At 64.8% G+C, this 230686-nt stretch carries 207 protein-coding genes, 4 tRNA genes, 1 other RNA gene and 1 pseudogene (2 of these 213 cut by a window edge); 131 read left to right on the top strand and 82 right to left on the bottom strand.

Annotated elements, in window-relative coordinates; genetic code table 11:
* Nucleotides 1–6, bottom strand: the 5' end (the start) of a protein-coding gene (locus tag D9V34_RS13620; RefSeq protein WP_245991806.1) for a DUF5684 domain-containing protein. It extends 399 nt beyond the left edge of the window; 6 of the gene's 405 nt are visible here — the first part of the coding sequence; its start codon is at nt 4–6; its stop codon lies beyond the left edge, outside the window.
* Between the two features lie 217 nt (nt 7–223).
* Between D9V34_RS13620 and D9V34_RS13615 the strand changes: the two genes are divergently transcribed.
* Nucleotides 224–1063: an alpha/beta fold hydrolase gene (locus D9V34_RS13615; RefSeq protein ID WP_183091792.1), complete on the top strand. Its 840-nt coding sequence runs from the start codon at nt 224–226 to the stop codon at nt 1061–1063.
* Between the two features lie 171 nt (nt 1064–1234).
* Here the strand turns inward: D9V34_RS13615 and D9V34_RS13610 are convergent, their stop codons facing one another.
* Both D9V34_RS13610 and D9V34_RS13605 read right to left on the bottom strand, forming a co-directional pair.
* Nucleotides 1235–2926 (bottom strand): bifunctional 3'-5' exonuclease/DNA polymerase, encoded by a 1692-nt coding sequence (locus D9V34_RS13610; RefSeq protein ID WP_121687146.1) that lies wholly within the window; start codon nt 2924–2926, stop codon nt 1235–1237.
* A 45-nt stretch (nt 2927–2971) separates the two neighbouring features.
* Nucleotides 2972–5119, bottom strand: a complete 2148-nt coding sequence (locus D9V34_RS13605; protein WP_147441585.1) for a hypothetical protein — start codon at nt 5117–5119, stop codon at nt 2972–2974.
* 170 nt (nt 5120–5289) lie between these two features.
* On the opposite strand from D9V34_RS13605, the gene D9V34_RS13600 reads away from it, so the two are divergent.
* The 24 genes from D9V34_RS13600 to ilvA all read left to right on the top strand — a co-directional run bounded on the left by D9V34_RS13600 (nt 5290) and on the right by ilvA (nt 25315).
* Nucleotides 5290–5859, top strand: a complete 570-nt coding sequence (locus D9V34_RS13600; protein WP_121687144.1) for a LemA family protein — start codon at nt 5290–5292, stop codon at nt 5857–5859.
* 15 nt (nt 5860–5874) lie between these two features.
* Nucleotides 5875–6777 carry a M48 family metallopeptidase gene (locus D9V34_RS13595; protein ID WP_121687143.1) on the top strand — a complete coding sequence of 301 codons (903 nt, stop codon included), beginning with the start codon at nt 5875–5877 and terminating at the stop codon, nt 6775–6777.
* A 99-nt stretch (nt 6778–6876) separates the two neighbouring features.
* Nucleotides 6877–7311, top strand: coding sequence for a hypothetical protein (locus D9V34_RS13590; RefSeq protein ID WP_121687142.1), 435 nt, complete (start codon nt 6877–6879; stop codon nt 7309–7311).
* Between the two features lie 495 nt (nt 7312–7806).
* Entirely contained in the window at nt 7807–8232 is a 426-nt protein-coding gene (locus D9V34_RS17630) for a hypothetical protein (RefSeq protein WP_147441584.1), read from the top strand.
* Nucleotides 8233–8311: 79 nt separating this feature from the next.
* Entirely contained in the window at nt 8312–8926 is a 615-nt protein-coding gene (locus tag D9V34_RS13585) for an RHS repeat-associated core domain-containing protein (RefSeq protein WP_220700522.1), read from the top strand.
* An 858-nt stretch (nt 8927–9784) separates the two neighbouring features.
* Complete coding sequence (locus D9V34_RS13580; RefSeq protein ID WP_121687140.1) at nt 9785–10279, top strand: hypothetical protein; 495 nt, start codon at nt 9785–9787, stop codon at nt 10277–10279.
* 174 nt (nt 10280–10453) lie between these two features.
* Nucleotides 10454–11737, top strand: a complete 1284-nt coding sequence (locus D9V34_RS13575; RefSeq protein WP_147441583.1) for a hypothetical protein — start codon at nt 10454–10456, stop codon at nt 11735–11737.
* Nucleotides 11738–11817: 80 nt separating this feature from the next.
* Entirely contained in the window at nt 11818–13209 is a 1392-nt protein-coding gene (locus D9V34_RS13570) for a hypothetical protein (protein WP_147441582.1), read from the top strand.
* Nucleotide 13210: 1 nt separating this feature from the next.
* Nucleotides 13211–13723 carry a hypothetical protein gene (locus D9V34_RS13565; protein WP_121687137.1) on the top strand — a complete coding sequence of 171 codons (513 nt, stop codon included), beginning with the start codon at nt 13211–13213 and terminating at the stop codon, nt 13721–13723.
* Between the two features lie 218 nt (nt 13724–13941).
* Nucleotides 13942–14292 (top strand): hypothetical protein, encoded by a 351-nt coding sequence (locus D9V34_RS13560; RefSeq protein ID WP_147441581.1) that lies wholly within the window; start codon nt 13942–13944, stop codon nt 14290–14292.
* 73 nt (nt 14293–14365) lie between these two features.
* On the top strand, nt 14366–15139 hold the full coding sequence (locus tag D9V34_RS13555) for a hypothetical protein (RefSeq protein WP_121687135.1): 774 nt from the start codon (nt 14366–14368) through the stop codon (nt 15137–15139).
* A gap of 1 nt (nt 15140) precedes the next feature.
* Nucleotides 15141–15653: a hypothetical protein gene (locus D9V34_RS13550; protein ID WP_121687134.1), complete on the top strand. Its 513-nt coding sequence runs from the start codon at nt 15141–15143 to the stop codon at nt 15651–15653.
* The gene (locus D9V34_RS13545) at nt 15632–16195 is read left to right on the top strand and encodes a hypothetical protein (protein ID WP_121687133.1); all 564 of its coding nucleotides are present in this window, start codon (nt 15632–15634) and stop codon (nt 16193–16195) included. The genes D9V34_RS13550 and D9V34_RS13545 overlap by 22 nt, the downstream gene beginning before the upstream one ends.
* Before the next feature lie 314 nt (nt 16196–16509).
* Nucleotides 16510–16752 carry a type II toxin-antitoxin system RelB family antitoxin gene (gene relB / locus D9V34_RS13540; protein WP_121687132.1) on the top strand — a complete coding sequence of 81 codons (243 nt, stop codon included), beginning with the start codon at nt 16510–16512 and terminating at the stop codon, nt 16750–16752.
* 66 nt (nt 16753–16818) lie between these two features.
* Nucleotides 16819–17814, top strand: coding sequence for a hypothetical protein (locus D9V34_RS13535; RefSeq protein WP_121687131.1), 996 nt, complete (start codon nt 16819–16821; stop codon nt 17812–17814).
* A gap of 44 nt (nt 17815–17858) precedes the next feature.
* Nucleotides 17859–18362: a hypothetical protein gene (locus tag D9V34_RS13530; RefSeq protein WP_183091791.1), complete on the top strand. Its 504-nt coding sequence runs from the start codon at nt 17859–17861 to the stop codon at nt 18360–18362.
* An 82-nt stretch (nt 18363–18444) separates the two neighbouring features.
* Nucleotides 18445–18879, top strand: a complete 435-nt coding sequence (locus D9V34_RS13525) for a hypothetical protein (RefSeq protein ID WP_121687129.1) — start codon at nt 18445–18447, stop codon at nt 18877–18879.
* Between the two features lie 432 nt (nt 18880–19311).
* A complete protein-coding gene (locus D9V34_RS17625) occupies nt 19312–19833 on the top strand; it encodes a hypothetical protein (RefSeq protein WP_147441580.1) in 522 nt (173 codons plus the stop codon).
* 59 nt (nt 19834–19892) lie between these two features.
* Nucleotides 19893–20414 (top strand): hypothetical protein, encoded by a 522-nt coding sequence (locus tag D9V34_RS13515; protein ID WP_121687127.1) that lies wholly within the window; start codon nt 19893–19895, stop codon nt 20412–20414.
* Nucleotides 20407–21228, top strand: a complete 822-nt coding sequence (locus D9V34_RS13510; protein ID WP_121687126.1) for a hypothetical protein — start codon at nt 20407–20409, stop codon at nt 21226–21228. The genes D9V34_RS13515 and D9V34_RS13510 overlap by 8 nt, the downstream gene beginning before the upstream one ends.
* Nucleotides 21229–21484: 256 nt before the next feature.
* A complete protein-coding gene (locus D9V34_RS13505; protein ID WP_121687125.1) occupies nt 21485–21985 on the top strand; it encodes an ester cyclase in 501 nt (166 codons plus the stop codon).
* A gap of 61 nt (nt 21986–22046) precedes the next feature.
* Entirely contained in the window at nt 22047–22556 is a 510-nt protein-coding gene (locus tag D9V34_RS13500; RefSeq protein ID WP_147441579.1) for a hypothetical protein, read from the top strand.
* Between the two features lie 137 nt (nt 22557–22693).
* On the top strand, nt 22694–24016 hold the full coding sequence (locus tag D9V34_RS13495) for an AI-2E family transporter (protein ID WP_121687123.1): 1323 nt from the start codon (nt 22694–22696) through the stop codon (nt 24014–24016).
* Between the two features lie 51 nt (nt 24017–24067).
* Complete coding sequence (ilvA, locus tag D9V34_RS13490; protein ID WP_121687122.1) at nt 24068–25315, top strand: threonine ammonia-lyase; 1248 nt, start codon at nt 24068–24070, stop codon at nt 25313–25315.
* Between the two features lie 93 nt (nt 25316–25408).
* Here ilvA and greA read toward each other — a convergent pair whose 3' ends face one another.
* The gene (greA, locus tag D9V34_RS13485) at nt 25409–25900 is read right to left on the bottom strand and encodes a transcription elongation factor GreA (protein WP_121687121.1); all 492 of its coding nucleotides are present in this window, start codon (nt 25898–25900) and stop codon (nt 25409–25411) included.
* Between the two features lie 136 nt (nt 25901–26036).
* Entirely contained in the window at nt 26037–26474 is a 438-nt protein-coding gene (locus D9V34_RS13480; protein WP_051701606.1) for a DUF4307 domain-containing protein, read from the bottom strand.
* Between the two features lie 115 nt (nt 26475–26589).
* On the opposite strand from D9V34_RS13480, the gene mca reads away from it, so the two are divergent.
* Both mca and D9V34_RS13470 read left to right on the top strand, forming a co-directional pair.
* Nucleotides 26590–27456 carry a mycothiol conjugate amidase Mca gene (gene mca, locus D9V34_RS13475; RefSeq protein ID WP_183091790.1) on the top strand — a complete coding sequence of 289 codons (867 nt, stop codon included), beginning with the start codon at nt 26590–26592 and terminating at the stop codon, nt 27454–27456.
* Nucleotides 27453–27755, top strand: a complete 303-nt coding sequence (locus tag D9V34_RS13470) for a hypothetical protein (protein WP_183091789.1) — start codon at nt 27453–27455, stop codon at nt 27753–27755. The genes mca and D9V34_RS13470 overlap by 4 nt, the downstream gene beginning before the upstream one ends.
* 56 nt (nt 27756–27811) lie before the next feature.
* On the opposite strand, the gene D9V34_RS13465 is transcribed toward D9V34_RS13470, so the two are convergent.
* Nucleotides 27812–28471, bottom strand: coding sequence for a fasciclin domain-containing protein (locus D9V34_RS13465; RefSeq protein ID WP_121687308.1), 660 nt, complete (start codon nt 28469–28471; stop codon nt 27812–27814).
* Nucleotides 28472–28696: 225 nt separating this feature from the next.
* Here D9V34_RS13465 and D9V34_RS13460 point away from each other — a divergent pair, with 225 nt between their 5' ends.
* From D9V34_RS13460 to D9V34_RS13445, 4 genes are all read left to right on the top strand, one after another.
* A complete protein-coding gene (locus D9V34_RS13460; protein ID WP_121687120.1) occupies nt 28697–30421 on the top strand; it encodes a cytochrome c biogenesis protein DipZ in 1725 nt (574 codons plus the stop codon).
* Nucleotides 30422–30590: 169 nt separating this feature from the next.
* Entirely contained in the window at nt 30591–31226 is a 636-nt protein-coding gene (gene sigK, locus D9V34_RS13455; RefSeq protein ID WP_081863893.1) for an ECF RNA polymerase sigma factor SigK, read from the top strand.
* Entirely contained in the window at nt 31223–32161 is a 939-nt protein-coding gene (locus D9V34_RS13450; RefSeq protein ID WP_121687119.1) for an anti-sigma factor domain-containing protein, read from the top strand. The genes sigK and D9V34_RS13450 overlap by 4 nt, the downstream gene beginning before the upstream one ends.
* A 91-nt stretch (nt 32162–32252) precedes the next feature.
* A complete protein-coding gene (locus D9V34_RS13445) occupies nt 32253–33527 on the top strand; it encodes an MFS transporter (RefSeq protein WP_245991804.1) in 1275 nt (424 codons plus the stop codon).
* A gap of 23 nt (nt 33528–33550) precedes the next feature.
* Here the strand turns inward: D9V34_RS13445 and trhA are convergent, their stop codons facing one another.
* The gene (trhA, locus tag D9V34_RS13440; protein ID WP_121687118.1) at nt 33551–34309 is read right to left on the bottom strand and encodes a PAQR family membrane homeostasis protein TrhA; all 759 of its coding nucleotides are present in this window, start codon (nt 34307–34309) and stop codon (nt 33551–33553) included.
* 59 nt (nt 34310–34368) lie between these two features.
* Here trhA and D9V34_RS13435 point away from each other — a divergent pair, with 59 nt between their 5' ends.
* The 3 genes from D9V34_RS13435 to D9V34_RS13425 all read left to right on the top strand — a co-directional run bounded on the left by D9V34_RS13435 (nt 34369) and on the right by D9V34_RS13425 (nt 36821).
* Nucleotides 34369–35157, top strand: coding sequence for an isoprenyl transferase (locus D9V34_RS13435; protein WP_281272266.1), 789 nt, complete (start codon nt 34369–34371; stop codon nt 35155–35157).
* Between the two features lie 90 nt (nt 35158–35247).
* Entirely contained in the window at nt 35248–35919 is a 672-nt protein-coding gene (locus D9V34_RS13430) for an SIMPL domain-containing protein (protein ID WP_121687116.1), read from the top strand.
* Nucleotides 35920–36017: 98 nt separating this feature from the next.
* Nucleotides 36018–36821: a hypothetical protein gene (locus D9V34_RS13425; RefSeq protein WP_121687115.1), complete on the top strand. Its 804-nt coding sequence runs from the start codon at nt 36018–36020 to the stop codon at nt 36819–36821.
* 92 nt (nt 36822–36913) lie between these two features.
* Here the strand turns inward: D9V34_RS13425 and D9V34_RS13420 are convergent, their stop codons facing one another.
* The 5 genes from D9V34_RS13420 to xseA form a co-directional block, all read right to left on the bottom strand.
* Nucleotides 36914–38317, bottom strand: coding sequence for a class II fumarate hydratase (locus D9V34_RS13420; RefSeq protein ID WP_121687114.1), 1404 nt, complete (start codon nt 38315–38317; stop codon nt 36914–36916).
* A gap of 29 nt (nt 38318–38346) precedes the next feature.
* Nucleotides 38347–39018, bottom strand: coding sequence for a carbonic anhydrase (locus D9V34_RS13415; protein ID WP_030148453.1), 672 nt, complete (start codon nt 39016–39018; stop codon nt 38347–38349).
* Nucleotides 39018–39671, bottom strand: a complete 654-nt coding sequence (locus D9V34_RS13410) for a DUF4245 domain-containing protein (RefSeq protein ID WP_121687113.1) — start codon at nt 39669–39671, stop codon at nt 39018–39020. The genes D9V34_RS13415 and D9V34_RS13410 overlap by 1 nt, the downstream gene beginning before the upstream one ends.
* A 2-nt stretch (nt 39672–39673) precedes the next feature.
* Complete coding sequence (locus D9V34_RS13405) at nt 39674–39934, bottom strand: exodeoxyribonuclease VII small subunit (RefSeq protein ID WP_121687112.1); 261 nt, start codon at nt 39932–39934, stop codon at nt 39674–39676.
* Nucleotides 39935–40041: 107 nt separating this feature from the next.
* The gene (gene xseA / locus D9V34_RS13400; protein ID WP_121687111.1) at nt 40042–41268 is read right to left on the bottom strand and encodes an exodeoxyribonuclease VII large subunit; all 1227 of its coding nucleotides are present in this window, start codon (nt 41266–41268) and stop codon (nt 40042–40044) included.
* Between the two features lie 77 nt (nt 41269–41345).
* On the opposite strand from xseA, the gene D9V34_RS13395 reads away from it, so the two are divergent.
* Both D9V34_RS13395 and D9V34_RS13390 read left to right on the top strand, forming a co-directional pair.
* Complete coding sequence (locus tag D9V34_RS13395) at nt 41346–42380, top strand: 4-hydroxy-3-methylbut-2-enyl diphosphate reductase (RefSeq protein ID WP_121687110.1); 1035 nt, start codon at nt 41346–41348, stop codon at nt 42378–42380.
* A gap of 29 nt (nt 42381–42409) precedes the next feature.
* Nucleotides 42410–43612, top strand: a complete 1203-nt coding sequence (locus D9V34_RS13390; RefSeq protein ID WP_121687109.1) for a DUF6264 family protein — start codon at nt 42410–42412, stop codon at nt 43610–43612.
* A 63-nt stretch (nt 43613–43675) separates the two neighbouring features.
* Here D9V34_RS13390 and fbaA read toward each other — a convergent pair whose 3' ends face one another.
* Nucleotides 43676–44704, bottom strand: a complete 1029-nt coding sequence (gene fbaA / locus D9V34_RS13385) for a class II fructose-bisphosphate aldolase (protein WP_121687108.1) — start codon at nt 44702–44704, stop codon at nt 43676–43678.
* 185 nt (nt 44705–44889) lie between these two features.
* Here fbaA and D9V34_RS13380 point away from each other — a divergent pair, with 185 nt between their 5' ends.
* Both D9V34_RS13380 and glpX read left to right on the top strand, forming a co-directional pair.
* The gene (locus tag D9V34_RS13380; RefSeq protein ID WP_121687107.1) at nt 44890–45909 is read left to right on the top strand and encodes a fructose-bisphosphatase class II; all 1020 of its coding nucleotides are present in this window, start codon (nt 44890–44892) and stop codon (nt 45907–45909) included.
* Nucleotides 45910–46034: 125 nt separating this feature from the next.
* Nucleotides 46035–47021, top strand: a complete 987-nt coding sequence (gene glpX, locus D9V34_RS13375) for a class II fructose-bisphosphatase (RefSeq protein ID WP_030148460.1) — start codon at nt 46035–46037, stop codon at nt 47019–47021.
* An 82-nt stretch (nt 47022–47103) separates the two neighbouring features.
* Here glpX and D9V34_RS13370 read toward each other — a convergent pair whose 3' ends face one another.
* Together D9V34_RS13370 and D9V34_RS13365 are read right to left on the bottom strand one after the other, a co-directional pair.
* Nucleotides 47104–48567, bottom strand: a complete 1464-nt coding sequence (locus D9V34_RS13370; protein ID WP_121687106.1) for a DNA recombination protein RmuC — start codon at nt 48565–48567, stop codon at nt 47104–47106.
* A 167-nt stretch (nt 48568–48734) separates the two neighbouring features.
* The gene (locus D9V34_RS13365; protein WP_121687105.1) at nt 48735–49514 is read right to left on the bottom strand and encodes a GntR family transcriptional regulator; all 780 of its coding nucleotides are present in this window, start codon (nt 49512–49514) and stop codon (nt 48735–48737) included.
* Between the two features lie 142 nt (nt 49515–49656).
* Here D9V34_RS13365 and ychF point away from each other — a divergent pair, with 142 nt between their 5' ends.
* From ychF to D9V34_RS13320, 8 genes are all read left to right on the top strand, one after another.
* A complete protein-coding gene (ychF, locus tag D9V34_RS13360) occupies nt 49657–50730 on the top strand; it encodes a redox-regulated ATPase YchF (protein WP_121687104.1) in 1074 nt (357 codons plus the stop codon).
* A 216-nt stretch (nt 50731–50946) separates the two neighbouring features.
* Nucleotides 50947–51153, top strand: coding sequence for a type II toxin-antitoxin system VapB family antitoxin (locus D9V34_RS13355; protein ID WP_121687103.1), 207 nt, complete (start codon nt 50947–50949; stop codon nt 51151–51153).
* Nucleotides 51153–51569 (top strand): PIN domain-containing protein, encoded by a 417-nt coding sequence (locus D9V34_RS13350; protein WP_121687102.1) that lies wholly within the window; start codon nt 51153–51155, stop codon nt 51567–51569. The genes D9V34_RS13355 and D9V34_RS13350 overlap by 1 nt, the downstream gene beginning before the upstream one ends.
* Nucleotides 51570–51686: 117 nt before the next feature.
* The gene (locus D9V34_RS13345; RefSeq protein ID WP_183091788.1) at nt 51687–53279 is read left to right on the top strand and encodes a hypothetical protein; all 1593 of its coding nucleotides are present in this window, start codon (nt 51687–51689) and stop codon (nt 53277–53279) included.
* Nucleotides 53276–53767, top strand: coding sequence for a hypothetical protein (locus tag D9V34_RS13340; protein WP_121687100.1), 492 nt, complete (start codon nt 53276–53278; stop codon nt 53765–53767). Before D9V34_RS13345 ends, D9V34_RS13340 begins: the two co-directional genes overlap by 4 nt.
* A 131-nt stretch (nt 53768–53898) precedes the next feature.
* A complete protein-coding gene (locus D9V34_RS13335) occupies nt 53899–54291 on the top strand; it encodes a hypothetical protein (protein WP_121687099.1) in 393 nt (130 codons plus the stop codon).
* Between the two features lie 359 nt (nt 54292–54650).
* The gene (locus tag D9V34_RS13325) at nt 54651–54836 is read left to right on the top strand and encodes a hypothetical protein (protein ID WP_121687097.1); all 186 of its coding nucleotides are present in this window, start codon (nt 54651–54653) and stop codon (nt 54834–54836) included.
* A 106-nt stretch (nt 54837–54942) separates the two neighbouring features.
* Entirely contained in the window at nt 54943–55335 is a 393-nt protein-coding gene (locus D9V34_RS13320; RefSeq protein ID WP_121687096.1) for an avidin-fold protein, read from the top strand.
* Nucleotides 55336–55420: 85 nt separating this feature from the next.
* On the opposite strand, the gene D9V34_RS13315 is transcribed toward D9V34_RS13320, so the two are convergent.
* Nucleotides 55421–55990, bottom strand: coding sequence for an Lrp/AsnC family transcriptional regulator (locus D9V34_RS13315; protein WP_030148468.1), 570 nt, complete (start codon nt 55988–55990; stop codon nt 55421–55423).
* Between the two features lie 171 nt (nt 55991–56161).
* Here D9V34_RS13315 and D9V34_RS13310 point away from each other — a divergent pair, with 171 nt between their 5' ends.
* From D9V34_RS13310 to D9V34_RS13285, 6 genes are all read left to right on the top strand, one after another.
* Entirely contained in the window at nt 56162–57733 is a 1572-nt protein-coding gene (locus D9V34_RS13310; protein WP_121687095.1) for an ABC transporter substrate-binding protein, read from the top strand.
* Nucleotides 57734–57794: 61 nt separating this feature from the next.
* A complete protein-coding gene (locus D9V34_RS13305) occupies nt 57795–58805 on the top strand; it encodes an ABC transporter permease (protein ID WP_245991802.1) in 1011 nt (336 codons plus the stop codon).
* Nucleotides 58802–59686, top strand: a complete 885-nt coding sequence (locus tag D9V34_RS13300) for an ABC transporter permease (RefSeq protein ID WP_121687094.1) — start codon at nt 58802–58804, stop codon at nt 59684–59686. Before D9V34_RS13305 ends, D9V34_RS13300 begins: the two co-directional genes overlap by 4 nt.
* Nucleotides 59683–60708, top strand: coding sequence for an ABC transporter ATP-binding protein (locus D9V34_RS13295; RefSeq protein WP_121687093.1), 1026 nt, complete (start codon nt 59683–59685; stop codon nt 60706–60708). The genes D9V34_RS13300 and D9V34_RS13295 overlap by 4 nt, the downstream gene beginning before the upstream one ends.
* Nucleotides 60701–61495, top strand: coding sequence for an ABC transporter ATP-binding protein (locus D9V34_RS13290; protein WP_121687092.1), 795 nt, complete (start codon nt 60701–60703; stop codon nt 61493–61495). The genes D9V34_RS13295 and D9V34_RS13290 overlap by 8 nt, the downstream gene beginning before the upstream one ends.
* Nucleotides 61496–61809: 314 nt before the next feature.
* A complete protein-coding gene (locus D9V34_RS13285; protein WP_147441577.1) occupies nt 61810–63192 on the top strand; it encodes a hypothetical protein in 1383 nt (460 codons plus the stop codon).
* A 3-nt stretch (nt 63193–63195) separates the two neighbouring features.
* Here the strand turns inward: D9V34_RS13285 and D9V34_RS13280 are convergent, their stop codons facing one another.
* The 5 genes from D9V34_RS13280 to D9V34_RS17620 form a co-directional block, all read right to left on the bottom strand.
* Nucleotides 63196–63879: an NUDIX hydrolase gene (locus tag D9V34_RS13280; RefSeq protein ID WP_121687090.1), complete on the bottom strand. Its 684-nt coding sequence runs from the start codon at nt 63877–63879 to the stop codon at nt 63196–63198.
* An 84-nt stretch (nt 63880–63963) separates the two neighbouring features.
* A complete protein-coding gene (locus tag D9V34_RS13275) occupies nt 63964–64497 on the bottom strand; it encodes a diguanylate cyclase (protein WP_147441576.1) in 534 nt (177 codons plus the stop codon).
* Nucleotides 64497–64994 (bottom strand): hypothetical protein, encoded by a 498-nt coding sequence (locus D9V34_RS13270; RefSeq protein ID WP_121687088.1) that lies wholly within the window; start codon nt 64992–64994, stop codon nt 64497–64499. The genes D9V34_RS13275 and D9V34_RS13270 overlap by 1 nt, the downstream gene beginning before the upstream one ends.
* 752 nt (nt 64995–65746) lie before the next feature.
* On the bottom strand, nt 65747–68122 hold the full coding sequence (locus tag D9V34_RS13265; RefSeq protein WP_121687087.1) for a glycoside hydrolase domain-containing protein: 2376 nt from the start codon (nt 68120–68122) through the stop codon (nt 65747–65749).
* Nucleotides 68123–68136: 14 nt separating this feature from the next.
* Nucleotides 68137–69192: a hypothetical protein gene (locus tag D9V34_RS17620; RefSeq protein WP_147441575.1), complete on the bottom strand. Its 1056-nt coding sequence runs from the start codon at nt 69190–69192 to the stop codon at nt 68137–68139.
* 308 nt (nt 69193–69500) lie between these two features.
* Here D9V34_RS17620 and D9V34_RS17615 point away from each other — a divergent pair, with 308 nt between their 5' ends.
* Nucleotides 69501–69812, top strand: a complete 312-nt coding sequence (locus tag D9V34_RS17615; RefSeq protein WP_147441574.1) for a hypothetical protein — start codon at nt 69501–69503, stop codon at nt 69810–69812.
* A 126-nt stretch (nt 69813–69938) separates the two neighbouring features.
* Here D9V34_RS17615 and D9V34_RS13255 read toward each other — a convergent pair whose 3' ends face one another.
* Both D9V34_RS13255 and D9V34_RS13250 read right to left on the bottom strand, forming a co-directional pair.
* Nucleotides 69939–70484 (bottom strand): hypothetical protein, encoded by a 546-nt coding sequence (locus tag D9V34_RS13255; protein WP_121687085.1) that lies wholly within the window; start codon nt 70482–70484, stop codon nt 69939–69941.
* Entirely contained in the window at nt 70484–71248 is a 765-nt protein-coding gene (locus tag D9V34_RS13250; RefSeq protein ID WP_245991800.1) for a CPBP family intramembrane glutamic endopeptidase, read from the bottom strand. Before D9V34_RS13250 ends, D9V34_RS13255 begins: the two co-directional genes overlap by 1 nt.
* A gap of 378 nt (nt 71249–71626) precedes the next feature.
* Between D9V34_RS13250 and D9V34_RS13245 the strand changes: the two genes are divergently transcribed.
* The 3 genes from D9V34_RS13245 to D9V34_RS13235 all read left to right on the top strand — a co-directional run bounded on the left by D9V34_RS13245 (nt 71627) and on the right by D9V34_RS13235 (nt 76209).
* Nucleotides 71627–73366, top strand: coding sequence for an ABC transporter family substrate-binding protein (locus D9V34_RS13245; RefSeq protein WP_245991799.1), 1740 nt, complete (start codon nt 71627–71629; stop codon nt 73364–73366).
* A 220-nt stretch (nt 73367–73586) separates the two neighbouring features.
* The gene (locus D9V34_RS13240; RefSeq protein ID WP_121687082.1) at nt 73587–75128 is read left to right on the top strand and encodes an ABC transporter permease; all 1542 of its coding nucleotides are present in this window, start codon (nt 73587–73589) and stop codon (nt 75126–75128) included.
* Nucleotides 75129–75183: 55 nt separating this feature from the next.
* Entirely contained in the window at nt 75184–76209 is a 1026-nt protein-coding gene (locus tag D9V34_RS13235) for an ABC transporter permease (RefSeq protein WP_121687081.1), read from the top strand.
* A gap of 32 nt (nt 76210–76241) precedes the next feature.
* Here D9V34_RS13235 and D9V34_RS13230 read toward each other — a convergent pair whose 3' ends face one another.
* Complete coding sequence (locus D9V34_RS13230) at nt 76242–76856, bottom strand: PH domain-containing protein (RefSeq protein ID WP_121687080.1); 615 nt, start codon at nt 76854–76856, stop codon at nt 76242–76244.
* A gap of 86 nt (nt 76857–76942) precedes the next feature.
* On the opposite strand from D9V34_RS13230, the gene D9V34_RS13225 reads away from it, so the two are divergent.
* From D9V34_RS13225 to typA, 7 genes are all read left to right on the top strand, one after another.
* The gene (locus D9V34_RS13225; RefSeq protein ID WP_121687079.1) at nt 76943–78640 is read left to right on the top strand and encodes an ABC transporter ATP-binding protein; all 1698 of its coding nucleotides are present in this window, start codon (nt 76943–76945) and stop codon (nt 78638–78640) included.
* 97 nt (nt 78641–78737) lie between these two features.
* Nucleotides 78738–79289: a hypothetical protein gene (locus tag D9V34_RS13220; RefSeq protein ID WP_121687078.1), complete on the top strand. Its 552-nt coding sequence runs from the start codon at nt 78738–78740 to the stop codon at nt 79287–79289.
* Nucleotides 79290–79469: 180 nt separating this feature from the next.
* Entirely contained in the window at nt 79470–80444 is a 975-nt protein-coding gene (locus tag D9V34_RS13215) for an ABC transporter permease (RefSeq protein WP_245991797.1), read from the top strand.
* Nucleotides 80441–82114 (top strand): nickel ABC transporter ATP-binding protein NikE, encoded by a 1674-nt coding sequence (gene nikE, locus D9V34_RS13210; protein ID WP_121687076.1) that lies wholly within the window; start codon nt 80441–80443, stop codon nt 82112–82114. The genes D9V34_RS13215 and nikE overlap by 4 nt, the downstream gene beginning before the upstream one ends.
* A complete protein-coding gene (locus tag D9V34_RS13205; protein ID WP_121687075.1) occupies nt 82107–82991 on the top strand; it encodes an ABC transporter permease in 885 nt (294 codons plus the stop codon). The genes nikE and D9V34_RS13205 overlap by 8 nt, the downstream gene beginning before the upstream one ends.
* A 38-nt stretch (nt 82992–83029) precedes the next feature.
* Complete coding sequence (locus D9V34_RS13200) at nt 83030–84697, top strand: ABC transporter family substrate-binding protein (RefSeq protein ID WP_183091787.1); 1668 nt, start codon at nt 83030–83032, stop codon at nt 84695–84697.
* Between the two features lie 183 nt (nt 84698–84880).
* On the top strand, nt 84881–86797 hold the full coding sequence (gene typA / locus D9V34_RS13195; RefSeq protein WP_121687073.1) for a translational GTPase TypA: 1917 nt from the start codon (nt 84881–84883) through the stop codon (nt 86795–86797).
* A gap of 60 nt (nt 86798–86857) precedes the next feature.
* On the opposite strand, the gene D9V34_RS17610 is transcribed toward typA, so the two are convergent.
* The 8 genes from D9V34_RS17610 to efeU all read right to left on the bottom strand — a co-directional run bounded on the left by D9V34_RS17610 (nt 86858) and on the right by efeU (nt 94578).
* Complete coding sequence (locus tag D9V34_RS17610; RefSeq protein ID WP_147441573.1) at nt 86858–87337, bottom strand: hypothetical protein; 480 nt, start codon at nt 87335–87337, stop codon at nt 86858–86860.
* 83 nt (nt 87338–87420) lie between these two features.
* The gene (locus D9V34_RS13190) at nt 87421–88743 is read right to left on the bottom strand and encodes a S26 family signal peptidase (RefSeq protein ID WP_121687072.1); all 1323 of its coding nucleotides are present in this window, start codon (nt 88741–88743) and stop codon (nt 87421–87423) included.
* A gap of 4 nt (nt 88744–88747) precedes the next feature.
* Nucleotides 88748–89368: a SipW-dependent-type signal peptide-containing protein gene (locus D9V34_RS13185; protein WP_121687071.1), complete on the bottom strand. Its 621-nt coding sequence runs from the start codon at nt 89366–89368 to the stop codon at nt 88748–88750.
* An 11-nt stretch (nt 89369–89379) separates the two neighbouring features.
* Complete coding sequence (locus D9V34_RS13180; protein WP_121687070.1) at nt 89380–90045, bottom strand: SipW-dependent-type signal peptide-containing protein; 666 nt, start codon at nt 90043–90045, stop codon at nt 89380–89382.
* Nucleotides 90046–90191: 146 nt separating this feature from the next.
* Nucleotides 90192–91091, bottom strand: coding sequence for an aminoglycoside phosphotransferase family protein (locus tag D9V34_RS13175; protein WP_121687069.1), 900 nt, complete (start codon nt 91089–91091; stop codon nt 90192–90194).
* A gap of 102 nt (nt 91092–91193) precedes the next feature.
* A complete protein-coding gene (gene efeB / locus D9V34_RS13170; RefSeq protein ID WP_425454442.1) occupies nt 91194–92519 on the bottom strand; it encodes an iron uptake transporter deferrochelatase/peroxidase subunit in 1326 nt (441 codons plus the stop codon).
* The gene (gene efeO, locus D9V34_RS13165) at nt 92516–93712 is read right to left on the bottom strand and encodes an iron uptake system protein EfeO (RefSeq protein ID WP_121687068.1); all 1197 of its coding nucleotides are present in this window, start codon (nt 93710–93712) and stop codon (nt 92516–92518) included. The genes efeB and efeO overlap by 4 nt, the downstream gene beginning before the upstream one ends.
* Nucleotides 93709–94578, bottom strand: coding sequence for an iron uptake transporter permease EfeU (gene efeU, locus D9V34_RS13160; RefSeq protein WP_121687067.1), 870 nt, complete (start codon nt 94576–94578; stop codon nt 93709–93711). The genes efeO and efeU overlap by 4 nt, the downstream gene beginning before the upstream one ends.
* Nucleotides 94579–94780: 202 nt before the next feature.
* Between efeU and D9V34_RS13155 the strand changes: the two genes are divergently transcribed.
* The 9 genes from D9V34_RS13155 (at nt 94781) to D9V34_RS13115 (ending at nt 102307) form a co-directional block, all read left to right on the top strand.
* On the top strand, nt 94781–95296 hold the full coding sequence (locus D9V34_RS13155; protein WP_147441572.1) for a DUF6113 family protein: 516 nt from the start codon (nt 94781–94783) through the stop codon (nt 95294–95296).
* 41 nt (nt 95297–95337) lie between these two features.
* A complete protein-coding gene (gene fdxA / locus D9V34_RS13150; protein ID WP_121687065.1) occupies nt 95338–95658 on the top strand; it encodes a ferredoxin in 321 nt (106 codons plus the stop codon).
* Between the two features lie 2 nt (nt 95659–95660).
* A complete protein-coding gene (gene dapC, locus D9V34_RS13145; RefSeq protein ID WP_121687064.1) occupies nt 95661–96791 on the top strand; it encodes a succinyldiaminopimelate transaminase in 1131 nt (376 codons plus the stop codon).
* A 182-nt stretch (nt 96792–96973) separates the two neighbouring features.
* Nucleotides 96974–98281 (top strand): citrate synthase, encoded by a 1308-nt coding sequence (locus tag D9V34_RS13140; protein WP_030148499.1) that lies wholly within the window; start codon nt 96974–96976, stop codon nt 98279–98281.
* 322 nt (nt 98282–98603) lie between these two features.
* Complete coding sequence (locus D9V34_RS13135) at nt 98604–98858, top strand: SAV_915 family protein (protein ID WP_121687063.1); 255 nt, start codon at nt 98604–98606, stop codon at nt 98856–98858.
* The gene (locus tag D9V34_RS13130; RefSeq protein WP_121687062.1) at nt 98855–99148 is read left to right on the top strand and encodes a hypothetical protein; all 294 of its coding nucleotides are present in this window, start codon (nt 98855–98857) and stop codon (nt 99146–99148) included. Before D9V34_RS13135 ends, D9V34_RS13130 begins: the two co-directional genes overlap by 4 nt.
* The gene (locus D9V34_RS13125) at nt 99148–100308 is read left to right on the top strand and encodes a hypothetical protein (protein ID WP_121687061.1); all 1161 of its coding nucleotides are present in this window, start codon (nt 99148–99150) and stop codon (nt 100306–100308) included. Before D9V34_RS13130 ends, D9V34_RS13125 begins: the two co-directional genes overlap by 1 nt.
* Nucleotides 100309–100326: 18 nt before the next feature.
* Complete coding sequence (locus D9V34_RS17605) at nt 100327–101118, top strand: hypothetical protein (protein ID WP_147441571.1); 792 nt, start codon at nt 100327–100329, stop codon at nt 101116–101118.
* Nucleotides 101119–101194: 76 nt separating this feature from the next.
* Nucleotides 101195–102307, top strand: coding sequence for a hypothetical protein (locus tag D9V34_RS13115; RefSeq protein WP_121687059.1), 1113 nt, complete (start codon nt 101195–101197; stop codon nt 102305–102307).
* On the opposite strand, the gene D9V34_RS13110 is transcribed toward D9V34_RS13115, so the two are convergent.
* Both D9V34_RS13110 and dapD read right to left on the bottom strand, forming a co-directional pair.
* On the bottom strand, nt 102304–103035 hold the full coding sequence (locus D9V34_RS13110; protein ID WP_121687058.1) for a CYTH domain-containing protein: 732 nt from the start codon (nt 103033–103035) through the stop codon (nt 102304–102306). The genes D9V34_RS13115 and D9V34_RS13110 overlap by 4 nt on opposite strands.
* 148 nt (nt 103036–103183) lie before the next feature.
* Nucleotides 103184–104149, bottom strand: coding sequence for a 2,3,4,5-tetrahydropyridine-2,6-dicarboxylate N-succinyltransferase (gene dapD, locus D9V34_RS13105; RefSeq protein ID WP_121687057.1), 966 nt, complete (start codon nt 104147–104149; stop codon nt 103184–103186).
* A gap of 135 nt (nt 104150–104284) precedes the next feature.
* Here dapD and dapE point away from each other — a divergent pair, with 135 nt between their 5' ends.
* The 6 genes from dapE to D9V34_RS13075 all read left to right on the top strand — a co-directional run bounded on the left by dapE (nt 104285) and on the right by D9V34_RS13075 (nt 111351).
* On the top strand, nt 104285–105385 hold the full coding sequence (gene dapE, locus D9V34_RS13100) for a succinyl-diaminopimelate desuccinylase (protein ID WP_121687056.1): 1101 nt from the start codon (nt 104285–104287) through the stop codon (nt 105383–105385).
* A gap of 321 nt (nt 105386–105706) precedes the next feature.
* Entirely contained in the window at nt 105707–105880 is a 174-nt protein-coding gene (locus tag D9V34_RS13095) for a DUF3117 domain-containing protein (RefSeq protein ID WP_121687055.1), read from the top strand.
* Between the two features lie 253 nt (nt 105881–106133).
* Complete coding sequence (locus tag D9V34_RS13090; protein ID WP_121687054.1) at nt 106134–107180, top strand: LacI family DNA-binding transcriptional regulator; 1047 nt, start codon at nt 106134–106136, stop codon at nt 107178–107180.
* A gap of 206 nt (nt 107181–107386) precedes the next feature.
* Nucleotides 107387–108937: a multiple monosaccharide ABC transporter ATP-binding protein gene (gene mmsA / locus D9V34_RS13085; RefSeq protein ID WP_121687053.1), complete on the top strand. Its 1551-nt coding sequence runs from the start codon at nt 107387–107389 to the stop codon at nt 108935–108937.
* Nucleotides 108938–108942: 5 nt separating this feature from the next.
* The gene (gene mmsB / locus D9V34_RS13080) at nt 108943–110199 is read left to right on the top strand and encodes a multiple monosaccharide ABC transporter permease (protein ID WP_121687304.1); all 1257 of its coding nucleotides are present in this window, start codon (nt 108943–108945) and stop codon (nt 110197–110199) included.
* Between the two features lie 45 nt (nt 110200–110244).
* Nucleotides 110245–111351, top strand: coding sequence for a substrate-binding domain-containing protein (locus D9V34_RS13075; protein WP_121687052.1), 1107 nt, complete (start codon nt 110245–110247; stop codon nt 111349–111351).
* Nucleotides 111352–111464: 113 nt separating this feature from the next.
* Here D9V34_RS13075 and D9V34_RS13070 read toward each other — a convergent pair whose 3' ends face one another.
* On the bottom strand, nt 111465–112094 hold the full coding sequence (locus D9V34_RS13070) for an O-methyltransferase (RefSeq protein WP_030148514.1): 630 nt from the start codon (nt 112092–112094) through the stop codon (nt 111465–111467).
* Between the two features lie 87 nt (nt 112095–112181).
* On the opposite strand from D9V34_RS13070, the gene D9V34_RS18185 reads away from it, so the two are divergent.
* On the top strand, nt 112182–112814 hold the full coding sequence (locus D9V34_RS18185) for a twin-arginine translocase TatA/TatE family subunit (RefSeq protein WP_245991796.1): 633 nt from the start codon (nt 112182–112184) through the stop codon (nt 112812–112814).
* 41 nt (nt 112815–112855) lie between these two features.
* Here the strand turns inward: D9V34_RS18185 and D9V34_RS13060 are convergent, their stop codons facing one another.
* The 11 genes from D9V34_RS13060 to D9V34_RS13010 form a co-directional block, all read right to left on the bottom strand.
* Nucleotides 112856–113329, bottom strand: a complete 474-nt coding sequence (locus D9V34_RS13060; RefSeq protein ID WP_121687051.1) for a hypothetical protein — start codon at nt 113327–113329, stop codon at nt 112856–112858.
* Nucleotides 113330–113366: 37 nt separating this feature from the next.
* Nucleotides 113367–113861 (bottom strand): hypothetical protein, encoded by a 495-nt coding sequence (locus D9V34_RS13055; protein ID WP_121687050.1) that lies wholly within the window; start codon nt 113859–113861, stop codon nt 113367–113369.
* 106 nt (nt 113862–113967) lie between these two features.
* Nucleotides 113968–114477 (bottom strand): hypothetical protein, encoded by a 510-nt coding sequence (locus D9V34_RS13050; protein WP_121687049.1) that lies wholly within the window; start codon nt 114475–114477, stop codon nt 113968–113970.
* A gap of 78 nt (nt 114478–114555) precedes the next feature.
* A complete protein-coding gene (locus tag D9V34_RS13045; RefSeq protein WP_147441570.1) occupies nt 114556–115056 on the bottom strand; it encodes a hypothetical protein in 501 nt (166 codons plus the stop codon).
* The gene (locus tag D9V34_RS13040) at nt 115040–116578 is read right to left on the bottom strand and encodes a DNA/RNA non-specific endonuclease (protein WP_121687047.1); all 1539 of its coding nucleotides are present in this window, start codon (nt 116576–116578) and stop codon (nt 115040–115042) included. The genes D9V34_RS13045 and D9V34_RS13040 overlap by 17 nt, the downstream gene beginning before the upstream one ends.
* The gene (locus tag D9V34_RS13035) at nt 116575–116895 is read right to left on the bottom strand and encodes a hypothetical protein (protein ID WP_121687046.1); all 321 of its coding nucleotides are present in this window, start codon (nt 116893–116895) and stop codon (nt 116575–116577) included. The genes D9V34_RS13040 and D9V34_RS13035 overlap by 4 nt, the downstream gene beginning before the upstream one ends.
* On the bottom strand, nt 116885–117448 hold the full coding sequence (locus tag D9V34_RS13030) for a hypothetical protein (protein ID WP_121687045.1): 564 nt from the start codon (nt 117446–117448) through the stop codon (nt 116885–116887). Before D9V34_RS13030 ends, D9V34_RS13035 begins: the two co-directional genes overlap by 11 nt.
* Before the next feature lie 76 nt (nt 117449–117524).
* Nucleotides 117525–120347, bottom strand: coding sequence for a hypothetical protein (locus tag D9V34_RS13025; RefSeq protein ID WP_121687044.1), 2823 nt, complete (start codon nt 120345–120347; stop codon nt 117525–117527).
* A gap of 110 nt (nt 120348–120457) precedes the next feature.
* Nucleotides 120458–121642 (bottom strand): P-loop NTPase, encoded by a 1185-nt coding sequence (locus D9V34_RS13020; RefSeq protein WP_121687303.1) that lies wholly within the window; start codon nt 121640–121642, stop codon nt 120458–120460.
* Nucleotides 121643–121647: 5 nt separating this feature from the next.
* Nucleotides 121648–122184, bottom strand: coding sequence for a DUF1003 domain-containing protein (locus tag D9V34_RS13015; protein WP_121687043.1), 537 nt, complete (start codon nt 122182–122184; stop codon nt 121648–121650).
* Nucleotides 122184–123497, bottom strand: coding sequence for a magnesium transporter MgtE N-terminal domain-containing protein (locus D9V34_RS13010; RefSeq protein WP_121687042.1), 1314 nt, complete (start codon nt 123495–123497; stop codon nt 122184–122186). The genes D9V34_RS13015 and D9V34_RS13010 overlap by 1 nt, the downstream gene beginning before the upstream one ends.
* 140 nt (nt 123498–123637) lie before the next feature.
* Here D9V34_RS13010 and D9V34_RS13005 point away from each other — a divergent pair, with 140 nt between their 5' ends.
* The 3 genes from D9V34_RS13005 (at nt 123638) to D9V34_RS12995 (ending at nt 125822) form a co-directional block, all read left to right on the top strand.
* Nucleotides 123638–124150, top strand: a complete 513-nt coding sequence (locus D9V34_RS13005) for a YflT domain-containing protein (RefSeq protein WP_245991795.1) — start codon at nt 123638–123640, stop codon at nt 124148–124150.
* 110 nt (nt 124151–124260) lie between these two features.
* Entirely contained in the window at nt 124261–125289 is a 1029-nt protein-coding gene (locus D9V34_RS13000) for an LLM class flavin-dependent oxidoreductase (protein WP_121687041.1), read from the top strand.
* The gene (locus D9V34_RS12995; protein WP_121687040.1) at nt 125286–125822 is read left to right on the top strand and encodes a GNAT family N-acetyltransferase; all 537 of its coding nucleotides are present in this window, start codon (nt 125286–125288) and stop codon (nt 125820–125822) included. Before D9V34_RS13000 ends, D9V34_RS12995 begins: the two co-directional genes overlap by 4 nt.
* Here the strand turns inward: D9V34_RS12995 and D9V34_RS12990 are convergent.
* From D9V34_RS12990 to D9V34_RS12980, 3 genes are all read right to left on the bottom strand, one after another.
* Nucleotides 125767–126543 (bottom strand): HAD family hydrolase, encoded by a 777-nt coding sequence (locus tag D9V34_RS12990; protein WP_147441569.1) that lies wholly within the window; start codon nt 126541–126543, stop codon nt 125767–125769. The genes D9V34_RS12995 and D9V34_RS12990 overlap by 56 nt on opposite strands.
* A 112-nt stretch (nt 126544–126655) precedes the next feature.
* Nucleotides 126656–127372 carry a phosphonatase-like hydrolase gene (locus D9V34_RS12985; RefSeq protein ID WP_121687038.1) on the bottom strand — a complete coding sequence of 239 codons (717 nt, stop codon included), beginning with the start codon at nt 127370–127372 and terminating at the stop codon, nt 126656–126658.
* Nucleotides 127350–128150 carry a GntR family transcriptional regulator gene (locus D9V34_RS12980; protein ID WP_121687037.1) on the bottom strand — a complete coding sequence of 267 codons (801 nt, stop codon included), beginning with the start codon at nt 128148–128150 and terminating at the stop codon, nt 127350–127352. Before D9V34_RS12980 ends, D9V34_RS12985 begins: the two co-directional genes overlap by 23 nt.
* Nucleotides 128151–128314: 164 nt before the next feature.
* On the opposite strand from D9V34_RS12980, the gene D9V34_RS12975 reads away from it, so the two are divergent.
* From D9V34_RS12975 to D9V34_RS12955, 5 genes are all read left to right on the top strand, one after another.
* The gene (locus D9V34_RS12975; protein ID WP_121687036.1) at nt 128315–129475 is read left to right on the top strand and encodes a TIGR03364 family FAD-dependent oxidoreductase; all 1161 of its coding nucleotides are present in this window, start codon (nt 128315–128317) and stop codon (nt 129473–129475) included.
* Complete coding sequence (locus D9V34_RS12970; RefSeq protein WP_121687035.1) at nt 129472–130371, top strand: phosphate/phosphite/phosphonate ABC transporter substrate-binding protein; 900 nt, start codon at nt 129472–129474, stop codon at nt 130369–130371. Before D9V34_RS12975 ends, D9V34_RS12970 begins: the two co-directional genes overlap by 4 nt.
* A gap of 4 nt (nt 130372–130375) precedes the next feature.
* A complete protein-coding gene (locus tag D9V34_RS12965) occupies nt 130376–131134 on the top strand; it encodes a phosphonate ABC transporter ATP-binding protein (protein WP_245991793.1) in 759 nt (252 codons plus the stop codon).
* The gene (gene phnE / locus D9V34_RS12960) at nt 131131–132015 is read left to right on the top strand and encodes a phosphonate ABC transporter, permease protein PhnE (RefSeq protein WP_245991791.1); all 885 of its coding nucleotides are present in this window, start codon (nt 131131–131133) and stop codon (nt 132013–132015) included. The genes D9V34_RS12965 and phnE overlap by 4 nt, the downstream gene beginning before the upstream one ends.
* Nucleotides 132016–132076: 61 nt before the next feature.
* Entirely contained in the window at nt 132077–134263 is a 2187-nt protein-coding gene (locus D9V34_RS12955; RefSeq protein WP_121687032.1) for a metallophosphoesterase, read from the top strand.
* A gap of 52 nt (nt 134264–134315) precedes the next feature.
* Here the strand turns inward: D9V34_RS12955 and D9V34_RS12950 are convergent, their stop codons facing one another.
* The 12 genes from D9V34_RS12950 to D9V34_RS12895 all read right to left on the bottom strand — a co-directional run bounded on the left by D9V34_RS12950 (nt 134316) and on the right by D9V34_RS12895 (nt 148490).
* Nucleotides 134316–135320: a carbohydrate ABC transporter permease gene (locus D9V34_RS12950; protein WP_030148523.1), complete on the bottom strand. Its 1005-nt coding sequence runs from the start codon at nt 135318–135320 to the stop codon at nt 134316–134318.
* Nucleotides 135317–136255, bottom strand: coding sequence for a carbohydrate ABC transporter permease (locus D9V34_RS12945; protein WP_030148524.1), 939 nt, complete (start codon nt 136253–136255; stop codon nt 135317–135319). Before D9V34_RS12945 ends, D9V34_RS12950 begins: the two co-directional genes overlap by 4 nt.
* A gap of 128 nt (nt 136256–136383) precedes the next feature.
* Nucleotides 136384–137763 carry an ABC transporter substrate-binding protein gene (locus tag D9V34_RS12940; protein WP_121687031.1) on the bottom strand — a complete coding sequence of 460 codons (1380 nt, stop codon included), beginning with the start codon at nt 137761–137763 and terminating at the stop codon, nt 136384–136386.
* A gap of 21 nt (nt 137764–137784) precedes the next feature.
* The gene (locus D9V34_RS12935) at nt 137785–139491 is read right to left on the bottom strand and encodes a glycoside hydrolase family 13 protein (protein ID WP_183091803.1); all 1707 of its coding nucleotides are present in this window, start codon (nt 139489–139491) and stop codon (nt 137785–137787) included.
* A 209-nt stretch (nt 139492–139700) separates the two neighbouring features.
* A complete protein-coding gene (locus D9V34_RS12930; RefSeq protein WP_121687029.1) occupies nt 139701–140732 on the bottom strand; it encodes a LacI family DNA-binding transcriptional regulator in 1032 nt (343 codons plus the stop codon).
* Nucleotides 140733–140873: 141 nt separating this feature from the next.
* Nucleotides 140874–141968, bottom strand: coding sequence for an ABC transporter permease (locus D9V34_RS12925; protein WP_121687028.1), 1095 nt, complete (start codon nt 141966–141968; stop codon nt 140874–140876).
* Complete coding sequence (locus D9V34_RS12920) at nt 141965–142624, bottom strand: ABC transporter ATP-binding protein (RefSeq protein WP_245991789.1); 660 nt, start codon at nt 142622–142624, stop codon at nt 141965–141967. Before D9V34_RS12920 ends, D9V34_RS12925 begins: the two co-directional genes overlap by 4 nt.
* A complete protein-coding gene (locus tag D9V34_RS12915) occupies nt 142621–143682 on the bottom strand; it encodes a peptidoglycan-binding domain-containing protein (RefSeq protein ID WP_121687026.1) in 1062 nt (353 codons plus the stop codon). The genes D9V34_RS12920 and D9V34_RS12915 overlap by 4 nt, the downstream gene beginning before the upstream one ends.
* 80 nt (nt 143683–143762) lie before the next feature.
* Nucleotides 143763–144281: a hypothetical protein gene (locus D9V34_RS12910; RefSeq protein ID WP_121687025.1), complete on the bottom strand. Its 519-nt coding sequence runs from the start codon at nt 144279–144281 to the stop codon at nt 143763–143765.
* Nucleotides 144282–144574: 293 nt separating this feature from the next.
* A complete protein-coding gene (locus D9V34_RS12905) occupies nt 144575–145099 on the bottom strand; it encodes a HEAT repeat domain-containing protein (RefSeq protein ID WP_121687024.1) in 525 nt (174 codons plus the stop codon).
* Between the two features lie 176 nt (nt 145100–145275).
* Entirely contained in the window at nt 145276–146658 is a 1383-nt protein-coding gene (locus D9V34_RS12900) for an aminopeptidase P family protein (RefSeq protein ID WP_121687023.1), read from the bottom strand.
* 809 nt (nt 146659–147467) lie between these two features.
* On the bottom strand, nt 147468–148490 hold the full coding sequence (locus D9V34_RS12895) for an endonuclease/exonuclease/phosphatase family protein (RefSeq protein WP_121687022.1): 1023 nt from the start codon (nt 148488–148490) through the stop codon (nt 147468–147470).
* Between the two features lie 74 nt (nt 148491–148564).
* Between D9V34_RS12895 and D9V34_RS12890 the strand changes: the two genes are divergently transcribed.
* Nucleotides 148565–149437, top strand: a complete 873-nt coding sequence (locus D9V34_RS12890) for a PHP domain-containing protein (RefSeq protein WP_121687021.1) — start codon at nt 148565–148567, stop codon at nt 149435–149437.
* A 61-nt stretch (nt 149438–149498) separates the two neighbouring features.
* Here the strand turns inward: D9V34_RS12890 and D9V34_RS12885 are convergent, their stop codons facing one another.
* On the bottom strand, nt 149499–151049 hold the full coding sequence (locus D9V34_RS12885; RefSeq protein WP_183091802.1) for a DEAD/DEAH box helicase: 1551 nt from the start codon (nt 151047–151049) through the stop codon (nt 149499–149501).
* Nucleotides 151050–151165: 116 nt separating this feature from the next.
* Between D9V34_RS12885 and D9V34_RS12880 the strand changes: the two genes are divergently transcribed.
* Nucleotides 151166–151906, top strand: a complete 741-nt coding sequence (locus tag D9V34_RS12880; protein WP_121687019.1) for a ferritin-like fold-containing protein — start codon at nt 151166–151168, stop codon at nt 151904–151906.
* Nucleotides 151907–151989: 83 nt separating this feature from the next.
* Here D9V34_RS12880 and D9V34_RS12875 read toward each other — a convergent pair whose 3' ends face one another.
* Nucleotides 151990–152214, bottom strand: a complete 225-nt coding sequence (locus D9V34_RS12875; RefSeq protein ID WP_030148536.1) for a DUF3107 domain-containing protein — start codon at nt 152212–152214, stop codon at nt 151990–151992.
* Between the two features lie 180 nt (nt 152215–152394).
* Here D9V34_RS12875 and D9V34_RS12870 point away from each other — a divergent pair, with 180 nt between their 5' ends.
* The 3 genes from D9V34_RS12870 (at nt 152395) to D9V34_RS12860 (ending at nt 159954) form a co-directional block, all read left to right on the top strand.
* Nucleotides 152395–155880 (top strand): PD-(D/E)XK nuclease family protein, encoded by a 3486-nt coding sequence (locus tag D9V34_RS12870; protein WP_121687018.1) that lies wholly within the window; start codon nt 152395–152397, stop codon nt 155878–155880.
* 2 nt (nt 155881–155882) lie between these two features.
* Complete coding sequence (locus D9V34_RS12865) at nt 155883–159221, top strand: ATP-dependent helicase (RefSeq protein ID WP_121687017.1); 3339 nt, start codon at nt 155883–155885, stop codon at nt 159219–159221.
* Nucleotides 159222–159330: 109 nt separating this feature from the next.
* Nucleotides 159331–159954, top strand: a complete 624-nt coding sequence (locus tag D9V34_RS12860; protein ID WP_121687016.1) for a TetR/AcrR family transcriptional regulator — start codon at nt 159331–159333, stop codon at nt 159952–159954.
* A 76-nt stretch (nt 159955–160030) separates the two neighbouring features.
* Here D9V34_RS12860 and D9V34_RS12855 read toward each other — a convergent pair whose 3' ends face one another.
* Nucleotides 160031–161248, bottom strand: coding sequence for a phosphotransferase (locus D9V34_RS12855; RefSeq protein WP_147441568.1), 1218 nt, complete (start codon nt 161246–161248; stop codon nt 160031–160033).
* A gap of 65 nt (nt 161249–161313) precedes the next feature.
* On the opposite strand from D9V34_RS12855, the gene nudC reads away from it, so the two are divergent.
* The gene (gene nudC, locus D9V34_RS12850) at nt 161314–162369 is read left to right on the top strand and encodes an NAD(+) diphosphatase (protein WP_121687014.1); all 1056 of its coding nucleotides are present in this window, start codon (nt 161314–161316) and stop codon (nt 162367–162369) included.
* 2 nt (nt 162370–162371) lie between these two features.
* On the top strand, nt 162372–164108 hold the full coding sequence (locus tag D9V34_RS12845) for an ATP-dependent helicase (RefSeq protein WP_121687013.1): 1737 nt from the start codon (nt 162372–162374) through the stop codon (nt 164106–164108).
* Here the strand turns inward: D9V34_RS12845 and D9V34_RS12840 are convergent.
* Both D9V34_RS12840 and D9V34_RS12835 read right to left on the bottom strand, forming a co-directional pair.
* Nucleotides 164080–165015, bottom strand: coding sequence for a TOMM precursor leader peptide-binding protein (locus D9V34_RS12840; RefSeq protein WP_183091784.1), 936 nt, complete (start codon nt 165013–165015; stop codon nt 164080–164082). The genes D9V34_RS12845 and D9V34_RS12840 overlap by 29 nt on opposite strands.
* Before the next feature lie 167 nt (nt 165016–165182).
* Nucleotides 165183–166571: a zinc-dependent metalloprotease gene (locus D9V34_RS12835; protein WP_425454441.1), complete on the bottom strand. Its 1389-nt coding sequence runs from the start codon at nt 166569–166571 to the stop codon at nt 165183–165185.
* Nucleotides 166572–166748: 177 nt separating this feature from the next.
* Here D9V34_RS12835 and D9V34_RS12830 point away from each other — a divergent pair, with 177 nt between their 5' ends.
* Nucleotides 166749–167498, top strand: coding sequence for a hypothetical protein (locus tag D9V34_RS12830; RefSeq protein ID WP_121687011.1), 750 nt, complete (start codon nt 166749–166751; stop codon nt 167496–167498).
* Nucleotides 167499–167596: 98 nt separating this feature from the next.
* Nucleotides 167597–168712, top strand: coding sequence for a YlbL family protein (locus tag D9V34_RS12825; RefSeq protein ID WP_121687010.1), 1116 nt, complete (start codon nt 167597–167599; stop codon nt 168710–168712).
* A 66-nt stretch (nt 168713–168778) separates the two neighbouring features.
* Here D9V34_RS12825 and D9V34_RS12820 read toward each other — a convergent pair whose 3' ends face one another.
* A complete protein-coding gene (locus D9V34_RS12820) occupies nt 168779–169603 on the bottom strand; it encodes a Rossmann-fold NAD(P)-binding domain-containing protein (protein WP_121687009.1) in 825 nt (274 codons plus the stop codon).
* An 80-nt stretch (nt 169604–169683) separates the two neighbouring features.
* Between D9V34_RS12820 and D9V34_RS18270 the strand changes: the two genes are divergently transcribed.
* The 4 genes from D9V34_RS18270 (at nt 169684) to D9V34_RS12800 (ending at nt 174320) form a co-directional block, all read left to right on the top strand.
* Nucleotides 169684–170586 (top strand): AraC family transcriptional regulator, encoded by a 903-nt coding sequence (locus D9V34_RS18270; RefSeq protein WP_121687300.1) that lies wholly within the window; start codon nt 169684–169686, stop codon nt 170584–170586.
* Between the two features lie 394 nt (nt 170587–170980).
* Nucleotides 170981–173902, top strand: coding sequence for a UPF0182 family membrane protein (locus tag D9V34_RS12810; RefSeq protein WP_281272265.1), 2922 nt, complete (start codon nt 170981–170983; stop codon nt 173900–173902).
* Nucleotides 173903–174037: 135 nt separating this feature from the next.
* Nucleotides 174038–174114 (top strand) — tRNA-Met (locus tag D9V34_RS12805).
* 129 nt (nt 174115–174243) lie between these two features.
* A tRNA-Met gene (locus D9V34_RS12800) sits at nt 174244–174320 on the top strand.
* A gap of 84 nt (nt 174321–174404) precedes the next feature.
* Here D9V34_RS12800 and D9V34_RS17600 read toward each other — a convergent pair.
* Nucleotides 174405–174986, bottom strand: coding sequence for a hypothetical protein (locus D9V34_RS17600; RefSeq protein WP_147441567.1), 582 nt, complete (start codon nt 174984–174986; stop codon nt 174405–174407).
* Nucleotides 174987–175538: 552 nt separating this feature from the next.
* Here D9V34_RS17600 and D9V34_RS12790 point away from each other — a divergent pair.
* Both D9V34_RS12790 and D9V34_RS18170 read left to right on the top strand, forming a co-directional pair.
* On the top strand, nt 175539–176393 hold the full coding sequence (locus D9V34_RS12790) for a carbon-nitrogen hydrolase family protein (protein WP_121687007.1): 855 nt from the start codon (nt 175539–175541) through the stop codon (nt 176391–176393).
* 174 nt (nt 176394–176567) lie between these two features.
* Nucleotides 176568–176774: pseudogene (locus D9V34_RS18170) on the top strand (CHY zinc finger protein); the annotation flags it as partial.
* A 176-nt stretch (nt 176775–176950) separates the two neighbouring features.
* Here the strand turns inward: D9V34_RS18170 and D9V34_RS12780 are convergent.
* Nucleotides 176951–178147: an aminotransferase class I/II-fold pyridoxal phosphate-dependent enzyme gene (locus D9V34_RS12780; RefSeq protein WP_121687005.1), complete on the bottom strand. Its 1197-nt coding sequence runs from the start codon at nt 178145–178147 to the stop codon at nt 176951–176953.
* 203 nt (nt 178148–178350) lie between these two features.
* Here D9V34_RS12780 and D9V34_RS12775 point away from each other — a divergent pair, with 203 nt between their 5' ends.
* From D9V34_RS12775 to D9V34_RS12755, 5 genes are all read left to right on the top strand, one after another.
* A complete protein-coding gene (locus D9V34_RS12775) occupies nt 178351–180459 on the top strand; it encodes a S1C family serine protease (RefSeq protein ID WP_121687004.1) in 2109 nt (702 codons plus the stop codon).
* A gap of 170 nt (nt 180460–180629) precedes the next feature.
* Nucleotides 180630–181700, top strand: a complete 1071-nt coding sequence (locus D9V34_RS12770; protein ID WP_121687003.1) for a glycosyltransferase family 2 protein — start codon at nt 180630–180632, stop codon at nt 181698–181700.
* The gene (locus D9V34_RS12765) at nt 181697–182509 is read left to right on the top strand and encodes a CDP-alcohol phosphatidyltransferase family protein (protein ID WP_030148556.1); all 813 of its coding nucleotides are present in this window, start codon (nt 181697–181699) and stop codon (nt 182507–182509) included. Before D9V34_RS12770 ends, D9V34_RS12765 begins: the two co-directional genes overlap by 4 nt.
* Complete coding sequence (locus D9V34_RS12760; RefSeq protein ID WP_121687002.1) at nt 182502–183410, top strand: glycosyltransferase family 2 protein; 909 nt, start codon at nt 182502–182504, stop codon at nt 183408–183410. The genes D9V34_RS12765 and D9V34_RS12760 overlap by 8 nt, the downstream gene beginning before the upstream one ends.
* 42 nt (nt 183411–183452) lie before the next feature.
* On the top strand, nt 183453–184730 hold the full coding sequence (locus D9V34_RS12755; RefSeq protein ID WP_121687001.1) for a CDP-glycerol glycerophosphotransferase family protein: 1278 nt from the start codon (nt 183453–183455) through the stop codon (nt 184728–184730).
* Here D9V34_RS12755 and D9V34_RS12750 read toward each other — a convergent pair.
* The 6 genes from D9V34_RS12750 to D9V34_RS18160 form a co-directional block, all read right to left on the bottom strand.
* Nucleotides 184727–185728: a hypothetical protein gene (locus D9V34_RS12750; protein WP_183091783.1), complete on the bottom strand. Its 1002-nt coding sequence runs from the start codon at nt 185726–185728 to the stop codon at nt 184727–184729. The genes D9V34_RS12755 and D9V34_RS12750 overlap by 4 nt on opposite strands.
* Before the next feature lie 38 nt (nt 185729–185766).
* Nucleotides 185767–186513 carry an ABC transporter ATP-binding protein gene (locus D9V34_RS12745; RefSeq protein WP_030148560.1) on the bottom strand — a complete coding sequence of 249 codons (747 nt, stop codon included), beginning with the start codon at nt 186511–186513 and terminating at the stop codon, nt 185767–185769.
* Nucleotides 186513–187319 carry an ABC transporter permease gene (locus D9V34_RS12740; protein ID WP_121687000.1) on the bottom strand — a complete coding sequence of 269 codons (807 nt, stop codon included), beginning with the start codon at nt 187317–187319 and terminating at the stop codon, nt 186513–186515. Before D9V34_RS12740 ends, D9V34_RS12745 begins: the two co-directional genes overlap by 1 nt.
* A 116-nt stretch (nt 187320–187435) precedes the next feature.
* Entirely contained in the window at nt 187436–188128 is a 693-nt protein-coding gene (locus D9V34_RS12735) for a phosphocholine cytidylyltransferase family protein (RefSeq protein WP_121686999.1), read from the bottom strand.
* 501 nt (nt 188129–188629) lie between these two features.
* Nucleotides 188630–189055, bottom strand: coding sequence for a hypothetical protein (locus D9V34_RS18165; protein ID WP_245991783.1), 426 nt, complete (start codon nt 189053–189055; stop codon nt 188630–188632).
* 27 nt (nt 189056–189082) lie between these two features.
* A complete protein-coding gene (locus D9V34_RS18160) occupies nt 189083–189322 on the bottom strand; it encodes a hypothetical protein (RefSeq protein ID WP_245991781.1) in 240 nt (79 codons plus the stop codon).
* A 13-nt stretch (nt 189323–189335) separates the two neighbouring features.
* Between D9V34_RS18160 and D9V34_RS18155 the strand changes: the two genes are divergently transcribed.
* The 6 genes from D9V34_RS18155 to D9V34_RS12700 all read left to right on the top strand — a co-directional run bounded on the left by D9V34_RS18155 (nt 189336) and on the right by D9V34_RS12700 (nt 195831).
* Entirely contained in the window at nt 189336–190082 is a 747-nt protein-coding gene (locus D9V34_RS18155; RefSeq protein WP_245991779.1) for an ABC transporter ATP-binding protein, read from the top strand.
* On the top strand, nt 190058–191599 hold the full coding sequence (locus D9V34_RS12720) for a hypothetical protein (protein ID WP_147441566.1): 1542 nt from the start codon (nt 190058–190060) through the stop codon (nt 191597–191599). The genes D9V34_RS18155 and D9V34_RS12720 overlap by 25 nt, the downstream gene beginning before the upstream one ends.
* A gap of 39 nt (nt 191600–191638) precedes the next feature.
* On the top strand, nt 191639–191929 hold the full coding sequence (locus D9V34_RS12715) for a DUF3039 domain-containing protein (protein ID WP_043321534.1): 291 nt from the start codon (nt 191639–191641) through the stop codon (nt 191927–191929).
* A gap of 313 nt (nt 191930–192242) precedes the next feature.
* Nucleotides 192243–193631 carry an MFS transporter gene (locus tag D9V34_RS12710; RefSeq protein WP_245991777.1) on the top strand — a complete coding sequence of 463 codons (1389 nt, stop codon included), beginning with the start codon at nt 192243–192245 and terminating at the stop codon, nt 193629–193631.
* Nucleotides 193628–194857, top strand: coding sequence for a LacI family DNA-binding transcriptional regulator (locus D9V34_RS12705; RefSeq protein WP_121686995.1), 1230 nt, complete (start codon nt 193628–193630; stop codon nt 194855–194857). Before D9V34_RS12710 ends, D9V34_RS12705 begins: the two co-directional genes overlap by 4 nt.
* Nucleotides 194854–195831, top strand: coding sequence for a nucleoside hydrolase (locus tag D9V34_RS12700; protein ID WP_121686994.1), 978 nt, complete (start codon nt 194854–194856; stop codon nt 195829–195831). Before D9V34_RS12705 ends, D9V34_RS12700 begins: the two co-directional genes overlap by 4 nt.
* Before the next feature lie 115 nt (nt 195832–195946).
* On the opposite strand, the gene D9V34_RS12695 is transcribed toward D9V34_RS12700, so the two are convergent.
* Complete coding sequence (locus D9V34_RS12695) at nt 195947–197257, bottom strand: nicotinate phosphoribosyltransferase (protein WP_121686993.1); 1311 nt, start codon at nt 197255–197257, stop codon at nt 195947–195949.
* A gap of 294 nt (nt 197258–197551) precedes the next feature.
* On the opposite strand from D9V34_RS12695, the gene D9V34_RS12690 reads away from it, so the two are divergent.
* The 6 genes from D9V34_RS12690 (at nt 197552) to D9V34_RS12665 (ending at nt 209446) form a co-directional block, all read left to right on the top strand.
* Entirely contained in the window at nt 197552–198046 is a 495-nt protein-coding gene (locus D9V34_RS12690) for an aromatic ring-opening dioxygenase LigA (protein ID WP_121686992.1), read from the top strand.
* A 159-nt stretch (nt 198047–198205) separates the two neighbouring features.
* Entirely contained in the window at nt 198206–199072 is an 867-nt protein-coding gene (gene murI, locus D9V34_RS12685; RefSeq protein WP_121686991.1) for a glutamate racemase, read from the top strand.
* 27 nt (nt 199073–199099) lie between these two features.
* Nucleotides 199100–199843 (top strand): ribonuclease PH, encoded by a 744-nt coding sequence (gene rph / locus D9V34_RS12680; RefSeq protein WP_030148573.1) that lies wholly within the window; start codon nt 199100–199102, stop codon nt 199841–199843.
* A complete protein-coding gene (gene rdgB, locus D9V34_RS12675) occupies nt 199840–200451 on the top strand; it encodes an RdgB/HAM1 family non-canonical purine NTP pyrophosphatase (RefSeq protein ID WP_030148574.1) in 612 nt (203 codons plus the stop codon). Before rph ends, rdgB begins: the two co-directional genes overlap by 4 nt.
* A 93-nt stretch (nt 200452–200544) precedes the next feature.
* Nucleotides 200545–201453, top strand: coding sequence for a cation diffusion facilitator family transporter (locus D9V34_RS12670; RefSeq protein ID WP_121686990.1), 909 nt, complete (start codon nt 200545–200547; stop codon nt 201451–201453).
* Between the two features lie 262 nt (nt 201454–201715).
* Entirely contained in the window at nt 201716–209446 is a 7731-nt protein-coding gene (locus tag D9V34_RS12665) for a DUF7927 domain-containing protein (protein ID WP_183091782.1), read from the top strand.
* Nucleotides 209447–209554: 108 nt separating this feature from the next.
* On the opposite strand, the gene D9V34_RS12660 is transcribed toward D9V34_RS12665, so the two are convergent.
* Nucleotides 209555–210265, bottom strand: coding sequence for a DedA family protein (locus D9V34_RS12660; RefSeq protein ID WP_121686988.1), 711 nt, complete (start codon nt 210263–210265; stop codon nt 209555–209557).
* Between the two features lie 251 nt (nt 210266–210516).
* Between D9V34_RS12660 and D9V34_RS12655 the strand changes: the two genes are divergently transcribed.
* The 3 genes from D9V34_RS12655 to D9V34_RS12645 all read left to right on the top strand — a co-directional run bounded on the left by D9V34_RS12655 (nt 210517) and on the right by D9V34_RS12645 (nt 218793).
* A complete protein-coding gene (locus D9V34_RS12655) occupies nt 210517–210858 on the top strand; it encodes a DUF732 domain-containing protein (protein WP_121686987.1) in 342 nt (113 codons plus the stop codon).
* Between the two features lie 129 nt (nt 210859–210987).
* The gene (locus D9V34_RS12650) at nt 210988–211446 is read left to right on the top strand and encodes a hypothetical protein (RefSeq protein ID WP_147441565.1); all 459 of its coding nucleotides are present in this window, start codon (nt 210988–210990) and stop codon (nt 211444–211446) included.
* A 219-nt stretch (nt 211447–211665) separates the two neighbouring features.
* The gene (locus D9V34_RS12645) at nt 211666–218793 is read left to right on the top strand and encodes a DUF5979 domain-containing protein (RefSeq protein WP_245991820.1); all 7128 of its coding nucleotides are present in this window, start codon (nt 211666–211668) and stop codon (nt 218791–218793) included.
* A 66-nt stretch (nt 218794–218859) separates the two neighbouring features.
* Here D9V34_RS12645 and D9V34_RS12640 read toward each other — a convergent pair whose 3' ends face one another.
* Entirely contained in the window at nt 218860–219690 is an 831-nt protein-coding gene (locus D9V34_RS12640; protein ID WP_121686984.1) for an aldo/keto reductase, read from the bottom strand.
* 67 nt (nt 219691–219757) lie between these two features.
* Nucleotides 219758–219842, bottom strand: a tRNA-Leu gene (locus tag D9V34_RS12635).
* A gap of 64 nt (nt 219843–219906) precedes the next feature.
* Here D9V34_RS12635 and prfB point away from each other — a divergent pair.
* From prfB to ssrA, 6 genes are all read left to right on the top strand, one after another.
* Nucleotides 219907–221016 carry a peptide chain release factor 2 gene (prfB, locus tag D9V34_RS12630; RefSeq protein ID WP_030148581.1) on the top strand — a complete coding sequence of 370 codons (1110 nt, stop codon included), beginning with the start codon at nt 219907–219909 and terminating at the stop codon, nt 221014–221016.
* Between the two features lie 98 nt (nt 221017–221114).
* Entirely contained in the window at nt 221115–222089 is a 975-nt protein-coding gene (gene ftsE / locus D9V34_RS12625; protein WP_121686983.1) for a cell division ATP-binding protein FtsE, read from the top strand.
* Nucleotides 222086–223006: a permease-like cell division protein FtsX gene (ftsX, locus tag D9V34_RS12620; protein WP_121686982.1), complete on the top strand. Its 921-nt coding sequence runs from the start codon at nt 222086–222088 to the stop codon at nt 223004–223006. Before ftsE ends, ftsX begins: the two co-directional genes overlap by 4 nt.
* 98 nt (nt 223007–223104) lie before the next feature.
* Nucleotides 223105–223581, top strand: coding sequence for an SsrA-binding protein SmpB (smpB, locus tag D9V34_RS12615; protein WP_121686981.1), 477 nt, complete (start codon nt 223105–223107; stop codon nt 223579–223581).
* 144 nt (nt 223582–223725) lie between these two features.
* A complete protein-coding gene (locus D9V34_RS12610) occupies nt 223726–224463 on the top strand; it encodes a tyrosine-protein phosphatase (protein WP_121686980.1) in 738 nt (245 codons plus the stop codon).
* Nucleotides 224464–224659: 196 nt separating this feature from the next.
* Nucleotides 224660–225031: a transfer-messenger RNA gene (gene ssrA, locus D9V34_RS12605) on the top strand.
* A gap of 95 nt (nt 225032–225126) precedes the next feature.
* Here the strand turns inward: ssrA and D9V34_RS12600 are convergent.
* The gene (locus tag D9V34_RS12600; RefSeq protein WP_121686979.1) at nt 225127–225924 is read right to left on the bottom strand and encodes an inositol monophosphatase family protein; all 798 of its coding nucleotides are present in this window, start codon (nt 225922–225924) and stop codon (nt 225127–225129) included.
* A 126-nt stretch (nt 225925–226050) separates the two neighbouring features.
* Between D9V34_RS12600 and D9V34_RS12595 the strand changes: the two genes are divergently transcribed.
* Nucleotides 226051–226126: transfer RNA gene (locus D9V34_RS12595), tRNA-Lys, on the top strand.
* 112 nt (nt 226127–226238) lie between these two features.
* Here D9V34_RS12595 and D9V34_RS12590 read toward each other — a convergent pair.
* Nucleotides 226239–228113, bottom strand: a complete 1875-nt coding sequence (locus D9V34_RS12590; protein ID WP_121686978.1) for a fibronectin type III domain-containing protein — start codon at nt 228111–228113, stop codon at nt 226239–226241.
* Between the two features lie 202 nt (nt 228114–228315).
* On the opposite strand from D9V34_RS12590, the gene D9V34_RS12585 reads away from it, so the two are divergent.
* Together D9V34_RS12585 and D9V34_RS12580 are read left to right on the top strand one after the other, a co-directional pair.
* A complete protein-coding gene (locus D9V34_RS12585) occupies nt 228316–229314 on the top strand; it encodes an ATP-binding cassette domain-containing protein (RefSeq protein ID WP_121686977.1) in 999 nt (332 codons plus the stop codon).
* Nucleotides 229311–230165 carry an ABC transporter permease gene (locus D9V34_RS12580; RefSeq protein ID WP_121686976.1) on the top strand — a complete coding sequence of 285 codons (855 nt, stop codon included), beginning with the start codon at nt 229311–229313 and terminating at the stop codon, nt 230163–230165. Before D9V34_RS12585 ends, D9V34_RS12580 begins: the two co-directional genes overlap by 4 nt.
* Before the next feature lie 74 nt (nt 230166–230239).
* Here D9V34_RS12580 and D9V34_RS12575 read toward each other — a convergent pair whose 3' ends face one another.
* A protein-coding gene (locus D9V34_RS12575; protein ID WP_121686975.1) for a TetR/AcrR family transcriptional regulator crosses the window boundary here: on the bottom strand, nt 230240–230686 show its 3' portion. 168 nt of this gene lie beyond the right edge of the window; 447 of the gene's 615 nt are visible here — the last part of the coding sequence; its start codon lies off the right edge, out of view — the gene reads right to left on this strand; the stop codon is at nt 230240–230242.

Raw genomic sequence — 230686 nt, 5'->3', positions numbered from 1 at the left:
GAACACACAAAACCTTTCAACGATTCGTGCCGCCCCGAATGAGCGGCGAGGATAACGATAGTGCGTGTATGGGTAATCTCGCGAGAGGCACGGCCACAAAGTGTGGGTCTAACCTCCACCGGTCTTCCATAGGTAAGTCACAGATCACACTCAGCCTGTTCCGGATAACGGGGATATGCTCTTCCTGAGTGGCGCCACGGATCGACGCCGGAAAAGAAGAATCATGTCGGCGTCACAGTCCTCACGCATCCTGGAAACCTCGGCCGGCCCGGTGGAATACGCCGAGCGCGGGAGCGGGGTTCCGCTGATCGTCCTGCACGGAACACCGGGCGGTTTTGATCAGGGTTTGTCTCTCGCCGAGACCATCGGAACCGACGCCGGGGTGCGCGTGATCGCAATCTCTCGTCCCGGCTATCTGCGCACACCGTTGGAGCTGGCGCCGGGTCCACGCCGCCAGGGTCTCCTCCTGGGACCGGTGATGGATGCGCTCAACCTGCACACGGCCGCGGTAGCCGGAATCTCCGGGGGCGGTATGGCCGCGCTCTGGGCCGCCGCCAATCTGCCCGACCGTGTCAGTGCGCTGGTGCTCATCGAGGCTCTGGTGGCCGCCCAGGACATTTCGATGCCGCCGGGCGCTCGGTTCCTCCTGACCCGACGCGGTATCGCGCGGGCGGCGACTACAAAGCCGATCCAGCGGATCCTGGCCCGGGGGATTCCCGGACCCGATGCCGAGGGGTGGGATGCGCGCGCGGTGGTGCGCACCATCACCGCCTCCAGCTTTCCCTATGCGCCGCGGATTCGCGGGACCGAGAGCGACACCCGATATGCGGCGGAGTTTGTGGCACCCGATCCGGCCCAGATCACGATGCCCACACTGATTGTGCACGGAGAGCGGGATCGAACGGTTCCGATTGGGCCCGCTCGTGCCCTGGCGGCGGCTCTGCCCGACGCACGGCTGATCGCGCTTCCTCACGCCGATCACACCAGCACCGTTCCCTCAGCCGAGGTGCGCCGCGAGGTTCCGGACTTTGTGCGCTCCCAGGCGGGCATGAGGGTGCGTTAACGCATTGTTCAGCCACGGCATAGGTGGGGTTCAGACGCGCTCCGTAGCGTGGGGGCATGTTCGGAGGGTGCAAGCGCTTCGGGCATCACCACTAGGCTCCGATCGGGCATTCCCGATCGCGGGCCGTCCACGTCCACACCGGCCGGGCTTCGCTGCCCGGCCGGTGCTGTGTTATTTGGCTTCGGAATAGCGCTCAACGATCGCGACGCTCAGCGGGAAATCGATCGGGAACGTCCCGAAGAGGAGCCTTCCGGCTTCGGCGGCAGCCTCGCGAATGGCCGTGGCGGTCTCGTCCGCGGCCTCTGCCGGAGCGTGCACCACCACCTCATCGTGGAGGAAGTACACGAGGTGGGGACGATCGCCCGGGGTCCCGAGCACGGCCAGCCGCTGACGCAGCCCCGCCATCCAGCACAGGGCCCATTCGGCGGCCGTACCCTGGGCGATGAAGTTGCGGCTGAAGCGACCCCAGTCCCGGGCCATGGTGCCCGCGCGGCGGCGCATCGCATCGGTCGCATCGACCTGGCCCGAAGCACGCTGGAACTCAAACCAACCGGCATCCGGCAGCGGGGCACCACGGCCCAGCCAGGTGTTCACCGAGCGGCCCCGCTCACCCTCGCGGGCGGCGTTTTCCACGGCGGCGATGGCCTGCGGGAACGCGCGCTTGAGCCGGGGCATCAGGGCACCGCTCTCGCCGCTGGTGGCACCGTAGAGCGCTCCGAGCATCGCGAGCTTCGCCTCGGCCCGTCCGGGAACCACGCCCGCGTCGGCGAGGCCCTGATAGAGATCCTTGCCGGCGCCCGCCGACGCCATTGCGGTGTCACGAGACATCCCGGCGATGATCCGGGGTTCCAGCTGCGCCGCATCGGCCACCACGAGCAGGTGTCCGGGATCGGCTCGAACCGCCGCGCGAATCTGCGCGGGCAGCTGCATCGCCCCGCCACCGTTGGTGGCCCAGCGGCCGGTCGCGGTGCCGGCCACCACATATTCGGGGCGATAGCGGTCCTCGGGAACCCAGGTGTCGAGCCACACCCAGCCGTTGGCGCTGAGCAGCCGGGAAAGGGACTTATAGCGCAGCAGCGGTTCCACCACCGGATGCTTAATCTCCCGCAGCACCCACTTGCTCGTGCTGGGCACCGAAATACCCGCCCGGGCGAGGGCCCGCAGCAGTTCGGGTGGGGAATCGGGATTGAGATCGGGGGCGTCAAGGAGCTCCCGGATGGTGTCGGCGAGGGCGGCCAGCTTTGCGGGCCGACCACCAAAGCGCGGCCGATCACCCAGCGCCTCGGTCAGAATCCGATCGTGTTCCTCCCGGCTCCACGGCAGTCCGAAGTGGTGAATCTCGGCGGCGACCAGCGCTCCCGAGGACTCGGCGGCGAGCAGCAGACGCAGCTTTCCCCCGGCGATCTGATCCCGTTCGACGGCTCGGGAGACGGCCGCGCGCTGACGGGCAAACTCGGCCAGAACCTCGTTGGCGTCCACGGTGTCTGCCCGGTCCACCTCGTCAAACAGAGTCAGCCCCTGCTCTACCGGTGCGCCGCTGGGGAAGGGCTCATGCGTCCAGGGGCTGTCCGGCGCGCTCGGGTACTCACCCGCGGGGAGAGCCGAGGTGAGGCGGAGCAGCGCGTGTCCCAGGCGCAGATCCACACAGCGTTCGATGCGCAGGTTGTGCTCCAACAGCCACGGATACCAGTCGTTGGTGCCCGACCAGACCCAGCGTGGATGGGCCGCCTCGGCCTCGCTGATAGCTCGGAGGATGTTCTCGGTTCCGCGCAGTTCGACCGGTTCGGACAGCACGGTGCCTGCCTCGTCCACCTCGTGGAGCACGGTGAGGCCGTGTGGGGAACCGGTGAGAACGAGGGGCATACCTCTATTGTGGACCGAGCCACCGACCTCGGGGCCCAGGCGGGCCTAGCGTGAGGAGATAAAGAGTGAGCGTAGCGAGGTTCGCCACAGGTAGGCACCGAGTCCGATCCCGCCAAAGAGCAGCCCCAGTATGAGCGCTGCCGGGATGATATCGGGGGAGTGCAGGTGGCCAAACGCCGGCCACAGCAGCGCGAACAGCGTGGTGTAGACGGGCAGGGCCGAGGCAAGCCAGCGCCAGGGTCCCAGGGCCAGGATCGCGCGGCCGCTGGTCTGTCCGAGGGGAATCAGGAGGATGGCCGCCGACCCGATACCCGCCATCGCCGTGACATTGGCAACCTCGGCGAGGAAGGACCCGGCGATACCGGTGGGGGAGCCGAGCAGGCTGGACGCGATCCACCCGGCAATCCCCAACCCAAACACGCTGAATACACGCAGCGCCGCGGCCCCCGCGCGCTGGGCACGGGCAGCCTCGGGAACCAGGGTCACCGCGAATGCGATGCCAAATACCAGTGCGGGTTCCATGCCGAGCATCCGCGACACCACCGAGGCGGCGATTGCCGCGCCCAGGTAGCGTGGGGCAACGGTCACCGTCGCGGTACCGCCAAATCGCCGGGTGCTCAGCAGGACCGGCAGGATCGAGGCGGCCGTATTCACAAAGATCAGCGCGATCACCGCGGCACCAAACAGGCGCAGCTGGGCGGCGTCCTGGCGCAGAGGCATCGCAAATACCACCACGAGTCCCAGCAGCAGAACCAGGACGGCACCGGCGAGGATGGGATGACGCACCGAGAGCGCCCCGTCGGGATCCTCGGGTTCCGGGCGTTCCCGGTTTCGCCCGGTGAACCGGAGCGGTCCGCGGGAGCGGAAGCCCCCGGCGAGGAAGCGGGCGGGGATCAGAACCAGCGCGATCACCGCAAGGGCCAGGAGGAACGCGCCGATCCATCCGGAGGCGGCCGTGGGCCCGAGAACCGGTGCTACCGCGTGGGTGAATGCCGAGCGGGCGTCCCAGTCCCAGGGACGCACCGGGGTTGCCGGGCCCGCCTCGCCGCCGCCGCTGGGTGGCAGTGAGGGAGCGGCGGAACCGGGGGGATCGCTCGGGGTAGGGGTCGCCGGCGGAGTCGCCGAATGACCGGGCTCTGGAGTGGTGCCCTGGCCCCGGCCTGGATCCTGACCGGTTCCCGGTGCTGTCGGAGGCGGGGGAATGGTGCCACCGGGGTTTGCACCAAAGACGATTCGAATCGGGGTGCTGGTGTCTCCGGGGTTCCCCGAGGCATCGGTTTGATAGGCGATCAGGGTTGCCGGTCCGCTGGCGGGGACCTCGGCCACGCAGCTCCAGTGGCTGGCGGTCACGGGGGCCGAACACAGCACCGCGTCGCCGCCGGCATCGGGAACGGCATACACGGTCACCGTCGCGCCGGACTCTCCGCCTCCGGCAAACGTGGTGCGGGAGGTGAGCGCGCTGCCCGCCGCGGGTGAGGTGATCGTGGGAGCGGGCGGTGGGGTGGTGTCCACCACGAGCGAGACCGTGGGGCTGGGATCCGATGACGTTGCTCCGCTAAAGGAGGTGCGCTGGGTTGCGCTCATCGAATAGGTGCCGTGCAGTTGGAGCGGCAGCGACTGTGCCCAGCGTCCAGACTGGGCCACCTGCACGTCCCAGGCACCGACACCAGTGACCGTGAGTTTGACCGTGGCTCCCGGATATCCGGTGCCCTGAACCAAGCCGACCTTGGCCGAACCCGAATCGCTGGAAATGGTGGGTGGGGTGACCACGGCAAATACCACCGAGGCCGAATCGGGAGCCCCCGAGCTTGCACCATTGTCGCGGGTGACCAGGGTCACCGACGGGGAGGTGGTGAGGCCCGTCAACTGACAGGTGTAGGTTCCGTCGGTGCCGGCATTGGTGGTGCAGACCGATTTTCCGTCGGCCAGGACCGTCAGCGAGGCTCCGGGAGCCGCCGTTCCTCGGACCGTGGTGCTCGCGCGGCCGATCACATCGCCGGCGGCGGGTGCCGAAATGGTGGGCCGAACGGAGGGATCGGGGCTTGAAGGGGCACTCGTCGACGAACCCGAGGCGGGCTGTGAGGGCTCGGCAGACGCGGGAATCTGGGCGCTCACGAGCACGCTCAACGCGATCGCGGCCAGGCAGAGCACAGCAGCAACCGGGACGGGGAACTTCCTCGGAACGGAATGCACGGTGTCTCTATTCCATGCGCAAATGCGGGCTTTGTCAAAGATTTCCGACATCCACCCACACATTCCTGCGAATTGAGTGCCGGGTGGTGACGAGTGGGCGCCGAAAATGACCCGGACGCGTACACTGGATATTCAGTACGAATATCATTCAAACTTTGGAAGGTCCCACCGTGCCATCTTGGCTTATTCCCGTCCTGATCGTGGTCGCGCTTATCGTCGTGATCGGCATCTACCTCTGGGCAACCTACAACTCGCTGGTGGCACTCAAGGTCCGTGTTGACGAGGCCTGGAGCGACATCACCGTGCAGCTCAAGCGCCGTGCGGACCTGATTCCGAACCTGATTGAGACCGTTAAGGGTTATGCCGCGCACGAGAAGAGTGTGTTTGAGGCGGTCACCCGTGCTCGTTCGGAGACCCTGAGTGCTCAGGGGCCGGCCGAGGCCTCCGCCGCCGAGAACCACCTGCAGTCGGCACTGAAGTCCGTGTTTGCAGTGGCCGAGGCGTATCCGCAGCTGCAGGCCAACCAGAACTTCCTCCAGCTCCAGGGTGAGCTGGTAGACACCGAGAATAAGGTGCAGGCTTCGCGCCGCTTCTACAACGGCGGTGTGCGCGAGCTCAACACCAAGATTCAGGTGTTCCCGAACAACATGTTTGCGCGCAACCTGGGCTTCACCGAGCGTGAGTTCTTCGAGGTTGCCGACGCCGCGGCCATCGCCGAGCCGCCGCGCATTCAGTTCTAGTTTTCCCCGCAATACATGTATCGAGCTATACGCGAAAACAAGATCAACACGGTCATCATCATGATCCTGTTTATCTTGATCATCGGCGCGCTGGGATGGCTGGTCGGGTATCTGAACAACAGTCCTTCCATCACCATCGGGATACTGGTGGGCGGGGCCGTGTTTGCGATCTTCCAGTACTTCATGGGTTCGCGCCAGGCCCTCACGATCAGCGGTGGTCGACAGATCACCCTGGCCGATGAGCCGCGGCTGTATCGGATCGTGGAGAACCTGGCGATCACCACGGGTACGCCCATGCCGGATGTGTATCTGATCGACGACCCGGCCCCCAACGCGTTTGCGACCGGCCGTGATCCACAGCACGCCTCGGTGGCCGCAACCACCGGGCTGCTAGAGATCATGACCGATGCCGAGCTGGAGGGCGTCATGGCCCATGAGCTGGGTCACGTGCGCAACTACGACATTCGAGTGTCGATGATCGTGTTCGCCCTGGTGGTGGTGATCGGATTCATCTCCGACATCTTCATGCGGATGGCGTTCTGGGGTGGCCTGAGTGGTGGCCGCAACGACAATAACAACAACGGCGGCGGCAACAACCCGGTGGTCATGATCATCGGCCTGGTCGCCATGCTGATCGCCCCGCTGCTGGCGAGCCTGATTCAGCTGAGCGTCTCGCGTCAGCGCGAGTACCTGGCCGACGCCACCGGTGCGATGACCACCCGGCATCCCGACGCCTTGGCCAGCGCGCTGGCCAAGCTCGACGCCTACGGCCGTCCGATGCAGCGTCAGAACTCCTCGATGGCGCACCTGTGGATTTCCAACCCGCTCAAGTCCGGCGGTGCCGCCAAGCTCTTCAGCACCCACCCGCCGATCCCCGATCGGATCGCCCGTCTGCAGAAGATGGGTGGGGAGTTCTAATCCTCTTCTCCGGCGATGTCCCCGAGCACAAGCTCGGGGACATCGCTCGTTGTGGAGCTGTGCAACTATGCAGCTGCGCATCTATGCAAGGATGACTGCATGAAACGCGTACGGCACTCGGCCGGTTTTTCGCGGGTGCTCGCACTCGTGCTGGCGGCGATGCCGGCGCTCCTGTTTTTCTGGCTTCAGGCTGTTGCAGGGGCCGCGCTGAACGCGATTGTCTGGGTGATAGTCGGTGTGCTTGCGCTCTGGGTGATGGCGATCCTCCTGTTTACCGGAGTGTATGTATCTGCCACACACCTCCTGGTCGTGGGACTGGTGCGTGTAACCCGGCTGGCCCGTGCGGAGCTGTCCGAGATTTCCACCTCGCGTTATGACCCGGACATGGTGCGTACCTACCCGGGGAGAATGCCTCGGTCCTGGCCGCGCACGCTCACGGTGATTCACCGGTCGGGGCGGCGGCAAACATTTACTGCGCCGGTGTTCTTTTCCCGACGTGCGTCGGAGGTGTTGGAGCAGATTGAGCGGGGATAGGGAACCTGCCGAGTCGGGGCACTTATCGGCCTTATGATTGGACGTTTCGCTCTGCGTTGACCGAATCGGTTCCGTGCGGCGTGTGACGGATTGCGGCGATGGCTCTGAGTTTTTCTCTGGGGCATCGCCATTTTTGTGCCTGAGCCCCTGCAATCAATGGGAGGGCTGCTAGCAGGTGTTGGGGGCGTAGCGCTTAGGCTCGAGGGTACTCGCCTCGAATCGACGTGGCTGTTTGGCGTTGACAGTAAACTATTTGGAAACTCCGCGATGGGGACGAGAGCAGGCCTCCTGAATATCAACAAGCGTCCGAGAATAGGATGGTCTACCACAGCCGCAGATAAGTATGGGCAGTACTACCGTTCCTTCAGAATCCAGATTCCGCAGTTGACCCACCGAAGGAATGCTGGGCATTTTCATCTTGTAAGAGGTCGCAACATAACATCGACTCCCAAAATAAATAATCGCCCAATAATGAGTTTGATGGGAGGAGGAATTATGTCAGATGAAGGCCTTGAGCGAATCACTCGGTTGGCCGAAATCTCATGGGGTGAAACGGTCAAAATAGAGCGTGCAGAGGACCGAATCTTGCTGCGTGCGGCTAATAATTCTGAATTCTGGATAGAAGTGTTGTCGATGCGGGATCACCTGGCAATTTATGCAAGTTGGCGTTTTCATTGGAACAGCTACGATTATGCAATATCTGATGACATCATCGCCGAGGCGTGGAGCGTCATCAAAGACCTGGGGCAGGTTGGTGTATGTAGCGTTCTTTTCTTTTTCTCACCTGGCTATGCTTCTCGAATCGTGGGCGGATCAAGTCTGGTCTCACTCCAATCGGTCAGACCATGGAGGGTGCGAGATCGTACGGGAGGATTTTTTGGTGAAATTATTTCGAAAGAATCATCGGATGGGCAACCATAGCCTTGTGAGATCACGCTTGCGCGTGGTTTGGTAACTTTCCAACTTCGGACATGACGCCGTTCGTCTGGTGGCATCCACGGTGACCGGTGTTCCGGGCACGATTGCCGCAGCTGCCGCGCTGCCGGATAACCTGCCTGGTAACGCGGACTATGGCTGGGTGGGAAGAAACCAGAAGCTGACCAAGCACGCGAGCTCGATCGAGACCGTGGAGATGGGCGCACGTCAGTACGTCCCGGCGCTGGGTCGATTCCTCTCGGTGGACCCGGTCGAGGGTGGTGCGGATAACGATTATGTGTATCCGAATGATCCGATTAATAAGTTTGACTTGACTGGTGAACAGTCGATTTGGGATACGTTGGGTGTCGTTTCTACGGTCGCGATGTTTGTTCCCGGTTTCCAAATGGTCGGCGTACTTGGAAAAGTCGCGCTTTTAGCGCGCGGAGCGGCAATTGCGGTTAAGGCTTTTAATGCCACTAAGGTAGGAAAACTAGTTCAGACTGCCAACACATTCGTCCAAGCAGTGTCAAAAACTGTACTGGTGACAGAAGCGAGTGCAAGCCGATTAACAACTGCGATCGCAGGCCGAATCGTCACAAAATCCTGGCAACGAGCTGCTGTGGCTACTAAGGCGAAAATGGTGCGCGTTGGATCCAAATGGAAGGGTTGGCTACAGGTCTCCGATGGCCAAAGGTAGTTACGTCGTAAGCGTGAACATCACTGTCGGGATTAAGGGAACCAGTGTTAAAGGACGACCAGACTACGATAGCTTCCACATCAATATCGTTAAGCCAAGGTGGCGTCGTTGACAAATTCTCAATTTAGCTATCAGAATTCAGCGTTTTGGGGGGAGCAAGGACGGTATGGCCTAATACGCAGGGGCCCCTATTCTGGACGGTATGTCTACGCCTACCCTGAGACGATTCGCGGACACTACACATTAGTAGTTCATCCCTCTCCCCATGCGGATGTTCCTGGAGATATGTATCTGGATCGAGAATCAGATTTCTTTTCCTATATTGAAGACTGGAACGTCGAATGGATAGAACCAAATGATGCTCTAATCGAGCACTTGCGGAGAGAGATCGGGTGGCCCACGTTAATATCGCGAAAGCCCGTCAAATTTGGAAAATTTTGGTTGTGGATATCCAAGAAATGGCGAACAAAACATCGAAGTTCTGGCTCTGATGATTAGAAAACGGATTACGTACCTAACTGGTAAAGTCTCGATCTCTTGGCTAGTTCGTTGGTCAAGCTCGACGTTTATGGACGTTCGATTCAGCGGTAATACCCTTGATGGTGCACCTTGGATTTCCAACCCGTTCAGGGGCGACAGCGTGTCTACGCGCTTTCGGTCGAGCCTGCCGATCAACGATCGGATTGCCCGCCTTCAGAAGGTGGGCGTGCAGTTCTAAACACGCGGCTGTATGGTACGGCGATGACCCGGAGATTTTTCTCCGGGTCATCGCTTTTTGTGCTTCTGGCGTGGATCTATACGTTCATCCGCGCAGTGTGGGATCATCAAAGGTCACTTTAGAGAATTGAGGAGAATCCCATGCGTCGAGTCGCGCACTCCGCCACCTTTTCGCGGGTGATGGCAATCTGTGTGGGGATTATCCCGCTCGCCTCGTTGATGCCGATTTCCACCGGGAACGTCCCGCCGCTGTGGGGGCTCATCCTGCTGATGGGAACGGGGGTCTGGTGCCTGGCGATCATTATCTTTACGGGGCTCTACGTTTCGGCGACAGAAATCCTGGTGGTGGGTATCTTTCGCGTTACTCGCCTGAGCAAGGAGTCGATTGCAGAGATTAGCCATAAGAGCTACGAGCCGCTGCTGTTTATCTCCACGGATGAATGGGTGCTCGGGTTTTTTCCGCGAACGCTGGTGATTGTTGACACTAACGGGCGGACGCGGAGATTCAACTCACCGGTTTTCCGGCGAGTTCGCGGCCCCGAAATTTTGCAGAGTCTCGGTGGATTCCCCAGTCGACCTGGCTCGCCCACGGTGGCGGATGGTGAGCGCCGAGCACGGCACCGTCGCGTTCGGTGAGGGTGGGGCTGCATCGTCCAGCGGCACTGGGTCTTGACCGGCTTCGGACGGATTTTCTGGCGTGGCTCGGCGAACGGGTGCTCGTGTCGACGTTGCCCGCGACGAATGAATAAAACCCGCTATGTTTAGCCTGTGAGTACGATGCCGGAAGCGTGTTTCCTGAGAGTGACGCAGGTGCGAAAGCTGGCCGGAACCGGTGCCGCCGCGCGCGGTGACCTGGTGACGTTGTTTCTGTTCTTTGCGGGGTGCGGGGCCGGGGGTATTCTGACCTCTCAATTCTCGCGCGCCGTCGAGATCGGTGTGGTTGTGTTCGTGTCCTGCGGCCTGCTGTATATCTTGACCGCAGGCACCTATGTAGGTCGCCACCACATCGTGGTGGTGAATCTGCCCGTGGTACGCGCGGTTCGGACCGCCGAGGTGACGGAGATCTTGGTACTCAGGACGAATGTGACCTGGATAGTTCACGGCTCGTGGTGGATCGACCGGATTGTGCTCGACTGCGGACCCGGTCGGCGAAATGTTCGTTTCGATGTGCGCCCTCGGGCCAGTCAGCGTGCGGTGGCTCGGGTGGCGCTGGTGTGCACGAACCTGTGGCGATCCGAGGCCGATCCGCTCCGGGTCTCGATGCGCTACGGTGGCGAGTCTCGTTATGGAAGCCCGGTTCGAGCGGTCCTGACCGTCGGAAATCCGGGCGCGAGCTGGAACCGGGTGAGCCCCGAACGGGACTCGCTAACCGTCCGTCAGCTGAACCCGGATGAGGAGCTCGGCGAGAAGTTTACCGACCTGAGCGACACACGTGCCGATGCCCTGGCTCGGGAAATCGTCACCGAGTTTGATCCGAACCATCGCACCTGGACCGAACTCACGAGGCGGCGCCGGGCAGATGAGCGCGGACTCGGGGTGGAGCCGGCCTTGCTGCCACGGATGGAGACGGTTGCCGCCGGGGTTCTGCCACATCGAGGTAGCGTGCTGGCGCTCTATCAAAGCCTCGGACTGCTGCGCATCAGGCACCGGGTCTCCGCGCGCATGCTTCTCTTCCGGGAGCCGTCGATTCGGCGGGTGTCCGGAGTGCTCCAGGAACGAGGACTTGCCCTCGCGTTGACCCGGTCTACGCGCATGCTGCCGGACGGATCCCTACACCTGGGCCGCGAAGACGTCACCCTCCTGGACGAGAACTATCTCACCCGCGAGACGATGCTCACCCTGAAAAAACTGGCGCGAGAGTACGGGTGGTGGACGTTACTCAGTCGGCGGCTGCGCCGGACCCGGCCCGAGAATCTGGGGCTTTTGGCACTGTTCTCCGCGCTGAGCGGGGACGTGGGCGTGAGCCTCGTGATTGTGCCTCTCGGGATTTCGTCCTCCGGGGTGCGCCTGCGGGCTCTCGGCTCGGGACCCGACCTTCCGCTGCGGATCGTCTGCGCCCTGGTGCGAATCGAAACCGTCAGATCCATCTGGTAAAACCGGACGGGCGAGTTGCCTCGTCCGCCGTCCCGATACCCGATACGATCACCGTTATCCCCGAATCCATTGGACATGACATGCACGAAGCCACCCGGACCGCGAGCCCGAATCGGGTTCCTCGGAGCGCGCCGCAGTGGGGCACCACTCGGCTGCGCCACGGCGGAGACGCCGCCCGGTGGGGATGGATTCCGGTGGTGGTGTTTGCGATCGCGGCGATTATTTTCTGGCAGATACCGGACCGCTGGGAGCCGGGGGGAATGTTGCTTGCCGCCGTGCTGGTCCTACTCCTGGTCGTGCTGCTGGGAACCGGCGCGTATCTGGGGCCGCACACGCTGGTACTGATTGGTCCGTTCCGGTTTCGACGCATCCCGCGCGAGCGCATCACCGACGTGTATCTGTCCCGGGCGGCCAGGCCCTATCGCGCGTTCAGAATGTGGGACCTGTTTTGCTGGGTCACCCTGGTGCTTGATGACGGTGAACGGGTCATCCATTCGGCAGCGCTGGGCGCTCGGGGTGCCAATGCGCTGCACCTGGCACTGACACTGCGAGAACGTCTGGGACTCACCCGTGAGACGCGCGTGGATATCGGCCGAGTGGGCGGCAACGTGGCCCCGGAATTCGCCCTGGTGGCGGGACCGCTGATTCGCTCCGATACGCGGCTATCCGAGCATCCCAGCACGCGCTGGGTCATTCGATCGCCGCGGAAGCGTTCCTCGCTCGCCCGGAAATTTGGGAACATCGACCGGGAAAAGTTCCTGGCTCAGGAACAGACCCTACTGCGGGAGCAAACGGTCGACTGGATTCCCGAGCGTGGTACGGGTGCCCTGCTTGGGTATCGGTTTGATGTCTACGGCGGGGCATGGGAGAACACCCAGTATGAACTTCCGCTGGCCGTGTTCTTCCCGCATCTTCGGCTTTCTCGAACGTTCCTCCCGGTGCCGAAATCACCGGTGCCGATGACCGTGCACACCGGATCGCTGGCGGCCGGGATCGCGATCTGGGCGGGGGAGGCTGCCGCCACCGAGCAATCGAGCTGGCGGGTGCGCACGCTGTTGCGCGAGGAGCCAGCTTTGGAATCGCTGAACCGGTGTCTTGAGACATTTGGGTTGCGGATTGCGCTGATCCCCAACCACCACGAGGTGGTGCCGGGCACCCCGGGCGAGGGGACACCGGAGAAGGTGATCACCGATCCCGATCGGATTGTGAGCATGGTCCGCGGAACCGGGACCGATCAGCAACGACTTCGTCGTCGGCGGACACAACCGGGCCTCCTCGCCCTGCGCCTGATGTTGAATTCCCGAGCCGAGTATTCCCTGGCTATCGTGCCCGCCGATTTCACGCTGAGCACCGACACCGAATCTGCCCTCGCGGCCGCGGATCGGGTACTGCGCAACTGTGAGGGACCCCGCGCCGATCTGGGTGCCTATCAGTACGACGTGCGCTGGCTCGAGGGGCCGTGGGAGAAATAGCATGATCGACGTGATTAACGCGGTGGGTGGTCTGATCTCCGCCCTGGTTGTGGTGGTGTTGGTCGGGCTGATCCCGATGATCCGGGTCGCACGCCGCAAACGACGCCTCCGCTCCGAAAACGATGATCGAATCGCCCCGACGCCCGAAGAACTCTACGAACTGGCTCTGCTCTACAACCTCGACGCCGGCGGCCTCGATGAGGCACGCCGGCTGGGGTGGGTGAGCGAGGCGGAAGCCGAGTCGATTGCCGCAAGGATCCTGGCCGCTCCCGCCAAACCGGGTTCGGTTTCGATCCAGCGGTTCCGGGTGTTCAAAGTTGCCCTGAAAAGTACCCTGCGTACCGACGATCTCGCCCCGGCGGCGGCCGTCTGGCTAGAAGAAACGGCCCACCTGCTCAATCAGGAACCCACGTGGCGGCTCATTAGCCGAGAGCCGGAATCCTCGGTGGATGCCTCCGAGCTGCGTCACCACATCGAGAGCTGGCTTGCCCAACAATCGCCCACCACGACCTGAGCCGCCGACACCAGTGGCCGGGCAGAACCCGCAACGAGTGGGCACGCGCGATCGCTATCATGAGTGCTGTGAAACGGATACGAGGGTCGTCGGGGTATACCCGTGCCGCAGCCGCGGGCGTTGTCTGTGTGACGAGCATCATCCCGGTGGGGGCCTGGCTAGCCCCAGAGGGAATGCCGCGGGTGATGTGTCTCCTGTGGGTGCCTTCTCTGTTTCTCATGCTGATCGCACTCACCACCGCGCTCACCGCGGGCATTTATGTTTCCAAATACGATCTGATCTTCGTGTCCTGGGTGCGAATCCGCCGTATTCCGCTTGTTAGCATTCGCTCGCTCAGACACGTTGAATACATCGACATGGGCACACTGCTGGGGTATTTCTGGCCATTCGATCGGCAGTTTCGGTGCATGGCAGTTGAGGACAAATTGGGGAATTTCACCGAGTATCCGAGTTGTGTGTTTTATCGTCGGCATGCGCGTGGAATCATGATCGGAATTGCCAGCCTCACCGGTATCGGTTTCGTCCCGGACCCGGAAAATGGTCGGACCGGTCTGCGGCGCAGGCGGTGAGATCGCAGTACCGTCGAGCACTCTCGCCGAGAGGAATCTTTCACGTCGTCACGCCACACGCAGGGAGTAGCTCATGAAATGGATACACACCGACATCGATCATCTGGGCGATCCGATCATCGCCATTGCCGACCTGCAGGGAACGCTCGCACGCGACGTTCGCGGTATCGCGCCGATTGTGTATTTCTCCGACCGCCAGGGGTGGCGGCGGCTGAGGCTGCGGGTACACGGGGCTGAATCGGTGACCGTCGCCGATCCGTATGGGATCGCCGCCGGCTGGCTGACCATCGAGGACATTTCCCGGGGTGATGGCGCGGTGGAACTGCGCGGTGTCTATCCGATCGAGGCCACACTTCACGGTATAAACGTCTCGGTTGAGCTGTTGATCTCTGCCGAGGAACACATCTTTGACGCCGAGCACATCCGGGCGGTTGTTAGCGGCGAGGATCCCACGGGTGACTCGGGCTCGTCCTGGCGCGCCGGCCAGGTTCAGTACGCGGGCGATGTGCTGGTGCTGGCGATGACGCTTCCCGATGACCCTACCGAGTACCTGTTGATCGTCCGGGATGAGCGTTTCTTCTGGGTTCAGGCCTCGCGGGATGCGCGACACGTCTCGGTGCGGGTGGATGGAACGCTGAGCCGCGAACTGTTGGTGCTGGCTCTGCGGGCCGCCGCCGATGACGACCCCGACGCGCTCGGTGAGATCTCGGCAAGGTTTGGGGTGGCCGAGGCGGTGACCCGGTCGATCGGGCGGGCACACCGAGAGATCGGTACCGCGCTCGCGGTCCGCAGATCCGCGGTTCGGCGAGCCATGCGGCGGGCGCGCGCCCACTATGGTGAATCCTGATATGAGAAAAGTCAGACACACCAACGCCTGGACGCTGCTGTGGGCGGTGCCGATTCCCGGGCTGCTCCTGCTGGGCATCGCCTCCGGATTCGTTGCGGATGCAACCCTCGCCGCACTGGCTTTTCGAGGTGTCTTGATCGTGCTGCTGGCTGCGGTCATCATCCGGTTCGCTCTGATGGGGCTCTATTCCGATGGGTCGGTCCTCGTGGTTCGCCAGTTTTGGCGCACCCGGAGGTACGATCTTGCGGCGATTGAATGGTTCTCCTGTGTGCCCCTGCGTACCGCCCTCCTCGAGGGTGTATTCGATTCCGTACCGTTTTATTCGATGCCGGTGCTGGCTCTGAGCCCGGCTTCCGTGGAGGGAAACCGTGATCGGCAGCGACACCTGCCCTCGCTGGCGTTTCGGACCCGCAAACGCGCCGAGGTGGAGCGCGCCCTGGCCTCGTTGATCGGGGACGAGCGGATTCGCCATGAACGGGGTGGTGAGAACACGTGGAGCAGTTCTGGGAGCTAGCGAATCGCTTTCCGCTGACCGCGGGGACGCTGTTCACCATCGTATTTGTGGTTTTTGTGCGTGCCCCATTGTCCCTTCTGACGAACCTCATCATACGCAAAATGGGCTGGGACACCGTGGACGATGCGCCGCGACCGCTGCGTCCGTTCATTCCGTGGAATCCTGAACGACTCATCCCCACCACATCCGAGATCAAGCGAGTGCATGCGCGGGGAAAGATTGGTGCGCGTGGACTGGAAATGGCCGCGGAGCGTGGGTGGATGACCGCAGAGGAAGCCTCAACGCTGCGGTCCAAAACCATCGAACGAGCAGATCTGGACGAATCTGATCGCGACGCGTTTGCGCTGATGCGGATCATCGTGCGTCGTTCTCTGGCGAACTGGAAGCGCGTTCGTGGCATGCGGAACCTGCTTTCTAGCTTCGCCACTCAGCTGGGGATTTCCGAGGAGTGGGCAGATATCACGCGGGACACCGGCGATCGAGATAATTCCACGGTGCTGCGCCATAAGCTTCGGACCTGGGTGAGAGAGCACGGTACATAATTTGTTCATTGGAACGAACGCCTGGGAGAGAGCGACGATGAATCCACACCTCACCGACCAGCCCTGGTTTGACCAGGTAAGGATTAGTGATGCGGCACTCGATATCGTAATGACAACGGCGATAATTGGGCTCGTAGGTCTCCTCATTGTCTGGATGGTGCGTTCGAGTCAGTCGAAGGATTGGGACAATCGAAATGATCCGGATGGTGGACCTCCCGAAAGCGAGTGAGCGCGGAACATGAAATCCTGGTGGGGATATTAGGGAACGAGGATCTGCTCTGCCCAAAGAGAACGCGCTGTGAGACAATGTATACATGTCTACAGACGTTCTCAGTGTGCGTCTTCCCGCTGAAATCAAAGCCCGCTTGGATGCGCTCGCCGCGTCCACCGGCCGGCCCGTGGCGTTTTATGTTCGTGAAGCGGTGGTCGAGCAACTGGCTACTTTGGAGTATGCGTACACGCTGCGTAGTGAGGCCGAGCAAATCCGTCGTGGTGAAGCGCGCACTCGCCCGCTAAACGCGGTCATGGAGGACGGATTAACAAACGGTCTTGACTAGTGCATAACACCCACTATTCTTAGGTTTTGCATCGTCCTCGCCGCTTCGAGGCGGAGGAGGAAAACCATGACCGAATATCGGATGACCGGGCGCGTTCGGGGCACCCACCGGGTGCTGAAATTCCCCATCGTGGTGTTCGGCGTGGATCTTGTGCTCGCCATTGTGGGGATTCTGGCCGGGCACAACCCGGTGGTGCGCTGGGGAATCGCCGGTGTGGTGACGCTCTGCTGCCTCCTCGTGCTGGTGTTCAACGGGCTCTACCTGACCCGGCGCTCGCTGATCGTGGTGGGCTCGTTCCGGGTGCGCAGGATGCCGCGCGGATCGATCCAGAGGATTCGGGCGCTTGATTCACGCGGCGGCGTGCTGCTCGCGGTGGAGAGCGATGCCTGGACCGGGCTACGGCGGGTCACCGCGAGTTCGGTTGAGTCTGCATTCCGGGAGATCCGCGGTTGGATCGATGCGGAGTCGGGGGAACTCGGTGGGCGAAATCCCGAAGCCTCGGCGATCACCAAACGCTACCCGCGGCGCTCGATCATCCTGCTGAGGGACGCCATTGGGGACACCCTCCAACTCTCGGAGATTACCGCACCGGTGTTGGCCTACGCGTGGGAGGTCGGCGTGGTCTCACGCCAGGATGCGCTGGATCTCGCGGGCGACCTCTACGGCGGCGGCCTGATCGATGGCGACCCAGCAATGTTTGCACTGGTCGAGATGTGGGGCAGCGAACGCACCGAGTTCGAGGACTGGGTGCGCACCAACCGGCCCGAATCGGGCGAGCGTGACAAAACGCGGGCGCTGGTTGTCGGCTCGATTCTGCGCTACATCGACGAGCACTGGGGGGAGTTCCAGTTGCCGTGGTCCTGCGTGGAGATGCTGTTGTCCTCGGACGCAGACTATCTGGAACGGCACGGCTCACCGATCTGCGTGTACGAGGAGGTTCCCGAGTGGAGTAGCGAAGAGCCCGATGGTTTCTGGCACGATGGCGACGGCGATATTCCGTTACAGCAGGCGAACGCGCGTCTTGCGCTTCTCGAATTTGCTGAGGGCTTGAGCCGGATTTAGCTCGCCCGTATCCCGCACACATCTAGCCGAAAGACCGTTGACCCATGACCATCGATTACCCAGTGTTGGGAATCCTGATTCTCTCGATTTTCGCGCTCGTTGGTCTGTGTGGGCCGTTGATCCGCAAACCACGAGACAAGCCTGCACCGCGACCGGCAGACGATCATCGCATCATGCCAACGCCCGCGGAATTTGCCTTCTTCGCGCGGACCTACCGCCTCGACAAGGTGGGCATTCAGCAGGCCGTCGTCCTGGGGTGGATTACCGAGGATCAGGCCGCCGAGATCGCAGGGGAGCTCGATGCCGTACCCGGTTCCTCCGACACCGAGGATGCGCAGCGCTATCGGGTGTTCAAGATCGCGCTGGAAAGCGCGCTGCACACGTGGGACATCGCCGGGGGTGCGCGCGGCTGGCTCACCGATACCGCCGTGGCGCTCGGGCAGATACCGGTCTGGAACGTGATCGAGCGAGGGAGCGGGGAGGAAGAGATCGCACCTGAACTGAAGGTCAAGATTCAGGAGTGGCTCGCTCCGGCGGGCAACCCCTAATCCGGGATGTTCCCGCCCCGTCCCACGTTTCCCTGATCCCATCAGACTGGTCATTACCCCGAGAGATTGCGAGCCCTCCCAAATGTCGCTCATTCTGGACACCGACGATCCTGCGATCGAGTGGCCCCTGATCGCCTATGAGAGCGGCCTCCCCATGGTGGTTTCCGCTCCGGCCGCGCTGATCGACCTCTACGAGGACACCTGGTGGGACGAGGTGGATTTCTGCCTGGACGCGGCCGGCCATGTGATCAACCTGGAGATTGTGCCGGCTCCGGGCAGCCGTGAACAGGTGGTCGAGCGGGTGATCTTTACCGTGAGTGACAGGCGTGTGGACGTTCGCCGATTTGTGGACCTTGCCCTGATCGGAAGCGTGCCGACCGGCCGTCGTGGATGGCGGGGCCGCCGGGTGCGCACCCGCAGTGCGAGTACCCGCGAAGCCGCCGATATTTTTGACCTGAGTGATGCCGAGGCCTGGCGGCTCATGGTGGATCGGTTCGGGGTTCGTCTCACCCCGTGAATCGTGAGAGCGGTCGTCGAACGATCACCACATGATGCCGACCGCCGAAGAAAATGGTCCCAATGCGCGGAGCCATCAATCATCTCCCGGCTCTCTGCCTTCACCATGCCGTCACCCCGGCAGGAGAATTGAGGAAGAGGTCGCCGAAACCGCCGGGGTGCCCGTCCACGCTATTCTGTTCCCACCCGGATGATTCTTATCCCCACGAGATTGTGAACCCTCCCCGTATGTCGCCCATTTTGGATACCGATGATCCCTCGAACGGGTGGCCTGTCACTCCCTACGAGCCAGGAGTTTCCGCGATGCTCCCAGGTCTGGCCCAGCGGTTGGACCTCGTTGAGGACGTCTGGTGGGACGAGTGGGACATCCGTCGAATTGTCGATCTCTTTTCGGGCCGGCTCGGGCGCATCTTGGTGATGGGGTAGGTCAGATATGCCATTTGCAGGTTTTTTCGTCCTGTCAGTTTTCCACACCATTCGCGAAGCGGTCGCGTACATCACCGGGTCCCTGATGGATCTCCTGTTCGGGATCCGTGGAAGACGAGCGTCATCATTCGAGCCCGTGCCCACCGGGCTGGGTCTCGAGCTTGCCCTGCGGTCAAGACGCATTTCCGCCGGCGAATTCGCGCGGTGTCGGGACATGGGGTGGGTTGCGCCACGGGACATCGATCGCCTTCGCAAACGGGCACCGGAGTTCATCTCCGTGCAAGAAATCTCGGGAAGTCGCGCTGTCGCATCGGACCAGGCGATGTTTCGCCTGGTGCTGCGCAACGCTCTCGGACAGTGGGGTCGGCATCGCGAGATGCGGTCCTCGCTCACCGGAGTCGCCGAAGAGCTCGGAGTCCTTCCCCTGTGGCAGACCATCGCGCACGACACCGACACCCGTCCAAACGCGCGAGCGCTCAGGACGAGCATTGTGCGCTATCTGGATTCGGAAATCGGCACCCCGGCATGATCACCCCGGGAGACGATGTCCGAAGTATGCGCACCGACGATCAAACGGGAGGCTAGGCCATGTTTCTCCTTGGCCTGATCCAGTTTGTATTCGGCATGCTGATTGCGCTGATTCAGATTCTGGTGGACACCGTGGCTCGGGTGGTGTTCCGGTCGAAGCCAAGTAGCACCACGCTTGTCCTTGCCCCGTGCGGCCTGCGGCTGGAAATCGAGGTGCGTTCGGGCCGGATTACGCCGGGGGAGGTGCGCCGAATGCGGGAACTCGAGTGGGTGGATGCGGCCGATCTGGGCCAGCTGGGGGAACGACTCCCACGCATCATGAATGAGGTCTCGGCCCGGGGTGAATCCGACCTGGTGAGCGATGCAGCACTGTTTCGCATCGTTCTGCGGCAGGCGCTGCGGCAGTGGTCCCGGCACCGTCATATGCGTTCCAGCCTGGGGGAGCTGGCCCAGGCGCTGGACAGCCTGCCCGAGTGGAACGGGATGCTCCGGAACTCGGGCACTCGCGAGAACTCCCGCGCCCTGAAATCCAACATCACCGCCTTCCTCGCCGAGGGCAGAACGGAGTTCCCACATGGCTGAGCCCAGGGCTTGGGACACCCTCATTGAGGGCGGGATCGTCTGGGGAACCGTGGACGACTGGCACGGTACGGTGATCGCGACCGGACGACTCCTCTCGCACAGCTTTATTGGAAAGACACCTCGGGATGATGGTCTGGTGGTCGATATCCTGTGGCTGGATTCCCCCGGAGACCTGATGTTTGATGTGGGCACCTGGCATCGTAGCGATGGACTGATGGACCGTCTCATCCCGGCGCCGGCGGCGGATACTGACGCGCTCATCAGTATGATTTTCGACTCGGATTTTCGTCCCCGGCTCCTACCCGTAAGCCCGGCCGGACAGGCCTGGCTGGACGCGTGCGTGGAGTCCTCGGTGCTGATGACCGGGCTTGCGGGTGGAACACCGGAAGTCAGAAACGAGACTCGATTCCTCGGTGAGATCGTTGAGGCCTACCGGGACGGAACCCTCGCCATCGAGGATGCGGTGGCCGCGGTCGAGGCGGAGAGCTTGAAGCGCTATCCCGGTGTGCGGTGGTACTTTGCTCCGCGGGGGTTTCGCGCTCGCCGCCGCCACCTCAAGGCCCGTAAAAAACTGAACCAGGACGTGTGGGCTGGATCATTGATCCGCATCGCCTCGGCGGTCACCGGGGTACACTCTGCCCTAAGGCAGGCGCTGGAGGGTGAGGTCGAATCCACGCGGGAAACGCTGGGGCGGATTATTGATTCGGACCCGACCTGGCACGATCCCGAGTTGCCGGCGATCATCGCCCGGGCCGCACGTGCCCGGATGCTCGCGGGCGGCGGCCCGAACCCGACGGCGGCGGGGGATTCGTGATGATCTTCCAGTCGCGGCGGACTCGTCGGCCTATTTACTGTGCCCTGGCCTTCATCGTCGATGAGGACGCACCCGGTTTTGATCCCGCCTTCGCGCGCGAGGCTACCGACCGGGACTATTTTGGGCTGTATTCCTAACCCTCGCACTAATTCCGAGTTGTTATCCGAATTTAATAATTGCGGACGTGATCCGGACGTAGGCTGAACCCAGATCGTCGTCCCGAGACGCTTCGGGACGACAGAAGGAGAGGGGAACCATGACAGACCTGGAAACCGCCACCGCCCGCATCGCCGCACTCGAAGCAGAGCTGGCCGAGCTGCGTGCGGAAAAGGAACTCGCGGCGAAAAACACCGAGCTGTTTGACCGGATGGACTTCGACGCCTACAGCACCCACGACTGGTCGCTCTTTCGCGACCTGCACTCCGACGCCCCCGACGTGGTGATGCCCGACGGCACCGCCGTGCACGACCTCGATGCCCACGTGGGTGACATGCAGTTTATGGTGTCGTTCATGCCGGATGCCCGGGTGCTTTCGCATCCGATCAAGGTCGCCCAGGGAGACTGGACCGCCGTGGTCGGAGTGACCGCGGGCACCTTCACCGCGCCGATGATCCTCCCCGACGGCACTCGGGTCGAACCCACCGGGAAACGGCTGGAACTGCAGATGGCAACGTTCGCACGCTGGGAGAACGGACGCATCGCCCAGGAAATCCTGTTCTGGGACAACACGCTCTTCAATACTCAGCTGGGCCTCTAGCCGCACGGCGCGTGGGTCGTCGCAGAGACATGGCGGTCCACTCATGCGGCATACTGTTCGCGTGACTCGAATCAAATACGCCGGCCTATCGGGGCGACTGGCGATGCTCGGGTGGAGCGTTGTCGTTCTGGTGTTCCCCGCGTTCGCTCCCGCCTCGAACCCAGTTACGCAGCACGTGACCTGGATCATCGCTCTCGTTCTGTGCTGCATGGGTCTCATCTCGGCCGCCCTGATTGGCGTATATGTCACACGGCGAAGCGTGGTCATGATTGGTCTCACTCGGGTCAGTGTGTTTCCGCTGGAGACCCTGGAACGATTCGGGACCGTGCACACATACTCCGCGTTCAGAAATGATGTGCTGTGGAATGGACTGGTTCCGACCGTAACAGTCACGGGCGGTGGCCGCACTCGTTCCTTCGTGACAAACGTGCATTTTGCCCGCCACTCTGCACACATTGTGGCTCAGGGGCGAACGCTCATCAACCAGCGCCGAGTTGAGCTGGGTGTCGAGCCGCTAGCCGGTCAGGGATGGGATGCTGTGCAGCAGGAGTCGGCTCCCGATACACACTAGGTTTGCCGCTGAGCAGGTCCGCTCCGCCCTCGGCGAAACCGCGGAAAAACGCGGCGAGTCTGAGCGTGGAATATGAATTCCACGATTCCGGGGGATAGGTGCTGGGATCAGCATATGTACGGTCTTAGACTGATCCTGTGTCAAACCTTGGAGAAAACCGCAAGCCGGCGGTAAAGCCGGATGGCGTATCGCGCGCGAGCGCTCCCGCGCCGAGCGAGAGTGTGACCGAATCGCTGCCTCGCGGGATTCGGATCGCCGGTGCCTGGTCCTGGCGTCTACTCGCCCTGGTGGCGATCATCGTGGTGGCTGTGTTGGCCATTGTTGAGCTGCGCCTGATCGTGATTCCGATCCTGATCGCAATCCTGATCGCCTCGCTGGTGATGCCGCTGCAGAATCTGCTGCGCCGATGGCATGTGCCCCGTGTGCTGGCCACGATCATCACCCTGCTGGTCACGATAGCCGTGGTGGTGGGCCTGTTCTACCTGGCGATCACGCAGATCTCGGCGCAGTCGGGCGAGGTCAAGGACCGTGCGGTTGAGGGCTACCAGTCGCTACGCGAGTGGCTCAAGGTCTCCCCGCTCCACCTTGATGACACCCAGATCAACGAGTATCTGGGCCAGCTTTGGAACATCATCAAGGAGAACAATAAGGCGATCTGGACCGGGGCTCTCTCGGTCGGATCCACCGTGGGCCATGTGGCCGCCGGCGCCCTGCTGACGATCTTCTCCCTCCTCTTCTTTCTCCTGGACGGACCCGGCATCTGGCGCTGGGTAGTCCGCCTGATGCCGCGTAACGCCCGCGCGGCCATCGACGGTGCCGGCCGGGACGGCTGGCGTGCACTCGCCAACTACTCGCGGACGCAGATGCTCGTGGCGGCGATGGACGCGGTGGGAATCGCGGCCGGTGCGGCCATCCTCGGGGTGCCGATGGCAATCCCGATCGGTGTGCTGGTTTTCCTCGGCGCGTTCATCCCGTTTGTGGGTGCGATTCTCACCGGAACCATCGCGGTGTTCCTCGCCCTGGTTTACAACGGCCCCTGGCAGGCGCTGGGCATGCTCATCATCATTGTGGGAATCCAGCAGCTTGAGGGACACGTGTTCCAGCCCATTCTGATGGGTAACGCCGTCAAGCTGCACCCGCTTGCCGTGGTCCTCGTGGTGACCGCCGGTGCGCTGGTGGCCGGGATCCCCGGTGCGCTCTTCGCCGTTCCGCTGGCGGCAGTGGTCAACGAGATGACGCGCTATATCGCCGGGGGACGCTGGCGTACACCACCCGCCGGGGACCGCTCCGACGGCGGTGACGACGGCGATGACCCCGCCATTACCGACGGGGCCAATTCCGAGTCGGAGAATCGCGAGCAGGGTGAAGACGATGCCGCGACCGTCCCGAGCGATGGATCCGCAACCGCCGATACATCCACGGAAAAGACCCCGGGCTCGGATGAGCCCAGCGAACGCTAACCCAACCTGTTGACGAAGTTAGGTGCGTCTACGCACCGGGAGAAATACGTTATGAGCACCATCCCCGGACCCACTCCGGCCGAACTCGAGGCAGCCCGCGAGGTTGTCAGCCGCGTCGCCGAGGTCACCCCGATGGAGTCCTCGCGCTTCCTGGCCGAGCTCCTCGGGTTTCCCGTCCACATGAAGTGCGAAAACCTGCAGCGCACCGGATCGTACAAGATTCGTGGTGCCTACAACCGCATCTCGGCGCTGACCGAGGAGGAGCGTGCCCGCGGTGTGGTCGCCGCCTCCGCCGGAAATCACGCACAGGGGGTCGCCCTCGCCGCCCGCGAGCTCGGCATCGGGGCCACGATCTTCATGCCCAAGGGTGTGCCGCTGCCCAAGCTCCAGGCCACCCGCAACTACGGTGCCCAGGTGCGCCTGGACGGCCACAGCGTCGAGGAACTGCTGCGCGCCGCCGCCGAATATGCCGAGCAGACCGGTGCGATCTTCATCCCGCCCTTTGACCACGCCGACGTGATCGCCGGCCAGGGCACCCTGGGCCTGGAAATCTTCGACCAGGTGCCCGAGGCCGAGACCATCATCGTGCCGATCGGTGGGGGCGGCCTCATCTCCGGTGTCGCCGCCGCGGCCAAGCACCGCGCGGCCGCCGAGGGACGCGAGATTCGGGTGATCGGCGTGCAGGCTGCCAATTCGGCACCGTATCCGGTGTCGCTGGAGGCGGGCGAGGTCACCACGATCAAGACCAGCCCGACCATCGCCGACGGAATCGCCGTCGCGCGTCCGGGCGCGCTGAACTTCGAGATCATCAAGGAACTCGTGGACGAGGTGGTGACGGTCACCGAGGACGACATCGCCCGTGCCCTGGTTGTCCTTCTGGAGCGCGCCAAGCTCGTGGTGGAGCCCGCGGGTGCCGTGGGGGTGGCGGCGATCCTCGCTGGGCACGTGCACGCCACCGGTCCGACAGTGGTGATCCTCTCCGGCGGAAACATCGACCCGATGCTGATGCAGACCGTGGTCAGCCACGGCCTGGTGGCGTCGGACCGCTACCTGACGCTGAGCATCCCGCTGCCGGATCGTCCCGGTCAGCTGGCACGGATCTCCGAGCTGATCGCCCATGCCAATGCCAACGTGATCGAGGTGCTGCACACTCGTCACGGTAGCGGTCTGCAGATCGGTCAGGTTGAGCTCAAGATCAGCGTCGAAACCCGTGGCTCCGAGCACCGTGACCTGGTGCTTGACACCCTGCGGGAGGCCGGCTATGAGCCGCGGATCGGCGACGCCGAGGCGCGCCGCTAGGAACCATACGCACGCAAAAGGCGGACATCCAGGATCTGGATGTCCGCCTTTTGCTCGTGGCGACCGGCCGTGGGGCGCGGCGGCCCGGTGATCTTATTCGCCGGTGTAGGTGTCTACGCCGGTGATTTCCACCGAGATGTCGCGGCCGTTCGGCGCCTGATACGTGGTCTTCTCACCGATCTTTAGACCGATGATCGCGGCACCCAGCGGGCTGGACTCGCTGTAGACGTCGAGCTCCGAGTTTGCGGCGATCTCGCGGCTTCCCAGCAGGAAGCGCTCCTCGTCCCCGGCGATGATTGCCGAGATGACGGTGCCGGGCTCAACCACGCCGTTGGACTGCGGGGCTTCGCCCACGACGGCGTCGCGCAGCATCGCGGTCAGCGTGCGAATGCGCGCCTCCTGCTTGCCCTGCTCGTCCTTGGCGGCGTGGTAGCCGCCATTTTCCTTGAGGTCGCCCTCTTCGCGGGCGGCCTCGATACGCTTGGCAATTTCCTCACGACCGGTGGTGGAGAGTGCTTCCAACTCAGCGGCGAGCCGATCGAAGGTTTCCTGGGTCAGGAACGAGACCTGAGTGTCGTCAGCCATCGTGAACTCCTCAATACATAAAGGGGCGCCCCGACAGTGTCGAGGCGCCAAGAACCAACCCGCGATATGGCGGGTTTTGATTGAGCCTAGGGGAGCCCCAGACTAAACGCAAGCCGTGTGCGCGAACACGCGGCGATTATGACGCTTCGGGAATCCAGCAGTTCTTGACGATGCCGGTGGTGGCCAGCTGGGTCGTCTTCAGGTGCTGGGTGAACTGGCGAACCGGCACGGTTGCCGGGTCCAGTTCGATGATCTTCCAGCCCACCACGGTGAACTGCGGATCCAGGGCCTGGAGTGCACACTCGACCCGGGTGTTCTCGGGGGCGGTGACCTGGAAGGTGATCTGAACGTTGTGTTCGTCGATCACGATGTGTGCGGTATCGCGGGACTCCAGTGAGGCGCTCGGGCCGTCCAGCGCACCCCACACCACCCAGGCACCGAGCACCACGGCAAACGCGGCGGCGGCGATCACCAGGATGCGGCGGTCACGCTTTCCGGTGCGCTTGGTACGTCCATAGCGCTGATCCAGAGCACTCTCCGGAGCACTGGTGGCCTGGCCACTGGGAAGACTCATCAACTCACACCCGTTCAAAGCATTAGTACACTTGATTCTAGGCTAGTCGCTTCCGGACCCGTGTGTGATCCACCGACCGACGAACCGGCCATTTCAGCGGAGGAGAGAACAACCCGTGGCACCACGACTTCTGGCGGTACACGCCCACCCCGACGACGAGTCCAGCAAGGGATCGGCAACCCTCGCCTCCTACCGCCATCGCGGGTACGAGGTCATGGTGGTCTCCTGCACCGGGGGCGAACGCGGAGATATCCAGAACCCGTACATCGAGCGCAAGGCGCTGGGGGAGCGCGATCTTCCGGGTCTGCGCCGCCTGGAGATGGCCGAGGCCGCCTCGATCCTGGATATCCAGCACCGCTGGCTGGGCTACTACGACTCGGGGATGCCGAGCGAGGACGGCACGGTGCCTCCGGGCAGCTTTGCCTCCATCCCGCTGGAGATCTCGGCCGAGCCGCTGGTACGCCTGATCCGCGAGTATCGTCCGCACGTGATCACGACCTATGACGAAAACGGTGGGTATCCGCACCCGGACCACATCCGCACCAACCAGATCGCCGAGTACGCCTTCGAGGCCGCCGCCGACCCCACCCGCTATCCCGAAGCGGGCCCGGCCTGGCAGATCTCCAAGCTCTACTACGATCAGATCTTCAACCCCGCCCGGGTGCGCGCCAACCTGGCCGAGCTGCGCGCGGGATCCCCGGACCCCGACGAGCTTGCGGCCCTGGAGGAGCGGATGGCCTGGATCAGCGACCGTCCCGATCGCGCCACGACCCACGTCGAGGTGGGCGACTTCTTCGAGCGTCGCGATGCCGCCCTGCGCGCCCACGCCTGCCAGGTCCCGCCGGACTCGGGCTTTTTCTTCTGGGATAATGATTTACAGCGTCGCGCGTGGCCGTACGAGGACTTCGAGCTTGCTCGCAGCGTCGTCCCCACCACCATCCCCGAAAGCGACCTGTTCGCCGGAATTGAGGACCTCTCATGAGCCTGACATCGATCATCGTGAACCTGGCGACCACCCCCTCGCCGGTTCCCAGCCCCACGACCCCCGACGAGAACCTGGTAACCCCGGGTGTGGGCGGATTTGTTGTGGTGATTCTCATCATCCTGGTCGCGTTCCTGCTGATCTTCGACATGGTTCGTCGGGTCCGTCGGGTCAACTACCGCGCCGAGATCGTCGAGCGTCTGGAGGCCGAGAAGGCCGAGCTGGATGCGGCCGAGGAAGCCAAGCGGGCTGGCGCGATCCGCAGCATCCCGGACGCTCCGGAAGAACCCAAGAACTAGTAATAACCACAAAAGCCCGGTGATCTTCATCACCGGGCTTTTGTGGTTGTGGGGTATTACATCGGGGGCATCAGCACCGAGTCCACCAGGTACACGGTGGCGTTGGCGGTCTTGACGCCACCGCAGATGACCGAGGCGTCGCCGACCTTGAGGTCGTTACCCGAACCGGTCACGGTCAGGTCCTGACCCTCAACGGTCTTGTGGGTGCCGGCGATCTGGTCCGGGAGGATCTGGCCGGGAACCACGTGGTAGGTGAGGATCTTGGTCAGCAGATCGGAGTTGGTCTTCAGGGTGTCGATGGTTGCCGGATCGATCTTGGCAAACGCGTCATCCACCGGAGCGAAGACGGTGAACTCGGAACCGTTCAGGGTGTCCACCAGGTTCACGTTGGGGTTCAGCTTGCCCGAGACGGCGGCCACGAGGGTCTTCAGCAGCGGGTTGTTCGAGGCGGCGACGGCCACCGGGTCCTGAGCCATACCCACGATCGAACCGGCACCGTCCGGGACGGCCTTGGCGTAGGCGGCGCAGCCGGGGCCCACGAGGTTCTTGGTCAGTGCGGCATCGGGGCTGGTGGTTGCGGAGGGCTTCTCACTCGACGCCGAGTTGGAAGCGCTCGGGCTCGCCGAGGGCGAGGAGGCTGCGGAACAGCCGGTGAGCGCGAACAGGGACAGGGCTGCGAGAGTGGTCGCGGTGAAAAGCGCGTTACGGGTCTTCATGATCGTCTCCTGACGGTTGATGTGGTGCGAGGGGCTCCCGGTGCTGTCAGCGGCGGGAGATGTCAGGGGTTCGGAGCCCCTCCAGATTCGGATGGGAAAAAAGTCAAAAAACTTTTTGAGACCCGGATTCTCGCGGAAAACTGGGACATCCAATCCGTTTGAGGGTTGGTGCCGAACCACTGCCAGACGCTGCCCCATCCCCGGGGCACAGAAGGGGTGGGTGACATGCTCACATTGGCTTTGATCGGGGTGGTGGGAGGTCTCATCACCGGGATCTCCCCGTGCATCCTGCCGGTACTGCCGGTCATCTTTTTCTCCGGCGGCGCGCAGAGCGCCCGGAACCCCGACGGAACCGAGGGCGAAGCGGCCCCGGTTAAGGAAGCCTCACGCTGGCGTCCCTACCAGGTGGTGGCCGGACTGGTCCTGAGCTTCAGCATCTTTACCCTGCTGGGCTCGCTGATCCTGAACCTGCTCGGCCTCCCGCAGGACGTGCTGCGCTGGGCCGCACTGATCGTCCTGGTCCTGATCGGGCTGGGCCTCATTTTCGAACCGCTGCAGCACCTGCTGGAGCGTCCCTTCGCCCGCTTCCCGCAGCGAGCGATCAGCCCCAAGCGCCGCGGATTCGGACTGGGCCTCGCGCTCGGTGCCGTCTATGTTCCGTGTGCCGGGCCGATCCTCGCCGCCATCACCGTGGCGGGATCGACCGGGAAAATCGGCTGGGAAACGGTGGTTCTGACCGTATCCTTTGCGGTCGGTACCTCGATCCCGCTGCTCTTCTTCGCCCTGGCCGGCCGCCGCGTGGCCGAGCGGGTCAAGGCGTTCCGCACCCGGCAGAAGGCCATCCGGATCACCGGCGGTGTGCTGATGATCGCGCTGGCCATCGGCCTGGTCTTCAACGTGCCCCAGGCCCTGCAGCGCCTGATCCCCGACTACACCGCGGGGCTGCAGGACGGATTCAACAACTCCGAGCAGGTCAAGTCCCTGGACCTCGGCGGTCTGGTGACCGACGAAAACAAGGACCTGTCCAAGTGCTCAAACGGTTCCGATGTGCTGCAGAGCTGTGGCCCGGCCCCGGCGCTGCGCGGGATCGATCAGTGGTTCAACACCGCCGATGACAAGCCGATTGCGCTGAGCGATCTGCGCGGCAAGGTGGTACTGGTGGACTTCTGGGCCTACTCCTGCATCAACTGCCTGCGTTCGGTCCCGCACGTGAGTGCCTGGGCTAAGGCGTATCAGGATGCCGGACTCACGGTGATCGGCGTGCACTCCCCGGAGTATGCGTTCGAGAAGGTGCCGGAGAATGTGGCGGCGGCGATCAAGGAGCAGGGGATCACCTACCCGGTGGCCCTGGACAACCAGCTCTCCACCTGGACCGCGTACCGCAACCGCTACTGGCCGGCCCACTACCTGATCGACGCATCGGGTACCGTACGCCAGATTCAGTTTGGTGAGGGCGGCTATGCGACCACCGAGAAGCTGATCCGCGAACTGCTGACTCAGACCACTCCCGACGTGAAGCTCCCGGCGATGACCGAGACGGCCGACGACACCCCGAAGGCCGGTTCGACCACCCCGGAGACCTACCTGAGCCCCACCAAGATGGTGAACTTCGGCGGAACCGAACCGTACTCGATCGGGACCTCGACCTTCGCCTTCCCCGAGAAGCTTGCCAAGGACACGTTTGCGCTGGATGGGTCCTGGACCCTGACCAGCCAGGGCATCTCCAGTACCGAGGGATCGATCAAGCTGGCCTATACGGCGCAGCAGATCCGGATGGTGCTGGGCGGATCGGGCACGGTCACGGTGACCGATAAGAACGGGACAAAAACCATTCCGGTATCCGGGCCTCCGGGATCCTATGAGATCTTCTCCTCGAAGAAATCCGATACCGGAGAGCTCAAAGTCACGGTGGGAGCGGGAGTCGATGCGTACTCGTTTACGTTTGGATAGCCCGAACTCCCCGCCCTTTCGGACGCTCGGCTCGGAGCCACATTCGAGCGATACCGTTCCCGCGCAGACCCCGCCCCCGGCGGCGGGGTCTCGCCCCGGAATGGGAAATGTGACACCGATTCGATCGCGTGTCTCCCCGGAACGGGCCGATGTTTGGGAGACTAGCGACATGTCCCTCGAACATTCGGCCGCCGACCCCGCGTCGCTGCGTTCCTCCACAGACCGGGAATCCCTCCCGGATTCCACAGATATTGCGGTCAGGGCGCGCGGCTTCCTGCTCCGGGTGCAGGGTGGAGATCGGGAAGCATTCGCCTCCCTCTACGATCTCTTCGTGTCCCGGGTGCTGGGCCTAGTGCGGCACGTGCTCGTGGATCACGCCCAGGCGGAGGAGGTGACGCAGGAGGTGTTCCTGGAGGTGTGGCAGCGCGCATCCACGTTTGATCCCGAACGGGGCAGCGTGAGCGGCTGGCTGATGACCCTGGCGCATCGCCGGGCGATCGATCGGGTTCGCGCCTCCCAGGCCGGACGCAACCGGGATGAACGCATCGGCATCCGCGACCTCCCGATTCCGGTGGACGAGGTGGCCGAGACCGTGGAAACCCGGGTCGAGCACACGCGGGTCGAACGAGCCCTTGGGCACCTGAGCCCGCCGCAGCGCGAGGCGGTACTGCTCGCCTACTACGAGGGCTTCACCCAGACGGAGATCGCCGAGCGGCTGAAGATCCCCCTGGGAACCGTGAAAACACGAATTCGCGATGGCATGATCAAATTACGACAGATTTTAGGCGAGGAGGTGACAGCATGACCACCACAAACATGACCCCCGAGGAGCGCGAAAGCCTCGCGGCCGGCTTTGCGCTGGACGCGCTGGACGCCGAGGAAACTCGTGTCGCCCAGGCACTCCTGAATAGTGACCCGGCCTTTGCCGCCGAGGTGGCCTCATTCGATTCCGTGACCGATGGGCTGGCCGCACTGGTGGCTCCCGCGGTGCCCTCCGCCGCGCTGCGCGGAAGCATTCTGGATGCGATCCAGACGCTGCCGCAGCAGGGAGCGCAGGGCACCGAGGCAACCGTTGGTTCGGCGGTGCCGAGCGGAACCCCGACGGTGGCTTCTGTGGTAGCTTCGCCGGCTGCGGCTGCGGCTGCGGCTGAGTCCTCGGCCGACACCGCAGTATCAGGGTCCGCATCATCCGCGCCGGCCGATTCGGTGGCCCCCGTGGTCCCGTCGACCCGCACCGTCGAGTCCACCCCGGTGACCCGGGCCCGCGGGTCCAGGTTGCGAGGGGTTCGGCTGCTGACCGGTGTGCTCGCCGCGGTGCTGCTGGTTGTCGCCGGTGTGGGCCTCGGCCGCAGCGTGTTTGCCCCCACGGTCGCCCCCGAGGCCAGCGATCACACGCTCACCTCGCTGCTGGCCTCGGCCGATCTGCAGCGCTCCTCGACGCCGGTTACCGGCGGCGGCACCGCAACCGTGGTGTGGTCACCCGATCATGCCCGGGCCGCGATTGCGACCAGCGATCTGCCCGAGCTGGGCAAGGACCGGGTCCTGGAACTCTGGCTGATCGATGGTTCGGGTGCCCGCGCCGCCGGGACCTTCACACCCGGAGACTCGGGAGTCACCTGGACCCTGTTGGATGGCACACTCAAACCGGGAGACAGCGTCGGCATGACAGTCGAGCCCAAGGGCGGCTCAAAGGCGCCCACGACCGATCCGATTCTGGTGGTGGGTACCAGCACCAGCTAGCCCCGGTGGTCGCGCACTGGATGCCCCGGCGCTCACGCACATGCGTTCGTGAGTGTCGGGGCGTCGTTGCAAACGGGTCTAGCGTAGGAGGGTGACTGTTGCCTCCCCGCCCCGTGCCCCTCGTACCGCTCGTCCCTGGCTCATGCTGGGTGTCGGAGTGTATGCCCAGGCGGCCGGGACGGTGGTCGCCGCAGCCCCCGCCTTCTTCATCCCGTTCCTGCATACCCAGCGCGGATTGAGTCTCGCCGAGGCCGGGGCGCTCGCCGCGGCACCCAACGTTGGACTGGTCCTCACCCTGGTGCTCTGGGGTTGGATCGCCGACCGTCGCGGGGAACGCGGAGTCCTGGTAGCCGGGCTTCTGCTCACAACCCTCGCGGTGCTCGGTGCACTATTCGTCTCGGGCACCTCGACCGGATCACTCTGGATTCTCGGGGTACTCCTCGGCATCGCCGGGGCGGGCACGGGCTCGGTGAACGTCGCCAGCGGACGCGTCGTGGTCGGCTGGTTCCCGGCCAACCGTCGCGGACTCGCGATGGGGATCCGGCAAACCTGTCAGCCGCTGGGCATCGCCGCTGCCGCGCTGGCCATTCCCGCGCTGATCGCGGGTGGGTCACTCGCCCCCGCGCTCATCCTGTGTGCGGTGCTGGTCTTGATCGCGGCAATCGCCTGCGCCATCGTCATCGTGGACCCGCCCCGTCATCCGCTAACGCCGGGTACTACCGCGGCGCAGACCAACCCGTATCGCCGTTCGGGCACCCTGGCCCGCATCCACGCGGTCTCGGCCCTCCTGGTGGTTCCGCAGACGGCCCTGAGTACCTTCGGTCTGGTGTGGCTGATCGTGGATCAGGGATGGAGCGCCCTGGCCGCCGGTGCCCTGGTCGCCATCGCTCAGCTGCTCGGCGCCTTCGGTCGAATCGCGGTGGGTGTGCTCTCGGACCGGGTGGGCAGTCGGCTCCAGCCGCTGCGCTGGATCGCCCTGATCGGCGTGGCCACCCTGCTGCTCACCGCGGCGGCCGGTGCCGTGCACTGGCCCTGGGCGGTCGCGATCACCTATGTCCTGGCCAGCTGCATCGCCGTGGCCGACAACGGCCTGGCGTTTACCGCGGTCGCCGAAATCTCCGGAAGCCGCTGGGCCGGACGAGCCCTGGGCATCCAAAACTCCGGCCAGTTCGCGGCGACCGCCCTGGTGGGTCCGGCCGTGGGCGCGCTGATCACGGTGATCGGCTACAGTGGCGCGTTTGCCCTGCTCGCGCTCGCGCCCATCATCGCGCTGCCCATCCTGCCCGGTCGGGAGGCCGAAACGGCACATGAACCGGAGCCCCGTGGCTCAGCCGGTGGGGAACAGCCCGTGAGCTCAGACTCGTGATCCGGAACCTGTGAGCCGGCCCCCTACGCCCCGCTAATCGGGTGCAGGGCGAGGAGCAGGATTCCGGTCCAGTGGCAGAGGAAGGCCAGCACCGTGCACACGTGGAAGATTTCGTGGAAACCGAAGTGTCCGGGGAACGGGTTAGGGCGTTTGAGTGCATACGCCACCGCTCCCACCGAGTAGAGCAGGCCCCCCACGACCACCAGCACCATGCTGGCGAGGTTTGCCTGGATGATGTCACCCAGATACATCACCGCCGCCCAGCCCAAAGCCAGGTAGAGGAAGACGTAGAGCCAGCGCGGGGCACCGATCCAGAAGACGCGGAAGGCGATCCCGAGCAGCGCGGCCGACCACACCGAGATGAGCAGAATCATCCCCTGCGGATTCGGCAGCGCCAGCAGCGCGATGGGGGTGTAGGTGCCGGCGATCAGAAGGAAGATGTTGGCGTGGTCGATGCGCTTGAAGATCATCTTCGTGCGCGGCTTCCAGTTGATGCGGTGGTACAGCGCCGAGTTGCCAAACAGCAGCATCGAGGTGAGCATGAACACCGCCGACGCCCACTTCGCTACCGGTCCGTCGGCCAGCACGATGAGCACGATACCCGCGGCGATGGTCACCGGGAAGGTGCCCGCGTGAATCCATCCACGCCAGGTGGGCTTGACCTCCTCGGGAAGCACATCCGCCGCCTCGATCAGAGGAAGACCGTGGCGTTCATCATCCCCGGACACGCCCCCGCTCTCCGAGGAGTTGGCGGACGCTGAAAGGTCACGATCTGCTGGCATACTCCCAGACTACGCCAGCCAATATACGTCTGAACGGAAATGTGGACTACCGTAGGTCTGTGACGAATAGCGAACCTCGACCCGGACGTGGCCTCCTCTACGCGCTCTATCAAAAGATGCTGCGTCGAAACCTGGCTCCCGAGACGCTTCCGCACCACGTGGCCATGATTATTGATGGAAACCGACGCTGGGCGAAGCAGCTCGGGCTCGAGACCGTGGCGCACGGACACCGCGCGGGTGCCGCCAAGATGCAGGAATTTCTCGAGTGGTGCGACGATCTGGGAATCCGCACCGTCACCCTGTATCTGCTCTCGGCGGATAACCTCACCCAGCGTTCCTCGGAGGAACTGCGCGATCTGATCGTGATCATTGCCGACCTTGCCCGCGACCTCGCCGGCTATCGAGACTGGCGCGTTCAGCACGTTGGTGCGACCGCCGGTCTCCCCGAATCGCTGCGCACGGCCCTGCACGATGCCGAAGAGGCAACCAAGGACCGCTCCGGGCTGCACATCAACCTCGCGGTGGGCTACGGGGGACGCTCCGAGATCGTCGAGGCCATGCGCACCATTGTGCGGGACTATGAGGGCAGCAACGGCGGAACCATCAGCGGTCTTGCCGAGCTCCTCACCCCCGACCTGATCGGTGCCCACCTCTACACCGGCGGTCAGCCGGATCCCGACCTGGTGATTCGCACCTCGGGGGAGCAGCGGCTCAGCGACTTCATGCTGTGGCAGAGTGCACACAGCGAATTCTATTTTGTGGAGGCGCTGGGCCCGGACCTGCGCGAGGTCGACTTCCTCCGTGCCGTCCGAGACTTCTCACGCCGCCAGCGCCGATACGGCGGATAACGTCCGGGAGTACCTGGCGTTATTCGCCTCCGGCATAGTAGTCTCCGAGCACGGCATAACGGTTGCCGCAAACGCTTGGGAGGAGACAGAATGTCGGGAATCAGCGTGGTTGTGGGCGGTTTCGCACAGCGGGAATACCCGCCCTCGCGTGCCGAGGTCAGCGCCACCATCGAGGTTGAGGGGGCCGAGCGCACGGATGTCGTGGCGCGCGCATCCCGGCTCCATGCCGAGCTCACGGTGGCCGCACAGCAGCTGGCCGACCAGGGCGCGACGACCCGGTGGCACGCACAGTCGGTGGCGGTGGGAACCAGCCCGTTCTGGGGACCCGATGGGCAGCGTGGTGCGGATATTCAAAAGGCCAGCGCGGGTCTCACCCTGCGCTTTCAAGATTTCGCCGCGCTGACAGACTGGGTTACCCGGCTGGCCGCCGAACCCCTGGTGCGGGTGAGCGGGGTGGACTGGGACATTGCCGAGGCGGATCGCGCGGACCGGATCGCCGAGGTGCGTGCGGCCGCGGTGGCCGACGCAATCGCTCGCGCGGCCGTCTATGCGCGTGCGGCCGGCGCGGGAACGCCCGTCCTCGAGTCCCTGTACGAATCGGGGCTGCGTCCTGCTGGTGGTGCCTCCGACGGAGGCTTCCGTCCCAAGGGCCGCTCCTTTGCGATGGCCTCGGCCGATATGGCCGGCGGCGACAACGGGTTTGATCTGACTCCGCGCCCGTTTGTGGTGTCGGCGGAAATCACCGCGGACTTCCGCGCCTAGAACAAAACCCTTCCTCCACAACCTTCCGCTCTGATCCGGTTATCCACCGTTTCCACCCCGCGAGCCTTGAGCTGTCCGCCCGAGCATAGCGTGGGGTCATGCTCACCACATCGACCCCACGCCTCGCCAGTGCCCACTTCCCGGTCCCCTTTGTGCCACCGCATCCGGGCCCCTTTGACGTGCCCTTTCCCCTGACCATCGCCGAACCCATCGTGCCCGCGGCCAGCCTCGTTACCGCAGGCTCCGGTCCGATTCCCGTCATGCTGTGGCCCTGTCTACTCTGGCTGCTGCTGACTACCCCCGGACTGATCCGGCTCGATATGCGCGAGCGCAGGCTCCCCAACCGGCTGATTGTGCCGGCAGCACTCCTGCTGGTCGGGGGAGTGATTTTCGACGCCGTCTCCGTGGCTTCCGGCGGTCTTGGGCCCAATGATCTTGGACCCAGCATCGTTGGGTCCGTCGGCCGTGAGCCCAACGTCGTGGGGCCCGTGGGTGTTGTCGCAGCCTCGGCGCGAGACGGCCCGGTGGAGGCCTTCGCAAAGTTGATCCCCGCTCTCATTCTCGCGATCGTTTCGCTCACTCTGGCTGCCGTCGGGTTTTGGGGAGGAGGCGATGGCAAGCTCGCGGCGGTGTGTCTGGCCCTGCTGGCCCTGACCGCCGACCCCGTGGGCGCACTGAGCCTGTTTGCGCTGCTGTGCGGCCTCGCCACGATCGTCACCTCCTGCCACCACGCACTGAAACGGATTCGAAGGAGGCGAGGGGCATCACCCCCGATCGCTCCCGAGCACCCGGACACACCTTCCGGCGGGATTCTCACCCGCACGATTCCGCTCGGTCCGGTGTTACTGGGCGGGCTATGGGGCACCCTGCTGATCCTGGTTGTTACGGGGCTTCCGATGTAGGCCAGCGCGCGGGAGGCCGGCGCACAATAAAAGCCGCCTCGGGTGGGCACACGGTGCCCGCCCGAGGCGGCAGTGGCTGCTACTGCGAGAGGTTAGCCGGCGTGGGTCATTGAGAGCAGGTCGAGGGCGGCATCCAGCTGCTCCTCGGTGACCTCTCCGCGCTCCACGAACCCGAGGGCCACAACGGCTTCACGGACGGTGATGCCCGCGGCGACCGCGTGCTTCGCGATCTTGGCGGCGGCCTCGTAACCGATGATCTTGTTCAGCGGCGTCACGATCGAGGGCGACATACCCGCCAGGGCTGCGGCGCGCTCCACGTTGGCCTGGAGACCATCCACGGCCTTATCGGCCAGCACCGTCGAGGCGTTGGACAGCAGTCGAATCGACTCCAGAAGGGCGGTACCCATGATCGGAATCTGAACGTTCAGCTCGAAGCTGCCGGACGCGCCGCTGATCGCGATCGAGGCATCGTTACCGATGACGCGCGAGCACACCATCAGCACGGCCTCGGGGATCACCGGGTTGACCTTACCCGGCATGATCGAGGAGCCGGGCTGTAGGTCGGGGATGTGCAGCTCGCCCAGGCCGGTGTTCGGGCCCGAACCCATCCAGCGCAGGTCGTTACAGATCTTGGTGAGGCTCACGGCGATGGTGCGCAGCGCACCCGAGGCATCCACCAGACCGTCGCGGTTGGCCTGGGCCTCGAAGTGATCCAGGGCCTCGGTGATCGGCAGACCCGAGTCGGCGGCGAGGCGACGGATAACCTCCTGCGGGAAGCCCAGCGGGGTGTTGATGCCGGTGCCGACCGCGGTGCCACCGAGGGGCACCTCGGCCACGCGCGGCAGAGCCGACTGAACCCGCTCGATTCCCAGGCGGATCTGACGGGCGTACCCACCAAACTCCTGACCCAGGGTGACCGGGGTGGCGTCCATGAGGTGGGTGCGACCGGGCTTGACCGCGTCCTTCCACAGCTCGGCCTTCTTCTCCAGCGACACGGCCAGGTGCTCGAGGGCCGGCACCAGCTGCTCGATCAGGGCACCGGTCACGGCCACGTGCACCGAGGTCGGGAAGACATCGTTGGAGGACTGCGAGCAGTTCACGTGGTCGTTCGGGTGAACGGCGGAGCCCAGCGAGCGAGTAGCCAGGGTCGCCAGCACCTCGTTCATGTTCATGTTCGAGGAGGTTCCCGAGCCGGTCTGGTATACATCGATCGGGAACTGGTCGGCGTGCTGGCCGGCGATAATCTGATCGGCAGCGTCCTCGATTGCCGCGGCAATCTTGCCATCCAGCACACCCAGCGACGCATTCGCGGAGGCGGCAGCCTTCTTGATTCGGGCGAGGGCCACCACCTGGGCGGCTTCCAAACGCGAGCCCGAAATCGGGAAGTTCTCTACCGCGCGCTGAGTCTGCGCCCCATACAGGGCGGAGATCGGCACACGAACCTCACCCATGGTGTCGTGCTCGATGCGGTATTCGGCGGATGCGTTTTCAGACACGGTGTTCTGCTCTCCTCGAGGTGTGAACGCTACTCTGCGTTCGGGGTTTTGGTGCTTGTGGCACCCGTGGGATCCAGGTTACCCAATGTCACATCGGGAACCGCTGTGCCCTCCGTCAGACGGTAGTTGGCACCGACGACCGCGAGGGTTCCCTCGGCGACCGCACGATTAATCATCTCAGAACGAGTCAAGAGCTCGGCCACCGTGCTGCGCAGATGACTCTTTCCCACCTCGGCCGGGTCCGCGTGAGAGATCTCGGTTCCCGATACTCCCGCGACCTTGACCACCGAGGGCACAATCTGGCGGATCAGACCGGCAATGTTCGGCGGCAGCGTTTCGGCGTCGGGGGCACAGGAGGAAATCGCCGCCTGGACCGCACCACAGGCGTCGTGTCCGAGAACCACGATCAGCGGAACCTTCAGCACACCCACCGCGTATTCCAGCGATCCCAGCACCGAATCGGAGATGACCTGCCCGGCGTTACGCACCACAAACAGGTCGCCCAGACCCTTATCAAAAATAATCTCGGCGGACAGACGCGAGTCCGAGCAGCCAAACAGTGCGGCATCGGGGGTCTGCACACTTGCCAGCTGGTGACGGCGCTCCACATCCTGTCGGGGGTGCAGCGGCTCACCGCTCACAAAGCGTTCGTTACCGGCGACCATTTCGGCCCAAGCCTGGCCCGGAGTCATGGTGGACATTAGCGGTTTGCCTCCTTCTCGATGTCCGGAGTCAGCGCGGTCGCGAGGGTGGTGAACTCCTCGTTCGAGGCGGACCCGAACAGAACAAAGTACGAGCTTCCAGCCTGGGTAGCCAGGCCATAGTGCACGTTTCCAATCTTGTCATCCCGTGAATCACGGTTGTCGTATACGGTCCACTGGACCCCATCGATCGTGGTGGTGCCCGTGGGCACCGAGTTCTTCAACATCAGGGAGGTCCAGGAGTCGTTCGCGTTCAGGCCCTGAGCCATCCCGATGAACTTCTGATCCGGCGTGAGAAAACCAATCTCCCACGACTTCACCGAGGTCTTCGAGCGCACCTCGGCATAGTTCGCGCTCCAGGTTTTGGGGAGCTTCGGGCTGGCCAGGTGGGCCTCCTGAGACTCCTGTACCTGCCCGGCCACCACGGTGTAATCCACCGAGCGATCGGTGGGCTTATCGCTGCGCGGCACGATGATCACCATGACCGCGACCAGCGCGACGGTGGCCAGCAGCGAGTAAACCAGGTTGTTGACGGTCTTACGCATCCGATAGTTGCGCGACTGAGTGGCTTTGCGCTCGGCCGTCTCCTCGGGCGTTTCCGGGCGACCCAGCTCGGCAACAACCCGCGGCTCGGTGGACTTCTTTTTTGCCACGGTTAGAAGATCTCCTCGCCGGAAGCGGATACCTCGCCGGTGTGATCGGCGTTCGCGGTCGAGGCGGCACGGGCCGCATCCAGCCGGGCCTTGGCCCCGATCAGCCACTGCTCGCAGCGGGCGGCCAGCGCCTCACCGCGCTCCCACAGCTCAAGCGAGTGCTCGAGTGTTGCCGAACCCTGTTCGAGTTCAGACACCACCCGAACCAGCTCGTCACGGGCCTCTTCATAGCTCAGGGCGTCGATTTCGGGGTTGGAAGACATGCCGCCATCCTATCGCGTCCGCACCGACCTCCCGTTCCCCGGGTGGGGCGGGAAACGGGTGAACTCTCCCGCAATCATGCGGGTCCTCCCGCCGAGACACCGGCGGGCTAACGCTCGGTTTCTGTCGCGGTTGCGTGCAGCACACCCTCGGCGAGGGTGATCCGCAGATCGGTACCGGTGGGTGCCTGGGTGGTCTCGCGCAGTGCGGATCCGTCCGGGGTCTGCACGATCGCGTATCCGCGGCGCAGGGTTTGCTGCGGGGACAGGGTGCGCAGTCTCGCGGTGAGCTCGGCCAGTCCCGACTCCGCGCGCTCGATTCGGCGATCGATCATCTCGGCACCGCGCGCCACATAGCGGGTGACCTCCTCACTGCGGGAGGTCACGATCCACGCCCCGTCGGCCAGCGCCGGGCGGGTTCGGATCTGCTCCAGCCGGGAAATCTCGGTGTTGATCTGGTGCACCAGGCGGCCGGTCAGCCGCGAACGCGCCTCGGCGACCCCGGCAAGCTCCTCGCCCACATCGGGCACCACCCGCTTGGCCGCATCGGTGGGGGTGGAGGCTCGGAGGTCGGCAACATCATCAAGCAGCGGACGGTCGGCCTCGTGCCCGATCGCCGAGACGATCGGAGTGGTCGCGGCCGCGGCCGCCCGCACCACACGCTCGTCGCTGAATCCCAGGAGATTCTGGAAGTCGCCACCACCGCGGGCGACGATGATCACGTCCACCTCGGGGTCGGCATCCAGCGCCTCGATCGCCGCAACCACCTCGCCGACGGTGCGATCGCCCTGAACCGCGGCGTGACGCACCCGGAACTGCACGGCCGGCCAACGCAGCTGGGCATTGCGCAGCACGTCCTTCTCGGCGTCGGAGTCCTTGCCGGTGACCAGTCCGATCACGTTCGGGAGGAAGGGCAGTCGCTTCTTGCGGTCGGGAGCGAACAAACCCTCGGCGGTGAGGCTCGCACGCAGGCGTTCGAGTCGTTCAAGCAGATCACCCAGGCCCACATGGCGCATCTGCATCACCTGCATCGTCAGGCTGCCACCCTTGACCCAGAAGTTGGCCTTGATCAGCGCAACCACCCGGTCACCCTGCTTGAGATTCTCGGGCAGCTTCACTCGCACCGAGGACCAGATGGTGAAGGAAATGGTCGCGTCGGCGTTCAGATCCTTGAGCTTGCCATAGACGTTGCCGCCGGACTGTCCCCACTGGGTAATCTCGCCCTCAACCCACACCGTGCCGAGCCGGTCGATGTAGTCGCGAATCTTGTTCCCCAAGAGCGCAATCGGCCACGGATCCTCCGCAGTAGCGGGCTGTGCGGGCATAGAAACGGCCATCCGGCAATCCTCTCACTCGGAGTCCAGCGACTCGGCTTACAATTGGTGACGTGAGTAACACGACGATTAGCCTGCCGATGCCGAGGATCCCCGGTGCTTCAAGCCGACTCCAGGATAACCCGGTCGCCGGACCCAAACGTGTGCTGCTGGCCGCCCCGCGCGGCTACTGCGCCGGTGTTGACCGCGCCGTTATTGCGGTTGAGAAGGCGCTGAACCTCTACGGTGCGCCCGTCTACGTGCGTAAACAGATCGTGCACAACGTCCACGTGGTCTCCGAGCTTGAGGCTCAGGGAGCCATCTTTGTGGACGAGGTGGACGAGGTTCCCGAGGGTTCGCACATCGTGTTTTCCGCGCATGGCGTTTCCCCGGCCGTGGTGAATGCGGCGGCCGACCGTCAGCTGCAGGCCATCGACGCGACCTGCCCGCTGGTCACCAAGGTGCACCGCGAGGCCGTCCGGTTCGCGCGCGCGGATCAGGAGATCCTGCTGATCGGCCACGAGGGACACGAAGAGGTTGAGGGTACCGCCGGGCACGCCCCCGAGCGCACCACCATCGTGAACGGGCCGGAAGATGTGGACAAGATCACCGTCAAGGACCCCGACAATGTGGTGTGGCTCTCGCAGACCACCCTCAGCGTGGACGAGACCATGGAGACCGTGCGCCTGCTGCGCGAGCGCTTCCCGAACCTGAAGAACCCGCCCTCGGACGACATTTGCTACGCGACCCAGAACCGGCAGGTGGCGATCAAGAAGGTCGCCGTCGGTGCGGACCTGGTGATCGTGGTCGGTTCGGCCAACTCCTCCAACTCGGTTCGCCTGGTCGAGGTTGCCCTGGAATATGGCGCAAAGGCCGCCTACCGGGTCGATTATGCGAGCGAAATCAAGCAGGAGTGGCTGGATGGTGTGCAGACCGTGGGCGTGACCAGTGGTGCCTCGGTGCCCGAGGTCCTGGTGGATGAGGTCCTGCGGGACCTTGCCGGCGCCGGATACGGTGACGTCCAGGAGGTCAAGACCGCCGAGGAAGACCTCATGTTCTCCCTGCCCAAGGAGCTCCGCAAGGACCTCGAAGGCAACCGTGACGAGCGCGCCCTGGGTGGCCGTCGCTCCTCCTAAATTCCATTTGAGCTGTTCGAGAGGCAACGATGACCCCGCAACCCCGTTTTGGTGAATTCGCGACTCCCGAGGAGCAACGCGATCAGATGAACGGGCCCGACGCCGAGAAGGCGTCGGTCCCCGCCGTCGATCAGCCCCCACGCCGTCCGTCCTTTGGCGAGCGGGTTGAGGAGGGGGATGGTGACGCGGCTGCGAGCGCGCCTGCGGATCCGGAATCCGTCTCTGCGCCGAACGCATCCGATTCGGTTTCGTCGGTGTCGGCACCCGCAGTGCCCACCGCCCCCGCATCCTCCGCGCCGCGTTATGGCGAACGGGTGGCCGAGGGTGCGGCCCCGGCAGGCTCCGAGCATCCCGAGTCCGCCGCCGCAGACGGTTCGCCCACGCGTGCCGAGCCGCGTCGCCCCACGTACGGCGAGCGAGTGGATCCGGCGGATGCGCCGCAGCAGGCCCCCGCCTCACCCTCGGCTGCCCCCGCCGCAGGCGAGCGTGTGGCTGCCTCACAGCTACCGCCGCCCGAATATGGCGAGCGAGTGGCCGCATCCCAGCTACCGCCGCCCGAGTATGGCGAGCGTGTGACTGCGTCCCAGCTGCCGCCGCCCGAGTACGGTGAGCGCACCACGGACGCCCCAGTGTATGCGCAGGCATCCTCGACACCCGCCGCCCCCGCCGACGGTATTCCCCGCTACGCCGCGGGATCCTTCAGCGGCGTGACCGTGGGAAACCGGCCGGCCACCCAGACCTCGACCCCGGCGGATGCACGAGCCGGTTCGCAGGCCGGTAATGGTGTGAACCGTGCGGGCGCGCCGTCGGGTGGAGCGCCCAAGCGCCCCGCCGCCGGTCGCGCCAACGACGGGCTGCCCGTACAGGCCCCGCCGGACCGTTTCATCTCGCTGATCCTGCTGGCGTTTGGTGCATTCTCGATTCTGACCAGCGTCCCCGCGCTGCTCAACCTGCGCGAGGCGTTTGTTGAGTACTTCAAGGAGCTCGGCATCTCGGGTGACTCGCTGGGGCAGTCGATCAACGTATCGGGATGGGTGATGGCGGCGATCATGATCGCCGTGTGGTGCCTGTCGGCCTGGTGGACGATGCGCCGGATCCGGGCGGGTAAGTCCTCGTGGTGGATTCCGCTGCTCGGGGCCGTGGTCGCCCTCCTGGTGATGAGCATGATCCTGGCCCCGGTCATGGGTAACGATCCGGCCTTCCAGGAGTATGTGCGGCGGTTCCAGCCGTAGCGATTTTGACACATAAAAACCCCGGTGATGGAGAACATCACCGGGGTTTTGTGTGGGGCGAACCTAGATGGTCAGCGACTTACCGTGCGAACCGAGCTGACGGGTCGACTCGATGACGCGGGCGGCCATGGCGGTTTCGGCGATCTTGCCCCAGGCGCGGGGGTCGTAGACCTTCTTGTTTCCGACCTCACCGTCAACCTTGAGGAAGCTGTCGTAGTTGCGCAGTACGTTGTCGGCGATGGCGCGGCTGAACGCGTACTGGGTGTCGGTGTCGATGTTCATCTTGATGACACCGTTGGCGACGGCCTCGCTGATCTCGGCGTCGGTTGAACCCGATCCACCGTGGAAGACGAGGTCCAGCGGCTTGGCGGCGGTACCGTACTTGGCAGCCAGGCCCTCCTGGATTTCCTTGAGCAGACCCGGCTGCAGCTGCACGTTACCCGGCTTGTACACACCGTGCACGTTGCCGAAGGTCAGCGCGGCCATGTAGCGGCCCTGTTCGCCCAGGCCCAGCGCCTCGACGGTCTGGATGGCGTCTTCGAGGGTGGTGTACAGGTGCTCGTTGATGTCGTGGCTGACACCGTCCTCCTCGCCACCCACAACACCGATCTCTACCTCGAGGATGGCGTTGATGTTCTTGGTCTTCTTGATGATCTCCTTGGCGATCTCCAGGTTCTCACCCAGCGGCACGGCCGAGCCGTCCCACATGTGGGACTGGAAGATCGGGTTGCGACCGGCCTTGACCTCTTCTTCGGAGGCGGCGATCAGCGGGTACACAAAGTCGTCCAGTGCGTTCTTGGGGCAGTGGTCGGTGTGCAGGGCCACGGTGATCGGGTAGTTGTCGGCGATCGCGTGCACAAACTTGGCGAAGGCGAGGGCGCCGGAGGCACGGTTCTTCACGGTGTGGCCGGCGAAGTAGTCGGCACCACCGGTGGTGACCTGGATGATGCCGTCGGAGCCAGCCTCGGTGAGTCCCTGAAGCACTGCGTGAATGGTCTGCGATGACGACACGTTGAACGCCGGGAAAGCGAATGCGTTCTCCTTGGCGTTGTCAAGCATCCGTGCGTACTGCTCGGGGGTTGCGATAGGCATTACTTCTCCTTAAGGAATGTCTGCAGGGAACACTTCGAGTCTACCGACCGGGCTTCACGGATGTCTCGGTAAATCGTGCGGAAACGTCTGGAGTGCCGGATGTGGTGTCGGATGCGGACCGGCACCGGGGCTCGTTGGGTGCACGTCCGTGCGGATCGCTCCAATCGTCGGGCACAATTGAGGGTATGAGTGACTCTTCGACCGGGCCGCGCCCGGGGTCCGCCTTCTTCCGTCCCGCCGGTTCTCCGGCACCGCGTTCGGCCAAGCCGAAGCCCGCGAAGCCCGTGGGATGGCCCGGTGCCGAGGCCCTGCGCGGGTTGCGGTTGGCAACCGTTGCGGCGGCGACCGCGGCCGCGGATCATGTGGGATCTGGCGACCCGATTGCCGTGGACGGGGCCGCCGTGCACGCGCTGCGCGCCGAGCTGGACACGCTCGCGCTCTCCGGCGTGGTCATTGCCGGTGAGGGCGAGAAGGACGAGGCCCCGATGCTCGCGGCCGGGGAAACCTTTGGAACCGGGGGCTTGGCGGTGGAGATCGCCGTGGATCCGGTGGACGGGACCCGTCTGGCGGCGGCCGGCGAGCCCGGCGCGATGGTGGTGCTGGGTGTTGCCGAGCCCGGCTCGTTTGCGAACATCGGTCCGGCCTACTACCTGTCGAAGATTGTGGCGGGCGCGCGTGCGCCCGAAGTGAGTCTGGATGCGCCATTTGAGCAGACCCTCGCCGACGTCGCCGCCCACCGCGGTGTCCCGGTAGAGGAGCTGCACGTGGCGATTCAGGATCGCCCGCGTAACGCCGAGCTGATGCGGATCGCCCGCGAGGCCGGGGTGCGCTGCGATTTCTTTGAGCACGGTGAGGTCGAGCGATCGCTGCGGGTGTTGCAGCCGGATGCGGATCTGGACATGGTTGCCGGGATCGGCGGAGCCCCCGAGGGACTGGTGGTTGCCGCCGCGGTGCGTGCGCTGGGAGGTTCGATGCAGGCTCGGTTCGCGCCGCAGTCGCGGTCGGAGCGTACCCGGATCGAGGCCGCGGGCATCAACCTGGATGAGTTACTGAGTCTGGACCGGCTGTGTGGGGGACGGGCGGCGATTCTGGTGAGCGCGGTTACCGAGTGCCTGATTGTGCCCGGTTCGCCGCTGCGGGCGGCCGAGGGCCGTGGTCAGGATGCACGAATCTGGTCGTGGTCTGGAACCGAAATTCCCGCGTAAAACGTTCGATTCGTTAAGAACACAGCTTTTTAACAGCAGGATTGGCCCACACGCCGCGGCGTGTTTGTGGGCGCGGGGTTAGTGTGGAACGGTTCGCCTTGCCCAGATGTTGAGGAGCGTTTTTCATGAGTCAGCCCACCACCGAGTCCCTGTATTTGCAGCCCGGACGAAATCTTGCACTGGAGCTGGTGAGGGCAACGGAGGCTGCGGCGATTCGTGCCGAACCGTATATCGGTCGCGGCGACAAGCTGGGTGCCGACGGTGCCGCGGTGGATGCGATGCGCGCGTTCCTCGGCACCGTCAACTTTGATGGCACCGTGGTGATCGGTGAGGGCGAGAAGGACGAGGCCCCGATGCTGTTCAATGGCGAACGCGTGGGCAACGGACAGGGCCCGGCGGTGGACATCGCCGTGGATCCAATCGATGGAACCAGCCTGACCGCCGCGGGCCGCCAGAACGCCCTGTCGGTCATCGCGGTGGCTGACCGTGGTTCGATGCTGGATGCCTCGACCGTGTTTTACATGGACAAGATTGTGACCGGTCCCGAGGGTATCGGTGTGGTGGACATTCGTCAGTCGGTGGCCGAGAACATTCAGGCGCTGGCCCAGGCGAAGAAGGTTCCGGTTTCGGACATCACCGTCGCGGTGCTCGACCGTCCGCGTCATGAGGGTCTGATCGAGGAGATCCGCGCCGCCGGTGCGGGTACCCGTCTGATGCTGGATGGTGACGTGGCCGGTGGTATCAACGCCGCCCGCTATGGCACCCGAATCGACATGTGCCTGGGTACCGGCGGAAGCCCCGAGGGCATTGTGACTGCGTGTGCGATCAAGGCGCTGGGTGGCCACATCCAGGGCCGTCTGCACCCCCGCGACGACGCCGAGCGTCAGCGCGGTATCGAGGCCGGTCTGAAGATGGACTATGTCTACGGTGCGGACGAGCTGGTGCGTAGCGACAACACGTTCTTTGTGGCAACCGGTGTGACCGACGGCGGTCTGGTCGCGGGTGTTCAGCACCGCGGCCCGATCATCCGCACGGAGAGCATCGTGTTGCGGTCGAAGTCGGGAACGATCCGCCGGATCGTGGCCGACCACCTGGTGGAGAAGTGGCGCTAAACCGCTGATCCTCAACCCGCCCATACGCGGGTCCTGAGCTGCGGGCGTACCAATGGCGGTGCGCCCGCTTTTTGCTGCCCGTTTAGGCCTGAGAGTTTTCCTCCTGATTCTGTTCCGCTTCGGTTTCATCCGGGGTGAGGGAGGCGGGGGAAGTGGAGGAGGCCGGGGTGACAGGGGAGGTGGGGGAGGCTGGGGAAGCGTGGGAGCGGCTCTCTTCAAGGCCGGCAACCAGGTCGACATCGGTGATCTCGCGCAGGGGCTCTTCTATCGGGGTGAGGTCGGCGATGATCTTGGTTTTGTCGATGCGGCCGAGCTTGCGGGCGCTGGGCAGCACCTGGTGTTCGAGGGATCCGATCACCACGTTGTAGTCCTTCACCGAGCGTTCGATCGAGCGCCCCAGCTTCTGCAGTCGTGTCGCGGTGGTGGCCAGACGCGAGTGGAGTTCTCGGCTCAGGTCGAAGAGTTCGGTGGCCTCCTTGGTGAGCACATCCTGCTGCCAGCTAAACGCGACGGTTTTCAGCACGGACCAGAGGGTCACCGGGGATGCCAGCGCGACCCGCTTGGAGAACGCGAAGTCGAGCAGGGTGCGGTCGGCTTCCAGGGCCGAGGACACCAGGGACTCGCTGGGGATGAACGCAATGACCAGCTCGGGGGAGGCGGGCAGGCCCTCCCAGTAGGTCTTATTGCCCAGCGCGGTCACATGTTCGCGCACGGCCTTCACATGATCACGCAGAAGCGAATCGCGACGGGCGGCCTCTGCACCGGTCGCGGTGGCGGGAATCGCGCTGGCTTCCAGGTACGCGTTGAAGGGCACCTTCGCATCCACGGCGATGTTCTTGCCCCCGGGCAGGTGCACCACCATGTCGGGGCGACCGGCTCCCGCGTCGGTGGACACCGAAGACTGCACGCTGAAGTCCACCCGTTCGATCAGCCCCGCAGCTTCCACCACATTGCGCAGCTGGGTCTCACCCCAGACGCCGCGAACGTTATTCGACCGCAGCGCACCAGCCAGGGTGTCCGTGGTGGCGCGCAGCCGCTCCTCAGCCTCCGTGGCTGCTCGGAGCTGGGCGCTGAGTTCTCCGTGTTGGAGGCTTCGCTGGTTCTCGATCGCCGAGACGGCCGTCTGCATCGTGCGCAGAGTTTCGGCCACGGGAGCCAGCGCCTCGAGAACGCGTGCATCCTGAGACTCTCGTGCTCGCCGATTCGTGGCCTCTTCCTCACGACGTCGCTCCTGGTCGGCGGCATACCGACGCTGGGCGTCGATCTGATCACGTAGCTCTGCCGTGGTCGCCTCGAGAGCGGCCAGCTCGGCGCGCAGCGTGCCGCGGATTTCGGATTCTCGTGCACCCTGGGACATCAACTCGGCGGAATGCTGCGCCGTCAAAACCTCAACTTCGGCGCGGGCAGCATCGGCACGAACCTCCGCCGCGCGCAGTGCCGAGCTTGCACGGCGCTGTGCGGTCAGCCCGCCGAACACGCCGCCAAGGACCGCGCCGAGCACGAGGCCCAGCATGAGGCCGATGATGAGTGGGAGTAGTGAGTCCATACCCCAAGTGTGCCCGACACCGCCGACAGGCTCGGCGGAGATGGAGTAACTGGGGATAACTGAGTCGCGGACGCCGCCTGTGGAGGAAATCCGACACGACTCCCGGCTCGGCTACCGATGCTCGGCCACTGACGCTCGGCTACGGACGCTCGGCTACCGATGCTCGGCTAGCGAAGCTCGCCGGCGGCGGAGACACCGATGGCGGAGACACCGATGGCGATCAGATCCCCTCGAAATGCGTGGATGCCCACGCTGACCGGTCGGCCCGCGGAATCCCGCGATATCCGGGTGCGCTCGAGAATAACCCCGTCCGTGCCGAGACTGAGTAATCCGGTCTCGGCCGGGGTTGGTTGACGGGAGATGAGCCGTTCATCGACGCTGTGAATGAGGATGCCCGCGGCGCGAAGAAGGGAGTACGAGCCGGTGTCACTCAGCCGGTGGAAGCCGGGAACCTTGAGGTCGGCGGGCACATTGTTTGTGAGGATCGCAAATGGTGCCTGATTGCTGCTCAGAAGCCTGCGGAAATGATGCACCGGCGTGCCGTCCGCACGTTCCAGGAGGGTGGCAATCAGCGCCGAGGCGGGTATCGTGCGTTGCTCGAGAACCTTGCTGCCGGGGCGGTGTCCGTCGCGCTCAAGCGACTCGACGATGCCCAGTGGCTCGATTGCGGTCCGGATACGCGTGTGTGCCACGCGTGTGCCCACACCGCGTCGCCGAGTGAGCAGGCCCTCGGCGACAACCTCCTGGATCGCGCGCCGTACGGTCGGTCGGGAAATGCCCAGGCGGTGTGCCAACACAATCTCGTTGTCGAGTCTGCTTCCCGGAGGCAGCGTTCCATCGGTGATGGCATCGCGAAGTTGATCGGCGAGTTGTCGATAGAGCGGAACGTCTCGGCCTCGGGCAAGGTCGAGCGAAAGGGGCGTGATGTTCCGGCTAGGTGTCTGCATGAGTTACCTCAGATTTCCCGGTGTGGGCGAGCATATGAAGCGCAGGCTAACAACGCAGCGTGTGAGAATAACGGATGCCCAGAACGTTCGCCGCGCGCGCTCGGCTGGCCCCGGTCCATCTGGCCGGGTACGATAGATCCTCGTGGCCCTCACTATCGGAATTGTCGGACTGCCCAACGTTGGCAAGTCAACCCTGTTTAACGCCCTGACCAAGAACCAGGTGCTCGCGGCGAACTACCCGTTCGCGACGATCGAGCCCAACGTCGGGGTGGTGAACCTTCCTGACGTGCGCCTGACCAAGCTGGCCGAGATCTTCGGCAGCGAGAAGATCCTGCCCGCCGCGGTCTCCTTCGTGGACATCGCGGGCATCGTGCGTGGTGCGAGTGAGGGTGAGGGGCTGGGAAACCAGTTCCTGGCAAACATTCGTGAGGCCGACGCGATCGCCCAGGTGGTGCGTGGATTCGCCGACTCCGACGTGGTGCACGTGGACGGCAAGGTCAACCCGGCCGGCGACATGGAGACCATCAACACCGAGCTGATCCTCGCGGACCTGCAGACGGTTGAGAAGGCCATCCCGCGTCTGGAGAAGGAGGTCAAGGGCAAGCGCATCGATCCCGCCGCCCTGGAGACTGCAAACGAGGTGCTCGCCGCGCTGAATGCCGGCACCCCGCTCTCCGCCACCAAGATCGACCTGGAGCCCGTGCGCGAGCTCGGTCTGCTCACCGGCAAGCCCTTCATCTACGTGTTCAACGTGGATGAGGAGGTCCTGCAGAGCGACGAGAAGCGCGCCGAGCTGGCCGCCCTGGTGGCCCCCGCACAGGCGATCTTCCTGGACGCCAAGCTGGAGTCCGAGCTGATCGACCTGGACGAGGAGGACGCCGCCGAGCTGCTGTCTTCGACCGGCCAGACCGAGTCTGGTCTCGACCAGCTCGCTCGCATCGGGTTCGATACCCTGGGCCTGCAGACCTACCTGACCGCCGGCCCCAAGGAGTCGCGCGCCTGGACCATCCCCAAGGGTGCCAAGGCTCCGCAGGCCGCCGGTGTGATCCACACTGACTTCGAGCGTGGGTTCATCAAGGCCGAGATCATCTCGTTTGCCGACCTGGTGGAAACCGGTTCGGTTGCCGAGGCCCGCTCCAAGGGCAAGGCCCGCATGGAGGGCAAGGAATACGTCATGCAGGATGGCGACGTGGTGGAGTTCCGCTTCAACGTCTAGTCCCACTTTCTGCACACGGTCCGCTTCCCTCGGGAGGCGGACCGTTGTCGTTTGGGGGCGACGGGATGTTTTCGATTCTGGATGCTCAGTTATCACACGGCATCGACATTTAAGGTGTGCGTACCCGAGTGACAGCGCCGATGAGTTGTCGCTCAACCACGTCCGGGCCAACCTCGGAGCGAGCTATATAACGAACCATAAAGAGAGGGGTTTGTCATGGAAGTCACCAGTGTTGACCTAGATCCCCAGCTGATTGAGCGTGCTCGGGAGCTCACCGGTGAGCGCTCCAACCGTGCCGTCCTCGATCTTGCTCTTCGTCGGCTCATTGCATACAAACAGAAGGCCGCGATGATCGATGGTATTTCCGAGCTGGTCAATCTTGAAGCGGAGCTGGGAGCCCCGGTAATCCCGCCCACGCCCTAATGGTCGACTTTCTGGTTGACAACTCCGTCTGGGCGCGGCTGGCGTCCGGTGACCGTGCGATTACCGCAGAGTTGCGCCGCATTGAGCGTGCGCCGGCAGATCTTTTTGTGACCTGTCCGCCACAGGTGCTGGAATTTTGCCATAGCGCTCGGACGCCCGAAGAATACGCACTTTATCGGGAGAAAATCTCTCTGGGATTTCCGTTGGAGCGGGCACCTGACGAATCTCTCGTGCTCGATATTCAGAGTTCCTTATGGAAATCTGGCCTTGTTCGTGCCGCGTGTGCACTGGACATTCTCATCAAGGGATATGCGATTGTGAATGACGCAACGGTGCTGGCTGCGGACCTAGATTTCGCCCACGTTGCGGCAGTGTCGGACCTGAAGTACCAATACGTCGCTTCGACACCATCCTGATTCATCTCTCTGTGCGCATACGGGGGAGCATTCTCCTGCGCGAGCGTGACCGCGCGAGCCGCCGTGTGAAGGTTGCCCACGTGTGGCACAATTTGCTGTGCCGACGAAGGAGTGATTGTGATGGTTGTGAGCGAGGGATCATCCGAGACGGATGAGGCGCAGCTCTCCGATGGGTCGGAGATGACGCTGGTTGAGATTGAACATGGGTTTGCCGTGGTGTTCGCGCAAACGCCCCCGATTGACATGAATCTTGTCCCGTTTGAGGTGCTGGGCGAGAGCAACGCCCGGAGCTTGACGGACGCCCTGGCCATCGTCTCCGGTGCCGGTACCGTGGTTGCGCAGGGTGCACAGGGGGTGGTCAGCGCGCAGGGCCTGGTCCGGCTTGCCCCCGAGACGATCAAACAGCTGCAGACGATGAAGCCGATGGTGTCAAACGGATGGAATCTCGGCACCCTGGTGGGAGAAAAGGGGAAGGCCGCGGCGTCGATTCGCTGGGCACCCGCGGCCGGAGCGCAGAGCGCCGCCGTGCTCGCCACGCTGGGGCCCGCGATGGCACTGCTGGCGTTGCAGATTCAAATCGCATCGATTTCGCGCCGGGTTGATACCAACATTGAGCTGACCCAGAGCGTTCAGCGCTTCCTGGAACAGGACCAGATGGACACCCTGCGAGGCCTGTATGACACGACGATTCGTGCGGTGGCCGAGGCTCAGGCCGCGGGCGTGGTCAACGATCACATCTATGCAGCGGTCTCCACCAGGGAAGCTGATTTTCGCAAGCTGAAGACCGCATACGACCGTCAGGTACGCGAGCACATCGAGATGCTTGCGGGCGACCCCCGTGGGCGACGCGCCTACGTGCAGAAGAACTATGAACGCATTTTCGCCGACGTTCACGGTCTGCTGATGGCCGAGGGATCCTGGCACCGTGCACAGGTCCTGCGGGCCGCACACATCAGACACGATTTGGGCAACGAATCGGAAAACGCACCCATCGTTGAGACGCTGGTTGCGCAGACTCGGCGTGAGTACACGGCATCGGTGGCGCGAATCAAAGACCTGGTTGACGAGCTGGAACGCCAGTGTGGACTCATCGTTGAACTGCCCGCGGACAGAAGCCTGCCCTTCACCACGAAGCGTCAATCGGCAAACGAGGTGGTCGAGATTGCCCGGTATCTGGGTGATCAGGTTGCGGCCATTTCCAATTCCGTCCGACGCACCAGGACGGTCTCCGTGCCCGGTGTGCTGGTCGTTGATCCAGATGAGTCGGCGGATGCCGTGCTGCGAATACTATCCCTGGTGCTTCCCAAGGGAGAGGCTCCGATCGCGCTTGCGGATGTGAACGAGGATCGGCTCATTTCCGGGGGTGCCTACCTGGTGGTGACCCCTCACCGAGTGCTGCTCTCCTCCCACGGAGCGCTGCTCAAGCAGGGAAGTATCGAGCGGGAAATTTCGCTCTCGGATGTGCGTTACGTTCGGTTCACCGAGCGAGGCAAGCAGGGCGCGGTTCTCGATCTGATTACCGCCGAATCCAACATCAAGCTCACGTTCGACCGTTGGGCCGCAGCGGGGCCGGCGCTGGAATCCGCTCGCCGACTGGCGAACCTGCTCGCGGCGGCCATGCATATCCCGGAGAGTGAGCGGCGCACGGACTCCCTGCTCCCCAATCCACCTGGACAGGACGTGGCCCTAGAACAGCACGAACTGCGGTGAGGCACGGTCTGGGGACACTTATCGTCGCGGCGTTTGCAAAGCGCCCGGTGGTCCTGGGTGGACTGAGTCTTGCGATTGTGCTGTCCGTGATTATGGGGGTCGGCGGCATCGCCGCGCTGAGCCTCCCGTTGCACTGGGGAACGTATACCGAAAGTGAGTGTACGCGTGGTTTTCTCAACCGGAATTCCTCGTGTTCAAGTAAGGGCCGCTGGGACAGCGATGACGGCACGATCAGCCTTCCGCACACCGGGCTGTCCGGTCCGCTGGACAGTGCCGACGGAACCGTTCGCGCGAGCTATCGAGAGGGCGGAATCACCACCAACGGCCTGTTCAATATTGTGACCGCGGAGGGGGAAGCCGACGGGTCAATCTGGCAACCTTGGACGGTAGCGGTCGTCCTGATTCTTGTGCTGACCTGGCAGATTTGGGTCAATCGCCCGCGCCGAACGCCCACCGGCCAAATCGGCCGCCACGCCCATCCCGGATAGGTGTCCACAGCCGATCCGCGTGGACGTGGCCGAGGCGCGCTCTGCGTTTTACGTGGGCCAAACCCCTGGTTCTATACGGGCATCCGGGGCGAACCATGTCAATGGGAACCTGGCTGAGTTAGGATCGGTGCATGACGAGCCATCTGGCGAACTGCTTTGATACCCTCAGCGATTGCATCGCACGGGGTGACGAGTTGTTTGCGATTCGCTTGATTTCCGAGATTTTTGACGCGGCCGTGGCTGAGGCGGAGTGCTCGCAAGTCACTTCGTTGAGGACTGCCCCCGTGCTTGCGGGCGATTCTCGATGGGATACTCTTTCCACATCGGCGGTTCGATTGGCGTATGAAACGCGTGGAAAGACGCCGCCGCCCTGGACCGAACGTGAGCCGAGCCCGACACCGGTTTACCTCCGAGCGGATCGAGACCTCACCGAAATCTACCGCGAGAGAATTCGCGAACGGACACCGCTATCGCTGGCGGAGCAGAATGTCTGGTACGAGCTTTCAGACCTGGCAACCGCGTAGGATTGAATGTGTTTGGGCTCGGCAACGCACGCATTTTTGAGCTCTTGGACCGTCTCGGTGCGGAACTCGAAGCGCGTGGTCGGACAGCAAACCTGTACATCATCGGTGGGGCCGCGATGACTATCGCTTATGGTCGCACGACGGCCACGCTAGATATCGATGCGCATTCTGTCCAACGGGACGTTCTGCGAGACATTGCATCACAAATTGCGCTTGATGAGGGCCTCCCGACGGACTGGCTGAGTTTCAACGCATCAGCGTTTATCCCGGGAGGGGAACCGTTGGAGAGCACGATGCACAGGAGAACCGGGGGGCTGACGTACGAGGTTGCATCCCCGCGCGTACTTCTGGCGATGTAGATGTCCGCATATCGGGCGAAGGATCTGGAGGATATTAGGCTCCTCATTGCCTACCTAAGAATCACCACGGTGCGCGAGATTATGCAGATCCTGGATGCTTTCTTTGATGGGGAATCGGTTCCTCGTTACGACCGCGCAGACGTTCTGCTGAATGCTCGCGAGGTGATTGATCTGATACTACGTTGACGTAGTGACCACCACAACTGGTGTAACGTGACCCCGGTGACCCTGTGCGGTCACCTCGATCCCCGCCGCTCCTCGGGAGCGCCCCATTTTCCGACTGGAGAATCCCATGATTCAGGCCAATATTGCCGTAGATTTCAGCGCCGTTGAGGGCGAACGTGAAGACGTTTCGCTGAACAACGTGGTGTTCGAAATGGTCACGTCCACCACCAGCGTTGTGGCCGCCGAGCCGACCCTGTTCCGCTACTTCGAGAACGAGGGTGTGGTGTGGGGCGACTACACCGGCGACACCGTGATCGAGGGCCGTTTCTCCGGTATCCGTGAGGGTGACACCCTGCACATGTCCTACAACCACCGGTCCAAGAACGGCAACCTGGTGCACGGCAACGACACCACGATCATCTCCCGTCAGGCCGACGGCCTGCTGCGTCTGACCGAGTTCTACGTCGGCGCCAACGGTGAGCCGCAGCTCAGCGTGTGCCGCGAGGTCGCCGCGAACTAGACCGCGCGGGCCCGATGCCGCCGCGAATAGCTTTCCGGCGGCGAGGAACATCTCGGGCCTTCCACCCATTTTGGTGGGGGATGAGCTAGCGCAACGGTGCGCCCTCATCCTCCTCACCCGGCTCCGCGATCCGCAGGTGCCGGGTGGAACCCAGCGGGGATTCCCCCGCCCACTCTCCGGGCGAACGCAGCGCCCGGCCGGCAAAGCCAGCACCCAGGCTGACCCGATCCCACTGCTCATCCATCACGAACACCGTCTCGGTGGATTTGATGCAGGACCACTGCGCAAGATTCAACGCCACAAGCTCATGAATTGCCGCGACGTCCGCCGCACGCACCAACAGCATGCCGTCATGCTCGCCGGCGGTCACCGCGAAATACTCCAGTTCCGGCACCGTTTTCAGACGCTCACGAAACTCACCCCACTGCTGCTGTTCGAGTGATACAAACACCAGCGCGGCCACGCCAAACCCCGCCGCCCGGAAATCCAGGGTGGCGGTAAATCCGGTAATCACACCGGATTCAATCAGCCAGTCATAGCGCTGGTAGGCGTTCGAACGGGAGATCCCCAACTGGTCCGCCAGCGCCGCGATGGACAGCCGTCCATTGCGGCGCAGCAGGTCAACCATGCGGATGTGAATATCGTCGAGTTGCATTCTGTCTCCCCGGGGATGGAATTATTCTGCGGATCTTGGATGAAATGCCACATACTCGGCAAATCAAAGAACGAATATCGCATTTTTCTTTCGTATTTGACACAATAATCGCGAATCACATAACTTTTGTAAATAGTTATCCATCTCGGGTAACAAAGAGGAGGCCACAACATGAAGTTCTCGAGGAAAAGCGCCGCCACAGCCGGTCTGGTCGTCGCGGCCGCCCTCGCGCTGTCGGGTTGCGCCGGCGGCAACGGTGCAGCCGGAGGGGGTGACGCAGGCAAGTCCCTCGTGGTTGACGCCTCGTTCGACCTGAAGACCGCCGACCCCAACCGCCAGTACGAGACCACCGGGTCGATCGTCGCCAAGGCGCTCTACCAGACGCTGCTGACCTTCGAAGGCAACGACGTCACCAAGCCGGTCGACGGCCTGGCCAGCTACACCATGAACCCCGAAAACACCGTGATGACCCTCACCTTGAAGCCCGGAGCCAAGTTCTCCGACGGCTCCCCGGTGACCGTGGACGACGCCGTGTTCTCGCTCACCCGCGTCCAGGGAGTCAAGGGAAACCCCTCGTTCCTGCTCGACGGGATCACCGTTGCCAAGACCGGTGATGACACCCTGACCCTCACCTCGGCCGAGCCCAACCCGGCCCTGCCCTTCATCCTGCCGAACCCCGCCCTGTCCGTGGTGAACAAGAAGGTTGTCGAGGCAAACGGTGGCTCGGACACCGAGAGCGACAAGGCCGAAGCCTTCCTCAACAAGACCTCCGCCGGTTCGGGCCCCTACAAGCTGGAGTCCTTCGACGCCGCCAAGCAGGTTGTGCTGACCGCCAACCCCGAGTACAACGGCCCCAAGCCCGCCTACTCGCGGGTCGTGCTGCGCAACGTGGCCGGTCCGACCCAGAAGCTGAACGTGGAAAAGGGCGAGTCGCAGGTTGCGCTTGACCTGAACCCGGACCAGGTTGCCGAGCTTGCCGGCTCCAAGGTCAAGATCACCTCGGACCCCTCGCGCTACATGATCTTCCTGCTGCTGAACCAGAACAAGGATGTCAGCCAGATCACCAGCAACCCGGACTTCCTGAAGGCTGTCAAGCTGGGCATTGACTACGACAAGATCGTCAAGATGGCCGGCGACGGATCCGTCCGCCCCGGTGGTCCGATCCCCTCGCTGTTTGTGGGTGCGATCGACGCCAAGCAGGGCAACCAGCGCGATGTTGAGGCGGCCAAGGAAGCCCTCAAGGCTTCGGGATACAACGGCGAGAAGGTTACCCTGAACTTCCCCAACGACATCACCGTGCAGGGTCTCTCGCTGCAGAACGTCGCCGAGGCCGTGCAGGCACAGCTCAAGGATGTCGGCATCGACATCAACCTGGCCCCCGCCCCGGTGGCCACCGAGCTGGACGCCTACCGCAACGGCACCGAGACCGTGGGTCTCTGGTACTGGGGTCCGGACTTCCCGGACGCCTCGAACTACCTGGTGTTCTCGCCCGGTGAGCTCGTCGGTCTGCGCGCCGGCTGGCCCGCGGGTGCCGACCCCAAGGTGACCGAGCTGGCAAACGCCGCCAAGGCCGCCACCGGAGACGCCCGTGCCGCCGCCTACGAGGCCTGGCAGAAGGAGCTCAACGCGAGCGGACCGTTTGTGCCGCTGCTGCAGCCGGCTCAGAGCATCGTCACCGCCCCGAGCATCACCTCGGTGACCACCAACCCGGTCTGGACCGTGGACCTTGCCCTCATCAAGTAACACTGCCGCCGTCCAGACTCAGACGGCTGACCGTAGCGCACGGAGGGGCATCCCCCCCTTCGTGCGCTACGTCGCAATACGGCTCGGGCTGAGTGTCCTGCTGATGTTCGGGGTGACCGTGGTCACCTTTATCCTCACCAACCTGGTGCCCGCCGATCCGGTGCAGGCAGCCCTGGGTGAGCAGGCGGCCGCCGATCCCTCGATCGTGGCCAAGTTCCGCGCGGATAACGGTCTCGACCAGCCGCTCGTGGTGCAGTACTTCACCTACCTGAACAACGTACTGCATGGGAACTTCGGTGTGTCCACGCAGACCCGGATGCCGGTGGCCGATGAGCTCGCCTCCGCGGTGCCCGCGACCATCGAACTGGCCCTGGCCGCGATCGTCTTCTCGACCCTGATCGGCATCGGCCTGGGACTGTGGGCCGCGCTCAAGCAGCGCACGATCATCGACCAGATCATCCGCGTGGTGAGCCTGATCGGTCTGTCCTGGCCGACCTTCTGGCTGGCCCTCGTGGTCTACTACGTCTTCTTCTTTGTGCTCGGGATCTTCCCCGGTTCCGGGCGTCTGGATCCGGTGTCCATCGCCCCGCCGCAGGTCACCGGTTTGTACACCGTGGACGCGCTGATCGCCGGGCAGTGGGGCACCTTCTGGGATGCCGTGTATCACCTGGTGCTGCCCGCCTCGGTGCTGGCCCTCTACACGATCGGTCTGCTGACCCGCTTCGCCCGCTCGGCCGTGCTGGAGGTGCTCGACCTGGACTATGTCAAGGCCGCCACCGCCAAGGGACTCCCGCGTCGCACCGTGGTCTTTGGCTACGTGCTGCGCGGTGCGCTGGTTCCGATCATCACGGTCCTGGGCCTCGCGTTTGGTGCGCTGCTCTCCGGCACCGTCCTGGTGGAGAAGGTGTACTCCTGGCACGGCCTGGGTGAGTATTCGTTTGCCGCCGCGACCAAGCTGGACCTGCCCGCCATCATGGGTGTCGGTCTGATCGTGGGCTTTGTCTACATCGGACTGAACTTCCTGGTGGATGTTTTGTACGGGGTCATTGACCCGAGAGTGAGGGTCGCATGAGCGCCGACATCCTGACCCAGCGCGCCAAGCGGCGCCGCTGGCTGAAGATTGCGCCGGCGTTCCGCACGCCGCTGGCGATCACCGGCATCACGATCGCCGCCCTGTGGGTGCTGATCGCGATCTTCGCGCCGATCCTCGCCCCGTTCGACCCGCTCGCCCAGGACTTTGACCGGCTGATGCCGCCCGGTGGCGAACACCTGTTTGGTACCGACGCCGTGGGCCGCGACGTTCTCAGCCGCGTGATCAGCGGCGCGCGCATCTCGATGCCGCTCGCCCTGGCCCTCGTCGTCGCCTCGATGGTGGTTGGCGGCACCCTGGGTGCCATCGCTGGCTACTTCGGACGTGCGGTGGATGAGATCATCATGCGGATCGCCGACCTCGTGTTCGCCTTCCCGACCATCATCCTGGCGATGGTGATTACCGCGGCCCTCGGCCCGAGCCTCACCAACGCCGTAATCGCGATGCTGATCGTCTCCTGGCCCGCCTATGCCCGAGTGACCCGCTCCCTGGTGATCTCCGCGCGGCGTCAGGAATACGTGGTTGCCGGTCGCCTGCTGGGTAACAGCCCGTTCACCACGCTGCGCCGCGACATCCTGCCCAACGTCCTCTCGCCGGTCTTTGTGCTGGCAATGCTGGATGTGGGCACCGCGATCCTGCTGCTCGCGGGCCTCAGCTTCCTGGGCCTCGGCGCCACCCCGCCGCTGCCCGACTGGGGTGCGATGGTCTCCGACGGCGTGCAGCAGTTCTCCTCCTGGTGGATTGCCGCGTTCCCGGGACTCGCGATCTTCACCGTGGTGATGGCGTTCAACTTTATTGGGGACTCGCTGCGCGACTCCCTCGACCCGCGTGCACAGGATGCGGTGCAGGGGAGGGCAATGTGAGCCAGCTAGACAATCAGTACGACGGCGCTCGTCACGCGAACGCCTCGGACGGCCTGACCATCCGGGACCTGACCATCCGGATCGGCGAGAAGGAGATCCTGCACGGGATCAACCTCGACCTGATCCCCGGACAGATCACCGGTCTGGCCGGAGAATCCGGTTCGGGGAAGTCGATCACCGGTTTGGCCATGCTGCGGCTGCTGCCGACGAACGCCAAGACCGGCGGCGCGATCACCTTCGAGGGACGCGATCTGCTCACCATCCCCGAGCGGGACATGGGCAAGATTCGCGGCCAGCATGTGGGTATGGTCTTCCAGGACCCGACCGCCTCGCTGCACCCGATGCTTACCATCGAGCGTCAGCTGACCGACCACCTGCGCGCCCACACCGGCGTCTCCAAAAAAGAGGCACGGGAGCGGGCGCTGGACGTACTGCGCAAGGTGAAGGTGCCGCTGCCCGAAACGGCGTTGAAGAAGTACCCGCACCAGTTCTCCGGTGGGCAGCTGCAGCGCATCGCGATCGCCGTGGCGATCATCTGTGAACCGCGCATCCTGATCGCCGATGAGCCCACCACAGCCCTGGACGTGACCGTGCAGGCGGGCGTGCTGCGTCTGCTGCGTCAGCTGTGTGATGAGCTGGGCCTCGCGGTCCTGCTGATCACCCATGACCTCGGTGTGATGAGCAGCCTGGCCGACCGCATCGCGGTTCTGCGTCAGGGTGAAATCGTGGAGGAGGGGACCCGGTACAACGTGCTGCGGAACCCCCAGCACGAGTACACCAAGGCGCTGATCGACGCGCTGCCGAGCCACGAGGGCGCCGGAGCGGACCTTGCGACAGCAACCGATGCCGCCGCCGAGGCAGTGAACGTTGAGGGCGCCGGAGCCGACCTTGCGACAGGAACCGATGCCGCCGCCGAGGCAGTGAACGTTGAGGGCGCCGGAGCCGACCTGGCGTCCGCGACCGAGGCCGCCACCGAAACCGCCACCGAAACTTCGACCGAGAAGGAGGCTGGCAATGACTGAGTCGCTGCTGAGCGTGGACGATCTGCGGGTGCAGTACAAGCTGCCCGGCAAGGGAACCCTGACCGCCGTGGACGGTGTGAACTTCGAACTCGCCCCCAAGCAGGTGCTGGGACTCGTGGGCGAATCTGGTTGCGGAAAATCGACCCTGGCCCGTGCCGTGTGCGGGCTGGAGCCGATCCACTCGGGATCGATCCACTTCAAGGGCACCCCGATTCGTACCCTGGGAATGCGGACGCGTCCGGCCGAGCTGCTGCGGATCCAGATGGTATTCCAGAACCCGTATGCCTCGCTCAATCCGCGGCGCACGGTGGGGAGCCAGATCGCCGACGGACTGCGCATCCACCCGCAGCGTGACAGCTGGACCGTCGCCGGGCTGCTGGAAGAGGTGGAGCTGCCCGCCGAGGTAGCAAACCGCTTCCCGCACCAGTTCTCCGGCGGACAGCGTCAGCGCATCGCGATCGCCCGCGCGATCGCCTCGGGTCCGGACCTGCTGATCGGTGACGAGCCGATTGCCTCGCTGGATGCCAGCCTGCAGGCGAAGGTTGCGCAGCTGATGCGTCGCCTGGCCTTGGAATCCGGTGCGTCGATGCTGTTTATCAGCCATGACCTCGCGGTGGTGCGCACCATCGCCGATGAGGTAGCGGTGATGAGCAAGGGACAGATTGTTGAGCACGGTCCCGTGGAGCAGGTGTGGCGTTCCCCGCGCGACCCCTACACCCAGCGCCTGCTCGCCGCGATCCCCGCCGTGGACGGCCTCGGTACCCTGCCGGGTCTGCCCGAGGACTAGGGTCCGATCGAATAACCTCCGAGGGTGCTCCGCAGACGCGGGGCACCCTCGGACTGGTTTATTGGGTGTGAGCGCCCCGTGCCGAGGCATGGATCCAGAAGTGTTCCGTTCCGCTCATGGGCGATACGCATACAAGAAACAACCGGGCTTTTTCCTCGACCGCATGACGCAGGCACCTTGTAGTTACCGCGTGTGAGAGCAGTCGGGAACCCCCGGTCCGATAGGATCGGCTGGGCACCCACCGACGCACGGAGATTGCAAATGACTGGTTTAGGAACCCGAATGCGGCCCCTCAACTGTCGCGGGGTTCACGCATGAGCTCCACTTCGCCGAACCCTCGATCTAGACGCTCTCGGGATATTGTTGCGATCCTGATTCTTCTCCTTCTCGCCTGCGGCTTTGTGGGGGCACAGGTCGCACAGTCGCGGCCTATTTCGCCGGTAGATGAGCACGTGTACGTCGATGCCCTTCTCAAGTTTCCGCAGCACCCGGTCATTCAGCGCGGCGAACTCATCAACGACCAAACACGTCACCTGATTGATTGCCACGGCATGATGTTCAGCCGCGCGCCCGAGCTTGAACGATGCGCCGGTACTCAGACCGCTCCGCTGGAAAGCTATCCGCGTGGGTCCTTCAGCGGGGTAGATATCTACACGCCAATCTATGTTGCCGTGACCTGGATCGCATCGCGGCCCTTTGTCTTGGCCGGTCTGGACACCCTGTCAGCCCTGCGAATGGCGGGTGCAGCGTGGCTTGCCGCCGCCGCGATCCTTCTCTATTTCACCACGAGGAGGCTCGGGCTGGACCGGATGCGAGGCGTCGCGGTGGGGGCCCTGCTCATCGGTTCGGTTCCAGCCTGGTGGTCGGCAACCTTTGTCTCGACCGATGCGGCGCTTCTCACGGTAGGGGCGGGGCTGGTATTGGCGGCGATCGCGTGGTGGCAGCGGGCAGTTCCCAGTTGGTTGCTGTGTGTTCTCGGGCTGCTGGCCGTATGGATCAAGTTCCAAGCTGTGTTTATCGTGGGGGCGCTCGCGGTTGCCCTGATCTGGAGTGCGGGTGCCGAATGGTTACGCCGCCGTGGGATGACACGGCGCATGGGGGTGCATGCGCGCATCGGGTCTCACACGCGTCTTCTCGGTGACGGTTTCACCGAGCCTACGCCACGACGATACCTGTGGACTGCTGCCGGGATGGCAGGTGCCGTGCTCGTGGCTCAGGGGTCATGGCTGCTGATTCGTGCGTTGGTTCCCGCCGCGGGGCCCACGCCGGTATCCACCGGTGATGTACCCACGACGGGGGCACTGCTGTCAGAATCCGGACGTTTTGTCTGGGATTTGATGGCGGGAAGCGTGCCGATGGAAAATATGAATCCGGTGAGCCAGGTTCTCGCGTGCACGGGGTCACTCCTGCTGGTTGTTGCTGCGCTTGTCCAACTGATCATCCCGGCGAGACGTCCCCTTCGAGCCCTGGCGATCGGTTTCTGGGTCGCCATCCTGACCTTGGGGCCATTGATCGCGCTGTCCAATATTCTGGTAGAGGGATATTACTTCGCGCTGCCGAGCCGTTACGCGATGGCTCTTGTTCCACTCGGGCTCGTCTTTGTTGCCGCGATATTGCCCAGGTCGCGTTTCTTCGGAGCGATCCTCCTGTTGGGAGGGGCCACGGCTGCCGCGTTATCTCTGGGGATCGGACAGTAGCGTCTAGATCGATGCTGACTGTGATGCGAGCTGTGTCGCGGCGGCCGTAAAGCGGTAGAGCCGCGCCGGCCGATGGCGCCCGCCGGTCTGCACCTGCTCGGTCGCACGGACCAGTCCGCTGGTCTCCACCTGGCGTCGGAAGTTGGCCGGATCGATGCGCTTATCCAGCACAGCCTCATACACTTCGCGCAGTGCCGAGAGCGTGAAGAGTTCACCAACGAAGGCATGGCCGAGGTTCGAGTACTCCAGTTTGCCGCGGAGCCGACCAAGCGCGTACTCAACAATCTCCGCATGATCGAAGGCAAGCTCGGGCAGATCATCGGCGGGGAACCAGCGCACGTTTTCGGTCACCACCGCCTCGGCCGCCTCCTCCTCACGGACCAGCGCCCAGTAAATAATGGACACCACACGGTTGCCGGGGGAGCGGCCCACATTTCCGAACGCGTACAGCTGTTCCAGATAGCTGGGGGAGAGCCCGGTGGTCTCATTCAGGGTGAAGGCTGCGGATTCGGAGAGCTCCTGTGCGGGTTCCAGCGGGCCGCCCGGCAGGGCCCACTTGCCCTGCTGGGGCTCGCGGATCCGGCGTACCAGCGGAAGCCACACCGTGCGCCGACCGGAATCGTCCCCGGGACGCAGCGCAAAGATGACCGTGGACACGGCGAGTTCGATCGGTGCGGACGTGATCATGGAGGCCTCCGGGCGTTTTGAGCGGTTCACTTCAGCTTAGTGTCATGGTGACACTAAGCAACGCATATCACTCGGCGTTGCCGGTCAGGAGGTGGAAACAGTGAGAAGCGCGAGGGTCGCGATGGTGACCGGACCGAGCGCGAGAAACACACACGCGAGTACCCGGCGAGTCACCCGATGCGGGATGACCGAGCGAATAAAGCCCAGCACCGCGAGCACGGGGTACAACACAAAGATGCTATTGAAGAGCAGCGCACCCCACCACTCGGACGAGTAAGCGGTGAGAGGGCCGGGGTTGCCGAAAATCTCGAGGAGAACGATGCAGCCGGCCCCGACCACAACCAGAGCGAGTGGCGACACCAGCATCCGTCCGCCGGGGACGGGGATCAGCAGCGTCCCGGCCAGCAGCGCCATCGAGACTCCATATGTGAGCGTCCATCCGCGAAGACCGTCGAGGTTGCCACCGGTGAATTCATATAACGGTCCCAGGCCCTTGGTCCACGTTAGGATCGCGAGAACAGCAAAAATATAGAGCGTCCCGGCCAGCAGTCGCGAGATGATTTCGAGTGGATCGAGGACGATAACCGGCGGCCGTTTCACGGGCAATTCTTCAGTCACTAGAACCCCCGAGACACGGCGAGGAGCAGCGTGACCGTCTGGAGAACCAGCGGGAGCGCCACCATCGAAACGGCGAGTGCTTTCCGGGTCCGCGCGTGACGTGTGGCTCGCTGAACAAACATGATGACCGGAACCGCGCTCATCACGAGTGCGGGCGTGAACAGGGCGAGTTCAGATGGCCAGTTATGGATGATCATGGGGCTCGTTTCGTCCCCGACGGGATCCGTGGGCGGCGTGCTCGTCAACACCACCATGACCAGAACAAACGCCAGATTGATCATTATCTGAGGAAGCCCCGCCACCCAGTGGATGAGCGCCGTGCCCGGTGAAATCGGGATCAGCAGGGCCAGCGCCATCGCGGTGGTGATTGCCGTGCTTGTCAAAAACTCGGGGATGAGCGCAACGAGCGGAGCGGCATGAACGTTAAAGTGGACCGTCCACACCAGCACTAACGGGGCCAGCGCGGCATAGCCGATGCTCAGGAGAATGCGCAGCATGGGAGTGAATAGTGCATTCAAGTACTATGCTCCGATTCGTGTGCGAGATGAGTTTCGAATGGAGATCACAGTCTGCTAAACGGTGACAAATCAACCCGGGACTGGCAGCGGTTAGCGACGATGACTATTGTGAATTGATCTGGAACAGCCACGCGGTCATGGAAATGAACAGCAGCGGGAAAACCATAAGGACAATCGCTAATGTCCATTGAACGCGCGAACTACCGCTGTTGTTTCGCCAGATAGCAATTGCAGGTTGGAAAACTAGTATCACTAAACCGCCATGCTGATGGAGCAACTGATACCAATATGTGGGCAGAAGCGGAAGTGAAACTGTGTGTGGGCCAGTTGGACTGCTTGACGAGAAGAACAACAGGAGTAACAGGATAACTAGGCCATAGACCGTGAGTTGAATTGACAGCGCTACAGTTCCGATAAGTGGTCTTCCTGACTGGAGAGACCTAGTTAGAACGAGCCCGACAACTGTAAAAACGATCAGATTCGTGAGCGAGTATCCGAGCCGAGAAGCTAACGGTCCTGCCGGGTCGCCTCCTGGGAAACCAAGTGGACACAGGCCGAGAATGACGATCACGTAAACGATTTGAACCACGGGCCTGACGATGTGGCCCATAGCTGAATGATTACTTGCTAGCACGAAATCACGCACCGCCACTCTGATCGGTTGTTACTTTCTTTGCAGGGCCGAATGCTGCAATTTGTGCAAGATATACGAGGGGTATATTGCCCATTGCTTATTCTGTTGCCATCGCGGTGAACCGGTCTGCGACAGCCGTAGCAAACTCGGTCAATTCTAATGCGTTCGGATCGCGTTGGCCCTTCATGAATTTAACTCGCGGAAGCTTGATCCACACTGCGGTATCTTCAAAAACTGATTTCACCGCGGTCAGTATCCGTTGATGCGTGTTTGCACCGAATCGCTGACTGATAAAGGCCCCAATTCGTGCGGCTTCAGACGGGTAGAGGGTGAATACTTCGTTCATCGCCTGATCCAATCTTTTCCCAAGTGAAATGTATCTTCCTAGAAGCCAACCATCCGCATCTCCGATCACATCGGCTCGCCCAAAACCACTGCTTTCTTGAAGCCCCATGTTTGCGCGCACCCAATCACCTATTGATTGTTGGCCGCGAGAAAGACAGCACTGAGCCCAGAGCTGAGCACAATCCAACGCCCATCCTCCTAGATCTCCGAATCCGACCCCATATTGCCCCTCGTGTGTACCCCAGGTCATCACCCCGAGCGCGGTCGCTGCCATATGTGGCAGATCCGTATTAGGTCCATAGGCAGTTCGGAGGGGCTCCAATGCCCCGGCGGATTCTTGGAGCTTCAGTAACGTGTCGGTAATAAATGGGAGCTGCCCGGTCCCAGTACTAGGCTCAAGCAGTAACAGGTATCCGATCCACTCGATTGAGTTGTAAGTCTCGGCGATAAGATACCGCAACACAATATAGGTACCAAAGCTGTTGTTAGGTTCCGTCTGCGGAAATCCCATCGCCTCTTCCGCAAGAACCAACACTTTAGTGAGCTGCCAGCTCAGTTGATGGAACGACCAACCGAGTTCACCTTGGCCCGGTGCATACACCAATGGAACTCGCGCGACGTCATTACGCGTGGCCGGACGTGCCCGCTTGGATACGACGTTTCGATCGATATTGCTTTCGGCAGTGGGTGCAGTTGGGATTGGAGGGTTCGGGATTTCCTGGATTTGGTTATACATCCATTCCGAAGGCATCTTAAAACCGAGGTTTCCGCTGTAGCCTGTTGACATCCCGCTTACCCAGACTCCGGTTGCGAGTCCGGCGTCATACACGGTAGCCGCAACGTTTCGCGTGCCATAGATTCCTACCTGGTAGGTGACAGCTCGCGATACTTTGAGCCCGCGTTGCACGCCTCGGAAATAGTTCAGGACGATGCTTGAAGCCTCGGCACCAGTGGCATCATAGTCAACGGCAAAGAAGATAATGACATTGTCCAGAAAACCGAGTTGTCGACTACGAATGGCGGCTTGCTTTGCATCGCTAAAACCAAGCTCTTCGGTAAAGAATCTTGAGGCGTTATTAAAATTCTGGAAAATTGGGACGACGCTCATCCCATGGTCGAGAATGTTTTCCAGCTCTCCGGCCTTGATGCTTTTCTGGTCAACCGTGAGGTAACGACCTGCCACACGATATCCCTTTGCAACCAGCTTGTTGACCCTGTCTTCAGTTAGACGGTCAATCGTGTCCATACCAGTAACGGGCCGACTCGGATCGCCCGTACTCACCAACAGTGCCGCCCAAGTACCGTAGTCGGCGAATCCGGTGACTCCGATTTCCATAAACGTCTGGAACGCGATTACCTGACTACGGGTGGCCGCATCAAACGTTCCACTAATTGGAGTTGAATAGCCGTTGCAGGAGAGCGCAAGCTGGAACAACGACACGAAGTTTTTGAGCCCATCGGCGTCACCCAGTTTCACCTGAGCGTTTGCCTTGATCCCTGCGATCGTGCCCGGGCCAAAGTTTCCGGTAGCTACGCCATCGGCCATTCCGAGCTCGTACTGAAGTGCGTACATGAGCCCCTGCTGCATTTGTCGTGTGAAGAGACCATCGCACGGCACAATGTAGAAGTCTTTTCGGAAGGAATACCGACGGTTGAGAGTTTGCTGTCCCGCTCGGATTGCGTTGGATCCTCCGCTGAGAAGAACGTAAGCATCCATCGTTAACAGCGATTTCATTATCTTTGCGTTCACGGCAACAGGATCGGCGGTCAAACCGAGGTTGTTTCTCACCATGCTGACTGAGGCGGTTAGCGTGGACCCCCAGGCCGAGCCGATATCGCCTCCGGAGTACCCCTTACACCAGAGGGCGCACTGAAGAATTGCGACGACTTTCCGGTTCGAGGACATGGAACTCAGTAGTCCTATCGAATTGGTAAACGCAGCCTCGGTACCGGGCCCGAACGTGTTACTTGGGCCTGCGACGCCAAGTTCGATTTGAAGCGCTCGGATGAGCGAGAACATGGTTGGCCAGCCTGTGTTGCCGTCAGTTGGAGCGTCGACATAGCCGGGACGGCCTGAATACGTTGAGTTGAGATAGAGCTGCGCGGCGCGAACAAGCGGATCTGCCATTATCTAAAGTCCTTCTAATCCTGAAGCGTGACGGACTCGTGTCCGGTGATTCGTTGCATAGCGATTGCGGCGGGCGGGCCGGTAAACGAGACGGAAGCTCGAGTTCGATCTGCGCTTGAAGCTGCAGCTTTGGTGAGTTCACCCGTGAAAGACACGACAACCGATGCGCCGCTTGGAACGGCTGCTTGGAGGGATGTGGTCAAGACTTGAAGTTCTGCCCGGCGTGCGCTGTTTGTTGCAGACGGTGCTTCGGTGGCGGTGAGATCGTTGGGAGCCACGGCATCCACGCTTGCATCATTGATCACCTTGCGGTCAGTTGACAACGCGATGATCGAACCAACCGGAATTGGTCCGGGGCCCACACTTGTGACTTGAACAAGACGGGGAATCGCCGCCTCAGCGTCGTGAGAGGTCTCCGACGGAGGCTCCCAGAAAGCAGAAAGCTCAGCGCCCCAGGCCAGGCCCGAAGCTGCGGCGTCGCTAGCTTTTGCGGTCATCGAGAATGAATCGGCCGGGTTTACACAGGTCACGTCAAGGGTCGTGGGGACAACTGCATCGATCCCATCGGATGGATAGAGTGCTCTGGCCCGCAGTGGGAGCATGACGGATGCGCTGCCTGCATTCCCGTCTGCGGCAAAGTCCGATGGCCAGGTGAACGCTATCTGTCCGTCCCCGCTCATTTCTGCGGCCACTATCGTGATGGAATCGCCGTGGGCAAGGATGACGTTCGAGCCGCTGACAAGTGCGAGCCGTGGGTCCCAACTCAGTGTGATGCGAGCGTCCGAAAGCTTGGCAAACTGTTGGGTTACGGACATGGAGCTGGGCACGATCCACTGCGACGTTTGCGTGAACGCAGTGTTGAAATGGGTTATCTCATTTCCAGCGAGGGAAACGGCCGAAGAAAGCGGCCCAGAAACTGTAGCCGAACTTGAGAGAGCCGGTGACAGCAGCGTTTGTGTTGTCGTCATCGCCAGGGTGAAGGCTCCGGCTACAAGCAAGAAGTTTCGACGGGAAACCGAGGCTTCGGGCTTTGGTGCTTCAATCCGTTCGTTCGTCTCAAACGACGCCATCGTATCTCCATCTCGTATGCCAACGAGGAGCGTATAGATGACAAAGCATCGCTCTATTCCCCCGTGCACTGCCCCCCAAATGCGGCGATGCGGGTTCAGTATATTCACACACTGCAAGCAACACGCAAGAGCAAAATCTACGAACGATGTGCCCACTTTGTTATTACTACGGATGTAATTAAAATGCTGGTTAGGTCATGTTCTGTGCAACATTTGACGTGAAGAAGTTTTCGGCTATGCTCACCTCATAGCCGGTCGGATGTGGCATCACGGAGGATGCGCGCGGACCGATAATCCAAGGGGGAAGTATGAAACGACGTTTTGCGAGCATTGCTATTGGGCTGCTGTTGGCAGCAGGTTTGGGTGGAATTACCGCTGCCCCTGCAAACGCGGTGCCGGATAGCCCCTGCGGACGAGAGCGCGTGATTTTTATTCAAACCGATGAGGCCGCGTTCAATTGCACCTCGTCTCCTGTCCGAATCAAGATGAAGATTTGGAACAAGGAAAACAGTACCTGGTTCTGGGATACGTGCCGCAGTCTCGGGCCCGCACAGATGTACGGCGGACAATTCGGAGGTTTTCCGATCAAGTACAAGTACATCGGGTTCGGCTACTGCTAACAAACTTCACATAAGTTAATCAGACTGAGGCTCGGGAGGAAACTTCCGAGTCTCAGTCTTTTTGAGGTCTTGATAGGTCTCAAGTCATCGAAGTATCGAAGTATCGAGGGCTCAACGTCGTGTCTTCTATCCGGTGTAGTTCAGGTGGAACAGTTCCAGGGCGAGCAGGAAGAACAGCGGTGTGGTGAGAAGGAGAACGCTTGTCAGTACCGTGCGGGTGCGGGGGGAGCGTGAGGCGTTGCGCCAGATTGCGATGATCGGCTGCCAGATGAACATGACCACGGCAGCGTAGTGCTGAAGGAGTAGATACCAGTAGGTGGGAAACATGCCGGGTGAAATCTCGTGTGGACCGACCGGGCTTGATGAGGAGAAGAACATCAGCAGGAGCAGGAAGACAGAGGTGGCGATGACGAGTTGCACCGAAAGTGCCACGTTCCCGATCAGAGGGGTGCCTGCGGGGGTGGGGACCAGCAGGAGCAGGGAGATCGCGGCGAACACGAGGGCGTTGATCACGGTGCTGTCGAGTTTTGGCCCGAGTGGTCCGGCCATGCCGTCGCTGGGGAACACCAGTCGCCACAGGCTGAAAAGGCCCCAGATATAGAGGACGCCCGCGACGCCACGAATCCAGCGATCGGCTCGCGGACAAGTGAGAACGGTGTACGGCGAGCCCACTACTTGGTCACGCCGAAGATGCCCGGCCACCAGGCCAGTGCGAGCGGGAAGCCGACAAACGAGATGATGTCGATCAGGGTGTGGGCGAGCACAAGCGGCATGACCCGGCCCCAGCGGCGGTAGCACCAGCCGAACACCACACCCATCACCACGTTGCCAAAGAAGGGGCCGATGCCCTGGTAGAGGTGGTAGCTGCCGCGCAGCAGGGCACTGGCGATGATGATCTTCCAGGTACCCCAGCCGAGCTGGTCCAGCCTCTTATAGAGGTAGCCGATGACGATGACCTCTTCGAGCAGGCCCGCCTTGAGCGCGGCGAGGATCAGCATCGGGATCGTCCACCAGTACTGATCCTGCGGTGCAGCCTGCACGGCCACCGTAATCCCCAGCAGGCGACCGATTGCGTAGAGCCCGATGCCGGGAATGCCGATCACCGCCACCAGGAACAGGGCCCGGCCGGCATCCCTCCCGATCAGAGAGGGACGGATGTCCAGACCCAGCTCACTAAAGGGGTTGGCACGCGGCCGCCACAGAAGATAGAGGACCAGGGCCACCGGCGCGAGCCCCAGCGCAAAGCCCAGGAACTGATTGGCAAAATCGAGCCACTCCCGAGTACTGGTCGCCTGGTTGAGACCGGTGCTCTGGCTCCCCAACGGTTTCTCGGCAGTGAGGCTGGCGATCAGGCTCAGGATCGAGTAGAGGGCCGACGCGCCGAGCGAGAGTGCCAGGACGATGCCGATCTCGACCCAGAGGCGTCCCCGATCCACCGGGTTAAGCAATGAACCATCACCGTTACCCGGTGCGCTCGCTGAAACATTTCCCCCAGCACTGGGGTCTTGCGGTGTCACAGGCATAGGAGGTCCACATCACGTTCGGAATGTTCTACGAGAGGGCATTCCAGGGCTATTGAAGGAAATTTGGCACGGTTATTCGTAATCTAGGCGAAATATGTTTCCGGTAAATAACATTTTCGCGCATGGTTTTGCTATCAGCATGATTCACCGCATAGTGTCGAGGTATCCAATAGACCGTTCGGTCTCTCAGGAACCCGAATCGGTCTCTCATCCATTTGCACAGGAGAAACATTGCTTTCCACCAAAACGCGCTTTAAGCGCTTTGCAGTCGCTGGTGCGATTGCTGGTGCCGTGGCACTCACTCTGGCTGGCTGCACCACCGCTAGCCCGAATGACGACTCGTCCACCGGTAACAAGTCCGGCGGTACCATCACGATCGCAACCACCAACGCTTTCACCTCCTTCAACGGCGACACCCCGCAGTCGAACCTCGACACCAACGGTATGGTCGGTTACCTGACCGGTACCAGCGGCGGCCTTGGTCTGGGAAGCTTCATGACCCTGGATGACAAGTACAACGTTGTGCCGGAGACCGACATCGGAACCTTTGAAAAGGTTTCGGACGAGCCCCTCACCGTGAAGTACACCCTGAAGAAGGACCTCAAGTGGTCCGACGGTCAGCCCATCACCGCCGATGACATGCTCTTCACCTGGGCATCCTCCTCGGGCTACTACGATGACGCCACCACCAACGACGCCGGTGAGGTGACCTCCGGTACCCGTTACTTCGACCTGGCCGGCAGCACCGCCGGTCTCGACGAGACCGCGTTCCCGACCATCAGCGACGACAACCTGTCGCTGACCCTGACCTACAGCAAGCCCTTCGTGGACTGGAACCTGGTCAACATGCTGGGCAAGCCGGCACACGTCATCGCAGAGAAGGCTGGCGTTTCGCTGGCCGACTTCGTGAAGACCCTGAAGGACACCCCGAAGGGTAACCCGGCAGCTCCGGCAGCCGTCAACCCGACCCTCGAGGCAGCCGCGAAGTTCTGGAACACCGGTTACGACGTGACCTCGATGCCGACCGACAAGTCGCTCCTGGTTTCCTCCGGTCCGTTCATCGTCTCGGACTTCACCGCCGAGTCCTCGATCACCCTGAAGAAGAACCCGGAGTACAAGGGCAAGAACGTGCCCGCGTATGACGAGCTGATCATCCGTTTCATCGGTGACACCAACGCTCAGGTTTCCGCTCTGCAGAACGGTGAGGTCAACGCGATCTACCCGCAGACCTCCGCCGACACCGTGACCGCCCTCGAGAAGGCTAACGCCAAGATCGAGCGTGGCGACCAGCTGGCCTACGACCACCTGGACCTGAACTTCAAGTCCGACGTGTTCAAGGACAAGAACGTGCGCGAGGCCTTCCTGAAGACCATCCCGCGTCAGCAGATCCTCGACTCGATCATCACCCCGGTGAACAACAAGGCCGAGGTTCTGAACTCGCAGATCTACGTTCCGCAGAACGCAGAGTACAAGGACGCCACCAAGGTTAACGGCTACGACGCCTTCGGCAAGCCCGACATCGAGGGTGCCAAGGCACTCCTGAACGGTGCAACCCCGACCGTGCGTATCCTCTACTCCTCGGTCAACCCGAACCGTGTTGACACCTTCAAGGCAATCCAGGCTTCGGCCAAGGAAGCCGGATTCAACGTCGTTGACGGTGGATCGAAGGACTGGGGCAAGGAGCTCAGCGGCGGAAATTACGACGCTTCGATCTTCGGTTGGGTCTCCCCGGGTGCCGGTAACTCCGCCCTGGCTCAGATCTTCGCCTCCAACGGTGGTGGTAACTACAACGGTTACAACAACGCCGATGTAGACAAGCTGGTTGCCGACGCCCAGACTGCTCTGGACCCGAAGGCTCTGGAAGACATCAAGATCAAGATCGACACCGCTACCGCTACCGACGCTTACGGCCTGCCGCTGTTCCAGCTGCCGGGTGTGTTCGCCACGAACGGTACCATCTCCGGTATCAAGTACTTCGGTGGACAGACCGGTCTGGTGTGGAACGCCCAGGATTGGAAGATCACCAAGTAGCCCTGTGACCTGTCGGAAACAAACGATAGGTATACTGTTACAACTAGAGTGAACTGTGTGGGGCGTCGCGGAAAATCCGTGGCGCCCCACACTGTGGGGTTACGGCCCGGAACACTACCGTGTTTCCGGGCCGCTACTCCACCGGACCCGAAGCCCGGCCGGGCAGAAAGCAACCGGGTCGTTCGATCCAATCGATCGAACGGTCTCCGAGGTAGACCACATGGCGAGTTATATCCTTCGACGGATTTTTGTATCCATCCTGATTCTGATCGCTGCCTCCTTCATCATGTATATCCTGACGGCAGGCTCGGGAGATCCGCTTCAGGATCTTCGAGGAAGTAGCGCGCCGAACAAGGAACAGCTGATTCAGGCACGAATCGCAGCACTTAACCTGAACGATCCGGTGCCCGTGCGCTGGCTGATGTGGCTCGGCGGCGCTGCCGGCTGTGTTGTCCCGTTCGCGAACCTCTGCAACCTGGGTGTGAACCTCTCCAACGCCCCGGTGACCACGCTTCTCCCCGACGCAATGTTCTCCACCATCCAGATGGTGACCCTGGCCTTCATCCTGGCCCTGGTTGTGGGAATCGTCGTCGGTATCGTGACCGCCCTGCGTCAGCACAGTGGTTTCGACCTGTCGATCACCTTCCTGAGCTTCTTCCTCTTCTCGCTGCCGTCCTTCCTGGTGGCCGTGCTGCTCAAGGAATTCATCGCGATCGGCTACAACAACTTCCTCAGTAATGATCCGAGATTGAGCGTGGTGCTCATCGTGATCATCTCCGTGGTCTCGGCCGCAATCTGGCAGGTTCTGGTCGGGGGCAACGCCGCCCGCCGACTCAAGGTGTTCATCATCTCGGGCCTCGCCACCGCTGCCGTACTCACCTACATGTCGCTGACCGACTGGTTCCTGCACCCGGGCCTTGGTCCGGTGGGACTGTTCGTTCTGATCGCCGGAACCGCCGTGGGCGTCACCGCGATCGTTTCGGGTCTGGCTAACCGCCGGGCACTGATCGCCGCCGGTGTGACCGGTGCGATCGTCTACATCTCCTACTTCTTCCTGCAGGGGCTGTTCAACATCTCCAGCGCCGCAACCCTCGTCATCATCTTCCTGGTGATGATCGTGGTCGGCCTGATCATCGGATTCTTCACCGGTGGACCCGACAAGGGTCAGGCGATGCGTGCGGCCGCGATCACCGCGGGTCTGGGATTCCTGTTTGTGATCCTGGATCGCTTCATGGCCGCATGGCCCGCCTACATGAACAACCCGCGCATCAACGGCCGCCCGATCGCGACCGTGGGTGCCAACACTCCGGGTCTGACCGGAGACGTCTGGATCACCGGTCTGGACAGCTTCACCCACCTGCTGCTGCCGACCATCTCGCTGCTGCTGATCTCGTTCGCCGGATACACCCGGTACGCACGCGCCGGCCTGCTTGAGGTCTTCAACCAGGACTACATCCGCACCGCACGCGCCAAGGGTCTGCCCGAGCGCACCGTGGTGGTGCGTCACGCGTTCCGCAACATGCTGATTCCGATCGCAACGCTCGTAGCCGCCGACATCGGTGCGCTGCTGGGTGGTGCGATTATCACCGAGCAGGTGTTTGCCATCTCGGGTATGGGACGCCTCTTCTCCACCTCGCTTGCGCGGGTGGACGTGAACCCCGTCATGGGCTACTTCGTGGTCATCGCAATCATGGCGATCGCATTCAACTTCATCGCGGATCTTGCCTACGCCGCGCTCGACCCGCGTGTTCGGGTGCGCTAATGGCCAGGGTAATGATTCAGATTCGTACGAAGAACACACAGAGTAAGGCCAGCCGATGACTCAGACTACTAATTCTCCCGAAGGAGCCCCCGCCGCAGCGGTTGCTCCCGCCGAGGTCAAGGGCAAGAGCCAGGGACAGCTGATCTTCAGCCGCTTCCTGGAAAACCGCATCTCCGTTGTCTCGATCTTCCTCCTGCTGGCCCTGATCATCTTCGCGTTCACCTCGGTGGGCTTCGGTCCGATCCCCGGCTGGTGGAAGCACAACTACCGCGACCTCAACGACCTGGTCAACGGTGGAGCAGCAACCCTGTCGGTTGTACCCAAGTGGCTCGGCGGCTCCGGTATCCAGTTCGGTGACCACCCGTTTGGTCAGAGCCGAATCGGTGTGGACTACTTCGCCATGACCATGCGTGGCATCCAGAACTCGGTTGTGGTCATGCTGGTTATCGGTGGCGTGGGAACCGTTGTGGGTACCGTCGTTGGTGCCATCGCCGGGTACTACCGCGGCTGGGTTGACGCCGTCCTGATGCGCATCACCGACATCTTCATCGTGATCCCCGCGATCGTGATCGGTGCGGTTGTGGGTAGCACCGCAAACAACGCCGGAAGCTCGCTGGGTGTGTGGATCCTCGCCATCCTGCTGGGTCTGGTGTCCTGGATGGGTATCGCCCGTCTGGTACGCGCCGAGTTCCTCTCGCTGCGTGAGCGCGAGTTTGTGGAGGCCGCGCGAGTGGCCGGTGCAAGCGATGCCCGCATCATCTTCCGCCACATTCTGCCCAACGCCGTGGGTGTGGTGATCGTGTCGGCCACCCTGCTGGCAGCCTCGGCCATCCTCCTGGAGACCGGCCTCAGCTACCTCGGCTTCGGTATCAAGTCGCCGGACGTGTCGCTGGGTCTGCTGATCTCCGACAACCAGAGTGCATTCGCCACCCGCCCGTGGCTGTACTGGTGGCCCGGTGCCTTCATCGTGGTGCTGGCCCTGCTGGTTAACTTCATCGGTGATGGACTGCGTGACGCCTTCGACCCGCGTCAGAAGCGCTTCAAGCTGAGCCGGAAGAACCGCGCGGCCGAGTCCAAGTAATGATGATCAGGCCGAACCGGACACCGTTCTGGTCAGAGGGTGAAACCCACAATGACCAGAACGGCACCGCCCACCAGCACAATCAGGTTGGTCAGTCGCCATGCGACGCTAACCCGAGTGCCCTGGGCCTGTCCGGCTTCGATGCGGCCTGCCTCACGCAGTTCGGTCCAGCGGCCGCGCACCAGCGCGGCCGCTCCACCCGAATCGCTGGTGGGCAGGTCGCCCGGCCGGACGGACGAGCCCATGCCCGTCGCACGAAGCTGCGCCCGTTCGCGGCGCAGGGTGCGCTGGGCGGACATCGCTCCGGGGGCCGGTGCCACCCAGACCTCGAACTTACGATCGGGGACATGCAGCGACAGAGCGAACTTGGTGTCCACGTGAATCAGCGCGGCCCAGGGTATCGTGATGGTGCGGCTCACATTGTGAATAGTGGTTCCCAGATCGTTCACCACGAGTCTGGGCGCCCACAGCACGATGAATACCGCGGCGGCAATGTAGAGCGGCAGCAGCACGGACCCGAGGGTTCGCGAGGTTTCCGGCATCAGGGCCACGATCACCAACAGCGCGGCACACAGCGTCCAGACCAGAATGGCCAGGACGCGATTAAAACGAGAATAGTAAACCTGGGTGCGGAGATCATCGTGCATCTCCCCATCCTCCCAGTACCTGGTGCGCAGCACCAAGATGAGAACACACAGCGCGGCCTTCTGGTCGCGTCGGGAAGGAAGCGCTCGTGAGCGACACACAGAAGCCGCCGGTCTTGGAGATTACCGACCTGAGCGTAGATTTTGGTGTAGATGGGGCCTGGGTTCCCGCCGCCAAGAAGCTGAACTACCACATCGCCCCCGGCGAGGTTGTGGCCGTTGTGGGTGAATCGGGTTCGGGTAAGAGCGCCAGCTCGATGGCGATCCTCGACCTGCTGCCCAAGAACAGCCGCGTCCGAGGCAGCATCAAGCTTGAGGGCGAGGAGATCACCGGTCTCAGCGCCAAGAAGATGCAGTCCATCCGCGGAAGTAAGGTTTCGGCCATCTTCCAGGAGCCGATGACCGCGCTGAACCCGGTGTACACCGTGGGCTTCCAGATCGTGGAGACCATCCGGGTGCACACCAACATGCTCCCCGCGCCCGCCGCCGAGCGTGCGATCGAGCTGCTGAAGATGGTGGAGCTGCCGGACCCGAAGAAGGCGTTCGACTCCTACCCGCACCAGCTCTCCGGTGGTCAGCGTCAGCGCGTGATGATCGCCCAGGCTCTGGCACTGGACCCGACCCTGCTGATCGCGGACGAGCCCACCACGGCTCTGGATGTGACCGTGCAGGCCGAGATCCTGGACCTGATCCGTAACCTTAAGGACCGCCTGAACTCGGCCGTCCTGCTGATCACCCACGACATGGGTGTGGTGGCCGACCTCGCCGACCGCATCGTCGTGATGCGTCAGGGTGAGATCGTCGAGCAGGGAGATGTCCACCAGGTATTCGCCGCTCCCAAACACCCCTACACCCAGGCGCTGCTGGACGCCGTGCCGCACCTGAGCGTGAGCCCGGCCGTGATCGATCCGGACGCCCCGATTGTGGTGGCACCGCCGGCCGACACCAGCAAGCCCGTGCTGACCCTGGACAAGGTTGTCATCGAGTACGCCTCGCGCGGTAAGCTCGGTGCCTTCCGCGCCGTGGACGAGGTGTCCTTCGAGATTCGTCAGGGCGAGATCCTGGGTCTGGTGGGCGAGTCCGGTTCGGGTAAGTCGACCATCGGCCGTGCCTCGATCGGTCTGCAGCCCATCGCCGGTGGCCACCTCGACGTGGCGGACATCGACCTCAGCCAGCACAGTCGCGCGCTGCTGAAGAAGCTGCGTCGCCAGGTGGGCATCGTGTTCCAGGACCCGTCGTCCTCGCTGAACCCGCGTCTGCCGATCGGTGTGAGCATCGGTGAGCCGATGCTGCTGGCCGGTGTGGCCAAGGGTGCCGAGCTGGACCGTAAGGTCGAGTCGCTGCTGGACAGTGTGAAGCTGCCCCGCAGCTACCGCAACCGTTTCCCGCACGAGCTCTCGGGTGGACAGAAGCAGCGTGTGGGTATCGCCCGCGCCCTGTCGCTGAAGCCCAAGCTGCTGGTTGCCGATGAGCCCACCTCGGCTCTGGACGTGTCGGTGCAGGCCACCGTGCTGGAGCTGCTCAAGGAGCTGCAGGCCGAGATGCAGTTCGCCTGCCTCTTCATCACCCACGACCTGGCCGTGGTTGACATCATGGCCGACCGCATCGCCGTGATGCACCACGGAAAGATTGTGGAGATCGGTTCGCGCGATGAGATCCTGCGCTCCCCGAAGGACCCGTACACCCGTCGCCTGATCGCGGCCATCCCGGTCCCGGACCCCGATGCACAGCGCGCGCGTCGTGCCGAGCGTCGTGCCCTGCTGGACGCCGGAGACACCGCGGCCTAGGTCACAGCGCACACGCTCCGGCCCGAACACCCTCGGTGTTCGGGCCGGAGCGTTTTTGCGTGTCGGTGGGGAGGACGAAGGCTTGTAGACTGGGCGCGTGAAGCGATTCTTTCCCCGGCGTCCGGACAACCTGTTCATCATGCGAGGCCGTGGGGGCGTCGTCGCTTTTTATGCGTTTATCGCCGTGGCGCTCTACCTGCTGGGAGATTCAGCGGTGCGTGGAGCCTGGGACGTGGTCTTCTCGGCTCTGCCGTGGGTGCTGCTGGTGCTCTGGGTGCTCTATGTTGCCGCCTTCCAGCCGTATATCGGCTATTCCGATCGCGCGGTTGTGGTCTACAACGTGTTTAAGCGCTATGAGTTCCCGTGGTCGGCGGTGCGCACCATCACCGATCACCAGCAGTTTGTCTTCACGTTGAAGACCGGCGCACCGATCAAGGCGTGGGGTGGCCCGAATGCGAAGCGTCCGCGTGGATCTCAGGCGGCGTCCGGCACCGGTGCGGCCGCCCGCACTCCGCTCGAGCATCTGACCCATGTCTGGCATGAGGGGCGGGTGCGCTCCCAGGGCGATTCCGCGCTGGTTACCTGGAATATCCCGGCGATCGCGGTTGGCGTTGTTCTCATCCTCTGGAGTGTCCTCAGCCTGATCTAGGGCTGCCAGAGCCCGGGCATCGGCCCGCAACAGTATCATGCGGGTGTGGCTAAACCCCGAGTTTATTGACGCATATTTCCGTTCCGGGCACACCGCCTAAACCCAGTAATTTGCGCGTTTGATGGATGCATGACGAACCCATGCACTCGCGAACGCCGAGCCTGAACCATGCTCGGGTTTTTGGCACGCCGACTCGGCATCAACACGGTGCTGGTGGTCCTGGCCACCGCCCTCTCGTATGTGGTGGCGAGCCTGGTGATGGACCCCGGAGCGCGCTTTCGCCTCCAGACCCCGCCCCTGGGACCCGATGCGATCGCGGCCAAGCTGGCGGCCATCGGTGCGGACCCGCGGGAGCCGGTGCTGAGCCGCCTGGGTGCGTGGGCGCGCGGCATCCTGTGGGAGGGCAATCTGGGCAGGGGGCTCGCCGGGGAGAACATCACCCAGGAGATCGCCGGACGTGCGGGCACAAGCCTGCGGCTGCTGGTGATCGGATCGCTGCTGGCGGCGATTGTGGGCATCGGCCTGGGCGTGTGGGGTGCCGTTCGCCAGTACCGGCTCTCCGACCAGGTTGTGGGGATCCTCTCCTATGTGGTGTTCGCGACCCCGACCTTCGTGCTGGCGATCCTGTTGATGATCGCCGCCACTGCACTCAATTCGGCGCTTGGATTCCAGTTTCTCGAGTTCACCGGGGAGGGGGGAGAGGCGGGACAAACCGGGCTCGCGCTGCTCGGCGACCGGATCGGGCATCTGGTCTTACCCACCCTGGTGCTGGTGTTGATCGGGGCTGCCGGCTACTCCCGGGTGCAGCGCTCGGCGATGCTTGATGTGCTGTCGGCCGAATATATTCGGACGGCCCGGGCCAAGGGACTGCGGCGCACGCAGGCAATTTGGCGACACGGCGTGCGGGTGGCGATCATCCCGATGTCCACGTTCCTCGCCTACAGCCTGGGCACGCTGATCGCCGGATCGGCGGCCATCGAGATCGTTTTTTCCTGGAACGGGGTGGGCCGCTACCTGGTTTCCAGCATCGGTCAGGGCGACATCAATGCCATCGCCGGCGGCACCGCATTTGTCTCGGTTGTGCTGTTGATTGCCGCGAGCCTGTCGGATGTGCTGTTTGGGCTCCTGGATCCGCGGGTTCGGGGTGCCCGATGACCGCACCGCTGCTGAGCGTGGATAACCTCCGGGTCGCTTTCGCCTCCGCCACCCCGGTGGACGGTGTTTCGCTGAGTATTCGCGCGGGGGAGTGCGTCGCCCTGGTGGGTGAAACGGGTTCGGGGAAAACCCTCACCGCACTCGCCATCATGGGGCTGCTGCCCGGTTCTGCCCGGGTCACGGGAGAGATCGTCCTGGATGGACTGCCGCTCCCGGTGGGCGATGATGCGGCCATGTCGCGGCTGCGGGGACGCCGGGTCGCGATGATCTTTCAGGATCCTCTGCTCGCGTTGAATCCGGTACGTCGCGTGGCCGCGCAGCTTCGCGAGGCCATCCGGATCCACGCGCCCGGCCTGGGACGCGCCCGAGTCGACGCGCGTGTGGCCGAACTGCTCCGCCTGGTGGATCTCGAACCGAACCAACAGAACCTGGCCGCCTACCCGCACGAGTACTCCGGTGGAATGCGGCAGCGAGCGATGATCGCGATGGCCATCGCCCATGATCCGGCCCTGCTGATCGCCGATGAGCCGACGACCGCGCTGGACATGACCGTGCAGGCGCAGATTCTTGAGGTCCTGCGGAGGGTGCGCGAGCGGACCGGGACCGCGATTCTGCTGGTGACCCACGACCTGGGAATCGTCGCGGCCGAGGCCGACCGCACCGTGGTGATGCGGGCGGGCCGGGTGCGTGAGAGCGCGCGAACCGCGATCATCCTGGGTGCCCCCACCGATGGGTATACCTCGTCCCTGGTCGCCGCGGCTTCCCGGTTTGCCTGGGAGAGAGCGCGCGTCATACCGACGGCCGAGCCGGCCGTGACGGAACCGGTCGGCACCCTGCTGCGCGTGGAAAACCTTCACGTACGCTATCCGCGTGCCCGCACAGTGCGGGGGACATCGGTGCATGCCGTGCGCGGGATCTCGTTTGCGCTCAACCGGGGGCAAACCCTCGCGCTGGTGGGTGAGTCGGGGAGCGGAAAGACCAGCACCGCCCGGGCAATCCTGGAGCTCCAGGCCCCGACCGGGGGAACCATCACGATCGAGGGGCGTGACGTGGCGACCCTCAGCCGCCGCGAACGCGCCCGGCTGCGTCCGGACGTGCAGATGGTCTTTCAGGATGCTTCGGGAGCGTTGGATCCGCGGATGAACGTGGAACAGTTGATCTCCGAGGCGCTCCCGCAGACCCGCGACGCGTCGCAGCGCACCCGCGAGGTTGCGGAGCTCCTGGGCCGGGTCGAACTCTCGGCCGTCCTGCGCTCGCGCGCTGCCCACGAACTCTCCGGTGGTCAGCGTCAGCGTGTGCAGCTGGCGCGGGCGTTGGCGGCCACACCCCGGCTGCTGGTCTTGGATGAACCGCTCTCGGCCCTGGATGTGGGTGTGCGCGGGGAGATTCTGGACCTGCTGATCCGGTTACAGGAGGAGACCGGCATCGGCTATCTGCTGATCGCCCACGACCTGGCCACGGTGCGCGAGATTGCTCAGCGCACGGCGGTAATGTTTCGGGGGGAGATTGTGGAGGCCGGGGCAACCTCGACGGTGCTGGGTACCCCTCGGCACGCGTATACCCGCAGCCTGATTGCGGCCATCCCGCGGGCCCCGGCACCGACCGAGCACTCCCAACCCGCGGGCGCACCCCCGATCACCCACCGCACGATCGGGGGCCTCCATGAGTGAGACCATCGCCCATCTGGAGAAGGCGGGCGGCGGGCGATTCCTTGGTCGGCTGATCCGACGTCCGAGATTCTGGGTGGGCGGCGGTGCGTTGTTGCTGATTGTCCTCTGGCTCTACGTGAGTCCGCTGGTGTGGCCGGTGGATCCGCTGGCACGCGACACCCTCGCCCTCGGCGTCGGCCCGGACGTCGAACACTGGCTGGGCACCAATGACATCGGTCAGGACATGTATGCACGGGTGGTCGCGGGTCTGCGCATCTCCCTCCTGATCGGACTGATCGCCGGTCCCGGTGCCACGCTGATCGCCGCGGTGCTGGGGTCCCTGGCAGGCTATGCCGGGGGATCCATCGACCGCCTCATCTCGGGCCTGATCCGGTTGCTGCTGGTGCTGCCCGGGCTCCTACTCCTCGCTCTGATCAGCCCGCTGTTTCGCGGATCATCCTGGTTCACGATGACGCTGTATCTGGCCGGGTTCGGCTGGATGATCATGGCCCAGGTGGTGCGCGGCCAAACCCGGTCGCTGCGAGAGCGAGAGTTTGTTGTGGCGGCACGCTATCTGGGAGTTCCGACGCGGCGGATCATCGCCCGGCATATCCTGCCCAACATTGCCTCACTGCTGATCATCGACGCGACCGTCGGGGTTTCGGTGGCAATTCTTGCCGAGGCCGGGCTGTCCTTCTTTGGTCTGGGGATTCAGGCTCCCGACCTGTCACTGGGCAGCCTGCTGGCGACCGGGGCCCCGGCCGCGACCACGCGTTCATGGCTGTTTCTGTATCCGGCCCTGGCGCTCATCATCACGGTTCTGGCGGTATCGGTTGTGGGCGATGCCGTCCGAGACACCGTGGACACCGCCTCCAGTGTCCGCCACGACGGCGGATGATCCCACCCACCGCAGCACACACAATAAGGAGAAAATCGATGAACACCACAACCAAAACCCTCGGCGGGGGCCTCGTGCTCCTGCTGGCCGTCTCCCTTGCGGGGTGCAGCCCGGGCACTCGGGAGGCCCGGCCGACCACCGCCGGAGAGCTGCCGACAACGGACTATGACGCCGCCGAACCCGCCGAGCTCAAGGACGGGGGATCCCTGACCCTGCCGTTGGAGAGTTTCCCCGATAACTTCAACTTCTCCCAGCTCGATGGCTATACGGGCGATACGGCATCGGTGATCTATCCGACCACCGTTCGCCTGTTCAACGTCGACGACTCGGGCCAGCGCTCCGTCAACCCGGACTTTGCGACGTCGATCGAGCGGGTGCCCGGCGAGCCGTTCACGATCGAGTACGCGCTCAACCCCAAGGCCGTGTGGGAGGATGGCACCCCGATCGGGCTGGCCGATTTTGTCGGGACCTGGCAGTCGCAAAACGGATCGAACCCCGACTACCTGCCGGTGGCCACCACCGGATACGATCGCATCACCCAGATCACCGCGGGGGAGAAGCCCAACTCGGTGCGGGTGGTGTTTGATCGTGTCTACGCGAGCTGGCAGGCGCTGTTTTTCCCGTTGCTGCCGCCCGCCGTTACCGCAACGCCGACGGCGTTCAACGAGACGTTCCGCACCCAGGGGCCTCCCTCCTCGGGGCCCTTCCGTGTCGCCGAGTCAACCCCGGATAAGCTCACCGTGCGCCTGGTGCGCAATGAACGCTGGTGGGGAGCCCCGCCGCGGCTAAGCGAGATTGTGCTGCGCGGAGTGGATCAGTCGGCCTCGGCTCAGGCGTATGCAAACAAGGAATTTGACGTCTTGGATATCGCCTCCAGCGTCGATGCGTTTAAGACCGCGCAGAGCCGTGCTGATGGCCAGGTGTTCGCATCCAAGGGGCTGCCCTGGACCCACCTGACGCTCAACACGGCGACGGGCCCGCTCGCCGATCTGGCCGTGCGCCAAGCCATCGGCAAGGCGATCAACCGGGAACAGATCCTGCGCTCGGTGGTTGAGCCGATGGGCCTCACCGGCAGCCTGGTGGAAAACTATCTGTACGTGCCCGGACAAAAGGGCTATCAGCCCAACGGCAAGGAGGCGCTGAGCTACGATCCGGAAGCCGCCCGGAAGATTCTGGACCGCGCCGGATACACCGGAGAGAAGGTCCGATCCAAGGACGGGGTACCGCTGAAAATCGACATTACGATCCCCGCGGGCATTGCCACGAGCAGGCAGCGGGTGGATCAGATTGCCGCGGATCTGGCCGAGGTCGGGATCCAGGCCGTCGCCAATGAGGTGCCGACCTCCGGACTATTCAAGGACTTTGTCACGCCCCGTCAGTTCAGCTCCACGATCTTTAGCTACTCGGGTGGGCTCGACCCGATCGTGGAAAGCCGCGACTCGTATGCATCGGTGGAGTCCCCGCAAAACTATTCGGGGGTTGATGATCCGCGCCTGGCCGTACTCTTCGAGCGGGCCGAGGGGGAGGAAGACCCGGAGGTGCAGCGGGCAACCATCAACGAGATTGATCGTAATCTCTGGGAGTCGCTGCCGATCATTCCGCTGTTCCAGCGGCCCACGGTGGTGGGGGTTACGAAGGGGCTTGCCAATTTTGGGGCCACCCAGTTTGAACCCACCGATTGGACCCGCGTGGGGTGGCGGAAATAGCGGGGTTTCGCCCCGGTGCGCGAGGTGAACAAACGGGGGAGTTTCCGAGTTAGCCAGGAACCGGTTAGGCTGGATACTCCGTGGTGCGGTAAAATATAACGTTGGGCCGAGCCGCGCCCCACCGTTCACCTCGCCGCATGGGCCCTTCCGCCGCGGCGTCAACACCTGCGAAGGACCTCTTTCATGGCGCTTGCCTCGCGCGCGAATCTCCGAAACGTGGCTATTGTTGCCCACGTTGACCACGGCAAGACCACCCTGGTCGACGCCATGCTCCAGCAGACCAACTCGTTCACCGCCCACGAGCACGTTGAAGAGCGTGCCATGGACTCCAACGAGCTGGAGCGCGAGAAGGGTATTACCATTCTCGCCAAGAACACCGCGATCCAGTATGAGGGTGAGCACGCCACCAACGGCGCGATGACCATCAACGTGATCGACACCCCCGGCCACGCCGACTTCGGTGGCGAGGTGGAGCGTGGTCTGTCGATGGTGGACGGCGTGTGCCTCCTCGTTGACGCCTCCGAGGGTCCGCTGCCGCAGACCCGCTTTGTGCTGCGTAAGGCCCTCGAGGCCAACAAGCCGGTGATCCTGCTGGTCAACAAGACCGACCGTCCCGATGCTCGCATCGATGAGGTTGTGGCCGAGAGCCAGGACCTCCTGCTGGGTCTGGCCTCGGACATGTCCGACGAGCACCCCGACCTGGACCTCGACGCCATCCTGAACGTTCCCGTGGTGTATGCCTCGGGTAAGGCCGGTCGTGCCTCCAGCGTCAAGCCGGAAAACGGTAGCCTGCCGGACAGCGAAGACCTCGAGCCGCTGTTCGCAGCGATCATCGAGCACATCCCCGCTCCGCAGTACGACGACGAGGCTCCGCTGCAGGCCTGGGTCACCAACCTGGACTCCTCGCCGTTCCTCGGTCGTCTCGCGCTGCTGCGCGTGATCAACGGAACCATCCGCAAGGGTGAGACCGTGGCCTGGGTCAAGGCCGATGGCACCCACTCCAACGTGCGCGTCACCGAGCTGTTCATGACCCGTGCCCTGGACCGCTACCCGGCCGAGTCCGGTGGCCCCGGAGACATCGTTGTGGTGGCCGGATTCCCGGACATCACCATCGGTGACACCCTGGCCGACCCCGAGGACATCCGTCCGATGCCGGCCATCGAAATCGATGACCCCGCCATCTCGATGACCATCGGTGCCAACACCTCGCCCCTCGTGGGCAAGGTCAAGGGCCACAAGCTGACCGCCCGCATGATCAAGGACCGTCTGGACCGTGAGCTCGTGGGTAACGTGTCGCTGAAGGTTCTCGACATCGGTCAGCCCGACGCCTGGGAGGTGCAGGGTCGAGGCGAGCTCGCCCTGTCGATCCTCGTTGAGCAGATGCGTCGTGAGGGCTTCGAGCTCACCGTGGGTAAGCCGCAGGTTGTGACCAAGCGCGTTGACGGCAAGGTTCACGAGCCCTACGAGCACCTGACCATCGACGCCCCCGAGGAGTACCTGGGTGCGATCACCCAGCTGCTGGCCGCCCGTAAGGGTCGCATGGAGGGTATGTCGAACCACGGTACCGGTTGGGTTCGCATGGAGTTCGTTGTTCCGGCACGTGGCCTCATCGGCTTCCGTACCGAGTTCATGACCCAGACCCGCGGTACCGGTATCGCCAACTCGCTGGCCGCCGGCTACGAGCCCTGGGCCGGTCAGATCATCACCCGTAACAACGGTTCGATCGTCTCGGACCGCTCCGGTGTGGTTACCCCGTTCGCGATCATCGCCCTGCAGGAGCGCATGAGCTTCTTCGTACAGCCCACCGAGGACGTGTACGAGGGTATGGTCATCGGTGAGAACTCTCGCGCCGACGACATGGACGTGAACATCACCAAGGAAAAGAAGCTCACCAACATGCGTGCGGCTTCCTCGGACTCCTTCGAGTCGATGACCCCGTCGCGCATCCTGTCGCTCGAGGAGAGCCTGGAATTCGCTCGTGAAGACGAGTGTGTTGAGGTTACCCCCGAGGCGATCCGCATCCGCAAGCTGGTACTGAACGCCGGCGACCGTCAGCGCGAGTACTCGCGTCTGAAGAAGCAGGCCGAGCAGAAGGGCTAGTCCCTCCGCTTCACCCGAACGCCCCGCGGCTCCGAAAGGAGTCGCGGGGCTTTCTGCGTTCTAAACCGGGCGACAGGTAAAACCGAAACTACCGCTCAGTAGGGTGCCAAAGTTCACCGTAATGCGGGTGGATTGAGCCGCGGACCACCCCACCGTGTACGTATTGCCCGAGGCAGGGATGAGCTGGACTGTCCTCACGTCAATATCGATGGGGCCAGAACTGCCCAGGAGTGCACCCAGGAGGGCGGAGAGTAGCCCCTGGGAAAGGTTGGTGAACCGTTCCTTCTGAGGGGCCAGCGTGGTGGTATTAGCTCCGTTACGTGACATGGTGACCTGATAGCCAATGTCTGCCGGCGCGCCAGCCGGTTCGGACCAGGAAACCTGGGCGCGGGAACCGGGTTCAAGCAGACCTCCATCGGGCAGCTTGGTACAGGTGAGCGGTGCGGGCACCTGGCCGTAGGTGACGGCGGTGAAGGTGGCACCGACGGATTCCCCGGCGGTCCAATTGGCCAGTGTTGAGCGAGTTGATGAAAGGACCAACGCGGCAAGTGTGAGTGAGGTAACCGCGAGCAGAGCTCGAAAATATCGGCGGGGTCGTGTATGACGGGGGGTGTGTGCTCCGCTCATGATGTCCGTTCCCCCTGACGCAGGCGGGCGATGCCGGCGATCAGGATGCCGGTGCCGATTGCGAGGAGCGCGAGCATCATACGGGTCGGGTCCAGTGCGCCACCGGTCTGCGAGAGGCCTCCGGATGCACCGGGTGCGGGCGTGAGTGCGGCCTCGGGAGTTGCCGGATCGGTGCCCGGCGTGTGGGTGCCGGGTTCTCCCGGTACCTCGATGGTGGTGCCATCGGGGTCGGAGATGCGCAAGACCACCCGGCTGGTTGCCGAGGTTGGCACTGCTCGGTCGGGTGCGGTGGGCATGGTCACGGTCATGCGGTACCAGCGGGTACCTCCCGAGGGCACATCGGAGAAGGTGCGCTGCACCCCGTCGAGGGCCAGCGGCCCCGGCGTGGTTACGCTTCGGGAACCGTGCGGGCAGATGGTACCCTCCCAACGCTGCGCACACTCGCTAATCCCCGCCACGAGCCCCAGACGGCTCTCACCCGAGGCCGTCATCGAAACCGAGAGTGGCCCGGTAGAGCGCGACTTTACGCCGAGGTCCCAGGTGACGGGTTCGCCCGGGGTGAGGTTGGCCATCCGATAGGAATCAGCGACCGACACCAGCGTGAACGTGCGCGCGGTGAGGGTCTGCTCGGTTGCCCCCTCGGCACGCGCGGGAGCGGCCGGTGTCAGGAGCACACCGCCGACGAGGAGACCAATCACGAGCACGGCCGATCCCGTACCCACACGCGAGCCGATGCCCGCACCGTGCCGGCCACGGTGACGCGGGGGCGCGGTGTTGCGCGGCCAAAATGCCCAGGTCACCAGGGCCGAGAGCGCAATCGTCAGCCCGCCCAGGACCCAGGGATTCCCGAACCACACGATGACGTGGGCCAGGCCGGGCACCGATCCGAGCACGATGCGTGCGTGCAGGATCGTATACGGGGCCGGATCCTCGGTCGCGTTGGCATCACCACGCATCGTGATGGTGCGAGCCTCGGCATCGGGTCCCGGAACGATCGAGGTGATGCGGTGGGTGATGGGAAGCTGACCCGGACGGTCCACGGTCACCACATCGCCCACCTTCAGCTCGGCGGCTGGAACCTCGCGCACCAGCGCCACCGATCCAGCGGGGATCGTCGGCGCCATCGATCCGGTCTTGAACATGATCAGGGTGATGTTGAAGAAAAAGGCCAGGATGACCAGCAGGATACAGATCGCTCCGGCCACCGCGGCCAGATTGAGCAGGAGGTTACCCAGGCGCGAGCTCAGTCGTTTCGCCGGTGGACGACGCGTGGTGGCACGAGTGGCGCGAGTGAGGGGAGGCGGGGCGAGGATGCTCATCACGTTATCCTGTGGTCCCGCTAATGCCCCACACCGCATTGAGAGTGGTGCCCTGTGCTGCGTTGGGGGCGTTGGAGGGAAGGGTGATGGCGAAGCAGTAGGTGATCGTCTGTGTTCCGGCACCGGCGACGGCAAACTGCTCGGAACCGCCGACGGTGGGTGAGCTACCGGCCGGAACAACCACGGTGCCGCCGGAGATTCCCGCGGCGGTGCAGTTCGCCGGCGTGGCCACCCGCGACACCTGGTAGGTGAGGTAGGCCCCGAGACCGGTGTTGTTGGTGCCCGAGGCGATCGGGGTCAGCAGACCGCCGGTGCTCCCTGGTGCGGTTTTGACGCTGAAGGGAGCGTAGACGGTTTGCCCAGGCAGCATGGCACCGGCCGTGGGCACGAAGGTCAGCGTGGCACCGCTCCCCGTGGGATGGGAGGTGAAGTTGGTGCCGTCGGTGCTGCCGATAATGTCAAACGTACCGGCCTTGAAGGTCGCCTGGACCACTTCCTGGTCGGTCCAGGCGGCGAGGGTCAGGGTTCCTCCCACGCCGAGGACGAGTCCGCCCGCAAGCAGCGCTCGCAGCCGGATCCACGAGGATCCGGCTGCGGCGCGTGAGTGCCGAGTGTGTCGGCCCATCAGAAAACCGACTACAGCGAGGTCGCGGTGATCTGCCAGGTCGCCGTGGTTGTGCCGCCCTGGACAAGACCCGGAGCGGCAGTCACCACGAAGCACAGCAGTCGAGAGCCACCCGCAGTGGATGCATCGGCACCCTTGGTCAGGGTGATATCCGTAGCACCGGAGACCGAGGTGAGGTTCGTTCCCGTGGCGATCGGGGTTTGGCTGGCCACACCGGCGGCGTTACACGTGGCGGTCGGTGCCAGGTTGTAGACGCTGTAGGTCAGGTTTGCGGCGTTGGCTGCACCCGAAACAGAGTCGGTGGCGCTCGCGTTGGCGATCCGTGCCGAAGCATCGGTGGTGGTGCCTGCGGCCAGGCGCACGAAGTAGGGTGCGTAGGTTACGTTGCCGGGCGAGAGGTTCGACGCCAGCGGTGCCGTAAACGCCAGGGTGGGTGCGGCACCCGCGGTTGCGTGGCTGGCGTAGGTGCCGCCCGCGGTCAGCGATCCCTCAAGATCGAATTTACCGGAACCAAAAATTCCCTGGACAAACTCGGAGTCGTTCCAGGCGGCCAGGGTGACGGCTGCACCGACACCCAGGACGAGTCCTCCGGCCAGGACCGCGCGCACGGCCTTGCGCTTGGAGGTGCGGGGGACCGCGACGGTGTCAGCCGGCGTGGTCGAAGATGACTCGGTCATGGTGAGTTCCTTCGTTGAGCTATTGAGATGGGAGCGCAGAACAGGTGCACTTCATCCCAGGCTAAAAAGGGTCAAACCGATAGAGTAGCCCCGTTTCAGGGGGCATTACGACAGAAAAAATGCCCCCGTTTTAGGGGGCTGACCTGCTAGAAAAGTCCACGTTCCTCGGTCAGGAGTTGGTCCAGCGTATGCCGGGCGATGCCCACCAGATTCGTGTTATCCGGGACCGCTGAAAGGATTGCGGTGGCCATCAGTAGGGCCCATCCCTGGGCGCGTTCGAGCAGCGGTTCGTCCAGGTCATAGCTGGGCTCAAAAGTCTCAAAAAAGACCGCGCGGTCTTCCTTATTCAGGGTCAACCAGGCGGTGGCGACATCGGTGGCCGGGTCTCCGGCGGTCAGGTCACCAAAGTCGATGACGCCGGTCAGCGCGCCATCGAGGGCGATCAGATTGCCGGGGTGAAGGTCGCCGTGCAGCCAGAGTGCCGGGCCGTTCCAGACCGGTGCGCGGAGGGCCTGTTCCCAGATTTCCAGGAGCTCGGGCGACTGCGGGATGGTGTCTCCGAGCAGTCGGCCGCGCACGTCATGGTCACGATTTTGCAGCGGCACCCCGCGGTACGCGTTGGCGGGTGCGCTGGCCGGTGCCGCGCGCTGAAAGTCCGCCACAAAGCGAGCGAGGTCGGCGGCCACCTGGGAGCGTTCGGCCACCGGCAGCGAGGCGACGGTTTCCCCCTCGATCCAGGGCACGATCGACCACGGGCGCGGGAACTCCGCACACGCCTTGCCGGCGAGCAGTGCCACCGGAGTCTGGGTCGCCACGCCCTCGCTGAGAACCGGCAGCCAGCGCTGTTCGATCTCGATCAGATCCGCCGCGTGCGCCCGCCGGGGCAGACGAACCGCGTGTGCCGGACCGACCCGATACATGACCGCGTCAAAACCCTCGCCCGAGGCTACCGGCGCGTGGTGCGCCAGTGCGGGTGCGCCGGATCGCAGCAGCTCCGAGACCAGGGCCTCGTCGATGCGGATATCGGCGGCGGGAAGGTGGGTCATGAGGCGTGCGCGTGCGTTCCTTTTCGGGGCAGGAATAAAGGGCAGAAGTTTTTAGAATACGCCAGTGTCGGGCAACACGCCTCATCGACGCAGGGTTTTGCCCTATCCAAAAATGCCCGCCCCGATGTGTTCTCCGGGCTTCGCCCCCGGTGGCACCGCAAAAATCGCCGATCCAACATGACGAATGTACTCATTAAGTAAATCTGAGTGACCGAGCTGCTTTTGGATGGGGATGAACGCGGTACGCGGGTCGGCCTGGAACGCCAGGAAAAACAGGCCCGCATTGAGCCGGCCCAACTGATCATTGCCGTCCACATAGTTGTAACCGCGACGCAGCAGGCGTGCGCCGTGGTTGTGGTCGGGATGGGCGAGGGCCACGTGGGAATCCATCGCGAGTTTGCGCCCATCGGGGCCCGCATGGTTGAACCGCACCGGGGTGAACTCATCGCCGCCGGAGAGGGGAGAGCCGGTGCCCTTGGTGCGGCCCATGACGTGCTCCTGCTCGTCGAGGCTCGTGCGATCCCAGGTCTCGATGATCATCCGGATCTTACGGGCCACCAGGATGCTGCCCCCGGCCAGCCAGGAGTTTCCCCCCACCCAGACGTCCTTGTTCACCACGTCGGTTTCCTCGGCGGTGATATTGGCCGTGCCGTCCTTGAACCCGAACAGGTTACGCTCGGTGACCTGCGCCTTCGAGGTTGACGAGGTGCGCCCAAATCCCAGCTGGGACCAGCGGATTGAGGCCCGCCCAAACGCGATCCGGGACAGGTTACGGATCGCGTGCACGGCGACCTGGGGGTCGTTGGCGCAGGCCTGAATGCACAGATCTCCGCCGCTGGATGCCTCCTCCAGGGCGTCGCCGGCAAAGGTGGGGAGGTCTACCAGCTCGGCGGGCCTGCGGGACGCCAGACCGAAGCGGTCGTTGCCATGAGCGTCGGTGAAGACGCCGGGACCGAAGCCGAAGGTGAGCGTCAGTCCACTCGCGGGCAGCCCCTGCGCCTCACCGGTATCGTCCGGCGGGGCGAGGGCCGGTCCGCCCACGGCACCGGTTTCGGAGACGTCGAGCCCGCGGGTGAGCCGGTCGGCGGCGGCCGTCCAATCCTCCAGCAGCGCGATCAAATCGGCCCGGGTGGTACCGGGGGTGATGTCATATGCGGCAAAGTGCAGCCGGTCCTGGGTGGGCGTCACAATGCCCGACTGGTGCTCACCAAAAAACGGGTACTGCGTGTTGGTGTCGGTGGCGGCCACCGCGGAGGCGGTGATCGCGCCGCCGGCACCGCCGAGCGCGAGCCCGCCCAGGGCGGCCCCGGCGAGGCCCAACAGGCCTCGCCGGCTGACCCCGGACGTGGGTACAGCGGTTTCCGAGGGAGACTCGGCGGGGGATGCCGTCACGGATGCGTCGGCGGGTTCGCGCTCGGTGCCACTCACTTGGAGGAAACCCCGAGGACCGTGTGGGTGAGCTTGGACAGCGGCTCGGAGAGCGCGTTGATTGCGTCGGAGAGCTCCTTGACCTGATCGGTGGTCAGCGTGTTGTAGGCCACAAAGCCCGTGTCGAGCGACCCGTAGGTTGCCAGCATCTTGTTGAGCGCATCCAGCTTGGCATCGATCGACTCGACCAGCTTGGCACCGTCGGAACCCGAGGCCTTGGCGATGTCACGCACGTTGCCGTAGGCGACCGCCGCACCCTCGACGTTGGCCTGGAAATCATATAGGTCAGTGTGCGAGAACTCGTCTTCTTCACCGGTGATCTTCGAGGTGGCAACCTCGTCGAGCAGGCCGATGGCGCCGTTGGAGATGTCGTCCAGGCTCACGGTGAACTTGGGCTCGTGGACCAGGTCGTAGAGCTTCTGGATGTTCTGCTCCAGCCCGTCGGCGAGCTCGGCGCGTCCGGCCGGATCGCTCGGGGTGAAGCCCGCCGGGGCCCACAGGTCCTTCTCGATCCGGTGGAAGCCGATGAAGGGCACGCCGTCCTCGCTCGCATCACCCTCGCGGATGTCGATCTTGGGGTCGAGGTCGCCGAAGGCCTCGGCGGTGGGCTCGATCCGCTCGTAGTTCACGCGGGCCGGACCAAACAGGGCCCGAGCCTTCTCGTCGTCGCCGTTGCGGTAGGCCTCGGTGAACTCCTTGACCGCGGGGACCAGTGCGGCGGTGCGGTCCTTGATGTACCCGATGTAGTTGGTCACGGCGGTGTCGATCTGCTGCTGCTTGCTGGCGTCCACCTTGGCGGACTTTCCGGTCACCGTGAACTTGGTGGTGCCCACACCCTCACCAACCATGCCGGTCTTGCACTCGGTGTAGTAGGTACCGGGTTCCAGGTGGGTGACATAGTCGACGCTCTGACCCGGGGTGATGTTCTCCTTCTCACCCACGATGCGCAACTTATCGGCGGCCAGGATCTCAAACTCGTTGACCTGGGAGCCGGTGTTCTTGGCGGTGAACTTGACCGTGCCCGCCTGCGCCGTGTTCGCCGAGACCACACAGGTGGTGTCGGTGATGTCCACGGTGAGCGCCTCACCCGAGGTCGGGTTATTGGGAACGCAGCCGGCCAGGGCGAGCACCAGCAGGGCCGCTCCGGAGGTCAGGCCGACGAGGCGGGCGGGGCGGATGGTGGACACGCTCATGCGGTTTCTCCAAGCGGGGTAGTGGGAACGGGGGTGGGAGCCGGGCGCCGCTTTGAGCGCACCAGCCGGGTGAAAAGAATCAGGGCGATCACGAGGTAGAGGACCCAGGCAATCACCTGGAGTGGGGTGGGAATCGGGGTGAACCCGAAGATGCCGCCCAGGACCGAGCCCAGCGGACTGGTCGGCGGGATCAGACCGCTGATGTCATAGAGCGGGGCACCCCAGCCGGGCAGCGCGCCAGCCTCCTGAAGATCGCCGATGCCGTAGGCGAGCACACCCGCGGCGACCACAATCAGGGCATAACCGGTCCAGGTGAAAAAGCGCGAGAGGTTGATGCGCAGCAGGCCGCGATAGATCAGGATCTCGATTACCACGGCGGTCAGAATCCCCAGCAGCACGCCGGTGAACGCACCCCAGGCGGCCCCCAAGGTGGCATCGGTGCTGGGTCCCACGGTGGACCAGACAAACAGGGCGGTTTCAACGCCCTCGCGGCCGACGCTGAGGAAGGCCAGCAGGACGATACCCCAGCCCGCACCCTGGGCGGCCTTATCGATGCCCGAGCGCAGGTTGCCGGCGAGCTCGGCGGCGGTGCGGCCCATCCAGAACACCATCCAGGTGACGAACCCGACGGCCACGATGGACAGCCCGCCGCCAAGGATTTCCTGGGCCTGGAAGCTCAGTCCGTAGGGACCCCAGGTGAGAATCGCGCCCACGCCCAGGGCGAGGACAATTGCGATCCCCACACCAAACCAGACACGACCGAGAAGGTCTCGTCTGTCGATTTTGACCAGGTAGGCAATGAGAATGCCGACGATGAGGGCGGCTTCAAGCCCCTCACGCAGACCAATGAGGTAGTTAGCAAACAACGTGGTTATCACTTCACGAAGGGGCGGTCGAACGCGCCAAGGCGCGGATCCGAGGGCCGGAACGAGTGGGAATTACGGTCGCTCGTGGCGTCAACGGGTGCCGTGAAATGAAGGCTAGCATGCCCTAAGTAGACACGGAAGACCGGAGTCCGAGATCGGCACCCGGCGCACCTCCCAGGGAAGGGCGGAGTAGACTAGCCGGGTGAGTAGTCCTGTCGATTTCCCCCAGCCCACTCGGAGCACTCCGAGTGGACCCGTGGTGACGACGCCCGCCTACGCCGCGGGCCCGGCCGAAACCGAGCCGAAGACCTCACGCATCCCGAGTATGGTGCTGGGATTCCTGCTGGGTGCGCTGGTGGGAGCAATCGGAACGGTTGCCCACCCCAATACCCTGAGCATTGCCGGTGTCGAGATCCCCTACGGACTCCTCCTGGGCCTCCTGGCCTCACTCGCGCTGATGATGGGCATGCGTCTGCTCTATCCCGGCCGCGGGTCCGTGATCGCCACCGGCATCGGCCTGGTGGGCATGATCGCCCTGTTCACCCTGCCGGGCCCGGGCGGCGCGGTGCTGATCGACCAGTCGCTGTACTCGCTCGTGTGGACCCTGGGTCCCGTGCTGATCGCCACGATCGTGATCGCCTGGCCGCGATTCACCGCACCCGTGCGTCGCATCCCCGAGCAACCCGGGGTGCCCGGTAACGCCGAGCACCGCGCCTAAAACCTTTTCTATTCGTTCTGTTCTGAAGGGACCGTTTCACCGTGACCTACGTCATTGCCCTGCCCTGTGTGGATGTTAAAGACCGCGCCTGCATCGATGAATGCCCCGTCGACTGCATCTATGAGGGCGAACGGTCGCTGTACATCCACCCCGACGAGTGCGTGGACTGCGGTGCCTGTGAGCCGGTATGCCCGGTCGAGGCCATCTACTACGAGGATGACCTTCCGGACGAGTGGGCCGACTACTACAAGGCCAACGTCGAATTCTTCTCGGAGATCGGATCCCCGGGCGGCGCGGCCAAGCTCGGTACCCTGGACTTTGATCACCCGGTGATCTCCGCCCTGCCCCCGCAGGCGGGCTAACGGTGGCGCTGCAGCCGCTCCCGGATTACCCCTGGGACACGCTGGCACCGTTTATCGAGACGGCAAAATCACACCCCGAGGGGATGATTGACCTCTCGATCGGTTCCCCGGTGGACCCGACCCCGGATGTGATCCGGGCGGCGCTCGCCGAGGCCACCGATGCCCACGCATACCCGACCACGATCGGGACCAAAGATCTCCGGGTCGCGATTGGTGACTGGTACGCCCGTCGCCGCGGTGCCAGCGGGCTCGGTGTTGACGCCGTGCTGCCCACCATCGGATCCAAGGAACTGGTGGCGCTGCTGCCGTTCCTGCTGGGTCTCGGGACGGGAGACACCGTGGTGGGACCGCGCGTGGCCTACCCAACCTATGCGATCGGTGCGGCCATCGCCGGTGCCGAGTTTGTGGCCGCCGACGATCCAGCCGAGTGGCCCGAATCGACCCGCCTGATCTGGCTCAACAGCCCCGGTAACCCCGACGGCCGCGTGTGGTCGATCGAGGATCTGGCTGTGCGGGCCGAACGCGCCCGCGAACTGGGCGCGGTGATCGTCAACGACGAGTGCTACGCCGAGCTGGGCTGGGATGAGCCGTGGGATGAAACCCCGATCCCCAGCATCCTGGATGACCGCCTCGGCGACCGTACCGGACGCCTGGCTATCTACTCCCTGTCCAAGCAGTCAAACCTGGCCGGGTACCGTGCGGGCATCGTGGCCGGAGACAGCGCTCTGATTGCGCGCCTGGTCACCGTCCGCAAACACGCCGGGCTGATCGTGCCCGCGCCGCTCCAGCACGCGATGACCGTGGCTCTCGGCGACGATGCCCACGTGGCAGCGCAGCGGGAGATCTACCGCGCCCGCCGCGCGGTGCTGCTGCCCGCGCTCGAGGCCGCCGGGTTCACCCTGGAGGGAAGTGAAGCGGGTCTTTACCTTTGGGTAACAGAGGGTAAGCCAGCATTGGAATCACTCGGACACCTCGCCGAACTCGGTATCATGGCCGGGCCCGGACACTTCTACGGAGACTTTTCCCCTCAGCACGTCCGTCTCTCGCTGACCGCGAGTGATGCGGACATTGCCCGCGCCGCAACCCGGCTGCGTGCACGTTCGACCGAGGGGAACCAAACTCCGGCGGCGTAGCCGGAAAAATAACGGGGAATCCCAACCGAACATCGAGATGGCGTAATTTCCATCTCAATACCCGATTAGGATGGGAGCGAACCTTCCCCAAATGAGGCCTCTACCCCGAGTGCCGTACCCCGGGCCGCCAGCGTAGACGACTGCGCAGGTGGCCACGAGCGAAAATCAACCAAGGAGGCACCGTGGGCGACAACGGAGCGCACAACGATCTTGCCGGGCAGAAAGCTACCCTGACCTTTGCGGGCGGCAGCGCCGAATTCCCGATCCTGGGCGCAACCCAGGGCGCGAGCAGTCTGGATGTGTCATCGCTGACGCGCCAGACCGGACTGACCGCACTGGACTACGGTTTTGTGAACACCGCGGCAACCAAGTCCAAGATCACCTATATCGACGGTGACGAGGGGATCCTGCGCTACCGCGGTTACCCGATTGAGCAGCTAGCTGCCGGATCCACCTACCTTGAGGTGGCGTGGCTGCTGATCTACGGCGAGCTGCCCACGGCCGATCAGCTGGGCGAGTTTGACGAGCGGATTCGCCGTCACACCCTGCTGCACGAAGACCTCAAGCGCTTCTTCTCGGCTCTGCCACACACCGCACACCCGATGTCGGTCATCTCCAGTGCCCTCTCGGCCCTGTCGACCTACTACGAATCCGGTGCCGACCCGCACGATCCCGAGCACGTCGAGCTGACCACCATTCGTCTGCTGGCCAAGCTGCCGGTGATTGCCGCGTATGCACACAAGAAGTCGCTGGGTCAGGCGTTCCTGTACCCGGACAACAAGCTGAGCTTCGTAGACAACTTCCTCAAGCTCAACTTTGGCAACATGGCCGAGGACTATGAGATCAACCCGGTGCTTTCCACCGCGCTTGATCGTCTGCTGATCCTGCACGCGGACCACGAGCAGAACGCCTCGACCTCGACCGTGCGCCTGGTCGGTTCGACCGGTGCCAACCTGTACGCGTCGATCTCGGCGGGCATCAACGCCCTCTCGGGCCCGCTGCACGGTGGGGCCAACGAGGCCGTGCTGGAGATGCTTGGTCGTATCCAGGACTCCGGCGAGGGCGTCAAGCGCTTCGTCGAGCGGGTCAAGAACAAGGAAGACGGCGTCAAGCTCATGGGCTTCGGACACCGCGTCTACAAGAACTACGACCCGCGCGCCAAACTGGTCAAGGAAAGCGCCACCGAGGTACTCCAGGCCCTCGGCGTCAAGGACCCGATGCTGGATCTGGCCATGGAGCTTGAGCAGCTGGCCCTCGAGGACGACTACTTCAAGGAGCGTCGCCTGTACCCCAACGTCGACTTCTACACCGGCGTGATCTACAAGGCCATGGGCTTCCCGACCCGCATGTTCACCGTGCTCTTCGCGATCGGCCGCCTGCCCGGCTGGATCGCCCACTGGCGCGAGATGAACCTCGACCCGCAGAACAAGATCGGGCGGCCGCAGCAACTGTATATCGGCGAGCCCGAGCGCGATCTGCCGCAGCGCTAACGAGGCCGCAGCAGTACAGTGCTTGCTCCGACAATCGGCGAGCCCGAGCGCGATCTGCCGCAGCGCTAACGAGCCCGCGCACCACGACGCCACCCTCTGTTGAGGGTGGCGTTGTTGCGTGTGGGGGAGCCGTCGGTGTTTCATACTCAATGCGACACAGGCAAACCCGCTGGTGACAGGGGGATGGCCATGTGTGCCCTCGGCACCTATCGTTGCCCCCATGCCTACACAGCGAATCGGCGAGGGGCTTCTACGAGGGCGAAGATCGCCCCACGAAGCTGTCAACGGTGAGCCCGTACAGCGGAACACGATCATCCCGCCGATGCTGTATCTTCCGATCCGTATTGATGAGCTGGGTCGCCAGTTTGTGGAGGTCCGTCCACACGGCGACGGTAAGCGGGCACTTCTGGCGTTCACCGCACTTGATCGCCTCGCCACACAGTGCGGTCCGGAACAACCGTGGATCGTGGTTCAGACGGATCGGCTGGGGGAAATCAAGGAGGCTTTTCTCTTTGATGTGGTGAGTTTTGACCCGGTTATCGGGGCCCACCTGCGCGCAGAAGGGAAGCTACGATGACGATGATTCAGGTGGACCGCGAATCCATGGGGGAGGTACTGAAAAAACCGCGCATCCTCGCCGAGGACGTGCTGGATGCGCGGGACAAATTTCCCGGTGGAGGGGACGCCGGTGCTGCGACCGAGGAGATCGCCTCAATTGTTGAATTCATCAGCGAGGCCGCCCGGATGAGTGCCGCCGCCGCGGTGGGCCTCACCGCCGTAGCCACTGCCGCACTCGATGACGTGATGCGGACCGAGGACGACATCGTCGATTCGCTCAACCGGTTTGCCGCAGACTGGACCGACTGATGGGTATTGATTTGACGATCTCGGGTGATAGTGCGGCGCTGTATACCCTGGCCGATTGGCTTGATCCCGGGCTCAACAATGCCGTTAATACGCTCCATAACGGCTTACTGAACATGTCAATCGACTCGCTGGACTATTGGCAGGGCGAGGGTGGGGATGCCTTTCGGCAGGCGGCCGCGGTGATCGCGCAGGGCATCGATCCGGTTGATAACTATGTCGCCGATGCGGCCTCGGCAATTCGAGCATATGCACGCCGACTCGAACGGGGACGTGACAAGTTTGCCGATTGGGCGAGTGACGCTCTCGAGAGCTACTTGGTTGTGGCGGGCAACAGTATTGCACCACCCCTGGCCCCGAGACAATTCATGGCTCCGGCAGGTACGCCAACACCGGCATACACGGAGGTAGGCCCAAACGGCGAGTGCCTGGTCCCCATGACGTCCGAAATGTATCAAATCGCGATAGCCAGGTATCGAAAGATCGAGACCGATGTTGAGGTCTGGCATTCGGATCTGGACGTTTGGATTGCCGAGCACCTGGGCGGGTTCATTGCCCGTTTGGAAGAGTTCAAACCCCTCGCCGATGCCTACGCGAAACTTCAGCTCGGCAACGAATTTGTCCGAGGGTTCTATCTCGACGATACCCAGCGTCGTTGGAATTTCTATGAGCCGATTTATGCGGAGGAAGCACGAATCGCAACGGAAAACTACAAAACCTTCAACGCCCGTGCACGCTCAAATAACCCTGCTCGACGTGCAACGATCAAAGGACTCTCGAAGCAAGACCTCGGGATCAGAAGCAGCGCGCTCCGCGCCGAACTCCAAAAAATCCGCGTGGGTACCAAAGTCGTCCCGCTGGCCGGACCGGCTATCGATGTAGCGATTGGGATGGCTATTGTCGGGGCTGGAGGGTCTTGGTCGGCTGAACTTGTCGGTGGGCTAAGCGGTGCTGGGTTGGGGACAGTCGCCGGGTACGGCGTGCCTGCAGTTCTGGGAGCAGCGGCTCCTGGGACTGCGTTGCCACCGGTCGCATTGACGCTTATTGTTGCAGCCGTGGCAGTGCTGGGGGGATACGCGGTTAAAAGCGGTTGGGAAAACGGTGTACCGCTCGATGTTCGAGAAGCGATCGATAATGGTGATTTCGGATATGTCTTTGGATAGGTCAGCGAGCATTGGTAGATGACGGTCCGTATTAGGGTTCGTAACCCGCGAATTGTGCCTGATCACGACTACCTGAAGTTGCGCCCGCCGATTATGGTTTTCGTTCTGGGAGCGGTTTTTGGGGGAGTCGCCGGCACGCTCGCTCAGACGAGCTCTAGTGCAGCCTTCACTCTGGCTATGTGGCTTTTTGCGCTCACGGGATGCTTTGTCGCTGGGGCGGGGATTTATGCGTCGCTGAGGATCCGAGCTGGTTCGATCCGAGTTCCAAATACCGGGCCACTCGTGTTTTCCCCGCAGCGTGTGCCACGAATTCTCTTGGTGTTGAGCCTTCTTGCATTTACCGCGTTCGGAGTTGTGCTCTGTGCGAGTTGGGTACTTCCCGGGTGGGAGCCGATCTTTCAGACCAAGCCTGGCGGAGCCAATTACCGCTCGGGCGGCTTCGTCGCTGGGGTTGTTACGACCGGTATTGGTACTGGGCTTCTGGCTTATCTACTTCGACGGCTACTTGTCCCTGGTCCTCGCGGTCTGGAAGTATCACCCGTCGGGCTGCGTTGGAGAGAGCCTCAACACGCCAAGGTGACACTGATCTTGTGGGAAGATCTGCGAGCGATTTCTGTAGGCGTGGTGACCCGCGCTCGTGTTGTTATGATCTCGGATGCCGACGGTTCCATGTACGTTCGTGGACAATCGCAGTTGGCCTCGGACCCGGTAACGGTGGCGGAGATCATCATCTATTTTCGCGACCATGCGGAGCAGAGACACCTCCTGACCGATCCGCGGAGCGCGTTGGCGGTGGTCACCGGCACCTAGCGGACGCTCGAATGGTATGAAACCAGCGCCTTCCGGGGGTTGCAGGCCACCGGGGGCGGTGCTGTACGCTCGGCGCATGGTTGACACCGTTGCGCTCATCACTCCGGACACGGTTCGGGACCACCGTGCGCTTCAGCGCGGCTGGCGTCAGGCACGGTTGACACTGATCGGGACCGTCGCCGGGACCGTCATCATTCTGCTCGGCCTGGCGGTGCCGCAGATTGCGGGTCGTGATAGCGTCACCGGGCTAGCGGTCAGCATGAGTGCGCTGGTCATTCTGCTGGGATCGATCGTGGTCGCGCACGCAGCAAACACCATCCGACGCCTGAGTAACACCCACCGCCGTCTCGTCCTTGTGGCGGCCATTCTGCTGGGATGCTCCGCGGGCGCACCTGTGCTGACGCTCAGCACGATTGAGGCGGTTGCGCACACGCTGCTTCCCCCAGCTGGGCAGTCTGAGAACCCCGAAACCGGATGGCCTACCATTTTGGTAGGGGCCGGTACCCTGGTCGTCTGGGCTCTTGTGGCGGTCGTTCTGTGTCAACCCGAGCGCGAATCCACGGCACGTCGCTACCTGGTTTGGCGCATCCTCACACCGGTGATGGTTGTGATCGGGGTAGGGGTTCCTGCGGGAATCATCCTGACCGCGGACGAGAGCACCTATTTCCTCGGCGATTTTGCCGTGTTTCAGCTGCTGATCCTCATGGTGGGTGCCGGGTGGGCCGGCATCGCCGGATACGTGTTCTCCCTGTATCTTGTTGTTGGTTTACGCGCCAGCGCCCGCGTCTTCGCCCATCGAGACGCCCCGGATATTCGGCATCACTCGCGAGCCGGGGCCCAGCGTGCGGCCTACGCCCTGAGCATGGCCGCGCTGCTCATGGCGGGGATAGCGTGGCTGCTTTCCCACGATCGGATCGCGACCTTTGGACTCGGACTCACCGCCCCCAAAACCCTGTCACCCGATCAGGTTCCCAGCCTGGCCATCACCGCATTTGCTGGAGCGGCCCTGGTGTGTGCGGTGGTCGCCTGGTGGATCCGGCGCACCCGATCCACGTGGACGCTGCTGATCGCCACCGCGGTTATTGTCCTGTGCACGCTCGCCGCGGCCTGGGGCCACATCGGGGCACCGGAGAGCGCTCCTCATGATGCGGTGGACACTGCCGCCACCTGGGTAGCGGTGGAGGGCTAGCGGCCCAGCGCGCGGGCGATCTTCGAGTGCGAGGAGGCGGCGACCGCGCCGGCCTCGGCCAGGCGAGCCTCGACCGCTCCGAGCAGGGTGTTCGCCTCGGCTTCGGCGGCCTCGTCGTTTGCGGTGGCACCGGGCAGCGGCAGGAATTCGGCCTCCCACTCGCGCCAGGTGCGGGTGATGTCGGCGGAAACGTCGTGGGCGATGACCGTGTCATCGGCGATCTCGACCCGAACGTTGCCGTCGGAGTCGCGGAGGGTCACGATGGTGCGGGTGGTGCGCAGGATCGCAATCGGGGCGAAGATCGCGTCATCCAGGCCCAGCCGGGTGGCCAGCTCGGTGCGGATGACCTCGGGGATCACGACCGGGGTTGCGTCGGCGGAATACCCGTTAGTCGCCGATCCCACGGCTGCCGCAGCCGAGGCCTCATCGATTGAGGAAGAGGAAGCGGAATCGACCGGCTCGTCCAGCGGCCACTGAGTCTCGAATCGTCCCTGCGGGGTGTCGGCCTTGATGTGCCAGCCGGCATCGTGCCCGCCCTCGCGGCGTCGCAGCGCGGTGCGGGCACGGGCCAGGTCACCGTCCGCGGTGTCCAGATAGGTTGCGGCCAGCTCAAACGTGTGGGGAGCGTCGGCCAGCAGGCCGGGGACCGCAGCGGTCAGATCCGGCAGCACCGCCGCATCGGGGACGTCATATTTGCGTTCGATCTCGCGGGCACCAGAAGCAGTCATGATTCCAGTGTGCCGCTAATCGCCTCGCCGCACCAAGGACGAACCGACGCGAGCGGACACACAAACAGGCGGGGCCGCGCGAGATGACCAGTGGAAAAACACACAACCGGCCGGAGCGAATCGCCCCGGCCGGTTGTGTACAAGATGCCTACGCGTGCAGCGCTGCGTTCAGGACGATGCCCACACCCGAGCGCGGCAGGACCTCCACGCCACCGCTCAGCGAGTTGCGACGGAACAGCAGGTTGGCCACACCGGAGAGCTCGGCGGCCTTGACCCGGCGCGGTTCGGCGCGGTCGCCATCCAGCAGGGTGACCTTGGTGCCGGCGGTCACGTACAGACCTGCCTCCACCACGCAGTCATCACCGATCGAGATGCCGATACCCGAGTTGGCACCCAGCAGCGAGCGCTCGCCGATGGTGATGCGCTGAGTTCCACCGCCGGAGAGGGTGCCCATGATCGAGGCACCGCCACCGATGTCCGAGCCGTTGCCCACCACGACACCCTGGGAGATGCGGCCCTCAACCATCGAGGTGCCCACGGTGCCGGCGTTGAAGTTTACAAAGCCCTCGTGCATGACGGTGGTGCCCGGGGCGAGGTGTGCGCCGAGGCGAACTCGGGAGGCATCGGCGATGCGGACACCGGCGGGGCTCACGTAGTCCAGCAGACGCGGGAACTTGTCCAGGCCCACCGGGCTGATGCCCGCGCGGGTCAGGCGGGGGCGGTTGGCGTCGAAGAATTCGGGCTCAACCGGTCCGGCGGTGGTCCACATGACGTTCGGCAGGAAGGCAAAGATTCCGTCGAGGTTGATCGTGTTGGGGGCCACCTTGAGGTGGCTGAGCAGGTGCAGACGCAGGTAGGCGTCGCTCGTGCTGGCGGGTGCCTCGGACAGCGTGATCTCCACGGTCACGGCTTCCAGACGCACGCCGCGGCGCTCATCCGGTCCGGTCAGATCCTCAATCTCGGCGGGGGTGAACCAGCGCTCGCGCCCCTCGGGCAGGGTTCCCAGCTCGGGTGCGGGGTACCAGGTGTCCAGGACGGTACCGGCGTCGGTGATGGTCGCGAGGCCATAGCCCCAGGCGTTGGCGGGGGTCGCGGCGGAATCTGTTGCACTCATGCTGTAAGGCTAGCGAATTCGCGCCGGATACGCGTCTGTGTGTCGCTGCACATGCTTGCGAATTCGCGGTTTCCGGCGATATTCACTCCGATATCCGGGCGTGATGGGTTGCCCGAACACCCTAGACTCGAGGGTATGTCCACGCCTATCGCCCTCCCGTTTGACCTGTCCGCCGGAACCGTGGAGCTCACCCGTGAGATCTGCGATGAAGCCTCGGTGTCCGGTGCCGAGGCCCACCTGGTGGATCGTCTGGTGGCAACCCTCGAGGGATTCGACCACCTGGAACTGATCCGTCACGGCAACACCCTGACCGCGCGCACCAACCTGGGCCGTGCCCAGCGGGTGATCATCGCCGGGCACGTGGATACCGTCCCGATCAACAACAACCTGCCGATTCGTCGCGAGCTCGTCGACGGAATCGACCACCTGATCGGACGTGGGACCGTGGACATGAAGGGGGGCGTGGCCGTGCAGGTGGCGCTCGCCGCCGAGCTGACCGATCCCGCGGTGGACATCACCTGGATGTGGTACGACAACGAGGAGGTCTCCAGCGACCTCAACGGATTGCGCCTGCTCGCCGAGGCTCGCCCCGACCTGTTTGAGGGCGACTTCGCGATTCTTGGTGAACCGACCCGCGCCGAAATCGAGGGGGGATGCAACGGAACCGTGCGGATTGAGGTGCGTACCCGCGGTTTGCGCGCACACTCGGCGCGCGCCTGGGTGGGGGAGAACGCGATCCACGCGGCCGCCCCGATCTTGGAAAAGCTTGCCGCCTATCAGCCCGCCCAGATCGAGGTTGAGGGCCTGGTCTACCGCGAGGGTCTGAATGCCGTGGGAATCACCGGCGGCATCGCCGGCAACGTGATTCCCGACGAGTGCATGGTGCACATCAACTACCGCTTCGCTCCGAATAAGAGCGCCGATGAGGCCATCGCCCACCTCACCGATCTGTTTGGCGAGTGGGATATCACCGTGGTGGACCGCGCCGAGGGTGCCCGTCCGGGTCTCGACGCCCCCCTCGCGAAGCGATTCCTCACCGCACTGGGAGTGCCCGCGCTGCCCAAGTATGGGTGGACCGATGTGGCGAGATTCTCGGCTCTGGGAATCCCCGCGGTGAATTATGGACCCGGCGATCCGCTGCGTGCCCACGCCGATGATGAGCGCGTCGCGGTGGCGGAAATCGAGGACTGCGAACGGGGTCTGCGGGCCTGGTTGAGCACCTCCGATTTGGACTAAAAGCCACCTTCGACACCTCACCGAGCGAGGATATTCCGTCCAATTTCGGTGGTTTTTGCCGCACCGGTGATATTAACAATAGGCGGATTTACTGACGCAAATTGCATCCTGTCGGGTTTGCTGTTAGTGATCGGTGCAGTCAGGTAAACACCCGATCAGGTCCCGCTTAGGCGGTGATCCGAAGTTCGATGGAAGCACGGCGGCGGCGACATTCCATGTCCGTTATGTCGGGTTGTCTGGATCGTCATAAGTCGCCTTGGATTTCCACGGGTGCCCCAAATGGCTGATAATGGGAACAGGAAACCACGGAAGGGGAACCGAATGGCAGCGATGAAGCCCAGGACTGGGGACGGACCGATGGAGGCCGTGAAGGAAGGGCGCCTGATCATCGTGCGTGTCCCACTTGAGGGGGGCGGACGACTCGTGGTCTCCGTGAACGACGACGAGGCGAAGGAACTTCACCAGGTACTCTCGGGGGTCGTGGCGCCCGCATAGGCTCACTCCCATCAACCGCCCCGGCGTCTGTGTTCAGATGCCGGGGCGGATTTGTCGGACCCGTCGAAACGATTCGACCGTGTCGCGAATAAAGTTCGTGGCGTGTATGCGGACGTGTTGTATCGTGTGGAAGGTAGCCGCGCCGACTCGTTTCGGCCCTGCTCCCGGGAAGGCCACCGCTCGCCTTGTGAGGCCCGGAATTCTTATTTGCGGGTGGCATCGCCGCTTTCCCGCACAGCTCTGAGGAGTCTTAGTGAACGCACGACCAGCCGGTCGGGCACCCAATATCCGCGATGTCGCGGCGGCCGCGGGAGTGTCCCACCAAACCGTGTCCCGGGTGCTCAATAACTCACCCAAGATCCGGGATAAAACCCGGCTCGCGGTGCTCGCCGCGATCGAGGAAATCGGGTATCGGCCCAACCAGGCGGCGCGGGTTTTGGCCAGTCAGCGCACCCGCATGATCGGGGTGTTATCCACTCATTCGACCGCGCTGTACGGTCCGCAGGCCATCATGATCGCGATGGAGCAGGAGGCCAACGCTAACGGCTACCGGCTGGCGCTGGTCACCGCGATGGGAATCGGCGTGGGTGTCGAGGACGACATCGAGCGCCTCCTCGCCCAGGGAGTTGAGGCGATCGTGGTGATCGCGCCCCAGGCCAAGCTGGTATCCACCGTGGCCGCGGCCGCCCCCGGGGTGCCGCTGTTTGTGGCGGACTCGCTGGATCGACCCGGGGCCTTCAACGTGGCCGTCAACCAGTATCAGGGCTCCTATCAGGCGGTTCAGCACCTGATCGAGCTTGGTCATACCGAGATTCTGCATGTGGGTGGCCCCCAAAACTGGATCGAGGCCGACGAACGGATGCAGGGGTTCCTGGCGGCAATCGGGGAGGCCGAGCTGCGCATGCACCCGCCGATCCTCGGCGAACACACCGCGAGTTTTGGTTATCAGGCGGGCAAGGAGCTGCTGCGCGGCGACCCGTTCACCGCGGTGTTTGCGCTCAACGATCAGGTCGCGCTTGGGCTCATTCACGCGTTTCGGGAGGCCGGGGTGCGGGTGCCCGAGGATGTGAGCGTGGTGGGTTTCGACGACGTCCCCGATGCAGGTCACTTTTTCCCTCCGCTGACCACCGTGCGGCAGGACTTTTCCGCCGTGGGTCGGCGGATGGTGCAGGAGGTGATCGCGCAGCTCGAGGGAGAGGGTGCGCGGTCGGTCATTCTGCCGGCCCCGCTGCTGGTCCGTGAGTCCTCCGCCCGGGTTCCGACACGCCAGAACTGGCCCGAGAAGAACCGCGAAAACTAGCCGTAGTTGGCCCCCCAGAAGAATCGTTATCTCTCCGAGATTGACATCCTCACCGGGTTGGGCCTAATTTATTGATACCAAATGTGAACGGTCACATTTGGACCAAAAGCCCCACTCCGAGAGTGGGAGTGACAACGTTGTCCAGCGAAAGGGAGCCATGCTCACTGTCATCATCGCGCCGACCCGAATCCGGGAGGTGTTCCCCGATGGCCGCTAAGCCCAACATCCTCGAGATGGTGAACATCACCAAGGAATTCCCCGGTGTTCTTGCCCTCTCCGAGGTCAACCTGGCGGTGCGCGCCGGCGAAGTTCACGCCATCTGTGGCGAGAACGGTGCCGGGAAGTCGACCCTCATGAAGGTTCTGTCGGGGGTGTACCCGTTCGGAAGCTACAGCGGCGACATCGTCTACCAGAACGAGGTGCAGCGCTTCCGCGACATTCGCGCCAGTGAGGCCGCCGGAATCGTGATCATCCACCAGGAGCTCGCGCTGATCCCCGAACTCTCCATCGCCGAGAACATCTTCCTCGGCAACGAGGTCACCAAGCGTGGAGCCATCGACTGGGAGGCCACCCGCCTCGCCGCCGTGGAACTGCTCGCTCGGGTGGGCCTGAGCGAGGACCCCGACACTCAGATCAAGGACATCGGTGTGGGTAAGCAGCAGCTGGTGGAGATCGCCAAGGCGCTCGCCAAGCAGGTCAAGCTGCTCATTCTGGATGAGCCGACCGCGGCCCTCAACGAGACCGACTCGCAGCACCTGCTCGACCTCATCAAGGGCCTGCAGGGCCGCGGAATCTCCTCGATCATCATCTCCCACAAGCTCAACGAGATCGCCCAGATCGCCGACTCGATCACCATCATCCGTGACGGCCACGCGATCGAAACCCTCCGGGTGGACGAGGGCGCTGTGGATGAGGACCGGATCATCCGTGGCATGGTGGGACGCAGTCTCCAGTCCCGCTTCCCCGATCGCATCGCGACCGTGGGGGAGAACTTCTTCGAGATTCACGACTGGACCGTCCAGCACCCCACCTCGAGCGAGCGCCTGGTGTGCAAGGGCGAGACCCTGCACGTGCGCCGCGGCGAGGTCGTGGGCTTGGCCGGGCTGGTGGGTGCCGGACGCACGGAGCTGGCGATGAGCGTCTTTGGGCGCTCATACGGCAACTTCATCTCGGGCACCATCATCAAGGACGGCCAGGAGATCCAGATTCGCAACGTGGCCGAGGCAATCAAGCACGGCATCGCCTACGTGAGCGAGGACCGCAAAGCCCTCGGGCTCAACCTGCTGGACGACATCAAGCGCTCGGTCGTCTCGGCAAAGCTCTCCAAGATTTCCTCCGCCGGAGTGGTCAATGAGGGTGCCGAACACGAGGTCGCCGAAGACTACCGCGGAAAGCTGCGCATCAAGACGTCGAGTGTTGAGAGCGGCGTGGACACCCTGTCCGGTGGAAACCAGCAGAAGGTGGTACTCGCCAAGTGGATGTTCACCGACCCGGACATCCTGATTCTCGATGAGCCCACCCGAGGCATCGACGTCGGTGCAAAGTTTGAGATTTACACGATCATCCAGCAGCTCGCCGCACAGGGGAAGGGCATCATCCTGATCTCCTCCGAGCTCCCCGAGCTGCTGGGCCTTTCGGACCGGATCTACACGATCTTCGAGGGTGCCATCACCAACGAATTCACGGCCGAAACGGCCGACCCAGAACTGCTCATGAAGAGCATGACCGCCACCCAAAAGAAAGCGAATGCAGCATGAGCGGCATCAAAGACCTGAAGAAGATCTTCGGAAACGGCAACACCTCGAGCCTGCGTCAGTTGGGCATCCTGGTCAGCCTGGTAGTGATCATCCTGCTCTTCAACGGTCTCACCGACGGCGCGACCCTGCTGCCCACCAACCTGAGCAACGTCGTCTCGCAGAACTCCTACATCCTGATCCTGGCAATCGGTATGGTCATGGTGATCATCGCCGGCCACATCGACCTCTCGGTCGGTTCGGTTGCCGCCCTCACCGGCGTGATCGTGGCCAAGATGATGAACGACTTCAACGTGCCCTGGCCGTTGGCTATCGTCGCCGGTCTGGTTGTGGGTCTGATCATCGGTGCCTGGCAGGGCTTCTGGGTGGCGTATGTGGGCATCCCCGCGTTCATCGTGACCCTCGCCGGCATGATGCTCTTCCGCGGTCTGCAGCTCATGATCGGTAACTCCACCGCCGTTCCGGTTCCGAACGACTACCAGTCGCTCCTCGCCGGTGTGCTGCCCGAGGTGGGCCCGAACACCGGGTTCAACAACCTCACCCTGCTCCTCGGTCTGGTCGCCGTGATCGCGGTGATCTGGCGCGACCTTCGTGCCCGTCGCGCCGCCGTGCGCACCGGTGCCGAAGCCGTCCCGACCTGGGTGGTTGTGGTCCGCCTTGCCCTGCTGACCGCGATTATCGGTTTCGCCACCTTCCTGTTCGCCGGTGCCGACGTGGGCAAGAGCTTCCCGAACTCGGGTATTGTGCTCATCGTCCTGATCCTGCTCTACTCGTTCCTGACTCGCCGCACCATCATCGGCCGTCACATCTACGCGGTGGGTGGCAATAAGCGGGCTGCCGAGCTCTCCGGTGTCAACACCAAGCGCATCAACTTCCTCGTCATGATGAACATGTCGATGCTCGCGGCCCTCGCCGGAATGCTCTACATCGCCCGTGCCGGTGCCGCCGGTGCCATGGACGGTACCAACTGGGAGCTCGACGCGATCGCCGCCGTCTTCATCGGTGGTGCGGCGGTGGCCGGTGGTATCGGAACCGTTCCGGGGTCGATCATCGGTGGTCTGGTCATGGCCTTCCTGAACAACGGTCTCCAGCTGATCGGTGTGGGCTCCGACAAGGTGCTCATCATCAAGGGCCTCGTGCTCCTCGCCGCCGTTGCCATCGACGTGATCAACAAGAACAGCGGTCGATTCTCCGTGATCGGTGCCCTCACCTCCCGTCGCAACCGCAACGGTGACGAGCTGGGCGTCCCGGTCAACAAGTCCTAAATTTTTCCTCGCATCACCACAATCACAAAACAGAAAGAGAAAGCTATGTTCCGCAAGACTGCACTTGCCACCGTCGCCATCGCGGCTGCTGCGGCACTCACCCTCGCCGGCTGCTCCAGCCGTGACGCAGGTACCCCCTCATCCTCCTCGAGCGGCGACGCTGCCGGCTTCGCGAAGGACTCGCTGATCGGTGTGGCACTGCCCGCCAAGACCAGTGAGAACTGGGTTCTCGCCGGTGACCTCTTCACCAACGGTCTGAAGGAAGCCGGATTCAAGGGCGACGTTCAGTACGCCGGTGCCTCGTCGCCGGTTCAGGACCAGCAGAACCAGATCCAGTCCATGGTAACCAAGGGCGCCAAGGTCATCATCATCGGTGCCGCTGATGGTAGCCAGCTGGGCCCGCAGGTCAAGGCGGCAAAGGACGCCGGCGTCACCGTCATCGCCTACGACCGCCTGATCCTCAACACTGAGGACGTGGACTACTACGTGGCCTACGACAACTTCAAGGTTGGCGAGCTGCAGGGTCAGGCCCTGCTCGACGGCATGAAGGCCAAGAAGGCCGAGGGCCCCTACAACATCGAGCTGTTCTCGGGTTCCTCCGATGACGCCAACTCGGCCGTCTTCTTCGACGGTGCGATGAAGGTGCTGCAGCCCAAGATCGACGATGGCACGCTGAAGGTTGTTTCGGGTCAGACCGACATCAAGCAGACCGCCACCGCCGGTTGGAAGGCTGAGAACGCTCAGAACCGTATGGACACCCTGCTCGCCGCCAACTACGCGGGTACCGAGCTGGATGGTGTGCTGTCCCCGAACGACACCCTGGCCCGCGCGATCATCGCGTCGGTCAAGGCTGCCGGCAAGCAGCTCCCGATCGTAACCGGTCAGGACTCCGAGGTGGAGTCGGTCAAGTCCATCATGGCGGGCGAGCAGTACTCGACCATCAACAAGGACACCCGCAACCTGGTCAAGCAGTCCATCGAGATGGTCAAGGAGCTCCAGGAGGGCAAGAAGGTCACCACGAACAACGACAAGGACTACGACAACGGTAAGAAGATCGTTCCCGCTTACCTGCTGCCCCCGGTCATCGTGACCAAGGCCAACGCGGCCGAGGCTTACGCCAACGACCCCACCCTCGCACCGCTCACCAAGTAACACCGAGTGGCGAACCCACGGCGGGCGGGATCTTCGGATCCCGCCCGCTGCGGCGTGAATCGGCACAAAAAAGAGGACCGGCCACCTGGCCGGTCCTCTTTTATTGTGGGTGGTTAGGCGCGGATGGTGAGCTGCAGCAAGCCGTCGCCCGCGGGGGAGAGGGCGCTGACCACGGCGCTGGATGCGGCGATCTCCTCCACCAGGGTGCGGAACGCGGTGGTGATGTCGTCGCGCTTGGCGGGGTCTGCCACATGTCCCTGCCAGAGGGCGTGCGGGACCAGCACGGTGCCGCCGGGACGCACCAGGCGCAGTGCGTGCTCGACGGTTTCGATGACCTGGGCGGGATCGGCATCGACCAGCACGATGTCATAGCTGTTCTCGTTCATCCGGGTGAGGACGTCGAGGGCCGGACCGCCGATCAGGCGCAGGCGCGAGGAGGGGATGCCGGCGTCGGCAAAGGCCTGCTTGGCGGCGGCGAGGTGCTCGGGTTCGTGATCGATCGTGGTGAGCACCGATGTGGCCGAACCCTCCAGCAGCCACAGTCCCGAAACGCCGGCACCGGTACCGATCTCGATGATGTTGGCGGCGCGACTGGCCGCGGCAAACACGGCGAGCTGAGCGCCGAGCGCGGGGGAGACCGGGGTCAACCCAAACTCAAGCGACTGCGAGCGTGCGCGCCCGATGGCCTCGGACTCGATAACGATGTCGTCGGCGTACTTCCAATTGGAATCCTGTTCGGACACGTGGCTCCCTCCCATGGAAACGATGTCCCCTACTTTACAGGGCGGACAGGGTGCGCGGAGTGCGACGCGGCGCGGTAAGCTGAAGGGGTGTTTGACCTCGGGTTATCGTTCAACAAGCTGCTGATCATCGGCGTGCTTGCGGCGTTTCTGCTGGGCCCTGAACGTCTGCCGCAGCTGGCCTCCCAGCTGGCCCGTCTGGTGCGCTCGCTGCGCGAGATGGCCACCGGCGCCAAGGATCGTCTGAAGGACGATATGGGCGAGGAGTACAACGAGGTCGACTGGAAAAAGCTCGACCCGCGCCAGTACGATCCGCGCCGTATCATCCGCGAGGCCCTGACCGATGAGATGTCGGATACGCCGGGAGCCTCCGCCTCGGCTGGTTCCCCCGGGTCTTCTGGACCCTCTGCTTCATCGGCGATGGGGGCCGGTGCGAGTGCCGGCTTCACCGCGTCGGCGGGGGCGTCAAGCTCCCCGGTTTCACCAGGTTCGGCGGGTAACCCGGGGGTCTCCGGTATGGGTGCTGCCGGTTCGGTATCTTCGGGTGCCGGAACCTCCGGCTCTGCTGGCTCGGCCGCTGCGGGCGGCTACTCGGCGGGCGGCTTCTCTTCGGGTGGCTACTCTTCAGGCCCGAGGATCAGCGCCGATGCGACCGCGAGACTGCGCGCAATCATGGCCGGCGACCCCGTCCTCAACGCCCCGTTCGACCCCGACGCGACCTAGTCTTCCCTGCCGGTGTCCCGCAGCGAATTCTAACTGGGTGCTTAGCGTCGCCGGGTACGGTTTTTCTGGGCGATGATCTGTGCCCGGCCCTCGGCGATCTTCTGCTTGAGCCAGTCGGGCTGGGCTGATTCGTCGCGGGGAAATTTGTCCTGATCGTTGGCGTACATGGCTGCGTCAATTGGAGCATCCCAGTCGGGCTCCTCGTCATAGTTGTATTCTGCGGTGGCTGTGCCCTGGCTTGTCACCGTAAACACCGCGCTGAACCAGGTTCCGGCACCCTCGCGATAGCACGCGGCACGCAGGTTTCTGGCCGCGGTAACGAGATCAATGGACGAGCTAACGGTGGCGTAGCGCTCACCACCTCGTTCAAACTCTCCGTTCGGGGTGAATACTCGGATGACGCTGTACCCCGTCCCACGAATGAGACTCAGGGAATACTCGGCCCGAGTGTCTCCGGCAGAGAGAAGCCGGTAGAGCGCGCGCCCTAGATCGTTGAAGGCCGAGCTTTCGTCCATGCAGTTCGCCTATCTTCCATCCCGTGCTTAATCTCGGCTACCGTCGTCGCCGTTTGTTGCCGGAGGCGTCGATGCGTGCCTGGCCTTCGGCGAGGCGTTGGCGTAGCCATTGCGGTTGTGCGGAGAGGTCGCGGGGGAAGAACTCCTGGTCTTCGACGTAGGCGGCGGGGTCGATGGGGGTATCCCATTCAGGTTCGTTGTCGTAGTTGTATTCCGCGTTGGTAGTGCCCTGCTCCGTCACGGTGATTGTGGCGCTGAACCAGGTACCGGCCCCCTCGCGATAGCAGGCGGCACGCAGCTTGTCGATCGCGATCCCTAAGTCCCACGTAAATTCGCCGGAGTAATAACGCTCAGAGCTTGGCGGCGATACCAGGTTACCGCTCGCGTTGTAGATGCGAACGCGCGCTCGACTGCCGCCTCGTAGCACACTCGTGAGGAGCTCGATTCGGGTGTCCCCCGGGCGTAACTGTTGCGCTAGTTGACGGTTGAGGTTCGTGAGCGCAACGTGTTCGTCCGCTAATTCAACGTTCATCTGCTATCGCCGCCGCGTTCTGTTGTTCTCGAAGATCATCTGGACCTGGCCTTCTGTAAATATCGGAGCCTGCTGCAATGTGCCCAGGTGAGAACCCATCCTTCGCCTAGCGCCTCTCACGCTTATTGCCCGATGCTTCGATACTTGCCTGTCCCTCGGCGAGGCGCTGACGCAGCCACTCGGGCTGGGCCGAGAGGTTGCGCGGGAAGAACTCTTGGTCTTCGACGTAGGCGGCGGGATCGGTAACAACATCTCCCGGAAAACCCTCAGGCTCGGTGTCGTAGTTGTATTCCGCAGATGCCGATCCCTGCGCGGTCACGACAATCTTGGCACTGAACCAGGTGCCGTTTCCCTCCCGGTAACACGCCGCTCTTAGATCCTGCGCCGATTTCAGTACCGCGAACGGTGTCGTAATTGACTCATAGCGTTCGCCCTTATGTTCTTTCTGGCCGGCGGGGGTAAATACCCGGGTTCGGGCAAAACCTACTCCGTGGAGCAAATTAACTTCGTATTCAATCCTGGTGTCGCCGGGCTGTATGAGAACATACAGGGCCTGCCCTAGAGCGTTAAAGGAAGCTTGCTCGCTGGGTAGTCCGAGGCTTGCCTGGTCAAACATGGAACTTCCTACCTTTCAAAATGTGAGGTTCGCGGTTCTAACGGGACTTGAACCGCTCGCAACAACGCGAGTGAGCGGCTAGCGCCGCCGCGCTCTGTTGTTCTCGGCGATGATCTGTGCCCGGCCCTCGGCGATTCGCTGTCTGAGCCATGCGGGCTGGGCGGTTTCGTCACGGGGATACTGATCCTGGTCATTGGTGTAGAGAACCGAATCCACGGGTGCATCCCACTCGGGTTCCTGGTCGTAGTTGTATTCGGCTTGGGCGGAACCAGCCGCGGTAACGACGATCTTTGCGCTAAACCATGTACCGCCTCCCTCTCGATAGCAGGCTGCACGCAGTCGTCGTGCGGATTCTCGTACTTCATAGGGGGCGGCCACCGAATAGTAACGTCCGTCGGCTACCTCTGACGGACCCGCCGGATTGAAACGACGAACCCACGTCACGCTGGTGTCTCGCAACATAGAGGTTCGGTATTCGATTCGAGAGTCCCCGTCTTCGAGCAGCTCAAAGAGTCCGCGTGCTACCTCTTCGAAAGCCATCTGCTCTGCCATCGGGCCGAATTCATTTTGTGCTGACATTTTCAAATTCCTTTGTTGTTATGTCGTTATTGTCTATCTTGTATTCGACGGTGTATCGGTCTGGGACTAGCGAGTCTGCGGAATAGTGATTGCGAATCCTGACTTCGATTTTTGGCGGCGGATCCGTGTCCAGCATCCTGCGCCATTGCCCCTCTAAATTCCCATACGTGTTTCCGGGGCCACGGTTTAGATGCTCGATCATTGAGGTCATATTGACATCTTCGGGGCCTCCTCCGAATGCTTTTCCGAAGATGTGTCCGCCTTCGAAACCATCGCCGCCGAGGTCTCCAATTCTGTCTTGAATAGAGGGAGAGCGATAGGCGTTTCCCATAACCAAATTTTCCGTGTAGGCCGTTTTGGTGCGTGCGAGTTCGTCGGTTTCGAAGACGTGTGCGTAGTTGACACCGGGTTGTGGGTTGGTCACTACCGGGTGCACCACGTAGGTTGCGTCGGGCTGGGGGTTGCGCAGGTCCCAGTTGATGTTGCCGCGGGTGCCGTATTCGGCCTCGACGTGGACAACCCGGCCGGATTCGTTCGTATAGAACTCGCCGCGGCCCTCGACGCTGTAGTGCGTGTTGGGTTCCAGATCGGTGCGATCACCGAAGGTGGTGCGGGGCCCGGGGCCGTCGGCGGTATCGATTTTCACGCGGTTTGACGTGGGTGGGGGATCGAAACTGCCGTGGCCGGGCGTGGTGCTTCGGCTCGCGGTTCTGGCGGTATCGGTCACCTCGTCGGCCACGTTGGCCGTCTGCCGAGCGGTACGCGGGGAGCGTGTGACCGCACCTACAAAGACCCCGGCGGCCTTCTCCATCAGCTCCTGGAGTTTGCGTACCAGATCCTGCAGGGCACGGATCGCGGTCTTGAGCTTGTCCACCGCGTGGCCCACCTTGCCCGAGAGCGAACTAACCCGGGTGGTGACCTGTGCAATCGCGACCGGGGATCCCAGCCCCAGGGTCGCGGCGGTTGTGATCGCGGCGCTCGCCGCGGTGCCGACGATCTGAGAGATCGCGTCCCGCGCCAGATCGTGCACGGTTTGTACGATGGTCGAGGCAATGCGCATGCCCGTCGCGATCGCCTCGGCCCAGTCGCCCGAGGCACCGAGGTGCGTGGACAGGCCCTCGGCGTAGGCCAGGTACGCGTCCACGGTCATGCCGGACATGCCGTCCATATCGGAGAGACGCTTGCGCATCAGATCGCCCGAGTCACGCATCCGCCCGGCGATATTCGTCCAGGTGTCGGCGAAGGCGGAGACCTCGGCGGCGTTCCCGGTGAGGTCGTTGAACCAGTCCTTGATCGGGGAGATGTGGTCGATCACCCAGGCCAGGCCCATGCCGATGAGCTGGCCGATCGGGTCGAGGATGGCCGCCGCGGTATCGGCAATCGCGCCGAATGCGCTCAGGCCGCCGGAAATCCAATCCCCGTTCTTGATGGCCTCCGAGAGCCCCTGCCCGTCTTCGATCAGCCACAGCCCCGAGAACGGGGTGGTCTGGTCCTGTGCCTGGGCGATCAGCGCGTTGCTCATCGGGGGAGACCCCGTTCCAACTCGCGAATCAGGGCGATGTTGTCTTCCTCACGCTGCTCGGCCTCATCCGCGATTTCACGCAGCTGGGTGGCCGTATGCTCAATCGCACGCTGGGAGGCGGAGAGCATCCGCTCCATCGAGGTCACCGCGACCAGTGCGGGCGGCACCAGGAATGAGCACATCAGCCCAAACGCTCCGCCGGCGACATTCATCGAGCGGGCGGCTGCTGCCGCTTCACCCACGTCCGAGGCGACCTGATCGATGCGGGACGCGTGAGCGCGCAGCATGGACATATCCAGCGCGATCTTATCGCTCACGTCGGCCCCCAGCCTGCCAGCCGGAGCCGGACCCCGGCGAACGCGGGTCGGAATCCGTGACCCCGCCGAGTCCGCGCCGGGAACCGCCACCCGAATTCGAAACAGCAGAGTCCCGGTGGCCCGCGGTCTCACGGTGGCCGAGACCGAAGCCCGGACCAGCGCCCGCAGCTGATGTGGAATCCGGATGGGTGGCGGCGCGCTGCGCGTCGATCTCCGAGCTCAGCATGCCAAAGGCCGGGTCATCCTCGCCCAGCAGATCCCGAGCCTGCGCGAGCGCCTGATCCTGGAAGTTTGCCCGCGCTCGGGCGATGGTGTCGAGGATGTCCGCGGCGGCCCGGCGGCCGCCACGCGCGGTGCCCCGGTCGCTCAGCCGCAGCGAGAGCACAGCACCCGAGCCGTCCACACTCGCGGTAATCTCGCCGTCTGTCGAGCGGCCGACCCCCTGGATTTCAGCCATCAGCCGGGCATAGCGCTGATGCTTCTGGGCGCGCTCCTGCGCGCCGCGCACGTCCGCAGCGATCTGCGGATCATCAAATTCTGTTCCCCCAAACATGGTACGAACGTAACACTAAAATGGCACATTCGTACCCTAAACGGGGGTGAAAGCCGGTATTTAATGTGGCGAGGACCTAGCGGCCCGCCTCCCGGGTGCGCAGCGCGTGGGCCTCGGCATGCCGATTGAGCGATTCCAGAAGCTGGGCCCACTCCTCAATGACCTGTGCATGCATGGGGGCCTCTGCCGGGACCGAATCGCCGAGGGTCCGGTATCGTTCCAGCGCCTCCTCCGCGCGATCCAGGCGCACCAGAATGCGTGCCTCGTGCACCCCGCTCGCCACCGCGGCACCGGGATCCTCGGCCAGCGCATAGGCGGTCCCCGCTGCTCGGGCATACGGGAGCGCCTCATCCGCACGATCCAGCGCCGTCAATGCGCGCGAAATCGAGTCGGTCACGTCGGCGGCGAGCCAGGTGCCATCGGGGATTTCGGCCCGCAGGTCCTCCAGCTCGGCAACCCCGGCGGGATCGCCGAACCGGGCACGGGCAAGGCCCAGCCGGTGCCGAGTTTCCAGGATCGGGCCCAGGTCATCCTGCGCGCGGGCCCAACCGGCGGCACGCTCAAGACGCTCCACCGCCTCCTCATCCTCCATCCGCATCAGCAGGGCACCCAGGGATAATCCAGCCCGCGTCCCCACCGCGGCGGCCTCGGGGGTTTCCACATGATCGGCGATGTCCATCACCTGGGACCACGCCCCGTAGGCGAGCGAGAACTGCTCGGCATTCGCGGCCGCATCGCCCAAGGTGACCAGGATCTCGGCATCCAGCAGCGGCTCGTCCTCACCGGTCATCCGGTAGGCGGTGTCCAGGGTTTCCACCGCGGTTTCCGCGGCCCCTGCCCAGTTCTGATAGCGGCCGAGACTCAGGTGGAGCGAGACCAACCGGTCATCCTCCGCCCGGCGTGCCAGGTCGATGGCGTAGGCGGTGCGAGCGGCGGCCTCGGCGTCACGGTCGAGGGTGCTGAGCATCTGGGCGGTGAAGTCCAGCGCGGTGATCTCGATACCGCGATCCGCGCCCCCGCTGACCTGGGTAAGGAACGCCTCACCATCGCGCAGCGCGGCCTCGGTCTCGCCGCGTTCGGCATGCAGGGTTGCGCGCTGGAAGAGTGTATGGGCGCGGACAAATCCCGTGCCCGGCTCGGCGAGCAGCACATCCAGGAGCTGTAGAGCCTCATCATCCCGGCCCAGCCTGCGCTCCAAAATTGCCAGGTGCAGGCCGAGCGAGGGATGGAAGGCATAGGGAATGGGATCCTGAGTCGCCAGGGCATAGGCCTCGGCGGCGAGGGTGCGGGCCTCCTCCAGACGATCCTCACGGTCGAGCACGTGCGCGAGCGAGGTGAGCACGTGCGCGAGGACGGATGCCGGAGCTCCCACGGCCCGCAGATCCTCGGCCTCCGACCTCAGCAGCGCGATGTCCTCGATGCTCGCCGCACCGAACTGGAGCATCCCCATCCGCTCCTCGTTCTTGGCATGGTCGATAAAGCCCGCGATGCGCAGCTCGTCGATTCGTGCCTCGAGGATGGTGGCGGCGGTGTCGGTCTGGCCCAGATCGCGCCGCATCGAGATCAGCAGCGAGGTGAGGAAAAGTCGCGCGGGCAGCTCGTCCCGCGTGATGTCCAGGGCGTGCTCGATCGCCGGCACCGCGGTGTCGGGACCACCGGTGAGCGCCAGGAATTCGGCCGCCGCCCGCGCCTGCTCGGGGGTCTGGGTCTCGGCGGGTAGAGCCGATGGCACGGGCTCATAACGTCCGGTGGTGCGGATCGGCGCCGGGAAGTCTGCTCCGAGCAGCGCCCGGGTCTGATCCAGCCGGTGGGCAAAAAACGCATTGCCATTGCGGGCATCAAACACCGTGGCGATGTCTTTCGCGCGCGCCCAGAGGCGTGCGGCCAGCGCGTCGGCCCGGGTATCCTCGCCGCTCAGTTCGGCACCCCAGAGCACTGCCAGGGCCGGATTCTGGGCACCGCGGACCCGGACGGCACCGTGTCCCTCTGCGCTCAGGGTGTCCAGCAGGAGGGCGATCGCGACGGCCAGCGAGAAGTGCTGATCCTGGTTGAGCGGATCCGGGACGATCGTCTCCAGCGCACGCTCCAGCAGCGTGAGACCACGCTCGGCATTGCCGGTGACCGCGCAGAACACCAGTTCAAACGGCAGCAGCTCGAGCAGATCGGGGGAGCGCATGAGCGAGCGGATCGATTCCAGATGGATGGCGCGGGCCCGCTCGGCGTCTCCGGTGAGGAGCAGCGGGAGCAGGATTCGGGCCTTTTCATACTCGAGTGAGCAGGTGTGATCCGTGAGCGAATCCTCAAGCAGTGCAACCGCCCCGGCCTGGTCGCCGGCGAGGTGCAGGAAGTAGCCCTCCTCGGCGGTCTGACACTTGGCGCACCCGGTTTCGGCCTCAACCGGATACCGGTGGCGTTCGTGACGCAGGGTCTCGGCTGCGGCAAAGTCTCCCACGTGATAGGCCACCCGGAAACGCGCAAACACCGCGGTGCGGGGGCTCATGCCCGCGCGGGCATACCGTTCGGCCATCTCATCCAGGCAGCGGTACACCTCGGTCAGCGCGATGGCCGGAATCCAGGTGAGCACCTTGGCCGCCCAGTTGTACTGGAGCAGCAGGTTGAGTCCGGGCGCATGGGGATTATCGCCGAGGAGCGCCGGGAAGCGCTGGGGATCGGCCGCATGCTGACCCGCACACCACGCGAACGAGGCGAGCATCGCATCCATATCGTGCGTCATATACGCCGAGGCCGTGAGCCGAACCCGCGCCCGGTAGGCAAGCTCATCGGCACCCAGCTCCTCGGCCAGGCGCACCGCCTGCTCGATCAGGTTGCGCTCCTCCACACCAACCTGCGTGCGATCGATCTCCTCGATCAGGGCCTCAAACCGCGCCGATTCCACCATTGGATCCTCCCAGAGCGTCACGACACCGAGCCGTAACGAGACCACGATACGGGCACGAGGCCGGGCGAGGGAAGATCCCGGCGCAGATTGACGGGCGCGACGTGCCGCGCCTAGCGCGGGCTGAGGCCCAGCTTCACGCCGGCCAGGCTGCGTCCGCCGGTCAGTAGGGTGTCGGCGGCCTTCAGGATCGCGACGCTTGCCGCGTTCTCGGGATCCGACAGCACCACCGGAGTGCCGGCATCGCCGCCGGTGCGCAGTTCGACGCTCAGCGGGACGGAGGCGAGCACCGGAACCGGGCGCTGGGCCACGGTCGAGAGCCGCTCGGCCACCAGATCGCCGCCACCGCTGCCAAACAGATCCAGCACCGTCCCATCGGGCTGCACGAGCCCGGCCATGTTCTCGATCACGCCGGCGATGCGCTGCCCGGTCTGCACGGCCAGGGTGCCCGAGCGCTCGGCCACCTCGGCGGCGGCCAGCTGCGGGGTCGTGACCACGACCACCTCGGCATTGGGCAGCAACTGCCCGATCGAGATCGCGATATCGCCGGTGCCCGGGGGCAGATCCAGCAGCAGCACGTCGAGGTCGCCAAAGTAGACATCGGTGAGGAACTGGGTGATGGTGCGGTGCAGCATTGGTCCGCGCCAGGCGACGGCTGCCCGGGGATCATCCAGGAACATGCCGATCGAGATCAGCTTGATGCCGTGCGCCACCGGCGGCAGAATCATGTTGTCCAGTCGGGTCGGCTTGACCGGTGCCTCGGCGTTCTCGCCAATGCCCAGCAGACCCGGGATCGAGAACCCGTGCACGTCGGCATCCACGATGCCCACCCGCAGCCCGCGCGCGGCAAAGGCCGCCGCGAGGTTTGCGGTGATCGTGGACTTGCCCACGCCGCCCTTCCCGCTGGTGACCGCAAACACGCGGGTCAGCGTGCCCGGGCCAAACGGCATCTCGCGTTCGCCACGATCGCCGCGCAGTCGGGTGGTCAGCGCCTCACGCTGGACCGGGGTCATCACACCGACGTGCAGGTCCACCGCGGTGACCTCGGCCAGCGAGGTCGCGGCCGCACGCACGGCCGCCTCGATCGCGTTGGCCGCCGGGCAACCCACGATGGTCAGCAGAATGTGGATGTGGGCGATACCCTCGGCATCCACATCGGCGGATTCCACCATGTCGAGTTCGGTGATCGGACGACGAATCTCGGGATCCTGGACCGTGCCGAGCGCGCCCCAGAGCCGCTCATGCCGACTCGGTTCTGCCGCCGAGCCGCCGTTCTGGGAACCGGTGTCTGCGGGCATGTCGCTCACTGTCGCGGCTCCTCCTCCGCGGGGGAGGCCGCGGGTTCACGGTCGCGCTCCAGCTCCTCCAGCAGCGCACGCAGTTCGTGACGGATGAAGTCCTTGGAGGCCAGATCCTTCATCGCCAGGCGCAGCGCGACCACCTCGCGGGCCAGGTATTCGGTGTCGGCGAGGTTACGCTCGGCACGCTGACGGTCCTGCTCGATCTGCACGCGGTCGCGGTCATCCTGACGGTTCTGCGCGAGCAGAATCAGCGGTGCCGCATAGGAGGCCTGGAGGGAGAGGATCAGGGTCAGCGCGGTGAAACCGAACGCCGCCGAGTCGAAACGAATGTTTTCCGGGCCCCAGGAGTTGTAGGCGATCCACGCCACACAGAACAGGGTCAGGCCCACCAGGAACCCGGGGGTTCCCATCGCCCGGGCCACCCACTCGGTGAAGCGGCCAAAGCGGTCGCTGCTGTTTTTATCGCGGGATGCCAGGACCGCGCCGCGCAGGCCCTTGGGGGCGTCCAGGCCCGCATCGGTACGTCGCTGCTTCGCCATTATCGTCCCTCCCGAGGTGTGCCATTGGGGTTGCGTGCGGTGTGATGAAAGCGCGAGGTACTTCGGCGCAGGGGGATATCGGATTCCTGGGTACGCCAGTCATCCGGCAGCAGGAAGTCGAGCACGTCGTCGATCGTGACCATGCCCACCAGGCGGTGATTATCGTCCACCACGGGAACGGACACCAGGTCGTAGCTGGCCAGGGTGCGCGCGACCCGAGCCGCCGAGGTATCGGTGGTCAACGGTTCCAGGCTCTGATCCATGATCGTGCCCAGGCGCTCATGCGGGGGATAGCGCAGCATCTTCTGGAAGTGCACCAGGCCCAGGTAGCGTCCGGTCGGCGGCTCATACGGGGGCAGGGTGATGCACACGGCGGCACCCAGCGCCGGGGCCAACTCTGCCTTGCGCACCAGGGCCAGCGCCTCGGCCACGGTGGAGTCGGCGGAGAGGATGATCGGCTCGGTGGTCATCAAACCACCCGCGGTATCCGGGGCGAAGGTCAGCAGCAGACGAACGTCCTCGGCCTCCTCGGGTTCCATCAGGTCCAGCAGCTGCTCACCGCGCTCCTCGGACATCTGACCGATCAGGTCGGCCGCGTCATCGGGCTGCATGTGGTCCAGCACATCGGCGGCACGCTTATCGCTCAGGCTCGCCAGAATCTGGATCTGGCTGGTCTCGGGCATCTCCTCGAGGGCATCCGCCAGGCGGTCGTCGGAGAGTTCCCCGGCCACCTCGAGCAGGCGCTCGCCGGGGAGGTCGAGCATCGTGTTGGCCAGGTCGGCGGGCTTGAGATCGGTGTAGGTGGCGATCAGGCGCTCGGCCGACTGGGCCTCGCCGTCATCATCCTTCTCGCGGATTTCCCGCCAGCTGGCAAACGTGGTGACGCCGCGGGCGAAGGGGGACGAGGAGGTCTTGGGGCGGCGCACAAAGTACTGGTTCACCGACCAGTCGCCGGGCCCCTGGGATTCGATGGCCACGTCCTCGATGGTGGCCTCGCCGGAACCGTCGTGGAAGATGACCTTGCGGCCCAGCATCTCGGCGATCACGCGCACCTCGCCGCCGCGCTGCTGGAAGCGGCGCACGTTGATCAGGCCGGTCGTGATGACCTGGCCGGCGGAGATCGAGGTGACTCGGCCGATCGAGACAAAGACCCGACGCTTTCCGGGAATCTCCACCACCAGTCCCACCACGCGGGGCGGGTCGTTTTTTCGGTACACCACAAGAACGTCACGCACCTTGCCCACGCGGTCACCCGCGGGGTCAAATACGGTGCACCCAGCAAGTCGGGCGACAAAGACTCGTGTTGTACTCACCTCTCTAATGTAGTCGGGGTTTTGGATGGAACCTACCCGGCGCAGCTCCCTGCGCACATTCGTTCCGCGGCCCGATGCGCTGTGGGCGAAAATGAGGGGATTATCGGCTCTTCCCGGCATGGGAATGCGAGAATGAGAGCGTGAGTATTCCGCAGACCGGCCGTGGCCGCAACCCGTTTGACGCCCAGCTTCCCGATGGGGAGACGGTGGCGATCTTTGAGAGCTATCAGGACGCCCAGAAGGCCGTCGCGGTGCTGGGTCAGAGCGACTTCCCGGTGCGTGCCGTGGCCATCGTGGGTTCGGATCTGCGCAGCGTCGAGCGGGTCACCGGCAAGATGACCTATGGTCGCGCCGCCGGCTCCGGCGCGCTGAGCGGTGGTTGGATGGGTATCTTCCTGGGCCTGATCCTGGTCATCATGAACCCCACCCTGAACCTCGGGATCGTCGCGGCCGCCGTGTTCCTCGGCGCCGGCTTTGGCATGCTGTTCTCCCTCTTCACCTTCTCCGCCCGCCGCCGGCGCAAGGACTTCACCTCGGTCATGCAGATCGTGGCGGCTTCGTACTCCCTGGTGGTGCCCGCCGAGATGGTGGGCCGTGCCCGCAAGCTGCTGAGTGCCGCGCTGGAAAACGGCGGCACCGGCACCGCGGGCTAGCTACTCGTTCGGGGCGTCCGATGACCTCGGATGACCGTACATAACAAGCCTGTTCGGTTTGATCAGCCCGGGGGATTAGGGTGTGACTACTCGCACCAAAAGGAGACCCCGTGACCTCGACCCTCACCCCCAAAAAGCTGGGGTTTGTGCACCTCGTGCCGATCGATCCGGCCGATCCCGCTCGGGGTTTGGCCGACACCATCGAGCTGTTCCGCTTTGCCGAGTCCCTGGGCCTGGATAGCGGCTGGCTGCGATCACGGCACCTGCAGCGCGGGCTGGGTTCCCCCGCGGTGCTGTTTGGCGCGCTCGCCCAGCACACCTCCCGGATTGGACTCGGCACCGCGGTGATCCCGGTGGGCCACGAAAACCCATTCCGTCTGGCCGAGGACCTGGGCACCGCCGACCTGCTTTCGGGGGGACGGGTGCTCGCCGGGGTCAGTGTGGGGGCACCGAAGTTCTCCGATGAGGTCAACGACATCGTGTTCGATTCGGGGTGGCGCACCGAGGACTTTGGCTACGGTCGAGTTCAGCGTCTGCACGACCTGATCGGCGGCGCACGGGTGCGCGAAATCGAGGAGTACAACGGTATCGGCGGCGACCTCGACACCGAACGGGTGGAACCACACAGCCCGGGACTCGCGAACCGTATCTGGTACGGCGGCGGTTCGCTGCGCTCGGCCGAGTGGGCAGGGCGAGCGGGCCTGGGCTGGCTGATGAGCAACATCAGCAGCACCGAAAACGGCGTGCGCGACTTCGGCCTGGTGCAGCAGGCGCAGGTGGCCGCGTACCGCGCCGCCCACCCCACCCCCGAGACCTCCAACGCCGTGCTGGCCCGGGTTGTGGTTCCCACCGAGGGGGCAACGCCGGCGCAGCGGGAGCTCTACCGCGACTATGTGGAGCGGCGTACCCCGCGCACTCGTGAGGTCCACGGACCGCGCACGATCATCGCCCCGGACATCCTGGGTTCCACCGCGGAAATTGTAGACAGCATTGCCCAGGATCCGGGATTCGCCGCGGCGGATGACTACCTGGTCGAGCTGCCGTTCGAGTTTGGCCTGGATGAGTGGAAGCACATTCTGGAGCAGGTTGCCACGGAAATCGGCCCGGCCCTCGGCTGGACTCCGGGCGGTGCCGCATGAGCGGGGACGTGCTGATCCGGCTGGCTCGCCCGGACGAGTTTGAGGCGATCGACACCCTGATCCGTGCCGCCTACACCCACGACTATGGGGAGAAGGGCCACGCCACCGATGCGATGCAGTTCGCCTCGACCCGTGCACAAAACTACGACGTGTGGGTGGCCGAGGACGCCACGGGTGCCCTGGTGGGCAGTGTCACCACGCGTCGGATCGGGGTCCCTCCGCTGCACGAGGATGTTCGTGCGGACGAGCTGGATCTGCGCCTGTTGGGCGTCGCCCCCGAGGCGCGCCGGCGCGGGATCGCTGCCGCCCTGATGCAACACGTCATCAACAACGCCCGTGGCCTGGGCTGGCACGGGGTGTTCCTCAAGACCGGGCCGGGCATGACCGGGGCCCACGGCCTCTACGAACACCTGGGCTTTATCCGCGTCCCCGAGCGAGACGGACTGTGGATTGGCGGGCGGAAGGTCCTCGACCTGTTTACCTACGTGTATCCACTGGTCGACGCGGCCGGTTCGCAGCGGCTGGCCAGCTAGCGTCGGCGCTTAGCCCCAACAGCTCGGGAATCGCGGTGATCGCGTCGAGAACCCGCACCCGGGAATCCGCGGACGTGCACAACCCGGCTTCTCGAAAATCGGCCGCGGTATGCTCGCCACCGAGGATTCCCACCGCGTGGGCGGCCCCGGCATAGAGACCCGCCTGCACATCGGCCACCGAATCACCCGCGCTCAGGACTCGGGCGGCGTCAAGAACTCCGGTCCGCTCCATCGCCCGGTGAATCAGGTAGGGGGCGGGGGAGAGCTGGGACACCTCCTCGCCACACACCAGCGCGTCGATGGTGACCGCGTTATCCTCCCCGGGAGCGCCCACTCGCCAGCCCAATCGGGCGAGAATTGCCGTGGCTACCGGACGGGCAAGGGCCGTGGTGAGTACGATCCGGATCCCCGCCGCACGCAGGGTACGGAGCGTGGCCGCGGCCCCGGGGAGCGGTCGCGGTGTGAGGCTGAGGGAATAACTGTCTCTCAGCGTCAGATAACGAGCGTATGCGTGGGCAACCACCGAGGCGGTGACGCTCCCGCCGCCGAGTTCGATCAGCGCGGCCAGGGCCGTATGTTTATCGGCGCTCATCCAGGCCAGCAAATCGTGGGGATCCACGCCCACCCCGCACTCGCGCACGGCGTCTTCCAGCGCGCGATAGACGGCCTGGCCGTCGTCAATGGTGGTACCCGAGAAGTCAAAAACCGCGAGCTGAATCATGAGGTCTCCCAGCACTGGGGGATATCCGCCGCGGCCGATACCCGATCAGGTTGTGGCACTTACCGTGACTCTAGGCTCGCTCATCTCGTCTTTTTGCGCAACCCGCCGGGATTCATTTGTCGTTCATATGGGCGGGAATCTCGGTTACCGACGCGAGGATACTCACCCGCTGGTGAGAGTCCCGGGAAAAACCGGCGTCGGCGAAGTCTTGCGCGGTGAGCTCCCCGGTGAGAACCCCCACCGTACGGGCGACTCCGGCGTTGATCCCCGACTGAACATCCACCACCGTGTCCCCGGCGGTGAGGACCCGGGCCACATCCACGACGCCGGTGCGCTCCATTGCCCGGTGGATCAGATAGGGTGCCGGGCGGCCCGCAGCCACCTCATCGCCACACACCAGCGCGTCGATGCTGACCGTGTTGTCCGCGGTTGGTGCGCCGATTCGCCAGCCCAACCCGTCCAGGATCCCGGTCGCCACCGCGCGGGTAAACCCGGTGGTCAACGCGACTTGAATCCCCGCCGCCCGCAGCGCGGTCAGGGTCTCGGGAATCCCCGGCAGCGGTTTCGGGGGCCGAGCCGCGTAGTTCTCGGCCAGGATTGTGGCGAACCGGCTGTAGGCGGCGTCGATCAGTTCCGGGGTCGCGGTGCCGCCGCCGAGGATGATCAGCGCCGACAGCGCCGCATGCTTCTCGGTGCCCATCCACGCCTGGAGGTCACTCGGGGCCACCGTGGCACCGGTCTCGCGCACCGCCTCGGCGAGCGCGCGATACACCGCGCCGCCATCGTCGATCGTGGTACCGGCCATATCAAATACTGCGAGCTGAATCATGAGTCTCCGGGGTGTTGAGGGGATGGGGCTGCTGCACCCGCTCACGTGAGAGCGGGATGCGATGGGTGGCCGAGTTTTCGATCACAAAGGTGGACATGCTGGGCAGGTAGCGGTCATCGGCGCACTCAACCACGGCTCCACGCTGATCCCGCGAGACCCGCCGCACCCGCAGCAGCGGTGCCCCCTCGGGGATGCGCAGCCACTCGGCATCGAGGGCGTGGGCGGCCACCGCATCGATCACGTGTCGGGCGCGCACGGGAATGATGCCCTGGGTTCGAAGCTGCTGGTAGATGCTGCCCCCATCCAGCTCGGCACCGATCAGGTGGCGTCCGATGTGGAAGGGGAGCAGGGTGCGTTCGATCATTGCCGGCGCACCGTCGAGCAGCCGCAGCCGGATGATCTCGATCACGGGCTCATCCGGTTCGATCTCCAGGTCTCGGGCAACCTCCGCCGAAGCCTGTCGTCGAATCGCCTCGATGATGCGGTGACCCGGAACATAACCGAGTTCATGGGCCCACTCGGTGAACGATAAAAACGTGTCAAAAGACTGCAGCGGGACCACGCGGTTGACCCGCGGCGGGGTACCGCGTCCACCCACGATCATCCCCTCCGCCCGCAGCGCGGCGAGCGCCTGCCGCACCGGACCGCGCGAGGTACCGAACGACTCGGCCAGGGTTTTTTCGCTGGGCACCTGCTCACCTTGCTTCCAGACACCCGAGCGAATATCCCGGATCATCGAGTCATAGAGCCGGGTGTGGATCGGTAGTGTTTGGGTCATAAAACCAGTCTAGAAGTTGTCATGACAGGATTGATATCCACGCGACTTTATGTTGATGAACTTTGGATAGACGGGCGGAGACGCCCCCGTTTTTTGGGTGAACTCCGGCGGAATTGACCCAAAAAAAGTTGTGATGACTTCTGCGTCGCCCGCAGGCTCGGAGCATGACAACACATCCAACCCCACCGCACATCATCATCGTGGGTGCCGGCATTATCGGGCTTTCTCACGCGGTAGCCGCGCTGGATGCCGGCTATCTGGTCACGGTGCTGGATCGGGATTCCCGCGCGGTCGGCGCCAGCATTCGCAACTTCGGTCACCTCGGATTCGGCGCACACGGGGGAGCGCTGGCGGAGCTGGCCGACCAGGCTCGTCCACGCTGGATCGAGCTGGCCAGGCGGGCGGGGATCCCCCTGCATCACACGGGCACGCTGGTGCTGGCCCGAGACGAGGTCGAGCGCGCGGTACTGTCCGAAGTGTGCGCCACCGAGCGGTTTGTGAACGCGCGATCGGTGGATGCCGCCGCGGCCGCACACCTGCTCGGCCGGCCGGCCATCGACCCCGAGAGCGCCGGGCTACTGGTCCCGGGGGATCTGACGGTTAATCCCCGCGAGGCCGTGGGTGCGCTCGCCGGATGGGTGCACGCGCACCCGAACGGCGAGGTGCGCTGGGGCGTGAGCGTCCACGACGTGAGCACCGGCACCGTGGCCACCTCGCAGGGCCCGCTGAGTGCAGACCACATCATCGTGACCACCGGACACCGCCTGGGCGAGCTCTTCCCCGAGATCGCGGCGCTGCACGGGCTCGGCGAGTGTGCGCTCCAGATGCTGCGGATCCGTACCCCGCACATCTGCGGTCCCGGTCCGGCGGTGTTGACCGGAACCTCGATGCTGCGCTACTCGGCCTTTGCCGGGCCCGCGGCCGCTCGACTGCGGGTTCACCTTGACCAGTCGCGTCCCGACCTCCGCGAAATCGACGCCAATGTGATGCTGACCCGCCACACCGACGGCTCCCTCCTGATCGGAGATACCCACCGGGTGGATTCCGCCACGCCACCGTTTTTGGATGAGCGCTGGTCCCGCATCATCCTCGAGGAGATCACCGCGATCCTCGGTGCCGGTCCACCCGAGGTTGTCGAACGCTGGCAGGGCATCTACGCCCACAGCCCCACCCACGACATCGTGGATGCCCGGCCGCTGCCCGGTGTGAGTGTGCTCACCCTGGGCACCGGAATCGGCATGACCCTGGGCCCAGCCCTGGGCAGCCGCACCATCCACGCGCTGACCGAGTCCCTTCCCCCGACCACCCACCGAGGAGAATCATGAACCGACCCGCAGTCCTTCTGCTCACCACCGCCCTGGCGCTGAGCCTGTCCGGATGCGCCGGCGCATCCGAGTCCGCCCCCGAATCGGCGACCTGTCCGGGCGGCAAAATCCGGATGGGCATCCTGCCCTATGAGGATCCGGACAAACTCGAACCCGCTTATCAGCACCTGGCTCAGGCACTTTCGGCTCAGCTGGACTGCCCGGTTGAGGTCAATATCACCGAGGACTATGCCGCCGAAGTCCTGGCGATGGAGAGTGACAAGCTGGAAATCGCCCAGTTTGGTTCCCTGGGATTTGTGTTTGCCAACCAGCGCGCGGGCGCGATCCCGCTGGTCTCGTTTGGAGATGCCGAGGGTAACCCGACCACCTACACCGGCGGGATCTGGGTGCCCAACGACTCACCGATTCGGACACTTGAAGACCTGGCCGGGCACACGCTCGCCCTGGGCAGCCCCGGCTCGACCTCGGGGGACGCCCTGCCAATGTCCGCGTTGACCGAGGCGGGCATCGCCGACAAGGTGACCGCTGACTATGCCGGCGGACACCCCGAGGCGATGCTGGCACTGATCAATGGATCGGTGGATGCGGCCCAGATCAACTCGCAAACCCTGGAAACCGCAACCGCCGCCGGCACGTTCGATCGCTCAAAATTCCGCCAGGTATGGACGTCCAAGGACATCCCCAACGACCCGATTACCGTGCGCGAAAACCTGCCGGCGGAATTCCGCGAGGCCGTGCGAGAAGCGCTGCTGAATCTCGCCCCGGAAGACGTGAAACGGGTGAGCGCGTTTTTGGACATCCACCCGCCGGGGCCGCTGATCCCGGTGAGCGTGGACACCTATCAGCCGATGTTTGACCTGGCCCGGATCATGGGCCTGACCGAGAAGGACCTCTAGCCCGATGACGATGTCGGCAACCGGCCCCGCCGTGCTGTTGGACGTGCGGGCACTGTCCAAACGGTTTGGCGACCGCGAGGTACTGCGCGAGCTGAGCCTGAACATCTCCGCCGGGGAACTGGTGGCGTTTCTCGGTGCCAATGGCTCGGGCAAGTCCACCACCCTGAGCGCCGTCAACGGCCTGATCGAGGCCGATGCCGGCGATATCACCATCGCCGGGATCACACTCAACCAGGCCAGCGCTCGGCGCCGGGCCGAAGCCCGGCGAACCGCCGCGACGGTGTTTCAGAAAATCCACCTGGTGGGCCGGCGCTCGGTCCTCGACAACGTTTGCGCCGGCGGATTTTCCCGGATTGCCTGGTGGCGCTCGATTCCGCCGCTGTTTGGGCGGGCGCTGCGCGAGGAGGCGATGGCCTGCCTGGAGCGGGTGGGACTCGCCGATCGCGCACATGATCGCGCCGGAAAACTCTCGGGCGGACAGCAACAGCGGGTCGCGATCGCCCGAGCTCTGTGCCAGCGGCCACGACTGATCCTCGCCGACGAGCCGGTTTCGGCCCTGGATCCCCACGCCGCCGAGGATGTTCTCGCCCTGCTGCAGAACCTCGCGGTTGAGGAGGGCCTCGGGGTCGCTGCGGTGCTGCATCAGCCCGATCTGGCCCGCAGATTTGCCCACCGGATTATTGGCCTCCGCGACGGGAGGTTGTGCTTTGATCTGCCCACAGACCGGGTGAGCGACACCCAGATTGAGGAACTGTACCGATGAGCCCTACCTTTACGCCGCCCAAGGAGCAGACAGCCATGAACCGTTCACCTCGCACGCCGGCACCATCCACGCCCGGTGGGATCGAGCGCCGCCCGGTGCCCCCGAATCCGCGTGCACCCTGGCGGGCCGGATCCTGGAGCGTCATTGTGATCGTGCTGGTGATCCTGCACCTCCTGGCGTTTCAGGCCACCGACTTTCGCCCCGAGGCCCTGGCGAGTGGGGCGCAGGGAATGGCCAAGTTCCTGGGCGAGGCGTTTCCGCCGAACCTCAGCCCAGCGGTGATCGGTGCCGGGATTTCCGGGGCCCTCACCACGCTGTGGATCGGCCTGCTGGGCACCACACTTTCGATCCCGTTCGCCCTGTTGCTCGCGGTGCTGGGTGCACGCACCACCTCGCCGCATCCCGTGGTGTATCAGGTATCCCGGGCGATCCTCTCGTTTTTCCGGGCCGTCCCCGACATCGTATTTGCACTGATCTTTGTGACCGCGGTGGGGCTGGGCCCCTTCGCCGGGGTGCTCGCGCTGATCTGTCATAACACCGGCGTCATGGGCAAGCTCTGGTCCGAGGCGATGGAGGATGTGGATCCCGGCCCCGAACAGGCCCTGCGGACCGCCGGGGCCGGCCGCTTTCAGATTGTTGCCAACGCCACCGTGCCCGGGGTGATGCCGCAGCTCACCGGCCTGCTGCTGTACCGCTTCGACGTCAACGTGCGCTCCTCCCTGGTGCTGGGGCTCGTCGGGGCCGGCGGCATCGGGCTGTTGATCAACAAGTCGATCAAAACCTTCCAGTTCGACACGATGCTCACCTATCTGATCATCGTGCTGGTGCTGATCATCCTGGTGGACCTGGCCTCGGCCTGGATCCGCCGTCGGCTCGCCTAAGCGGGCTTCGCACCCTGCTTTCGAAATCCCCGTGTTGACAATATAAAGGAGTAGCATCCCCATGAAAAAGCACGTTCGTGTCGCCTCCGGACTGACCGCTCTGTTTCTCATCCTCGGGCTTCTGGGCACGATGCCGGCCGGGGCGGTCCCCGTCGCACCGGGCGGGACCGGTGCGGAGCCCCGCCCGAGTTCCGATCCCGTGCCCAGCACAGATCCTTCACCGGAACCTTCACAGGACCCGGAACCTTCGCCGGTTGTCGACCCGATTCCAGGTGAGGACGCGGCCGCCGAGGATACGGCCACCGAGGAAATGGCCGGTGCGGATATACGCCCGATTCTGGAGGGAACCCAAAAAACCCTGGTGACTCCCGGTACTCCCACCACGCTGGCCTTCACCGGGCTTACTCCGGGCCAGCAACTGACGGCGAGTCTGGATTCGGGCCCACCGATTGCCGGTATTCCGGTGGCCGATGCCGCGGGACGGACCCCGGTGCCCCTTACCGTGCCCGCCGACACCGCCAATTCGGTTCTGATGCTGCACCTGAGCGGGAGTGGCATCACCGATACCGACATCCCGATCACCGTCTACTCGCCCGAGCCGACACCCGTCGAGGTGACCGAGAAGCAGCTCTGGTTTGACGGGCTGGAAGCGGCGAGCGCCTGGGCGGAAGCCGACGCGGGCGACTGGCAGCGCTGCACGCTCGACGAGGTCGTGGCCGGATCGGGAACCGATCGTCGTCAGGCTTTCACCCGTGCCGACGGGACCCTGGCCGCGATCGATGCCGCCAACCACCTTGCGGCCGGAGTCCTTGCCTCCGAGGAGATTCCAGTGACGCCGGGGGACGCTCTGGAGCTGCGCCTAGACAGTCACTACCGGGCGCGGGGATCCCTCGACCAGCATGCCCGAGTCAGCGCGGTCTTTGATACCGGCGAGCGCCGCGACCTCTCCCGTCTCGGGACCGAGGATGAGGAGTCGAGCCAGCTGCGCCTGCCGGTACAGATCCCGGATGGGGCCCACGGCGTCCGATTCGAATTCGAGTTTGCCGGGGCGCGGGGAACCGGATCCTGGATGATCGACAATGTGCAGCTGATCCGCGGGCTAGGTGAGCTGCCCGCGGACGCGGACTCGTTGGCACGGGTGGATATCATCAGCGACATTCAGGGGGCTACCGGACGCCTGCAAAACCAGGTTCTGCCCGGACTTCGGTCCCTGGCGGAGGGGGCCGACACCCTGGTCACCAACGGCGATCTGGTCTCAAATGGAAGCCCCGATCTCTACCGTGACTTCTTTGAGGCCTATCGAGCCGGCGGGGGTGAGCGCTATCCCACCCAGATTTCGGCGATCGGCAATCATGAGTATTTTGGCACCGCGAGCACCCCGGAGGAATACCGCGAGCGATTCCTCGACACCACCGGAATGCGGACGATGGGGGATCAGGGCGGGCTCTGGGGTGAGCACCTGGTGGACGGCACCCTTCCGCTGCTCTGGATCGGCAGCGAATACTATAACTACGCGGAACTTGGCGGTGCTAATCCGTTTGTGGAGATCTCCGACACCCAGTATGAGTGGCTACGGGATCGCCTGGCCTATTGGAAGGCTCAGGGAAAGCCCGTGCTGCTGATGACCCATCACGTGCTGCCAAACTCGGTCTCGGGGACCTATATCAACGCCTATCGCAATGACTATGGGCGAGACCTGGCACGAATCGGTGCCCTCCTTCGCGATAACCCCCAGGTGACGGTCATCACCAGCCACTCGCACTGGGAGGCCACGCTGAACGATTGGAGCGCCGAGAAGCGATTTGATCCGGCCCTTGGACAGGCCCCGAGCGTGGTCAACACGGCCGCCGTGACCACCCAGTACGGACCGAGCGGAGACTGGGGTGAAGCCGCTGTGAGCGGTGTGGATCCGGTGGGTACGCGGGTTGCGCTGTATCCGGATCGGATTCGGGTCACCGCCTATGCGTTTGATGCGGCGGCCACGCCGCGCGAGATCAAACACATTGATATCCCGATTCCCGGGAAGGAGCCAACCGGCCCGGCGGAGCCCTCCCCGGAACCCTCCATTCCGCCGGTGACCGAGCCGGGTCAGGGTGGAACCGGATCACCGGATGTCACCGGATCCGGGACGCTGCCGGACACGGGCGCGACCTGGCAGGGTCTGGCGCTGTTTGCCGGGGGGATCGCCGGAATCGGGCTGATCCTTGCCGGGCTTCACCGGATTCGGATGCGTCGCCGCGCGGCATGAGAATGGGCCCGCGTCCCCCCGGGGACGCGGGCCCAAACTTGCCGTGCGAAACCTAGCCCTTGACCGCTCCACCCATGCCGGCGGACTTCAGGAACAGGCCCTGGAAGATGATGAACAGCACGATCGGCACCAGGGTCGAGATAGCCAGGGCTGCCAGGTAGGTGCCCAGGTCGATGGTCTGTTGCAGCTGCGGCAGACGCACCGAGAGCGGCTGCACCTCGGGGAGGGCGAGCACCAGTTTGGGCCAGAGGAAGTCCTTCCAGGCGGCAATCACCGCGAAGACCGAGACCACACCGATGATCGGCTTGGACAGCGGCAACACGATCTGCCAGAAGATACGGAACGATCCGGCACCCTCGGTGCGGGCGGCCTCGAAGATCTCCGGCGGGAGGTTTTCGAAGAAGCGCTTGACCAGCAGGATGTTGAAGGCGTTGGCGCCGGCGGGCAGCCACACCGCCCAGAACGTGTTCTGCAGCGAGATGCCCAGGAACGGAACATCGAGGATGGTCAGATACAGCGGCACCAGCAGCACCACCGAGGGCACAAACAGGGTGGCCAGCACCAGGGCGTTGAGGACCTTGGCGTAGGCGGGCTTGAGGATCGCCAGCACGTAACCGGCGGTCATCGTGACCACCAACTGCATGACCAGCACACCCAGGGCCACCCACACGGTGTTCATGAACTGGACGTCCAGACCGATCGTGGTCCACGCCTTGCTGACGTTGTCCCAGGCGAAGCCGTTGGGGAACAGCGCCATCGGGGTGCGCAGGGTGTCCTGGGTGGGGGTGATCGCGGCCTTGGCCAGCCAGAGGATCGGTCCCAGACCGCCGATGGCCAGCAGCACCAGGAGGGTGATCTGGATACCGTTGGCGGAGCGGCGAATTCCGCGCCGGCTCCACTCATTGGTCGAGATGATCCCGCGCTCATCCGAGGGCCCGGCAGCCGCGGGCTTCTTCTTTCCGAGGCGACGGCGACGGGTGGGGGCGGGAGCGGTGTCGAGCACCGCGTCGGCGGTTACCGCGACACCGGCGTCGCTACGGGTCGATGTGGTGGTCAATTCTTGCTCCAACCAGAGGTGAGACGGAAGTACACGAAGGACAGCAGGGCGAGGAACAGCGCGAGCATCACACTCAGCGCGGTTGCCGAACCGTAGTTACCACCGAGGCTGTTTTGGAAGCCGTACCGGTAGATGAGTTGGAGCAGGGTGACCGTGGAGTTGGCTGGTCCACCATCGGTAAACAGGAAGGGTTCCAGGAACACCTGCGCGGTGCCGATGATCTGCAGGATCAGGGTGATCAGCAGGACGCCGCGCAGCTGCGGCAGGGTCACGTGCCAGATCTTGCGCCAGATGCCCGCGCCGTCAATCTCGGCGGCATCGTAGAGTTCGGGGGCCACGCCTGTCAGCGCGGCGAGGTAGATGATGATGGTTCCACCGGCGGCGGCCCAGGTGGCCTCCAGCACGATCGAGGGCATCGCCATGGTGGCGTCCTGGATCCAGGGGAACGGGCCGAGGCCCACCCAGCCCAGCATGGTGTTGAACACACCGTTGGGGCCCGCATCGTAGAAGAACTTCCACAGCAGCACGGCAACCACCGGCGGGATCACCACGGGCAGATACGCGAGCACCGAGTACAGACCGCGCGCCCGGCGCACCTCGCTCATCAGCACGGCGGCGATCAGCGGAATCGGGTATCCGAAGATCAGGGCCAGCAGCGCAAACCAGCCGGTGTTTTGCAGGGCCACCCAGAACACCGGATCCTCCAGCACACGCTGGAAGTTCAGCAGTCCCACCCACTGCGGGTCGGCGATCAGGTTGGTCTTTTGGAAGCTCATCACGAATGCACGGATGATTGGGTAGAACGAGAACAGCCCAAAGATGATGATCATCGGGGCCGCAAAGAGGAGGTTGGAGAGCCCACCGCCACGCAACCAGGTGCGTGGATTCCGGGCGCGCCGACGCTTGGTCGGAGCGGGTTTGGTGAGGGTGGTCATGGTGGCGGCGGTGCCTTCCTGCACGAGGGAATAACGATGTGTGACCGCGGGGATGGACGGGCCATCCCCGCGGCCGGCGCGAGGGTTATGTCGCGGATGTGACGGGTGCTGCGGGGGAGGACCGGGGGTTAGCCGCGGTCCAGAACTGCCTGCGCGTCGGCGTTGGCCTGCTTGAGCAGGGCGTCGATGTCGGCGTTCTTATCGGTGAGCACGGCCTGGACCACCGGCGAGAGGATGCCGTAGATGTCCTGGGTGCTCTTGGTCGGCTCGATCACCAGCGGCTGGTCGAAGATCTTCGAGGTGAACGGTGCGACCTGGTCCTGGGGGACGTTGATGTAGTCCTTGATCCACTCGCGGGACTCATCCAGGGTGGCCTTGTCGAAGATCGGCAGGGCCGGGGTGCCGACGGCCTGGTTGGCGGCGGCAAGGGTCTTGGCATCGGTGATGGCCGCGTCCTTGTCCAGGTACTTCTGCAGGTAGTAGAAGTTGATCCACTTGACGGCGGCCTTCTTCTGAGCCTCGCTGGCCTTACCGTTGACCACCGAGAGGGTACCGCCGCCGAGCACGGCGCCGTCCTTGCCCTCAAGCGGCAGGGTGGTGATGCCGTAGTGGGCCGGGTCCATCTGGTTTTCGCGGATCAGCGCGGTGTAGAGGTCGCTTCCACCGGTAAACATGCCGATCTGGCCCGAGGCGAATGCCTTGTTGATGGTTCCCCAGTCATAGAGGAAGTTGGAGCCCATCGAGTTGTCCTCCCAGCGCAGGTCCTTGAGGAACTGCAGGGACTTCTTGGTGGCGTCGGTGTCGAGGGTCGCGGTGACCTTGTCACCCTTGATCTCCTCCATGCGTCCGCCGTGGGCGTAGGTAGCCACGGTGGTCTGCCATCCACCGGTGGCGCCCTGGGTCATCTGCATGTAACCGGCGGCACCGGTCTTCTCGGAGATGGTCTTGGCGGCCGCGCGGACCTCTTCCCAGGTTGTCGGCGGCTTGTCGGGGTCCAGGCCCGCCTGCTTGAACAGGTCGCGGTTGTACTGCAGACCGTTACCGTAGGCCTCGCGCGGGACGGCGAAGATGTGACCCTTGTCGTCGGTGCCGGCGGAGAGCACGTTCTGGTTGAACTTGTCGTAGAACGGCAGCGCCTTGACCTCTTCGGTGATGTCGGCGATCTGACCGTTTTCGATCAGGGTCTGACCGTCGGTGAAGGGGATGGTGTAGACGATCGGCAGGGTGCCACCGGCGAGCAGCGCGGGGAAGGTGTCGGCCTTCCACTCGTACTCGACCGGCTTGATCTTGATGTCCGGGTTGGCCTTTTCAAACTGCTTGACCTGCTCGTTGAACGCGTCAAACGCCGCCTGCTCGGTTCCGGGGATCAGGCTGACCACCGAGAGCTCAACCTTGCCGTCGGCGGATTCGCCGTCGCCCGGGTTGGCGCCGTTCGAGCAGGATGCCAGGAGGCCGATTGCTGCCAGTGCGGAGACCGTGAGGGTCAACGCTTTAATGGGTGACTTCATTGTCATTGCCTTTCGTTGTGATTAGTTGGTGCGGGAGGGGTGCTGCGTGAGCCGAAGCCACGCGGTGGTGTCGGCGGGCAGGAGACCGCCTTCGAGGGGGGAACTGGAAAGGAGGAGCTGTGCACGCTCGGGCAGCGCGAAGGGTTCACCGGAGAAATTGGTGACGCTGATGAATCCGTCGGCTCGGGCGAAGGCCAGCACCTCGGGGCCGAAGCCCGCGTGGTCGGCCGCGGTGAGCCAGCGGAAGGGGCCGTCTCCGAGCGCCGCATCGCGCTCACGGAACTCCAGCATCCGGCGGTACAGGTTCAGCATCGATCCGGGATCCTTGCGCTGAGCCTCAACCGTGTAGGTGTTCCAATCGGCCGGCTGGGACAGCCAGGTCGGCGCGGTGGAACCCTCGGGTTCGAAGCCGAACGGGGGCTCCTGACCGGACCAGGGCAGCGGCACACGGCAGCCATCGCGACCCGGGTCCACACCGTTCGAACGGTGGAACATCGGATCCTGACGCTCCTCATCGGGCAGGTCCTCAACCTCGGGCAGGCCGAGCTCGTCGCCCTGCCAGATGTAGAGGGAACCGGGCAGCGCGGCGGTCAGCAGCGCGGCGGCGCGGGCACGACGGGTACCCAGGGCCAGATCGGTGGGGATCCCGCGACGCTTCTTGAGGAACTCGAACGAGGAGTCCTCACGGCCGTAGCGAGTGACCACGCGGGTCACGTCGTGGTTGGAGAGCACCCAGGTGCAGGGGGCACCGATCGGGGCGTGAGCATCGCGCATCAGGTCGATCGAGGCACGCAGCTCCTCGGCCTTCCACTGCCGGGTCATGAAGTCGAAGTTGAATGCGGTGTGCATCTCATCGGGGCGCAGATACGCGGCAAAGCGTTCGGCGTCGGGCAGCCAGATCTCACCGATCAGCGCGCGGCCTCCCAGCGGTGCCCGGTCGCGGTACTCCTCGGCCACCCGGCGCCAGCCGCGGTAGATGGTGTGCAGCTCGTCGCGGTCGGTGTTGGGGTGCTCGCCGGGACCCGGGTTTTCGGGGATCTCGGGCAGGGCGGGGTCCTTCACCAGCAGGGCCGCCGAGTCGATCCGGATTCCCGCTACGCCGCGGTCGAACCAGAAGCGCAGGATGTCCTCGTGCTCCTGGACCACCTCGGGGTGGGACCAGTTGAGGTCGGGCTGCTCGGGATCAAACAGGTGCAGGTACCACTCGCCCGGGGTGCCGTCCTCATTGGTGAGGCGGGTCCAGGTGGGGCCGGCGAAGTTGTTGGGCCAGTGGGTGGGCGGCTGATCGCCGTTCTCGCCGAGTCCCGGGTGGAACCAGAAGCGGGCGCGCTCGGGGGAGCCGGGCTCCGCCGCCAGGGCCTGCTGGAACCAGCGGTGCGCGGCCGAGACGTGGTTGGGGACCACGTCCACGATCGTGCGGATGCCCAGGGCCAGTGCGTCCTGAATCAGTGCCTCGGCCTCGGCCAGGTCTCCGAATGCGGGGTCGATCCGGCGGTAGTCGGCCACGTCATAGCCGCCATCGGCCAGCGGGGACTCGTACCACGGGGTGTACCAGATCGCGTTGATGCCGAGTTCCTTGAGATAGGGCAGGCGCTGGCGGACTCCGCGGAGGTCGCCGGTGCCGTCGCCGTTACCGTCGGCAAACGAGCGGGGGTAGATCTGATAGATCGTGTCCCCGCGCCACCACGAGTTGGTGGAGGGGGTAAGAAGGGTGCCGAGCGCGTCGATGGACGCCTCGGGGGAGTCGACCGCGGCGGTCGTGTGGTGTTCAACGGTCCTGGACAAACCAGCGCCTCTGTTTCCTGTGCGTATTCCGTGGCGTCACTCGTGTACCGGTTGGGGCAGGAACCCGACCAACGCCGTTGTTGAAACCTAAATGTAAGGGAAGCGACAGAATCACGCAAGAAGGACACAGAACGTAAGAAATTTACAAAGATTTACTCTCTTTTGCGCGCGGAGCGGGTGCGCATCGGCGCGGTGGAGCCTCGTACCACCAGTTCGGGCTCAAACAGGAACTCGTCCCGGGTCGCCGAATCCTCGCCGATCTGCCGCAGCAGGAGCTCCACCACCATGCGTCCCATCGTCTCGATCGGCTGGCGGATCGTGGTCAGCGGGGGTTCAACCGCGTTCATCAGGGCGGAGTCGTCATAGCCCACTACCGAGACATCGGCGGGCACGCGGAGTCCTGCTCGGCGCACCGCACGGATAGCGCCGAGGGCCAGGAGGTCGCTCGCACAGACAAAAGCGGTGGCGTCGGTTTTCTGCAGCAGACGCGTCGCCGCAACCTGTCCGGCCTCGAGTGAGTAGAGCGAGTGGATGACCCGGCTGCCGGTGAAGTCCACATCGTTCGCGGCACCCCAGCGCAGTGCGGCCTGATACTTGCGCTGTGAGGGGACGTGGTCCTTGGGGCCCAGAATCAGGCCGATCTGGGTGTGTCCGAGCTGGTGCAGGTGGACCAGCGCCTGCTCCATCGCGACCGCATCATCGCAGGAAACCGTGGCGACATCCAGGCCCTCGGCCAGGGCGTTGACAAAGACAAACGGCAGGCCGAGCTCGGTCAGACGGTCGTAGTGTTCGTGGCTGGCGTCGGTCTCCGCGTAGGCGCCGCCGGAGAACACAACCCCGGAAACGCGCTGGGAGAGCAGCAGATCCACATAGTCGGCTTCGGAGATCCCGCCGGTGGTCTGCGTGCACAGCACCGGGGTGTAGCCGTTTTGGGCGAGCGCCCCGGAGACCACCTCGGCAAACGCGGGGAAGATCGGGTTCTGGAGTTCGGGCAGGACCAGGCCCACCAGGCGGGCGCGTTCCCCGCGCAGACTGGATGGCCGCTCATATCCCAGCACATCAAGGGCGGTGAGCACCGCGTTGCGGGTGGTCTCGGACACCCCCGGCTTTTCGTTGAGGACGCGACTGACGGTCGCCTCACTCACGCCTACCTTGCGGGCTACCTCAGCGAGTCTTCGTGACATGTCGCCACACTAGCAAGTTCTTGCAACAAAAAGTAAGCCTTTTGCGTAGATTCGCCGAAAGGGCACAAAATGGGCCGATTTTCGCATCAAATTGGTGTGAAAAAATTCCGAAAATCCCGCGTATGAAAGGCGAGTCGTGATCTACGGCACCCGAAGTTCCCTGATCGGTTCGCGCCTGCTGGCCAGGAGCGCGGGGATCAGCGCCGCGACGAGTGTGGTTGTCAGCGTCAGAATCCCCAGCGCTGCGATGAAGGATATCCCCGGGAGCGGCGCCCCCGATGCGATCAGGATCAGTACCGAGGCGAGTATGCCCACCACGATTCCGAGACACGCCACGATGCCTGTTTGCAGGAGAAGGAGCGCGATGATCAGTCCGCGGGTGGCCCCCAGCGCGCGGCGTCGACCAAAATCTTTGCGGCGCATGACTACCAATCCGAACAGGAGGATCGCCACGAGGGCACCCATCAGGGCGAGCATCGCTAGTACGAGCCCGCGGGAGAACGAACCGAGCTGGCCCTGTACAAGGGATCGAAGTTGGGCGAGTGCTTCGCTGGTTTGCACCGTGATCTTCGAGGGATCCTCGACTCCGAGCACCGAGACTATCGCCGAACTGACCGGCGCTACCAGCTCAGGTTGTGAGGCGAACACTACGACGATGTTCACCCGCTCCCCGTCCGAGGAGAGGGGCCGCGGAACCACGACGAGAGGCTCAAATCCCGCCAGATAGTCGGGAGGGGAGATTACCCCCGCCATGCCGAGGCTTTCTCCGGTGGTGAGTTTTACGGCACCGGCCACGTCGCTCAGACCGAGTTGATCCAGTGCGAGTGATGACGCATATGCGAGGTTCTCGGTCAACAGAGCATCCGTGGGGAAACCCAGATGTGTGGGATTATCACCGTAAAAATACCGGACGGGGACCCGTTCGCCGTCCGGAATTTCGGCATTGGTTGCGTCAACCGCGGACGAAAAGGCCCCGGCCCATTCGATGCCTGAGATCCCGCGAACCCGCTCCAGGACATCGCTGGTGAGACCCGAACCATCCTCGGCTCGGATGATGATTGAGCGTGTGCCCTCGGCATCAATTGAGCTCAGCACCTGCTGTTCCGCGCCGATTGTGCGGCCGGTGGTGAGCATCACCGACAGAATCATCCCGATCACCATGAGGAGGGTAATCGCGGTAGCAACGGGTTGCGATTTTGCCGACACATACGCCTCGCGTGCGACCAGCCCGATCATAGACGTAGCTCACGATCGCAGGCGGCGGCCACCTCGGGCGAGTGCGTGACGATGATGACGGCGGCCCCGTTCCGGGCGTGATCACGGAGGGCATCAACTACGAGCGTGGTGGTTGCGGGGTCGAGATTGCCGGTGGGTTCGTCGGCCAGCAGAATCTTGGGGTGCGCCAGCAGCGCGCGGCACAGCGCGATGCGTTGGGCCTGCCCACCCGAAACCTGTCCCGGTTTGCGTTTTGGCGGAATGTCCACCCCAAACCGTGTCAGCAGGTCAAGAGCGCGGGGCGTGACGGAGCGCCGAGACTGTCCCCGATACAGTGCGGTCTCGGTGACGTTGTCCAAAATCGATCGTGAGGGGTCAAGCGCCGCATCCTGAAACACAAATCCAAACCGCTCGGCACGCAGGTGCGCTAGCTGGGCGTCCGCGAGGCGCGTTACATCGTTACCGTCCACCAAGATGGATCCGGACCGGGGACGCAGCATCAGTCCCAGGAGATACAGCAGCGTGGATTTCCCACGCCCCGACGGTCCGGTCAGCGCGGTCACACTCCCGGCCTCGAACTGCGCCGACCAAGAGTCCAATACTCGGGTACCGGGCACGTATTCAAACACCACGTCTCGGACGTCAAGCGGTAACACACCGGGCGTCAATGTGCTCACTGACCCGACCGTTTCCCAGGGATGCGCACAAGAAATCCCTCATCGACTCCCTCGACCACGCTCATCCCCCGCGCGGAGGCGAGCACGGTGACGGCGACACGTTTGCCCGTCTCAAGCACCACCGCCGGGGAACCATCGGCCCCGGTGATCAGCGCCGCGGAGGGAATCACAAGACCCGACACCTTTTCAACCGTCACAATACGCGAGGGAAAGCGTGACTGCCCGTTCGCGGGGATCTGGCCGCACCCATCCCCACAGACCGATTCCCCGTTGTCCCCGAGTATCGCGACGGTTACCGTCGCGGATTCGGAGTCTCGTTCCTGAGCTCCGGTGATTCCCGTCCACATGCCACCATCGGGGCTGGTGATATTCACCGCGATCCCACCCGGTATTTGAGTCGACTGTGCTTCGGTTACGGGGATCGAAAACGTCGGTGCGGCGGGTAGCCCACTCAGCACTGCTTCACCACCGGTCAGGGTTGCGCCGCGGTAGACGAGCGCGGTGTCCAGCGACACTCGCGCAGGCAGAGCCGGAACAAAGATCAGGTCGGCTGCCGAAATGCTGCCGGTTTGTTCCAGTGAGTTGGACTTTTGCCAGGCCCGGATGGCGGCGATGGTACCGGAAGCCGCCGAACCGTCGATTGCCCCGCGGTAAAACTTCAGATCTGTAAGCATCTGCTGCAACTGGGCCACATCGGGTCCGGTGACCCCAGCCTCGATAGCGCGAAAGGCGGGAACCTCCCCGCGAGCAATGATGACAGGTCGGAGATTGACCGTATACAGTGCGGCACCCTGCCCCACCTCATCGCCCGAAGAGACGGTGATCCCCGTCACAACGCCCTCGGCGCGGTTGGTCCCTACCGGGATCGGCGGCCATTCCGCTACCGTGTTGAGACTCAACTCGGAGCCCACCTCACCCCGCAAAACCTTGACCGTTGTGAACTCCGTGGACGTTGGCGCGGCCTCGGTCGGGCGCAATACGGTGACCGCGCCCCAGGTGGTAGCCGCGCCGATGATCAGCGCGGCTACCACGGGGAGGATTAGAGATCGAATCTTCATGCTGGATCTTCGCCTGTGTTTCCGCTAATTAGCGCCAGTATGGACGCTCGAATGTGTAATCCCGCTACACAGCCAGGGATCTAGTGCTCCCAGAGATCCTGTGGGAAATCCGGGCACAGTCCGGAAACACGTTGAAACTCTTCCGCAGACGAGCCCCTGGCGATGCTCTCGAATGGGCTATACCCCGGCGCGGTCCCGTCAAACGATTCCTTAAACCGCGTGAGCGAGGGCAGATCGCTCACCGTGTGCCCCTCACCTTCAAGGCAGGGAAGGAGACGATCCCGGTAATAGTCATACAGATAGGCGATCTGAGAACCCGTCAGCGGCTGAGTGTAGCGCGGATCCAGCGGATACGTGGCCTGGCATGTGTACAGGGCCACCGCCTGAGCCTGGGCCTGCTCATCCGGTATCTCGTCGAACCGAATTCCACCGTCCGGATGCGCGCGAGCAGTGAATCCTGCATCCGTGAGGCATCGAGAAAACACCTCTGCGTATTCGTCAGGGGCGATGATTCGACTCACCCGGACCTCATCGGGAATCTCGGCATCGGGGAACTTTGCTTTCAGATTCGCGAGATTCGCTTGTATGTCTGCGTCCACTAGGCGCTGGGTGGAACCCTCAATGCCTGTTCCCGACGATGCCTGTTGTGCACCCTCCGATCCAATCGGTGAGTGGGCGGCGCATCCAGTGAGCAGAAGGAGGGCGCTGAGACCGGTAGCCAGTAGCCCGATCCGGCTCAAATTCGCGCTCCGGTCCCCGAGGATGCGGCATCGAGCTCGACACCTTCAGCCCGCGCGGTGTCGTGTGTGCTGAGAATCCCAGAGCTATACATTCGCTTCCCCCAAAGTTAGTGATCAAGAGTGTATTGGGGCGCAAACTCGGGTGTCAACCGCTAACCGGCAGTGTGTGGGCCGCCGGCGAGGATCGGGTCGTGATCAAGAACCGGGAGAGCCTCGGTGCGGACCACCGATTCCGGGGCTTGGGCGTAGACGGCCGCCGCGGCGAGGGTGCGCAGCAGCGGATCCTCCCGCTCGGCCAGCGCCAGGCCCACGAGCACACGGATAGCGGAGTCGGGCAGGTCGCAGCGCGCGAGTCCGCGCAGAGCCCACACGCGCAGATCCTCGTCGGGGTCGCGATTGGCCACGCCGGCCAGGATCTCGCCGATCAGGTTGCGGGCGGCATCCAGCTCCTCATCGAAGAGGCGGCCGGGTTCCTCCCCGTCGATTGCCGCGATCAGCGCCAGGGCGCGTGCGGCCTCGGTGCGCACGGCCGGATCCTCGGCGGTGTCCTCAACCAGGGTGATCAGAAAGTCGACCCGGTCGGAGTCGGCACCGGCTTCGCAGCCGCGCAGGAGTCTGGCGCGACGATCGGGGTCGGCGCTTCGGAAGGCATCGATCAGATCCACGGTGGCGGTCATGCCTCTATTGTGCGCGCTTGCGTCCGGAGATGCCAGGGCCTCGAGGAAAACGATCGGCCGGAGTGCCCAAAACGTAATCGCCGCCGGTGTGGAACCGACGGCGATTACGGAGGGGACGGCCACCCGGGAAACGCATCAGCGTTTCGCGGGATGAGGCCGAGATGAGGCCCGAGGGGTTAGGCGTTCAGACGCGCGATCCACGCCTCGACGTCATCCGCGGTGCGCGGGATGTGAGCCGAGAGGTTCTCGGCGCCGTCGGCGGTGACCAGGATGTCATCCTCGATCCGCACGCCGATGCCGCGGAACTCCTCGGGCACGGTCAGGTCGTCGTTCTGGAAGTACAGACCGGGCTCGATCGTGAAGATCATGCCCTCCTCGACGATGCCATCGTGATAGAAGTCCCGACGAGCCTGCGCGCAGTCGTGCACGTCGATGCCCAGGTGGTGGCTGGTGCCGTGCACCATGTACCGGCGGTGGTACTGGTTCTCGACCAGCAGCGACTCCTCGGCCGAAACCGGCAGCATGCCCCACTCTGCGGTCTTCTCGGCGATCACGCGCATGGCCTCGGCGTGGATCTCCTTGAACACGATGCCCGGACGCACGATCGCCAGGGCGGCATCGGCGGCCTCGCGCACGGCCTCGTAGACCTTGCGCTGCACGTCGGTGAAGGTGCCGTTGATCGGCAGGGTCCGGGTGATGTCCGCGGTGTACAGGCTCTCGACCTCGACGCCGGCATCCACCAGGATCAGCTCGCCCGGGGTGACCGCGCCGTCATTGCGGGTCCAGTGCAGGATGCACGCGTGGGATCCCGAGGCGGCGATCGTGTCATACCCGACGGTGTTGCCGTGCTCGCGGGCGTGGGCGTTGAAGACACCCTCGACCACGCGCTCGCCCCGCGGGGAGGCGATGATGCGGGGCAGCTCGGCGATGAAGGCGTCGAATCCACCGGCGGTGGCGTTCACGGCCGCGCGCATCTCGGCGATCTCGAAGGAGTCCTTAACCAGGCGCAGCTCGGAGACGAACCGGGTCAGGTCCTCGTCGTGGTCGATGCGCAGGTCCGAGTCGGTGGCCACAAACTCATCCAGGTGTGCGGTAGCCAGGTTCAGGTCGGCGGCGACCTGGGCGAGGGAGGGGCGCGGGCCGATCCAGAACTCGCCGATCGCGTGGTTGGCGTAGAACTCATCGGAGTCGCGGCCGGCGCGCTCGCGGAAGTACAGGGTGATCTCGTGACCCTCGCCCGCGGGCTCAAATACCAGCACGGCACTGGGCTCGGAGTCGGCACCCCAGCCGGTCAGGTGGGCAAAGGCCGAGTGGGCGCGGAACGGGTAGTCGGTGTCGTTGGAGCGCTGCTTGGGGTCGCCGGCCTCGATCACCACGCGGGCACCGGTAAACGCGGCGCTCACCTCGGCGCGGCGCTTCTCTGCAAACGCCGCCTGGACGCGCGCGGCAGGGAGCTCATCCGTGCGGTCGGCCCACTGGGAGCCGATGTAGTCCTGGAAGCGATCGGATCCGGGGGTGGTGGATCGGGCGTCCTTGGTCTCTTCGCTACTGGTAGTCATGCTTTACATTCTCGCACTGTTCGTGCCCCGGTTTAAAGCACCGGGCGTGTCCGTCCGCCTCCGCTCGCTCACCGCGGTGCCGGGGGTTGATCCTAGCGAGAACCTGCCTCGGGCACATGCACAACCCGTGAGTGGTGAAGGAGTCGAGCACCGGAGAGCTTTCCGCCGTCTAGGGTTCCCCATGCGAACATCAGACTACTCACTACTCCGGTCACTGGATCAATCAAGTTTGGTGTATCAAAACATGCCCGTAACCAGAGCTCATCCGGGACGTTAGGGATGTTTTCACCGGGCAGAAGATACTCGCAGTGCACGCTAGTCATGAACGTGTGTGCTGATAAAGGTTTTTAGTCGAGTGGCATCCCGAGTGGATATACTCGCGGGCGCGGCGGGTGGCTCCACCGGGATGTATCCAAGAAAATACCTGCCCGAAGAGTCAACCTCGAAAACAACCACCCAGAGGGCGGACTGCCACTCAACGCGGATCCCGCTCGTCTCGCCGGGATATATGCCGGGTGCGGGCCAGCCGCGCTCTCCCGAATCGATGAGCAGCGTGGCGAGTGTGGCGAGTGCTGACGTGGGAATCAGAGCGGAGGCATCGAGTGATTCGAGCCGTTCTGTCCAGGGTTTGTGCGTCGTTCCATAGTTCATTGTGAAGACCTCGTTTTCGTCCGAATTTGACGGTATGTCAACGTCGGGGGCACGAGGCGATACCTTGTTGAAGGTTACGTCGCAGACGCGGTTGAGGATATGGAAAACCAGCGAGACTTAGCTGAGAATCCGAGGCATATCCGGAACGAAGTTCGGGACTAGTCCGCGGCGGCCGGTTCCAGGCGCACGGTGATTGGGCGGTGGTCGCTGCCCGCCTGGTCAAATTCGGTGTGCACCTTCATTGCCGCGATGTCCCAGATTGGGGTCGCAAAGACGTGGTCGATCGGGGAGCCCAGCAGCGCAGGAATGTTGGTCGGCCAGGTGCCGAGGGCGGCGGTGTGGGTTGCCTGGCCCGCATCGTTGCAACGGCCCAGTGCGGCGCCGTCGCGGCCGAGGCCCGCCATACTATCCAACGTTGCGTTGAAATCGCCGGCGATAATGACGTTCTCCGCATCGCACTGTGCGGCGAGCCAGGCCAGATCCTCGCGCCAGTTGTGCATCTGCGGAGTCGAGGGGGACACCGCGTGGCTGGCGATGATGGTGGGGCCGCGTCCGTCGGTGGGCCGGAGCACCACGCTGGGAACCACGAGGGTGTTCGACGCCCCCACCCCGTTGCTGGTCGCCTGCGTATACGAGCCCAGCGCGGGGGAGATCAGGACCGTGGTTGAGCTTGCGGCCGCAATCTTGCCAAAGGATTCGGTAAACACGTTCATAGGTTTGCCGGCGGCCTTCATCGCCGCGGCCACCTCGAGACCGGTCTGATTTCGAGTCTCGGGCAGAGCCACGATGTCCGCTCCGGAATCCAGGGCGAGCTTGGCAATCGCTGCCGACCCCATCGCGTTCCCCTTGGTATTCCAGCTCAGCACGCTGATGGCGCTTTCGGTTTTGGCGGGAAGTGCCGAGTCATCAAAGCCGCGGTATACCAGGATGCCGGTGTTTGCCACGGCACCGAGGAACATCACCACGGCCATGCTGCCGGCAAAGCCGCGCAGCGGGCGAATGATCCCGATGATCAAAAACAGCACCAGGGCGGCGACACAGCAGGCCACGAGGAGTCCACGCATCGCGGTGATCTGGGCGACGATCACGGTGGTCTGGAGTCCAAACAGCGGGGGCCAGGTCACGATGAGCAGGCCCAGTGCAACCGCAAGGGTGAGGAGAGCGCCGAGGAACTTGAACATGACCCGGTCAGGATATCGGGCGAAATCTGGGAGTTCCCGGGAGGATGCTGAGCATGCGGCCTACACTGGTCAGTATGCCCCTGCAATCCTCCCTCCGTGGTCCCGCCGATCTGCACACTCATTCCAGCATCTCCGACGGTACCGAGACCCCCGGAGAACTGGTGCGGGCGGCGGCCGTGGCCGGATTGGGCACGGTTGCACTGACCGATCATGACACCACCGCGGGCTGGCCCGAGGCGATGGTCGCGGCCCCTGAAGTGGGGGTGAACCTGATTCCCGGCATGGAACTGAGCACCCGACACAACGGCATGAGCGTGCACATGCTCGCCTACCTGTTTGATCCCTCCAATCCCGCGCTGCTCGCCGAAACCGAGCGGATCCGAGTGGCCCGGAAGACACGCGCGGCCGAGATCGTGGAAAACATTCGGGCGGACTATGACCTCACCTGGGAGGACGTGCTCGCCCAGACCACCCCGGGGGCCTCGATCGGGCGCCCGCACATTGCCGACGCGCTGGTGGCTCGCGGCCACTCCACCGACCGCAGTGCCGCGTTCGAAACCATCCTGCACCCGCGCAGCGGCTACATCATTCCGCTCTATGCACCGGATCCCATCGTGGCCATTCAGATGATCCGCGAGGCCGGCGGCGTGCCGGTCATCGCCCACCCGGCCACCGGAACCCGGGGTCGCCTGATCCCCGAGGATGTGGTGGCCGAGATGGTTGAGGCGGGACTTTTCGGGATGGAGATCGACCACCGCGAGAACACCCCCGAGGGGAAGTCGTGGCTGCGGGCGCTGGCCGCCCGCTACAACCTGGTGCTCACCGGATCCAGCGACTATCACGGTGCCGGAAAGCCCAATCGGCTCGGGGAGAACACCACACCGAGCGCGGTGGTGGACGCGATTGTGGCCGAGGCTACCGGGTTCGCCCCGATCATCGCCGACTAGCCCATATACACAACGCCCGCCCCTTCCGAGTTGGAAGGGGCGGGCGTTTTAGTCTGTGCGGCTATTCGGCGGCGGGAGCGGCCTCGGCGGGGGCTGCACCCTCACCGCGACCGCGGCCACCACGCGAGCGACGACGGCGGCGCGGAGCACCCTCTCCATCCTGCGGAGCCGAGGCGGTAACCGGGGCACCCTCAACCGGGGTGACGCCGGCGGCGGGACCGGCGGCCGCGCCGCCACCGCGGGTGCGACGACGGTTACGCGAGGGACGAGCGGAGTCTGCGCCGCCCTCACCCGAGCGTGCGGGACGCTCGGTGCGAGCCTGACCTTCGCCGCGACCCTGGCCCTCGCCACGGGCCGGACGCGATCCGTTGCCACCGCGGGCACCACCATTGCGGGCGGCACCCTCGCGCGGCGCAGCCGGGGCGGCGGGCTTCAGCCGGCCCTTGGTGCCGGCGGGGATGTTCATGTCCTCGAACAGGTGCGGGGAGGACGAGTAGGTCTCGGTGGGCTCGGGCTGACCGAACTCCAGCGCCTTGTTGATCAGGGCCCACTTGTGCAGGTCTTCCCAGTCGACGAAGGTCACGGCGATACCGGTCTTCCCGGCGCGGCCGGTGCGGCCCACACGGTGCAGGTAGGTCTTCTCGTCGTCGGGGATGGTGTGGTTGATCACGTGGGTCACATCGTCCACGTCGATTCCGCGGGCGGCGACGTCGGTCGCGATCAGCACGTCCTTCTTGCCCGCCTTGAATGCGGCCATGCCGCGCTCGCGCTGCTCCTGGCCGAGGTCTCCGTGCACGGCGGTCGCGTTGAAGCCGCGGTCGTTGAGCTCGTCCATCAGGCGGGCGGCGGCACGCTTGGTGCGGGTGAAGATCACGGTCTTGCCGCGGCCCTCGGCCTGCAGGATGCGGGCGATAACCTCGTCCTTGTCCAGCGAGTGCGCGCGGTAGATGACGTGCTTGATGTTGGCCTGGGTCAGGCCCTCATCCGGGTCGCTCGCGCGAATGTGGATGGGCTTGGTCATGAACCGGCGCGACAGGGCGACGATCGGACCGGGCATGGTGGCCGAGAACAGCATGGTGTGGCGCTCGGCGGGGGTCTTGGAGAAGAGGCGCTCGATGTCGGCGAGGAAGCCCAGGTCGAGCATCTTGTCGGCCTCATCCAGCACCATTTCCTGGATCTTGGAGAAGTCGAGCAGGCGCTGGTTGTTGAGGTCGATCAGTCGGCCCGGGGTGCCCACGATCACCTGGGCGCCGGCCTTGATCTCCTCGATCTGCCCCTCATAGGCCTTACCGCCGTAGATGGCGGCGATCTTGGTGGGACGGTTGCTGGCGGCCAGTACCAGGTCCTCATACACCTGAACGGCCAGCTCACGGGTGGGAACCACGATCAGCGCCTTGACGCCGGGCTCGGGGTTGTCGCCGAGGCGCTGCAGCACCGGGAGACCAAAACCGAAGGTCTTACCGGTACCGGTCTTAGCCTGGCCGATGATGTCCTGGCCGGCAATGGCCAGCGGGATGGTCTGTTCCTGGATCGGGAACGGCGCGGTAATTCCCTTACCGGCGAGGGCGTCCACCATGTCCTGGGCGACGCCGAGTTCAAGAAAAGTCACGATATTTAATGCCTGTCATGCAGTGATGTGGTCTACGCCAACGGATTCTGCGTGCGGGCGTAGGGTCCCATTCCAACGATGAGACACTCCCAGCTTACCGGGACGCGTAGACTGAGCGTGTGATTTCCTGGTTTCGGCGGCGTGGCCCCTCCTCAAACGAATCCCAAGTGGTACTGCGCGAGAGCACGGTTCCCACCACCCGGGTGGACTTTGCCGAGCTTGCCTCCGACACCTCCGACTTCCTCGGGCAGTCGGCCTACTTACAGCTCGCGGTGTTCCAGCAGTACTCGGCGATCAGCCGCGACAGCGGTCGCCTGCTGACCACCGAGTTGATCGCAGGGCCCGCCGGGCTGGCGCTGCGTAAGCACCACGAACTGGTGGGGGAGATTCGCCGTCGCGGCGAGGATCCGCAGCTGCTGATGGCCCCCTACGTTCCGGCGATTGATCGTCTGCTGGGCATCGCCCGCGGCGACTCGATCAACGAGGGGCTGCTGGGCCTCTACATCACCCAGGGCTTCCTGGACGACTTCTTCCGCGGCCTGGCCGCGCGCCTGCCCGCCGATCTGGCTCCCCGGATGGAACGTGTCCTCGGGGCCGATAACGGCTCCTCCGTGGTGGTCGGAATCCTGCGCGATGCGATCATCGAGGATCCCCGCCGCGCCCACCGCCTCGCCCTCAGCGGACGCCGTCTGGTGGGCGACATCATGCTGGTGTGCCACGCGGCGCTGCGCCTCGAACCGGTGGGTACCGACACCACCGATCGCGCGCCGGGAAACACTCCCGAGCGGGTCGAACCGGTGTTCACCGAGCTGATCGGTCGGCACACCCAGCGCATGGATGCGCTGGGCCTGACCGCCTAGCTGCCCGCGGCGACAGCTGCGTTAACGGCGCAGCGCCCCACCGAAATGGTGGGGCGCTGCGCGGTACGGCGGAAGCAGGCTACCTAGCCCACAAAACCGATGCGACGGGTCTCTTCGCTGCCGATCTCGACGTAGGCTACCGAACCGGTGGCCACGATGTAGCGCTTGCCCTTGTCGTCGGTGAGGGTGAAGTGCGGGGTGCCGGAGCTGATTGCGTCGCCGACAATCTTCTCGACGTCGGCCGCGCTCTGGCTGGATTCGAAGCCGAGTTCGCGGGGGCTGTTGATGATGCCGATACGGATATCCACGTTGGTGCCTTTCGGTTGCCGGGGAACGGATCCTGGGTTGATTCCAGCGTACGACACCGCCGCCCACCGAAACCCGTTATCCGCGCGTGCCCAGAGCGAACACGCGTCGCGCAGGGTCCGTGATCCCCGCATCGGCGGTGTCTTCCGGGGGATATCGGTGGCTCACGCTAGCGTGGGATCGTGAGCGAATCCGAACCCCTCGATCAAGACCGGTTGTCCGCGAGCCTGGATAACAGCCAGCGTGCCGTGCGGGACCTCCGCGACGGTGCCCACGCGGCGGTGCACGGTGCGCCCGGTTCGGGGAAGACGCACACGCTGACCGAGGTGGTGGCCGACCGGATCATCACCCGCGGCTATCCCACCGACGACGTGGTGGTGCTGGCCGCCGACCGCCGTTCGGCCACCGCGCTGCGAGACACGTTGGCGCTGCGGATCGACCGTCCCACCCGGGGCCCGCTGGCGCGCACCCTGGGTTCGATGGCCTTTAGCTTTGTGACGGCCGCCGCGGTGGCCGATGGGGTGACCGTTCCGCGGCTGCTGACCGGTGCCGATCAGGATACGATCCTCGCCGACCTGCTGGCCGGAGAGGTGGAGGATGAGGGTGCCGCCTGGCCCGAGAGCCTGGGACCCGATGTGCGTGCGCTCGGCGGCTTCCGCACCGAGCTGCGAGAGCTGATGATGCGGCTCGTGGAAACCCGCACCCGCCCCGCCGAGCTGGCCCGCCTGGGGCACCAGCACGAGCGTCCCGAATGGGTGGCCGCGGCCGCATTCATCGCCCGCTATGAGCACGTGATGGACCAGTATTCGCAGCCCCGATTGGACGCCGCCGAGGTGATCGCCGAGGCAACCACGCTGCTGCGTGAGGGCCGCGTTTCGGCCCCGCGCCTGATCATCGTGGACGACTTCCAGGAGCAGGGACCGGGCACGCTGGGATTCCTGGCGGCGGCCGCCGCCGCGGGATCCACGATCCTGGCGTTTGGGGATCCCGACGTGGCCAGCGCAACCTTCCGCGGCTCCGATCCGGCGGCGCTCAGCGGACTCAACCTGATTCTGGGTGCCCCGGTGGAGACGTTCACCCTCACGCAGGTGCATCGGCACGGCCCCGAGCTGCGCGCCGTGATCACCGAGTTGAGCGATCGGGTGGGTGCCGCCGGACGGGTCGAGCATCGCCGCGCGGCCTCGGTGCTGCCCGCTCAGCCCGCGCCCGCAGCGGACACCAGCGGCGACGACGCCACGCCGTCCACCGAGCAGTCCGCCACGCCGCCCGCCGATTCGGCTGCCGACAACCCCGTGGGCCAGGCCTCCGGGGTCGCCGCACAGGCCCCCGTCCACCCGGCCGACGAGCCCCAACGGGGACCCTGGAAGGTTCCGCCCACGCTGCCGGTGGTGCGCATTCGCGCGACCTCCCCGGCAGCCGAGCAGCAGGCGATCGCCCGGATGCTGCGCGAGCGCCACGTGTATCACGGGGTGCCCTGGTCGCAGATGGCAATCGTGGTGCGCTCCTCGGCGTCCATTCCCGTGCTGGCTCGGGCGCTGGCGATGGCCGACGTCCCCACCTCGGCGGAGACAGCTGGCGAGGCCCTGCGCGACCGGTATGCGGCACGGGCGCTGATCCTGGCGCTCGCCGTCGCGCTCGAACGCATCCCGGTGACCGCCGCCCGCTACACCGAGCTACTGCTGGGTCCGCTGGGGGGCTTTGACGGGATCGGCCTGCGCCGTCTGCGTCGTGCGCTGCGCCACGAGGAGCTCCTGGGTGGGGGACACCGGGGATCGGATGAGCTGCTGATCGAAGCCCTCGCCGCCCCCGGAAGATTCGCGACCCTCGACACCCCCGGTGCCCGACGTGCGATGCGCTTTGCCGAAACCCTGGCGCAGGTGCGGGCGGGCTATGCCGCGGGCAACAGCGCCGAGGAACTGGCCTGGATCGTCTGGGATCGCAGCGGCCTGGAAAAAACCTGGACCACACAGCTCGGCCAGGGCGGCCTGCTCGCCGAGGAGGCCAACACCAACCTGGATGCGGCGGTCGCCCTGTTCACCGCGGCCAAGCGTGCGGCCGAACGCGACCCCGATGCCGACGCCGGTATCTTTATCGACTCGCTCCTGGAGGCCGACCTGGGGGAGGACTCGCTGGCGCCGCGGGCGCGGGGTGAGGCCGTCTGGATCGGCACCCCGAGTGCGGTGGTGGGCCGCGAATTCGACGTTGTGGTCGCCGCCCGGGTGCAGGCCGGTGCCTGGCCTAACCTCCAGTTGCGCGGGGCTCTGCTGTATCCGCAGCTCTTCAGTCAGGTGGTCGCGGGCCTGCCCACGACCCTGCTGGATGCGCGGGCCGAACTCCTCTCCGACGAGCTGCGCCTCTTTGTCCTCGCATGTTCGCGGGCGCGCACCCAGCTGGTGGTGTCCACCACCGATGGTGATGACGAACAGCCCTCGCCCTTCCTCCGATTCCCGACCCTCGATGGTGCCCCCGTGCGCACCGGGACCGGCGAGTATCCGCTGACCCTGCGGGGCATGGTGGGTGCGCTGCGCCGCCGCCTGGTGCGCGCTCACGAGGCCGGGCGTCCCGAGGAGGCGGCCGAGGCGGCAAGCCTGCTGGCCCGACTGTCGGACGAGGGGATCGCCGGGGCCTCCCCGGACTCCTGGTACGGTCTGGCAGAGCCCTCCACCACCGACCCGCTGGTGGACCTCAAGGATCCCGACGCACGCGTACGGGTCTCGCCCTCGCGGATGGAGGCGTTTGAGAAGTCGCCGCTGAACTGGTTCATCGAGGACGTGGCGCGCCCGCCAAGCACCGTGGCGGCGGGCATCGGCACGATCATCCACGAGGCATTTGAGCGCGCGGGGATGATCCCCGCCGATCAGATCACCGCCGCCGATATCGCCCCCGAACGGCTGTGGGAGCACGTCTCCGAGCGCTGGGGCGAGCTGAGATTTGAGGCGCCCTGGCTGGCTCAGCGGGAGCGCGCCGGCGTGGACGAGGCTCTGGTGGGTGTGGCCGCCTATCTCTCCGACGCCCTACGCGCGGGCAACGTGGTGCTGAGCACCGAGGGCGGGTTCCGGCTCGAGGTGGGGCAGATCATCATCGGTGGCTCGATCGACCGGATCGAGCGGCGTCCGGCCACCGGCGAGGACACCGAACCGGTGATCGTGATCATCGACCTCAAGACCGGACGCAGCATTCCCACCCAGAAGTCGATGCTGACCCACGCCCAGCTCTCCGCCTATCAGCTCGCGCTGACCCGCGGGGCCGTGTATACCGAGGTGCCGGATGAGGCGGCCGCTGCCGAGGCATCCACCGGTGCGGCTGCGGACGCGCCGGTCGCGGCTCACGTTGCTCCACTGGCCGACTCGCCAGTCGACGCGAGCACCGAGGCACCCGTTGCCCCGGTCGCGGCCCCCGCCGAGCCCGCGGTTCGCCGCCACCCGATCACCGGGCGCTCGGGCGGCGCGATGCTGCTCTACGTGCGCACCCCCACGGTCAAGGCCTACGCCGAGCGCGTGCAGGAGGTCCAGACCGAGGAGGAGCTTGCGGCCTTCGAGGAGCGCGTGGAGACCGTGGGCACCGGCATGGCCGCCGCGACCTTCGTCGGCGTCTTCGGCGAGGGCGAGCACGATCCCCTCACCCGCCTGACCTACCGTATCCACCTCATCGCGGCCGTCTCGGAGTAATCATGACCCAGTCGAATCAGACCCCCGCCCTGAGCGCGCTCGACATCGCCGCGCTGCTGGGGCTGCCCGCCCCCACCGCCGAGCAGATCGCGGTGATCGAGGCTCCACTGGAACCCGCCCTGGTGGTGGCCGGCGCCGGCAGTGGGAAAACCGAGACGATGTCGAATCGGATCGTCTGGCTGCTCGCCAACGGCCACGTCCGGGTGTCCGAGATCCTCGGGCTCACCTTCACCCGCAAGGCCGCCGGTGAGCTGGCCGAGCGGGTTCATCAGCGCATCACCCAGCTGCGTCAGGCGCTCGCGGATCGGGGCGGTCAGGGCGTCGAGATCGACGTGCTCGAAGCCCCCACCATCGCGACCTATAACGCGTTTGCCAGCGGCCTGTTCCGGGAGTATGCGGCGCTGATCGGTCGGGAGGCCGACGCCACGGTGATCGGTGAGGCCTCGGCGTGGGCGCTCGCGCGTCGGGTGCTGATCGAGAGTAAGGATCCGCGGCTGGTCGAATCCGCCCGCCCGCTGTCCGCGCTCGTGCAGGGGGTGCTGCGGGTCTCCCGCGGGATCAGCGACAACGATGCGCGCGAGCACACCGAGAAGATCGTCGCCCTGGCCGAGGAGTTCCAGACCCTCACCGAGTTGCCGATCAACGACGAGACCACCGGCAAGCGCAAGCGCAGCCCGAATAAGGACCTGATGGCCGCGGCCGCCGATCTGGCCGAGTTGCCGATGCTGATCGAGCTCGCCGAGGAGTATGCGGCCCGCAAGCGCACCCGTGGGTTCATCGAATTCTCCGATCAGGTCGCGCTGGCCCTGGAGATCGTGCGCACCCTGGAGCGGGTATCGGTCGAGTATCGGGCACGCTATCGGGTGGTGATCCTGGACGAGTATCAGGACACCTCGGTCGTGCAGACCGAGCTGCTGTCGCGCCTCTTCGGTGGGCACGGGGTCATGGCCGTGGGCGATCCCAACCAGTCGATCTACGGCTGGCGCGGGGCCTCGGCGGCCAACCTCGCGCGCTTCTCCTGTGACTTCTCGGTGGCCCGGACCCCCGGATACCGTCCCGCCGACACCGCCGCGCGCTTTACCCTGTCCACCTCCTGGCGAAACCCGGGCCTGGTTCTGGATGCGGCCAACGCCCTGGTCGCGGCCCTGCCGGTGGCTGAGGGCGTCCCGGTCAAGACCCTGGCCCCGGCAACGTTTGCCGGTCCCGGTGGTGTGCGAATCGCCTTCGAGCAGACCGTCGAGGATGAGGCGGAGGCGGTGGCTGAGTGGTTCGCCGCCGAGCTGGATCGTCCGCGTGGAGACAAGGAGCGCGGCGAGAAGGCGCGCTCGGCCGCGCTGCTGTGCCGCTCGCTGAAAAAGGTGGATCCCTTCCTGCGCGCCCTCGAAGCCCGCGGGGTTCCCTACCACGTGCTCGGACTGGCCGGGCTGCTGGATCAGCCGGTGATCGTGGACCTGGTGTGTGCGCTGCGAGTGCTGCACGACCCGAGTGCCGGATCCGAGCTGATCCGTCTGCTGGCCGGCGGTCGCTTCCGCATCGGACCCCGGGATCTGCGCGCGCTGGGCAACCTGGCTCGCTGGCTCGGAGAGCGCGATCACCGGCTCGCCCGGGTCCCCAAAGAGGTACGCGATAAGCGCTTCGGATCCGCCGATGCCGAGGACAACCCCTCGCTCGTGGACGCCCTCGACTTCCTGGAAAACGCCCCCGCCGATCATAAGGCGCTGGCGGATTTCACCCCAATCGCGCTGGAGCGCATGCGCGAGGCGGCAACCCTGCTGACCGGACTGCGTCGCCGGGTGGGCCTCGGCCTGCACGAGTACGTGGGCCTGGTTGCCCGCGAGCTGGGACTCGACCTCGAGGCCGCGGCGAATGAGCACCAGGTGCTGGCCGGGCCGAGTCTTGAGGCGTTCGCCGAGCAGATCACCGCGTTCTTGCAGGTGGATGAGACCGGCACCATCGGGGCGTTCCTGGAGTGGCTCGAACAGGCCGAGCAGCACGAAAACCTCAGCCCGCGCGGCGAGGAACCCGAGCCAGGGACCGTTCAGGTACTCACAATCCACGGAGCCAAGGGCCTGGAGTGGGACAGCGTCGCGGTCCCGCGCATGGTGTCCGGGGAGCTCCCCGGAACCCCGCGCAGCCGCCGCGGGTGGACCGCGTTTGGCGAGCTGCCCTACGCGTTCCGCGGTGACGCCGCCGAGCTGCCCGAGCTCGCCTGGCGCGGGCTTGAGAGCCAGCCCGCGTTTGAGCTGGCCTATGCGAGCTTTGGCGATCAGATCGACACCCAGCACGCGCACGAACAGCGTCGCCTGGCCTATGTGGCGGTCACCCGGGCCAAGGACACGCTGCTGCTCTCGGGATCGTTCTGGACCAACGCGGTCAAGCCGCGCGAGCCCGGGGTGTACCTCTACGAGGTTGCGCAGGCCGTGCCCGTGGCTTGGGATGGGGACGCACGATACGAGGATCCGAGCCTGCCGTCCTCGCCGCTTGAGGAGGAAAACCCACGCACCGATCAGATCCGCAGCCTGGTGTGGCCGCGGGATCCGCTGGGGGAGCGACGTCGGGCCGTGACCGCGGCGGCCGCGGCGATCCGGAGCGCCGATCCGCGCCCGATCGATCCCGAACACCCGAGCGAGGACGCCAGCAACGTGGACCTGCTGCTGGCCGAACGTCACCACATCCTCACCGGTGGACCGGCCCGGGTGGATCTGCCCGCGCGCATCCCCGCATCCAGGTTCAAGGACTTTGTGGTGGACCCGATTCAGGTGGCCGCGCGCATTGCCCGACCGGTCCCCGAGCGGCCCTACCGTCAGACCCGCCTGGGAACCCTGTTCCACGACTGGGTGGAGAACCGCGCGGGGCTGATGGGATCGCAGGAAACCATCGACGCCCAGATGTGGGAGATCGACGATGAGGAACTCGGGGGCACCCTGGCACCCGTTGCCGAGGCCGAACGCGAACGCCTGGAGGAGCTGCAGGCCACCTTCCTGCGCTCGGAGTGGGCGGACCTGGCACCGATCGCGGTGGAAATCGAGATCAACTATCGCCTGGCGGGCAAACTGATCATCTGTAAGCTCGACGCCGTCTATGAGCGTGAGGGGCGCATTCAGATCGTCGACTGGAAAACCGGGAAGGCACCACGTTCGGACGAAGAGCTGCGCGAGCGTCAATACCAGTTGGCGCTCTATCGTGAGGGCTACGCTCGCTGGACCGGAACCGACCCCCGCCTGATCGACGCCGTGTTCTACTATGTGGCCGATGATCGGGTCCTGCGCCCGGAAAAACTCTCCGACGCACACGAACTGGTTCAGGCCTGGGAGAGGGCCGTGGCGACCCATTCGATGTAACCTGCGTATGGCCCCCAAACGGGGCCTATCGCAGGCCGAACGGGACCCCTATTCTGGGCACAGATGACCGGTCCAACCGGCACCGGCCGCAACCTGGTCAGGGGGACCAATGAGCGAACAGCGTCGAGAAGTAATTATTTTAGCCGCGGGCAACATGATCGCTGAGTCCGGCCTCGCCGGCCTCAGCATCGCCGCGGTTGCACGGAACGCGGGATTTGGGCCCGCCACCGTGTACTCACTATTTCCAGCCAAAAATAACCTGATCGCCGCGGTCACGGTGAATGCGTATTCGGTCATGGCGAATCGCATTCGTGCGGCGATCGGTCACGATGATCCATTCCGCAGCCAGCGATCGGCCGCCGAACGCCTAGACACCGTGGTGCGCGAATTTGCCCGGGTTGTGCTGGGCGAGCGGGCGTTTGCCACGGCTCTGATTCATGAGCCCGCGGGCCCCGAGGTGGTGCGCGAACGCGTGTATTGCCGTCGGGACGCGGCAACCCTGGTTGAGGAGATTCTGCAGGACGGTGTTGCCAGCGGGGAACTCCCCGAGCAGCCCACCGCCCTGATCGCCGGGGCGATTGTGGGAGCCCTGATCGAGGGCCTGGTGGGTGGGAACTCACCCAGCTCCGCCGAGCTGGCGGGGAACCCCGCCGGGGAGGGAAGCTGTGTGGATGCGCTGTCCCGGTTCGTCCAGGGTGCCAGTGGCGTCCAGGGAGAGCTTCTCGCCGCATAGGAATCCGACACAGAAACGCCGCGATCCGAGGATATCGGATCGCGGCGTTTCAGCGTTATGTGGGAAGGTGGCCGACCTAGCGGTCCGAGCCGCCCGAGGGGATTTCTCGGGTTTCCTCCTGGTCGGGATCGCTCGTCTCGGAGGTAGCCTCAGCGTTCGTTGCGGGCTCGGCGGTGTCATCCCCCAGGACGTCCTCGGGTAGACCAATCGGCCCCGTCTCATTGGAGACCGCGGTTTCCTCGTCGAAGTCGTAGGTGTCGGTTTCCATACCGATCTGCGCGGTGGAGGGCGTGGTTTTTGGGGTGCTCTTGAGGAGGGTCTCAACGTCCCCCACGGCAAGCACCGGGTCGGCCTCGGGATTGATCGGCTCGGAGAGGTTCCCCAGGACACTGTCGACGAGTCCGTCGAGCAGCCCCACGGCGTCCTCGATGACCTCCTGATTGCGGGTGTCCAGTCCGTGCAGGAGCCAACGTGCCAGTTCGAGCTCGGCGTGCAGCAGCGCCCGCTGTCGGATAAACCGATCCGGGGTGCGGGTGCAGGAGATCCGATAGGAGGCAAACACGTCATCGGCGGCCTCGGGGGCCGCGCTGAGCCAGTGCAGATCGCGGGCGGGATCGCTCACCCGCAGGCCGCTCCACCCGACCAGTCCGCTGACCACCGGTCCCACCTCGTGGTCGGTGATCAGGAAGGATTCGGTGCTCAGCGTGCCGTTGATGACCACGGGCTGGAACTGCCACAGGCTGTCATCGTTGGCGGCGTCGCTCCAGCGCTGGCGGATCGCCGCGGGCAGACGCCGGGTGGAGGCCGCGCGCTCGATCACGTTTAGGGCCTCGTTTCGGCACTGTGCGGCGGTCAGGGCTGGCAGTCCGATCTCGGTCACGAAGGAGGCGGGCAGGGTGTGGATCGCGGCAATAGCCCCACCGATCGAGGTGGCGACACCGTCTCCCGGAGGAATGTATGCGGCGGGCACATGAAATCCGGGCAGGAATTTGGACACCACAATTCGGCCGGGGCTTGCCGGTGCCTGGCCGATCACGGTGGGTACCTCGAACGGCAGACGACTGCGAATGCCCGCGGTCATGGCCTGGAGGGCGATGAGCTCGATGGCCTGTTCGCCGGCCGCACGCTCGTTGCTGGGGACGCGCACCACGACGTCCTCGTCGGTGCCGGTACGCAGGAGCGCCGAGTCGAAATCTCCGGATCCATCAAGTGCCAGGGTCCCGCTTGCACGCACCTCGAGTCCGGGCACCGCAGCGGTCGCCAACGCGGCTAGAGTTAAATGCGATCTGACCATGTTCTCTAGGTTAGATCGCGACGACCCGTGATGCGGGCCGCCACGCCCGTTCACAGAGGGAGCCCATGTCCAATCATCTTCAGGCCGCAGCCGACAATTCGGACCGTTTCGGCATCCTCGCCGACCTTCCACTCTCCCGCAGTGAGATCGACCGCGACTACACAACCCGCGAGAATCCGGACCTGGCGATCGACTTGCTCGCCGATGCCGACGCTCGGTATCTGCTGATGCGTGCGGGCACCACGGCGGTGGAACACGCCCGGTTGCGCCTGTTTCGGGCGAGTGAGCTCCCCGCCGATATTGCGACCCTGCCGCCAACCTACCTGGGCCGTGCGCTCCAAGATGAGGCGGGTACCCCCGTCGGGGCCCGCATCGTGAGCCTGGATCTGGACGTGCTGAACGGCGCGGATGCAGCCGGAAGCGAGGCCGATGAGGCCGCCGCCCGGGTACATCCGAATGGCGAGTGGGGGAGCCTGCGAGACTTCGGGGCGGTGTTTGAGGCGCGCGATGCCGGCCTGCTCACCGAGGCTTTGGCCCTGGTGAACTGGCACCGATCGAGTACCTTCTGCTCCCGTTGCGGCCACCTGACCGAGGTGCGCCAGGCCGGATGGTCGCGGCACTGCCCGAACTGTGGGGCCGAGCATTTCCCGCGCACCGACCCGGCGATCATCGTGTTGGTCACCGACGCCGAGGACCGGGTACTGCTGGGTTCCAATGCGCTGTGGCGGGCGGGGCAGTACTCGCTGCTGGCTGGGTTTGTCGAGGCGGGGGAGTCGCTGGAGCAGGCAGTGGTCCGGGAAATTTTCGAGGAGGCCGGGGTCCGGGTTGTTGACCCGCGCTATCGCGGATCCCAGCCCTGGCCGCTGCCGCGCTCGCTGATGCTGGGCTACACCGCCCGGGTGGCGGCGGATCAGGATCCGCTTGCGGTGACCCCCGACGGCGAGGAGATCCTGGATCTGCGCTGGTTCTCCCGCGAGTCTCTGCGCGCCGAGGCGGGCACGCTGACCCTGCCCGGAACGACCTCGATCGCCCGCGCCCTGCTGGATGACTGGCTGAGTGCCGACGGCGGAGGAGACATTGCCGCCGCGCAGGCCGACCGGTCGGGACCCGCCTGGGCATGAGCATGAACCTTCAACCGGTCTCCACCGATCCCGAGGCGCTGCTGGCGGGGCTGGATCCCGACCAGCGTGTGGTTGCCGAGTCCCTCGGCGGTCCGGTGTGTGTGCTGGCGGGTGCCGGCACCGGAAAGACCCGGGCGATCACCCACCGAATCGCCTATGGGGTTGCGACAGGTACCTTCGCGGCGAACCGGGTATTGGCGCTGACCTTCACCACCCGGGCGGCGGCCGAACTGCGCTCCCGGCTCCGTGTGCTCGGTGCGCACGGCGTATCTGCGCGAACCTTTCACTCGGCGGCACTGAGCCAGCTGAACTACTTCTGGCCGCACACCGTGGGCGGGGCCTTCCCCACCCTGATCAGCGGTAAGGGTAAGCTCCTGGGCCAGCTCGCCGAGGCTCGCCGACTGCGTTTGGATACCGCCGCGCTGCGCGACCTGGCCGCCGAGATCGAGTGGCGTAAGGTCAGCGGGCTGAGCATCGAACAGTATGCGGAGTCGGACCGGCCCGGTATCGGCTCGATCTCCCTCGAGCAGGTGGCGACCCTGCAGCAGGGGTACGAGGATCTCAAGGATGAGCGTAAGCAGCTCGACTTTGAGGACGTCCTGCTCACCTGCGTGGGCATGATCCACTCCGAGGCCTCGGTGGCGATGCAGGTGCGAGAACAGTTCCGGCACTTCGTGGTGGATGAGTACCAGGACGTTTCTCCGCTGCAGCAGCAGCTGCTGGACGCCTGGCTCGGCCCGCGCAACGATCTGTGTGTGGTGGGTGATGCCAGCCAGACGATCTACACCTTCGCCGGGGCACGCAGCTCCTATCTCTTGGACTTTGAACGTAACTATCATGACGCGACCATCGTGCGTCTGGAGCGAAACTATCGCTCCACGGCCCCCATCATCAAGGATGCCAACGCCCTGATGCGGGGACGGGCGGGAGCCCTGGAACTGCGGGCGGCGGATGCCGCGTCCCCGTCCGGCTCCGACGGCCCGGGCCGCGCGGCCGCGAGCCCCGCACCGATCACCGCCCGCTTCCGCGACGATCTTGCCGAGGCGCGCGGGGTGGTGTCCCGGATCCTTGAGCTGCATGAGTCGGGAACCGAGCTCGCCGACATCGCGATCCTGTTCCGGGTCAACGTGCAGTCCTCGGTGTTTGAACAGGCCCTGAACGAGGCCGGTCTGGCATTCCGCATGCACGGCGGGACCCGCTTCTTTGATCGGCCCGAGATTCGTCAGGCCCTGATGGAGCTGCGCGGAGCATCGGTATCGATCGTGGGTGAGCCGCTGTTCAAATCGGTGAGCGACGTGCTGCGTGCCCACGGCTGGACGGTGGATCCACCCGAGCAGCCCGGCGCACTGCGCGAACGCTGGGAGGCCCTGAACACGCTGATGGACCTGGTGGACCGCGCGGCACCCGGAACAACCCTGCGCATGTTTACCGATGAGCTCCTGGAGCGTCAGGCGGCCGGAGCCGAACCCACCCAGCAGGCCGTCACCCTGGCCACGATGCACTCGGCCAAGGGCCTGGAATGGGAGACGGTGTTCCTGGTGGGACTCAGCGAGGGGCTGGTGCCGATTAGCTACGCCACCACCGAGACGATGGTGGATGAGGAGCGGCGACTCATGTATGTGGGCATCACCCGGGCCCGCTCGCGCCTGATGCTCTCCTGGGCGGAGGGCGCACCGCGCGGTGGTGGGAGCCGAATGCCGTCCCGTTTCCTCACGGAAATGGGGCACTCAACCCGTTAGTCCCGGGCGCGGGCCCTGAGCCCGTGGGCCCTGAGTCTGCAGGCCCCGATTCCGCAGGCCCCGATTCCGCAGGCCCCGAGCCCGCGGGGTCGCCGGCACCGCAGGCACACTCGGGGTGCGGGAAGATCTGTTCTCGCCGACCGCGGATCGAGGACCCATCCATCACCAGGATCCCCGTGCGGAGCTCTCGGCTATTCGCCCGCAGCCGCGCATGGACCGCCGCCAGCACCGGCCCCACGGCCAGAGCCGAGAGCGGCGGTTGAGCGCTTGCTGCCAGGCTCCGATGTGCCTGAATCGCCAGGGATGCCCAGGTGGGATCGCGGGCCGCCGCGGAGCGCTGGACGCACCCGATGCACGGACCGGTGCCGGGTTCCACGAGCGGGCCGATTCGCACCTGACGATCCCAGCACACCACGGCCAGGTGGGGGATTTCCTCCGAGAGCCAGGGGGCGTAGCGGTGGGGCGGAATCACAAAGTTATCCACCAGGACCACGAGCGCGGGGCACCGGGTGGCCGCGAGCGTGGTGCGTGGAGGATCCAGCCGCACCGAATCCGCGGTCTGCGCGATCGCCCGCACCAGCGGGTGTGGATGTCCGCGGAACTGTCCCAGAATTGCCCATCGGGGAGTGCGCGATCGGCGGCGGGCCGGACCCGTGTCGGGATGGTCTTCGAGCGCGGGATCGAGCACCCTGAGCAGCGCATGAACCTCCGCCGTGGTCAATCCGCCCCGTGCCCCGAGCTCCTCCAGCAGGGACACGGTGGCACCGGCGCAGAGCGCCCCCAGCAGGTGCTCAACCGCGGGCGTCACGGCGGTGAGGGTGATGGCAGCAGGTGGGTCAAAACCGATCTGAAACTCGGTTGGGGTGCGCCATAGCAGCGGAAGAGTGGGGTTGAGTTTGATCATCATGGATCGAGTGTGCGCCCCGGCGCTCCGGATCACCCGGACATGCGCTGTGCGAATGGGGCGGACTCGGGACACAGCTCCCGCCGCCTGACGGGTCTGTCCGGTGCCGCCCCGAACGCACACATGCGCGAGATCCCGAGGGATCTCGCGCATGTGTGCGTTCGCCGTGATTAGGCCGTGGGGGTGTCCGGGCCGGGCTCGGTCGAATCGGTCGAGCTGCCGTCGGTGCTTCCGAATTCGCCGCGCAGCAGCGCATCCAGGGCGTCATCCATTTCATCGCGCTCGGGCACCTCGCCGCGGGCCAGCGCGGTGAGGCGGGCAATGAAGCCCTCGGGGTCGTCGATGTCCGCGGCGGTCGGCACCAGATCCGGGTGTGCCCAGAGTGCGTCGCGTGCCTCGGTACCCACGGCCTCGGTCACTGCCTGCCACAGCGCCGCGGCTTCGCGCAGTCGGCGCGGACGCAGTTCCAGACCCACCAGCGCGGCGAAGGCCGACTCGGCGGGGCCGCCGGTTGCGCGACGACGACGCACGGTTTCGGCGATCGCCTGAGCCCGCGGCAAACGCACGGTGGCCTGGGCAGTGACAACGTCCACCCAGCCCTCGATTAGCGCGAGGGTGGTTTCCAGCGATGCCAGCGAGGCGAGCTGGGACTCGGTCTTGGGCGGAATCAGCGAGCCGTTGCTCAGCGCGCTGCGCAGCTGCTCGGGGTTGCTCGGGTCGAAGTCCTCGGCCAGGGATTCCATCGCATCGATGTCGATCGAGATACCGCGGGCAAACGCGGTAATCGCGGAAATCAGGTGCAGGCGCAGCCAGCGGGCGTTGCGGAACAGACGCGCGTGCGCGAGTTCGCGTACGGCCAGGTAGAGCTGAACCTGATCGGTGGGGATATCCAGGCCCTCGCCGAAGGCGGCGATGTTCTGGGGGACCAGGACCGCGTGGTTATCCTCCATCAGCGGGATGCCGATGTCGCCACCGGACACCACCTCGCTGGAGAGCTGACCCACGACCTGTCCCAGCTGCATCGCGAACAGGGCGCCGCCCACGCTGCGCAGCATCTGGCTGGCACCGGCGATCATGCCCCGCAGCTCCTCGGGTGCCTGCTCCTGCAGGACCGTGGCGAGCGCATCGGAGATGCTGCTGGCCACCGGCTCGGCCACCTCGGTCCAGACCGGCATGCTCAATCGTGCCCATTCGGCACGGCTGACCAGGGTCGGGGAGGCGCTCAGCTCGGAGAACGTGGTCGCATCGGCGAGCCACAGCGAGGCCACGTTGAGAGCCTGTTCGAGGGCATGGCGCTGCTCCTCGGGGGTGTCCACGCTCTGGGCGTTGGCGATCTGGCGTGCCTGATCTCCGGCCACACCCCAGTTGACGCCGCCATCTGTGGATCCGCGCATCGCGTTTTGCAGCTGGCTCAGCATGGCCGAGAGCGCGGCGGGATCGGCGGGCAGACCGGCGGCACCGGCGAGCTGGGACGGGTCGATACCGCCCTGCCCGGAGATAAACCGGTTCAGCATTTCGCGGAACTCGTCCTCGGGGTTGCCTGCGTTTTCGTCTGGCACGTGTGCCACCTTTCCGAATGCTCCAAGTAGCCCTTTCTACGCTACAGGTACGTCCCGAAGCGGCATCGGTTTTTCGGGCAATTATCGTCCGCCCGCCGCGAACAGTGTGCGTGACGGGCCGAAAACCGGGCCCCGGACAAATTCATGGTTGGATGGAGGAATAACATCCCCGAAGGAATGGACCCGAGTATCAGCCCGCACACCCCGGATCATGACGCTGGCGACCCGTCGGCGTCGTTCCCGCATGAGGTGAACGAGGTGGATCCGGCCCAGGCCCTCCCCAGCTTCCCGGCACCACTGGACCGTGCGGCCCCCGAGGCTACCGACGCCGACGCCGCGCTGCTTCAGGAGACCGAGGTGGTGCCGCTGCGTCCCAACCTGGCGCTGGCGATCACCGGGACAATTCTGTTTTTTCCGGTCGGAATCTTTGGCCTCTGGCAGTGCATCCTGGCCCGGCGCGGCCTGGCCGCCGGCGCCGGCGCGGTGGCGATCCAGCGCGCCGGACGCGGTCGCACCCTGTCCATCGTCGCCGTATGTGTGGGGGCACTGGGCTGGCTGATGGTGGTGCCGCTGTGCCTGCTGTTGGGATTAGGGGTTGCGGTGAACAGCGGCGGCGTCGCGGGAACCCGGATCGTGGATGTGACGCCCGCCGAGGGGGCGCGGACCGTCAGCGTCGAGCTTGCGGCTTCCTCTCCCGTGCCCGCCCGCTACACCGTGCTGCGTCCGGATGGCTCCGAGTACTCCGACACCCTGATCGCGTTGAAACCCATTCGGCTGGATATCGCGGTCGGCGACTATGCCGAGATCCGCGTCGTCAGCGATCACCCCGACGGCGAGGTCTCCTGCACGCTGCGTGGCGAGGAGGAGGAACTCACTATCCAGCACGGCGCGGGCTTCGCCCTGTGCGGCGTCGCCGGTGTGGAGTGAGTGGATCTCAGTGAATTTGAGGTTTCCAGGCTCTAGTCTGGATGTCTATGCCCCATCACGGCTCCCGTGGTGCGGCTCTGTGTTGAGGAAAGGCCCCCGTGTCGCTATTTGAACAGCCCCATGCCGCACAGCAGAGTGACCCGCGTGCGCGTCGTCGCCGCACCGGTTGGGTGTTTCTGCTGGTCGCGATGGGCCTTTTGCTGATTCTGGCCTTCGCCCCGAGTACCTATCTGGTGCAGCAGCCGGGCCCGGTGGAAAACACCCTGGGCACCACGATGATCAAGGACAAAGAGGTTCCGATCATCGAGATCAACGGTGAGCAGACCCATAAAACCACCGGCAACCTTGACCTGCTGACGGTTCAGCTTCTGGGTGACCGTGAGCGTCCGGCCACCTGGCTCAGCGTCATTTCTTCGTGGTTTGATCGGGAGCGCACCGTGGTTCCGATTGATGAGATCTACCCGGCCGGTGTGACCACCGATCAGCGCAATGAGCAGAACCAGCAGCTCATGGTCAGCTCCCAGCAGGACGCGATCGCCGCGGCGCTGAAACACCAGGGCTATGCGGTTCCCTCGCACCTCCGGGTCACCATGATTCAGGGCGGCGCTCCGGCCGATGGCAAGCTCAAGGTCGGCGATGAGGTCGTTTCGGTCAACGGAACCCCGGTGGACGACCTGGAGGGTGTGCAGAAGCTGGTCAAGGAGAACGGGACCGAGAAGGCGCTGACGATGGAGGTCACCCGCGATGGTGCCCCGCTGAAGATCGATATGACGCCGACCCTGGCCACCGCGAGCGACGGTTCCCAGCGCGCGGTGATCGGCGTGGGCACGGGCGAGGTGTTCGATTTCCCCTTCGAGGTCAAGATCAACCTGGCCGACATCGGCGGACCCAGCGCCGGCATGATGTTTGCCCTGGGGATCATCGACAAGCTCTCCGGCGATGACCTCACCGGCGGCGCGCATGTGGCCGGCACCGGAACCATCGATGCGGCCGGAACCGTGGGACCGATCGGCGGTATTCGGCAGAAGCTCTACGGTGCCAAGAACGCCGGTGCCACCTACTTCCTGGCCCCCGCCTCGAACTGTGACGAGGTCGTGGGTCACGTACCCGACGGGCTGCGGGTGTTCTCCACCGAGAAACTGACCGACTCGCTGAAGGTCCTGGACACGATCAAGAATAAGGGCGACCTCGACGCCCTCCCCACCTGCAAGTAGGGTGGTGCAGCAGTGCCGACCGGGTCACCCCGGTCGGCACTGCTTTTTGGCGCTTTGACACCAAAATCAGCGCGTGCGCATCTCCCGCTCGATCCACTCGGCGAAGGATGTAGCCTCGCGTCCCAGCACCGCACGGACCCCGGTGCTGAGGTAGGCATCCTTGCCATCACGAATGCCGCGCAGCATCGCGAGCCGCCAGCGAATGTACTCCTCCGGGACCCCCGCGGCGCGCATCGTTTCGCGGTGGGTGTCCTCATCCTCGTTGTCAAAGCGCGCGGGAACACCGGTGGCCGTGGCGATCATCTCCAGCGCCCGGGTCATCGAGAGCGCCCGTGGACCGGAGAGTTCGATGACTCCGGTATGGACCGTGCCCGCGGCGGATGCGGACTCAATCAGGACGGTGGCCGCAACTTCGACAATGTCGCGCACGTCGATAAACGGCTCCAGCCCCTCGCCCAGCGGTGCCCGCACCCGGCCGTCGCGGGGCACAAACATGGCCTCGGTGAAGTTCTGCGCGAAGTGTGTGGGACGCAGAATGGTCTGCGGAATCGGTGCCCGGGCGATGGCGGCCTCGGCACGGGCCACGTTGCCGTCGGGCAGAAACTCCACTCCTCGGGCCGAGAGCAGCACGGCGTGGGTGACCCCGGCATCGAGGGCCTGGTTCAGGAACGCGGCGAGGGCCGGGGACCAGTCCCGGGCCGAGCCGGGGCCCACGATGAAGATGCCGGTGATGTCCTCAAGCGCGGCGCCCCAGGTTGTGGGATCGTCCCAGTCGAACGGGATGGCGGTCCGGCGGCCGACCGCGCGGACGCTGACACCTGCAGATGAGAGGTGGGTGGCGAGTCGGCGGCCCACCTTACCGGTGCCGCCGAGAATCAAAAATGCTGTCATGGGCCCAGACTAGAAACGCTGAAGGTTCCAAACAATGCCTATTCGGCTCGAAAAGATTCGTGTGCGTCTACGATGAGGATGTGGATGTTCTCTCGGAGGAGCTGAGTCAGGCTCGGGCTCGCGGTGCGGTGTTTTCGATACTGGATCGCCGCGCCCCCTGGGGTCTGGGGTTTTCGGGCGGTCGCGCGCTGACGGCGCACGTCCTGTTGCGCGGCGCGGGTCTGATCGAGGTCCCGGGAATTCCGGCGCTGGATCTGGCCGCAGGCGACGTGGTGCTGGTCACCGCCGGCACGCCCTACACGCTGGTGAGCGCGCCCGGGGTCCCGGTGGAGCCCATCGGCGAGGCGCGGATGCGGGGATCGGATGAGCCCGCGGTCCACGATGCACGCATACTCTGCGGGGCATACCGGATGGAGGGTGGGCTGAGCGAGGCCTTCCTGGCCACGCTGCCCCGGGTCGTAGTGCTGCGCTCGGGCGAGCTGGAGCCGGCCCATCGTGTGCTGGTGGAGGTGATGGCCACCGAGGCCGATTCGGGGGAGGACGGCCGCCAATCCATCCTGGATCGGATTCTTGATCTGATCCTCGTCTACTCGTTACGCACCTGGTGGGGCCGGCCTGACAGTCAATGCCCCGGGTGGTACCGCGGCCTGGCCGATCCACTGCTCGCCCCGGCCCTGCGGGCGATTCACCGGGACCCCGGTGCCGCACACACGGTGGATGCGCTGGCCGGGATCGTCGGTCTGTCCCGCGCCGCCTTTGCCGCGCGGTTCCGGACGATGGTGGGGGAGCCGCCCGGACGATACCTGACGGTACTACGGATGCGACGAGCGGCCGATGCGCTCACCCGTGGTGAGGCGTCACTCGCCACGATTGCCGCGGGAGTGGGATACGCCAACGAGTATGCGTTCTCCACCGCGTTTCGGCGGATCTATGGAGTCTCGCCCGGTCGCTGGCGTCGCCGGAGGGTGACCGAAGCGGACTGACCTTCAGGGATCGCCCCGGGGTAGGCGCCTGTCCGTCGCGCACGCAACCATGTCCGCTATTCAATCTTCCGCAGAATCCGTTTACGCTGACCGCTGAAGTTCAAACCGCCCCCGTGTGATACATGACGTGCACTGGCTGCTCGGCTGGAGGAGCTGGTGCCGTGTGCAACGGAGTCCAATGATCCCGCACAACTGGATCGCCTCTGGATCACCAGCCTGAACATTCTGGGAACAACCGGTGCCGCACCGGTTACACCGGCCACCCCCGAAGTGGGGACACCCACGTCCTAGGAGAGTGTCGACAGCGACATGAAATTGCGTCGCCGGGCGGGACCCGCCCGGCGTTTCCCGCGTAGACTGGGGTGACGACCCCGAATACCAACGAAGGCCTACTGTGACGTCAGCATCAAATACTGCATCAACTTCAGCCCCCAGAAAAAAGAGGTCTCCCCTTGCCCTGACCGTGATTATCGTCGGCGTGCTCGTCGTCGCATTCTTCGCGTTCTCCGGCTTCTACACGGACTTCCTCTGGTATGACCAGCTGGGATTCACCGAGGTGCTTGCCACCCAGTGGATCGGGACCAGCGCCATGTTCCTGATCGGTTTTATCGGCATGGCGGTGCCGGTGTGGCTCAGCATTCAGCTGGCCTACCGCCTGCGACCGGTCTATGCCAAGCTCTCCAGCCAGCTGGATCGCTACCAGGAACTGATCGAGCCGCTGCGTCGCCTGGCGACCTACGGCATTCCGGTAGTCCTGGGCCTCTTCGCGGGTCTTTCGGTGGCCGGACGCTGGAAGGAGGTTCTGCTGTGGTTCAACTCGACCCCGACCGGAACCACCGACCCGCAGTTTGGTCTGGACGCGTCGTTCTACATGTTCGACCTCCCCTTCTTCCGCGGCGTGGTGGCCTTCGCCTCCGCCGTGATCCTGCTCAGCCTGATCCTCACCGCCGTGGTGTCCTACCTCTACGGTTCGATTCACCTGAGCGGTCGCGAGCTGCGCATCTCCAAGCATGCCCGCGTGCAGATCGCCGTCCTCGCCGGCGTCTACCTGCTGCTGCAGGCGGTGTCGATCTGGCTTGACCAGTACGCGACCCTGACCACCGTGTCCAGCCGGTTTACCGGTGTGAACTACGCCGATGCCAACGCCACGATCCCCGGCAAGATGATCCTCGCCGGTATCGCCGCACTGGTGGCCATCCTGTTCTTTGTGACCGCGTTTGTGGGCCGCTGGCGCCTGCCCGTGGTGGGTACCGCGCTGCTGCTGGTGTCCGCGCTGGTTCTGGGCCTGGCCTACCCGGCGCTGGTTCAGCGCTTCCAGGTTCAGCCGAATGAGAAGGCCCTGGAAACCCCCTATCTGCAGAAGAATATCGACCTGACGCGGGCGGCCTATGGGCTGAGCGATGTCCAGGAGATTCCCTATGCCGCGACCACCGACGCCGAGCCGGGCGCGCTGCGTCAGGACGCCGAGACCACCGCAAACATCCGGATCATCGACCCGGCCGTGGTGACCAAGTCGTTCCAGCAGCTCGAGCAGTTCAAGCAGTACTACAGCTTCCCCAAGGTCCTGGACGTTGACCGCTACGAGATCGACGGACGCAGCCAGGACGCCGTGGTCGCCGTGCGTGAGCTCAACCAGGCCGGCCTGGACGCGAACTGGGTGAACTCCTCGCTGGTCTACACCCACGGCTATGGCCTGGTTGCCGCCTACGGTAACAAGCGCTCCTCCGATGGTCAGCCCGTTTTCATGCAGTCGGGAATTCCCTCCACCGGTGAGCTGGGTAAGTTCGAGCCGCGGGTGTACTTCGGCGAGCAGTCGCCGCGCTACTCGATCGTGGGCGCCCCCAAGGGCACCGACCCGATCGAGCTGGACTACCCGGCCAGCCGCGAGGGTGACCAGCAGGCCTACTACACGTTCACCGGTGATGGTGGACCCAAGCTCGACAACATCTTCAAGAAGCTGGTGTACGCGCTGAAGTTCCAGTCCGAGCAGATCTTCCTGTCCTCGGATGTGACCAACGACTCGCAGATCCTCTATGACCGCGACCCGGCGGCCCGAGTGAAGAAGGCGGCCCCGTACCTCGACCTGGACTCGGACCCGTACCCCTCGGTGGTAGACGGCCGGATCGTCTGGATCGTGGATGGATACACCACCTCGGCCGACTTCCCCTACTCGAAGACCGTGAGCCTCTCGAACTCGATTCAGGACGCCGAGGGTGGACAGTCCTTCGCGCTGGATGACATCAACTACATGCGCAACTCGGTCAAGGCGACCGTGGACGCGTATGACGGTTCGGTGAAGCTCTACGCGTGGGACACCGATGACGCGATTCTGAAGACCTGGCAGAAGATCTACCCCAACACGATCCGCCCGATCTCCGAGATGAGCGGTGACCTGCTGAGCCACGTGCGCTACCCGAGCGACATGTTCAAGGTGCAGCGCAAGATCCTCGGTGACTACCACGTCACCAACGCCGGCCAGTTCTTCTCGGAGACCGACAAGTGGATCACCCCGTCCGACCCGCAGTCCAAGAAGGACGACCCGCGCCTGCAGCCGCCGTACTACCTGACGATGCAGATGCCGGGTCAGGACAAGCCGAGCTTCTCGCTCTACTCGTCCTTCATCCCGCCGGGCAAGGGTGAAGACAGCCGTAACGTGCTGACCGGTTACCTGGCCGCCGATGCAAACGCCGGAAACGAGAAGGGTAAAAAGAGCGCCGACTACGGCAAGCTCCGATTGCTCACGTTGACTTCGGGGGATGCGATCCCCGGTCCGGGTCAGGTGCAGAACACGTTCAACGCAAACCAGGAGGTCTCGAAGGAGATCAACCTGCTGAAGCAGGGTCAGACCGAGGTGATCAACGGTAACCTGCTGACGGTTCCCGTGGGTGGCGGTCTGCTCTACGTCCAGCCCGTGTATGTGCAGTCCAGCGGTACCACCAAGTTCCCGCTGCTGCAGCGTGTGCTGGTGGCCTTCGGTGACAAGATCGCGTTCAAGTCGACGCTGGATGAGGCTCTGGATGAGCTCTTCGGTGGAGACTCGGGTGCGAGCGCCGGCGACGGAGGCATCGTGCCGACCGAGCCGGGTGGGACGGAAAACCCGGGAACCGGTGAACCGGACCCCGGAACCGAGACCCCGAGCACCGATGCGCCGGTGGACCCGGCTAAGGCCGAGGACCTGCGCACCGCCCTGAATGATGCCGCCCAGGCCATGAAGGACAAGCAGAAGGCGCTCGAGTCGGGAGACTGGGCCGCCTATGGCACCGCCGACAAGGCGCTGAGTGACGCGGTTGACCGCGCCAACGCCGCGCTGAAGTAACCGGCACCAACACGAATGGCGTCATCCCTCGGGATGGCGCCGTTCGTTTTTTGGAGCGGGGGAGGGCTCGCGCCACGCCGAGGGAATCGCTCGATTGGCGCTTCGAGGATCTACTCGGTAGAGTAATAAACGTAACGCGGGATGGAGCAGCTCGGTAGCTCGCTGGGCTCATAACCCAGAGGTCGTAGGTTCAAATCCTGCTCCCGCAACCATGTGGTAACACCAAAATCCCCGGATCGGAAGATCCGGGGATTTTTTGTTGCCTGGTCATGCGGGGGACGCGCCGACCCTACGGCTCGAATTGGTTCGCCTGCGGGGGCGTGATAAGCTAACAAACGTAACGCGGGGTGGAGCAGCTCGGTAGCTCGCTGGGCTCATAACCCAGAGGTCGTAGGTTCAAATCCTGCCCCCGCAACCATCGCGACAAGATCGCAAGAAAAGGCCCCCGGTTTCCGGGGGCTTTTTGCTTTGCCTGATTTGTGTGTCGGAATCGCCGGTGGGCTTATTTCACCTGGGGACACAGATTCGTGAGCGTACCAACCTGCGTGGACAGATCGGCGAAAATTGCTGGGGCTTCTGCGGTGAGCGCGGCGGCCTGCTGGGTCCGTTCGAGGAGCTGTGCCGGGTTCAGTCCCGAAGTGTCGCTCAGCGCGGCCAGCTTGTTGCTGAGGTCCGAAGCTCGGGTGAGCTGTGCGCTGATCCCGGTGAGTGCGGCCGTAATCTCGCCGTTGGTGCTGGCATCAAGTGCTCGCGAAACCGAATCCGCATACTCGGTGAAGTAGTCGGTGGCGTTGGCATCCAAGGTGAGGGGCGGTAGTGTGCCCAGAATGGGGAGGATGGCCGCGCAGTCCTGAGCCGGTGCCGCTTTACCCGGGGTTGCGGGCGTCGTGGAGCCTGCACCAGAGGAGTTTGCACCAGGGGAGTTTGCGCCAGGGGAGCTTGCGCCAGAGGACCCTGGGGCCGGGAGCGAGCCCTCACCCTCGAGGAATCCCGGCAGTGCCGAGCATCCCGAGAGGAGAAGCGTGGGAGCCGTCAGGGCAACCATGACGGTTCGAAAACGGAACGGTGAGCCGGTAGTGGTCATACATCCCCCGAGGAGTAGGTGTGATCTCCGCGATCGCGGAGATAGGCAGACGCTAACAGCGGCACCCGCATGTTTGATGAGATTTCAGGAGAGTTGCATACACCCATGGCACTGCTCGGGATGGGGTACGCCTAGCAGCGACAATGTGGCACACAGATTGCGACAGCACTCTCGGTGGCTGGAAGTGCCCGCCTTAGTCTTTACATAGTGATTCACCCGGCTCGGAGATTCGGGTTCTAAGAGTCGGCACCGTAGCAATACGGTGTGGGATATGTGGTCGGGGGACCATATATCACGTGGATCATTCGGGTCGACCGTTACCTTGGGGGGAACACGGTCGACCATTAGCCTGAAACGATCCACCCTGGGACCGACCGCACGCTCCGGTTCCGGGGTGGATCGAATTGGTGGGTGCGTGATGCGACACGCATACGAAGATCTGGATGCACGCTCGGGTCGCTCTATCGCCCCGTCCGTGCGCGCCAACTGCACGTCCGTGCACCACGCCGCGTGGACCACCACCGGCGCGCTGCCGCGGCTAGGGTGGAATTTATGACCGTCGAGACCCAGGACTCAGCCATCGTACGAGTGGCCGTCGGACAGTTCGCCCCCGATGACCAGCCCGACCATAATCACACCGAGATGCTTCGGCTCGCTCGCGCCGCGCGCGATCGCGGAGCCGAACTGATCGTGTTCCCCGAGTACTCGGCCTGGTTCCGGCCGCCATTTGGCCCGGAGGTCCGCGAGTACGCGGAGACCCTGGAGGGCCCCTTCGTTCAGCGTGTGTCGGCGACGGCCCGTGAACTGGGCCTCTGGATCGTCTTTGGGATGTTCGAATCCCTGGGCACCGACCACGTCTCCAACACTGTGGTGGCCATCGACCCGAGTGGGCGCATTCAGGCCCGCTACCGTAAGCGTCACCTCTACGATGCGTTTGGTACCCGAGAAAGCGACTGGATCGCCCCCGGAGACACCTCGGGCCCCGACGAGCTCTTCCGGATCGGCGGACTCACCTTCGGACTGCAGACCTGCTACGACCTGCGCTTCCCCGAGTCTTCCCGCGTTCTGGTGGATGCCGGTGCCGATGTCATCCTGGTGCCCTCGGAATGGGTTCCCGGGCGGCATAAGGAGCATCACTGGTCCACCCTGACCACTGCCCGCGCGATCGAGAACACTGCCTATGTGGTGGCCGCCGATCAGAGTGCACCCGGCGGAATTGGTGCCAGTGTCATTGTTGACCCGGCCGGTATCGCTCTGGCCACGCTCGGTGCCGAAACGGGGTTGGCCCTCGGAGACCTCGATCCGGCCCACATCGAGGCGGTGCGTGAAACCAATCCCGCGCTCTCTCTGCGCCGCTATCGCGTCCTGCCTCGGGCGGGATCACCACTCCCCACAAAAACCGACTAGATCCGCGGAATTACGCGAAATTTCGCTATTGATCGTCACTCCCCGCTTCATTTTTGCCCCCCAACTGGGGCCGCATTACCGGCCCTAATCTGGGGAAAAACCTCGGAAATGCCGGTGATTTGCGGTAATCTCGGTGGCACATGAGCAAACGAAAAATGCCTTGGGGAGGGCAACGTGCGAGTATATGGAGCAACGCTGGACGAGGAGACTCGTTGTGTTCACTTTTCCGGTGACCACGACATTGTCGCCATCCTCGTTCCGTGCTGCTCTCGCTATTACCCGTGCTTCCGCTGCCATGATGAAGACGCCGATCACCGGCTTGAGCGTTGGCCGCGCTCAACCTGGGGTGAACCGGCGATTCTGTGTGGGGCGTGCTCAGCCACGCTGACAATCGCGACGTATCTTGAGGTGAACCGCTGCCCCGACTGTGCGGCAGGGTTTAGCCCGGACCTCGCGATGCACGCCCCACACTACTTCGATGCCGAACGGACGGCCGTGTTGGCCACTGAGCGTCCGGCAATGTTCGCCACCGAGCGTGAAATCGAGCGCGCGGCAGCCTAGACCGTGAGGGTCTCCAGACGGGTAAGTGCCTCGCTGAGAACCTCGTCCCGCTTACAGAACGCGAAGCGCAGCAGACTGCGGGTGTGATCGCGATGTTCGGGCAGGACAAAGGCCGACACCGGAATCGCCGCGATTCCGATTTTTCCGGGGAGCTCGCGCGCCAGCTCGGTCGCATCGGCAAAGCCCAGCGGCGCGGTATCGGCGACGATGAAATACCCGGCGTCGGGTAGCGATACTCCGAATCCGGCCGCTGAGAGTCCCGCTGCCAGGCGATCGCGGCGTCCTCGCAGCGTTGCTGCGATCCCGGTGAAGTAGGTGTCGGGCAGTCGCAGTCCCACCGCTATCGCCGGCTGGAATGGGGCACCGTTGACGTAGGACAGGAACTGCTTGACGGTGGTCACCCGCGTGATCAGCTCCGCCGGGCCGCTGATCCAGCCGATTTTCCATCCGGTGGTGGCGAACGTCTTGCCACCCGAGGAGATCGTCAGGGTGCGCTCTGCGGCACCGGGGCGCGTCACCACGGGGACGTGGGTGCGCTCGAAGGTTAGGTGTTCGTACACCTCATCGGTCACGATAATCGCGTCGTGACGGTGGGCGAGCTCCACCAGTAGGTCCAGGATCTCTGTTGAGAGCATGACGCCGGTCGGGTTATGCGGGGTGTTCACGATGATCAGCCGAGTGCGGTCGGTAATGACTCGCCGCAGCTCATCGGGATCGGGAGTAAACGTCGGGGCGTGCAGCGTCGCGGTCACGTGGGTGGCACCGGCCAGCGCGATCAGGCCGCCGTAGGCGTCATAGAAGGGCTCGAAGGTCACCACCTCGTCCCCGGGCTGGGTGAGACCCAGGATGGTGGCCGCGAGGGCCTCGGTGGCGCCCGCGGTGACCAGGATCTCCGTTTCGGGATCGGGGGTGTCGCCCCAGAAGCGAGAACGGTGCTCGGCGATCGCCAGGCGCAGATCCGCGGTACCGCGTCCGGGCGGGTACTGGTTGACGCCGGCCGCAATCGCCTCCCGCGCGGCATCCAGAACCTCGATTGGGCCGTCCTCATCGGGGAAACCCTGCCCCAGGTTGATCGCCCCGGTTGCACTCGCCAGGGCGCTCATCTCGGAAAAGATTGAGGCGGCCGGGGCGCCCGTGGGGGAGAGGAGCCCCGCACCTCTTGCGGCTCGAGACCAACCAGCGAGAGCGTTCATGCCCAGTCCTTTTGCTAAAGAATGTGTAAGGGTCGGCGTCATTTCCGGCCCGCTCCAGCCTAGCGGCGGCTACGATGAAGAAGTCGTATCGTTACGGAACCCCGGAAATCCGGGGCAAAACAGGGCGCTGGATACTCCACAGCTGGCGCTTAAGAAACGTTCAGGTTCGCACGACAAGCTGGCTGTGCTTGGAAGGAGCAATCATGACTCACAACCCTCACGAGGTCGATCCGACTACCGGGGCCGACGGCACCGGCGAAACGTCCGCCGTTACCCCCAACACCACAGACACCCAGGCCGAGACGCGGGTCCTCCCCGAAGTATCGGCCGACCAGACCGAGACCGCGGTTCAGCCCGAGGTGCCGGCCACTGATGCCTCCGCCGCACACCGGGCCACGGAAGCCGTACCGGCCAGCCCGGCCGGATCGGCAGCGCCGGTGAGCCCGGCCGTCCCGGTCACCCCCGCCGCGCACCAGGCCACCGAGCCGCGTCCGGCTCCGCCGCTGCCCACCCACGACGGATACACCGCCGCGGGACCCGCCCAGTCGCAGCAGCCGGCGACCCCCGCCTACCCGTCGGCACAGCAGCCGACCAACGCGTACAGCGCCGCACAGCAGCACACGAATCACCAGCCGACGGCACAGCAGCCCACGGCATCGACCCACGCCGCTCAGCCCGCGAGCCCGGCCCAGCACACCGCGCCGACCCAGCCCGTGCCGCCCGCATCCTCGGTGCCGACCGCTGCGACTACCCCGATTCAGCCCGGACACTCGGCTCAGCCCACCGCGGCCACCACCCCGATTGCCCCGACCGCTCACGGTTCCGCGCCCACCGCGGCCACCACCCCGATTGCCCCGGCTGCTCACGGTTCCGCGCCCACCGCGGCCACTACTCCGCTGGCGCCGGGTGCCCACGCCTCGACTCCGGGGGCCTACGGGGCCGCGGCTCCCGCCTACCCGGGTGCCGCTCCGGCCTACCCCGGCTCGAGCGCCCAGCACCCCGGTGCCCACGCCGCCGGCGGATCCGGCTTCGGTGGCACACCCCCGAACTCGGGGAACGCGTTTGCGGCCCCCGGGCCTAAGAAGCGTCGCGCCCCCGTTTTGGTGGTCGCAGGCTTCGCGGTTGGTGCCCTGCTCGGTGGTGGAATCGGTGCGGCCACCTATGCCCTGATCGCCCCGAACCAGTCCCACATCTCCTCCACCGGAAACGTGGGTGCCGGTACCGTCTCGGTCAACGATGAGACCAAGGTCGATCAGATTGCCGCCGCCGCCCACCGTGCGCTGGCCAGCACCTTCACCATCTCGGTGCAGTCCTCCGGCGGCAGCGCGACCGGTTCCGGTGCCGCGCTCACCAAGGACGGTTACATCGTCACCAACAACCACGTGGTCACCCTGGATGGTGCCACCACGGATGTGGCCATCAAGGTGCAGGACAGCAACGGTCGTCGCTACGACGCCAAGGTCGTTGGTAGCGACCCGCTGAACGACCTCGCCGTGATCAAGGTGGACGGTGTGAGCGACTTCACCCCGATCAACTTCGCCGACTCCGACAAGCTCAATGTCGGCCAGGCGGCCATCGCCGTGGGTGCCCCGCTGGATCTGCCCAACTCGGTGACCAACGGTATCGTCAGCGCGCTGAACCGCTCGCTGAGCCTGCCCTCCACCGCGGTGCCGAAGAATGATTCCAGCGCCGGTGGAAACGACCAGAACGGCGATTCGGGTGACTCCGACGGTCACAACTGGGGCTTTGACCTGCGCGGCCAGAACCCGCAGCAGAACCCGCAGAGCCAGCAGAAGGCTCAGGTGCCGATCGGTGTGCTGCAGACCGATGCTCCGATCAACCCGGGTAACTCGGGCGGCCCGCTGGTGAACTCCGACGGCTCACTGATCGGTATCAACGTGGCCATCGTCGACCCGGGTAAGAGCGACAACAGCACCCAGGGTGCCAGCGCCGGGCTCGGCTTCGCGATCCCGTCGAACACCGTCAAGCGGATCACCGACGAGATCATCAAGACCGGAACCGCAACCCACGGCCTGCTGGGTGCCTCCGTTCAGGATGCCTCGACCGTCGCCGACGCGACCACCGCCGGCGCCCTGATCAAGGACGTCACCGCGGGTGGACCCGCCGAGGCCGGCGGACTGCGTGCGGGGGACATCGTGACCGCTGTGAACGGCAAGCCCGTCGCCAGCGCCAACGATCTGACCGCTCAGGTTCGCTCCTACGCGCCGGACACCAAGGTGGAGATCACCTACGTGCGTGGCACCAACCAGGGCACCGCCAACGTGACCCTGGCCACCCTCTCGGTGAAGTAGGCCCGATCCACCGGCCTCCTTCCACGGCCATCGCGCGCCCGTCGTGTTTCCCAACACGGCGGGCGCCGCCGTATATCCGGGGCCGTGAACACCCGGCTGCGGCGTTCCCGCAGCATGATCCCGGATGAGACTGATACGCTCTAGTTCGGACAATACCGCGAGCGGAGACCATGTCGGAGCATTTTTCTGCCCCTTCCGAGACCACGTTACCCGGCGTCTCATACGTTATGCCGGTGCTCAACGACGTCACCCACGTACGTGCGGCCGTTGATTCACTGCTGGCTCAGGACTACACCGGCCCCTTTGAAGTGGCGATCGCCGTGGGGCCCAGTATCGACGGCACCAACGAGCTGGTGGCCGAGCTTTCGGCCGAAGACCCCCGGATTCGGGTGATCGATAACCCGGTGGGCTCCACCCCGGCCGGGCTGAACATTGCCATTCGTGCCACCACCCTGCCCATCGTGGTGCGGGTGGATGCCCACTCGGTGCTGCCGCCCAACTACACCTCGGTGGCGGTAGAGACAATCCTGCGCACGGGTGCCGCCAACGTGGGCGGCATCATGGATGCCCGGGGCACCACCCCGTTTGAGCAGGCCGTGGCCCGCGCCTATGGCAGCCGGGTGGGCCTCGGCGGCAGCCCGCACCATGTGGGAGGCACCCAGGGGCCAGCCGAAACCGTCTACCTCGGCGTGTTCCGTCGGGATGCGCTGGAGGCCGCGGGGCTCTTTGACGAACGGATCAAGCGCGGTCAGGACTGGGAGCTCAACCACCGCCTGGCCAAGGGCGGGGAAACCGTGTGGTTCACCCCCGAAATGCGCGTGGTGTACCGGCCCCGGCCGAGCCTGAACCGCCTGATTCGCCAGTTCTTCTCCACCGGCCTCTGGCGCGGAGAACTCAGCCGAACCTTCCCGAGCCGCGGAATCATCCGCTATTTTGCGCCGCCGCTGATGGTTCTCGTGGTCACCGTGGGCATCATTCTGGGCATCATCGGGACCATCGAGGCGGCCCTGGGCACCCCGAACCCGCTGGTGTGGGGATGGATCGCCCCGGCCGGCTACGTGCTGCTGGTGTTGCTGGCCACCCTCACCGTCGGGTCGAAGGATTCCCCGCGGGCGATGGCCTGGTTCCTGATCGTCATCCCGTGTATTCACTTCTGTTGGGGCATCGGGTTTATCCTGGGATATCTCTCCCTTGCCGGGTCCACCTCGGCGCTGAAAAACGAAGGTAAGAACCGCCGATGACCGACTCTCAGCCTCGCTACACCCGACCCGGCTCGCTGGCCGAGCTGCGCGCCGTGGCTCAGCCGCCGGAGGTTCGATCCCGACGCAACGCCGAGCACTGGGTTGCTTCGCTGTATCTGCGTGACCTCTCTCCGTATCTGACCATGGCGCTGCTGCGCACCCGGATCAGCGCCAACGGCGTGACCGGCATCATGATCCTCACCGGATGGTGTGTGGCCGGAGTCCTGCTGATCCCCGGCATCTGGGGCGCGGTGCTCGGCCTCATCTTCGGCCAGCTGCAGATGCTTGTGGACTGCTCGGATGGCGAGGTGGCGCGCTGGCGTAAGACCTCGTCCCCGGCGGGCACGTTCCTGGACTCGGTGGGACACTACTCAACCGAGACCCTGATCCCCATCGCGCTGGCCATCCGTGCCGCCGGCTATCCGTTCGAGGCCCCCGAGGACTACCTCTGGACCACCCTGGGCATGGGGCTGGCGATCGTGATCATCTTGAACAAGGCGCTCAACGACATGGTCCGCAACGCCCGTGCCGCCTACGGTGCCCCCAAACTCACCTACAGCGTGAGCGAGTCGGCTCCGCAGCCGGGACTGTTGCAGGCGGCCCGCCGGATCGCCCGCTTCCTGCCCTTCCACCGCCTGTTCCACTCGGTGGAGCTCACCATGGTGATCTTCGTGGGGGCCGTGGTGGGGCTGTTCATCGGCGGCGAGCTGGCGATGCGCGGGACCCTGGTGTTCCTGCTGGTCTTTGGCATCATCACCCTGTTTGGGCACTTTGTGGCCATCATGACCTCGAAGCGGCTGCGTGCCTAGCGGCGGAGGGTCTGGCACGGACCGGGCCGGCGCTGGCCAGCCGAGCGTGGGCGTCGCGATCCTCACCCAGGGCCGTCGCCCCGAGGAGCTGCGCCGCGCGATCGACAGTGTGCTCGCCCAGACCGGCGTTCACCTCGACATCGTGGTGGTGGGCAACGGCTACCAGCCGGTGGATCTGCCTGCGGGTGTGCGCGCCCATGCACTGGCCACCAATGAGGGCATCCCGGCCGGGCGCAACCGCGGTGCGGCGCAGGTCTCCGGAGAGTACATCTACTTCCTTGATGACGATGCCTGGCTCCCCGACACCGACTACCTGTCTCGGGCAATCGGCCTGATCCGCGCGGATCCCAGCATTGGTCTGGTGCAGCCTCGGATGATGGATCCCGAATCGGGGGAGACCCTGCGACACTGGATCCCGCGCGCGGGCAGCCCCGACCCGAGCGAATCCGGTCCGGCTTTTTCCTGCATGGAGGCCTCGATCTTGCTGCCGCGCACGGTCTTTGACCGCACCGGTGGCTGGGCGGAGCCGTTCTTCTATGCCCACGAGGGGATCGAACTGGCCTGGCGGGTGTGGGATCAGGACCTGCGCGCCTGGTATGCGGGAGACCTGCGGGCGTTCCACCCCGTCGTGCAGCAGACCCGGCACAGCCAGTATTATCGGTTAACGGCGCGTAACCGCGTCTGGATTGCCCGGCGTAATCTCCCGCTGCCGCTGGGGATCGCCTACGTGGGAATCTGGACCCTCGCCACAATCGCCCGCTGGTGGCGCAAACCCGAGGCGCTTAAGCCCTGGTTTGGTGGCTGGCGCGAGGGCATTCGCACACCCCCGGGTGGACGCAAACGCCTGCGCTGGCGCACAATTTGGCGGATGACCCGGGCCGGGCGTCCACCGATCTACTAATCTGCAACGAACACAACGTCAACGACTGGATACGAAACGTACATGGGTGTCATCTCCGACGGCCGCAAGGCTCTGAACCTCCTCGGCGAGGCGATCGCGAATCGCCGTGCGCGGGCCGATCTTGCCCATCGGCTGGCCGCACTGACCCCGCTGACCCCCGGTCACTTTAAGATCGCCGTCTATTTTGCCGATGGCAAGGTCAACATGTACCAGATGCGCCAGTGGTATCAGCCGCTCGCGGGCCTGGCCAAAAAGTGGCCGGTGGTTGTGCTCACCCGCACCGCGACCGCGGCCGCGCAGCTCCTGGAGGAATCCCCGCTGGATGTGGCCTATGTGCGCACGGTCCGCGAGCTGGAGGACACCCTCGAGGAGCAGGACATTCGTATCGTGTTCTACGTCAATCAGAACGCCAAAAACTTCCAGATGTTCCGTTACGGGCGTCGCTGGCACGTGTTTATCAATCACGGTGAGAGCGACAAGATGTATATGACCACGAACCAGTTCAAGTCATATGACTACGCCTTCATCGCCGGAGACGCCGCCCGAGAACGACTCACCCAGGCGCTGTGGGACTACGATCTGGACCGACGCACCTTCGCGATCGGACGCCCGCAGGCCGACCACTTCGCCGGTCGACTGCCGTTTGTGCCGGATGAGCGCACCGTGGTGCTCTACGCCCCCACCTGGGAGGGGGACCGGGCCTCGGCGGCCTATGGATCCATCGCGACGCATGGTGTCACCCTGGTCAAAAACCTGCTGGGCACCGGACAGCATCGGGTGATCTATCGCCCGCATCCGCGGTCGGGCGTCATGGACCACGCGTATGCGCAGGCCAATCGCGAGATCATCTCGATGATCCAGCACGCCAATCATGCCGATCCCCAGGCCAAGCACGTCTACGACCAGGGCATCGAGCTCGGGTGGCAACTCGCCGCCTCGGATGTGGCCATCGTGGACATCTCGGCCATGATCTACGATCGCCTCGCCGTGGGTAAGCCCGTGCTGGTCACCCGACCGGTGAACCCCGCAGCGGAGATCGATGCGGGCGGCTACCTGCAGGAGTGTGAGTGGCTCACCGCCGAGGGGGCGGCACGGATTGTTGCTGAAGTTGAGCGCGTACGTGATGATGCCGAGGCCACCGCGCGCCTACGACGCTGGTCCCGCCACTACTTTGGGGACACCAGCCCGGGGGAGGCCACCGCACGCTTCCACGCGGCCGTGGACACCCTGATGGAGCGCTGGGACGAATACGCAGCGCAGGAGGAGAACAGCGCGCACGAGGCAAGCGCGCAGGGGCACAACACCCAGGAGAGCGCCTAGGCGAGATTCTGGGGATCCTCGGGCCGCGGTGCGCGGTTCTTCCCGGGGGCCTCGGGCTTGCCGGGGCGTCGACGTCCCGGGAGGGCCCGTGGGATCTTCTCACCCAGGTCGCGGATGCCCGAGCGGACCCGTCCCACCAGGGGCTCGGCGCGTTCCAGCGGCTCGAGTTCCTGGGGAAGACGCACGGGTGCCGGGCCAAAGGCCGTGCGCGCGCTGGTGACTACCCCGCGCCCGGCCACGTGGTTGCCCACCCCGCCGATGGCCGCACCGATGCCAAAGGGCACGGCCTTGCCCACCAGGGTGGTTCCCTGGGTCGCAACAAAGTGCTTCATGAAGCGAGACTTCACCTGATCGGCGAAGGGACCCATGACCATCTGCGGCATCGAGGAGGCAATCGTGCGTCCCCAGTGCGCCCGGCGGCTGTTGCCCTGCCCGAGCACATCGCCGGTGAAGTTTTTAACCAGGTCGCTGCCGGCATTACCCAGCATCAGGGTCATCACCAGGGCTCGGGCGCGCAGCGGATCGTTCACGGCGATCCCGTGAACCTCGGCCACCGACTGCGCAAATAGGGCGGTAGCCTCCAGGAAACCGGCGGTCTCCACGCCGGAGAGGGCGATGGTGATGCCGGTGCCGATCGCCGGCACCATCGCGGTGGCTCCGACCGCGGCACCGCCGGAGGTGACGGCTGTCAGATAGCGGCGCTCCAGGATACGCACCATCTGATCACCGGTGGCATGCGGGTGACGGCGGCGAATCGAGCGAATATGCGCGAGTACCAGGGGGCGCTGAACCGAGAGCAGGCGGTCGATTCCGCGGACCCAGGCCGGATCGCTCGCCGAGCCGACCGTGCCCGGCTTACCGGGGCGACGTGAAGTGTCCTGGGCCGCCGACGAGGTGGTGCCGGGGAGCAGGACCGCGTCGATGCTGGCGGGATCAGCGGGGGAGCGTTCGGGCTCGGGAACCCCCGTTACCACGTACACCGGTGGTTTCTTCGCCATGCGTGCCCCTTCCCCCTGTCCGGACGGGGCCGCCCGGATTAGGACGTGGGATTATTATAATCCTCGTTATAGCGATCGAGAACCTCGCCGATAGGCCCATCCAGGACCAGCTTTCCCTTGTCAAGGTACAGGCCCCGGCTGCAAAAACGCCGAAGGTCACGCTCGTTATGCGAGACGAAGAACAGGGTTCTCCCGGCCGAAAGAAGCTCGTCGATCCGGCGATAGCACTTCTCGCGGAACGACTTATCGCCCACTGCCAGGACCTCGTCCACCAGGATCACCGGCTCATCCAGCTGCGCGATTACCGAGAACGCGATCCGCACCTTCATCCCGCTGGAGAGGTGCTTATACGGGGTGTCAACAAAATCCTGGATCTCGGCAAAGTCGATGATCTCATCAAATCTTGCGGCGACCTCGGCCTTGGACATGCCGTGCAGCCCGGCGGTCAGATACACGTTATCGCGCACCGACAGGTCGCTGACAAAGCCGCCGGTGATCTCGATCAGCGGTGCAACTCCGGCCCCGACCCGAACGCGACCCTCATCGGGCAGGATGACGCCGGCCACCAGCTTGAGCAGCGTGGACTTCCCCTGGCCGTTTCGACCGACCACGCCGATGGCCTCGCCGGGTGCCACGTCAAAGGTGAGGTTGCGGAACGCCCAGAACTGGTTCGGGCGCGCCCGGCGCTTACGTCCGGCGAACAGGTCCTTGAAGCTGCGGCGACGGGCCTTATTGCGGCGGAACTGGATGCCCAGGTCGGTCACCGAGATGATCGGTTCGGTCATTAGATCTCCTTGAGAACCGCGCGCTCACAGCGCCGGAAGACGAGCAGGCCGATGCCCAAAACTACCACCGAGATGATGACGGACATGATCACCGGGAAGGCCACCAGCTGTTCGGGATAGAGCCCCGAACGATACAGCGCAAAGATGCCGCTGAGTGGGTTCAGCGCGGCCCAGGACTGAATCTCCTTGGGCATGTCCAGGGTCGAGTAGACGATTGGGGAGGCGTAGAACATGAAGCGCAGGATGAGTTTCACGGCGCGCTCCAGATCACGGAAGAACACCACCAGCGGCGCCACGATCAGACCGATGCCCAGCACCAGGATTGCCTGCAGGATGATCGCCAGCGGATACGTCCACACCAGCGACCAGTTGGCGTGCGCCCCAAAGATCACCGCAAAGATGATGAGCACGGGGATCGAGGCCAAGAACTCCAGGCCCTTGGAAAGCACAAGCCGGGCGACCCAGATGGTGCGCGGAATGGAGGTGGAGCGTACCAGCTTGGCCTCGCGCAGGAACGCGCGGGTGCTGTCGGAGATGGTTCCGGTGAACCACATCCAGGGGAGCAGTCCGGCGATCAGGAAGACGATATACGGGTCCTCGCCGATCGTCCCATCCCGCTTGAAGACCACAACAAACACAAACCAGTAGATTCCGGCCATGACCAGCGGGTCCAGGATGGACCAGAAATACCCCAGAGCACTCGTGGAATAGCGCACACGCAGGTCCCGTTTGGTGAGCAGCCAGAGCGCGCTGCGATAGCGCTCGGCGCGGGAACGGCGCGGCCGGGGTAGGGTGGTCGTACTCATCACAGCCTCAATCTACCGGCAAAAACACAACACCCCGTGACGCCGACCCGCAGGCGGGCCGAAGACGCGGGGTGTTCAAAGCATGGGTCGCCTGGGTGCGACGGCCTAAAAACGATCTAGACGAAGAGGTTTGCGCGCTCGAGATCCTCGGCGAAGTCGACCTCGACCGCGTAGAAGTCGGAGATGTTCATCGGCTCAACGAGCATGCCGTCCTGCTCGATCGCGAGCTCGATGCCGCGCTCGAAGTAGTCCTGGTCGTCCACGCGACCGAGCTGACGCAGCAGCGCCGCCTTATCGCTCGAGGAGACGTAGTTGATGCCCACGGCCTCGCCGAGACCGCCTGTGACGGTCTTGGAGAGTTCCTTGATGTATCCCTCGGCGCCCACCGTGTACTTGACCTCCTCATCGGAGACCTTGTCGGTGTTGACGGTGACAAACGAGGAGTCGGTGGCGACAACCTTGGCCGCGCGAACCAGAACCTCGGGGTCGAAGACCACGTCGCCGTTCATCCACAGCACGCCGCCGTTGGAGGAGGCCGCCAGGGCGCGCATGAGCGACTTAGAGGTGTTGGTCTGGTCGTACTGCTCGTTGAAAACGAAGTCGGCGTCCGGGAACGCCTCGATGATGTGCTCAAGCTTGTAGCCCACCACCACGGTGATCTTGACCTTCTTGCCGAAGGCGTGGTGGATGTTGTCGAACTGCTGCTGCATGATGGTGCGGCCATCGTTCAGTTCGGTCAGCGATTTGGGGAGCGAGCGCCCCAGACGCGTGCCCATGCCCGCGGCGAGGATTACTACCTGTGTCGTCAATGTAACTCCCTATCAGAGCGGTGTTGCATCCGGAGTGGGCGGGTTTGCCAGTTGTTCACCGGACAGATGTTGTAAGCGCACTCCGTCATGCACCTGATCTACGTTAGCTGGCAAACGCCCAGTTCGGGGCACAGGGCGGAGGGTCGTTGTCGTTTCGTAACACGACGCTCGGATATTTCTCAGGTTTGAGTTCTGCCACGCGGTCGGTGCTAACCGGGATCTTATATATCGGTTGGTAGTTTGTTAAAGCAGAGAAAAACCGCGGAAATCCGAGCCGCGTCGGTGCGCCGGGCACGGCCAGAAATCCGGTAACGAAGACGTGAAAATGATGGGGGCATCACCTGTGGGAACCACAGAATCAGGGCCGCAGCCGGAGGCGAATGCCAAGCGGGACGCGGAAGGATCCGCGCCGGCGACGACGGACACGTCGACACCGGTGACACCCGCGGGCGCGCGGAAAACCAACACCGGGTCGTCGGGGACCCGCACGTCCTCCGCTGCTCAGAAGGCACCGGCAGTGAAAAAGGCCCCGGCGAAGCCCCGCACTCCGCGCGCGACCACGGCCAAGACCGCCGCGGCACAGGCTGCCCCCGCGCGTCCACAACCCGTCAAGGATCCCTCCGATTCCGGTGCGTTGGCCCGGGACTCGGGGGAGAGTGCCCCCGCGACGGCGCCCGCGAAAAAGGCTCCGGCGAGAAAAGCTCCGGCGAAGAAGGCTCCCGCAGCCAAGGCCCCCGCGAAGAAGGCTCCCGCTGCGAAGGCACCGGCTCCACAGACTTCGGCTGCGAAGGCTCCGGCTTCACAGACTTCGGCTTCGAAGGTTCCGGCTTCAAACGCTTCGGCTTCGAAGGCTCCGGCCAAGAAGGCTCCGGTCCGGAAGTCTCCCGTGAAGAAGGCCACGGCGGCTGCGGGGGCAACGTCCTCCACGGGCGCTGCGGCCGCGCAAGACCCCACTCAGACGGCTCCGGCTGTACCGGCCGCGGCCGAAAAAGCTCCCGAGAAGACGGCCCCGGCGACGGAGTCACCCGCGACGAAGACCGCGGCGACGAAGACCGCGGCGACGAAGACCGCGGCGACGAAATCTTCGGCGACGAAAACTTCTGCGACGGAGTCTCCGGCGGCCAAATCTCCGGCGACGAAATCTCCGGCGACGGCACCCTCCGCATCGCCCACCACGACCGGTGCCGAGACCACCGAGGACGTCCTGGTGGTGCGCGGGCTGACCCGTCATTACGGGGGTACCCACGCGGTGGACAACCTGGATCTGCGTGTGCCCACCGGCACGTTCTCTGCCATCGTTGGGCCTAACGGCGCGGGCAAGACCACCGCACTCTCGATGATCACCGGGCTGCTGCGTCCCGACGCCGGCGAGATTCTGGTGAATGGCGTCAATGTCTGGGAGGATCCGGACCGGGCCAAGCGCACCATCGGAGCCCTTCCCGACCGGATGCGGCTATTTGAGCGTCTTACCGGTGCACAGTTCCTGCACTACTCGGGCACCCTGCGTGGCCTGAGCGCCGCCACCGTGCGCGCGCGGATCGGCGATCTGGCCGCCGCGATCGGCCTCACCGAGGCGCTGGGCCGCCTGGTGTCTGACTATTCGGTGGGCATGCGCAAGAAGGTTGCCCTGGCCGCGGCGCTGATCCACTCCCCGCGCCTGCTGGTGCTGGATGAGCCCTTTGAATCCGTGGACCCGGTGTCGGTGGATCGACTCCTGACGCTCCTGCGTAACTACGTGGATCACGGGGGTACGGTAGTGCTCTCGAGTCACGGTATGGAACTGATCGAGCGGGTGTGTGACCACGTCTCGATTATTGTCAGCGGCACCGTGCTGGCTCAGGGCACCGTGGCCGAGGTGCGTGGAAACGGCACCCTGGCCGAGAGGTTTGCCGAGCTGTCCTCGCCCACCGATCCCGCGGAGGGCCTGGAATGGTTGCACAGCTTCTCCGACTAAGGCTTCAGACCCTCCTCAACGCCTTTCGGGGGGAACCGCGGGCCGTGGCCGGGCGGGTCCTCCTCCTGATCATTTCCGCGGCCGCCTGCTACCTGTTTGCGACGCTGTTCCAGGAACCCACCGAGGTGGATCCGGCACTGCTGCGCGCTCTGATCGGCGTGGGCGGCAGCGTGGCCCTGCTGGGCTGCTTCCTGGTGCCCCTGGTGTCTCGAGTGTCCAGCACGCTGGATCCCCGGGGATACGCGGGCTTCGGTCTTGCCCCGCGCACCCTCGCCGGCGGGCTCATTCTTTCGGGACTGCTGAGCCTGCCGACCCTGGTGCTCCTGCTGCTGGGCGGCATCGCGGGATTCGGGTTGGCGTCGGCTCAGAGCGACGCGGTCGGTCCGGCACTGGCGACCACCGTTCTGGTTCCGCTGACCGGGTCGCTCCTCATCCGGGTGGGATCGGCGCTCGGTGGGCAGCTGCGTGAGCCGGCCCGTCGTGGGCTACGCGGTCTCGTTACGGTGATCCTGGCGGTGCTGGCTCTTGGGACCGTGGCACTCGCGCTGGGGAATCCGGAACGCCTGAGCTCGGTGTCCGAGGTTGCGGGGTGGACCCCGCTGGGTGCCGCCTGGCTGCTGGCCGAACCAGGCAGCGGCGGGGCACTGGCCGGACGGCTGGCGATCGCCGTGCTCACGGTGATTGTGCTGTTTGCGGCCTGGGGTGTCCTCTGCACCTACCTGGTGCGTTCGGTGAGTAGGCCCGAGGTGCCGGCCGGCATCCACCTGGGCTGGTTTGCCCGGGTTCCCGCCGGACCGACCGCGGCCGTGGCTGCGCGCTCGCTGACCTACTGGCTGCGTGATCCGCGCTACATCACCTCGCTGTTGATCGTGCCCCTGGTCCCGATCGTGGCGGTATTTGCGCTGAACATTGCCGGGGTATCCTGGTCGGCGCTCAGCCTGCTGCCGCTGCCGATCATCGTCGTCTTTATCGCCTGGGCACCGCATAATGATCTGGCCCTGGATTCCTCGGCCCTCTGGCTGCACGTGACCTCCGGGGTTTCGGGCCGCGCGGATCGGATCGGTCGGATCCTGCCCGTCTTCGTGCTGGGTGTCCTGGTGATCGCGATGGGAGCGCCGATTTCGGTGGGCCTGGGCGGGGTTCCCGAGATGCTGCCGGTCCTGATCGGCGTGTGTGGGGGAATCCTGCTCACCGGTCTCGGGCTGGCCTCCTACTTCTCGGCGCGCACCCCGTACCCGGCGGTTCAGCCCGGAGATAGCCCGTTCCAGCAGCCACAGGCGGGTGGCGGATACTCGGCTCGGGTGCAGGCGCTGAGCCTGATCGGGACCGTGGTGCTGAGCGTCCCGGTGGTCTTTCTCGCGGTCCAGGCCTTCGGGGGTGCCACCTCGATGATCTGGCCGACCCTTGCGGTGGGCCTCGCGGTCGGGGTGCTGGTGCTGGTGCTGGGAGTGATTGCCGGGGCACGCTATTACACGCGTCACACCGCGGAGCTGATGGAGTTTGCGACCTCCCACTAGGGACGCGCATTATCCGGGTAAACGTCCTAAACTGAAGGCATGAGCGACGTGAACCTGAGTATCTCCGACCCGAACGGTACGCCGGACGGCGGCGGCACCGCCCTGCTTGACCGCGAGCTGGAAAAGCTCCTCAATGAGGAGGCCATCGAGCCCGGCGATCACGAACGCTTCTCGCACTACGTGAAGAAGGAAAAGATCCTGGAGTCCGCGATGACCGGTAAGCCGGTGCGCGCGCTCTGCGGCAAGAAGTGGACCCCCGGTCGCGATCCGGAAAAGTTCCCGGTCTGCCCGGCCTGCAAGGAAGTGTACGCGCGACTGCGCGATAGCTAAACCCACCAATCAACGCCCCGCTGCCCGGCGGGTTCTCGCGGTTGTTGACCCCACCCCACATGGTGGCGGTCGCCACGGCCGCGAGGACCGGACCTCGCAGGCGGGGCGTTTTGTGTGTGCCCCGAGGGGGTAAGCCCGGGCGACAAGTGGGTGAACAGTGGGTGTTTTGCGGCCACGGGGCTTGTCAACTATCGCGGGTGCTGCTTACCGTAAGCAGGTGTTCTACCCGCGTAGATTTTGCGCAGACTCTACGCGGGTAGATCCTTCTCCCCACTCGACACCGCGGCATCAGACCGCGTGAAAGGAAACCCCCGTGGAACCCACCCCGTCCGCCCCCGTGCTCGTCACGGATGATGCGCTTTCCACCCCCGAGGGAAAAAAGAGCTTTCGGACCGCAACACTCTCCTCCTGGCTTGGCACCACGATGGAGTACGTCGACTTCGCGCTGTACGGCCTGGCCACCGCACTCGTGTTCAACACCCTGTTTTTCCCCGAGTCCTCGCCCACCATCGCGCTGCTGGCAAGCTTCTCGACCTACGCGGTCGGCTTCTTTGCCCGTCCGGTGGGTGCCTGGTTCTTCGGCCGGATCGGCGACCGGCACGGCCGCAAGGCAGTCATGGTCATCACCATCGCGCTGATGGGAGGGGCCACCACCCTGATCGGACTGCTGCCGACCTATGACCAGGTCGGCGCGCTCGCCCCGATCCTGCTGCTCATCCTGCGGGTGTTGCAGGGCTTCGGGGCCGGTGCCGAGCTCTCCGGCGCCGCGATCGTGCTGACCGAGTTTGCCCCGGTCAAGCGCCGCGGACTGGTGGCCTCGATCGTCGCCCTCGGGTCCAACAGCGGGACCCTGCTGGCCTCGACCGCCTGGCTCCTGGTGGTCCAGTTACCCAAGGAGGATCTGACCAGCTGGGGGTGGCGGATTCCGTTCCTGGCCAGCATCCTGATCGCCGGCTTCGCCCTGGTCCTGCGTCGCACCATGAAGGAAACCCCGGTCTTCGCCAAGCAGCGCGAACAGATCGCCGCCCGCACCGAGGCCATTCGCGCGGTGGACACCCGCTCGTTCTGGCGTCGCAACCGCGCGTTCTTTGTGATGCTGGGACTGCGCATCGGTGAGAACGGTCCCTCCTATATGGCCCAGGGGTTCCTGATCGGCTATGTGGCCACCGTGCTGATGGTGGATAAGTCGGTGCCCACCGCCGCAGTGCTGATTGCCTCGCTGATCGGCTTTGCGGTGATCCCGTTTGCGGGCTGGCTCTCGGACCGCTTCGGACGTCGGATCACCTATCGCTGGTTCTGTATCCTGCTGGTGGCCTACGCGTTCCCCGCGTTTGCGCTGATCCAGTCCCGCAACACCGCCGTGGTGATGGCGATCATTATCGTCGGGATGAGCATCGCCTCACTGGGGATCTTTGGTGTGCAGGCGGCCTACGGCGTCGAGCTGTTTGGTGCCCGCAACCGCTTCACCAAGATGGCGCTGGCCAAGGAGATCGGATCGATCCTCTCCGGCGGCACCGCACCCGCCGTGGCGGCCGGGTTGCTGGCCGCGTTTGGTGCCTGGTGGCCGCTAGCATTGTACTGGGTGGTCATGGCGGCGATCGGGCTGTTCACCACCTTCACGGCCCCGGAAACCCGCGGCCGCGACCTCAACCTGATTCACGATGCCACCGATGATGCCGAGGCTCGGATGGGAACCGTGTGAGTAGGGAAAAAGTAACCCGCACCGACGTGGCCCGGGTGGCCGGAACCTCGGTCGCCGTGGTCAGCTACGTGGTCAATAATGGTCCGCGCCCGGTCGCCGAGGCGACCCGGGCGCGGGTCCTGGCGGCGATCGAGTCCACCGGATATCGTCCCGACGGGATCGCCCGGGCCCTGGCCTCGGGATCCACCCGCACCTTCGGGCTGATCGTACCCAATATTGCCAACCCGTTTGTGGCCGCCCTCGCGCATGCGATCGAGGGGGCCGCCTACCGGCGCGGGTTTACCCTGCTGCTTGGCGACTCCGCGGATGATCCGGCCCGCGAGGCGGATCTGGTGGGCACCTTCCTCCAGCACCGCATCGACGGACTGCTGTTTTACGGGGTGGACCGGGACCATCCGTGGCTGGATCAGGCCGTGGGTAAGGTCCCGGTGGTGGTCCTGGACGAGCCCCCCGCGGGCCCCGGGATCATCGGCGTGCGAGTGGATGAGCGGGCGGCCTCGGCCGCAGCGACCCGGCATCTGATCGAGCACGGTCGAGACGCGGTTGCGATCATCACCGGGCCGCTGGAGCAGCAAAACGCCCGCGACCGACGCGACGGCTGGCGGGACGCGCTCGGTGACGCCGCCCGCGCCGATCTTCAGATCGAGGGGACCTACACCCGGGGCGGCGGATACCTCGCCGGGCGGGCACTCCTGGAGCGCGAGACCCGTCCCGATGCGGTGTTCGCCTCCAATGAGCAGCAGGCCTTGGGGCTGCTGGCGGCGGCGGCCGAGCTCGGGGTGCGGGTGCCCGAGGACCTCGCGGTGATCTGCTTCAACGGCACGACCAACGCCGAGTATTCGATTCCCGCCCTGTCCACCATCGAGCAGCCGATCGAGGCGATCTCGGATCGTGCAATCGACCTGTTGATCCGGAGTGATCGAGCCGAGTATCCGGTGACCGTCTGCGATGTTGAGCTGGTCCGCCGACGCTCCTGCGGGTGCGAGTATCGACGCACCCCGTCGGAGCGGGCGCTGCGCGCGGCGACGGGCTCGGCGGGGGAGCAGCGGGCAGCGGAGCAATCGGCGGCGGAACGGCAAGCGTCGGAGCAATCGGAGGTGGAGCACCCGGCGGTGGCACAACCCGCGGTGGCACAACCGGCGGCGAAACGGCCGACAACGGAGCAAGCGACGGTGGGAAGAACCGCGGCCGAACGGCCCGGGTCGCGAACGGGGGCTTCCGCGTGAGGATCGTGATCGACTGCGATCCCGGCAACGGGGTACCCGGGGCCAACGTGGATGACGGACTGGCCCTGGCGCTCGCCGTGGCTGCCCATCCCGAGCTGACCCTCGAGGCGATCACCACGGTTTCTGGTAACACCCCGAGCGCGCTCGGCTTTGCCGCGGCGCAAACCCTGATCGAGAATTTCGGGACCGAGGTGCCGATCTATCTGGGGGCCGAGCGTGCGCTGGTGGAGCCGCCCGAACGCTGGCGCACACACCTGGACCGGGAGGATGCCGATGCCACGGTGACCGAAACCTGGGGATCGACCCCGCGGCCGCGTGCCGCCCACGACGTGCCGGGGATTCCCGCGGCCCAGGCGCTCGGCGAGCTGGTTCGGGCCTATCCCGGCGAGGTCACGATTGTGGCGATCGGTCCGCTCACCAACCTGGCGCTTGCCACCCGACTCTTCCCGGACTTCGCCCGGAACGTGGCGCGCATCGTCATCATGGGCGGCGTCTTCGAGGTGGAGGGCTATCCGGTGGATACCAATTTCGGGGTGGATCCGGATGCGGCGGCGATTGTGCTCTCCAGCGGTGCCCGCATCACCCTGGTCCCGATGGATGCCACCACCACGACGCTGATGACCCACGCGGACCTCGACCGGATCGAACGTCTGGACACCCGGCTGACCCGTGCGCTGGTCCCCACCCTGCGTCCCTGGATCACCTATTCGGCCAGGACCCGGGGCATCGGCGGGATGTGGATTCACGATGTGGTCACCGTGGCATTGCTACTGGATCCGGGCACCGTGGACACCCGCGATCTGGACATCAGCGTGGACCTGCTGCCGGGGCCGACCCGTGGTCGCACGGTGCGCTGGGCCCCGGATGCGCTGCCTGCGCCGGGTGCCGCGCCCGCGCCGATCGAGGTGGTGACACGCATCGATAATGCGCGCCTGCTCACGCTCCTCACCGGGTGGTTCGCCGCCCACGGCTAACCGCCCCGCCTGGCTTCTCCCCGGGCCAGAGTCCCGGGATGCCGAGCAGCGGGGGTGCTCCGAGGATTAAACGCCGAGCGGGGCCCACCCATGGTGAGCCCCGCTCGGTGCGAAACTAGTTGCCGATAAAGACCGTGGGGATCGCCGCGTCGCCGCGTCCCAAACGGAAGGCCCCGGCCGGCAGCTCGCTCACCGCGGTGGCACGGTGCTCACGGGCCAGCGCGGTGCCGGCGGCACCCAGGTAGCGCTCCTCGATCACGCCGTCCACGATCAGCGGCACGTTCAGCGCACGCTCCGAAGCCTCGGCCTCGGGGGCGGTGTCACCGATGTAGATGCGCTCCTGGTTGGCACGGCCCGAGGCCGAGAGGCGGCGCATCGGGGTCTTCTTGCCGCCGATCGACGCCTTGCCCTCGGAGTTCTTGGCCAGCGGAATCCAGGACCCATCCTCACCGCGGCGGGCCACCAGCTTGTAGACCATACTCGCGGCAGGGGAGCCGGAACCGGTGACCACCGAGGTGCCCACGCCGTAGGAGTCCACCGGGGAGGCAGCGAGGGTCGCGATCGCGTGCTCATCCAGGTCGTTGGTCACGGTGATCTTGGTGCCGGTGGCCCCCAGCGAGTCGAGCTGTGCCCGTACCTCGGTGACCAGGGTGGGCAGGTCACCCGAGTCCAGACGGATCGCGCCGAGTTCGGGCCCGGCCACCCGGATCGCCGTTTCCACACCCTGGTGCACATCGTAGGTATCCACCAGCAGGGTGGTTTTGGTGCCGAGTTTGTCGATCTGCGCCTGGAAGGCCTCCTCCTCGCTCGCGTGCAGCAGGGTGAAGGCGTGGGCAGCGGTGCCCATCGTGGGAATGCCCCAGCGGCGTCCGGCCTCGAGATTACTGGTCGCGCCGAAGCCGGCGATATAGGCGGCGCGGGCGGCGGCCACGGCGGCCTCCTCATTGGCCCGGCGTGAGCCCATCTCCGAGAGCGGGCGGCCGATGGCCGCGGTGACCATGCGGGTCGCGGCATTGGCCACCGCGCTGTCATAGTTCAGGACGCTGAGCGCCAGGGTCTCCAGGATGACACCCTCGGCGAAGCTCGCCTCGACGGTCAGGATGGGGGAGTTGGGGAAGTAGACCTCGCCCTCCTGGTAGCCCCAGATGTTGCCGCGGAAACGGTAGTCGGCGAGCCAGTCCAGGGTCTCGGTGCCCACCACATTATTGTCACGGAGCCACTGCAACTCGGACTCGCCAAAGCGGAAGTCGCGGATCAGTTCGAGCAGGCGGCCGGTGCCGGCCACGACGCCGTAGCGACGTGCGCCGGGAAGGCGGCGGGCGAAGACCTCGAAGAGACAGTGCTCGGTGGCGGTGCCGCGCGCGAACGCGGCATCGATCATGGTGAGCTCGTAGCGGTCGGTGTGAAGTGCGGTTGAAGTGTTCACGTCGCCAGCCTAGCCACTTCGTGAACGTCTCCGCATCCGGGGTGCACAAATATCCGCATGGGATCCGCGGAAACTCGCGCAGTTTTACGACAGAAGTTGCATATCTGCACGATACGACAGGAGCCCCATACTGGGGGCGTCATTACCGAAACGGAATGGCTAACACACGATTAGCATGCAATTACTCGCACCGTGAGCATCGCAGTTCCCGGGCAGGTTCCGGGGCGATTGTGGGTCGTTAGACCACGTCGGGATTGCGTCACAAACGCGATCACCCAACTACAAGGAGCAGTTATGTCCGAAACCACAGCACCCGTCACCCTGAGCATCACCCCCGGTAAGGCCCTCGCGCTGCGCTGGGCCGGATTCATCGCGCTGCTCGCCGCAGCCGTGATGATTATCGCCGGCGGAACCGTCTGGGGCGTGGTGACCAGCCAGCTGCGCGCCGAGAAGATCACCGTGAGCGAGGATGCCGCCTTCCTCGGCGGTGCCGACGTAGCCGGCCCGTTCTCCGCGTTTGCACAGGCCGACATCATCAGCACCCACGCCAAGAACATGACCGACGGCAAGACCTATGCCGAGCTGGACAAGGATGACCCGAAGCGCGCCACCGTGATGAACGCCTCGTTCCTGCGTACCTCGCTGTTCACCTCGGTGGTCTCCTACGGTGTCTCGGCGTTTGTGATCGGTGTCGGGATCCTCTTTGGCATCATCGGCTGGGTCATCCTGACCATCGCGCCGCGTCGCCGCGCAGCCGTAGCCACCGTCCCGGTCACCCCCGCGGAGTAGTTTCCTCGCGGTCTGCGGCACCCAGGCCCACAAGGCTACCGGGTGCCGACTCGGGGTGCCCCGATAACGCCCTCATTTCCCGTCTCATCGGCGCGGGGATGGGGGCGTTCGCGTGTCCGTGTACCGCCCGGAAGGGCCTCCGGTAGTAGGGTTGAGGGTGTGAATGATGCACCAATTGGGATCTTTGACTCCGGCGTTGGGGGACTCACCGTCGCCCGCGCTATTCAGGATCAGCTGCCGCGAGAACAGATCCTCTACGTGGGGGATACCGCCCACTCTCCGTACGGCCCCAAGTCCATCGCGGATGTGCGTCGCTACTCACTTGAGGTGATGGACGACCTGGTGGCCAAGGGTGTCAAGATGCTGGTGATTGCCTGCAACACCGCCTCCTCGGCGGTCCTCCGGGATGCGCGCGAGCGCTACTCGGTCCCGGTCATCGAGGTCATCCAGCCCGCCGTGCGCAGCGCCGTGCGGGTCACCCGCACCAACCGCGTGGGCGTGATCGGCACCGCCGGCACCATCCGCTCCCGCGCCTACCAGGATGCGTTTGCCGCGGCCCCCGAGCTGGAGCTGTTCACCCAGGCGTGCCCGAAGTTTGTGGAGTTTGTCGAAAACGGCATCACCACCGGCCCCGAGGTGCTGGCCGTCGCCGAGGAGTATCTGGGACCGCTGCGTGAGGCGGGCGTGGACACCCTGGTGCTCGGCTGTACCCACTATCCCTTCCTCAAGGGTGCGATTAGCTATGTGATGGGTCCGGATGTGACCCTGGTCTCCAGCGACTCGGAAACCGCCAACGACGTCTACCGCCAGCTGGTATCGATGGGGCAGGAGCGCACCGCGATCACCCCGCCCCAGCACCACTACGAGGCCACCGGCCAGAGCGAGAGTGAGTTCCTGGAGCTCGCCACCCGCCTGGTGGGTCGCGAAATCTCGCATGTGGACCTCGTACAGACCGGCGTCATCGACCTCGGCGATCTGCGCACCCTGCAGCGCGAAACCACCACCCAGAACCCCGCCGCGAGCTAGGCTCGCCCCAACCCGAAGGAGCTCCGCGTGAGCAACACGACCCGTGCCGATGGCCGGACCCCCGATCAGCTGCGTACCATCACCATCGAGCCCGGCTGGAGCGCCCAGGCCGAGGGATCGGCGCTGATCAGCTACGGCAACACCAAGGTGCTGTGCACCGCCTCCTTCACCCCGGGTGTGCCGCGCTGGCTCACCGGGAAGGGCAAGGGCTGGGTCACCGCCGAGTACGCGATGCTGCCCCGGGCCACCAACTCCCGCAACGACCGCGAGGCCGTCAAGGGCAAGATTGGTGGACGCACCCACGAGATTTCCCGTCTGATCGGTCGCAGCCTGCGCGCGGTGATCAACACCAAGGCACTGGGCGAGAACACCATCGTGATCGACTGTGACGTACTCCAGGCCGACGGCGGAACCCGCACCGCCGCGATCACCGGCGCCTATGTGGCACTGGCCCAGGCGATCGAGTGGGCGCGCGAGCGTAAGCACATCGGTCCCAAGGCTCAGCCGCTCACCGACTCGGTGGCCGCGGTCTCGGTGGGCATCATCGATGGCGTGCCGATGCTCGATCTGGCCTACGTCGAGGACGTCCGTGCCGAGACCGACATGAACGTGGTACTGACCGGCGACGGCCGCTTCGTCGAGGTGCAGGGCACCGCCGAGGGTGCGCCGTTTGACCGCGACGAGCTGAATAAGCTGCTGGATCTGGCCGTGGCCTCCTCCGCCGAGCTCAAGGAGCTGCAGTTCGCCGCCCTCGAGGGTGGTGCGCGATGAGCATCGAGGTTGTCCTGGCGACCCACAACCAGCACAAGGTGGAGGAGTTCCAGAAGATCCTCGGCGGCGCGCTGCCGGGACTGAACATCGTCGCCTATGACGGGCCCGATCCGGTGGAGGACGGGACCAGCTTTGCCGAGAACGCGCTTATTAAGGCCCGCGTGGCCGCCGCGCACACCGGCAAGATCGCGCTCGCTGATGACAGCGGCATCGCGGTGGACCTGCTGGGTGGTGCCCCCGGCATCTTCTCGGCACGCTGGGCCGGCCCGGGCAAAAACGACCGGGCGAACCTCGAACTGCTGCTCGCACAGCTCTCGGACATCGCCCCCGAGCACCGCGGCGCACAGTTTGTCTGCAACATCGCGATCGTAAACCCGGGCGTGGATGGCTCGGAGCCCAGCGAGGATGTGGTGGTGGGCATCTGGACCGGTGCCCTCGCCCGCGAGCCCCAGGGCGAAAACGGCTTCGGCTATGACCCGGTGTTCCTGCCCGCCGAGTTCGAGGTTTCAGCCGCCGAGCTGACCCCCGAGCAGAAGAACCAGGCGAGCCACCGGGCCCGCGCGTTTGAGCGCGCAATTCCGGTGCTGAACGGCCTGATCGGAGCCTAGAAACCCCCGGTCAGCCGGATATTGATAACTGCTATCATTCCTATCTACGGTGTCGGCCTAGCCCTTTCGGGACGGCCTTTGTAGCGTGGAAGCATGGCACACGATCACGCACCCGCAACCACGTCCAAAAAACGACTCCTGATTGTCATCGGCATCGTTTCGACGGTGTTTGTGGCCGAGGTCATCGGTGGCCTGCTCACCGGCTCGCTGGCTCTGCTGGCCGACGCCGGGCACATGCTCAGCGACCTGATCGGCCTGATCGTGGCCCTCACCGCGATGACCCTCGCGGCCCGCCCCGCCTCCGCCCGTGCGACCTACGGATATCGCCGGACGGAGGTGTTTGGCGCGCTGATCAACGGTCTGATTCTCTGCGGTGTCTCGATCAGCATCGCCCTCGAGGCGATTCAGCGGCTGACCAACCCCACCGAGGCGGAGATTCTGCCGGTACCGATGCTCCTGGTGGCCATCGTGGGTCTCGCCGCCAATATCGTGTCGATGCTGATCCTGCGGGCCGGGGCGAAGTCCTCGATCAACCTGCGTGGTGCCTACCTTGAGGTCTTTGGTGACATGCTGGGATCGGTGGCGGTGATCGTGGCCGCGATCATCATCATGCTCACCGGCTGGGCCCCCGCCGATGCGATCGTGTCGCTGGCGATTGCCGCGTTCATCCTGCCGCGCGCCTACCTGCTGCTGCGCGATGTGTGGCGTGTGCTCAACGAGTCCACCCCCGTGGATACCTCGGTTGAGGACGTGCGTGCCCACATCGCCCGGGCCGAGGGGGTGCGCGAGGTCCACGATGTACACCTGTGGTCGATCACCTCGGGGGAGCACGTCTTCACCGCCCACGTGGTGGCCGAGGACGAGGTCTTCGAACGTGGGGAGGTGGGGGCGCTGCTGGACCGGCTCTCCGACTGCCTGCACGACCACTTCGACGTGGAGCACTCGACCTTCCAGATCGAACCACCCAAGCACGCCGAGCATGAGCGTGAGGTGCACGTCTAGGACGCACCCGATAGCCCGGTCTCAGACACCCCATTCGGTGTGTGAGGCCGGGCTTTTGTCTGCGTAACCGGCCACCGAACTGGGTATGAATTTTCGTGTGGGCGGGGACGGGACGAGGTGCCACACCCGATACACTGGCAGTGAGCAGTGAGTTTTCTCGATGTTCACCTACCCTCACGATTGCCCCGTATCTTTTTCGGCGAGTACCCCCTGCCTCGCCGCGCACGATGGGTATCCCGGTCGGACCCGAAAGCACCCCGAAATGCCCAAGCACGCCCGCACATCCGCGCCCCGTTATCCGCGGCGACGAGTCCTGTTTCGCACCCTGGGGATTCTGGGGTTCGCGACCCTGGCGGGGCTGATGATCGGGGTCCAGGCATCCGCACAGGAGGGCACGGCACCGGCACAGTCTTCCTCAGCGGGGCAGGCACCTGCGAGCACGTCCTCCGCGGAGCAGGGCCGTGCCGCAGACGGGACACACACCGGGCTGGCCACCCTGAGGCTCCCCGCGATGAACGTCGCGGCTCGGGATTCAACCGTGTTCACCGAATCAGCCGCCGCCACGTCCGCAGCCACGCCCGCCGCCGCGCTGGCCCCGGCCGACTGGGATCTGGGGGTCACCCTCAGCGCCGCCAAGGCACCCAACCCCACCGCGGCCCTGCGCCCGGGGGACCTGGTCACCTACACGGTGACCGTGACCAATCCCGGCACCAATGCGTGGACTCGTGCCACCCCGGCCCGGGTGAGTGTCGACATTACCGACCTGCTGGATGATGCGCGCATCAACTCCTCTGGGCTCTTTGGCCGCGCGGGAACCGCGCCGACCCTGACCTGGTCGGGAGAGCTGGCCGCGGGAAAATCCCAGGTACTCACGTTCACCGCCCAGGTTGATGACTTCCGCCGCGGGGACGACCTGGTGCGGGTAGCCACCTGCGTGAGCGGTGCCCCGACGGGCGCGGGAATCGATCCGATCGAGCGCTGCGCCGACAACACCGCGACCCTGATCCACTCCAAGGCCGACATCGAGGTGACCCAGAACTGGGCCAAGGTGAGCGGCAGCGCCGGCGGCGACCTGGTGCCCGGAGACGTGATTCAGTTCTTCGTGGCGGTGAAAAACACCGGCGACCTCAACCTGATCGGCCCGAATCCCTGGTCCCCGGATCGCCGAGCCAACGTGGCCCTGGATCTCTCCGGCGTGCTCGATGATGCCGCCTTCGGTGGAGCCCTCTCGGGGGTTTCCATCCTCTGTAGCACCAACACCTCCTGGAACCCGGCCTACTGCCCCTCGGTGGGGAACCCGAGCGCCGGCGGGATCATCAACGTCCCGATGACCCTTGCTCCCGGCGGAATCCAGTACCTCAGTGCCCGCGCGGTTGTGCGCAACGATTTCACCGGCGACCTCAAGCTGAACTCCCGGGTGGGCGTGAGCGTGGATACCGGCGATACCACCCGTCCCGACGGTCCGGTGCTGACCCGTTCCGCCACGGCCTCGGCCGACGTGACCCCGCTGTATCCCGAACTGACCATGACCCAGGTCATCACCAAGGTCGCCGGGTCGAGCGGATCGGGGATCCTCCCCGGCGACACCATTCAGATCGCCGTGCGTGCCACCAACACCGGCAAGACCGGATGGACGGCGCCCTCATCCACCACCACCGACAAACTGCTGAGCTACGGTCAGGACCTCTCCGGGTTCCTCGACGACGTCACCTACGGCGGGGCGATCCAGGGCACCTCGGGGAACTGTCAGCCGATCAATGCCTGGGACGGCAACTACTGCGCCAATGCCGGTCTGCCGAGTGCCGACGGCAAGCTGAGTTTGAAGTTCTCGCTGCCCGCGGGCGCGACCCAGGCGTTCAACATTCGTGGCGTGGTGCGCAACGATTTCGCCGGCGATCAGCGGATGCGCACGGCCGTGCAGATCTCTGGGGAGTCGGGAAATCCGAAGCTGGAAAACGGCGGACGGATTGTGCTCACCAAGGAGGACACGCTCGGGTTTGATCGGGTGTACCCCGAAGCCGAGATGACCCAGACGATGACCAAGGTTGCCGGATCCACCGGCACCGACCTGCTGCCCGGTGACGTGGTCCAGATTGCGGTCCGCGTGAAAAACCCCGCCAAAACCGGCTGGACCGATGCGTCCTCCTGGTCGGTGGATAAGCGCCTGACCTATGTGCAGGACCTCACCGGATTCCTCGACGATGTCACCTACGGCGGGGCGATCCAGGGCACCTCGGGGAACTGTCAACCGATCAATGCCTGGGACGGCAACTACTGTGCCAACGCGGGCCTCCCTGGCCCCGACGGCAAGCTGAGCATGACCTTTGCGCTGCCCGCGGGGACTACCCAGGCGTTCAACATTCGCGGGGTGGTGCGCAACGACTATCCGGGAGACCAGAAGATCTCGACCTCGGCCCTGCTTACCGGAAACCCGCGGGACACAAGCAGCGAGAACGACGGCCGGATCACCCGAACCGCGCAGAGCGAGCTGAGCTTCGCCCGCACCTTCCCCGAGCTGGAAATGACCCAGACCATGGCCAAGGTGACCGGGTCCGCGGGATCCGAGATCCTGCCCGGGGACACCGTGCAGATCGCGGTGCGGGTCAAGAACCCCTCGAAGACCGCGTGGACCGGACCCTCCAGCTGGTCCTCGGATAAGCGCCTCACCTATACCCAGGACCTCGGCGGGTTCCTCGATGATGTGTCCCTCGTGGGCGCCCTCCAGGGCGTCTCGGGTAACTGCCAACCGCCGGCCAGCTGGGACCCCAACTACTGCCCGGTGATGGGGGCCGTAGGGGCTGACGGAAAACTCACCTCGACCTTTTCCCTGGCGGCCGGAACCACCCAGGCGTTCAATATTCGGGGCGTGATCCGCAACGATTTCCCCGGCGATCAGATCCTGCGCACCACCGCGAGCGTCACCGGGAATCCCGGGGACGCGGCCCAGGCCGACGGCGGCGTGCTCACGCGCAGCGCGCAGGCCACGCTGGGCTTCGACCGGACCTATCCCGAGGCCGAGCTGACCCAGACGCTGACCAAGGTGAGCGGCTCCAGCGGAACCGACCTGCTGCCGGGAGACGTGGTGCAGGTCGCCGTCCGGGTAAAAAACCCCGGCAAGACCGGCTGGACCGGACCCTCGAGCTGGTCGGCGGATAAGCGACTCACCTATACGCAGGACCTCACCGGCTTCCTCGACGATGTGACCTACGGTGGCGCCCAGCAGGGCGTCTCGGGGAACTGCATGGCCCCCAACGCCTGGGACCCGAACTACTGCCCCGGTTTTGGCAGCGATACCAGCAGTGGCAAGGTGACCCAGACGTTCTCCCTGGCCGCGGGCGGCACCCAGGCCTTCAACATCCGCGGTGTGGTGCACAACGGCTTCACCGGGGACCAGCTGATCCGCACGGCCTCGGTGGTCACGGGGAACACCGGCGACACCACCCGGGCCGATGCCGGGGTCATTACCCGCACCGCGCAGAGCCAGCTGGCCTTCCAGCGCACCTATCCCGAGCTTACGGCGACCCAGAAGATTGTGAAGGTTTCCGGTTCCCCGGGCACCGAACTGCGCACCGGCGACAGCGTGCAGATCGCGCTGCGCATCAGCAACCCGGGCAAAACCGGGTGGACGGGGGCATCGTCTTGGTCGGTGGATAAGCGACTTCGGCTGAGCCAGGATCTCTCCGGGTTCCTCGATGATGTGAGCTGGTATGGCTCGCAGTCGGGGGTCGCCGGCCCCTGTCAGCCGGACAACGCCTGGCAGCCCGTCTACTGCACCTCCTACGGCGACCCCACCGACGCCGGCAAGATCGACGTGACCTTCCCCTTGGGGGCGGGCACCACCCAGGCGTTCACCATCCGCGGAACCATCAGGAACGATGTGCCGGGTGATCAGATCCTCACGGCCCTGAGTGTTATCACCGGGGAAACCGGTAACCGTGACCTGCCCGACGAGGGCCGTCTGGTGCGCGAGCTGCGCAGCGAGACCCCGTTCACCGCGGTGTTCCCCGAGATGAAGCTGGGCAAGCAGTGGGCCAAGGTCTCGGGCAGTCCGGGAACCGAGATCCGTCCGGGCGACGTGCTGCAGTACGGCGTGGCCATCACCAACCCGTCCATTTCGGCGTGGACGGCCCCGAGCAGCTGGGCGGCGGATCGCCGGATCACGGTAAGCCAGGATCTCTCCGGGGTCCTGGACGATGCGGTGTTCCTCGGCTCCCGGGTGGGTGCTTCGGCCGCGTGTGCGAGCCCCACCTCCTGGAGCTCGGACTGCGCCGTCGTGGATCCCAAGATCGAGGGAACCACGCTGGCCCACACGTTCCCGCTGCCGGCCGGGGCCACGATGTATGTGGCCTACCGGGTGCAGGTGAGCGACAGTTACACCGGCGACCTGCACCTCACCGCGCACTCCTGCGCGAGCGGTGACTCGGGCAATAAGGCGCTGCCCGACGGTCCGCGGATCACGCAGTGCGCCGACTGGGATCACACCATCAGCCGGGTGTATCCCGAGCTGAGTATCAAACAGGGCTTCACCAAGGTGCCGAACCCGACCCGTCCGCTGCGCGCGGGCGACGTGGGTGAGTACACGATCACGATCAAGAACCCCGGCCAGGGCGGCTGGAACGCCGCCTCCGGCTGGGCCGCCGGTAACCCGCTGACCCTGAGCGAGGACCTCGGCGACATCCTCGACGACGGCGCCCTGGTGGGTGCCCCGACCGGCGGGGCCACGGTGGTGGATAACCGCCTGAGCTGGAGCGGCCCGCTCGCGGCCGGCGGAACCAAGGTCATCACGTTCAGGGTGCAGATTATGCAGCAGCCCGCCGCCGGCGGTACCACACCCAAGATGCTGGATGGTGAGGCCTGTGTGAGCGGCGATAGCCGCAACCCCGGCGTGACCGACCCGATCCTCAGCGCCTGTGATCGGCTGAAGATTGGCGTGGGTGAAAACTGGCGGATGAACCTGAGCGTGACCGATCAGCACGGTGCCGAGCTCACCAGCGGCTCCCCGGTGCGCCCGGGGGATCGGCTGACCTATCGGGTCCGTGCCGAGGCTATCGGCGGATGGCCCGTGGAGGGTGTGCAGATTCAGGCGAATCCATCTCAGACCCTCGGCGTGGCCGAGCTTACGGGCGATCCCACCCTGACCGTGGGATCCGCCGCCCCCACCACCCTGAAGCTGGCCTCTGGTCGGGTGACCACCCCGCGCTTTGAACTGCCCGGGGATCAGCCCGCGGTTCTCGCCTACACGGTGACCGTGCCCGAGGATCTGCGCCGAGGTACCCTGCGAGACGAGGCGATCGGTACCGCCGAGATCCCCGGAATCGGCACCATCGCCCCGGCCACTTGCGGCCCGGCCACCCAGCCCTGCGCCGTGCAGCTGCAGCTCGCCCCGGCGGCCCCGCGGGTGGGTGGTGAACTGCTGCGCGACGGCGAGACCTTTACCGGTACCGCGCTGCGCGGGGAACGCCTGGACTACCGGCTGACCGTCGAGAACCCCGGGCCCGGTGCCTGGTCCGAGCGCGCCCCGCTCGCGGTGGATAATACCCTGGCCGGTGTCCTGGACGATGCGACCCCGGTGGGCGAGGTGGCGATCGCTCGCATCGGCGACGGCCCCGAGTTTGAGGTCCCGATGGTGGACGGCCACGTGCGCTGGAGCGGGGCCCTGGCCGCCGGGGAGAAACTGACCCTGACCTACCCGGTGACCGTCAATGCTCGTACCGGCAGCGGCGACCGCTCGCTGCTCAACCGAATCTGTGCCGGGGAGCCCGGCGAGAATGCCGCCCGGGTGTGCGCCGAGGTGACCACACCGATCCTGAGCGCCTGGACACTCTCTAAGGTGGCCCTGGATGCCGACGGTCACCCGCTGGCAGCCGGTGCCGTGGTGACCGGGGGCGACATTGTCCGGTACGAGATCACCGCACGCTGGCTCTCGGGCAACACCGCCGAGGACGTGGTGCTGCATGACAGCCTGGCCGGCGTGCTCGCCTCGGCCGAGCTGGTTGCGCCCCCGAGCCTGCGCGTGGGGGAGGCTGCACCGATCACGGTGACCCCGTCGGCCACGCGGCAACTTATCACGCCCGCATTCGATCTGGCCCGCGATCAGACCGCGGTGCTCAGCTATGCGGTCCGCGTCGCCGAGGGACAGCACGGCGGCACCCTGCGCAACGACGTGCGCGGCAGCGGCGTCAACACACCCGCTCGCTGCGCGGTGGGCGACACCGATGCCGGACTGAATGCCGCGTGCCGCACCGAACTGGTCATCGTGGATGACCGGGTGTCGCTCGCTGACCCGAGCATCACCCAGGCGATCTGCCTGCCCGAGGGCGGCATCTCGGTGCCCGACGTACGGCTGCCGGTATCCGACGGGGTGCGCTATGAGATGAGCGGCGAGCTGGTGGCCGGCGGCACGGTCACGATCACCGCAACCTCGCTGGATGGACGGACGCTTCGCCCCGCGGCCGGCTGGACGCTCTCAGCCGAGAAGACCTCGGCAACCAGGGTCATCACTCTGAGCCTGCCTGACTGTACTCCGACCACCCCGGACCCGGGGCCCGGAACGGACACCCCGGCCACGCCCGAGGACCCCTCCTGGCCCACCGCACCGGTGTGCACCGACGGGGAACCCGAGGCCCCGTGGATCAACGTGCCGGTGACACCCGGAATCTTCTATACGATCGCCGGCGAGGTGGCCTTCGGGCACACGGTGACGATCACCGCGCACGCGCGTGAGGGATTCGCCCTGGTGGTGCCGCCCGGATGGGAGCTCGCCGAGGACGGGAAAACCGCACACTTCTCGGTGAGCTTCCCCGAGGCCCCCGACTGCGGATCCGGCGGGCCCGAAACCCCCGGTACCGGCGGCGGAAACGACGGCGGTACCGGTCCCGGCGGCGGAACCACGCCCGCGCAGTGGTCGATCGGCAAGCACGCTGAAAACACTTCCGGTGCTCCGATCGGCGCGGGCACCAGCCTCGCCGTGGGCGACAGCATCACCTATGAGGTGCGCGCCTCCGCGCGAGCCGAGAACCAGGGTCCGGTGACCGGGATCGTGCTCACCGATGACCTGAGCCAGGTGCTCGGTGCCGCACGTCTCGACGGCGACATTACCCTGAAAATCGGTGATCGCGAGCCGATTCGGGTGGAACCACCCAAGCCCGGCACCTCCTGGCTTCGCACCCCGGCCTTCGACCTGGCACCGGGGGAGAGTGCCGTGCTGCGCTATCGCGTGGTGATCACCACCACCAGTGCCCAGATTCATGACGTCGGCCTGGTCAACCGAGTGTGGGGGACCGGATCGTCGGCACCCACGTCCTGCACCTCGCCCACCGACGAATCCGAGGGCTGCGCGACCACCACCCCGATCGATCCGCCTCACACCGGCGGCGGTGAGGGGAACCCCGGCGGCGGCGGTGACGGCGGCGTGGATCCCGAACACCCCGGGACCGGGACCGGCCCGGGCACCGGAGAACCTGGAACGGGCGAGGACACGGTGCCGGTGACCCCGCGCGATCCGGTGGTCACCGAGCCCGGCTGTGTGGCCGGTGTATACGTGCGGCCAACCCTGAGCGTACTGCTTACCCCGGGCGTCTGGTATGAGGTCACCGGGGAGTTTGCCCCGGGGAAGTCCGTGGTGATCACCGCCCATGCCGAGGCCGGGTTCCACGTGGTGCCGCGCGCGGGATGGGTCACCGCGACCGACCGGCTCACGGCAACCAAAACGGTGTCGTTCCCCGAGACCGACTGCCCGATCATCCCCGAGGATCCGCGAGAACCCACCATCCCCGGTACCCCGACGGCACCCACGGTCCCGACGCTGCCCGCTCACCCGGGCCTGCCGAGTGTGCCCCACGGTCCCGGTGACCCGGCCACGCCGAAGCCGATAATCGCCGAGACTCGGCTGAGCAGCACCGGTGGCGGAGACGCCTCGAGTACCCTCACACTGCTGGCGGGGGCGCTGCTCGCGGCCGGCCTGGTGCTCATGCGGCGCGGCCGGCGGGCCTAGTCTGGAGGTGCCTTCGGGCGCGGCTCGGTGGTGCGCTCAGACACGGCCAAAAACGGCGGCCGCCAGATCCCTGAGGATCCGGCGGCCGCCGTGTGTATGGGGGAGGAACTAGGCTGCGGGAGCCTCGTCCTCGGGTGCCTGAGCGGCCCGGGCGGCCTCCTCGGCGGCCAGACGCTTGCTCTTGCGGAAGGCCATGAAGTAGTGCACGGCCGCAGGGCCGACCGAGAGGGCCACGGCGGCCAGCAGGATCACGTCGATGTAGGAGCTCACGAAGTGAGCAACCGGCGGGATGTAGCCGATCAGGTAGCCGAAGTAGGTGAGGCCGGTGCCCCAGATCAGCGCACCGATCAGGTTATACAGGCTGTACTTGCGGTAGTTCATGTGCGAGGCACCGGCCGCAACCGGGGCGAAGGTACGCACCACGGGCACGAAGCGGGCGATGATGATCGCCAGCGCGCCCCACTTTTCGAAGAACTTATTGGTCCGGTTGACGTTCTCGATGCTGAACAGACCGGTCTCTTTACGCTCAAAGATCTTGGGCCCGGCGCGATGCCCAATCAGATATCCCACCTCACCGCCGATAAACGCGGCGATTCCAATCAGGATCGCGACCCACCAGATCGGCATGCCGAGACCATCGCTCGTGCCGTTGTTGCTGGTGAGGCCGGTGATGACCAGGAGGGTGTCTCCGGGGAGCATGAAGCCCACCAGCAGGCCGGTTTCGGCAAACACGATGAGGCACACGACCAGAACGGCCCAGGGGCCGGCCGCCTGCAGGATTTCGTTGGAGTCAAGCCAGGGAATGAGAGCGGTATGCATCGATGAAAGGCTCCGAATTGTTGGTGGCACACCCGCAGACGTACCGTGAAGGGACACCACGAGTCTACTGCCCGCGGACAGGCAGGACGGGCGTGACGTACAAGATCATTCCAGCGGATGACGGAAGGGCGGCCCAGACGCGACGAGCCTGGGAATGCCGTAACGATTTCCACCCCGTCCGGCGCACGCGCCGTGACGGTGAGTCGTCGCCCGGGGGATTAGAATACTGATTCGGAAGGGAGTTCCCGATCATGAAGCACAGGTTCGCAGTCGCGGCAACCATTCTGGCGGTGGCGCTGCTCAGTGGGTGCGCCCAGGGCCCGGCCCCGATCAACAACGGGGAGTTTTCGGCACGAGCACAGTCGCTCAAGAGCTACTCCACCCTCTCAACCGGACGCCTGATCGAGTTCGCCCAGGACTACTGCTCGCGCCTGGACAAGGAGCGCGATAACGCGTCGGGCCTGCGCAAGGTTGCCGAAGACTATAAGCAGAGCTCCCTCAGCGACGGGCGCACCGCCGAGGACGTCGATTCCTTCATGGATACCGCGACCGCCCGGTACTGCCCCGACCTGGGTGAGGCGCTGACCAAGTAGGTCCGCTGGGCTGAGAGCCCTCCTCCGAGCGAGCGATATTGCCGCCGTCAACATCAGCGCGGCGAGCGAAGCGCCGTGTGCATGTGCCTCGATAGCGTGATGTTCAGACGTTGAACACACGGAGGAAACATGATGAAGACCGCAGGAATTTGGGCAAAAACCGGCATCGCCCTGGGGGCCGCGACCCTCGTGGGTGTGGGCCTGAGCGGATGTGGCCTGGTTGATTCGATCAAGAACTCCACCGCCGATGCCTGGTCGGTGACCTACGCGGTGACGGTGTCCGGTGAGGGCACCCCGACCCTCCCCACGGTGACCTTTGGCGAGGCCAAATCTCGCGGAGAAGACACGGTCACCAAGAACCTCCCGAACCTTCCACTGGAGGTGGATGCGACCGCCCCCGAAAGCTCGCGCTGGGAAAAGACGGTCATGGTGACCGCCACCCAGCCCGCCTCGATCGTCGCAACCCCGGGTGAGGGCCAGCGGGCAACCTGCCAGATTCTGCTGGATGGGAAGCGGCAGATTGCGGCGGTGGCCGGGGAGCCGGGCAAGCCGGTGACCTGCGAGGCAACCACCCCGAAGTTCGACTAGGTCGTGTGAGGCCCGGCGGCCCCCGCACTCCGCCGGGCCCTCCGCCGAGAAAAGCGCCCCTCATCTGGGGGTAATTCTCTCCCCACGCGTGAATTTCGGTTGTTTATCCCGAATCACGACTCCTATGCTGAGACCAGACTGTGCGTCTTACCAATAGGACAGGGGATTTCGGTGGCACCGATCAGGGGACAAAAACGCTCGCGTATGCGGGGCGTGGCAATGGGACTAGGTGCGCTGCTTGCACTGGGATTTGTGTGGACACCCAGTTCCACCTTCGCGGCTGAGGCGCCCACCGCGGTCCTCGATGTGAAAAAGACCGCCTCCGCAGAGCAGGTGAAGCCCGGCGAGACGCTGACCTATACGATCGAGGTTGCCTGTTCGACCCTGACCGATGTGGGCTGCAATAACGCCGTCTTTGCCGACGCGATCCCGCCCGAGTTTGAGATCCAAAACGTGGTGGTGGCCAACGCGCCCTTCCAGACTCCGATCATCGACGGGCAGAACGTCAGCGTGGTCTTCAATGAGCAGCTGAGCGAGGGCGTGATCGGTCTGATCGACAACGCCAACGCCACGATCACGATCACCGTGAAGCTGCGCGAGGATGTGCCGTATGAGAAGAACGGCGTGAACATCCCCAACACCGCCCAGGTCACCGCGGATAACGCAACCAAGGTGACCTCGACCGCGAACGTCAAGCCCGTGCTGGAAAAGCACCTGGCCACCGAGGCCACCAAGTCCTTCAACCCGACCGCGGGTCAGGCAAAGCCCGGCACCGAAACCACGCTGACGCTCTCGGGGGCCAACAAGTCCAACGCCGGCGCGGACACCCTGACCCTGACCGACCCGGTCGATCCGAATGCCACCGGCAACCCGTTTGACTACCTGGCCATCACCGGCATCGACTCGGTGCAGTGGCCCGAGGGTGCCACCACCGCCACGGTGGAGTACTGGAACGGAACCGCCTGGGTGCAGGGCTCGGTAGCCACCAAGCCCGGTGCCCCGAATGCGCCGCCGGCCTCGGCCACCGGAATTCGGGTGACCTTCACCGGACCGAACGGAACCACGATCCCCGCGGGGGCCACCGGTGGACTGACCCTGAAGCTCGAACAGCGGGAGAACGTCGCCGACCTCGAGGAGAGCATCACCCTGAAGAACACCGTCGAGTCCGCCGTCACCAACGGAGGCGACCGCGCGACCGACACCGATGACGCCACCTATAAGGTTGTCACCGAGCCGCTGAGTGTGGCGGCCAAGAAGTCCTTTGACCCGGATGTGGTGCTGCCCGGCGGTGCCTCGACCGTGTCCCTCTCCGGCTCGAATGCCGGAGACACCCCGCTGTCCACGCTGACCATTCGCGAACCGGCTAGCGGCGACTTCGATTCCCGCCTGGATTTCACCGGATTCACCTCGTCGGTCGAGTTCCCCCAGGGCGCAGACACCGGCGACATCACCCTGGTGTATCTCGACCGAAATGGCGACGAGCAGAGCATCACGGTTCCGCTGACAAACGGCGGTGCCTATCCGGCCCTGCCGGTGGACTTCGGATCGCTGAAGCACTTCGAGATCACCTTTACCGATACCACTGGCGAGCCGATCATTGCCGGTGCCGAATCGAACCTGACCTTCGGGGTCACCGCAGCCGAGGGCCTGGCCAAGGACACCACCATCGATAACGTGGTGGGCGTGACCGGTACCGCCGGCGACCAGAAGGCCGATGCCACCGCGACCGATACCCTCACCCTGGATGAGCACCGGATCGAGCTAGAAACCCAGAAGAAGATTAGCCCCGGACAGATCTGGGGCACCGAGGGGGAGACGGCCACGATCCAGCTCCCGACCACCGTGGGTAAGGGGTCTACCGCCAACGCAACCCAGATCCTGGTGAATGATCCCGAGCTGAAGGCCGACGGAACCCCCAAGGACTCGGACTGGTGGGATCACTTCCGCCCGACCGCGATCACCAAGACCGATGTGCCCCCGGGTGTCATTTTGACCGTGCGCTACTTCGACACCGTCAGCAACACCTGGGTGGTTCTGGCCGAGAACGTCAAGGGTGCCACCTCGTTCTCGATGGCGATTCCCGAGGCGGTTCGCGACCAGATCGGCGGACTGCAGTTCGAGTTCACCAGCGATGAGCCAGGCTTTGCGCCCGGTGCCACGGTGCAGCCCAACATCACCACCGAGCTCAAGGAAAGCCTGGCCCCCAAGCCCGCCGGTAGCGACATCACCGTCGAAAACTGTTCGAGTGCCTCGGCCACCGCGCCGGGTGCCACCGCGGGGGCCGCGACGGTAAACCCCTGCCCCTCGATCGAGATTCTCGCACCGACCCCGGGGGAGTATGACTTCCTGACCAAGCGCTGGATCGCCCCGGCGGACCAGATCGTGGTTGCCCGTTCCGGGGATCACGCAACCTCGCGCCTGAGCTGGTCCACCGGTGGACACGGCGGCTATGAGCAGATGGTCATCGCCGATACCCGCGTGGGGAAGACCCCGAACGCCGGCCCGGCCGACCCGGTGGAGAAGACCACCTATCAGGCCTTCAACCTGGTGAAGATCAAGGCGATCACCCCGGCCATGGATCCGCTGCTGGCCTATGACCAGATCACCGCGGTGGAGCTGTGGAACGGGACCGCCTGGGCATCCGCCTCCGGCGCGGACGAACTGCCCTACACCGGGTCGCTGCCGGAGATCGCGCTGAATGCCACCGAGCAGGCCTCGACCCAGGGTGTGCGCCTGATCTTCGCCGAGAACACCGCCGCCCGTGAGGCCGCGACCGCCGTGGATGCGCCGGCCGTCGGCTCGGGGGTTGCCCGTTCGAACGGGAACACCCGCCAGATCGACCTGGAGTGGGAGCTGCGCGATACCAAGCGGGTTCCGGCCACTCCGGCCGTGCCCGTGCTGGGCAGCGAGCTGTACAACACCGCCGACACCGGCGACGTGAACAATATCGCCAGTGCCAGCGGCATCATCGGCGGTTCCGTGGCCGCGCACGATGAGGATTCGGACCTGATCTCGATCCTCGACCGCCCGCTCAACGTCTCCGTGAGCAAGGGCTGGAGCGGCGGACCGATCGGCATCCCGCCGGCCGGTACCCCGGCAAACGCGTATCCCAGTGGTCGAGTGACCATCACCGCGACCAACGCAACCGTGGCCAAGGTGGACACGCTGAAGATTGTCGATCCGGCACCCGGCAGCGCCACCAAGCCATTTGACACCTTCAACCTGGCCAAGATCGTGGGCATCACGGTGCCCGCGGGCGCCACCAACTCGCTGGTGCAGCTGACCCGCGCCGGGGGCGGCATTAGCGCCTACTCGATCGATCAGGCCAAGGCGCTGAGCGCCGCGAACCTGGCCGATGTGGTGGGCATCGAGGTGACCCACCATGGCCGGATCGTCTCGGCCGGCAAGTCCACCCTGACCATGGATCTGCGTCTACGCGCGACCCACCGCGAGGGCGGAGCGCCGGTCACCGTGGTTGATTCCCCCGTGCGCAACGATGCCAGTGCGAGTGTGCTGGATCCGGGCGGAGTGAACGGCGTGCACGAGGTCACCGCCACGGACGGCGCCCAGATGGCGCTGGCCAACCTCAACATCGGTATCACCACGACCAAGTCGTTCTCGCCGCAGGTGCAGTACGCGCAGATTCCACCCAGCGCACCCAACTATGCCGATGAGCCGTGGGATTCGATCACGATGACCCTCTCTGCCCGCCCGACCGGTTCGGCGCGGCCGGCCAAGATGGTGGTGACCGATGACACCACCACCTTCTGGAACGCCTACCGATTTGTGGACTTCGCGCCGGGCTTCAAGCTCACCGCGCCGATCCTGCGGGTGCAGGTGGATGCGCTGGTCGGTGGCACCTACGACACCTCCGGCGGTGGCAACCCGCTGAGCCTGAACGGCGCGACCTGGACGCTCGGCACCCCGGCGGCCACTCCGGCCCTGCCCGCGGGCGTCACCGCCGATCAGGTGCGCGGTCTGCGCTTCACCTTCACCCGCACCGACGGCTCGCAGTGGGAGAACCCGGCAAATCCGCGTCAGGAGATCCCGCTGACCGTACACCGCCGCGCCTACCTGGCCTCCACCCCGGATATGCCGGTGCCCACCGATGCGGACCCCTCGGCTCCCGGGGAGAAGTTCAAGCCTCGCGGCGGTGGAGGTGTGTTCACCAACACCGTGCAGGGTGAGGTGACCAGTTCGGTCAACGGCCCCGGTTCGCTTCCGCTGACCGCGACCCACGAGACCACAGCGCAGGCCTTCTACCAGGCCGGTGCCACCGAGATCAGTATCAAAAAGACCCCGGTGGGGGCGCAGCTTGCCGGGCAGACGATCCCGTTCACGCTGACGGTGTCCAACCCCGCCCCCGCGGGCAGCGGGGTCGAGCGGGCCATTCGGGATCCCAAGATCACCGACATCCTGCCCACCGATTTCAACACCAACGACCCCACCGGGAAGCCCTGGCTCATCTTCGATGATCAGAGCGATGATCCGCGCTATGAGTTCGGGTATCAGCCGTCGGGCACAACCCCGGCACCGCATCTGCCGATGCCCACCGATCCCGCACAGATCACGATCACCGAGGGCAAAAACGCCGACGGTGAACCCACCAACATCGCATTCGAGTTCCCCAAGGGGACGGTGCTGATGCCCGGGGACACCTATACGATCACACTCAACATGATGTTCCGCCCGGGTATCGCCGCGGGTCAGCACGTGACCAACACGGTCCTGGCCGAGGCCGCCCAGCCCTTCCAGTTCTGTAACGGTGAGGCGCATGAGGTCCTCGGATGTGCCGCCGACACCGACGTCTACCCGACCGAGGTCGGCGCACTGCGTGGACAGAAGTTTGTGAAGTCTAACGACACCGAGCTGGGGGTCACCGATGTGACCAACCCGGCCGCCGAGTGCACGCCGACCGTGGACGACTTCTACTCGGGCAACTGCGTCCCGATCACCAAGCCGCTGGGCATCGAGACCTGGCGCGAGCGCGTGCAGAACTCGGGCACCCTGGAGATGGATAAGGTGGTCACGATCGACCGTCTGCCCACCCCGGGCGATCAGGGTGCGCTTGTGCTGCTGCCGCGCGGTAGCCAGTGGGAGCCGACCTGGACGGGACCGATCACTCCGGTGACCGCAGATGGTTACCGCACCCCCGAGGGCGTGGAGTACTACTATTCCTCGGCTCAGGATCCCTGCGTGGCGGACCTCTCGCCGTCCCAGACCGCGTGTCCGGATGGTGCCTGGCTGCCGCTGACTCCGGATGTGGCCGCGGCCGATGTGAAGCACATCAAGACCGTGTTCCTCTTTGGGGAGAACCACTTCCGTCCCGGCGATATCCTGGGCTACACCTTCCAGACTCGCACACCGGCGGTCTCGCCGGTGGCGACCTCGGACACCGTGGCCTGGAACACCATCGCGATCGGTGCCGAGACCGTTACCGCCTCGGGGACTCGGATCGGTTCGGTGCTGCCGACCGAGGGACGCCGGGTGGGTGTCGCGCTCGCCACGGGTCCGCTCGCGGTGCAGAAAACCGTAACCGGGGATGCCGCGGCCCATGCCCCGGCGACCTTCGAGCTCCAGGTGGTCTGCACCGTGGGCAAGGGGACCGCGCTGGAGACGGTGCTGCCCCCGGTCACGGTGACCGTCGAGGGTGGCAAACCGGTGACCCTGGAGGAGCAGTTCCCCTACGGCGCCGAGTGTGTGCTGGTGGATGCTCCGGGAGTCAACGGGGAATCCTCCTCGACCTCGGGACCGGCGGTCACGATTGGACGCACCGCGAGTCTGCTGCCGCTGGCCACGCTGACCAACATCTACAGCCTGACCTCGCTTGAGGTAACTAAGACGGTGACCGGTGCGCTGGATCAGGATGGTCAGCCGCTGGACTACGGATCCTTCCCGTTTGAGGTGTCCTGCACCTTCCTCGGCAAGCCCGTGGTGGCCACCGGATTCGAGTTCTCTCCGATGGCTTTCAGCCTGGAACACGACCAGCGTCGAATCCTTGCCGGACTGCCCGTGGGCAGCGAATGCGTGATTACCGAGACCGATCCTCACGGCGCCGAGGTAACTCACACCAGCCCGGGCGTGGATGGCCCGGTCACCGGTGAGGGGCCCTCGGTCACGGTCACGCTGACCTCGGATGAGGCACCGGCCAGCGCCGCGATCGTCCGCTTTGTCAACGGCTTCCCGCTGGGTGCCATCGACCTGTTCAAGCGGGTCGAGGGCGACGGTGCAGGCGCCGTGGATGACGGCACCGACTTCGTGTTTGAGCTCACCTGTCGAGTGGGCTCGGACGTGGTCTACGACGGCGCGCTGCACCTGACCAAGGCCGAGGCGATCGCCGGACGTCACATCATCGTGGACACCCTGCCCGCCGGTGCCCGCTGTGAGCTGGATGAAACCGACAGCGGTGGGGCCAGCACCACCGTGATCACCCCGGACACCAAGGCTGTTCCGGCAGCCGTGGGCACCCTGCGTGAGCCGCTGCAGTTCACCGCGGTCAACACGTTTGCCGCCGGGGACCTGCTGGTGACCAAGGAGATCACCGGACCGGGTGCCGAGCTGTGGGGCACCGGACCGTTCGAGGTCGCGCTGGCCTGCACCCTGGACGGGGCGGCGATCGCGATTCCCGACGGGGCCACCCGCGAGCTGAGCGCCGAGAACGGCTTCGAGACCGACTTTGCCGGTCTGCCCAGCGGCGCCGCGTGTGAGCTCACCGAGTCCGCGACCGGCGGTGCCACCACGAGTGAGATCGTGGATGCCGACGGTGCCGCGGTGACCGAGCCGGTGATCATCGGATCGGGCACCACCGTGGCGCTGCGCGTGATCAACACCTTCGAAGTGGGCGGGATCACCGTGACCAAGACGATTGAGGGTGACAACGCCGCGGCCGCTGCGAACGCCCAGTTCCAGGTGGCGCTGGCCTGCACCCTCGACCGGGACGGCGTCAGCACCGCGCTGACCATCCCCGAGGGCGCGACTCGCACGCTGTCCGCTGCGACCGGGCTCACTGCCGCCTACACGCAGCTGCCCACGGGTGCCGTGTGTGAGCTGCGCGAGACCGTGGCCGGCGGCGCCAATGCGAGCGCGATCACTCCGAACGCCGGCGATCCGGCCGTGGGTGTGGCGATCATCGGCTCGGGCACCAGCGTGGCCCTGAGCGTGGTCAATACGTTCACCAAGGATCCCGGCATTACCCCGCCGGGCCCCGGCACCCCGGGCGGCGAGCTGAGCGGCACCGGCGCCAACCCGCCGTGGGGCTGGCTGATGGCCGCGCTGGGTCTGCTGCTCGGCGGCACCCTGCTGGGCATCCGGCAGATCCGTCGTCGCGGAACCGGTGACCTCGCCTAGGTAATACACAAACGGCGGGCGGTGGAGATGAGATGATCTCCACCGCCCGCCGTTTTTGGTGTGGGGCTAGAACTCCTCGTAGACCGCCGGGTCCTGGTCGGCCAGGCGGCCGTCGGGGCGGCCGAGGGCGGTGATCAGGGCGATCTCCTCGGCGGAGAGTTCGATGTGGGCGGCGGCGATGTTGAGTCGCTGACGCTCGGGGCTCGCCGACCGGGGGATCGGGACCACCCCGCGGGCCACGTGCCAGGCCAGCACAATCTCGGCCGGGGACACATCGTGTCCGGCGGCGATGCGCTCGATCACCGGATCGGCGGTCACCCCGTTGCCGCGGCCCAGCGGGCTCCACGCCTCGGTGATGATGCCGCGCTCGCGGTGGTAGATCACGGCCGCCTCCTGCGGGAACCACGGGTGCAGCTCGATCTGGTTGACCACCGGACGCACCCCGGTCTCGGTCTCCAGCCGCTCGAGGTGCTCGGGCAGGAAATTGGACACCCCGATGTGTCGGATCAGCCCGCGCTCGCGGGCATCAATCAGGGCCTCCCACGCCTCGACATACTGATCCACGCGGGGGTTCGGCCAGTGGATCAGATACAGGTCGATGTGATCGAGGCCGGTGCGGAACAGGCTCTCCTCGATCGTGAACGTGGCCTCGGCGCGGGCATGGCGGCGGCCGGGCAGCTTGCTGGTGACGATGAACTCGTCGCGGGGGATTCCCGCGGTACGCACCGCGCGCCCCACGGTGCCCTCGTTTTCATAGTTGAAGGCCGAATCCAGCAGGCGGTAGCCGGCATCAAAGGCCGAGTGCAGGGACTCGATGCCGGCGAGGCCGTGTGCACGCCCGGTACCGAATCCAATCGGGGGAAGAGAAAGCTCTGAGAAACTCAAGGACGCTGTCATTCACCCATGCTACCCATCGGGTCATGCATCGGGTCAAGAGGAAGTCCCCACCGGGACCATCAAAAACTGGTGCGCAAGGCGGGACTTGAACCCGCACGCCCGAAGGCACAGGAACCTAAATCCTGCGTGTCTGCCAATTTCACCACTCGCGCTTGTTTCTCCAGTGTAGCGTGCGAGCATGCACGCGCGGTGCAGGCCCGGCTAGGATGGGTCCATATGTTAGATCTTGACCTGAGTGCCGAAATCGCCGCGCTGCGCAGCACCTTTGCGACCATCAGTGACGTGCTGGACCTTGACCGTCTGCGCGCGGAAATTGCCGAGCTCAGCGAGCAGGCCGGTGCGCCCGACCTCTGGGACAACCCCGATGAGGCACAGAAGGTGACCAGTGCGCTGAGTCACAAGCAGGCCTCGCTCGGGCGTGTCACCCGGGTGGCCAACGGGCTCGATGACCTTGAGGTTCTGATCGAACTGGCCAACGAGGAGGGCGACGAGGCCTCCGCCGCCGAGGCGCGTGCCGAGCTGGAAAAGCTGCGCACCGCGATCGGTGACCTCGAGGTGCAGACCCTGCTGAACGGTGAGTTTGATCCGCGTCCCGCGGTCATCACCATTCGGGCCGGTGCCGGGGGAGTGGACGCCGCCGACTTCGCCGAGATGCTGCTGCGGATGTATCTGCGCTGGGCCGAACAGCACAAGTATTCGGCCACCGTGCTCGACACCAGCTATGCCGAGGAGGCGGGCATCAAGTCCGCCACCATCGAGATCGACGCCCCCTACGCGTTTGGCACGCTGAGCGTCGAGGCCGGAACCCACCGCCTGGTGCGGATGAGCCCCTTTAACTCCGCCGGTAAGCGTCAGACCAGCTTCGCCGCGGTCGAGGTCGTGCCGCTGATGGAGGTTACCGAGTCCATCGACATCCCCGACAACGACATCCGTGTCGACGTCTTCCGCTCCTCGGGCCCCGGCGGCCAGTCGGTGAACACCACCGACTCCGCCGTGCGGATCACCCACCTGCCCACGGGCATCGTGGTGAGCTGCCAGAACGAGAAGTCGCAGATTCAGAACCGTGCGGCGGCCATGCGGGTGCTCCAGTCCCGCCTGCTGCTAGTGCAGCGCGAGCAGGAGAACGCCAAGAAGAAGGAGCTCGCCGGCAACATCACCGCGAGCTGGGGAGACCAGATGCGCTCCTACGTCCTGGCGCCGTACCAGATGGTCAAGGACCTGCGCACCGACTACGAGGTGAACAACCCGAGCAACGTGTTTGACGGCGACCTCGATGGCTTCATCACCGCGGGCATCCGCTGGCGCAAGAGCGCCGACCGCGACTAGGCTTCGCCGCAGAAAACAGGGCTCGAAACCCGAGAGTGTGACCCCTCTTGGCGTGTCAGCGCGCAAAAGCCCAGCGGCATGCTTAGGCTCGAAACGTCATGATTCGCTATGAGAACGTCACCAAAATGTATCCCGGGTCCAAGCGACCCGCGGTCGACGGAATCGACTTCGAGGTCGAGCGCGGGGAGTTTGTGTTCCTCGTGGGCGCCTCCGGGTCGGGAAAGTCCACCTGTCTGCAGCTGATCCTCAAGGAGGAGCGGCCCTCGTCCGGCACCATTCACGTGCTTGGAAACGACCTGGGTTCGATCTCGAACCGGAAGGTTCCCTACTTCCGTCGGCAGCTGGGCGTGGTGTTCCAAGACTTCCGCCTGCTCCCCAACAAGACCGTGTACCAGAATGTGGCCTTCACGCTGCAGGTCATCGGTAAGTCCCGCGGGTTCATCCAGGAGGCCGTCCCCGACGTCCTCAAGATGGTGGGCCTGGATGGCAAGGGCGAGCGTTACCCCCACGAACTCTCCGGTGGTGAGCAGCAGCGTGTGGCCATCGCCCGCGCCGTGGTCAACAAGCCCCCGGTACTCCTGGCCGATGAGCCCACCGGTAACCTTGACCCCGCCACCAGCGCCGGCATCATGCAGCTCCTGGAGCGCATCAACGCCGGTGGTACCACCGTGGTGATGGCCACCCACGAGGCGGGCATCGTGGACAAGATGCGCCGTCGCGTGATCCAGCTGCACGAGGGCAAGGTTGTCCGAGACGAGCGTTCCGGCGGATACGGCAACACCGGTATCGTGCCCGAGCTGCGTCCGCAGGAGGTCAAGGGTGAATCCGCCCTGGCCGCCCAGGCAGCCGTGGCCTCCGAGGCCGCCGCCGCCGAGCTAGAGACCCGCGCGCAGCCGATCATTCCGGCCGTTCCGGTCACGCCCGCAGCCCCGACTCACACCTCGGCGATCAACCTGCCGCAGGTGGAAACCGAAGATGCGGCCGACCACCTCGGCATTGCCGAGAGCCTCGGCCTGCGCCGCGATGGTGACCAAACGGGAGAAGACGAGCAGAACGTGGGACCGGTCAAATGAGAATGTCGCTGATTTGGGGCGAGGTTTTCACCGGCCTGCGCCGCAACCTGTCCATGGTTGTCTCCATCATCCTGGTGACCTTCATCTCGCTGACCTTCGTGGGGGCCGCCGCCCTCATGCAGATGCAGATCGGTCAGATGAAGGGCTACTGGTATGACCGTGCCCAGGTGGCCATCTACCTGTGCCCGCAGGACTCGCTGAGCGAATCCTGTGCCGGCGGTGCGGTGACCGACGACCAGCGTAAGGGTGTCGAGGACGCACTGAAGTCCGCGGCCCTGGCTCCGGTGATCGAGAAGTTCTACTTCGAGTCCAAGGATGAGGCGTATAAGCGCTTCCAGGAGAAGTTCGCCGGTAACGAGATCACCAAGTACGTGACCCCGGACCAGCTGCAGGAGACCTACTGGGTCAACCTGAAGAACCCGGCTCAGTCCAACGTGATCTCCGAGGCCTTCTCGAGCGTCCCCGGCGTGGAAGAGGTCACCGACCAGCGCAAGTACCTGGACACCATCTTCTCGGTCCTGAACGTGGCCTCCTACACCGCGATCGGCATCGCCGCGCTGATGCTGATGGCCGCCGTACTGCTGATCGCCACCACCATCCGCCTGTCGGCCTACTCGCGTCGCCGTGAGATCACGATCATGCGTCTGGTGGGTGCGTCGAACAGGTTCATTCAAACACCGTTCATCCTTGAGGGGGTGATCTCCGCCTTCATTGGGTCCCTGCTCGCGGGCGGAGCGATCGTCGCGATCGTGCACTTCTTTGTGCAGGGCTACCTCAAGGACAATGTGCCGTCCTCGATGTCCAACCTGGTCGGGCTGGGAGACGCGTTTATCGTGGTTCCCGCGCTGATCCTGGTGGGCATGATCCTGGCCGCGCTCTCGGCGAACTTCGCGATCAAGCGATACCTGAAGGCGTAATTTCCGGCCTCAACCGGATATACTGATGGGCTGCCCGGGTTTCCCGGGCAGCCCGAGTCATTTACCGGGCCCAGCTGTGCCCAAAGAAGGAGAACACCGTGCCCAAGGAACGTGGTGAAAAAGTTGTCGCGACCAACCGCAAGGCGCGCCACGATTACCTGATCGAGGACACCTTCGAGGCGGGAATGGTCCTCAGCGGCACCGAGGTGAAGTCGCTGCGGATGGGCCGCGCGTCCCTGGTGGACGGCTACGCCTTCGTGGAGGGGAACGAGATCTGGCTGGATGCCGTGCACATTCCCGAGTACTTCCAGGGCAGCTGGAACAACCACAGCGCCCGGCGGAAGCGCAAGCTGCTTCTTCACCGTCAGGAGATCAACAAGATTGCGCATAAGGTTGCCCCGGGCGGTTACACGATCATCCCGTTGAAGATCTACTTCAATAACGGCAACGCCAAGGTGGAGATCGCCATTGCCAAGGGTAAGAAGGAATACGACAAGCGTCACGCACTGCGTGAGCGTCAGGACACCCGTGAGGCTGCCCGCGCGATGGCGACGCGAAACCGCCTGGGGGAGTAGTCCTTCCACCCGCCTGCCTGGGCGAGTAGCCCCATCATTCACGCGGCGATCCTCGGGAACGAGGATCGCCGCGTGCGTTATTTTGGGGCGTGCATTGTGCGCAAAATCCTTGCACCGGCCCGGGGCACACGCCAGGATATTGGTATGACCGCATCCTCAGCATTGCCCGTGCCCGGTACCGTCAACTTTCGTGATCTCGGGGGCTACCCGGTCCCCGGCGGTCACACCCGCACCGGCGTCATCTATCGCTCCGATGCCCTGCACAATCTGGGGGAGGCCGGACGCGCGGCGCTGACCGAACGCGGGATCCACTCGATCATCGACCTGCGCGATGAGCCCGAGCGTGCGGCGATGCCCGACGATGTGGAGGGTCTGGGCCTCCGCGACCTGCACCACGCGGTGTTTGAGGGATCGGTGGATGCCGCCGCGACCCCCGGACTCGGGCTCGGAGACCTCTATCGGGCGATCCTGTTCCGCCACACCGACGTCGTGCGCGCGGTGCTGACCGAACTCGCCGAGCCGGCAACCACCCCGGCGATCATCCACTGCACCGCGGGTAAGGACCGCACCGGTGTGCTCAGTGCACTGGTTCTGCTGACCGTGGGGGTTGACCGCGAGGACGTCCTGGACGACTATGCGGCCACTCAGGCGAACCTGGCCGGGGCCTGGGCCGAGCACATGACCGAGATGGCGCGGAGCCAGGGCATCGAGGTGACACCGCAGCTGCTGGGGATCATGACCGAGAGCCCGCGAGATGTCCTCGCGTCGGTTCTGGTAGACCTCTATGCGCTCCCCGGTGGACTCGAGGGATACCTCGACTCGGCCGGCGTGGGCCCGGAGATTCGCGACCGCCTGCGCGCGCTGCTGGTCGAGCAGGACTAGCCTGACTTCGGGCCCGTCGCCTGGACCACCACGTGTTTCCCGCATGTTTGCGTGCGAAACTGATCGCCGCGCGCGAACGTGGTTCCCCACCCGGGCAATCCCGGATATACTGGGGACATCCCTTCGGGGGTTTGTGGGCTTCGGCTCCTGATAATTCAATAGCGTGTGACATGACCCATTCTTCGTGAATGTGCATGGGGATGATCGGTTTCGACATTGCCTGTGAAACTGCGAGAAGCGGGTCGAGGATTCAGGGTTATCTCGTTAACGATCTCTGAAAAACCAATAAGTGCCAACTCTAAGCGCACTGACTTCGCCCTCGCTGCCTAAGCGAGCCCGAATAGTCCGTCAGACCGGGTTTGTTTCCGCCCCGGTTCCTGGCGTCATTTAGGAAACTTGCTGTGTGCCGACGCCTGAGCGGTACGCGGGACTAATACTCTGGCTGGGCCTGTCAACCTAACCGCCTTCGGTAAAGGTTGGGGCCGAGAAAACGTTTTCGAAGGATACACCCGTAGAAGACGCAGAATTGCAGCAGTGGACCGGGGTTCAATTCCCCGCATCTCCACCATCGGTCATGTCACACGCTGGCGAAGAGTAAAGCCCGGTTCCTTGCAAGGAACCGGGCTTTTGCTTTGCGCTTGCCGTGGCTCTGGCCGGGTGCAGCTATTTGGTGACGATGTCCAGCACCTGGTTGTGCAGCAGGCCGTTGGTGGCCAGTGCGCTGCGCCCGGCAATGGTGTCGGTGCCGTCGATCGCGGTAAAGCGGCCGCCAGCCTCGGTGATGATCGCCACAAACGGGGCGATGTCGTACTCCTTGACGTCGAACTCGGCGACGATATCCACCAGTCCCTCGGCCAGCAGGCCATAGGACCACATGTCGCCGTAGGCGCGGTCACGCCAGACGGTCTCGGCGAGGGTTAGCAGCTGGGGGAGATAGCCGGCGTCGCGCCACTGGCCGATGGACTGGAAGCTCAGCGAGGCATCCTCGATGCTGCGTACACCGGACACCCGCAGGCGGCGTGGCTCGGCGGATCCCTCAACCAGCCAGGCGCCGGCACCCGGAGCCGCATACCAGCGCTTCTGGAACGCCGGGGCGCTGGCCACGCCCACCCGCGGAACGCCGTTCTCGGCCAGCGAGATGAGGGTGGCCCAGTTGGGGACGCCGCGCAGGAAGTTGGCGGTTCCATCGATCGGGTCGAGGATCCACTGTCGCTCGGTGCTGCCCTCGGTGCCGTACTCCTCGCCCAGGATCCCGTCGCCCGGGCGCTCGGCCTCGATGATCGCTCGCAGTGCCCGCTCCACGGCCAGATCGGCGTCGGTCACGTGGGTGCGGTCGGGTTTGGTGTCCACCCGGAGGTCTCCGGCGCGGAAACGCTCGAGTGAGATCTCATCCGCGACATCGGCCAAACGCAAGGCCAGCGCGAGGTCTTCTTCGGGGGTCCAGGAAGCATCGAGAGTCATGCGCAATAGCCTAGCGTTTTCCCCTGGACATCCGCGCCATGCCGGGCGACACGGCGACACGCGCCCCGATTGGAAAAGAGCGTGCGGCACTGGTAAAGTCTTCTCTTGTCCGGTTATCCGGACAACGCACCTCTAGCTCAATCGGCAGAGCAACTGACTCTTAATCAGTGGGTTCTCGGTTCAAGTCCGAGGGGGTGCACCATCAGCCCCGACCGGTTTCCGGTCGGGGCTTTGTGTTGCCTGTGTGGCCCGGAAACCCGAGTGCCCTCGGCCACGGAATATACCGTGGCCGAGGGCACTCGGGATGAGGAGGGCTAGCCCTCGTGTCCGGCGCGACGTGCACGTGCACGCATCGCAATACCGGCCATCAGGATGAGAACCGCGATACCCGCCAGGGGCAGCAGGTTATCGGAACCGGTCTTGGAGAGCTGACCGGGATCGGTCGGCTTCGGGGTAACCACCGGCGGGTCGCTCGGGTCCGCGGTCGCGGTGGGTCCGGCGGTCGGAGTCACCGTGGGGTCCACGGTCGGGGTCGGGTCCACGGTGGGTGTCGGGTCGACGGTCGGCGTGGGGTCCACGGTGGGCGTGGGGTCGACGGTCGGGGTCGGGTCCACGGTCGGGGTGGGAGTCGGTGTGACCGTAGCTACCGGAGTGGCGGTGACGATCATCGGGTCGCCCATTCCCGCCTCGCTGACCGCGCGAATCCGGAACGAGGTCTCGGTTCCGTTGGTCAGGCCCGCGATGGTGCGGGTGGTGGCGGTGCTGGCTGCGCGAGTTGTGGTGCCCGCGGGAGCCGCGGTCCAGGTGGTGCCACCATCAACCGAGGTTTCGATGAAGTAGTCGAGCACCGGAACCTGACCATATCCCTGAGTCACGGCGGTCCAGGAGAGCTCCACCTGGGCGTCACCCGCGGTGGCGGTGGCTCCGGTTACCGGATCCGGGGTTAGTGCGAAGGCCTGCACAATCGAACGCTTATTGCTGGTCGCGGTGGTCTGCTGGGTACTCGCATACACGATGCCTGAGCTGTCCACGTCGATGCCTCGAACCACGGAGGTTCGACCCTCGGACTGGGCGGCACCGGTCGAGGTGCCGATGGTGCCCAGGCGTGCACCGTTCGGGGAGAGCCAGCTCACATTGCCGGTGCTCGCGGAGTAGTAGACGTTCCCGTTGTTCTCGTCCACGGCCAGCCCGAATACGTGGTTCTTGCCCAGGAACAGCTTGGGAAGCTCCACATAGCCACCGGTGCCGAAGGTGGGATCAATCTTCCAGGTCCAGCCTGCCGGGTTATTGCCCGGATCCACATTGTGGTCGGTGGTCTTGGTGAGCAACAGCTTGTGGATGCGGCCGGGGCGACCCTCATCCTGAATATCACCGATGTAGACGGCACCGCGTTTGGCATCGACGGCCACGGCCTGCACACCGGTCAGGTCGACGAAGGGTAGCTTCTCCCCATCGGCCCAATAGACGCTCCACCAGCTGAGGAACTTCCCGTTGGTGTCCCAGACGGTCACCGCGCTGGTGCCCTGGCTGGTGACATACACGTTGTCCTGTTCGTCCACGTCGATGCCCACGGGCCAGTTGATTGGGCCGGGCGTGTGACCGTCGCCGAAGGAGAGCAGCAGCTCACCGGTCGGCGAGTATTTGCGGACGTTGGGAATCGCATCCGAACTCAGCACATACACGTTACCCTTCGAGTCGATCGCGGTGCCGCGCTGGCCACGGGGGCCCTTGGGATCGTCCGGGGTCTGCCACTTGGGCTGGACGATTCCCTGCGGGTTTGCATCGGCTTCGTGGGTTTCCACGGCCCACTTACCATCGCCCTGATAGGCACCGTTGGTGCCCAGCCCCGGCTGCAGGGTGAAGGTCTGCAGGTTGTGCCCGGCGGCCTGCTGGTTGGGGGCCTCCCAGGTGGCCAGCCCCGAGTCACCCACGGCGATGACGCCATCGCGGACCGAAACCCCATAGGGGAAGGCGAAGTCGAGGGGTTTGGGGGTGGTCTGAGTCTGGCTAATGCCGAATTGGCCCACGTAGCCGTAGGCACCGCTACCCATGGTGCGGCCGGGGAATTCGGTCGAGGGGGTGGCGGCAATCGCCGGGGTTCCCGGGATCAGGACCACCGAGAGCAGGACGCCGGCGCTGAGAGCTGCCAGGGCGCCGCGAGACTTGGTGCGAGCTTGAATTCTGGACATACTGCCACGCTATGACGCGCGCGAAGGAAGCAAAACACCGGTTTCACCTGTGGGGTGATTCAATGTCGCATCATCGCTGCGCCATTTTGTGAGGGGGAACCGGGTGAGCCTTGTTGCGGGCACTGACGCGCGGAGGTGGCCGCGTCGGTGCCGCGTCAGTGTGACCCGGCAGTGTGTACCTCGAGACGTTGAAAGGACACCTGTGAACACACACACCGAATGGGCCGTCGAGGCCGACGGACTCGTGAAGACTTTTGGAACCAACCGTGCGGTGGACGGGGTAGACCTTCGGGTTGCCACCGGCACCGTGTACGGTGTGCTCGGCCCCAACGGGGCGGGCAAAACCACCACCATTTCGATGCTGGCCACGCTGCTGCGTCCAGACGCCGGGCAGGCCCGCATCTTTGGTCACGACGTGCAGCGCGAATCGCAGATCGTGCGCCAGCTGATCGGCGTGACCGGACAGTATGCATCGGTGGATGAGGGGCTCTCGGCCACCGAGAACCTCGTGCTCTTCTCCCGCCTGCTGGGACTCGGGCGCCGAGAGGCCAAGATCAAGGCCAACGATCTGCTGGAGGAGTTTGGACTCACCGAGGCCGCCTCGCGCCCGCTGAAGAAGTTCTCCGGAGGAATGCGCCGTCGGCTGGATCTGGCGGCAAGCCTGATCTCCCAGCCGCCGCTGATCTTCCTGGACGAGCCCACCACCGGCCTGGACCCGCGCACCCGTGCGCAGATGTGGGAGACCATCCGGCGCCTGGTCGCCGGGGGATCCACCGTGCTGCTGACCACCCAGTATCTGGATGAGGCCGACCAGCTGGCCGACCGGATCGCCGTCATCGACCGGGGCCGCGTGGTGGCCGAGGGTACCGGGGACGAACTCAAGGCCCAGGTGGGAACCTCCTCCCTGGAACTGCGGCTGGGCGAGCCGCTGCTGGCCCAGCGCGCGCTGGGCATTGCCGAGCGTGTGCTCGGGGTATCGGGCACCACCTCGGCCGAGGCCGCGCGGATTACCGTGCCGCTGAGCGATCCCGAGCGGGTGACCGACCTGCTGATCGAACTGCGCGGGGAGGGCATCCGGCTGGAGGAGTTCAGCGTGCACAAGCCGAGCCTGGATGATGTCTTCCTGAGCATCACCGGTAAACCCACCGACGACACCGACGACACCGAGAACGCCGCGATCCCCGAGGGAGCCCACGCATGAGTACCACCACCGCACCCACATCCCGCACCCACGGTCTTGCGGGCAGCACAATCGTCCCCGCCCACGAACGCACCCTGAGAAATCGGGTGAGTCTGAGCGAGAGCATCCGGCACTCGCTGACGATGGCCTACCGCGGCCTCCTCAAGATCCGGCGCACCCCGGAGCAGCTCTTCGACGTGACCCTGCAGCCGATCATCTTCACCGTGATGTTCACGTATATTTTTGGTGGTGCGATCTCCGGGGACGTCTCGAACTATCTGCCGGTGATTATCCCGGGCATCCTGGTTCAGACGGTGATCACCACCTCGGTGGTCACCGGAACCCAGCTCCGCGAGGACATGGACAAGGGGGTATTTGACCGCTTCCGCTCACTCCCCATCGCCCGCATCGCGCCGCTTTCCGGGGCGCTACTGGCCGACACCGTGCGCTATGCGATCGCCACCACCCTGACCTTTGTGATGGGCTTCATCATGGGGTACCGTCCGCACGGAGGAATCTGGTCGGTCATCGGTGCCGCGCTGCTGGTGATCGTCTGTGCCTGGGCGATCAGTTGGATCTTCGCCTTCTTTGGCGTCATTGCCCGGTCGGCCTCGAGTGTGCAGGGCATCTCGATGATCATCCTGTTCCCGCTGACCTTCCTCTCCAACGCGTTCGTCCCGGTGGACACCATGCCCACCTGGCTGCAGGCGTTTGTGAACATTAACCCGGTGTCCCACCTGGTCACCGCCGTACGCGATGTGCTCAACACCGGTGCCTTCACGACCGAGGCCGTCTGGCCGCTGCTGGGTTCGGCCGTGATCGTGGCAATCTTCGCGCCGCTCACGGTGCGCGCCTACATGCGCCGCGCCTAGCGCCTTCTCCGCGCTCTCCCCAGGGGCCGGCTTCGGCCGGCCGGGGAGGGCGCGGTTTTGTGTTCTCGGAAGCGCTACAGTGTTCGTCCGGTGCCCACGCCGTGGAGGAGTGAATCAACGATGCGTCGGGCCAGCACGTCCTCATCGACCGTCTCCGCGTCGTGGGAGTCGAAACCGGTCGCCGCGTGGATGATGGCATAGAACATGGCGCGCACCCATCCAGGATCCACGTCATTGCTGATGATGCCCTCCGACTGGCACTGTTCCACCAGCCGGATGGCCGTGTGGGTCATCTGTTCCTGATACTCACTCACGACGGGGTCTTCGGGTAGGGGCAGGCCGCGCGTGTAATCGAGGCTCACCTTGACAGCGATCACGTTTCGGGTCGCCTGATAAAGCGCCACATAGGCGGGGACGACTCCGATACTCGCACGCTCCAGTGCCTCGGCAATTCTTCCCACCGCCCAGCGAGACAGGGTCAGGATGAGAAGTTGGCGGGTGGGAAACCTGCGATAGACCGT

Origin of the sequence: Mycetocola lacteus, assembly GCF_003667575.1 — a bacterium.
GTDB classification, from domain to species: Bacteria; Actinomycetota; Actinomycetes; order Actinomycetales; family Microbacteriaceae; genus Mycetocola; species Mycetocola lacteus.
Note: the sequence above shows the minus strand (reverse complement) of the source record. Positions and strands in the feature narration are given on the sequence as shown.

What these genes read in the sequence shown, in the direction of transcription:
- D9V34_RS13615 (WP_183091792.1), top strand. Translation starts at nt 224, where the DNA reads ATGTCGGCGTCACAGTCCTCACGCATCCTGGAAACCTCGGCCGGCCCG.
- D9V34_RS13610 (WP_121687146.1), bottom strand. Translation starts at nt 2,926, where the DNA reads ATGCCCCTCGTTCTCACCGGTTCCCCACACGGCCTCACCGTGCTCCAC.
- D9V34_RS13595 (WP_121687143.1), top strand. Translation starts at nt 5,875, where the DNA reads ATGTATCGAGCTATACGCGAAAACAAGATCAACACGGTCATCATCATG.
- D9V34_RS13590 (WP_121687142.1), top strand. Translation starts at nt 6,877, where the DNA reads ATGAAACGCGTACGGCACTCGGCCGGTTTTTCGCGGGTGCTCGCACTC.
- D9V34_RS17630 (WP_147441584.1), top strand. Translation starts at nt 7,807, where the DNA reads ATGTCAGATGAAGGCCTTGAGCGAATCACTCGGTTGGCCGAAATCTCA.
- D9V34_RS13580 (WP_121687140.1), top strand. Translation starts at nt 9,785, where the DNA reads ATGCGTCGAGTCGCGCACTCCGCCACCTTTTCGCGGGTGATGGCAATC.
- D9V34_RS13570 (WP_147441582.1), top strand. Translation starts at nt 11,818, where the DNA reads ATGCACGAAGCCACCCGGACCGCGAGCCCGAATCGGGTTCCTCGGAGC.
- D9V34_RS13565 (WP_121687137.1), top strand. Translation starts at nt 13,211, where the DNA reads ATGATCGACGTGATTAACGCGGTGGGTGGTCTGATCTCCGCCCTGGTT.
- D9V34_RS13560 (WP_147441581.1), top strand. Translation starts at nt 13,942, where the DNA reads ATGCTGATCGCACTCACCACCGCGCTCACCGCGGGCATTTATGTTTCC.
- D9V34_RS13555 (WP_121687135.1), top strand. Translation starts at nt 14,366, where the DNA reads ATGAAATGGATACACACCGACATCGATCATCTGGGCGATCCGATCATC.
- D9V34_RS13550 (WP_121687134.1), top strand. Translation starts at nt 15,141, where the DNA reads ATGAGAAAAGTCAGACACACCAACGCCTGGACGCTGCTGTGGGCGGTG.
- relB (WP_121687132.1), top strand. Translation starts at nt 16,510, where the DNA reads ATGTCTACAGACGTTCTCAGTGTGCGTCTTCCCGCTGAAATCAAAGCC.
- D9V34_RS13535 (WP_121687131.1), top strand. Translation starts at nt 16,819, where the DNA reads ATGACCGAATATCGGATGACCGGGCGCGTTCGGGGCACCCACCGGGTG.
- D9V34_RS13530 (WP_183091791.1), top strand. Translation starts at nt 17,859, where the DNA reads ATGACCATCGATTACCCAGTGTTGGGAATCCTGATTCTCTCGATTTTC.
- D9V34_RS13525 (WP_121687129.1), top strand. Translation starts at nt 18,445, where the DNA reads ATGTCGCTCATTCTGGACACCGACGATCCTGCGATCGAGTGGCCCCTG.
- D9V34_RS17625 (WP_147441580.1), top strand. Translation starts at nt 19,312, where the DNA reads ATGCCATTTGCAGGTTTTTTCGTCCTGTCAGTTTTCCACACCATTCGC.
- D9V34_RS13515 (WP_121687127.1), top strand. Translation starts at nt 19,893, where the DNA reads ATGTTTCTCCTTGGCCTGATCCAGTTTGTATTCGGCATGCTGATTGCG.
- D9V34_RS13510 (WP_121687126.1), top strand. Translation starts at nt 20,407, where the DNA reads ATGGCTGAGCCCAGGGCTTGGGACACCCTCATTGAGGGCGGGATCGTC.
- D9V34_RS13505 (WP_121687125.1), top strand. Translation starts at nt 21,485, where the DNA reads ATGACAGACCTGGAAACCGCCACCGCCCGCATCGCCGCACTCGAAGCA.
- ilvA (WP_121687122.1), top strand. Translation starts at nt 24,068, where the DNA reads ATGAGCACCATCCCCGGACCCACTCCGGCCGAACTCGAGGCAGCCCGC.
- greA (WP_121687121.1), bottom strand. Translation starts at nt 25,900, where the DNA reads ATGGCTGACGACACTCAGGTCTCGTTCCTGACCCAGGAAACCTTCGAT.
- D9V34_RS13480 (WP_051701606.1), bottom strand. Translation starts at nt 26,474, where the DNA reads ATGAGTCTTCCCAGTGGCCAGGCCACCAGTGCTCCGGAGAGTGCTCTG.
- D9V34_RS13470 (WP_183091789.1), top strand. Translation starts at nt 27,453, where the DNA reads ATGAGCCTGACATCGATCATCGTGAACCTGGCGACCACCCCCTCGCCG.
- D9V34_RS13465 (WP_121687308.1), bottom strand. Translation starts at nt 28,471, where the DNA reads ATGAAGACCCGTAACGCGCTTTTCACCGCGACCACTCTCGCAGCCCTG.
- D9V34_RS13460 (WP_121687120.1), top strand. Translation starts at nt 28,697, where the DNA reads ATGCTCACATTGGCTTTGATCGGGGTGGTGGGAGGTCTCATCACCGGG.
- sigK (WP_081863893.1), top strand. Translation starts at nt 30,591, where the DNA reads ATGTCCCTCGAACATTCGGCCGCCGACCCCGCGTCGCTGCGTTCCTCC.
- D9V34_RS13450 (WP_121687119.1), top strand. Translation starts at nt 31,223, where the DNA reads ATGACCACCACAAACATGACCCCCGAGGAGCGCGAAAGCCTCGCGGCC.
- trhA (WP_121687118.1), bottom strand. Translation starts at nt 34,309, where the DNA reads ATGCCAGCAGATCGTGACCTTTCAGCGTCCGCCAACTCCTCGGAGAGC.
- D9V34_RS13430 (WP_121687116.1), top strand. Translation starts at nt 35,248, where the DNA reads ATGTCGGGAATCAGCGTGGTTGTGGGCGGTTTCGCACAGCGGGAATAC.
- D9V34_RS13425 (WP_121687115.1), top strand. Translation starts at nt 36,018, where the DNA reads ATGCTCACCACATCGACCCCACGCCTCGCCAGTGCCCACTTCCCGGTC.
- D9V34_RS13415 (WP_030148453.1), bottom strand. Translation starts at nt 39,018, where the DNA reads ATGTCCACCATGACTCCGGGCCAGGCTTGGGCCGAAATGGTCGCCGGT.
- D9V34_RS13405 (WP_121687112.1), bottom strand. Translation starts at nt 39,934, where the DNA reads ATGTCTTCCAACCCCGAAATCGACGCCCTGAGCTATGAAGAGGCCCGT.
- xseA (WP_121687111.1), bottom strand. Translation starts at nt 41,268, where the DNA reads ATGGCCGTTTCTATGCCCGCACAGCCCGCTACTGCGGAGGATCCGTGG.
- D9V34_RS13395 (WP_121687110.1), top strand. Translation starts at nt 41,346, where the DNA reads ATGCCGAGGATCCCCGGTGCTTCAAGCCGACTCCAGGATAACCCGGTC.
- D9V34_RS13390 (WP_121687109.1), top strand. Translation starts at nt 42,410, where the DNA reads ATGACCCCGCAACCCCGTTTTGGTGAATTCGCGACTCCCGAGGAGCAA.
- fbaA (WP_121687108.1), bottom strand. Translation starts at nt 44,704, where the DNA reads ATGCCTATCGCAACCCCCGAGCAGTACGCACGGATGCTTGACAACGCC.
- D9V34_RS13380 (WP_121687107.1), top strand. Translation starts at nt 44,890, where the DNA reads ATGAGTGACTCTTCGACCGGGCCGCGCCCGGGGTCCGCCTTCTTCCGT.
- glpX (WP_030148460.1), top strand. Translation starts at nt 46,035, where the DNA reads ATGAGTCAGCCCACCACCGAGTCCCTGTATTTGCAGCCCGGACGAAAT.
- D9V34_RS13370 (WP_121687106.1), bottom strand. Translation starts at nt 48,567, where the DNA reads ATGGACTCACTACTCCCACTCATCATCGGCCTCATGCTGGGCCTCGTG.
- D9V34_RS13365 (WP_121687105.1), bottom strand. Translation starts at nt 49,514, where the DNA reads ATGCAGACACCTAGCCGGAACATCACGCCCCTTTCGCTCGACCTTGCC.
- D9V34_RS13355 (WP_121687103.1), top strand. Translation starts at nt 50,947, where the DNA reads ATGGAAGTCACCAGTGTTGACCTAGATCCCCAGCTGATTGAGCGTGCT.
- D9V34_RS13350 (WP_121687102.1), top strand. Translation starts at nt 51,153, where the DNA reads ATGGTCGACTTTCTGGTTGACAACTCCGTCTGGGCGCGGCTGGCGTCC.
- D9V34_RS13335 (WP_121687099.1), top strand. Translation starts at nt 53,899, where the DNA reads ATGACGAGCCATCTGGCGAACTGCTTTGATACCCTCAGCGATTGCATC.
- D9V34_RS13325 (WP_121687097.1), top strand. Translation starts at nt 54,651, where the DNA reads ATGTCCGCATATCGGGCGAAGGATCTGGAGGATATTAGGCTCCTCATT.
- D9V34_RS13320 (WP_121687096.1), top strand. Translation starts at nt 54,943, where the DNA reads ATGATTCAGGCCAATATTGCCGTAGATTTCAGCGCCGTTGAGGGCGAA.
- D9V34_RS13315 (WP_030148468.1), bottom strand. Translation starts at nt 55,990, where the DNA reads ATGCAACTCGACGATATTCACATCCGCATGGTTGACCTGCTGCGCCGC.
- D9V34_RS13310 (WP_121687095.1), top strand. Translation starts at nt 56,162, where the DNA reads ATGAAGTTCTCGAGGAAAAGCGCCGCCACAGCCGGTCTGGTCGTCGCG.
- D9V34_RS13300 (WP_121687094.1), top strand. Translation starts at nt 58,802, where the DNA reads ATGAGCGCCGACATCCTGACCCAGCGCGCCAAGCGGCGCCGCTGGCTG.
- D9V34_RS13290 (WP_121687092.1), top strand. Translation starts at nt 60,701, where the DNA reads ATGACTGAGTCGCTGCTGAGCGTGGACGATCTGCGGGTGCAGTACAAG.
- D9V34_RS13285 (WP_147441577.1), top strand. Translation starts at nt 61,810, where the DNA reads ATGAGCTCCACTTCGCCGAACCCTCGATCTAGACGCTCTCGGGATATT.
- D9V34_RS13280 (WP_121687090.1), bottom strand. Translation starts at nt 63,879, where the DNA reads ATGATCACGTCCGCACCGATCGAACTCGCCGTGTCCACGGTCATCTTT.
- D9V34_RS13270 (WP_121687088.1), bottom strand. Translation starts at nt 64,994, where the DNA reads ATGCTGCGCATTCTCCTGAGCATCGGCTATGCCGCGCTGGCCCCGTTA.
- D9V34_RS13265 (WP_121687087.1), bottom strand. Translation starts at nt 68,122, where the DNA reads ATGGCAGATCCGCTTGTTCGCGCCGCGCAGCTCTATCTCAACTCAACG.
- D9V34_RS17620 (WP_147441575.1), bottom strand. Translation starts at nt 69,192, where the DNA reads ATGGCGTCGTTTGAGACGAACGAACGGATTGAAGCACCAAAGCCCGAA.
- D9V34_RS17615 (WP_147441574.1), top strand. Translation starts at nt 69,501, where the DNA reads ATGAAACGACGTTTTGCGAGCATTGCTATTGGGCTGCTGTTGGCAGCA.
- D9V34_RS13240 (WP_121687082.1), top strand. Translation starts at nt 73,587, where the DNA reads ATGGCGAGTTATATCCTTCGACGGATTTTTGTATCCATCCTGATTCTG.
- D9V34_RS13235 (WP_121687081.1), top strand. Translation starts at nt 75,184, where the DNA reads ATGACTCAGACTACTAATTCTCCCGAAGGAGCCCCCGCCGCAGCGGTT.
- D9V34_RS13230 (WP_121687080.1), bottom strand. Translation starts at nt 76,856, where the DNA reads ATGCACGATGATCTCCGCACCCAGGTTTACTATTCTCGTTTTAATCGC.
- nikE (WP_121687076.1), top strand. Translation starts at nt 80,441, where the DNA reads ATGACCGCACCGCTGCTGAGCGTGGATAACCTCCGGGTCGCTTTCGCC.
- D9V34_RS13205 (WP_121687075.1), top strand. Translation starts at nt 82,107, where the DNA reads ATGAGTGAGACCATCGCCCATCTGGAGAAGGCGGGCGGCGGGCGATTC.
- D9V34_RS13200 (WP_183091787.1), top strand. Translation starts at nt 83,030, where the DNA reads ATGAACACCACAACCAAAACCCTCGGCGGGGGCCTCGTGCTCCTGCTG.
- typA (WP_121687073.1), top strand. Translation starts at nt 84,881, where the DNA reads ATGGCGCTTGCCTCGCGCGCGAATCTCCGAAACGTGGCTATTGTTGCC.
- D9V34_RS13190 (WP_121687072.1), bottom strand. Translation starts at nt 88,743, where the DNA reads ATGAGCATCCTCGCCCCGCCTCCCCTCACTCGCGCCACTCGTGCCACC.
- D9V34_RS13185 (WP_121687071.1), bottom strand. Translation starts at nt 89,368, where the DNA reads ATGGGCCGACACACTCGGCACTCACGCGCCGCAGCCGGATCCTCGTGG.
- D9V34_RS13180 (WP_121687070.1), bottom strand. Translation starts at nt 90,045, where the DNA reads ATGACCGAGTCATCTTCGACCACGCCGGCTGACACCGTCGCGGTCCCC.
- D9V34_RS13175 (WP_121687069.1), bottom strand. Translation starts at nt 91,091, where the DNA reads ATGACCCACCTTCCCGCCGCCGATATCCGCATCGACGAGGCCCTGGTC.
- efeO (WP_121687068.1), bottom strand. Translation starts at nt 93,712, where the DNA reads ATGAGCGTGTCCACCATCCGCCCCGCCCGCCTCGTCGGCCTGACCTCC.
- D9V34_RS13135 (WP_121687063.1), top strand. Translation starts at nt 98,604, where the DNA reads ATGCTGTATCTTCCGATCCGTATTGATGAGCTGGGTCGCCAGTTTGTG.
- D9V34_RS13130 (WP_121687062.1), top strand. Translation starts at nt 98,855, where the DNA reads ATGACGATGATTCAGGTGGACCGCGAATCCATGGGGGAGGTACTGAAA.
- D9V34_RS13125 (WP_121687061.1), top strand. Translation starts at nt 99,148, where the DNA reads ATGGGTATTGATTTGACGATCTCGGGTGATAGTGCGGCGCTGTATACC.
- D9V34_RS17605 (WP_147441571.1), top strand. Translation starts at nt 100,327, where the DNA reads ATGACGGTCCGTATTAGGGTTCGTAACCCGCGAATTGTGCCTGATCAC.
- D9V34_RS13115 (WP_121687059.1), top strand. Translation starts at nt 101,195, where the DNA reads ATGGTTGACACCGTTGCGCTCATCACTCCGGACACGGTTCGGGACCAC.
- D9V34_RS13110 (WP_121687058.1), bottom strand. Translation starts at nt 103,035, where the DNA reads ATGACTGCTTCTGGTGCCCGCGAGATCGAACGCAAATATGACGTCCCC.
- dapD (WP_121687057.1), bottom strand. Translation starts at nt 104,149, where the DNA reads ATGAGTGCAACAGATTCCGCCGCGACCCCCGCCAACGCCTGGGGCTAT.
- dapE (WP_121687056.1), top strand. Translation starts at nt 104,285, where the DNA reads ATGTCCACGCCTATCGCCCTCCCGTTTGACCTGTCCGCCGGAACCGTG.
- D9V34_RS13095 (WP_121687055.1), top strand. Translation starts at nt 105,707, where the DNA reads ATGGCAGCGATGAAGCCCAGGACTGGGGACGGACCGATGGAGGCCGTG.
- mmsA (WP_121687053.1), top strand. Translation starts at nt 107,387, where the DNA reads ATGGCCGCTAAGCCCAACATCCTCGAGATGGTGAACATCACCAAGGAA.
- D9V34_RS13075 (WP_121687052.1), top strand. Translation starts at nt 110,245, where the DNA reads ATGTTCCGCAAGACTGCACTTGCCACCGTCGCCATCGCGGCTGCTGCG.
- D9V34_RS13060 (WP_121687051.1), bottom strand. Translation starts at nt 113,329, where the DNA reads ATGGACGAAAGCTCGGCCTTCAACGATCTAGGGCGCGCGCTCTACCGG.
- D9V34_RS13055 (WP_121687050.1), bottom strand. Translation starts at nt 113,861, where the DNA reads ATGAACGTTGAATTAGCGGACGAACACGTTGCGCTCACGAACCTCAAC.
- D9V34_RS13050 (WP_121687049.1), bottom strand. Translation starts at nt 114,477, where the DNA reads ATGTTTGACCAGGCAAGCCTCGGACTACCCAGCGAGCAAGCTTCCTTT.
- D9V34_RS13045 (WP_147441570.1), bottom strand. Translation starts at nt 115,056, where the DNA reads ATGTCAGCACAAAATGAATTCGGCCCGATGGCAGAGCAGATGGCTTTC.
- D9V34_RS13040 (WP_121687047.1), bottom strand. Translation starts at nt 116,578, where the DNA reads ATGAGCAACGCGCTGATCGCCCAGGCACAGGACCAGACCACCCCGTTC.
- D9V34_RS13030 (WP_121687045.1), bottom strand. Translation starts at nt 117,448, where the DNA reads ATGTTTGGGGGAACAGAATTTGATGATCCGCAGATCGCTGCGGACGTG.
- D9V34_RS13025 (WP_121687044.1), bottom strand. Translation starts at nt 120,347, where the DNA reads ATGGTGGAATCGGCGCGGTTTGAGGCCCTGATCGAGGAGATCGATCGC.
- D9V34_RS13020 (WP_121687303.1), bottom strand. Translation starts at nt 121,642, where the DNA reads ATGCCCGCAGACACCGGTTCCCAGAACGGCGGCTCGGCGGCAGAACCG.
- D9V34_RS13015 (WP_121687043.1), bottom strand. Translation starts at nt 122,184, where the DNA reads ATGGCGAAGCAGCGACGTACCGATGCGGGCCTGGACGCCCCCAAGGGC.
- D9V34_RS12995 (WP_121687040.1), top strand. Translation starts at nt 125,286, where the DNA reads ATGAGCGGGGACGTGCTGATCCGGCTGGCTCGCCCGGACGAGTTTGAG.
- D9V34_RS12990 (WP_147441569.1), bottom strand. Translation starts at nt 126,543, where the DNA reads ATGATTCAGCTCGCGGTTTTTGACTTCTCGGGTACCACCATTGACGAC.
- D9V34_RS12985 (WP_121687038.1), bottom strand. Translation starts at nt 127,372, where the DNA reads ATGATTCAGCTCGCAGTATTTGATATGGCCGGTACCACGATCGACGAT.
- D9V34_RS12980 (WP_121687037.1), bottom strand. Translation starts at nt 128,150, where the DNA reads ATGACCCAAACACTACCGATCCACACCCGGCTCTATGACTCGATGATC.
- D9V34_RS12975 (WP_121687036.1), top strand. Translation starts at nt 128,315, where the DNA reads ATGACAACACATCCAACCCCACCGCACATCATCATCGTGGGTGCCGGC.
- D9V34_RS12970 (WP_121687035.1), top strand. Translation starts at nt 129,472, where the DNA reads ATGAACCGACCCGCAGTCCTTCTGCTCACCACCGCCCTGGCGCTGAGC.
- D9V34_RS12965 (WP_245991793.1), top strand. Translation starts at nt 130,376, where the DNA reads ATGACGATGTCGGCAACCGGCCCCGCCGTGCTGTTGGACGTGCGGGCA.
- phnE (WP_245991791.1), top strand. Translation starts at nt 131,131, where the DNA reads ATGAGCCCTACCTTTACGCCGCCCAAGGAGCAGACAGCCATGAACCGT.
- D9V34_RS12955 (WP_121687032.1), top strand. Translation starts at nt 132,077, where the DNA reads ATGAAAAAGCACGTTCGTGTCGCCTCCGGACTGACCGCTCTGTTTCTC.
- D9V34_RS12945 (WP_030148524.1), bottom strand. Translation starts at nt 136,255, where the DNA reads ATGACCACCCTCACCAAACCCGCTCCGACCAAGCGTCGGCGCGCCCGG.
- D9V34_RS12940 (WP_121687031.1), bottom strand. Translation starts at nt 137,763, where the DNA reads ATGAAGTCACCCATTAAAGCGTTGACCCTCACGGTCTCCGCACTGGCA.
- D9V34_RS12930 (WP_121687029.1), bottom strand. Translation starts at nt 140,732, where the DNA reads ATGTCACGAAGACTCGCTGAGGTAGCCCGCAAGGTAGGCGTGAGTGAG.
- D9V34_RS12925 (WP_121687028.1), bottom strand. Translation starts at nt 141,968, where the DNA reads ATGATCGGGCTGGTCGCACGCGAGGCGTATGTGTCGGCAAAATCGCAA.
- D9V34_RS12915 (WP_121687026.1), bottom strand. Translation starts at nt 143,682, where the DNA reads ATGAAGATTCGATCTCTAATCCTCCCCGTGGTAGCCGCGCTGATCATC.
- D9V34_RS12905 (WP_121687024.1), bottom strand. Translation starts at nt 145,099, where the DNA reads ATGACCGCCACCGTGGATCTGATCGATGCCTTCCGAAGCGCCGACCCC.
- D9V34_RS12900 (WP_121687023.1), bottom strand. Translation starts at nt 146,658, where the DNA reads ATGACTACCAGTAGCGAAGAGACCAAGGACGCCCGATCCACCACCCCC.
- D9V34_RS12895 (WP_121687022.1), bottom strand. Translation starts at nt 148,490, where the DNA reads ATGTTCAAGTTCCTCGGCGCTCTCCTCACCCTTGCGGTTGCACTGGGC.
- D9V34_RS12890 (WP_121687021.1), top strand. Translation starts at nt 148,565, where the DNA reads ATGCCCCTGCAATCCTCCCTCCGTGGTCCCGCCGATCTGCACACTCAT.
- D9V34_RS12865 (WP_121687017.1), top strand. Translation starts at nt 155,883, where the DNA reads ATGACCCAGTCGAATCAGACCCCCGCCCTGAGCGCGCTCGACATCGCC.
- D9V34_RS12860 (WP_121687016.1), top strand. Translation starts at nt 159,331, where the DNA reads ATGAGCGAACAGCGTCGAGAAGTAATTATTTTAGCCGCGGGCAACATG.
- D9V34_RS12855 (WP_147441568.1), bottom strand. Translation starts at nt 161,248, where the DNA reads ATGGTCAGATCGCATTTAACTCTAGCCGCGTTGGCGACCGCTGCGGTG.
- nudC (WP_121687014.1), top strand. Translation starts at nt 161,314, where the DNA reads ATGTCCAATCATCTTCAGGCCGCAGCCGACAATTCGGACCGTTTCGGC.
- D9V34_RS12845 (WP_121687013.1), top strand. Translation starts at nt 162,372, where the DNA reads ATGAACCTTCAACCGGTCTCCACCGATCCCGAGGCGCTGCTGGCGGGG.
- D9V34_RS12840 (WP_183091784.1), bottom strand. Translation starts at nt 165,015, where the DNA reads ATGATGATCAAACTCAACCCCACTCTTCCGCTGCTATGGCGCACCCCA.
- D9V34_RS12830 (WP_121687011.1), top strand. Translation starts at nt 166,749, where the DNA reads ATGGACCCGAGTATCAGCCCGCACACCCCGGATCATGACGCTGGCGAC.
- D9V34_RS12820 (WP_121687009.1), bottom strand. Translation starts at nt 169,603, where the DNA reads ATGACAGCATTTTTGATTCTCGGCGGCACCGGTAAGGTGGGCCGCCGA.
- D9V34_RS17600 (WP_147441567.1), bottom strand. Translation starts at nt 174,986, where the DNA reads ATGACCACTACCGGCTCACCGTTCCGTTTTCGAACCGTCATGGTTGCC.
- D9V34_RS12790 (WP_121687007.1), top strand. Translation starts at nt 175,539, where the DNA reads ATGACCGTCGAGACCCAGGACTCAGCCATCGTACGAGTGGCCGTCGGA.
- D9V34_RS12780 (WP_121687005.1), bottom strand. Translation starts at nt 178,147, where the DNA reads ATGAACGCTCTCGCTGGTTGGTCTCGAGCCGCAAGAGGTGCGGGGCTC.
- D9V34_RS12775 (WP_121687004.1), top strand. Translation starts at nt 178,351, where the DNA reads ATGACTCACAACCCTCACGAGGTCGATCCGACTACCGGGGCCGACGGC.
- D9V34_RS12770 (WP_121687003.1), top strand. Translation starts at nt 180,630, where the DNA reads ATGTCGGAGCATTTTTCTGCCCCTTCCGAGACCACGTTACCCGGCGTC.
- D9V34_RS12765 (WP_030148556.1), top strand. Translation starts at nt 181,697, where the DNA reads ATGACCGACTCTCAGCCTCGCTACACCCGACCCGGCTCGCTGGCCGAG.
- D9V34_RS12755 (WP_121687001.1), top strand. Translation starts at nt 183,453, where the DNA reads ATGGGTGTCATCTCCGACGGCCGCAAGGCTCTGAACCTCCTCGGCGAG.
- D9V34_RS12750 (WP_183091783.1), bottom strand. Translation starts at nt 185,728, where the DNA reads ATGGCGAAGAAACCACCGGTGTACGTGGTAACGGGGGTTCCCGAGCCC.
- D9V34_RS12745 (WP_030148560.1), bottom strand. Translation starts at nt 186,513, where the DNA reads ATGACCGAACCGATCATCTCGGTGACCGACCTGGGCATCCAGTTCCGC.
- D9V34_RS12740 (WP_121687000.1), bottom strand. Translation starts at nt 187,319, where the DNA reads ATGAGTACGACCACCCTACCCCGGCCGCGCCGTTCCCGCGCCGAGCGC.
- D9V34_RS12720 (WP_147441566.1), top strand. Translation starts at nt 190,058, where the DNA reads ATGGTTGCACAGCTTCTCCGACTAAGGCTTCAGACCCTCCTCAACGCC.
- D9V34_RS12715 (WP_043321534.1), top strand. Translation starts at nt 191,639, where the DNA reads ATGAGCGACGTGAACCTGAGTATCTCCGACCCGAACGGTACGCCGGAC.
- D9V34_RS12690 (WP_121686992.1), top strand. Translation starts at nt 197,552, where the DNA reads ATGTCCGAAACCACAGCACCCGTCACCCTGAGCATCACCCCCGGTAAG.
- rdgB (WP_030148574.1), top strand. Translation starts at nt 199,840, where the DNA reads ATGAGCATCGAGGTTGTCCTGGCGACCCACAACCAGCACAAGGTGGAG.
- D9V34_RS12670 (WP_121686990.1), top strand. Translation starts at nt 200,545, where the DNA reads ATGGCACACGATCACGCACCCGCAACCACGTCCAAAAAACGACTCCTG.
- D9V34_RS12665 (WP_183091782.1), top strand. Translation starts at nt 201,716, where the DNA reads ATGCCCAAGCACGCCCGCACATCCGCGCCCCGTTATCCGCGGCGACGA.
- D9V34_RS12660 (WP_121686988.1), bottom strand. Translation starts at nt 210,265, where the DNA reads ATGCATACCGCTCTCATTCCCTGGCTTGACTCCAACGAAATCCTGCAG.
- D9V34_RS12655 (WP_121686987.1), top strand. Translation starts at nt 210,517, where the DNA reads ATGAAGCACAGGTTCGCAGTCGCGGCAACCATTCTGGCGGTGGCGCTG.
- D9V34_RS12650 (WP_147441565.1), top strand. Translation starts at nt 210,988, where the DNA reads ATGATGAAGACCGCAGGAATTTGGGCAAAAACCGGCATCGCCCTGGGG.
- D9V34_RS12645 (WP_245991820.1), top strand. Translation starts at nt 211,666, where the DNA reads ATGGGACTAGGTGCGCTGCTTGCACTGGGATTTGTGTGGACACCCAGT.
- D9V34_RS12640 (WP_121686984.1), bottom strand. Translation starts at nt 219,690, where the DNA reads ATGACAGCGTCCTTGAGTTTCTCAGAGCTTTCTCTTCCCCCGATTGGA.
- prfB (WP_030148581.1), top strand. Translation starts at nt 219,907, where the DNA reads ATGTTAGATCTTGACCTGAGTGCCGAAATCGCCGCGCTGCGCAGCACC.
- ftsE (WP_121686983.1), top strand. Translation starts at nt 221,115, where the DNA reads ATGATTCGCTATGAGAACGTCACCAAAATGTATCCCGGGTCCAAGCGA.
- ftsX (WP_121686982.1), top strand. Translation starts at nt 222,086, where the DNA reads ATGAGAATGTCGCTGATTTGGGGCGAGGTTTTCACCGGCCTGCGCCGC.
- D9V34_RS12610 (WP_121686980.1), top strand. Translation starts at nt 223,726, where the DNA reads ATGACCGCATCCTCAGCATTGCCCGTGCCCGGTACCGTCAACTTTCGT.
- D9V34_RS12600 (WP_121686979.1), bottom strand. Translation starts at nt 225,924, where the DNA reads ATGACTCTCGATGCTTCCTGGACCCCCGAAGAAGACCTCGCGCTGGCC.
- D9V34_RS12590 (WP_121686978.1), bottom strand. Translation starts at nt 228,113, where the DNA reads ATGTCCAGAATTCAAGCTCGCACCAAGTCTCGCGGCGCCCTGGCAGCT.
- D9V34_RS12580 (WP_121686976.1), top strand. Translation starts at nt 229,311, where the DNA reads ATGAGTACCACCACCGCACCCACATCCCGCACCCACGGTCTTGCGGGC.